Origin of the sequence: Lentzea sp. NBC_00516, from assembly GCF_036346835.1 — a bacterium.
Lineage (GTDB): Bacteria > Actinomycetota > Actinomycetes > Mycobacteriales > Pseudonocardiaceae > Lentzea > Lentzea sokolovensis.
Genome location: NZ_CP107840.1, coordinates 4,181,389 through 4,412,074, shown reverse-complemented (window position 1 = coordinate 4,412,074; position 230,686 = coordinate 4,181,389). Strand labels below are relative to the sequence as shown.

Here is a 230,686-nt window from a genome sequence, read left to right as displayed (position 1 = left end):
GCTCGCCAGGCTGGGCCCGGACGCCTCGCGCACCCGAGGGGTGGCGTTGCGGTTGCTGGCCGCCACCAACCAGCCGCACAACCGGCCGCAGTTGCTGCAGGACGCCGTGGTGATCCTGGAGGAGTACGGGGACCAGTACGAGCTGGCCCGCGCGTTGGCGGATCTGTCCAAGGCACATCAGGCTTTGCGGGAACACCGGCGCGCGTGGACCGTGGCGCGGCGGGCGTGGCACGTGGCGAACGTCTGCGACGCCGCCGAGTTGTGCGAGGAGTTGTTGCCCTCGCGCGGGAAGGCCGATGGCGAGGACGCGCCGGCGGAGGAGAGGCCGGCCGATCCGATCGCCACGCTGACCGACGCGGAACGGCGGGTGGCCGCGCTGGCCGCCGTGGGGTACACGAACCGGGAGATCGCGTCGAAGCTCTACATCACGCCGTCGACGATCGAGCAGCACCTGACGCGGGTGTACCGGAAGCTGAACGTCAAGTACCGCAAGGATCTCCCGGCAGATCTGCACTCGTACCTGCCCAGCACGGCTTGATCCTCCACTGAGGACGCCGCGCTTTCACTCGATCGTGTCCGCTCTGGCCCGTTATCGAAACGTGATCTTGCGGTAGTGTCGAACACATGAGCGAACCGGACCCGTGCCTCCTCTCGACTGACGAGCTGCTCAGCGGCGTCGTCAGCGAGGTCGTGGAGATCAGGGTTCGTGAGCACGCGGTGCTGCGGAAGCTCGCCGAGCTGGACCGTCGCGGTGCGGCTGAGGAACTCGGTTACAAGGACCTGCCGCAGGTGTTGCGGCACGCGGTCCGCTGGGACCTGAAGACCGCCCGGCAATGGCTCGCGAACGCGCACGCCCTGAGCCACGACATCACCCCGACGGGCAGCAGGCTGGAGCCGGACCTCCCGGTGACCGCCGTCGCGGTCGCCGAGGGCACGCTGTCGGCCGACCACATCTCCGCTGTCGCCGAGGTGATGAAGAAGCTTCCCGCCGCGGCCGAAGCCCCGGTGGTGGAGTTCGCGCAGGCCCACGAGCCGAGCGCGGTCCGCTCCTTCGGCAAGGAACTGGCCTACCGCCTGTACCAGGACGACCCGGAGCCCCGCGACACCGAGCCCGCGCCGCCGACGAACCAGCACGTGATGCGCTGGAAGGGCGAGTGCCTGGAGATCTGGGCGAAGCTCGACAAGATCACCGGCGCGAAGTACGAGGCCCTGCTCGACCCGCTGGCCAAGCCGCGCGCGGAGACGCCAGAAGAAGGCCCGGACCTCCGCACGCGTTCCGAACGCGAGGGCGACGCCCTGGCCGAGCTCGTCGACCTGATGCTGCGCGCCGATCAGCTGCCCGAACACGGCGGCGAACCGGTCAGCCTCACCCTGACGATGCGCTACGAGGACCTGGTGAACCAGGAAGGCCAGGCGATGCTCGACAACCGCGAGCGCATCCCGGCCGCCGAAGCCCGTCAGCTCGCCTGCAACGCCGGCATCATTCCGCTGGTCCTGGGCGAACGCTCCCAGCCGATGGACATCGGCCGCAAGGCCCGCACGTTCCCCGCCGCGATCCGCCGAGTGCTGGCGGCCCGCGACCAGGGCTGCGCCTTCCCCGGCTGCGAGCGCCCGCCGAAACACTGCGACGCCCACCACGTCCGGTTCTGGTCCAACGGAGGCGGCACCTCCGTCGACAACGCCGTGCTGCTGTGCCGCAACCACCACCGGCTGATCCACCACAGCGAGTGGGAGATCAGGATGGTGCAGGGCCTGCCGCGCTTCTACCCGCCGGGCTGGCTGGATCCGGATCGCGCCGCCCGCCGCAACGTGCTCCACGCCTTCGAGGGTGCTGAGCCCGAGACGAGACGCACCGACAGCCTGGGCACGCTGACGCCCAGTTGGGTTTTGCCGCAACCGCGTCCTCAACCGGCTCCGGCCTTGGTCTAGCGCACCAGTGGCAGCTGCGCCTTCAGGTCGTTCACCAGCGCGGGCAGGTCGGCCCGGTCCGCCGCGAACCCGAACACGTAGTAGTCCGGCCGCACCAGCGCCGCCACCTTCTTGTACCCGGCCAGCCAGGGCAGGTAGAGGCGCTCGACGTCCACGACCTCGTGCGCCCGAGCGATCTTCGGGGGAATCCCGGCCGGCATCACCCGCACCAGGTGCGTTCCCAGTGACTTCAGGAACTCCAGCTCGTCCTCACCCAGCGCCTCGTACGGGTCGAGCGTCGTGATCAACTGCCACCCGCGGCCGACGACGTCGTCGAACCGGTCCCGCTGGGTTCCCCGCGCCACCACGCCCTGGGGCGACAGTTCGCCGTGCGGCAGGGTGACGTCCGGAGTCCGCCGGACGACGCCGTCCTCCAGCGCGTAGGCGGATGGCGCGAGGTCCACACCCTCGGGCTTGGCCTGCATGGCGATCAGGAACGCGTCCCGCCGGGCCGCGGCCACCGGGTCGAGCTCCGACACGATCTTGCCCACCTCGATGGACATCTCGATCGTGTGCCGCACCTGCAGGGCGCGCTCGGCCTGGTACGCGTCGAGCAACGAGTCAGAGGCCAGGTCCCGCAGCACCAGGTCGAGCTTCCACGCCAGGTTCACCGAGTCGCGGATGCCGGAGCACATGCCCTGGCCGGCGAACGGCGGCATCAGGTGCGCCGAGTCCCCGGCCAGCAACATCCTGCCGTTGCGCCACTTGTCCGCCATCGCCGCCTGGAACGTGTAGACGATGTTGCGCGTCAGGTCGGCGTTCGCGGGGGTCACGTCATAGGGCGCCAGAAGCTCCCACATGCGCTCCACAGTGGACATCTCTTCGATCGACTCGCCAGGTAGTCGCATGAACTCCCAGCGCCGGTGCCCGCGGCCGGACGCGACGATCGTCGTCGGCCGGGCCGGGTCGCACACCTGCACGTCGTTCGGCCGGAACGCGCGCTTCTCGTGGAAGACGACGTCGACCAGCAGCCAGTCGTGCTTGAAGTTCAGGTCGATCATCCGCGAGCCCATGACGTCGCGGACGAAGCTGTTGGCGCCATCGCACCCGATGACGTAGGACGCCGTGACATCACCCTCGTGGTCAGGACCGGGCGCGGTGATCGACACGTGCGAGCCGTGGTCCTCGACCGCCTCCACCTTGTGCCCGAACAACGTCGTGATGTTCGGTAAGGTCAGCACGTGTTCGCGCAGTGCCCGTTCGAACGTCGGCTGGTGCATCACGGTCGCGATCGGCCAGCCGTCGCGGCCGGGCTCGTACGGCGCCTCGAAGCTGAACAGCTCGCGGCCCTCGGCGTTCTGGAACATGTACTGCCCCAGCGGTTCGCCGAGCTCCATCAGGTCGGCGCCGATGCCGGCCGAGGCGAACGAGCGCGCGGTCTCACCGTCGAACGCGACGACGCGCGGGAACGGGTACTGGCCGCGGTACTTCTCCAGCAGAACGACCCGCCATCCCTTGTGCGCGAGGAGGATGGACAGAACGAGGCCGACCGGGCCGCAGCCGACTACCGCGACGTCGGCGGTGTGTGACTTCATCAGTTTCCCTGTCTGCCTGGGGGAATCAGAACACCGAGTCGATCACTCCGAGCGCCTGTCCGGGGTTCAGCCGCGGGTCGCAGAGGGTCTCGTAGCGCGCGGAGAGAGCGTTCTCGTCGGGGACGGACCCGCCGACGCACTCCGTCACGTCCGTCGCGGCCACTTCCAGGTGCAAGCCGGCCGCGTGCGCTCCCTCGGTCTCGAGGATGTGCCGGAACGCCGTGGCCTCCTCGATGATATGGGTGACATGTCGAGTCTTTCGCCCAGATTCGGCGGTGACCGTGTTGCCGTGCATGGGGTCCGAGATCCAGACGACGGGGTGGCCCGCTCGTCGCACGGCGCGCACGATCGGCGGCAGGGCGACGTGGATGTCCTCGCGACCCATGCGGACGATGAGCGTGAGGCGGCCGGGCGTGTGGTGCGGGTCGAGCAGCTGGCACAGGCGCACGACGGTCTCGGGGTCGGCGGTCGGGCCGACCTTCACGCCGATCGGGTTCGCGATCGCCGAGAACATGCTGACGTGCGCGTTCTCGAGCTGGCGGGTGCGCTCGCCGATCCACGGGAAGTGCGTCGAGGTGAGGAACTGCTCGCCGGTGCGCTCGTCCGTGCGAATGAGCGCGTTCTCGTAATCCAGCACCAATGCCTCGTGAGCCACCCACGGGCCACCGGACAGTTCCTCGGCACTTCCCGACCAGTGGGTGCGCACTTCTCGGATGACGGCGGCCGACGCGTCGTACGCCTGCAACATTCGCTCCGGATCGTGCCTGCGGGCGAAAACGCCGGGCTCGAACGAATTGACCAGCTCACCGCGGAACGACGGCAGATCGACTCCGTCGATCGTTTCGAAGTTGCTCGAACGGGGCTTCGCGTACTGCCCGGCCATGCGTCCGAAACGAGCCACCTGCTGCCCGGTTCGTTCCGCCAGCCGGGACGCGATGCGCCCGATGTTGCGCACCTTTCCGGAAGTTGTCCCCGGGTCGACGTCTGAAAACGATTCCGCGCAGTCGCCGAGCTGCAGGACACGCGCCTCACCGAGGGCAGCGAGACCCAGAGCACGTTTCGCCTCGCGAATTTCGGAATGCGCGACCAGGGGGAGTGCGCCGGACAGTTCGGCCTCGATCAGGTCGTAGTCGGGGTGGTGGTGCCAGTGCGGCTGCTGCGTCGCCGGCAACGTCATCCACGGGGCCGCCGTCTGCGTCTGCGTGAACTCGGTCAGCTTCACCGTCTGAGGCATTGTTCTCGCTCCTGTATCTGGTTCGGCCGGACGAGTCAGGCGATGATGCCCTCGATCTCCACGAGGAGATCGGCGCGGCAGACGTCGACGTTCAGGTACTGGACGCGGGCGTTCGGGGAGAAACGCTCCTCGCACATCCTGCGGACCGCCGGGATGTCGGAACGGTGACGGACGTACACCTTGATGTTGTCGAGGTTCAGCAAGGAATTGCCCTGCGTGATCTCGTAGGCCGCCAGGTTCTCGTCGGAGATGAGGTGCTCGATGTTGTCCAGTGACAACTTCACCTGCGCCTCGATGTCGCCGTCGTGCAGGGTCTCGTGGCCGCGGATGCTGGCGGTGCCGGCCACGTAGATCTGTCCTGACCTGCGGTCGGTGTGCGTGCCGGCGAGGTAGGTGGCCCGCGCGAACTTGGGCGGGCGCGGGCCGTACTGCCGCGGGTAGTGGTAGGCGGCCATCTGCTTGGAGTTCTCCACCGACGTCAGCGCGGCGGAGCGGGAGGCGAGGAAGTAGAACGCGATCCCGCCGCCCTGCGACCCGATTCCGGTCGCGCTCGGGACCTCCTTGTCGCCGAAGTGGAAGAGTTCGAACGCCTCGGCGCGGCCCTTGCAGAAGTCCCGGTAGATCTCCAGGCCCTCGGCGTTGTCGCCGTTGATGTCGTTGAGGAAGTTCCACATGCGGAAGCAGTTCTTGTAGCCGAGGCCGTCCATCAGGTCGAGCGCGGCGACGTAGGCGGCGCGGGTGTCCTCGGTGTAGCGGCCCGTCGGGGCGATCCGCCCGGCGACGAGGAGGTACTCGCCGTCGTGGGCGTAAACGACGCCGTGGTGCTCGCCGGTCTCGACGGCGCCGGTGGTCGTCCACACCTCCGCGAATGCCTCACCGAGGTCGCTCGCCATGTGCAGGTCGAGCGTGAGGAGGCCATTCTCGATGCGCGGGTCGGTGCACTCGGTCGTGTAGTTGACGACTCCGAGAACGTTTCCGGTGGCCGCTGCGTGGCTGACTTCGGTGAGGGCGGTGAACACCGAGCTGGGAAGGTTCACCGTCTGCTGCGCCTGAGTCATTGGAATGCCCCTCCGAGGAGTAGGTAAAGAATTTTGCGGAGTGGAGTCGAATTATTGTTTCCGGCTGCTCTTCCGGTCCGGTGATCAAAGATTAGCCACCGGGCGGGCTCCGCAGAACTCCTGCGCCAGGAGAAAGCACTTTCGGCCTGATGATAGGGGGATCGTAGGGGGGTGCTAGGGGATTTCCTACTTACCGGCTCGATGAGGCCGAGGCTAGCATCGCTCGAGGTGCAGGCCACGTCTCCAGTAAGCCGGTAAATAGGGAGCGACGTCGGGATGTTTCGAACCGAACTGATCCGGCCGTTGTCCGAACTGCTGCGCTACCACGCCGCGAACGTGCCGGAGAAGGTCGCGTTCGCGGACTCGCGGCGCACGGTCACGTACGCGGACCTGGAACTGCGCACCCGGCGGCTCGGTGGGCATCTCGCCGGCCTGCGGTTGCAGCCGGGAGACCGGGCGCTGATCTTCCTGGGCAACAGCGTCGACATCATCGAGAGCTACCTGGGCGTCACCCGCGCGAACGCGGTCGCGGTGCCGTTCAACCCGCACTCCGCCGACGCCGAGCTCGCCTACGTGCTGGACGACAGCGGCGCCCGCGTCGTGATCACCGACTTCGCGCATCTCGACCAGGTCCGCAAGCTCCTGCCGGGCCGCCCCTACCTCCAGGTGGTGGTGAGCGGCGACGAACCGCTCCCGCGTGGCGGTTCCGTTGTGTCGTACCAGGAACTGACCTCGACGGACCCGGCCGTTCCCGCGCGGGACGATCAGGGCCTCGACGACGTGGCGTTCATGCTCTACACCTCCGGCACCACCGGCAAACCGAAGGGCGTGCTGTCGACCCAGCGCGCCTGCCTGTGGTCGGTCGCCGCCTGCTACGCACCGGTCATCGGCCTGAGCCACGAGGACAAGGTGCTGTGGCCGTTGCCGTTGCACCATTCTCTCGCCCACGTGCTGTGCGTCGTCGGCGTCACGGCGGTCGGTGCTTCGGCCCGCGTCCTCGACGGGTTCGCCGCGGACGAGGTGCTGACCGCGCTGGAAGGCGACGATTACACGTTCCTGTGCGGTGTTCCCGCCATGTACCACCATCTTCTGGAAGTCGCGCGCACGCGCGAGGTCTCCGCGGGCACGTTGAAGCGCTGCCTGACCGCGGGTGCCGCGTGCCCGCCGGCGTTGCGCGTCGAGTTCGAGGCCCTGTTCGGTGTCGCGCTGCTCGACGGCTACGGCAGCACCGAGACGTGCGGCCTGATCGCGGTGAACTGGCCGCAGGGCACCAGGGTTCCGGGTTCGGTCGGTCTGCCGGTGCCGGGTCTCGCGGTGCGGCTGGTCGACCCGGACACCCATGTCGATGTCGACGTGGAGGCCGAGGGCGAGGTGTGGGTCCGAGGCCCGAGTCTGATGGCGGGCTACCACAACCAGCCGGAGTCGACGGCGCAGGCGATGCCGAACGGCTGGTACCGCACCGGCGATCTGGCCAAGCGTGATCTGTACGGCTACGTCACGATCACCGGCCGCGTCAAGGAGCTCATCATCCGCGGCGGCGAGAACATCCACCCCGGCGAGGTGGAGGAGGTGCTGCTCAAGGTTCCCGGTGTCGCCGACGCCGCGGTGGTCGGCAAACCGCACGACATCCTCGGCGAGGTGCCGATCGCGTTCGTCGTGCCCGGCAGTCAGGGCGTCGACCCGGTGCGCCTGTACGACGCCTGCCGCGAGCAGCTGTCGAACTTCAAGGTGCCGGAAGAGCTGTACGAGATCGACCACATCCCGCGCACGACCTCGGGCAAGATCACCCGGCACGTGCTGCTCGACCGCCCGGCCCGGCTGCGGGCCGCGAGTGGCGGGCAGCACGAGTCGTTGCTGCGCATGGACTGGGCGCCGATGACGTCGGTCCGCACAGCGGGCCTGGAACTGGCGAAGCGCTGGGCGGTCGTCGGTCCGGACATGTTCGGGCTGACGGCGTCCCTGGCCTCAGCTGGTGTGCACGTGGCCACCTATCCGGACGCGGCCTCGCTGCACGTGTCCGTTGTGGACGGAGAGACCGCGCCGGACGTCGCGGTGCTGTGCTGCCCCGACGACATGGACACCGGCGGCAAGCTCACGACGGCGGCGCAGGAGGCGTTGCGCAAGGTCGGCGGTGTGCTGCGGACGTGGGTGAACGACGACTGGTTCGCGCACTCCCGCCTGGTCGTGCTGACGCGCGGCGCGGTCGCGGCCGGTGTCGAGGACGTGCGCGACCTGGTGCACGCGCCGGTGTGGGGACTGCTGCGGTCGTTGCAGGTCGAGTTCCCGAACCGGTTCACGCTGATCGACATCGACGACCAGGCGCCGTCCGTCGGCGTGCTGCCGCGCGCGGTCGCCGCCGGCGAACCGCAGCTCGCGATCCGTTCGGGCATCGCGTTGATGCCGCGGTTGAAGCGAGTGTCGGCGTCGGTGGACAGCGACGAGGTGCTGCGCATCGACCCCAAGCGCACCGTGGTCGTGACCGGCGCGGACGGCACCATGGGTGCCGCGCTGACCCGGCATCTCGTCGCCGCGTACGGCGCGCGCCACCTGCTGCTGATCAGCCCACGTGGCCGCGCCGACGAGGCGACGGCCCAGCTGGAGTCGGAGCTGTCCGCGCTGGGTGCGAAGGTCGCGGTCGCGGCCTGCGACGTGGCGGATCGTGCGGCGCTGGCCGAGGTGCTCGGCAAGCTCAAGCGGCCGATCACCGCGGTCATCCACGGCGAGGGCGAGCACCCCGCGAAGCCGTCGGCGAACCTCCAGCGCCCGGACGTGTTCCGGTCCGTTGTGGACGGTGCGGTGAACCTGCACCAGCTCACGAAGAGCGGCGACGTCACCGCGTTCGTCATGCTCTGCACGGTCGCCGGCGCGCTGGGCCTGGTCGGCTCCGGCGAGCAGGCTGCCGCGAACTCGTTCCTCGACGCGCTGGCCCGCTATCGCCGCAAGCGCGAGCTGGCCGCGACGTTCCTCGCGGTCGGGTCGACGGACGCGCCGACCACGGCGTCGCGGGTGGGCGAGCTGTCGGCGCACGAGTTCAGCGCGATGTTCGACGTCGCGACCTCGGCGGGGCTCGCACAGGCTGTGATCATGAGGATCAACAGCGCGGCACTGCGGGAGCAGACGTCGTCGACCGAGGTCCCGGCGTTGCTGCGCGGCCTGATCGACGTCTCCGCGCGGCTCGCCACCCCGGACGAGCGTGACCTCTCCGCCTTACGCCAGCGCCTGGTCGCGATGTCGCCGGAGGAGCAGGACATCTTCCTGCTCAACCTGGTGCGCACCGAGGTCGCGGGCGTGCTCGGACTGACCGGCGCCGAGCGTGCCGAGGCGAAGAAGACGTTCCGCGAACTCGGCTTGACCTCGGTGACCGCGGTCGATCTGCGCAACAGACTGACCGCCGCGACCGGTTTACACCTGTCCGCGCCGGTCGCGTTCGACTACCCGACCCCGGCCGTGCTGGCCCGGCACCTGCGGGCGGAACTGCTGGGCGAACGGGCTTCCGCCGCGCCGCTGGAGATGGTGCGGTCGGCGCCGGACGAGCCGATCGCGATCGTCGGCATGGCTTGCCGCTATCCCGGCGGGGTGTCCTCGCCGGAGGACCTGTGGCGGCTGGTGATGGCGGGCGGCGACGTCGTGTCGCCGTTCCCCGCCGACCGCAACTGGGACCTGGAGAAGCTGTTCGACGGCGCCTCGCACACGCGCGGCGGCGGGTTCCTGCACGACGCCGCAGACTTCGACGCCGAGTTCTTCGGGATCTCGCCGCGTGAGGCGCTGGCGATGGACCCGCAGCAGCGGTTGCTGCTCGAAGTCTCGTGGGAGGCGCTGGAACGCGCGGGCATCGACCCAGCGACGTTGCGCGGCACCAACGGCGGTGTGTTCGCGGGCGTGATGTACCACGACTACGGCGCCGGGCTGCTGGACGCGCCCGCCGGGACCGAGGGGTACTGGACGACCGGCACCGCGGGCAGCGTCGTGTCCGGTCGCGTCGCCTACACGCTGGGGCTGCAGGGGCCGGCCGTCACCGTCGACACCGCGTGTTCGTCGTCCCTGGTCGCCTTGCACTGGGCCGCGCAGTCGCTGCGGTCGGGCGAGTCATCGATCGCGCTGGCCGGTGGTGTGACGATCATGTCGACGCCACAGACGTTCGTGGAGTTCTCCCGGCAGGGCGGACTGTCGGCGGACGGCCGCTGCAAGGCGTTCTCCGACTCCGCCGACGGCACGGGCTGGTCCGAGGGCGCCGGTCTCGTCGTGCTGGAGAGGCTGTCTGACGCTCGCCGCAACGGTCATACGGTTCTCGCCGTGCTGCGCGGCTCGGCGATCAACCAGGACGGTGCGTCGAACGGCCTGACCGCGCCGAACGGCCCGTCGCAGCAGCGCGTGATCCGGCAAGCGCTTGCGTCCGCTGGATTGTCCACTTCGGACGTCGACGCGGTGGAGGCGCACGGCACCGGCACGACCCTGGGTGACCCGATCGAGGCGCAGGCATTGCTCGCGACCTACGGCCAGAACCGCACCGGGCCTCATTCTTCCGGGCCGCTGTGGCTGGGCTCGGTGAAGTCGAACATCGGCCACACGCAGGCCGCGGCGGGCGTCGCGGGCGTGATCAAGATGGTGATGGCGTTGCGGCACGGCACGTTGCCGCGCACCCTGCACGTGACGTCGCCGTCGGCGCACGTGGAGTGGGGGAGTGGCCGGGTCGAGCTGCTGACCTCGGAGCAGCCGTGGCCGTCGGTGTCCCGGGAACGCCGGGCCGCCGTGTCGGGCTTCGGTGTCTCCGGCACGAACGCGCACGTGATCCTGGAGGAGGCGCCCGAGGTCGAGGTGACGCCGAAGGAGCCGTCGTCGACGCTCTCGGTGGTGCCGTGGGTGGTGTCGGCCAAGAACGCCGTCGCGTTGGACGCACAGCTGGAGCGGTTCCGGGCGGTGCAGGCCCCCGTTCTGGACGTCGCCGCGTCGCTGGTGTCGACCCGGACGCAGCTGGAGCACCGCGCTGTGGTCGTGGACGGCACGGAGATCGCACGGGGGGTGGCCTCCGAACGTCCGCTGGCGGTGTTGTTCTCCGGGCAGGGTTCGCAGCGGCTCGGCATGGGACGTGAGCTGTACGAGCGGTTCCCCGTGTTCGCCTCCGCGTTCGACGCGGTGCTGGAGCACCTGGACGGCTCGCTGCGCGATGTCATGTGGGGCCACGACTTCGATGCCCTGAACGAGACCCGGTACACGCAACCGGCGTTGTTCGCGATCGAGGTGGCGTTGTTCCGGTTCGCTCAGTCGTTCGGCTTGCGGCCGGACTTCGTGGGCGGGCACTCGATCGGCGAGATCGTCGCCGCGCACGTCGCGGGTGTGCTTTCGCTGGAGGACGCCTGCCGGCTGGTCGACGCGCGGTCGCGGCTGATGCAGGCGCTGCCGCCGGGCGGGGCGATGGTCGCGGTGCAGGCCACGGAGGAGGAACTGCTGCCGCTGCTGGGGTCCGAGGTGTCGATCGCGGCGGTGAACGGGCCGCGTTCCGTCGTCATCGCGGGCACCGAGGACGGCGTCGAGGCGGTCGTGGCCCGGTTCGCCGATCGCAAGACTAAGCGTCTCCCGGTCAGCCATGCGTTTCACTCGGCCTTGATGAACCCGATGCTGGACGACTTCCGCGCGGTCGTCGAGGGACTGTCGTTCTCCGAGCCGCAGATCCCGGTCGTGTCGAACGTGACCGGGCAGCTCGCCGTGCGCGAACAGCTGACCTCACCGGAGTACTGGGTGCGTCACGTGCGTGAGGCCGTGCGGTTCTCCGACGGCGTGCGGGCGCTGGGGCGTCAGGGAGTCTCGGCGTTCCTGGAGATCGGGCCTGATGGCGTGCTGTCGGCGCTGGTGGCGGAGATGACCGAGACGGGTGCGGTGCCGCTGGACACCGCCGTGGTGCCGATGCTGCGCCGCGAACGGCCGGAGGAGGCGTCCGCGGTGTCGGCGTTGGCACGCCTGCACGTCGTGGGTGTGCCGGTGGACTGGTCCGTGCTGTTCGAGGGCACCGGCGCGGTGCGCGTCGACCTGCCGACCTACGCGTTCCAGCGGTCTCGTTTCTGGCCGGAGCCCGAGGTCGCGGTCGGCGGCGCCGATCCGCTGGACGCGGCGTTCTGGCAGCTGGTCGAGAACGACGAGCTGGCGTCCGTGCTGGAGCTGGATCCCGAGGTCGCGGCGGCGGTCGTGCCGGCTTTGTCGTCGTGGCGAACACGGCAGCGCTCGCAGTCCATTGTGGATTCCTGGCGGTTCCGGGAGTCGTGGACCCGGCTGTCGCTGTCCGGTGCCTTCTCGGGGTCGTGGCTGGTCGTCGTGCCGCCGGGGGAGCAGGACACCTGGACGCGGGACGTCGTCGAGATCCTCGGCGGTGTCGCCGTGCCGCTGGACAAGGTCTCGGGGCTGGCCGGCCGGGAGTTCACGGGTGTCGTGTCACTGCTCGGTGTCGCGGACGACTCCGGTGACGTGCCTTATCCGCTGTCCGGAACATTGGAGCTGTTGAAGGCTCTCGAAGGCATCGAGTCTCCGTTGTGGACGGTGACGCGCGGTGCCGTGTCGACCGGTCACGGGGACATCGTGACATCGCCGGTGCAGGCCGCGTTGTGGGGCATGGGCCGGGTCGCCGCTCTGGAGATGCCGCGCCGGTGGGGTGGCTTGATCGACCTGCCGGGCGGCGTGGACAACCAGATCGCGCAGGGGCTGCAGGCCGCGTTGCGGAACTCGCTGGGCGAGGACCAGATCGCGGTGCGCGGCAACGGCGTGTTCGCCCGTCGCCTGGTGCCCGCGCCGCGCGGGGAGCACGGCGAGGACTGGGAACCGTCCGGCACGGTCCTGATCACCGGCGGCACCGGTGCGCTGGGCGGGTTCGTGGCTCGCGCTGTTGCCGCGCGGGGTGCTTCGCACATCGTGCTGACCTCGCGCCGTGGTTCGCTCACTCCGGGGATCGAGCACCTGGTGGCGCAGCTCGAAGGTTTGGGCGCCGAGGTCTCCGTCGAGGCCTGCGACGCCGCTGATCGCGCTGCCCTCGCGGAGTTGCTGGACGGTCTGCCCGATCTGACGGCGGTCGTGCACTGCGCCGGAATCGACAGCGGCGACGCTCCTCTGCTGGAGTTGTCCGCCGACCAGCTCGGAGACCTGTTGCGCGCCAAAATGGTGGCGGCGCGGAACCTGCACGAGCTGACCGGTCGCCTCGACGCGTTCGTGCTGTTCTCGTCGGGCGCGGCGGCGTGGGGCAGCGGCGGCCAGCCCGCCTACTCGGCCGCGAACGCCTACCTGGACGGGCTCGCGCAGTTCCGGCGTGGTCAGGGCCTGGTGGCGACGTCCGTGCAGTGGGGTGCGTGGGCCGAGGCCGGCATGGCGGCCGACCCGCACGCCTACGACCAGCTGCGCCGCCACGGCGTGCTGCCGATGGATCCCGAGCTGGCGCTGACCGCGCTGGTGCAGGCGGTGTCCGACGGTGAGACCGTGCTGACCGTCACGAACACCGACTGGGCCCGGTTCGCACCCGGCTTCACCGCGTCCCGCCCGTCGCCGCTGTTCTCGTCGATTCCCGAGGTCGTCGCGGCACTGGTGCCCGATGCCGACGTGGCCGGCGCCGAGGTGGCGTTGCAGGAGAAGCTCGCCGGCCTGTCGGAGGCCGACCGCTCGCGGGTGCTGCTGGACCTGGTGCGCTCCGAGGCCGCCGCTGTGCTCGGTTACTCCGGCGTCGAGTCGATCCACGCCGAGAAAGCGTTCCGCGACCAGGGCTTCGACTCGCTGACCGCGGTGGAGATGCGCGACCGCCTGAAGTCCGCGACGGGCCTGCCCGTGCCGTCGGCCCTGGTGTTCGACTACCCGACGCCACGCCTGGTCGCCGAGCACCTGCTGACCGGCCTGTCCGCCGCGACGGACGGCTCGGCACTGGCCGAGCTGACCCGGCTCGAAACCGCGGTGGCTTCGTCGTCCGCTGATCACGACGCGATCCGCGAGCGTCTGGAGAAACTGCTCGGGCGACTGAAGAAGCCGGTGTCCACTTCGGACGACGACATCCGCAACGTCTCCGTGGAGGACCTCCTGAACATCATCGACGACGAGTTGCTCGACCTCTCGTAGAAGCAGTGTTTGCCCGCACGAAATGAGGACGGACCAGTGCAGGAAGAGCAGCAGGACAAGGTTGCCGACTACCTGAGGCGAGTCACGGTCGAGTTGCGCCGGTCTCGCGAACGCGTCCTCGAACTGGAGCAGAAGCACAGCGAACCCATCGCGATCGTGGGCATGTCGTGCCGCTTCCCCGGCGGGGTGACCACACCCGAGCAGCTGTGGGAGGCCGTTGTCTCCGAACGGGACCTGGTCTCCCCGTTTCCGGCTGACCGCGGCTGGGACCTGTCCTCGTTGCGTGACCAGTCACTGGCGCAGGAAGGCGGGTTCCTGACCGACCTGGCCTCGTTCGACGCCGGCTTCTTCGGCATCTCGCCGCGCGAGGCCCTGGGCATGGACCCGCAGCAGCGCATGATGCTGGAGCTGACGTGGGAGGCCCTGGAACGCGCGGGCCTGGACCCTGCGGCGCTGCGCGGCTCGCAGACCGGCGTGTTCGTGGGCACGAACGGCCAGGACTACGCGGACCTGGTGTCGGTGGACGGCGACGGGCACGCCTCCACCGGCCTCATCGCGTCCGTGCTGTCGGGCCGTCTCTCCTACACGTTCGGCTTCGAGGGCCCCGCGGTCTCCGTCGACACCGCCTGCTCCTCTTCTTCTGTCGCCATGCACCTCGCCATGCAGGCTTTGCGCGGCGGCGAGTGCTCGCTGGCGCTGGCCGGCGGCGTGACGATCATGGCCACGCCGAGCTCGTTCATCGAGTTCACCCTGCAACGCGGCCTCGCCTCCGACGGCCGCTGCAAGGCCTTCTCCGACTCGGCCGACGGCGTCGGCTGGGCCGAGGGCGCCGGCCTGCTCGTCCTGGAGCGGCTGTCGGACGCCGTCGCCGCCGGCCACCACGTGCTGGGGCTGCTGCGCGGTTCCGCCGTCAACCAGGACGGTGCCTCCAACGGACTGACCGCGCCGAACGGCCCGTCGCAGCAACGCGTGATCCGCGCCGCGCTGGCCTCCGCCGGCCTGACGCCCGCCGACGTCGACGCCGTGGAAGCGCACGGCACCGGCACCACCCTGGGCGACCCGATCGAGGCCGCCGCCCTGATCGCCACCTACGGCCAGGACCGCGCCGTCCCGCTCTACATCGGCTCCATCAAGTCCAACATCGGTCACACGCAGGCGGCGGCGGGCGTCGCCTCGGTGATCAAGGTCGTGCAGGCGATGCGGCACGGCGTCCTGCCACGCACCCTGCACGTCACCGAGCCTTCGTCCCACGTCGACTGGACGGCGGACTCGGTCTCGCTGCTGACCTCCGCGACCCCGTGGCCGTCCGTCGACCGGCCGCGCCGCATCGGCATCTCGTCGTTCGGCGTCTCGGGCACGAACTCGCACCTGATCCTGGAAGCACCGCCCGCCCCGGAATTGTCAGACCTGCCTGAGACGATAGAGATGGGGGCCGAAAGCCCCCTGGGGGCCAGCCAGTCGGAATCGATTCCGAGCGCTCCGTGGCTCGTCTCGGCCAAGTCCGAGGCGGCGCTCACCGCTCAGATCGCCCGGCTGCGCGACGTCACCGCGGACGCGAAGGACGTCGGCCACGCCCTCTCGTCGCGCACGTTGTTCGAGCACCGCGCGGTCCTCCTCGACGGTGCTGAGATCGCGCGCGGTGTCGCCGGTGAGAAGCAGCTCGCGATGCTGTTCAGCGGCCAGGGCTCCCAGCGTCTCGGCATGGGCCGCGAGCTGTACGAGGCGTTCCCGGCGTTCCGCAGCGCGTTCGACGAGATCGCGCAGCACCTCGACGTGAGCGCGATGTGGGGTGACGACGCCGACGCCCTGGACCAGACCGGCACCGCGCAGCCAGCGATCTTCGCGCTGCAGGTCGCGCTCTACCGCCTGCTGCAGGAGTTCGGGATCAAGGCCGACCACGTCGCCGGTCACTCGATCGGCGAGATCGCCGCCGCGCACGTCGCGGGCGTGCTCAGCCTCGAAGACGCCTGCACCCTCGTCCAGACGCGGGCCCAGCTCATGCAGGCCTTGCCCGCCGGCGGCGTGATGATCGCGCTCCAGGCCACCGAAGCCGAGGTGACCCCGCACCTCACCGCGGGCGTGTCCATCGCCGCGATCAACGGCCCGGACTCGCTCGTCGTCGCCGGTGTGGAAGACGAAGCCCGCGCGGTAGTCGCCCGGTTCGAGGACCGCAAGTCCAAGCAGCTTCAGGTCAGCCACGCGTTCCACTCGCCGCTGATGAACCCGATGCTGGACGACTTCCGCGCCGCCATCGCACACCTGACCTTCAACGCCCCCACCATTCCGGGCCTGGGCGACGTCGCGAACCCCGACTACTGGGTCCGCCACGTCCGCGCCACGGTCCGCTTCCACGACACCGTGCAAGCTATGGGCGACAAGAGGTTCCTGGAGATCGGCCCCGACGGCGTGCTGTCCGCGCTGGTCGACGGCATCCCCTCGCTGCGCAAGGACCGCCCCGAAACCCAGACTCTGATCACCGCGCTCGCCCGCCTCCACGTCACAGGTATCGACGTCGACTGGACGCCGTTCTACGAAGGCGCCACCAGGATCGACCTGCCGACGTACGCGTTCCAGCGCCAGCGTTTCTGGCCGTCGACCCCGAAGAACACCGACGCGTCCGGGCTCGGCCTCACCGCCGTCTCCCACCCGCTGCTCGGCGCGGCGATGGAACTGGCCGACGGCCAGGGAGTCGTGTTCACCAGCAGGCTCTCGGCCGCCACCCACCCGTGGCTCGCGGACCACGTCGTCGGTGGCCGAATCCTGTTTCCCGGCACCGCTTTCGTCGAACTGGCGTTGCGCGCCGCCGATGAACTCGGCCTCGACCGCCTGGACGAACTGACCCTCTCCGCGCCGCTGGTGCTCAACGACCCGGTGCAGCTCCAGGTCGCGGTCGGCGCCCAGGACACGACAGGACGCCGTTCCGTCGCCGTGTACTCACGGCTCGACCCGGACGCGCCGTGGCTCGAACACTGCACCGGCTACCTCACGTCCGGCACCGCGACCGCCCTCGACACCTCGGTGTGGCCACCACGGGGAGCGGAACCCGTCTCCCTGGAAGGGTTCTACGAGCGTCTCGCGGACAACGGCTTCGCGTACGGGCCAGCCTTCCAAGGCCTGCAAGCGGCCTGGCGAGTCGGCGACGACGTCTACGCCGAGGTCTCCATCGCGGACGAGACCGACCGCTACGGCCTGCACCCCGCCCTGCTGGACGCCGCCCTGCACGCCGCCGACCTCAGCGCGTCCGAGGGAGGCATGCCCTTCGCGTGGCAAGGAGTCTCGCTGCACGCGACCGGTGCGTCCGCGCTGCGCGTGCAGATCCGGCCTCAGGGCGAGTCGTTCGCGATCACGGCGACGGATCCCCACGGCACCCCGGTCATCTCGATCGACTCGCTCGTCACCCGCCCGATCCCCGCCGATGACTCGGGAATCGCGCGCGAGGCTCTGTTCCACGTCGACTGGACCCCCGTCGCTCTCCCCGACGAGACCGCTGCGGCCGAGGTCGAGCACGTCGTCTCCGAGGGCTCCCCGATCGAGTCCGCGCACGCCCTGACGTCGCGGGTGCTCGCGCGCATGCAGCAGTGGATCGCCGATGAACGGCAGGACTGCCTGGCGTTCATCACGCGTCCCGGCGACCTGGGTGCGGCGGCCGTGTGGGGCCTGGTGCGGTCGGCGCAGACCGAACACCCAGGCCGTTTCGTGCTGGTGGAGGCGGACGGCGACGTTCCGGCGGAGGTCTTCGCGCTGGACGAGCCGCAGATCCGGTTGCGCGGTAACGAGGTGTTCGTGCCGCGTCTCGCTCGCCTGGCTCCGTCCGGCGAGTTCTCTTTGCAGGGCAAGGTTCTCATCACCGGCGGAACCGGCGGACTCGGCCTGGTGATCGCCCGTCACCTCGTCGCCACGCACGGCATCCGCGATCTGCTGCTCGTCTCCCGTCGCGGCGAGGCCGACGTCACGGAACTGGAAGCGCTGGGAGCCCAGGTCACCGTCGAGGCGTGCGACGTCTCCGACCGCGCCGCCGTCGCCGACCTGTTGGCACGCCACGAGGTTCGCGCGATCGTGCACACCGCGGGTGTTCTCGACGACGGCATCGTGGAGTCTCTGACGCCCGACCGCGTCGGCACCGTGTTGCGGCCCAAGGTGGACGCCGCCTGGCACCTGCACGAGCTGGTCACGAACCTCGACGCGTTCGTCGTGTTCTCGTCGGTCGCGGGCACGATCGGCACGGCGGGCCAGGGCAACTACGCCGCCGCCAACGCGTTCCTCGACGGACTCATGGAACACCGCCGCGCGAACGGCCTGCCGGGAACGTCGCTCGCATGGGGCCCGTGGATCGCGGGCATGCTGTCCGGCGCAGACGCGGAACGCATGGCGCGCACCGGAATCCCGGGCATCACCGTCGAACAGGGCGTCGAGCTCTTCGACGCGGCCATCACCGCCGGCAACACCGTCCCCGTGCGCCTCGACCTGCCCGTGCTGCGCGGACGCGGCGACATCCCGCCGATGCTGCGCGGCCTGATCAAGACCCGCCCGCGCCGGGTAGTCGCGGGCTCGGACACCGCCGCCTCGCTCACCGGCCGCCTGGCTTCGCTCGACGGTACCGCGCGCCTGGAAGCGTTGCTGGACCTCGTGCGCGGCCAGGTCGCCACCGTCCTCGGACACGCGGGCACCGACGAGATCGATCCCGGCCGCGCGTTCCAGTCACTGGGTTTCGACTCGCTCACGGCTGTCGAACTCCGCAACCAGCTCACCGCGGTCACGGGTCTGCGCCTGCCCGCGACCCTGATCTTCGACTACCCGAACTCCGGCGTGCTCGCCTCCTACCTGCGTGACGAACTCTTCGGCGCCGACACGGTCGTTCCGTTGGCGCAGGCCCGGTCCGCGGCCTCCGACGACCCGATCGTCATCGTCGGCATGGCCTGCCGCTACCCCGGAGGCGTGTCGTCGCCGGAAGACCTGTGGCGCCTGGTGGTCGACGGCGTCGACGCCGTCACCGACATGCCGTCCAACCGCGGCTGGGACGTCGACTCGCTCTACCACCCGGACCCCGACCACATCGGCACCTCCTACACCCGCTCCGGTGGCTTCCTGCACGACGCACCGCTGTTCGACCCGGCGTTCTTCGGCATGTCCCCGCGCGAAGCCCTCGCGACCGACTCGCAGCAGCGCCTGCTGCTCGAAACCGCCTGGGAATCCCTGGAACGCGCCGGCATCGACCCGGTCTCGTTGCGCGGCAGTGCGACCGGCGTCTTCGCGGGCGTCATGTACACGGACTACTCGGTCGTGATCAGCGGCAGCGAGTTCGAGGGCTACCAGAGCATGGGCAGCGCCGGAACGTTCGCGTCCGGCCGCGTCTCCTACACCTTCGGCTTCGAGGGGCCGGCCGTCACGGTCGACACCGCCTGCTCTTCCTCCTTGGTAGCACTGCACCTGGCCTCGCAGGCCCTGCGCAACGGCGAGTGCGCCCTCGCCCTCGCCGGCGGCGTCACGGTGATGTCGACCCCGTCCACGTTCATCGAGTTCTCCCGCCAGCGCGGCCTGTCCGCCGACGGCCGCTGCAAGTCCTTCTCCGACACCGCGGACGGCGTGGGCTGGTCCGAGGGCGTGGGCCTCCTCGTCCTGGAACGCCAGTCCGACGCGATCCGCAACGGCCACACCATCCTCGCCGTCGTGCGCGGCTCTGCCATCAACCAGGACGGCGCCTCGAACGGCCTGACCGCCCCCAACGGCCCCTCCCAGCAACGCGTCATCCGCTCGGCCCTCGCCTCCGCGGGCCTGTCGGTCGCCGACGTCGACGTGGTCGAAGCCCACGGCACCGGCACGACCCTGGGCGACCCGATCGAGGCCCAGGCACTCCTCGCCACCTACGGCCAGGACCGCGCCGAACCGCTCCTGCTCGGCTCCATCAAGTCGAACATCGGCCACTCTCAGGCAGCCGCAGGCGTCGCGGGCGTGATCAAGATGGTGCACGCGATGCACCACGGCCTCGTCCCGGCGACCCTGCACGCGGACGAGCCCTCCACCCACGTGGACTGGGAGGCCGGCGACATCACCCTGGTCACGACGTCCACCGAGTGGCCGTCCGCCTCACGTCCGCGTCGCGCCGGCGTCTCGTCGTTCGGCGTCTCCGGCACGAACGCTCACGTGATCTTGGAAGCCCCGAGCGCTCCAGAACTGTCAGACCTGCCTGAGATGATTGAGATGGGGGTCGAAAGCCCCCTGGGGGCCAGCCAGTCGGAATCGATTCCGCAGAGTGGCGCCGTGCCGTGGTTGGTCTCGGCGAAGTCCGCGGCATCGCTGGACGGGCAGGTCGAGCGGGTGCTCGCGCTGGAGGGCGATGCGCGGGACATCGGGTATTCGCTCTTGCTGAAGACGACCTTCGACCACCGAGCCGTGGTGCTCGGCGGGCAGGTCGTCGCCCAGGGCGTGGTGGGCGGAAAGCCGCTCGCGTTCGTCTTCTCCGGGCAGGGTTCGCAGCGTCTGGATATGGGCCGCGAGCTGTACGAGGCGTTCCCCGCGTTCGCGCGTGCGCTGGACGACGTGTTGGAGCACCTCCAAGGCGTTCGCGAGGTCATGTGGGGTGACGACGCCGAGACTCTGAACCAGACCGGCTACGCGCAGCCCGCGATCTTCGCGGTCGAGGTGGCGCTGTACCGGCTGCTCGAGTCGTTCGGCGTGCGGCCCGGTCTGGTCGCCGGGCACTCCATCGGTGAGATCGCCGCCGCGCACGTCGCCGGAGTGCTCAGCCTTGAGGACGCGGCGAAGCTGGTCCAGACACGGGCCGCTCTCATGCAGGCGTTGCCGACCGGCGGCGCGATGGTGTCGGTGATCGCGTCCGAAGAGGAAGTGCGCGCTCGGCTGACCGACGGTGTGTCCATTGCCGCCGTCAACGGGCCTCGGTCTGTGGTGATCGCCGGGGTTGAGGCAGAGGTTCTGGCCGTCGCGGAAAACTGGAAGAACAAGCGACTGAAGGTCAGTCACGCGTTCCACTCGCCGTTGATGGAGCCGATGCTGGACGACTTCCGCGAGGCGATCAGCGAGCTGATATTCCACGAGCCTGTTGTTGGCATGTCGACATTCGGCGATGTCACGACGGTCGACTACTGGGTGGACCACGTCCGCGACACCGTCCGCTTCCACGACAACGTCACACGGTTGGGTGACGTGACGGTGGTCGAGGTGGGGCCGGACGCGCAGTTGACGGTGATGGTTGACGGGTTGATTCCGACGTTGACGCGGGTCAAGTCTGATGTTGAGTCAATGTTGACTGCACTCGGTCATGTACACGTCAACGGAATCAATGTTGATTGGGCGCAGCTGTACACCGGCGGTCGACGGGTCGACGTGCCGACGTACGCGTTCGAGCACCAGTCGTACTGGCCCGAGAACACCGCGAAGTCCGACGTCAGGTCGGCCGGGCTCGGGGTGGTGGAGCACCCGCTGCTCGGCGCGGCCGTCGAGCTCGCGGGTGGCGCGGGCTACCTGTTCACGGCGCGGCTGTCGCGCCGCTCCTGGCTCGCCGACCACACCGTGCACGGCGCGGTGCTCGTGCCGGGCGCGGCGCTGGTCGAGCTGGCGGTCCGGGCGGCCGACGAGGTCGGGCTGGATCGTGTTGAGGAGCTCACGCTCGCCGCGCCGCTGGTGCTGCCGGAGAGCGGCGGCGTCCAGGTTCAGCTGATCGTGGGCGTCGAAGAGAACGGCCGCCGGTCGATCACCGTCTACTCACGGGCCGAGGCCGCGGTCGACGAGCCGTGGACGGAGCACGCCACCGGTGTGCTCGGGTCCGGTGGGACCGTCGCCGAGGTCGGCGAATGGCCGCCGCGCGCGGAAGTGATCGACGTCGCGGACGCCTACGAGCGGTTCGCGGAGAACGGGTTCGAGTACGGACCCGCGTTCCAGGGACTGCGGGCGGCGTGGCGGAGCGGCGACACCGTGTTCGCCGAGGTCGCGTTGCCCGAGGGTGTGTCGGTGAGCGGCTTCGGGCTGCACCCCGCGCTGCTCGACTCCGCGCTGCACGCCGCGCTGCTCGTCAACGACGGCGCCGGGCTCCCGTTCTCGTGGGAGGGCGTTCAGCTCCACGCAACGGGCGCGACGGGGTTGCGCGTGAAGCTGACCCGCGACGGCAACAGCCTCGCCATCGCGCTCGCCGACACCACCGGCGCACCGGTCGCGTCGGTGGACGCGCTCGTGGTGCGCGCTGTCTCGGCCGAGCAGCTCAGCACGACCGACCGCGACTCGCTGTTCCAGCTGGACTGGATCGAGGTCGACCTGCCCGCCGAACCCGCCACGGACGTCGTGGTGGAGCACGTCGTCGCCGAGGGCGAGGTCGTCCAGGCCACGCACATCCTCGTGGCCCAGGCACTGGCGCGGCTGCAGGAGTGGATCGTCGATGAACGGCCCGAGAAGCTCGTGTTCGTCACCGGCAAGGGATGCCTGGCAGGCGCTGCAGTGCGAGGCCTCGTGCGGTCGGCGCAGACCGAACACCCCGGCCGGTTCGGCATCATCGACACCGACTCCGGCGAACTCGTCGCACGGGCGTCGGGCATCGACGAGCCCGAGCTGATCATCCGCGACGGCGTCGTCAAGGCCGCCAGGCTCGCGCGAGCGGCCGGCGTGCGGAGCGAGGTCACCTGGCAGGGGCCGGTGCTGATCACCGGCGGCACCGGTGGGCTGGGCGGCGTCATCGCGAAACACCTTGTCGCACAGGGCGTCGAGGACCTGGTACTGGTCAGCCGACGCGGTGAGAAGCCCGCGTGGGTCGCGGAACTGGACGCGCGCGTCACCGTCGCGAAATGCGATGTGTCGGACCGCAAGGCCGTGCAGAAGCTGCTGAAGAAGCACCCCGTCCGCTCGATCGTGCACGCCGCCGGGGTACTGGACGACGGCGTGATCGAGTCGCTCACACCCGAGCGCCTCGCGACCGTGCTCAAGCCCAAGGTCGACGCCGCGTGGCACCTGCACGAGCTGGTGGGCGACCTGGACAGGTTCGTGCTGTTCTCGTCCGTCGCCGGCACGCTCGGCAGCGCGGGCCAGGGCAACTACGCGGCGGCCAACGCGTTCCTCGACGCGCTCGCCGAACACCGGCCGAACACCGTCTCCCTCGCCTGGGGTGCCTGGGAAGGCGGCATGGCGGCGCAGCTGTCCGAAGTGGACGTCGAACGCATGCGCCGCGCCGGCATGCCACCGATCTCGGTGGAGCAGGGCGTAGAGCTGTTCGACACGGCCATCGCGCACGGCGGCGGCGCGCTGGCACCGTTCCGGCTCGACCTCGCCGTGCTGCGGGCCAAGGGCGAGGTGGCGCCGGTGCTGCGCGGCCTGGTCCGGACGCGCTCGAAGCGTTCGGTCGCCGGTTCGGACACCGCGGACACGCTCGTCTCACGACTGTCCGCACTGTCCGAGGCCGATCGGCTCGAAGCGCTGCTCGATGTCGTCCGCGTGGAGGTCGCCGGGGTTCTCGGCCACGTCAACGCCCAGGTGATCGACCCGGCGCAGCAGTTCCGCGACCTCGGCTTCGACTCGCTGACCGCCGTCGAACTGCGCAACCGCCTCACCGCGTCGACCGGCATCCGCCTGCCCGCGACGCTGATCTTCGACTACCCGACGTCCGGCTCGCTGGCGTCCTACCTGCGTGACGAACTGCTCGGAGCCGTCGCCGTCACGCCGAACCTGCCCGCGCTGGTGTCCACTTCGGACGATCCGATCGTGATCGTCGGCATGGCCTGTCGTTATCCCGGCGGCGTCACGACGCCGGAAGAGCTGTGGCGGCTCGTGATGGACGAGGTCGACGCCGTCACCGGGTTCCCGTCCGATCGTGGCTGGGACCTCGAAGGCCTCTACCACCCGGATCCCGACCACATCGGCACCTCCTACACGCGGTCCGGCGGGTTCCTGCACGACGCGGCCGAGTTCGATCCGTCGTTCTTCGGCATGTCGCCGCGGGAAGCGCTCGCGACCGACACCCAGCAGCGCCTGCTGCTGGAGACCGCCTGGGAAGCCCTGGAGCGCGCGGGAATCGACCCGGCGTCGTTGCGGGGCAGCGCGACCGGTGTGTTCACCGGCCTGATGTACAACGACTACCAGTCCGTCGTCGGTGGCGGCGACATGGAAGGACACCAGGGCCAGGGCAGCGCGGGCAGCGTCGCATCGGGCCGCGTGTCCTACGTGTTCGGGCTTGAGGGCCCTGCCGTCACGGTCGACACGGCGTGCTCGTCGTCGCTGGTCGCGATGCACTGGGCGATCCAGTCGCTGCGGTCGGGGGAGTGCTCGCTCGCGCTGGCCGGCGGCGTGACGGTGATGTCCACGCCGTCGACGTTCATCGAGTTCTCCCGGCAGCGCGGCGTCTCCGAGGACGGTCGCTCGAAGGCGTTCTCCGACTCGGCGGACGGTGTCGGCTGGGCCGAGGGCATCGGCCAGGTCGTGCTGGAACGCCAGTCCGACGCGCTGCGCAACGGTCACCGCATCCTCGCGGTCGTGCGTGGATCCGCGGTCAACCAGGATGGCGCCTCCAACGGTCTCACCGCCCCGAACGGCCCGTCACAGCAACGAGTCATCCGCGCGGCCTTGGCCTCCGCAGGTCTCGCGGTCACCGATGTCGACGCCGTCGAGGCGCACGGCACCGGAACGCCGCTGGGCGACCCGATCGAGGCCCAGGCCCTCCTCGCCGTCTACGGACAGGATCGCGAGGAACCGCTGCTGCTCGGCTCCATCAAGTCGAACATCGGCCACTCGCAGGCCGCCGCCGGTGTCGCGTCAGTGATCAAGATGGTGCAGGCGCTGCACCACGGCGTGCTGCCGCGCACCCTGCACATCACCGAGCCGTCGTCGCACGTCGACTGGGAGGCCGGCGCCGTCGAACTACTGACCTCGATGCGCGAGTGGCCTTCGGTTTCCCGCCCGCGCCGCGCCGGCGTCTCGTCGTTCGGCGTCTCGGGCACGAACGCGCACGTGATCTTGGAAGCGCCGAGCCTTCCTGAAGCCGAGTCCGTACCGTCACAGGCCGCTCCGGTGCCGTGGCTGGTGTCGGCGAAGTCCGCGGAAGCGCTGGAAGCCCAGATCGAGCGGATCCGGGCGGTCGAGGCCGACCCGGTCGACGTCGGGTTCACGCTGGCCGCGCGGACCGCGTTCGACCACCGCGCGGTCGTCATCGGCGAGGACGTCGTCACCGGCCAGGTCACGACCGCGGGCAAGACCGTGTTCGTGTTCCCCGGCCAGGGCTCGCAGTGGGTCGGCATGGGCAGCGAACTGCTGGCCACCAACGAGGTGTTCGCGCAGAAGATCGCCGAGTGCGACGCGGCGCTGCGGCCGTTCGTGAACTGGTCGTTGATCGAGGTCCTCCGCGACGAACTGCCGCTGGACCAGGTCGACGTCGTGCAGCCCGTGTTGTGGGCTGTCATGGTGTCGCTGGCCGAGGTCTGGCGTTCGCACGGCGTCGAGCCGCAGGCGGTCGTCGGGCACTCGCAGGGCGAGATCGCTGCGGCGGCCGTCGCCGGGGCACTCACTCTCGACGACGCGGCAAGGGTGGTCGCGCTGCGCTCGCAGGCCGTCGACGAGGCGTTGTCGCGCAAGGGCGGCATGCTGTCGGTGCCGTTGCCGGTGGACGAGGTGCGGCCGCGGATCGCGCGCTTTGACGAGCGGGTCGCGGTCGCGGCCGTCAACGGGCCTCGCGCCACGGTCGTAGCGGGCGAGGTCGAGGCACTCGCGGAGATCGTGCTGGAGTGCGAGACGCAGGGCATCCGGGCGCGCATGATCGCGGTCGACTACGCCTCGCACACCCCGCAGGTCGAGGCGATCTGTGACCGGGTGCTGGCTGATCTGGCGGAGTTGCAGCCTCGCACCGGCACGATCCCGTTGTACTCCACGGTGACCGGCGAACCGATCGACACCGCGATCATGGACGCCGGCTACTGGTTCACGAACCTGCGGCAGACCGTCGAGTTCCAGAACGCCACCAGCGCCCTGCTGCGCGACGGCTTCCGGTTCTTCGTCGAGCCGAGCGCGCACCCGGTGCTGACGTTCGGCGTCGAGCAGACCGTCGAACACCACGACACCGAGGCCGTTGTTCTCGGAACGTTGCGGCGCAACGAAGGCGGGCACCTGCCCATTGCTCTCGCGCAGGCTCACGTGCGAGGGCTCGACGTCCAGTGGGACTTCCCCGGCGGCAAACTGATCGACCTGCCCACGTACGCGTTCCAGCGGCGGCGGTTCTGGCCGTCCCGGCAGGTACGGCCAGGCGAGCACCCGTTGCTCGGTGCGGCCGTCAGCGTCGCGGGCAGCGAGGACGTGCTGTTCACGTCGAGGCTGTCGGCGCACTCACACCCATGGCTCGCGGATCACGCCGTCAGCGGCACGGTTCTGTTGCCTGGCACGGCTTTCGTCGAACTCGCGGTCCGGGCCGGCGACGAGGTCGGCTGCGAGCAGCTCGACGAGCTCACGATTTCCGCACCGCTCGTCCTGGACGGATCGGTGCAACTGCAGGTCGCGGTGAAGGCCGAGGACCCCAGCGGACGCCGCCAGATCGCGATCTACTCGCGCACCGAGAACGATGCGCCGTGGACGCAGCACGCGTCCGGCACGGTGTCGACTGGCAGCGCCACCAGCGACTTCGACGCGACCACGTGGCCGCCTCAGGCCGAAAGTGTTGACGTCGACGGAGCTTACGAACGCTTCGCGGACATGGGCTTCGAGTACGGTCCCGCGTTCCAGGGCCTGCGTGCGGTGTGGCGCTCCGGCGACGATGTGTACGCCGAGGTCACCACGTCCGAGGAGACCGCGGGCTTCGGCCTGCACCCGGCCTTGCTGGACTCCGCGCTGCACGCCGCGTTGCTCGCGAAGGACAGCGCCGGACTGCCGTTCTCGTGGGAAGGCGTGTCTCTGCACGCCACCGGCGCGACGGAGCTGAGGGTCCGGTTGCGTTCCCACGGTGACGCGATGGAGATCGCGCTCGCCGACACCACCGGTCAGCCCGTCGCCACGGTGGAATCGCTCGTCGTGCGGCCCGTCGCGTTGCCGCGCAACGAGGTCGACCGCGACTCGCTGTTCCGCATCGAGTGGACGCCTGCCGCGTTGCCGTCCGATGCGGCGGAGAACGTCGTCATCGAGCACGTCGCAGGCGACGGCAACGTCATCGAGTCGACGCGCACGCTGACGACCCGAGTGCTCGCCAAGCTTCAGGAGTGGATCTCCGGCGAACGCACTGAGCGCCTGGCTTTCGTGACCCGCGAAGGGGATCTGGCCGGGCAGGCCGTGTGGGGCCTGGTGCGGTCCGCGCAGACCGAGCACCCCGGCCGGTTCGTGCTGGCCGACATCGACGACGAAGCCGTTCTGCCGCAAGCGCTTGCCTCAAACGAACCGCAGGTGCGCGTCAGACAGGGGCAGGTCTTCGTACCACGGCTCCAGCGCGTCGCAGCGGCCCAGGAGACCGTCTGGGAGAGCCCGGTGCTGATCACCGGCGCCGGCGGGCTCGGCGGTGTGATCGCCCAACACCTCGTCGCCGAGCACGGTGTCACGGAGCTGATCCTGGCCAGCAGGAGCGGCCGCAAGCCTGACTGGGAAGTGGACGCGGCCGTCAAGGTCGTCAAGTGCGATGTCAGTGACCGCAAGGCGTTGCAGCGACTGCTGAAGAAGCACACGGTCAAGTCGGTCGTGCACACCGCCGGAGTGCTGGACGACGGCGTGATCGAATCGCTCACGCCCGAGCAGTTCGACACGGTGTTGCGGCCCAAGGTCGACGCCGCGTGGCACCTGCACGAACTGTTGCCCGACGCCAGGATCGTGTTCTTCTCTTCCGCCGCAGGCATTCTCGGCGGCGCGGGCCAGGGCAACTACGCGGCGGGCAACGCGTTCCTCGACGCGCTCGCCGAGCACCGCGGCAACGCCGTCTCGCTGGCCTGGGGCACGTGGGAGGCGACGGTCGGCCTCACCGGTTCGCTGACCGACGCCGACCGGGTACGCCTGGTGCGCGCCGGAATGCCGCCGATCACGCCGGAGCAGGGCACCGCGTTGTTCGACGCGGCGCTCGCGACCGGGGAGTCGGTCCTGCTACCCGCACGCCTCGACCTCGCGACATTGCGGGCGCAGGGCGAGGTTCCCTCGTTGCTGCGCGGCTTGATCCGGACGCGTGCCCGCCGCACGGTCGCTGGTTCGAATGCGGCGACCGGTCTGGCCGCGAAGCTGCGCCCGCTGGGCGACGCCGAGCGCCTCGACGCGTTGCTCGACCTGATCCGCGCGCAGGTCAGTGCCGTGCTGGCATTGGAGGGCTTCGACGCCTCGCGAGCGTTCCGCGATCTCGGGTTCGACTCGCTGACCGCCGTCGACCTGCGCAACCGCCTCACCGCGGTCACCGGGCTGCGGCTCCCCGCGACCCTGGTGTTCGACTACCCGACCGCTCACGTGCTCGCGACCTTCCTGCGTGACGAACTGTTCGGCGCGGACGGCGGCGACGTCGTCACGACGCGGACGGTGTCGGACGACGACCCGATCGTCGTCGTCGGCATGGCCTGCCGGTTCCCCGGCGGCGTCAGCACGCCCGAGGACCTGTGGCGGCTCGTGCTGGACGGCACGGACGCGATCTCCGAGTTCCCGTCCGATCGCGGCTGGGACCTCGACACCCTGTTCTCCGGCAACGACATCGGCACCTCCTCGACGCGCCTCGGCGGCTTTCTGCACGACGCGGGAGAGTTCGACCCGGCGTTCTTCGGCATGTCGCCGCGCGAAGCCCTCGCGACGGACTCGCAGCAGCGCTTGTTGCTGGAGACCGCCTGGGAGGCGTTCGAACGCGCCGGGATCGATCCGGTCTCGTTGCGAGGCAGCGACACCGGAGTGTTCGCGGGCGTCATGTACAACGACTACGCGCAGCTGCTCGGCGGTGAGTTCGAGGGCCACCACGGCACTGGCTCTTCGCCGTCGGTCGCGTCCGGCCGAGTGTCCTACGTGCTCGGTCTGGAAGGTCCGGCCGTCACGATCGACACCGCCTGTTCTTCCTCTTTGGTGGCAATGCATCTCGCGGCGCAGTCGCTGCGGACGGGGGAGTCGTCGCTGGCTCTCGCCGGTGGTGTCGCGGTGATGTCGACACCGGCGACGTTCATCGAGATCTCCCGGCAGCGCGGCGTCTCGTCGGACGGGCGGTGCAAGGCGTTCTCCGAGGGCGCGGACGGCACCGGGTTCTCCGAGGGCGTAGGCCTGCTCGTGCTGGAACGCCAGTCGGACGCTCTGCGGAACGGCCACAACGTCCTCGCGGTCCTGAAAGGCACCGCCGTCAACCAGGACGGCGCGTCCAACGGCCTGACCGCGCCGAACGGCCCGTCACAGCAGCGGGTGATCCGCGCGGCGCTCACGTCCGCAGGCTTGACCCCGCTGGACGTCGACGCCGTCGAAGCGCACGGCACGGGCACCTCGCTGGGCGACCCGATCGAGGCGCAGGCGTTGCTCGCCGTCTACGGGCAGGACCGTGCCCAGCCGCTCTACCTGGGCTCGATCAAGTCGAACATCGGCCACACCCAGTCGGCGGCCGGTGTCGCCGGCGTGATCAAGATGATCATGGCGTTGCACCACGGTGTGCTGCCGCAGACGCTGCACGTGTCCGCGCCGTCCTCGCACATCGAGTGGGACGCGGGCGCCGTCGAACTGCTCACCTCGTCCCGCGACTGGCCCGCAGTCGACCGGCCCCGTCGCGGCGGCGTGTCGTCGTTCGGCATCAGTGGCACGAACGCCCACGTGATCCTCGAGGCTCCGGAATTGTCAGACCTCCCTGAGATGATTGGGATGGGGGCTCGCGGCCCCCTGGGGGCCAGCCAGGCGGGATCGATTCAGCAGGTCAGCGTGGTGCCGCTCGCGGTGTCGGCGAAGTCGGCGGGTTCGCTGCGGGCGCAGGTCGAGCGGATCAAGGCGCTCGTGGACGGTGGGCGTGACCCGATCGACGTCGGGTTCTCGCTGGCCGCGCGCAGCAGGTTCGACCAGCGCGCGGTGATCGTCGGCGACGAGGTCGTCGAAGGCGCGGTCGCGGACGCGGGTCCGGGTCCGGTGTTCGTGTTCCCCGGCCAGGGCAGCCAGTGGCACGGCATGGCGGTCACGCTGCTCGACGAGGACGAGACGTTCGCTCGGTGGATGGCCGAGGCAGACCGGGCGATCGCCGAGCACGTCGGCTGGTCGGTCATCGACGTGCTGCGCGGTGAAGCCGAGCTGCTCCAGAGCATCGAGGTCCTGCAACCCGCCCTGTTCGCGATCATGATCTCGCTCGCTCAGACGTGGCGCGCGAACGGCGTCGAGCCCGCCGCGGTCGTCGGCCACTCGCAGGGTGAGATCGCCGCCGCCTACATCGCGGGCGCGCTCACCCTCGACCAGGCCGCGCAGATCGTGGTCAAGCGGTCGCAGCTGTTCGCGGACGAACTCGTCGGCAACGGCGCCGTCGCGAGCATCGCCTTACCCGCACCAGAAGTCGAGAAGCTGCTGCCGTCGGAGCTGGCGATCGCGGGCGTCAACAGCCCGCACGCCTGCACGGTTGCCGGCGCTGTCCCCGAGCTCGAGAAGTTCGTGGAAAGCTGTGTCGCCCAGGACATCCGGGCTCGCGTGATCGGCTCGACGGTGGCCTCGCACTGCGCTCAGGTCGACCGACTCCGCGACCAGATCCTGGATCTGTTCGCGGACATCACGCCGCAGCCGGGCACCGTGCCGTTCTACTCGACCGTCACGGCCGGGCGCATCGACACCACGACCCTCGACGCCGAGTACTGGTTCCAGAACGCCCGGCAGCCCGTCAGCTTCGCCAAGGTGGTCGAGACGCTCTTCGCGGACGGCCACCGCGTGCTGATCGAGTCGAGCGCGCACCCCGTGCTGATGCTGCCCGCGCAACAGACCGCGGAAGCTATCGGCACCGAGATCGTCGCGATCGGGTCGCTGCGCCGCGACCAGGGAGGCAGCCGCCGGTTCACCACCTCGCTCGCCGAGGCGTGGGTCGCGGGTCTCGACGTCCGGTGGCGGTACCCCGGTGGCCGGACCGTCGCGCTGCCGACGTATCCGTTCGACCACCAGAGGTTCTGGCCCGAACCTCTCGTCAAGGACACCTCCGACCCGGTCGACGCCGAGTTCTGGGAGCTCGTCGACAACGGCGGCCTGGAGGACATGGGCGTCGGGCAGGGTGTCGCGCACACGCTTGCGCAGTGGCGCAATCGCCGCAAATCCGAATCCACAGTGGACACCTGGCGGTACCGCGACCAGTGGACCCCGGTCACCGTCAGCGGAACCCCGTCCGGCTCCTGGCTGGTCGTCACTTCCGGCACGGCCGCTCAGGACGTGATCGACGCGCTCGACGCCGTTCACCTCGACGTCGACGAGCAGATCACCCGCGCCGACCTCACCGCGCGCCTGCCCGAGACGATCGACGGCGTCATCGCGATGACCGGCCTGCAGGCGACGATCACGCTGGTCCAGGCACTGGCGGAAGCCGGTGTCAGCGCGCCGATCTGGGCCGTCACCCGCAACGCCGTCGCGGTCGGCGGCGAGCAGGTCGACCCGGCGCAGACCGCGATCTGGGGCCTCGGCCGCGTCGCCGCACTCGACCTGCCCCGCCGCTGGGGTGGCCTGATCGACCTGCCCGCGACGCTGGATGACAAGGCCGCACAACGGTTCGCGGCCGCGTTGACCGGCACGGAGGACCAGGTCGCGATCCGTGACAACGGCGTGTTCGCCCGCCGTCTCATCCGCACGAACGCCCACCACAGCCCGGATTTCCAGGCGTCAGGCACGGTGCTGATCACCGGCGGCACGGGCGCGCTCGGCGGCCACGTCGCCCGCTGGATGGCCGAGGCCGGCGCCGAGCACCTGGTGCTCACCAGCCGCCGCGGCCTCGACGCACCCGGCGCGGCAGAACTCAAGGCAGAGCTCGAAACGACCACCCGCGTCACGATCGCGGCCTGCGACGCGGCGGACCGGGACGCCCTGGCGGCCCTGCTCGCGAGCATTGACGACCTCACGACGGTCGTGCACGCGGCGGGCATCGGCACCGGCGACGCCCCGATCGACGAGATCCAGTACGAGAACGTCACCGCGTTGCTGGACACGAAGATCACCGCAGCTCAACATCTGCACGAACTCGCGCCCCAGGCTCGTTTCATCCTGTTCTCGTCGGGTGCGGCGAGCTGGGGCAGCGGCGGCCAGCCCGCGTACGGCGCGGCCAACGCCTACCTCGACGGCCTCGCTCACCTGCGCCGGTCGCAGGGCCTGCAGGCGACGTCGATCGCGTGGGGTGCGTGGGCGGAAGCCGGCATGGCCGCCGATCACGGCATGTACGAGGCGCTGCAACGGATCGGCATCGGCGCGATGCTTCCAGAACTCGCGATGAAGGTGCTGCGCCAGGCCGTCGCCGACGACCAGACCCAGCTCACCGTCACCAACATCGACTGGGCCAGGTTCGCGCCGAGCTTCACCGCGGAACGCCCGAGTCCGCTGCTCAGCGGCATCGCCGAAGTGCGTGCGGCGCTGGCCGACGAGGTCGTCGAGGAGTCGGAGCTCAAGCAGCGCCTCTCCCGGTTGACCGAGGCCGAACGTGACCGCGCGCTGCTCGACCTCGTCCGCGCCGAAGCCGCGAAGACGTTGGGATACCAGGAAAGCGACCAGGTTCCGGTGACGCGCGCGTTCCGCGAGCTCGGCTTCGACTCGGTCACCGCGGTCGAGATGCGCAACCGGTTGAAGACCGCGACCGGGCTCGCACTGCCCGCGACGCTCGTCTTCGACTACCCGACCGCGACGACGCTGTCGCAGCACCTGCGCGACGAACTGTTCGGCGGCGCGCAGCAGATCGAGGTCCGTGCGGCCACGATCGCCACCGACGACCCGATCGCGATCGTCGGTATCGGCTGCCGCTACCCCGGCGGCGTGACGACGCCGGAAGCGTTGTGGGAACTGGTCTTCGAGGGACGGGACGTGATCTCGCGGTTCCCGGCCGACCGCGGCTGGGACCTGGAACGGCTCGCCAGCACGACGTTCGAGGGCGGGTTCCTCGACGCCGTTGCCGACTTCGACGCGGGCTTCTTCGGCATCTCGCCGCGCGAGGCCGTCGTGATGGATCCGCAGCAGCGCCTGCTCCTGGAGACTTCCTGGGAAGCGCTGGAACGCGCGGGCATCGACCCGACGTCGTTGAAGGGCAGTCTGACCGGCGTCTTCGTCGGCACCACCGGCCAGGACTACGAGTCGCTGCTCAACCGCTCGCTGGAGGAGACCGGCCCGTACGCGACGACGGCGTTCTCCGCGTCGGTGCTGTCCGGTCGCATCTCCTACCTGCTCGGCCTCGAGGGCCCGGCCGTCACGATCGACACGGCCTGCTCGTCGTCGCTGGTCGCGATGCACTGGGCCGCACAGGCTCTGCGCAACGGTGAGTGCGACCTCGCGCTGGCCGGTGGTGTCGCGGTGATGACCACGCCGAACGCGTACTCGGCGTTCACCGCGGCCGGCGGACTCGCGCCGGACGGCCGCTGCAAGGCGTTCGCGGAGTCCGCCGACGGCACCGGCTGGTCCGAGGGTGCCGGTGTGGTGCTGCTGGAACGCTTGTCGGACGCTCGCCGCCACGGCCACGAGGTGCTCGCCGTGCTGCGCGGTTCGGCGGTCAACCAGGACGGCGCGTCGAACGGCCTGACCGCGCCGAACGGCCCATCGCAGCAGCGCGTGATCCGTCAGGCTCTGGCGAACGCCGGACTGAAACCGTCCGAAGTGGACGCTGTCGAAGCGCACGGCACGGGCACGACCCTCGGTGACCCGATCGAGGCTCAGGCCGTGCTCGCGACGTACGGGCAGAACCGGGAGACTCCGCTGCTGCTCGGTTCCATCAAGTCGAACCTCGGCCACCCGCAGTCCGCCGGGGGTGTCGCGGGCGTCATCAAGATGATCATGGCGCTGCGCAACGGCGTGCTGCCGCGGACGTTGCACGTCGACGCGCCGTCGTCCAACGTGGAATGGCAGACCGGCAACGTCGAGCTGCTCACGCAGCGCCGCGACTGGCCCGCGAACGGCCACGCACGCCGTGCCGGTGTCTCGTCGTTCGGTGTCTCCGGCACGAACGCGCACGTGATCATCGAGGAGGCGCCGGAGTTCACGGCTTCGGTTCCCGAAGTCACGGCGACGGCTTCGGTGGTGCCGCTCGTGGTGTCGGGCCGGTCGGAGGAGGCGCTGGCCGATCAGCTCGCGGGCCTCGGTTCGGTCGATGCCTCGCAGCTCGACCTGGCCTATTCGCTGGCGGTGTCGCGCAGTGCGTTCGAGCACCGGGTGGTGCTGGTGGACGGCGTGGAGATCGCCAGGGGAGAGGCGGGCGAACGAGATCTGGCGCTGCTGTTCACGGGGCAGGGATCGCAGCGGCTCGGCATGGGCCGGGACCTGTACGAGCGGTTCCCCGTGTTCGCGGACGCCTTCGACGCAGTGCTCGCGCACCTCGACCCCGCGCTGCGGTCGATCATGTGGGGCGAGGACGCGGACGCGCTGAACCAGACCGGCAACGCCCAGCCCGCGATCTTCGCGCTGGAAGTGGCTCTCTACCGGCTCGCGGAGTCGTTCGGCATCAAGGCCGACCGGCTCGCGGGGCACTCGATCGGCGAGATCGCGGCCGCGCATGTCGCCGGGGTGTTCAGCCTCGAAGACGCGTGCACGCTGATCTCCGCGCGCGCCTCGCTGATGCAGGCGCTGCCGACCGGCGGCGCGATGTTCGCGATCGAGGCCGGCGAGAAGGAGATCACCCCGCTGCTCGCCGAGGGCGTGTCCATCGCCGCGGTCAACGGCCCGAACGCCGTGGTCATCGCGGGTGTTGAACAAGACGCACGTAGGATTGTTGAACAACTCAACGAGACTGCGTCCGGCGTCGCGCCGCGCAAGTTCAAGCAACTGCAGGTCAGCCACGCGTTCCACTCGCCGCTGATGGAGCCCATGCTGGACGAGTTCCGCGCGGCCATCTCCGGGATTTCGTTCAACAATCCGACGATCCCGTTGTTGACTGGTGGGATTGTTCAACAATCCGAATACTGGGTGCGGCACGTGCGGGAGACCGTGCGCTTCCACGACACGGTGCGCGCGCTCGACGGCAGCACGTTCCTGGAGATCGGACCGGACGGCGTGCTGTCGGCGATGGTCAGCGGCATTCCGCTGCTGCGCAAGGACCGCGGCGAGGAGCAGGCATTCGTCGCCGGGCTCGCCCGCCTGCACGTCAGCGGCGCGACCGTGAACTGGAGCGCGCTGTTCGAGGGCACAGGCGCGCGGCGGATCGACCTGCCGACGTACGCGTTCCAGCACGAGCGCTACTGGCCGACCGTGCTCGATACCGCACCGATCGACCGCGCCAAGTCCACTGTGGACTCGTGGCGGCACCGCGAGTCGTGGGAGCAGATCACCCCGCGCGGCACGACCTCTGGAACCTGGCTCGTGCTCGGTGCCGAGGACGACTTCGCCCGCGAAGTCGCGACGGCCGTCAACGGCACAGTGGTGCAGGAGGTGCCGGAGACGCCGTTCGACGGGATCGTGTCGCTGCTCGCGTTGGACGGCGAGGCCGATGAGAACGGCGTACCGCGAGGCGTGATCGCGACGATGGAACTGATCCAGTCGTTGGCGCGCAAAGGTGTGAGCGCGCCGGTCTGGGCAGTCACGCGAGGTGCGGCGACCAGCACGACGCAGAGCGCGGTCTGGGGCCTCGGGCGAGTCGCTGCGCTGGAGTTGCCCGCGCAGTGGGGCGGTCTGGTCGACGTGACCGGTGACGTCGCGGAGCTGGCGGCGGTGCTCGCCGGCGACGAGACCGAGGTCGAGATCCGGCCCGAAGGCGTGTTCGCGAGGCGGTACGACGCTGCTCGGCCGACAGAGGCGATGTGGGAGCCGCACGGCACCGTCATCGTCACCGGTGGCACGGGCGCGCTCGGCACGCACGTCGCCCGCGACCTCAAGCAGCGCGGCGTCGAGAAGATCGTGCTGGTCAGCAGGCGCGGTATCGACGCACCGGGAGCCGCCCAGCTGCAAGAAGAACTGGGTGCGGAGATCGTGGCGTGCGACGTCGCGGACCGCGCGGCCGTTGCCGACCTGCTGAACACGTACTCGCCGAACGCCATCGTGCACACGGCCGGGGTGCTGAGCGACGGTGTGCTGGAAGGCCTTGCGCCGGAACGGTTCGCGGACGTGTTCCGGTCGAAGGTCGCCTCGGCCCTGGTGCTCGACGAGCTGACGCGCGATCGGGAGCTGGACGCGTTCGTGCTGTTCTCGTCGGTCGCGGGCGCTCTCGGCAACCCCGGTCAGGCCAACTACGCGGCCGCCAACGCCGTGCTCGACGCTATTGCGCGGGATCGGCGCAGGCAGGGGCTTGCCGCAACGTCGATCGCGTGGGGCGCGTGGGCCGGTTCTGGGATGGCGGACGGTGTCGGCGCCGACCTGAGCGCGATCACGATGCGGCCCGATCTGGCGGTGGAGTCGATGTGGCGGGCGGTCGCGGAGGACGCGCCGACCGTCGCCATCGCGATCCTGCCGGAGAAGAAGCCCAAGGCAAGCAAGAAGATGGCGATCAGTGGTGACGTGCTGGAGGTCGTCCGTACGGCCGTCGCCTCGGTGCTCGGCTATGCCGGACCGCACGCGGTGGGCGTGGACAAGGAGTTCCGCGACCTCGGGTTCGACTCGCTGACCGCGATCGAGCTGCGCAACCAGTTGTCCGCGGCGACCGGCCGGACCTTGCCCGCGTCGCTCGTCTACGACTACCCGACGCCGCGCCGGCTCGCCGACCACCTGCGCGGGGGAGTGGCCGAGTCGCAGGAGGACGTCGTCCTACGGGGCGACGAACCGATCGCGATCGTCGGCATGGCCTGCCGCTTCCCCGGCGACGTCACCACGCCGGAACAGTTGTGGCAGCTGCTGGTCGACGGACGGGACGGCATGGGCGCGTTCCCGGTCGACCGCGACTGGGACGTGGAGTCGGTGCTGTCGACCTCGGTTACGCGCGAGGCCGGATTCCTCGCCGGGACCGCGGACTTCGACCCGGCGTTCTTCGGGATCTCGCCGCGTGAGGCGATGGCGATGGATCCGCAGCAGCGGCTCCTGCTGGAGACCACGTGGGAGGCGCTGGAACGGGTCGGCGTCGATCCGCTGTCGTTGCGCGGGTCGCAGACCGGCGTCTTCGTCGGCACGAACGGCCAGGACTACGCGACGCTGCTGACGTCGTCGGCCGAGGACACCGAGGGCCACGCGGCCACGGGTCTCGCGGCCTCGGTGATCTCGGGCCGCCTGTCCTACACGTTCGGCTTCGAGGGACCGGCTGTCACCGTCGACACGGCATGTTCCGCCTCTCTTGTCGCGATGCATCTCGCTGTACAGGCGTTGCGCGGCGGTGAGTGCTCATTGGCCGTGTCCGGTGGTGCGACGATCATGACCACGCCGTTCGCCTTCGCCGAGCTGACCCGACAGGGTGCTCTCGCGGCGAACGGCAGGTCGAAGGCGTTCTCCGACGACGCCGACGGTGCCGGTTGGTCCGAGGGCGTCGGCATGGTCGTGATGGAGCGGTTGTCCGACGCGGTGCGCAACGGGCATCAGGTGCTCGCGGTGATCCGCGGTTCGGCGGTCAACCAGGACGGCGCATCCAACGGCCTGACCGCCCCCAACGGTCCTTCGCAGCAGCGCGTGATCCGTGCTGCTCTCGCGAACGCTGGTCTGTCCGTGGGCGATGTCGACGTCGTGGAGGCACACGGCACCGGTACGGCCCTGGGCGACCCGATCGAGGCGCAGGCTCTGATCAACACCTACGGCGCGGACCGGTCGTCGCCGCTGTGGCTGGGTTCGGTGAAGTCGAACATCGGCCACACGCAGGCGGCCGCCGGTGTCGCGGGCGTGATCAAGATGGTGCTGGCACTGCGCCACAACCTGTTGCCACAGACGCTGCACGTCGCCGCGCCCTCCTCGCACGTCGACTGGTCCGACGGCACGGTCGAGCTGCTCACCGAGGCCCGCGGCTGGGAGACCAACGGCCACCCGCGCCGCGCGGGCGTCTCCGCGTTCGGCATCTCGGGCACGAACGCGCACATGATCCTCGAAGAAGCCCCAGGTCAGGCCAGTCGGCCGGAGTCCGTTCAGCAGGTCGGCGTGGTGCCGTTGGTCGTGTCGGCGAAGTCGCCGGCCTCGTTGAAGGCGCGCATCGAGCAGGTGCGCGCGCTGGAGAGCGATGCGAACGATCTGGCGTTCTCGTTGCTGACGACCAGGTCGGTGTTCGACCACCGTGCGGTGCTCATCGGGGACGAAGTGGTCCAGGGCGTCGCGCAAGAAAGTGCGCCGGTGTTCATCTTCCCCGGTCAGGGCAGTCAGTGGCACGGCATGGCGGTCGAGCTGCTGGACGAGGACGAGACGTTCGCGCGCTGGATCACCGAGTGCGACGCGGCGATCGGCAGGCTCGTCGGCTGGTCGGTCATCGACGTGCTGCGCGGCGAAGCCGCACTACTCGAACGCATCGAGGTGCTGCAGCCGACGTTGTTCGCAGTCATGGTGTCGCTGGCCCAGACGTGGCGCGCCAACGGCGTCGAGCCCGCCGCGGTCGTCGGGCACTCGCAGGGTGAGATCGCCGCCGCCTACGTCGCCGGAGCCCTCAGCCTCGACGAAGCGGCCAAGATCGTCGTGCTGCGGTCGCAGCTGTTCGCCGACGAACTCGTCGGAAATGGCGCCGTGGCGAGTGTCGCGTTGCCGGTCGAGGAGGCGCGAAAGCTCATCGAGCAGTGGCCGGTGCTGTCCATCGCGGGCATCAACAGCCCCAACGCCTGCACGGTCGCCGGCGCCCTGCAGGAGCTCAACGAGTTCGTGGAACTGTGCCAGGCAAGGGAGATCCGGGCACGGGTCGTCGCCTCGACGGTGGCCTCGCACGGTCCGCAGGTCGAACCGTTGCGCGAGAAGCTGATGAGCCTTCTCGGCACGATCACGCCGCGCTCGACCGACATCGCGTTCTACTCGACGGTCAAGGCCGAACGCCTGGACACCGCGACCCTCGACGCCGACTACTGGTACGAGAACGCGCGCCGGCCCATCGAGTTCGTCGCGGTCACGAGGAAGCTGATCGAGGACGGCTACCGCGTGTTCGTCGAGGCGAGCCCGCATCCGGTGCTGACGATGTCGGCGCAGGCCACGGCCGAAGCGGACGGCACGGAACTCGTCACGGTCGGCTCGCTGCGCCGTGACCAGGGTGGCAGCCGCCGGTTCACCACCTCGCTCGCCGAGGCCTGGGTCGCGGGCCTCGACGTGCGGTGGAAGTGCGAGGGCCGCAGGATCGACCTGCCGACGTATCCCTTCAGCCGCAGCAGGTTCTGGCCCAAGGCCGGCGCCAAAATCGTCAACGCCGAGGACAGCGCGTTCTGGCAGCTGGTCGAGAACGGCGAGCTCACCGGCGCTCTCGGTGTCGACGCGGAGAACGTCCTGCCCGCGCTCAGGGAATGGCGCGCGAAGCAGCAGACACAGTCCACTGTGGATGGCTGGCGCTACCGCGACTCGTGGCAACTCCTGCGCGGCGTCCAGGCCACCGGCATCAACGGCACCTGGCTCGCGGCCGTTCCCGAGCACGTCGACGAGTGGACCGAGGCGGTGCTGCGGACGTTCGGCAACGACCTCGTGCGCGTCACGGTCCGCGCCAACGCCGAACGTGCTCTGCTCGCCACCGAGCTGATCGGCATCGAACCGGTCGGCGTGATCTCGTTGCTGGGCAAGGAGAACGCGCCACACGAGGAGTTCACCGCGACGCCGCTCGGTCTCGCACTGAACGTCCTGCTCCTGCAAGCACTCGGCGACGCCGGCAGCACCGCGCCGTTCTGGGCGGTCACGAAGCAGGCGATCTCGACCGGCGCGACTGATCCCGTGCACCACCCCGAGCAGGTGGCGTTGTGGGGGCTCGGCAGGGTCGCGGCGCTCGACCTGCCGCGCCACTGGGGCGGCCTGGTCGACCTGCCGGGGATCATCGACGGCCAGATCGAACAGGGTTTGGTCGCCGCCATCACGAACGGCGGCGGCGAGGACCAGCTCGCAGTCCGCGACACCGGCGTCTACGGCCGCAGGCTCGTCCCGGCCCAGCGTGCGCCCCAGCCCACGGAGTGGATCCCGCGCGGCACAGTGCTGATCACCGGCGGCACCGGTGCGCTGGGCGGTCACGTCGCCCGCTGGGTCGCCGGACGCGGCGCCGAGCACGTGCTGCTCACCAGCCGTCGCGGTGACCAGGCGCCCGGAGCGGCGGAGTTGCGTGAAGAGCTGGAAGCGTTGGGAGCGCGCGTCACCATCGCTGCCTGCGACGCGTCGGATCGGCAGAGCCTGAAGTCGGTGATCGACACAGTGCCCGACCTGCGGGCCGTGGTGCACGCGGCAGGCATCGTCGAAGGCAACGCGACCACCGACGCGGTGGGCATCGATCAGCTGGATCGCTTGCTGAAGGCCAAAATGACGTCGGCCTGGCTGCTGCACGAACTCACCAGCGACCTGGACGCGTTCATCCTGTTCTCGTCCGGCGCGGCGAGTTGGGGCAGTGGCGCGCAACCCGCGTACGCCGCCTCGAACGCCTACCTCGACGGTCTCGCGCACTTCCGGGCCTCGCAGGGCCTCAAGGCGACGTCGATCGCGTGGGGTGCCTGGGCGGACTCCGGAATGGCGTCGGAGAACGAGGAAGGCGCCGAACAACTGCGCCGCCGCGGTGTGCACACGATGAAGCCCGAACTCGCGATCACCGCGCTGCAACAGGCGGTCGAGGACGGCCACACGTCGCTGACGATCACCAACATGGACTGGGAGAAGTTCGCGCCGAGCTTCACCGCGTCGAGGCCGAGCCCGTTGCTGATGGGCATCCCGTCCGTCCGGGAAGCCCTGGAAGAGCCTGAAACGACGGACTCAGGGCTCAAGGAACGGCTCCTGGCGTTGCCCGAGGTGGAACGCGCACGCACGTTGCTCGACCTCGTCCGCACGGAGGCCGCGGCGACACTGGGCTTCGAGGGCGCGGAGGCGTTCGGGCCGACCAGGGCGTTCCGCGACGTCGGCTTCGACTCGGTGACAGCGGTGGACCTGCGCAACCGGCTCAAGGTCGTCACCGGCGTGGCGCTGCCCGCGACGCTGGTGTTCGACTACCCGACGCCCGCCGCGCTGGCCCAGTTCATCCGCACGGAACTGCTCGGCGAGGCCGCGACCACCGCCAACGACCCCGACGCGCCGATCCGGGACGCGCTGGCGGCGATCCCGATCAGCCGTCTGCGACAGGCAGGGCTCCTGGACCTGGTGCTCCAACTTGCTCAGGACAGTGGGGAAAACAACAGCGCCGGAGATGTTGTGCTTGCAGCCGAGGCGGAATCGATCGACGACATGGACGGCGAAGCCCTCCTGCGTCTGGCGATCGGGGACGCCATGGACTAGCGGGCGATCCGAGAAGGAAGCGCGATGACCACCTCTGCTAACCAGTACGTCGAGGCTCTGCGGTCGTCACTGAAGGAGATCGACCGGCTGCGCAAGCAGAACCAGCAGCTGATCGCGGCAGCGGCGGAACCGATCGCGATCGTGGGCATCGGCTGCCGGTACCCCGGAGGGGTGGCCTCGCCCGAGGATCTGTGGCAGGTCGTCGCACAGGGCAGGGACGTGATCGGCGGATTCCCCGCCGATCGCGGCTGGGACGTCACCGACCTCGACTCCGCCACCATCGAAGGTGGTTTCCTCGAAGACCCGGCGTCGTTCGACGCCGGGTTCTTCGGCATCTCGCCCCGCGAAGCCGTCGTCATGGACCCGCAGCAGCGCCTCCTGCTCGAAACCGCCTGGGAGGCCCTGGAACGCGCGGGCGTGAACGCGCAGTCGTTGCGCGGCACCAAGACCGGTGTGTTCATGGGCACGACCTCGCAGGACTACGCCGATCTGCTCTCGCGCTCGGGCGAGGACGTCGGCCTGTACGCCACGACCGCGTTCGCCGCTTCCGTTCTCTCCGGCCGCATCTCCTACCTGCTAGGACTGGAAGGCCCTGCTGTCACCGTCGACACGGCTTGCTCTTCTTCCCTGGTGGCACTGCACCTCGCTTCCTCCGCTCTGCGCGCCGGCGAGTGCGACCTGGCGCTCGCCGGTGGTGTCGCGGTCATGACGACGCCCGCCGGTTTCGCCGCCTTCACCTCGCAGGGCGGGCTCGCCGGAAACGGGCGCTGCAAGGCGTTCTCGGACGACGCGGACGGCACCGGCTGGTCCGAAGGCATCGGCGTGCTGGTGCTGAAGCGACTGTCCGACGCGCAGCGCGCCGGCGACAAGATCCTCGCCGTGGTCCGCGGTTCCGCCGTCAACCAGGACGGCGCGTCGAACGGCCTGACCGCGCCGAACGGGCCGTCGCAGCAGCGCGTCATCCGCCAGGCACTGCAGAACGGTGGCCTCTCACCGTCCGATGTGGACGCCGTCGAGGCACACGGCACCGGCACCACGCTGGGCGACCCGATCGAGGCGCAGGCCATCCTCTCGGTGTACGGGCAGGACCGCGCCGAGCCGCTCTACCTCGGGTCGATCAAGTCCAACATCGGTCACCCCCAGGGTGCCGCCGGTGTCGCCGGTGTGATCAAGGTCGTCATGGCTCTGCAGAACGGACTGCTGCCCCAGTCCCTGCACCTCGGCACGCCCTCCACCCAGGTCGACTGGACCAAGGGCAACGTGTCGCTGCTGCACGACGCGCGGCCGTGGCCCTCGGTCGACCGCCCGCTGCGTGCCGGTGTGTCCGCGTTCGGTGTCTCGGGCACGAACGCGCACGTGATCCTCGAACAGGCTCCTGCGCTGGTCGTCGAAGGCGCTCCCGTCGTGTCCGCTCCCGCTGTGCTGCCGTGGGTTCTGTCCGGTCGCACCGCGGCTGCCCTGGATGCGCAACGGGATCGGCTGCAGGCGGTCGTGGACTCCCTGTCGCCGCTGGACATCGCGTTCACCCTGGCGACGGCGCGGGCGTCGTTCGAGCAGCGTGCCGTGGTGCTGCCGGACGGCGCCGAGCTCGCCCGCGGAGTGGCCGCCGACGAGACCACGCTCGCGTTCCTGTTCTCCGGCCAGGGATCCCAGCGTCTCGGCATGGGCCGTGAGCTGCACGCCCGGTTCCCCGTGTTCGCCGCCGCGTTCGACGCCGCTCTGGATCACCTCGACCCCGCTCTGCATTCGGTGATGTGGGGCGACGACCCCGCCGCGCTGGGCCAGACCCGCTACACGCAGCCCGCGTTGTTCGCCTTCGAAGTCGCCATGTTCCGCTTGCTGGAGTCGTTCGGACTCGTGCCGGAGCAGGTGGCGGGCCACTCGATCGGTGAGATCGCGGCCGCGCACGTCGCCGGGGTGTTCTCGCTGGAGGACGCCTGCACGCTGGTGACCGCGCGCGCCTCGCTGATGCAGGCGCTTCCGGCCGGTGGCGTGATGATCGCCGTGCAGGCCACGGAGGACGAGGTCCTCCCGCTCCTCACCGACGGCGTCTCGATCGCCGCGATCAACGGCCCAGCGTCGCTGGTCATCGCCGGTGTGGAAGACGAAGCCAATAGGATTGTTGAACAACTCAACGATCCTACGTCTGACGCGCCGCGCAAGGTCAAACAGCTGCAGGTCAGCCACGCGTTCCACTCGCCGCTGATGGAGCCGATGCTGAACGACTTCCGCGCGGCGATCTCCGGAATTTCGTTCAACAACCCCTCCATTCCCCTGGCGGCTCGTGGGATTGTTGAACAATCCGAGTACTGGGTTCGGCACGTTCGCGACGCCGTGCGGTTCCACGACACCGTGACCGCACTGGGTGACAAGACGTTCGTCGAGGTCGGCCCGGACGGCGTGCTCGCCGCGATGGTCGACGACGCGATCCCGACCGCGCGCAAGGACCGCGGCGAGGAGCTGGCGCTCGTGACGGCGCTGGCGCGGCTGCACGTCGCGGGCGCTCCCGTGGACTGGACCCGGTTGTTCGAGGGATCCGGGGCGCAGAAGGCGGACCTGCCGACGTACGCGTTCCAGCGGCAGCGGTTCTGGCCGCGCCCGAAGACGCAGTCCGGCGACGTGCGCGGCGCCGGGCTCGGCTCGGTCGGTCACCCGCTGCTCGGCGCGGCCGTGGAACTGGCGGGCTCGTCGGGCCACCTGTTCACGTCCCGGTTGTCGCTGGCGACGCACCCGTGGCTCGCCGATCACGTCGTGATGGGACGGGTTCTGTTCGCCGGCACCGCTTTCCTGGAGCTCGCCGTTCGCGCCGCGGACGAGGTCGGCTGCGACCGCGTCGAGGAACTCACGCTCGCCGCGCCGCTCGTGCTGACGCCGGACACCGCCGCCCAGGTGCAGGTCTCCGTCGGCGCGGCCGACTCCGAGGGCAGGCGCAGCGTCGCGATCTTCTCGCGGGCCGAGGGTTCCGTTGACCTGCCTTGGCTCCAACACGCTTCCGGTGTGCTCGGCTCGGGCACCAACGCGGTCTCGTTCGACGCCTCGGTGTGGCCGCCCGCCGGTGCCGAGTCCGTCGACATCGCCGGGTCGTACGAGCGCTTCACCGACATGGGCTTCGACTACGGCCCGGTTTTCCAGGGCCTGCAGGCGGTCTGGCGTGGCGGCGACGGTGTCGTCTATGCCGAGGTGGCGCTGCCCGAGGGCGTCGACGGCGGCGCGTTCGGGCTGCACCCGGCGTTGCTGGACGCCGGTATGCACGCCGCCGGGTTCGGTGACCTCGGCTCGATCAGCCGAGGCGGGCTGCCGTTCTCCTGGCAGGGCGTGTCGCTGCACGCGTCGGGCGCTTCCGCGGTGCGGGTGCGGTTGTCGCGCGGCGAGGACGGCTCGCTGGAGATCGCCGTCGCCGACGCGACCGGCGCACCCGTTGCGTCCGTCGAGGCTCTGCAGACGCGACCGGTTCCCGTGGACGAACTGGGGTCCGGGATCGAGCGCGACTCGTTGTTCCGCATCGAGTGGGCACCCGTCGAGCTGCCGTCCGGGTTCGCTGAGCAGACCGTCGCGGTGCTCGGACCGGACGTGCTGTCGCTGGCCGCCGGTCCCGTCGTGTCCGAGTTGACGGACGCCGACCTGACGCTGGTTCCTCTGGTCGGCACGGATGTTCGCGAGACGTGTGCTCGAGTGCTGTCGCTGATCCAGGAGTTCGTGACGCGGCCTGAAGGTCGGCTGGCGTTCGTGACGCGCGGCGCGGTGGATGGCGACGATCTCGCCGCGGCCGCCGCTCGTGGCCTGGTGCGGTCGGCACAGTCCGAGCACCCAGGCCGTTTTGTGCTGGTGGACCTGGACTTCTCCGATGCCTCCGTGGGCGCGGTGCTGCACGCGTTGACGACCGACGAGCCGGTGCTCGCGATCCGCGACGGTGTTGTTCTCGCCGCCCGCCTTGCCCGTGCCGCGCTGCCCACCTCGCAGTTGTCCTGGTCCGGTCGCGTGCTCATCACCGGTGGCACCGGCGGACTCGGCCAGCTGGTGGCCCGGCATCTCGTTGTGGAGCACGGCGTTCGCGAACTGCTCCTGGTCTCGCGCAGTGGCTCTGCCGACGTCTCGGCGTTGCAGGAGCTCGGCGTGGACGTGATCGTCGAGGCATGCGATGTCTCCGACCGTTCGGCGCTGGAATCGTTGCTGTCGTGGCACTCCGTTGGAGGCGTCGTGCACACGGCCGCGGTGCTGGACGACGGTGTCGTCGAATCGCTGACGCCGGAGCGCATCGCCGTGGTGCTGGGCCCGAAGGCAGACGCGGCGCTGCACCTGCACGAGCTGCTGCCTGACGTGCCTTTCGTGCTGTTCTCGTCGGCCGCGGGCACGTTCGGCGGAGCCGGGCAGGCGAACTACGCCGCTGCCAACGCTTTCGTCGACGCTCTCGCCCGCGTGCGCCGCGCATCCGGGCAGCACGCTGTCGCGCTGGCGTGGGGCGCCTGGGAGCAGACCTCGGGCATGACCGCCGCGATGTCGGACGCAGACATGCAACGCATCGCCCGGTCCGGCATGCCTCCGCTGAAAGTCGCCGAGGGCTTGGCCCTGTTCGATGCCGGTGCCGCCGGTTCAGACGCTTTCCTGCTGCCACTTCGCCTGGATCTTCCCGCGCTGCGCGCCCAGGGCACGCCGCCGCCGTTGCTGCGTGGCCTGATCAAGACCCCGAAGCGCCGCGCCGCCGCGCAGTCCGTTGCGGCGGAAGGACTTGTCGCCGAACTGTCGCGGCTCGGCTCCGACGCCCGGCTGGAAGCGTTGCTGGGACTGGTCGCCACCGAGGTCGCCGCGGTGCTCGGCCACGGCAGTGCGTCCGAAGTGGACCGGACCCGCACGTTCCAGGGGCTCGGATTTGACTCGCTGACCGCCGTCGAACTGCGCAACCGCCTGACCGCGTCGACCGGCATCCGCCTGCCCGCGACCCTGATCTTCGACTACCCGACCGCCGGCGCCCTCGCCTCCTACCTGATGGATGAACTCTTCGGTGCGGACGTCTTCGTGCCGGAAGCGGTCGCCGCAGCGGTGTCCGACGACCCGATCGTGATCGTCGGCATGGCCTGCCACTACCCGGGCGGCGTGGCGTCGCCGGAAGACCTGTGGCGCCTGGTGTTCGAGGAGCGCGACGGCGTCACCGGCTTCCCGTCGAACCGCGGCTGGGACTTGGACGGACTCTTCGACCCGGACCCGGATGCCGCCGGCAAGACCCACGTGATGCAGGGCGGTTTCCTGCACGACGCCCCGTCGTTCGACCCGGACTTCTTCGGCATGTCGCCGCGAGAGGCGCTCGCCACGGACGTGCAGCACCGGCTGCTGCTGCGGACCGCGTGGGAGGCCTTCGAGCGTGCGGGCATCGACCCAGCTTCCGTTCGTGGCTCCAAAACGGGCGTTTTCGCGGGCGTGATGTCCAACGACTACTCGACTTTGGTGTCAGACGACATCTTCGAGGGCTACCAGGGCACCGGCACCGCGCAAAGCGTTCTGTCCGGCCGTGTCGCCTACACCTTCGGCCTCGAAGGCCCCGCCGTCACCGTCGACACGGCTTGCTCTTCTTCTTTGGTGGCACTGCACCTCGCGTCCTCAGCTCTGCGCAACGGCGAATGCTCACTGGCACTGGCCGGCGGCGTGACCGTCATGTCGACGCCGGGTTCGTTCGTCGCCTTCTCGAAGCAGCGCGGCCTCGCGATGGACGGCCGCTGCAAGTCCTTCGCCGATGCCGCCGACGGCACCGGCTGGGGCGAGGGCGTCGGCCTCCTCGTGCTGGAACGGCAGTCCGACGCGCTGCGCAACGGCCACACCGTGTTGGCGGTCGTGCGAGGTTCGGCGGTCAACCAGGACGGTGCCTCGAACGGCCTGACCGCGCCGAACGGCCCGTCGCAACAGCGCGTGATCCGCTCCGCTCTGGCGTCGGCCGGACTCTCCGTGACCGACGTCGACGTCGTCGAAGCGCACGGCACCGGCACCACCCTGGGCGACCCGATCGAGGCGCAAGCGCTGCTCGCGGTGTACGGCCAGGACCGCGCCGAACCGCTGCTGCTCGGCTCCATCAAGTCGAACATCGGCCACACCCAGGCCGCCGCGGGCGTCGCCGGGATCATCAAGATGGTCCACGCGATGCGCCACGGCGTCGTGCCCGCGACGCTGCACGTCGACCAGCCGTCGACCCACATCGACTGGACCGCCGGCGAGGTCTCCCTGGTCACGGCCGCGACGACATGGCCTTCCGTCGCCCGCCCGCGCCGTGCCGGTGTCTCGTCGTTCGGCGTCTCCGGCACGAACGCGCACGTGATCTTGGAAGCGCCGAGCGCTCCAGAATTGTCAGACCCGGTTGAGATGATTGAGATGGGGGCTCGCAGCCCCCTGGGGGCCAGCCAAGCGGGATCGATTCAGCAGATCGAGGCGGCTCTGGTGTCCGCGCCCCCTGCGGTGCCCGTGCCCTACGTGGTGTCGGCGCGGTCGGCGGACGCGCTGGCCGGGCAGGTCGAGCGGATCAAAGCGTGGCCGGGGGACGCGGCGGACATCGCGTTCTCGATGCTGACCACGCGCGCGTTGTTCGATCACCGGGCCGTGGTGCTCGACGGCGAGGTGCTGGCTCGCGGTGTCGCCGAGGTGGGTGAACTGGCGTTCCTGTTCAGCGGGCAGGGATCGCAGCGGATCGGGATGGGCCGCGGGTTGTACGAGGCGTTCCCCGTGTTCGCCGAGGCGCTCGACGCGGTGCTGGCCAACCTCGATCCGGCCGTCCGCGAGTTCATGTGGGGCGACGACCAGGAAGCGCTCAACCAGACCGGGGTCGCGCAGCCCGCGCTGTTCGCGTTCCAGGTCGCGCTGTACCGGCTGTTCGAGTTCTACGGCGTGAAGCCCAGTCGCATCGCGGGTCACTCCATCGGCGAGATCGCCGCCGCACACGTTGCCGGTGTGTTCAGCCTCGAAGACGCCTGTCAGCTCGTGACGGCGCGTGCGTCGCTCATGCAGGCGTTGCCGGTCGGTGGCGCCATGGTGTCCGTGGTCGCTTCCGAGAAAAAGGTGCGCGAGCACCTGACCGATGGCGTGTCCATCGCGGTGGTCAACGGGCCTCGGTCTGTGGTGATCGCCGGCGTCGAAGAAGAAGTGCTCGCCATCGCGCAGAAGTGGAAGAACAAGCGACTCAAGGTGTCGCATGCGTTCCACTCGCCGTTGATGGAGCCGATGCTGGAGGACTTCCGCGACGCGATCAGCGGGCTGACGTTCCACGAGCCTGTCGTCGGAATGTCGACATCCGGCGATGTCGCCACTGTCGACTACTGGGTGAACCACGTCCGCGACACCGTTCGCTTCTACGACAACGTCACCGCGCTGGGTGACGTCAAGTTCGTGGAGATCGGGCCGGACGGCGTGCTGTCCGCGATGGTGGACGGCTGTGTGCCCGCGGTGCGGCGCAACGTTGACGAGGTCAAGTCAATGTTGACGGCATTGAGTCGAATCAATGTTGACGGCGTCAATGTTGATTGGAACAGGTTCTGTCAACATGGTCGGAAGATCGACCTGCCGACTTACGCGTTCGAGCAGCGAACGTTCTGGCCGGAGGTGTCCACGCGCTCGGATGTTCGGTCTGCCGGTCTCGGGGCGGTCGGGCATCCGCTGCTCGGCGCCGCCGTCGAGCTCGCCGGAGGAGAGGGCCTGCTGTTCACGAGCAGGTTGTCGCTGCGCACACACCCGTGGCTGCGGGACCACTCGCTGCACGGCAAGGTCCTCGTGCCGGGCGCGGCACTCGTCGAGCTTGCGTTGCGTACCGCGGACGAGGCGGGCCTCGACCGTGTGGACGAGCTGACGATCGCGGCGCCGCTCGTGTTGCCCGAGTCAGGTGCCGTTCAGGTGCAGATCCGGGTCGGTGGGGACGGTGACCGGCGGGCGGTGGCGATCCACAGCCGTCCCGAGGACAGCGACCTGCCGTGGACCGAGCACGCGTCCGGCTTCCTGACGTCCGGCACCACGACCGCGGACTTCGACACCTCGACGTGGCCGCCCGCGGGCGCGGAGGCCGTGCAGATCGACGGCGCGTACGAGCGGTTCGCGGAGCTCGGGTTCGACTACGGGCCCGCGTTCCAGGGTCTGCGGGCCGCGTGGAAGCTGGGCGACGAGGTGTTCGCCGAGGTCGCGCTCCCCGAGGACGTGACGGCCACCGGCTTCGGCATCCACCCGGCGCTGCTCGACGCGGCGCTGCACGCGGTCGCGTTCGCCGACCAGCGGACCGAGGGCGCGGTGCCGTTCTCGTGGGAAGGCGTCGCGCTGCACGCGGTCGGCGCTACGTCGTTGCGGGTGCGGGTGCGGACCACGAGCGACAGCTCCATGGAGATCGCCCTCGCCGACGACGCCGGTACGCCGGTCGCGACGGTCGGCTCGCTCGTCACGCGGGCCGTGTCGGCGCAGCAGCTCAGTGCCGCGCAGGACGCGCTGTTCGGGCTGGACTGGGTGCCGATCACGCTCACCGAGGCGGTCCCGGCCGCTCACGTCGTCGAGCGCGTCGAGACGGACGGCTCTCCGGTCGAGGCCGCGCACGCCGTGACTGCTCAGGCGCTCGCGAAGATCCAGGAGTGGATCGCGGCCGAACGCGCCGAGAAGCTCGTTTTCGTGACGCGGCAAGGCGATCTGGGCGCGTCGGCGGTCTGGGGACTGGTGCGGGCCGCGCAGTCGGAGCACCCCGGCCGGTTCGCGTTGATCGAGACCGACGGCGAACTGCCGGACGCGGCGCTCGCGAGCGCCGAACCCCAACTGCGGGTGCGGGGCGGCGAGGTCTTCGTGCCGCGTGTCGCCCGTGTCGCCGCCGGTGACAGCGTTGTGCTGGAAGGACCTGTGTTGGTCACCGGCGGTACCGGTGGTCTCGGCCAGGTCATCGCGCGGCACCTTGTGGCCGCACATGGTGTCCGCGACCTGGTGCTGGTCAGTCGGCGCGGTGAGACGCCGGACTGGGTGGCGGAGCTGGACGCGTCGGTCACGGTCGCGGCTTGTGATGTCGCCGATCGGCACGCCGTCGCCAACCTCCTTGCAGGGCATCAGATCCGTTCCATCGTGCACACCGCGGGCGTTCTGGACGACGGCGTCATCGAGTCACTCACGCCAGAGCGTCTGTCGAACGTGTTGCGCCCCAAGATCGACGCCGCGTGGAACCTGCACGAGCTCGCCGGCGACGTCACGGAGTTCGTCGTCTACTCGTCCGGTGCGGGCATCTTCGGGTCCTCGGGCCAGGGCAACTACGCGGCGGGCAACACGTTCCTCGACGCGTTGGTCGAGCACCGGCGTTCGCAGGGCTTGCCGGGCGTGTCGCTGGCGTGGGGCGCGTGGGCGGAGACGGGCATGCTGTCCGGCGCCGACGCCGAGCGGCTCGCCAAGTCGGGCATGCCGCCGATCACGCCCGCGGAAGGCGTCGAACTCTTCGACGCCGCACTGTCTTCCGGTGCCGCGCTGGTGTTGCCGCTGCGGCTGGATCTGCCGGTGTTCCGTTCCCGTGGCGAGGTTCCGGCCGTGCTGCAGGGGCTCGTGAAGGTCCGGGCTCGCCGGACGTCGGCGTCCGGCACCTCGTCGTCGCTGGTGCGGAAACTGGCCGGTCTCGATGACGCCGGCCGCCTGGAGGCGTTGCTGGACCTGGTCCGGGCCGAGGTCGGTGCGGTGCTCGGACACAGCGGCGCCGAGACGATCGACCCGTCGCGCGCCTTCCAGTCACTGGGCTTCGACTCGCTGACGGCGGTCGAGCTGCGCAACCGTCTCGGCGAGGTGACCGGGCTGCGCCTGCCCGCGACGCTGACATTCGACTACCCGACCGCCGCCGTGCTTGCCGGTTTCCTGAAGGACGAGCTGTTCGGCGCTGTGGACGCGGTGTCACAGCTTCCTGCGCTGATGTCCACTTCGGACGATCCGATCGTGATCGTAGGCATGGCCTGCCGCTATCCCGGAGGCGTGTCGTCGCCCGAGGACCTGTGGCGACTCGTGGACGAGGGCGTCGACGCGATCACGGAGTTCCCGGTCAACCGCGGCTGGGACGTCGACGGCATCTACCACCCGGACCCCGACCACGCGGGCACGACCTACTCGATCGCCGGTGGCTTCCTGCACGAGGCGGGCGCGTTCGACCCGGCGTTCTTCGGTATGTCCCCACGCGAAGCCCTGGCCACGGACTCGCAGCAGCGCCTGCTGCTCGAGACCACCTGGGAGGCGCTGGAACGCTCCGGGATCGACCCGGCCTCGTTGCGGGGCAGTGCGACCGGCGTGTTCACCGGCGTCATGTACAACGACTACGCGTCCATTCTGGATGGTGGCGAGTTCGAGGGACACCAGGGCCAGGGCAGCGCGGGCTCGATCGCTTCGGGCCGCGTCTCCTACACGTTCGGCTTCGAGGGCCCAGCCGTCACGGTCGACACCGCGTGCTCTTCTTCCTTGGTGGCGCTGCATCTGGCTTCGCAGGCGCTGCGGTCGGGGGAGTGCTCGCTGGCCGTCGCGGGCGGCGTGACCGTGATGTCGACGCCCACCACCTACGTCGAGTTCTCCCGTCAGCGCGGACTTTCCGTTGACGGACGGTGCAAGGCGTTCTCCAACGACGCGGACGGCACCGGTTGGGGTGAGGGTGTCGGTCTGCTGGTGCTGGAACGTCAGTCTGATGCTGTTCGCAACGGTCACACCATCTTGGCGGTCGTGCGCGGCTCGGCTGTCAACCAGGACGGTGCTTCCAACGGCCTGACCGCGCCGAACGGCCCGTCGCAGCAACGCGTGATCCGCGCGGCGCTGGGTTCGGCCGGTTTGTCGCCGACGGACGTTGACGTGGTCGAGGCGCACGGCACCGCGACCAGGCTGGGCGACCCGATCGAGGCGCAGGCGCTGCTGGCGGTGTACGGGCAGGACCGCTCCGAGCCGCTCTACCTGGGTTCGATCAAGTCGAACATCGGCCACACGCAGGCCGCCGCGGGCGTCGCGGGCGTGATCAAGATGGTGCAGGCGCTGCGCCACGGCGTGCTGCCCGAGACGCTGCACGTCGGCACGCCGACCACGCAGGTCGACTGGGAGTCCGGCGCCGTCGAGGTGCTGACCTCGTCCCGCACGTGGCCTTCGGTGTCACGCGCCCGTCGCGCGGGCGTCTCGTCGTTCGGTGTCTCGGGCACGAACGCGCACGTGATCTTGGAAGCTCCTGAGGCTCAGGAATTGTCAGACCTGCCTGAGATGATTGGGATGGGGGGTAGTTCCCCCCAGGGGGTCAGCCAATCCGAATCGATCCCGAAGGTCGGCGTGGTGCCGTTGGTGGTGTCGGCCAAGTCGGCGGCGGCGTTGCGGGCGCAGGTCGAGCGGATCACGGCGTTGGTGGGCAGTGGTGTGTCCGCTGTGGACGTTGGCTTCTCGTTGGCCACCACGCGGGCGTTGTTCGACCACCGGGCCGTGGTGCTCGGCGGTGAGGTTGTCGCGGAAGGGGTGGCGGCAGGGAGGCCGTTGGCGTTCCTGTTCTCCGGGCAAGGGGCGCAGCGGATCGGGGCCGGGCGTGAGCTGTACGAGGCGTTCCCGGTGTTCGTCGAGGCGCTCGATGCCGCGCTGGTCAACCTCGACCCGGCGTTGCGTGAGGTCATGTGGGGCGACGATCAGGATGCGTTGAACCAGACCGGCGTGGCACAGCCGGCGTTGTTCGCCGTTGAGGTGGCGCTGTACCGGTTGATCGAATCGTTCGGGGTGCGGCCGGACCACCTGGTCGGGCACTCGGTCGGGGAGATCGCGGCGGCGCACGTCGCGGGTGTCTTGAGCCTTGAGGACGCGTGCTTGCTGGTTACGGCGCGGGCGGCTCTCATGCAAGCGTTGCCGGCCGGTGGCGCGATGGTGTCCGTCATCGCTTCCGAAGAAGAGGTGTTGCCGCACCTCACCGCGGGCGTATCGATCGCGGCGGTCAACGGACCGCGCACGGTCGTGATCGCTGGTGTCGAAGACGAGGTGCTGGCTGTTGCTGAGCGGTGGAAGAGCAAGCGGCTGAAGGTGTCGCATGCGTTCCACTCGCCGTTGATGGAGCCGATGCTGGGCGACTTCCGTGAAGCGATCAGCGGGATCGAGTTCCGTGAGCCGGTTGTCGGAATCTCGACATCCGGCGATGTCACCACTGTCGACTACTGGGTGAACCACGTCCGGGACGCGGTGCGGTTCCACGAGAACGTCACTCGGCTGGGCGACGTCACGCTGCTGGAGGTCGGGCCGGACGCGCAGTTGAGCGCGATGGTGGACGGCTCGACGGCGGTGCTGAGGCGTGATCGCGGTGAAGTCGCGTCAATGTTGACTGCACTCGGTCAAGTACATGTTGACGGAATCAACGTTGACTGGATGCAGCTGTACACCGGTGGACGGAAGGTCGATCTGCCCACGTACGCGTTCGAGCACCAGATGTTCTGGCCGATGGCGGTGCGCAAGGCCGGTGACGTCGGTGCGCTCGGGCTCACGCGGGTGGAGCACCCGTTGCTCGGGGCGGCGGTCGACGTCGCCGGTGCGGACGGGGTGCTGTTCACGAGCAGGTTGTCGCTGAGCTCGCACCCGTGGCTCGCGGATCACCGGGTGTTCGGGCAGGTGCTGCTTCCCGGCACGGCGTTCCTGGAGCTCGCGGTCCGCGCGGGTGACGAGGTCGGGCTCGACCGCGTCGACGAGTTGACGCTGGCCGCGCCGCTCGTGCTGCCCGAGCAGGGTGCTGTGCGGCTCCAGGTCGCGGTGGGCGCGGACGAGAACGGGCGTCGTACGGTTGGAGTCTTCTCACGGCCGGATGGCGAGAACGCGCCGTGGACGCAGCACGCCACCGGTTTCTTGGCGAGTGGCGCGACTGCCAGTGACTTCGACGCGACCGTCTGGCCGCCGAACGCGGAAAGCGTTGACGTCGAAGGGGCCTACGAGCGGTTCGCGGAGAACGGCTTCGAGTACGGGCCGGTGTTCCAGGGGCTGCGGGCGGTCTGGCGCGGGGACGGCGAGGTGTTCGCCGAGGTCGCGCTGCCCGAGGACGTGGACGGGGCGGCGTTCGGGCTGCACCCGGCGCTGCTCGACGCCACCCTGCACGCCGGCGGGTTCTTCGACGGGGCCGAGGCGGGGCTGCCGTTCTCGTGGGAAGGCGTGTCGCTGCACGCCACCGGTGCTGCTGCGGTCCGGGTGAGGCTGCGGCGCGACGGGGACGCGTGGGTGATCACGGTCGCCGACACGACAGGCGCTCCGGTTGCGACGATCGGGTCGCTGGTGACGCGGGCGGTGTCCGGGCAGCAGGTGAGCGCGGTGGACCGCGACTCGTTGTTCCGGCTCGACTGGGCGCCGGTGTCGCTGCCCAACGCCGGTGCGGCCGCCGTGTGTGTGGAGGAGTTCGTCGGCGACGGGGATGTCGTCGCGCAGACGCACGCTCTCGCCGCCCGTGCGCTGGAGTTGGTGCAGCGCTGGATCGCTGAGGAGCGTGCCGAACGGCTTGTGTTCGTGACGCGGCAGGACGACTTGGCCGCGAGCGCGGTTCACGGTCTGGTCCGGGCCGCACAGAACGAGCACCCCGGCCGGTTCACGCTCGTCGACACCGATGCCGAGGTGTCCGAGCAGGTTCTCGCGATCGACGAGCCGCAGCTGCGGGTGCGCGACGGCCAGGTCTCCGTGGCACGGCTCGCGCGGGCCGAGGCTGCGGAGCCGGGCGAGTTCACTGGCCCTGTGTTGATCACTGGCGGTACCGGCGGGCTGGGACGGGTGATCGCGAAGCATCTCGCCGAACGTTACGGAGTCAAGGATCTGGTGCTGGTCAGCCGCACCGGCAAGGCTGAAGTGTCCGATTTGGACTTCAAGGTTGTCGTGGTCGCGTGCGATGTCAGTGACCGCAAGGCGTTGCAGAAGGTGTTGAAGAAGCACAAGGTCCGCAGCGTTGTGCACACCGCCGGCGTGCTGGACGACGGCGTGATTGAATCGCTCACGCCGGAACGGCTCTCGGCCGTGCTCAAGCCCAAGGTCGACGCCGCCTGGAACCTGCACGAACTCACCAAGAACCTCGACAACTTCATCATCTTCTCCAGCGCCGCCGGCACATTCGGTGCTGCGGGGCAGGCGAACTACGCGGCGGGTAACGCGTTCCTCGACGCGCTGGCGCAGCACCGGCGTTCGGCCGGACTTCCGGCGGTGTCGCTGGCGTGGGGCGCGTGGAACCAGACCGGCATGCTGTCCGAGGCGGACGCCGAACGCATGGCACGCGGCGGAACTCCGCCGCTGTCGGTGGAGCAGGGGCTCGCGCTGTTCGACGCGGCGATCGCCGGCGAGGACGCGGTGCTGCTGCCGTTGCGCCTGGACCTCGCGACGTTGCGCGGCCACAACGAGATCCGCCCGCTGCTGCGCGGACTGATCCGCACGAAGGCTCGTCGTGCGGCGGCCCAGGCCGACTCCGGGCTGGTGCAGCGACTCACCTCGATGGCCGCGGAAGCCCGGCTCACCGCGCTGCTCGACCTGGTGCGCACCGAGGTCGCCGCAGTGCTCGGCCACGACGGCGTCGCCGCGGTGGACCCGGCGAAGGCGTTCCAGGACCTCGGTTTCGACTCGCTCACCGCGGTCGACCTGCGCAACCGGCTGACTGGAGTCACCGGGTTGCGCCTGCCGAGCACGCTGATCTTCGACTACCCGACGTCGGCGGTGCTCGCGGGTTTCCTGCGTGACGAACTGTTCGGTGCCTCGGACGTACTGAAGTCGCTGCCCGCGCTGACGTCCACTTCGGACGATCCGATCGTGATCGTCGGCATGGCCTGCCGCTATCCCGGTGGTGTCGCCACACCGGAACAGTTGTGGGATCTCGTGGTCGATGGCCGCGACGCCATCACGGAGTTCCCGTCCAACCGCGGCTGGGACCTCGACTCGCTCTACCACCCGGATCCGGACCACGTCGGCACCTCGTACACGAAGTCCGGTGGCTTCCTGCACGACGCCGACCAGTTCGATCCGGAGTTCTTCGGCATGTCGCCGCGTGAGGCGGTGTCGACCGACGCGCAGCAGCGTCTGCTGCTCGAGGCGTCGTGGGAGGCGCTGGAGCGGTCGGGGATCGACCCCGTCGCGTTGAAGGGCAGCCCGACCGGTGTGTTCGCCGGTGTCATGTACAACGATTATTCGCTGCTGCTCGAAGGTGACTCCGAGGGCTACCAGACGACCGGTGGTTCGCCTTCGGTGGTGTCGGGCCGTGTGTCCTACACGTTCGGCTTCGAGGGGCCCGCGGTCACGCTCGACACGGCGTGCTCGTCGTCGTTGGTTGCGATGCACTGGGCGATGCAGGCTCTCCGCGCCGGTGAGTGCTCGCTGGCGCTGGCCGGCGGCGTGACCGTGCTGGCTTCTCCTGGCGCGTTCATCGGGTTCTCGCGGCAGCGCGGGCTTTCGCCGGACGGCCGCTGCAAGGCGTTCTCCGACTCCGCCGATGGTGTCGGCTGGTCCGAGGGTGTCGGTGTGGTCGTGCTGGAACGGCTGTCCGACGCTGTTCGCAACGGCCACGACGTGTTGGCTGTCGTGCGTGGCTCGGCGGTCAACCAGGACGGCGCTTCCAACGGCTTGACCGCGCCCAACGGTCCCTCGCAGCAGCGGGTGATCCGGCAGGCGCTGGCGTCCGCCGGTCTGTCCACTGCGGACGTCGACGTCGTCGAAGCACACGGCACGGGTACGTCTTTGGGTGACCCGATCGAGGCGCAGGCGTTGCTCGCGACCTACGGCCAGGACCGGCCGTCGCCGCTGCTGCTCGGGTCGATCAAGTCCAACATCGGTCACACCCAGGCCGCGGCCGGTGTGGCGGGCGTGATCAAGATGGTGCAGGCGCTGCGGCACGGCGTCGTGCCGCAGACGCTGCACATCGACTCCCCGTCGTCCCACGTGGACTGGGAGGCGGGTTCGGTCCAGCTGCTGACCGGCAACGCTTCGTGGCCTGAGGTCTCTCGTGTCCGCCGCGCGGGCGTCTCCTCGTTCGGTGTCTCGGGCACGAACGCACACGTGATCTTGGAAGCGCCTGACGCTCAGGAATTGTCAGACCTGCCTGAGATGATTGAGATGGGGGCTCGCAGCCCCCTGGGGGCCAGCCAACCGGGATCGATTCAGGTCGTAGGTGCGCCGCTGGTGGTGTCGGCGAAGTCGGCGGCGTCGTTGCGGGCCCAGGTCGAGCAGGTCGGTGCGCTTGTGGCGAGTGGTGTGTCCGCTGTGGACGTCGGGTTCTCGCTGGCGACCACGCGGGCGTTGTTCGATCACCGGGCGGTGGTGTGGAACGGTGTTGAGCTCGCTGGCGGTGTGGTGAAGAACCGGCCGCTTGCTTTCGTGTTCTCCGGGCAGGGGTCGCAGCGCGTTGGCATGGGGCGTGAGTTGTACGAGGCGTTCCCGGTGTTCGCGGAGGCCTTGGACGCCGCGCTGGTCAACCTCGACCCCGCGTTGCGCGAGGTCATGTGGGGCGACGACGCCGAGGCGCTGAACCAGACCGGCTACGCGCAGCCTGCGATCTTCGCGGTCGAGGTGGCGTTGTTCCGGTTGCTGGAGTCGTTCGGGGTGCGGCCCTCGCAGCTGGCCGGGCATTCGATCGGTGAGATCGCGGCCGCGCACGTCGCGGGCGTGCTGAGCCTGGATGACGCGTGCATGTTGGTGACGGCGCGTTCGGCGCTCATGCAGGCGTTGCCGGCCGGCGGCGCGATGGTGTCCGTCATCGCGTCCGAGGACGAGGTGTGTGAGCACCTGACGGATGGTGTGTCTGTTGCCGCCGTCAACGGGCCGCGGTCTGTGGTGATCGCTGGTGTTGAGGCAGAGGTTCTGGCCCTTGCGGAGCGGTGGAAGAACAAGCGGCTGAAGGTGTCGCACGCGTTCCACTCGGCGTTGATGGAGCCGATGCTGGGCGACTTCCGTGAGGCGATCAGCGGGCTCGAGTTCCGTGAGCCAGTTGTCGAGATGTTGACATCCGGCGATGTCACGACCGTCGACTACTGGGTCGACCACGTCCGGGACACCGTTCGTTTCCACGACAACGTCGCTCGGCTGGGTGACGTGGTGTTGGTCGAGGTGGGGCCGGATGCGCAGTTGACGGCGATGGTTGACGGGTTGATTCCGACGTTGACGCGGGTCAAGTCTGATGTTGAGTCAATGTTGACTGCACTGAGTCATGTACATGTCGACGGAATCAATGTTGATTGGGTGCGGTTCTACGGCGGCGGCAAGAGGGTCGAGCTGCCCACCTACCCGTTCAACCGGCAGCGGTACTGGCCGGCGAGTGCCGGCAAGGCATCGGACGCGTCCGGGCTCGGGCTGGTCAGCGTCGGGCATCCGTTGCTCGGCGCGTCGGTGGAGCTCGCCGAGGGCGAAGGCGTCGTGTTCACCAGCCGGGTGTCGCTGAGCACGCACCCGTGGCTCGCCGACCACGTGATCATGGGGCGCAACCTGGTGCCGGCCGCCGTGCTGATCGAGCTGGCCATGAGGGCCGCGGACGAGGTCGGGCTCGACCGGGTCGACGACCTCACGCTGGCCGCGCCGCTCGTCCTGCCGGAGCGCGGGGCTGTGCAGGTGCAGTTGAAGGTCGGTGCGGAGAGCAACGGTCGTCGGCAGTACGCGATCCACTCACGGCCTGAGGGCGCGCCGGACATGCCGTGGACGCAGCACGCGACCGGTTTCCTGGCGAGTGGCACGACCACGGGCAGCTTCGACGCTTCCGTCTGGCCGCCTGCCGGGGCCGTGGAGATGGACTACGAGGAGTGCTACGAGCGGTTCGCGAGCGTCGGGTTCGCCTACGGGCACGCGTTCCAGAACCTCAAGGCGGCCTGGCGGGTCGGCGGGGAGATCTACGCCGAACTCGCGTTGCCGGAAGATGTCGACGGGGCTGCCTACGGTCTGCATCCGGCGTTGCTCGACTCGGCGCTGCACGCGGCGTTGCTGGACGAGACGCTCGACGCGGGTCTGCCGTTCTCGTGGGAGGGCGTGTCGCTGCACGCCACCGGGGCGAGCGAGTTGCGCGTCAAGCTGACCCGCGACGAGGGCGGCATGCGCAGGACGATCGCGCTGGCCGACGTCACGGGCGCGCCGGTCGCCACGGTCGAGGCCGTGATCGTGCGGGCGGTCAACGTCGAGCAGCTCGGCGAAGCCAGGCAGAACGAGCTGTTCGGGCTCGAGTGGGTGCCGGTCACGCAGGAGGACGTCGCCGCGCCCGCGTCCGTCGCGGTGCTCGGTCCGGACGTGCTTGCTCTCGGCTTCCCGGTCGTCGACACGATCACCGACGCCGATGCGGGGCTTGTGCTGGTGCCGATCGTGGGATCGGAAGACGTGCTCGGCAGCACGCACCGCAACACGGCGCAAGTGCTGGGGCTGGTGCAGGAGTGGATCAGCAGCGGCAAGGACGGCAGGCTCACGTTCGTCACGCGAGGGGCGACCACCGGTGAGGACATGGGTGCCGCCGCGGTCTGGGGTCTGGTGCGGTCGGCGCAGTCGGAGCACCCGGAACGCTTCGGGCTGATCGACCTGTGTGGCAACAACCTTTCCACCGCAATGGTTTCAGTGGCGTTCGGGGTCGACGAACCGCAGCTGGTGGTGCGTGACGGCGAGGTGCTGGCCGCACGGCTTGCGCGGGTCACCGGTGAGTCCGAAGCCCGGTGGGAAGGCAAGGTCCTGGTCACCGGCGGTACCGGCGGGCTGGGTGCGGTCGTCGCGAAGCATCTCGTTGAGGCGCATGGTGTTCGGGAGCTCCTGCTCGTGAGCCGTCGCGGTCAGGCCGACACGGCGGAGCTGGAAGCGTTGGGAGCACAGGTCACCGTCGCCGCGTGTGACGTGACCGACCGGGATGCTGTCGCGGAACTTCTTGCGCAGCACGAGATCCGGGGCGTCGTGCATGCGGCCGGTGTGCTGGACGACGGCGTGATCGAGTCGATGACGCCGGAGCGCGTCGCGAACGTGCTCAAGCCCAAGGCTGATGCCGCCTGGCACCTGCACGAGCTGACGTCCGACCTCACGGCGTTCGTGGTGTTCTCGTCGGCAGCCGGTGTGTTCGGCAACGCCGGGCAGGCCAACTACGCGGCGGGCAACGCGTTCCTCGACGCGCTTTCCGCGCACCGCAAGGCATCCGGTTTGCCCGCGACGTCGATGGCGTGGGGCGTGTGGGCCGGTGTCAGCGGGATGACCGGCGAGCTGACCGAGGCCGAGGCCGCGCGGATGACCGCGGCCGGCATGCCGCCGATCACGGTCGAGCAGGGGCTGGAGCTGTTCGACGCGGCCGTGGCCAGCGGGGCGGCGCTGACCGTTCCGGTGCGGCTCGACCTCGCGACGTTGCGGGCACGTGGTGCGGTGGCGCCGTTGCTGCAGGGGCTGATCCGGGTCAGGGCGCGGCGGGCGGCAGCTGGTTCCGCCACCGCTTCCGGGCTGGTGCAGAAGCTCGGCGCGATGGACGTCGCCGACCGGCGCTCGGCTCTCGTCGACCTGGTGCGCACGCAGGTGTCCTCGGTGCTGGGCCACGCCTCGATCGACGCCGTTGACGCGACGCGGGCGTTCCAGGACCTCGGTTTCGACTCGCTGACCGCCGTCGAGCTGCGCAACCAGCTGACCGAGGCGACCGGGCTGCGGCTGCCGGCGACGCTGGTGTTCGACTACCCGACGGCGATCGCGCTGGCCGATCACCTGCACGCCGAGCTGTTCGGTTCGGCTGACGTGGTGGCCGATCTGCCCGCGCTGGTGTCCACTTCGGACGATCCGATCGTGATCGTCGGCATGGCCTGCCGGTTCCCCGGTGGCGTGACGTCGCCGGAGACGCTGTGGGACCTGGTGGCGTCGGGCACGGACGCGATCACGCCGTTCCCGGCGAACCGCGGCTGGGATCTCGACTCGTTGTTCCACCCGGACCCCGACCATCTCGGCACGTCCTACGCGCGCGCTGGTGGCTTCCTGCACGACGCGGACCAGTTCGATCCGGCGTTCTTCGGGATGTCGCCGCGAGAGGCGCTCGGCACCGACGGACAGCAGCGCATCCTGCTGGAGACGACCTGGGAAGCGCTGGAACGGGCCGGAATCGACCCGCAGGCGTTGCGCGGCAGTCGAACCGGTGTGTTCGCCGGCGTCATGTACTCGGACTACGCGCAGATCCTGGAGTCCGACTCCGAAGGGCACCAGGGGGCCGGGACCTCGCCCTCGGTGGTGTCGGGCCGGGTGTCCTACACGTTCGGGTTCGAGGGGCCGTCGGTGTCGATCGACACCGCTTGCTCGTCGTCGCTGGTCGCGATGCACCTTGCGGCGCAGGCACTTCGGGCCGGTGAGTGCTCGCTGGCTTTGGCCGGTGGTGTGACCGTGATGTCGACGCCGGGTGCGTTCGTCGGGTTCTCTCGTCAGCGCGGGTTGTCGGAGGACGGTCGATGCAAGGCGTTCTCGGATTCCGCCGATGGCGTTGGTTGGTCTGAGGGTGTTGGTCTGCTCGTGTTGGAGCGTCAGTCGGATGCGGTGCGTCTTGGGCACACGGTTCTGGCGGTCGTGCGTGGTTCCGCGATCAATCAGGACGGTGCTTCTAACGGGCTGACGGCGCCTAACGGGCCGTCGCAGCAGAGGGTGATTCGGCAGGCGTTGGCGTCTGCGGGACTGACCACTGCTGATGTCGACACGGTTGAGGCGCACGGCACGGGTACGACTTTGGGTGACCCGATCGAGGCTCAGGCGCTGTTGGCGACGTACGGGCAGGATCGGGAGGTGCCGCTGCTGCTCGGTGGTATCAAGTCGAACATCGGGCACACGCAGGCCGCCGCGGGTGTGGCGGGCGTGATCAAGATGGTGCAGGCCATGCGGAACGGTGTTGTGCCGCCGACGCTGCACGTGACTTCGCCTTCGTCGCACGTCGACTGGAGCGAGGGGGCGGTCGAACTCGTCACCGAGGCGACGCCGTGGCCTGCGGTTTCGCGGCCGCGACGGGCCGGTGTCTCGTCGTTCGGGCTCTCCGGCACCAACGCGCACGTGATCTTGGAAGCGCCCGCATTGGGGATCCCCCCAATTTCCAGCGTACGCGATGAAAGTGCTGGTCAAGGGGCCGCTGGGCGATCTGTGGACAACTCGGCGCCTGTGGACAACCTGGTGCCGTTCGTGGTGTCGGCCAGGACCGCGGAGGCGTTGCCTGGGCAGATCGAGCGGGCCAAGGCCGCTGAAGGCGCGCCTGAGGACGTGGCGTTCTCGTTGGTGAACACTCGTGCGCGGTTCGATCATCGGGCCGTGGTGCTCGGGGACGAGGTGCTGGCGTCCGGGGTCGCGTTGTCGCAGCGGTCGGTCGCGGTGCTGTTCAGCGGGCAAGGGGCGCAGCGGGTTGGCATGGGGCGTGAGTTGTACGACGCGTTCCCCGTGTTCGCTGAGGCGCTGGACGCTGTGTTGATGTATCTCGACCCGGCTGTTCGGGACGTCATGTGGGGTGACGACCAGGAGGCGTTGAACCAGACCGGGGTGGCGCAGCCGGCGTTGTTCGCCGTGGAGGTGGCGCTGTACCGGTTGCTGGAGTCTTGGGGTGTCCAGGCCGATCAGGTTGCCGGGCATTCCATCGGGGAGATCGCGGCGGCGCACGTTGCGGGTGTGTTGAGCGTTGAGGACGCGTGTCTGCTGGTCACCGCGAGGTCTGCGCTCATGCAGGCGCTGCCTGAGGGTGGCGCGATGGTCTCGGTTCAGGCTTCTGAGGACGAGGTTCTGCCGCATCTCACGGATCGCGTGTCGATCGCGGCGGTCAACGGGCCCAAGTCCGTGGTGATCGCGGGTGCGGAAGACGACGTGCTGACGATCGCTGAGCGGTGGAAGAGCAAGCGGCTCAAGGTGTCGCACGCGTTCCACTCGCCGTTGATGGAGCCGATGCTGGACGACTTCCGCGAGTCGCTCGCGGAGATCACCCTGCGAGAGCCGAGCATTCCTGTTGTGGCGGGTGGGGACGTCACGACCGTTGACTACTGGGTGAGTCACGTTCGGGACGCGGTGCGGTTCACGGACAACGTGCAGCGGCTCAGGGATGGTGGCGCGACCACGTTCGTCGAGGTCGGGCCGGACGGGGTGCTCAGTGCTCTGGTCGAGGACGCGATTCCCCTGCTGCGCAAGGACAAGGGTGAGCGCGTTGCGGCGCTGACGGCGTTGGCTCGTCTGCACGTTGAAGGTGTGAGGGTCGACTGGAGCGGGTTCTGCGCCGGTGGCAAGAGGATCGACCTGCCCACCTACGCGTTCGACCACCAGCGGTACTGGCCCGCGGTACGGATCGGCGGGGACGACGCGTCGGGCATCGGCATGGTCGCGGTCGGGCACCCGTTGCTGATCGCGTCGGCGGAACTCGCTGACGGGGAAGGGTTCCTGTTCACGAGCAGGCTGGCGGCGCGCACGCATCCGTGGATTCGCCAGCACACGATCATGGGACGCGTGATGGTGCCGGGTGCGGCGCTCGTCGAGCTCGCGATGCGGGCCGGGGACGAGGTCGGGCTGGACCGGTTGGAGGAGCTGACGCTGTCGGCGCCGGTGATCCTGCCGGAGCACGGTGGGCTCGCGTTGCAGATGAAGGTGTCCGCCGGTGATGACCGCCGGACGTTCACCATCCACGCGCGGCCTGACGAGGTGACCGACGCGCCGTGGACCCAGGTGGTCAGCGGTGTGCTGGCCAAGGGGGAGCAGCGCGTCGAGTTCGACGTCTCGGTGTGGCCGCCCAAGGCTGAAGTTGTTGACGTGGAAGGGTGTTACGAGAAGTTCGCGGAGGCAGGGTTCGCTTACGGCGGGCTGTTCCAGGGGTTGCGGGCGGCCTGGCGCGACGGCGACACGACCTATGCCGAGGTAGCGCTGCCGGACGACGTCAACGTCAAGCCGTTCGGGCTGCACCCGGCGTTGCTCGACGCCGCGCTGCACGCCTCGCTGCTCGACGAGAGCGGGGCGGCCGGGTTGCCGTTCGCGTGGGAGAACGTGTCGCTGCACGCGACCGCGGCTACGGCGTTGCGGGTCAAGATGACGCGCGACGGCAACGGGCTGCGGATCGCGCTCGCCGACCCCGCCGGTAACCCGGTGGCGTCGGTCGAGTCGCTGGTGATGCGGGCCGTGGCGACCGAGCAGCCGGCTGAGTTGGACGCGTTGTTCGCGGTGCGGTGGACGCCGGTCGCGGTGCCGCCGGCCGGGGCGGGCAAGACGGTCAGCGTGCTGGGACCGGACGTGCTCGGGCTGTCCGTCGGACGGGTCGAGGGCCTGCTTTCCCTGGTGGACACGGACGTTGTGCTCGTGCCGGTCGCGGGGGAGCAGAGCGCCGAGTCGGTACGGGCCGTGACGCACCGGGCGTTGGAGCTGATCCAAGAATGGATTCGTGAGGACCGCGACGGGCGGCTGGTGTTCGTCACGCGCGGTGCGGTCGAGGGCGATGACCTGGCCGGAGCAGCGGTGTGGGGGCTGGTGCGGACCGCGCAGACCGAGCACCCGGACCGGTTCGGGTTGATCGACGTGGACGCCGAGGAGTCGTCGCTCGCGACGCTGCTCGGGGTGCTGGACCTGGACGAGCCGCAGGTGGTCGTGCGCGACGGTGAGGCTCGGGCGGCGCGTCTCGGGCGGGTCGCGGGCGTGACCGGCGAGGGTGGCTGGGAGAGCCCGGTGCTGATCACGGGCGGTACTGGCGGGCTCGGGCGGATCGTTGCCCGGCACCTGGTGGAGACGCACGGGGTCACCGAGCTGGTGCTGGTGAGCCGCAGCGGTTCCGGTGACGTGAGTGAGCTGGAGGCACTGGGCGCGAAGGTTTCTGTCGTTGCCTGTGATGCCGCTGACCGCACCGCGTTGTGGGAGGTGTTGAAGCAGCACAAGGTTCGCGGTGTCGTGCATGCGGCCGGTGTGCTGGACGACGGTGTGATCGAGTCGCTCACGCCGGAGCGGGTTGACGGTGTGTTGCGCGCCAAGGTCGACGCGGCACTGAACCTGCACGATCTCGTGACCGAAGCTTCCAGGTTCGTGGTGTTCTCGTCGGCGGCCGGGGTGTTCGGCAACGCCGGGCAGGGCAACTACGCCGCCGGCAACGCTTTCCTCGACGCACTGGCCGCGCACCGGCAGCTCAACGGGCTGCCTGGGGTGTCGCTCGCTTGGGGTGCCTGGGACACCGGCATGTTGTCGGCCGAGGACGCCGAACGGATGCAGCGCTCCGGTATGCCGGCCATTTCGACTGAGCTGGGGCTGCGGTTGTTCGACGCGGCGGTCGCCGGAGCGGAACCCGCGGTGGTCCCGGTGCGGCTCGACCTGGCCGCGCTGAAGCAGAGCGGCGACGTGAAACCGTTGCTGCGCGGACTGATCCGGGTCAAGACGCGGCGCAAGGTCGCCGGATCGGAGACGGCTTCCGGGCTGGTGCAGCGACTGTCCGTTCTGGACGAGGCCGGACGGAATGAAGCGTTGGTGGACCTGGTTCGCGGCGAGGTCGCGGCCGTGCTCGGATACGACACGATCGCTGCGGTCGACCCGGCGCGGGCGTTCCAGGAGCTCGGGTTCGACTCGCTGACCGCGGTCGAGCTGCGCAACCGGCTCACGGCGGTCACCGGGCTCAAGCTGCCCGCGACCGTGGTGTTCGACTACCCGTCGTCTGCGCAACTTGCCGGGTATCTGAAGGACGAACTGCTCGGAGCGGTCACGGACGTCTCGGACCTGCCCGCACTGGTGTCCACTTCGGACGATCCGATCGTGATCGTCGGCATGGCCTGCCGGTACCCCGGAGGTGTTTCCTCTCCGGAGGACCTGTGGGATCTGGTGGCTTCCGGCGTCGACGCGATCACGCCGTTCCCGGCGAACCGCGGCTGGGATCTGGACACGCTGTTCCACCCGGACCCCGACCACCCCGGCACGTCGTACGTGCGGGCGGGCGGCTTCCTGCACGACGCGGACCAGTTCGATCCGGAGTTCTTCGGGATGTCGCCGCGGGAGGCCGTCGCGACGGACTCGCAGCAGCGGCTCATGCTGGAGACCGCGTGGGAGGCGTTGGAGCGTTCCGGGATCGCGCCGGCATCGTTGCGTGGCAGCTCTACAGGTGTGTTCGCCGGTGTGATGTACAACGACTACACGCAGCTCATCGGCGGTGCGGACACCGAGGGCTTCGGTTCGACCGGTGCTTCGCCTTCGGTGATCTCCGGCCGGGTGTCCTACGCGCTTGGGCTTGAGGGGCCGTCGGTGTCTATCGACACCGCGTGCTCGTCGTCGTTGGTGGCGCTGCATTGGGCTATGCAGGCTCTTCGGGCCGGTGAGTGTTCATTGGCGTTGGCCGGTGGTGTGACCGTGATGTCGACTCCGGGGTCGTTCGTCGGGTTCTCCCGTCAGCGCGGATTGTCGGAGGACGGGCGGTGCAAGGCGTTCTCGGACACGGCCGATGGTGTCGGTTGGTCTGAGGGTGTTGGTCTGCTCGTGTTGGAGCGTCAGTCGGATGCGGTGCGTCTTGGGCACACGGTTCTTGCGGTCGTGCGTGGTTCCGCGATCAATCAGGATGGCGCGTCCAACGGGCTGACGGCGCCTAACGGGCCGTCGCAGCAGAGGGTGATTCGGCAGGCGTTGGCGTCTGCTGGGTTGTCTGCTGCTGATGTCGATGCCGTTGAGGCTCATGGCACCGGTACTTCTTTGGGTGACCCCATCGAGGCGCAGGCGCTGATGGCGACGTACGGGCAGGATCGGGAGGTGCCGCTGCTGCTCGGTGGCATCAAGTCGAACATCGGGCACACGCAGGCGGCGGCCGGTGTCGCGGGCATCATCAAGATGGTGCAGGCGATGCGGCACGGGGTGTTGCCGCGGACGTTGCACGCTTCGACGCCTTCGTCGCACGTCGACTGGAGCGAGGGCGCGGTCGAGCTGCTGCAGGAGAACACCACGTGGCCCTCGGTGGAGCGGGCGCGGCGGGCGGCGGTGTCGTCGTTCGGCATCAGCGGCACGAACGCGCACGTGATCTTGGAAGCGCCTGGAGCGCTGGGGATCCCCCCAATTTCCAGCGTACGCGATGAAAGTGCTGGTCAAGGGGCCGCGCGCGAATCTGTGGACAACTCGCGGCCTGTGGACAACCTCGTGCCGTTCGTGGTGTCGGCTCGGACTGAGGCGGCGCTGGACGGGCAGGTCGAGCGGATCCGGCAGGCCCGTGGGGCGGCCAAGGATGTCGCGTACTCGTTGCTGGCGAGCAGGACGTTGTTCGATCACCGGGCCGTGGTGCTCGGTGGTGAGGTGGTGGCTCGTGGGGCGGTGAGCAGGAAGCCGGTGGCGTTCCTGTTCAGCGGGCAGGGGTCGCAGCGGGTTGGCATGGGGCGTGAGCTGTACGAGGCGTATCCCGTGTTCGCCGGGGCGCTCGACGACGCGTTGCAGCACCTCGACCCCGCGCTGAAAGAAGTCATGTGGGGCGACGACCAGGAGGCGTTGAACCAGACCGGGTTCGCGCAGCCGGCGCTGTTCGCCGTTGAGGTTGCGCTGTACCGGTTGGTGGAGTCGTTCGGTGTCAAGCCGGATCACGTTGCCGGACACTCGATCGGCGAGGTCGCGGCGGCGCATGTCGCCGGGGTGCTGAGTCTGGAAGACGCTTGTCAGCTGATCACGGCGCGGGCTGCGCTCATGCAGGCGTTGCCGCAGGGTGGCGCGATGGTGTCCGTCATCGCCTCGGAGGAGGAGGTGACGCCGTACCTGACGGGCAACGTGTCGATCGCGGCGATCAACGGGCCGCGGACCGTGGTGCTGGCGGGCGAGGAGGACGAGGTCCTCAAGATCGCCAAGCAGTGGAAGTACAAGCAGCTCAAGGTGAGTCACGCGTTCCACTCGCCGTTGATGGAGCCGATGATGCCCGACTTCCGGGAGGCGATCAGCGAGATCAGCTTCCACGAACCGGCGATCGCGTTCCAGACCGCCGGAGACCCCACCACGGTCGACTACTGGGTCGGCCACGTCCGGGATGCCGTGCGGTTCCACGACAACGTGACCGCGCTGGGGGACAAGACGTTCCTGGAGATCGGGCCCGACGCGGCGCTCACCCCGCTGGTCGACGGCGCGATTCCGACGATCAAGCGGAACGAGAACGAGGTCGCGCGGTTCCTCACGGCGCTCGGCCAGGCTCACGTCGAGGGCGTCAAGGTCGACTGGACGCCGCTGCTCAGCCACGCCAAGAAGATCGACCTGCCCACCTACGCGTTCCGCCGGCAGTCGTACTGGCCGAAGGTCGTGGAGGGCGCGAGTGACGTCAAGGCGGCTGGTCTGGGCAGTGTCGGGCACCCGTTGCTCGGTGCGGCGGTCCAGCTCGCCGGGCAGGACGGGCACCTGTTCACCAGCCGGATCTCGCTCAGGACGCACGCCTGGCTCGCCGACCACGTGATCATGGGACGGGCGCTCGTGCCCGGCGCGGCGCTGGTGGAGGTCGCGCTCAAGGCCGGTGAGGAACTCGGGCTCGACACGCTGGAAGAGCTCACGATCGCGGCACCGCTGATGCTGCCCGAGCAGGGCGGCGTGCAGATCCAGGTCGCGATCGGCGCCGAGGAGAACGACAGGCGCTCCGTCACGATCTACAGCAGGCCCGAGGACACCGACCTGCCGTGGACCGAGAACGCCGGCGGCACGCTCAGCACCAGCGAGAGCCGCGGAACCGCGCTGACCGAGTGGCCACAAGGGGAGCCGATCGAACTGGACGGCGTCTACGACAAGTTCGCCGAGATCGGGTTCGCGTACGGGGACACGTTCCAGGGCCTCAAGAACGCGTGGCGCCACGATGGTGCCGTTCTCGCGGAGGTCGCGCTGCCCGACGGCGTCGAGCCCGGCGCGTTCGGACTGCATCCGGCACTGCTCGACGCCACGCTGCACACCGCGTTGCTGCAGGAAGGCGACGGGGGAGCGGGGCTCCCGTTCAGCTGGGAGGGCGTGAAGATCCACGCCACCGGTGCGGCAGCGGTCCGGGTCAGGATGACCAGGGACGACAGCGGCGCGATGCACATCGTCGTCGCCGACCCGCAGGGCAACCCGGTCGCCGAGGTCCGGTCGCTCGTGGTCCGGGCGGTCAACACGGGGCAGCTCAACGAGAACACCACCCGCGACGCCCTGTTCACGCTCGACTGGAAGCCGATCACCGCCACGGAAACCATCAACGCCACCGTGGCCATCGCGGGCGAGGACCACTTCGGACTGGTCGACCACTTCATCGCCGGACGCGTCTACGACACCATCGAGACCGCCGACGCCGAGGTCGTCCTCACCGAGATCAAGGCCTGCTCCGACGACGTCGTGGACTCCACGCACGCCGCCGTGAGCAACGCACTGATCAACGTCCAGCAGTGGATCACGGCGAACAGGCCGGGAAGGCTCTGGTTCGTCACGAAGAACGCCATCGCGGCTAACGACACAGAAGCGCCGGATCCCGTCGCGGCGGCGGTCTGGGGCCTCGTCAGGGTCGCGCAGTCCGAGCACCCCGGCACGTTCGGGCTGCTCGACATCGACGACGAGCGCTCCAGCCTCGCCGTGCTGCGGCAGGCGATCCAGGCCGAGGAACCGCAGATCGTCCTCCGCGGCGGCGAGATCCTCGGCGGCCGCCTCACCAGGGCGCAACGCGGCGAAGAAACGGCCGAGTACGGCAAGGTGCTCATCACCGGTGGCACGGGCGGTCTCGGCCGGATCATCGCGAAGCACCTCGTCGAGAACCACGGCGTGCGGGAACTCGTCCTCGCGAGTCGCACCGGCCAGGCGGACGTGCAAGACCTCGAGGCCGACGTCACCGTGGCGGCCTGCGATGTCAGTGACCGCGACGAACTCGCCGCACTGCTCGCCGACCACAACCCGGCGACGATCATCCACGCGGCAGGTGTCCTGGACGACGCCACCATCGAAACCCTGACGCTGGACCGCATCGACCCGGTGCTCCAGCCGAAGGTCGACGCGGCCTGGTACCTGCACGAACTGGCGCCGGAAGCCACCCTGATCCTGTTCAGCAGCGTCGCCGGCACGTTCGGCAACGCGGGTCAGGCCAACTACGCGGCGGCCAACGCCTTCCTCGACGCCCTTGCCGCACAACGCAAGGCGCGCGGCCAGAAGGCGATCAGCATGGCGTGGGGCGCCTGGGACACCGGCATGCTCAGTGCCCAGGACGCCGAACGCATGGCCCGCTCCGGAATGCCGGCGATCACCGAGGAACTCGGCGTCACCCTCTTCGACGAGGCACTCCAGACTGGCGCCGCAGCAACCCTTCCGGTGAAGCTGGACTTCGCGGTCCTGCGCAACCACGAGGTCGCACCGCTGTTGCGCGGCCTCGTGCGCACCAGGTCGAAGAAGGCCGTGGCAGGTCAGGAAACGGCCGACTCGCTGATCACCCGCCTGACCGCGCTCACCGACCAGGGACGCACCGACGCGTTGCTGGACCTGGTGCGAGGCCAGGTCACCGAGGTGCTCGGCCACGGCGAGAACGAGCAGATCGAGGGCGACCGGCAGTTCCAGGAGCTCGGCTTCGACTCGCTCACCGCGGTCGAACTGCGCAACCGCCTCGGCGGCGCGACGGGGTTGCGGCTGCCCGCCACGCTGGTGTTCGACTACCCGACGCCGAACGACCTGGTGGCACACCTCAAAACCGAGTTGCTGGCCGACGCGCCAGAGGCCGGGTTGCCGAGCGTGCTCGCCGACCTCGACGCGTTCGAGAAGGCACTCGCCGCGGCCAGCGTGGATCCCGCGCTGCACCAGCAGATCGCCGGGCGGCTCGACGTCCTGCGCACGAAGTGGGCCAAGAACACCAGCACCGAGAAGGACTTCGAGTCGGCTTCGGACGACGAGATGTTCGCGATGCTCGACGAAGAACTCGGTCTCTAGGCTAGGAGACGGACATGCTCGTGATCGGTGTGGTGGGGCTCGGCAGCCTCGGGGAGGGCCTCGCGAAGGTCCTGCTCGCGAACGGGGCCGAGGTGATCGGCGTGGACAGCGATCTCGGCGTGCTGGCGCGCGTCCACGACAGGCTCGGCGGTCCCCGGCTGGGCCTCGCGACCGAACTGGTCGACCTCAAGCGGGCCGACCTCGTCATCGAGGCGCTGCCGGAGGACTTCGGCGTCAAGGAGACCGTGCTGCGGCAGCTCGTCGACCAGTGCGCGCCGGGCACGGTCTTCCTCACCGCCACCTCGACGCTGTCCGTGGCGAAGCTCGCCATCGCGTCCGGCGCGCCGGACCGCGTCGTCGGACTGCGCTACTCCATCCCGCCGCCGTACGGGCGGCACGCGAGCCTGATCGGCACGTCCATGGCCTCCCTGGAGGCGTTTCACCTGGCACGCAAGGCAGTCCAGCTGGCAGGCACCGAGCTCGTGAGTCTCGGCTGCCGGCCCGTCGAGGCGGCCACCGCGCTGCTGTACGCGTGCATCAACCGCACGATGAACCTCGCCGACGAGGGCTACGCGACCGTCGAGGACCTCGACGCCGCCCTGAAACTGGGCTGTGGCCTCAAGTTCGGCCCGCTGCACCTGGTCGACCTGATCGGACTCGACACGGTCCGCAAAGCTCTCCACCACCTCCACGCCAGCACCGGCTCCGACGCCTACGTTCCGTCCCCGCTGCTGGTCCGCAAGGTCGAGGAAGGCCACCTCGGGCGGAAAACGGGCAGCGGCTTCCACCGGTACGACGACCGCGGCGAGATCCAGCCGCCGCCCCGCCACCGCGTGAGCGCCGGCGAACCGCGCGAGATCCGCCGTGCCGGTGTCGTCGGCGCCGGGCTGATGGGCCGGGGAATCGCGGAAGTCCTGATCGTGGCGGGCATTCCCACCACGCTCGTCGCCCGCACACCGGACAAGGCCGAGATCGCACGGCAGCAGATCTGTTCGTCGCTGACCAGACTCGTGCGGAAAGGCAGGATGTCCGAACAGGACCGCCAGGACGTCCTCGCGAGGCTCACCGCCGGCACGAGCTACGAAGAGCTCGCCGACGCCGACATCGTCATCGAGGCCGTCGCCGAGGACATGGCCGTGAAAAGCGCTGTGCTGCAAGGCATCGACGCCGCCGTCAAACCCGGCGCCATCATCGCCACCACCACGTCGAGCCTTTCCGTCACCGACTGCGCGAACGCCACGAGCCGCCCGCAGGACGTCATCGGGCTGCATTTCTTCAACCCCGCCCCGGCCATGAAGCTCGTCGAGATCGTCCGCACCGGCCACACCGCCGACGACGTGCACGCCACCGCCCACGCGCTGGTGAAGTGGCTGCGCAAGACCGGGGTGGACTGCGCCGACCGGGTCGGGTTCATCGTGAACCACGTGCTGTTCCCGTACCTCAACGACGCCATTCGGATGCTCGGCCGCACCGACGTCACGGTCGACGAGATCGACACGGCGATCGTCACGGCGTTCCACCATCCGATGGGGCCCTTCACCCTCCTCGACACCATTGGCCTCGACATCTCGCTCGCCATTCTGGAGACGCTCAGCGCCGCCTCTCCCACCGGGGAACCCGCGCCCGCCGAGGAACTGCGCCGGCTCGTCGCCTCCGGTCACCTCGGGCAGAAAACGGGCAGCGGATTCCGGCTCGGGAACAAAGGAAAGTGAGACATTCCCCTGGCATTGAACGCGGTACAACGGCATCAGGCAGCACGTCGTTCGCAGAGAGGTGGTCATCAACGATGGCCGAGGAGGTCGGCACCCGACGGCGGCACGTGGCGATCTTCGCCAATCCCGCGCAGGGCCAGGCACTACCGGCGCTCGCGGTGATCGAGGAACTGGTGCGCCGCGGCTACCGCGTCACCTACGCCACCTCGTCCGAGGTCGCCGCCCGTCTCGCACTGAGCGAGGCGACCGAGGGCAGGTGGGACGTGGTGGGGTTCCTCGACGACAGCACGTCGCCGATCTCGCTGGCACGCGGCTACTTCGCGGGCGACCTGCCCGACCTCGTCGTCTACGACAGCACCGCCGTCGACGTCGCGAGGGCCGCCGCCGAGACGTGGGACGGCCTGCCCGACGACGACTTCGTGGACGCGGCCTTCCGCGAGTTCCTCACCCGCTTCGGACTCGCGTTCCTCCCGGAGAATCCGCGCCTCTACCGGGTTGTGCCGGGCCGCGTGGTGGCGTATTAGTTCACTGACTGGAACCAGCGGTGGATTCGCCACCCGCACAATGCGGAATCACCGTGCCAGACTTTGACACTTGCCTCACGGAGTTTGCGGTCCGGTCACCTGGGGCATTTATCCTCAGCGCAGGGTCACTCTTCGAGCCTGAGGCGGTAGGCGGTGGACGACCAGTCGGAGCTCTTCGGTCGTGAGAGCGTGCTCACCGCGGTGGCGCACCACACGACCGCGGCTCGCCGTGGCAGGGGCGCGCAGGCCGTGCTCGTGCGCGGGGGCCGTGGCTCCGGCAAGTCCGCCGTCCTGCGCCTGGCGGCCGCGACCGAGACCCGTGCCGGGACAACGGTGCTGAGCGCGGGCGGCCGCGGCGAACGCCTGCCGCTCACCGTCGCCCGCCGGCTGCTCGCCCAGGCCGGCACGGGAGTTCCGGAACTGACGGACACCTCCGCCGCCTCCTTCTACCGCGTGTACCGGGGCATGTGGCGTGATGTCGTGACGCTGGCGCGAAAGTCGCCCGTCTGTCTCGTCCTCGACGACCTCGACGCGTGCGATGACGCGACCGTCCGCTGGGTGGACTTCGTGCTGCGCAGGCTCGGCGACGAACCGGTCAGCCTGGTGCTGTCGCAGAACTCGCCGCTGCACGTGGATCTGGCCAGCGCGCACGTGGTCGACCTGCAGCCGCTCACCACGCCGCAGGTCGCCGACATGATCTCCACGACCCTGCACTTCCCGCCGGACGCGGTGTTCACGAACCTGTGCCTGCGCCTGTCCGGCGGCATCCCGAGCCACCTCACGACCGTGCTCGCGGACATCCGCGCCGCGCGGGCGTTGCGGCAGGAGTCCGTGGAACTCGTCGCCGCCCGGAGGCTGCGCGACCTGCCGGAACACCTGCGCGCCATCGCCACGGCGCTCGTGGTCGTCGACCGCGAGGAACTCGTCGGGCCACTCGCCGGGGTCTCCACGCGGGTGGCCGAGAACGGGATCTCCACCCTGCGCCGCCGTCACCTGCTCGGCGACGGCCTGCCCGACCACGTCCGCGCCTGGTACCGGGCGGGAGTGCTCGACGTGCTCGACCCGGCCGAGGCCGCCGAGCTGCGGCACCGCGCGGCCGTCGTGCTGGACGAGTTCGGGCACGACGCGGGCGCGGTCGCCGACCAGCTCGTCCACCTGCCCGCCGTCGACGCGCCCTGGATGTCGCAGGTGCTGCACGAGGCGGCCGCGGGCGGGCAGCCCCGCGACGCGTCCCGCTACCTGCGCCGGCTCGTCGAGCTCAGCCCGGACGACGTCGAGCTGCGGGTCACCCTGGCGACCGAGCTGTCCCGGCACGATCCCGCACAGGCGTGCGAGCATCTCGCCGCCGCGTTCCACCGCACCACCGACCCGGATCTGCGGGCCGCGCTCGCCGTCAAGCACGCGCTGACCGGGCGCACCCGCTCGTTCTTGCGGCTGGCCAGGGATCCCGCGCTGTCCGCGGACCTGGTGACGCTGCTCGACGCCGTGCAACTGTCGATCGACCTCGACGACGCCCGCGTGGCCGCGGCGGCCGTCGCCAAGGCCACGCCACCTCCGGCAGGAGACACGACGGCACAACGGTGTCTGCTCGGCGTCGTCGCGGAGGCCGTCATGCGCGGCGGGGAAACGATGGACGCCGCCGTCGGGTACGCGCGGGCCGCCCTCGCCGACTCGGAGGCGCTCACCGACTGGTCGATGCTGTCCGCCGCAACGGTTCTGCGCGTGGCTGGTCATGCCGGGGAAGCGCTCTCCGTGCTCGACCGGGCCGTGGACGCCTTCTCCGGCAACGGGGATTCGCTCGCCCGCTGCCGATCACTCGTGCAGCGCGCCCTCGTCCACATGTCGCTGGGCGATCTCCCGCGCGCCACCCAGGACGCGGCGACGGCGGTCCAGTCGATGCGCGACGGCGGCTGGCGGCTGCCGCGCGCGATCGTCCTGCTGGCCTGGCTGTCGTTGCAGACCGGCAACACCCCGCTCGCGGAGAAGCTGCTCGACGAGGTGGACGAGGACGACGTCCGGCACCTCACCCCGGTCCACCGCGAGTACCTGCGCGCGTCCGGCTGGCTCGCGGTCGTGCGGGACGACCTCCCGCTGGCGGCCGAACGGATGACGGCCTGCCAAAAAGTGATGTCCGCGGTCGGGCTCAGCGACCCCGGCGCGCTGCCGACGTGGATCGACGTCGTGCAGGTGATGACGCTGGCCGGACGGGACGCCACCGCCGCCACGCGCGAGGCGGACCGGCTGGCCAAGGCGTGGCCGACCAGGGAGTCGGCCGCGTTCTCCCTGCTGGCACAGGCCTACGCCACGACCGGGCTCGGCGCGATGGACATGGCCAGGGCCGCCGCGGACGGGTTCGCGGCCGTGCCGTCGCTGATCCAGCAGGCACGGACCGAACTGCTGCTGGGCCAGCGGTGGGCGGGCGTGGACGATCCCCGGCAGGCGCGGGCGCACCTGCGGGCCGCGGTCGGGCTGGCGTTGCGAGCGGGCAGCAGGGCGCTCGCGGACTCGGCCAGGACGATGCTGCTCGGCGTCGGCGGGCGGATGCGCGTGCCGTCCACTGTGGACGGGTTGGCGGTGCTGACGGCCAGTGAGCGCAAGGTCGTGGACCTGGCGGCGGCCGGTGTGACGAACCGGGCGATCGCAGACCACCTGTTCGTCACGCTGCGGACCGTCGAGGCGCACCTGACCCGCGCCTACCGCAAACTCGGGATCTCCAGCCGCGCGGAGCTGGCGGACTACCTGGCCTCGTGATGATCCTGCTCGAACGCACCGGCGAACTGCGCCGGCTCACTCAGGCGCTGCACCGCGCACGCCAGGGAAACGGTGGCCAGGTCGTCATCACCGGACCGCTCGGCTGCGGCAAGTCCGCGCTGCTCGACGCGATCCGGACGCAGGCCACCGGTTTCCGCGTGCTCACGGCCACCTGTTCCGCACTGGAGCGGGACTTCGCGTTCGGCGTCGCCCGCCAGCTGCTGGATCCCGTGCTGGCTCAGGACAGCGCGCGCCTGCTGAGCGGACCGGCCGGCCTGGCCAGGCCCGTGTTCGAGGAGGACACGCCGGTCGACTCGGTGTTCGCCGTGCAAGAGGCCGCGATCAGCGGACTCACCGCGCTGGTGCGGGCGATCGGCGCGGAACAACCGGTGCTGCTGCTGATCGACGACCTCCACTGGGCCGATGACCCGTCGCTGCACTGGCTGATGGCGCTCTCCGCGGCACTGGAGAGCGAGCCCGTGCTGCTCGTCGCGGCCACCAGGGACTGCGCGCGCGGACTGATCGGGAGCACTGAGATCCGGCCGGAACCGTTGTCGCCGCAGGCGATCGCCGACCTCGTCGAACGCCGCATCGGCCAACGCCCCGACGAGGAGTTCGTCTCCGCGTGCCACGCCGTGACCGGCGGCAACCCGATGTTCCTGTGCGCGGTGCTGCGCCACGTCACCAGCCCCACCGCCGACCAGGTCCCGCACGTCCGGGAGTTGCGGCCCGCGCGGCTCAAGGAACGGCTCGTGCGCGACCTCACCACCCAGCCGCGGTTCGCCCAGGACTTCGCCAAGGCCGCGGCCGTGCTCGGGGAGGACGAGCTCGTCGGCCGGCTCGCCGGGCTCACCGACCGGCAGGCGCACGAGGCCCAGCGCGTCCTCGACCAGGCCGGTCTCGTGCTCTGCAGGCCGGTTATCCGGGACGCGATCGAGGAGTCGATGCCCGTCGGCGAACGCGACGACTGGCAGGCGAAGGCCGTGAAGCTGTTGCACGACAACGGCAGGCCCGCCGAACAGGTCGCGGCCCGGCTGCTCACCGTCACCTCCGCGCAGGGCCCGTGGGCGATCGAGGCGCTCGGCGAGGCGGCCGCAACGGCGTTGCGCAGAGGCGCACCGGAGGTTGCCGCCCGCTACTTGCGCCGCGCATTGCGGGACGTGGCAAGGGATTCCGTGCAACGTGCCCGGCTGCTAGTCGATCTCGCCACCGCCGAACGGCTCTTCGACCCCGCCGCGTCCGTCCGTCACATCTCCTACGCCGTGCCGTTGTTCCGCGAGGTCGAGGAACGGGCGGCCGCGCTCGTGCGGATCGCGCCGACCGCCCTCGGTTCCGCGCCCCGGCCCGTGCGCGACCTCATCGACCAGGTCGCCGCCGGCCTCGTCCACAACCAGGAACTCGCGTACCGGCTCGAGGCACGGCAACGGTATGCGTGGCACTCGGATCCCGCGTCGCTCGCCGACTCCGCGCAACGCCTCCGGCAGATCAGCGGCGCCACCCCCGGCGAACGCGAACTGCAGATCGTGCTGCTCGACGCCGCCATGCTCACCGCCCGCCTGCCCGCGCACGAGGTCGCGGCCATCGCACGGACCGTGCTGCGACAGGAACCGCCGCATCCCCAGCACGTGCACACCGCGCTGCCATTGCTCATCAAGGTCCTCGCCGCCGCCGACGCCGCGCACGAGGCCGTGCCGTGGCTCGACCAGGCGCTCGGGCAGGCGACGACCACCGTCGAGCAGGCCCTGATCCGCGCCCAGCAGTCGTTCGTCCTCATGCACCTGGGCAAACCGGGGGAGGCGCGCGCGGCCGCCGAACGCGCCGTCGACCTCGCCGTGCTGGACTGGCGCGGTGACACCACGACCGCCGCCATCGGGCTCATCGCCGTCGCGATGGACCTGCGCGATCCCGGGCTGATCGCGAAACTCCTCGCCTCCCGGCCCGATCGCGACGAACCCGCGGGCGTGGAGGCGGTGTACCGGATGCTGCACGCGATGGGGGAGGCGTTGGCGGGGGAGCACGCGCAAGCGCTCGAACGTCTCCAGGACTGCGGTCGCGTGTTCGACGCCGTGGGGTGGCGTAATCCTGTGCTGCTGCCGTGGTGCGTGTACGTCGCACGGCTGCATGCACAGCTCGGAGACTTCGCGGCCGCGAGAGAAGCGGCGGCGGCCGGCTGGGATCGCGCCGTCGAGTGGGGCGCGCCGCTCGGCATCGGGCGGGCGCTCACCGTGCTCGGCCGCTACACGCCCGGCGGCCAGGGCCTCGAGATGCTGCGCGAGGCCGTCGAGGTCCTGCACGCCAACCCGTTCGAACGGGCCAAGACGCTGCTGCACCTCGGCGCGCGCGAACGTGCCGACGGCGACCCCCAGGCGCAACGCCACCTCGGCGACGCGTATCAGCTCGCGGTGGAAAGCGGCGCCGAAAGACTGGCTCAGAGAATCGCGAAGGAACTCGACGGTAATTCCCCCGGCATCGTCGTGGCGCTGACCCGCGCCGAGTTCAAAGTCGCCGGTCTCGTGGTCCGCGGTCTCACCAACGCCGAAATCGCGGACGAACTCGACGTGACCTCGCGTGCGATCGAAAAGCACCTCACGAACTCGTTCCGCAAGCTCGGCATCCGCCGGCGCACGGAACTGGCCGGCGCACTCGCCAGGGCCTACCCGCCCGACGCGTAACACCGGCGACACATCTACGAATTTCTTGTGCGCATGTGCCGCACAGTTGAGCTGTCCCTCAGTTACCGCGCGGTGGCGTCTCACTCGGTCGCGCGGGCATCTTCGCAGTTCAGGGCCGTATCGCGTCATCAGGTGAGACGCAGCCGAAACGCCCTACCGAAATACGCGGACGCCTCCCCGAACCCCCGGCCCACCCCTACCACAACATTAGGGGCCACCCCTCACACCTCGTTGACCGGGTTCGGCAGATCTTCCTACGATTCAACGTGTCAAGGTGAGATTCGGGAAATAGTTCTAGATCGCCTCGATGCCGCCTCAAGTTTCATTTCTGCACGAGAGGGATTCTCTCTGATGCACACTGTTGCCGCTGGTTCTCTCGCCACCGACCCGATCGTTGTCCCGGACGCGGACGTGTTCCGCTCCCTGCTCGAACGCTCTGGTCTCTGCCTCGCTCGTCTCGACCTGCAGCTGCGCGTGGTCGAGGCCAACGACGACTTCGTGACCCAGTTCGGCCACTCCCGCGAGTCACTGCTCGGCCGCAGCTTCTACGAGCTGCTGCACCCCGGCGTGCACGGTCCGATGCGCAAGCAGTTCGACCGCCTCGTCGAGGGCCGCCGCCAGCGCTTCGTCGAGCACCTCGCCGGCATCGGCCCGCGCCACGCCGTCTTCACCGGCGACATCACCGGCATCGCCGTCCACGACGTGCACGGCGGCCTGGTGCAGTTCGTCGTCGTCGTGAACCCGGAGAAGGGCGAGCAGCCCAACGCCGTCGTGGTCGACCGCAACCGCATCCTCACCGACCTCGACGCCCGCATCCTGGAGGGCATCGCCACCGGCGAATCGACCGTGCGCCTCGCGTCGCGGCTGTTCCTGTCGCGCCAGGGCGTCGAGTACCACGTCGGCACGATGCTCAAGAAGCTCAAGGCCCCCAACCGCGCCGCGCTCGTCTCGCGCGCCTACAGCCTCGGCGTGCTCAGCGTCGCCAGCTGGCCGCCCCGGGTCTCCGCCGACTACATCAAGTAGGCCGTCGTGGAGGAGATCCTCGACCGGGCGGCGGAGGCCGCCCGTGAGTGGGGCACGACCCGGCCGGACGAGCGGGCGGCGGCACTCGACGCCGTCGCCGAGGCGCTCGACCGCGAGACCGGCGACCTGGTCGCGCTGGCCGAGTGGGAGTGCAGGCTCCCCGGCGAGGGCCTGCGCGCGGAGGTGGCCCGCACCACCTTCCAGCTGCGCTCGTTCGCCGCCCACCTGCGCTCGGGCGCGGTCAACGGGGTCGTCGTCGACCGCGAGGACCCGTCGTGGCCGGCCGGACCGAGGCCGGACCTGCGCCGCATGCTGGTGCCGCTCGGACCGGTCGCCGTCTTCGGATCCACCTCGTACCCGTTCGCGTTCTCCGTGGCCGGCAGCGACACCGCGTCGGCACTGGCCGCCGGGTGCCCGGTCGTGGTGAAGGCGAGCCACAGCTATCCCGATCTCGCCGACCGCACGGCCGAGATCGTCGAGGCAGTGCTGCCCAAGGGCGTGTTCGCGCTCGTGCACGGGCAGCGCCGCGCTCGTCAGCTCGTGCTCGACCCGCGGATCAAGGCCGTCGCGTTCATCGGCAGCAGCCGCGTGGGCCGCGAACTGCACCACCTCGCCGCGACCCGGCCCGAGCCGATCCCGTTCTACGGCGGGTTCGGCAGCGTGAACCCGGTGTTCGTGACCGCTCAGGCCGCTCGCAGGCGCGGCCGGGAGATCGCGCGCGGGTTCGCCCAGGCGCTGGCGCAGCAGAGCGGGCAGCTCTGCACGAAACCCGGACTTCTCGTCGTACCAGAGGCTTTCGCTGACGACGTCGCCGCCGAGGTGCGCGCGTTGCGGGCGGAGCCGTTGTTCAACAAGCTCGTGGCGAAGCGGTTCGAGACCGGTGTGGAGGCGTTGACGGAGTTCCTCGACGTGCTCGTCGCGGGTGGCTCCGTGGCGGGTGGGCACGCGCCGACCCTGTTGCGCACCACCGCCACCGACGTCCTGAACGGCCACGACGAGGTGCTCAGCGAGTGCTTCGGGCCCGTGTCCGTCGTGGTGACCTACCGCGACAGCCACGAACTGCTGGAGCTCGCCGCCACGTTGCCGGGACAGCTGACCGCGACCGTGCACGGCGAGGACGACGACGTTCTGCCCGAACTGGTCAGCGAACTGACCGGGCGTGCCGGGCGGATCGTGTGGAACCAGTGGCCCAACGACATCGCGACGACCCCGGCCATGCACCACGGCGGTCCCTGGCCCGCGACCACGTCGCCGTTCCACACCTCCGTAGGCGTGCGGGCCGTCGAACGGTTCCAGCGTCCCGTGGTGTTCCAAGGGTTTCCCAGCCGCTTCCTCCCGGAAGTCCTGGCTGACGAACGGTGAGGAAGGTCGGAGAATGCGCGCAGCGGTGGTCGCGGGACTCGGGTCATGGCTCCCGCCGCGGGTGGTCACCAACGACGAACTGACAGCCAGGCTGGACACGACCGACGAGTGGATCAGATCGCGGATCGGGGTCGCCACGAGACACGTGGTCGAACCCGGCATGGCGACCTCGGACCTGTCGGTCGAGGCGGCGCGGCGGGCACTGCGGTCGGCGGGCGTGCCGGGCGCGGGAGCGGTGATCCTCGCGACGACGACACCGGATCGGCCCTGTCCCGCGACGGCTCCGGAGATCGCGTCGAGGCTGGGACTGATCGACGTCCCGGCGTTCGACATCGCGGCCGTGTGCACGGGGTTCGTGTACGGGCTGGGCGTCGGCGCCGGGCTGATCACGGCCGGCATCGTGGACAGCCTCATCATGATCGGCGGCGACGCCTACTCCACGATCCTCAACCCGCAGGACCGCACCACGTCCGTCATCTTCGGCGACGGCGCGGGCGCGGTGGTGCTGCGGGCGGGATCCCCGGACGAACCGGGCGCGCTCGGGCCGTTCGACCTCGGCTCCGACGGCGACCTGTCCGACCTGATCACCGTGCCTGCAGGTGGCTCGAGGCAGCGGTCGTCGCGCGACATCGTGCCGCACGGCGACAAGTTCTTCCAGATGGAGGGCCGGGAGGTCTTCGCGAACGCGGTCGCGCGCATGTCCGCCGCGTCGCGCAACGCGATCAAGCGGCAGGGCTGGGTCGCGTCCGATGTGGACAGAGTGATCGCGCACCAGGCCAACACGCGGATCCTGGACGCGGTGTCGGCGGAACTCGAGGTCCCGCGCGACAAGTTCATCTCCAACATCACCGACGTCGGCAACACCTCCGCCGCCTCGATCCCGCTGGCCCTCGCGCACGGTGTGCGGTCGGGGGAGCTGGAGGCGGGGCAGAAGGTGCTGCTCACGGCGTTCGGCGGTGGCCTCACGTGGGGCGCCACGTCGCTGGTGTGGCCGGAGCTCAGTCTTTCGGAATGAACGCGAAAACGGCCGGGAGGACATGCCCTCCCGGCCGTTCTCGGTGCTGCTAGACCGGAAGGACCCGGCGGAAGATCGGCACGGACACCGCTGCCACGACGACGTGCATGACCATCAGCGCGAGCACGCCGACGATGCTCGCACCCGGCAGGAAGAAGACCGGGACGTCGGCGAGGAACGACACCACGACCACGATCGGGACCAGCTTGCCGAGCGTCCGCGCGGGATCCTTGGCGCGCTTGCGGATCGTCGCCCACGCGATCGCGGCGATGATCACCCCCAGCGCGGTCAGCACGACGTAGCCCTGGGGTTTCAGGCCTTCGACGGCGTTCGGGTCGGCGCCCAGCGCCTGCGCCAGGTACGACACGACGGCGTTGCCGATCGAGGCCAGCACGATCGCGGCCACGACTCCGAGCACGACCTTGCCCGTGCTGGTCCGAGTTTCTGTTGTCACGTGAGGATCTCCCTGCGTTGTCGGATCAGCGCTGCGAAGGCACAGCGGGCATGCCCACGCGGACCCGGCGGGACAGCTGGGCCGGGTCGGTGAGGAAGATGCTCTTGCGCTCGATCGAGATCCAGCCGCGCTGGGCGAAGTCCGAGAGCGTCTTGTTGACGGTGTCGCGGCGCGATCCGACGTACTGGCCGAGTTCCTCCTGGGTGAGGTCCTCGATCATCAGCACCGCGCCGCGGCGGTCGGTGCCGAACCGTCCGGCCAGGCGCAGCAACGCTTTCGCGAGACGCGCGGGGGCGTCCATCTGCACGAGGTCCATGCGCATCTGGTGCGACTCGCGCTGCCGGCGGGCGATCTGGCCCAGCAGTCGTTCGGTGATCTCCGGGCACAGCGCGAGCCACTGCGTCAGGTCCGCCCGCGAGATCCGGCCCGCCCGCACGTCGGTGATCGCGACCGTCGTCGACACCGACGGTGCCGCGTCGAACAGCGTCGGTTCCACCAGGAGATCGCCCGCGCAGTGGAAGTCCAGCACCAGCTCGCGGCCGTCGGGGGAGGCACAGCACGTCTTCGCCTTGCCCGACCGCAGGACGATCAGGTCGTCGGCGGGGACCCCGAGCCGCAACAGGACGTCGCCGCGGCCGAACTCGACGGGGGCGAGGGCCTGCGCGAACTGGCGCCAGGCCTCGTTCGACGGCGAGAGGATCGGCGGCCGCGCCGGGGCGAGCAGCTGAGGTGCCATGCACCCGACGTTAGGGTCGCGGGAACTGGCGTGCCGCTGGAGAACGCTGGGGGTTTCCCCACTGCCCGCGCTGAAATCCTTCATCGGTGCGAAAGAGGGGAGGGACGCGTGCTCTTCGACGTCGGTCGTCTGCTGCACGAGGAGTTCCTCGCCGTCTACCGAGCCGCCGCCGCTGACGCCGACGGCTGGGAGGACGCCGCCGTGGCGGTGGCGCACCGCGTCGGCTCCCGGCTGCGTTCGGCGAAGGTCCCGGTCGCGCACGTGGTCGTGGCCTTGCGGTCCACCGACAGGTTGCTGACCGAGGCCATGCTGGACGACGGCGGTGACGCCCGTGCGCTGGCCGCCGCCGGAACCGCGCTGGCCGCCGAGCTGATGTCGTCGTTCTGCGCCGCCGACGACGGGCCGGCGGACGCGGTGCTCGCCGGTGACGCACCTGATGGCGCGGCCGCGTTCTACACCGTCGTCTCGGTGCGCGGAACCTTGGTGGACAGAGTGGTAAACGCTTTCCGTCGGCACGGCACGGTGCTGCGGGCGTCGTCCGGTCACCTGCTGCTGCCGGTCTCCGAAATGGCCGCCCTGGCGTTGTGCCGGGAGGTGTGCGCCGAGATCGGTGGCGAGGTGTGGCTGTGCGTCGCGGAACGGCCTGCCGCCCGCGTTCCCCTGGCGCGCAGGGAGGTGGACGAGATCGACGCGCTCGTGTCGTCGCTCGCCCGGCCGCCGGGTGTCTACCGGATCGACGACGTGCTGTTCGAGAGCGCGATGACCCAGACGCCGGAGGTCCGCGACGAGCTGGACAAGGTCGTCGCGCCGCTGCTCGCGAACCCCGTTCTCGTGGAGACCGTGCTGGCGTTGCTGGAGGCCGACGGCAACCGGGCGGTAGCTGTCAGGAAGCTGTTCATCCACCGCAGCACCATCGACTACCGGTTGTGGCAGATCGAGGAGCTCACCGGACTGAGCCCCGTCAACCCGCGTGACCTCGCGGTTCTGGGCACGGCGATCGGGACGAGCCGCGCGAACGCCTGGGGCTGAACGGATTCAGCTCGCCACGGTGAACGTCAAGACTCCCTCAAGCCACCTGTGCCGACTGTCGACAGTTCCCTACCGTTCGGTGCGACATCGCAGGCCCCTCAAGGAGGCGACGCGTGACCACCGTGCTGGACAGCAGGCTGCTGGGAGACGTGCTGCGTGACATCCTCCGTCCGTTCGACCTTCCCCCGGTCGAGGACGTGGCGACTCGCCGCCGGCTCGCCAGAACCCTGCTCTCCGGCCGTGACAACGGTTCTTTCGACGGACTGGCGCTGGCGTACGCGGTGATCGCGTTCTGCGCGTCCACCGAGGACGACGCGGCCCGCGTGCTGGAAGCGTTGCGGGACAACGCCGACGCGCTGGTGCTAGACGGCGTTCGTGGCGGCTACGTGCTGGTGCCCTGTGCCCAGGACGGTCAGCTCGCGTTGGCCCGTGACCTGTACGAGCAGCTGGGCCTGGACGTGTGGATGGGCGTCACCTGGGCTTCCCGGCGTGATCTCGCGGCGGCCCGTGCGACGGCGGAGGACGTCCTGCGGATCGCTTCCTGCCGTGCGCCGGGCGTCTACGAGCTGCGCAACGTCCTGGCGGACTTCGCGGTGCTGCGCCAGCCGCACGTCGCCGAACGACTGGCCCGCGTGATCGAACCCGTGGTGGCGCAACAGCCGCTGCTGGACGCGTTGCGGGCGTTCATCGGCGAGGACGGCAACCGCACGGCGGCGGCGCGGCGGCTCGACATCCACCGCAGCACGCTCGACCACCGCCTGCGGCTGATCGAACGGCTGACGGGCTGCCGCCCGACCTCGCCGCGTGCGTTGCTGACCCTGAGCGTCGCGCTGACCGCGCACTCAGCGCCCGACGTGCCGCTGCCGCGCACTCACTGACTCTGCCCACTCATTGACTCTGGGAGGCGATCTGCTCGCGCAGCCGGTCCTCCTGCGCCTTGATCTCGGGCGTCAGCGCGTCACCGAACGCCTCGTCGCCGTGGACCTGGCGGATCTCGACCTCGCCCTCCTGGAACGGCGCCTTCTTCAGCCACTCCACGGCGTCCTGCAGGCTCGGCAGCTCCCAGATCCAGAAGCCCGCGATCAGTTCCTTGGACTCGGTGAACGGACCGTCGATGACCGTCGTCGCGCCCTTGCCGTCGAACCGGACGCGCGCGCCCTTGTCGCTCGAGTAGAGGCCGTCGCCCGCGAGCATCACGCCGGCCTTGACGAGCTCCTCGTTGTAGTTGCCCATGGCGGCGAGCTCGTCGGACGTCGGCATCACGCCCTGCTCGGTCTCCGGGGTGGACTTGACGATGACCATGAAGCGCATCTCGGGTCTCCTCTGCCTGGTGTCTGGTGCGTTTCTACCCAGGCGTCGATCGGGCACCCCGGCGTTTCGACCGGCTTCCGTCAATTGTGACCGGGGTCACAAGGTTAGTGTGGAGGGCATGCGCGAAGACGTCGACTGGATCCTCGAGAACTGCCAGGTCTGGGCCATCGTCGGGCTCTCGGGCAACCCGTCCCGCGCGGCCCACGGCGTCGCCCGGTTCCTGCAGCAGCGCGGCAAGAAGATCGTGCCGGTGCACCCGTCCGCCGAGACCGTGCACGGTGAGCAGGGCTACGCGACCCTGGCGGACATCCCGTTCGCGGTCGACGTCGTGGACGTGTTCCGCCGCTCGGAGGACGCCGGTCAGTTCGCCGACGAGGCTGCGGAGATCGGCGCCAAGGCCGTGTGGTTCCAGCTCGGCGTGGTGGACGACGCGGCGTACGCCCGCGCCCGCGAGGCCGGCCTGCGCATGGTGATGGACGTGTGTCCCGCGATCGAGTGGCGCTCCCGTTGAACGACTAGCTAACCTGGCGTCGTCGTCACCGGGTACCTGGGGGTCCCGGGGGACAATCAGCCTGGGGGGCTTGATTTCGCATGTTCATCGACATCACCGCTTTGCGGTCCGCCGAATCGCCGCGGCTTCGCGGCTGCAGCGACGACTTCGTTCGTTCACTGGCGTCGTCCGGCGCCCAGCTGCCACCGATCGTGGTGCACCGCCCGACGATGAGGGTCGTCGACGGCATCCACCGCCTGAAGGCCGCGGTGCTGCGCGGCTGCCGTTCCGTCGAGGTCGAGTACGTCGACGGACCCGTCGAGGACCTGTTCGGGCTGGCGGTGTCGCTGAACCTGGCGACGCTGTCGACCGCCGATCGCGAGGCCGCGGCCCGCCGGCTGCTGCGGTCGCATGCGCAGTGGTCGGACCGCGCGATCGCGGCCTCCACCGGCCTCGCCGCCAAGTCCGTCGGCGTGCTGCGGCGGGCCGTGGGCGGACAGGCCCCGGTGCGCGTGGGCCGCGACGGCAAGGTCAGGCCGGTCAACTCCGCCGCCGGGCGCAGGCTCGCCGGCCGGATGGTGGCCGAACGGCCCGACGCCTCGTTGCGCGACATCGCCCGTGCCTCCGGAGTGTCCCCTGGGACCGTCCGGGACGTCCGCCGCCGCCTCAGCGCCGGGCTGGATCCCGTGCCCGAGCGGATGCGGGCCTCCGAGCGGGCCGACACGGTGCTGCCCGCCGGGCGGAGCGACGTCCGCGATCCCGACGCCACCCTGCCGATTCTGCGCCGCGACCCGTCGCTGCGGTTCAACGAGCACGGGCGGCTGGTGCTGCGGTGGCTGGAGACGCACGCGGTGTCGTCCGGGGAGTGGGCCACCGTGGTGTCCGGGGTGCCTTCGCACTGCCGGGAACTGGTGGCGGACATGGCTCGCGGGGTCGCGGAGGCCTGGGTGGAGATGGCCGAGGCACTGGAACGCGAGGACCGGGCCGCGGTCTAGGTCGCGAACAGGATGTCGCCGATCTCTCCCGCCACCTCACGCCCCGCCGCGGGACGCAGGCGGGACAACAGCTTGCTGAACGCCGTCAGGTCGATGTGGACGGTCGCCGACCGCACCTGGCGGATGTCGTCCAGCAGGCCGACCACCAGGTCGCAGGCGTGGTCGACGTCGCCCGCCTCGGCGTGGGCCAGGGCTCTGCGCAGGCCGAAGCGGGTGCGGGCGCGCAGGGCGGTGGGGGCGATCAGCGGCATCTGGTCGTCGAGGATCGCGGCGGCCTCGGCGTGGCGACCCAGGTCGTGGAACGACCAGGCGCGGGCGATGGCCACCTGGTCGACGAGACTCGTTGTGCCGTAACGGGAGTCGCTCACGGCTCGCTGTAGTTCGGCGGCGCGGTCGAGGGCGGCCTGGCAGCGGTCGGCGGCGCCGGCCAGGGCGTAGCCCTGGGCTTCCCGTTGGGCTGCCACGGCTTTGACGGCGATCGAGCGGGACTTGCCTGCCCTGCGGGCGAAGTTGACGGTGGCGTGGGCGTCGCCGCGGTACAGGGCGAATTCTGAGGCTCTCACGTAGGCGTAGGCCTCCAGGTCCGGGTCGCCGCCTCGTGCGGCGTACTGGACGGCGCGCCGGGTCAGTTCGGCCGCCGAGGCGTCGTCGCCGCGTTCCTGTTCCATCCAGCCCGCGTACTCGGCGTAGCGGGCGGCCAGCAGCCAGAGGCCCCTGCCGAGGCCGGGGTCGTCGGCGGAGCGGGCCATCGAACTCAGCGCGTCCACCTGGGGGCGGAGACTGGACAACACCACCTCGGGGCTCAGGCGGTGGCCCAGAGCGCGGTGGTGGTCGAACATCGAGTCGAAGGTGAGGAGTGTCGTGTGGTCGCTCGGGATCGGACGGGCCGGCGCGTCCGCTAGTTCGATCAGGTGACCGTCAGCCTGAAGGACGTTGTCGAAGAGCCTGGCCATTTCGGGGTTCGGGTGAACCTGACCGTTCTCGATCTTGCTGAGGTGTCCCTTGCTGTACGGTACGAGGCCGGTCATCTGACTGAGTGAGAGCCCGCGCTCGTTGCGCAGGCGGCGAACCTCCTGGGCGAACGTGGGCGACAACGGCTTCACCCCCCTCCCCCCGGAAGTGTGTACGCCGTCAAACACCCGAATGCCGAATGTCCACTTATTGGCCGTTGATTGACGATCAACTGGGGCTATCTGGAACGGTCGGCGATGGTTCCATGTGAGTCATGGTGATGACGCGGCTCGACGAGGCGGCTGGTGTGGTGATGGTCTGGCAGCGCTTGGCGACCAACGTGGTCCACCGGTCGGAGTGGTTCGAGGTGCGCTCCGACAGCGTCGTCAGACCCGATGGCGGGCATGGCACCTACACGCACGTCGTGGCGCCGGGATCGGTCACGATCCTCGCGATCCAGGACGACGACGAGGTCGTGCTGACCCGGCAGTGGATCTACACGCACGGCGGCACCGAATGGCGGCTGCCCGGCGGCGCCGTCGACCACTCGGACGCTGATCCGCTGGCCGCGGCACGTCGTGAGCTCGCGGAGGAGACCGGGCTGCGGGCGGCGAAGTGGGAGCGGCTCGGCCAGATCCACGGCGCCGACAGCCTGAGCAACCACGTCGACCACATCTTCCTCGCCACCGACCTCACCCAGGGCGAGGCGGCGCTCGAACCCGGTGAGGCGGACCTGCGCGTGCGGACGATGCCGTTCTGCCACGCGCTCGACCTCGTCCGGCAGGGCATGCTCCCGCACGCCGGCAGTTCGCACGCGCTGCTCGTGATGGCGTTGCGCCGCACGGCCCAGAAATAGCATTCCCAGGGTTTCCTCGTATAGCTGGAAACAGGAAACCCGTTCTCATTCGACTGGCGAAAAGCCACTCTTGGTGCATCGGCGAGAACAACAGCCCGAAAGCCAGTCAGAATGAGAAGGTGAATTCTTCGATGAGAATGATCTGCTCACTCGCCACCGTCATGAAGGTTGCCGCTATCTGCCTTTTTCTTGGATTCATGGCAGGCAGCGTCTTCATCGCAACGGTGATCTGACTTCGCTTCGGACTGCGGTTCTCCCTGGCCATCAAAGGGAGGTGTCAGCCGTGGAACCGCACTTCTGCATCGACACGATCTGAACTCGCACGGCTTCTAGCGTGGCGTCCACTGCACGCCGTAGCCGCGGCCCTGGCGGGGATGGGGGAACTGCACGTCGATCTCCCCGATCTCGTCCAGCGGCAGCGTCTGCGGCCAAGGCGTCAGATCGTCGGTGTCGCGTGCCAGAGCCTCTTCGACGCGCCACACCGACTCCGGCAGGTCGTCCTGGTCGAATCGCACCCGCAACCGGAACGACTCGCACATCCGCTCCGGCCAGAACACGTAGGTCGGACGCATCGATTGTCCCCGCGGCACGCGCACTTCGAGCGCGAACTGGTGCGTTTGTCCCGCGTTGAGGGGTCGGGGCAACCGCAGCTTCATCAGGAAGCGTCGCGGGGACGGACGTTCGTGGCCGATGAGCTCGACCCCGTGCAACACCTCCACGTCCAGGTCACCTGGAGCACCTTCGGGCGTGGGTGAGGGGATCGTGATCGACCACGCGATCTCGTTGACACCATCGGTGTCGGCCACAACGGTCCGGCGTTCCGTGCACGCGGGCGTCGGACCGTCCAGCTTCAGCAGCGCGTCGAACTCCTTGACGTGCCACAGTTCCGACGGCGCCACGTGCGTCGTCGAAGGAGCCGGCTGCAGCGCCACCTCCACCAGGCGCTGCAGTCCGGCGTCCATCCTCCTGCGCACCGTGCGCGCCCCGCGGTCCTGTTGCTTCGCGAGCCACTCGATGCGTTCGTTGAGGAACCGGAACTGCGCGTCGTCGTGCAGTCCGAGGGGCGCCAGAACGGCGTTGCGGACCTCGACCGGGAAACCGCGCGTCGCGTTCAGGACCCAGTCGCGCAGTTTCGTCCGCACGGCCTCGGCGCCGTCCGTCTCGACGATGCCGCACACCTGGCGCAGCGCCGGTCCGACGTGCAAGTCGATACCGGGAGTCTGCACACCGCGCCCACGGCACAAGGTGCGCAGTTCTTCCATCAGCTGCTCAGGTGAGACTGGCATCCGTCCTCCGCGCGGAAATGCTTTGCCGGGCATGTCGGGCTTACCCGATCGGACGTTACTCCGGATGCACCATCCGGGTGAACGAATATGGGCGGCCGAACGGATTCTTCTACATCGTCCCGCTAGATGATCACCGCCGAACGACTGATGTCCTGACCTGGTCTTTGCCGGTAACGTGCTGGTCACGGGCGGTGACTTCCTCCGGTCGCCGCCACCCCTGCCGATGGAGGTTGTCTTCGTGCTGCGCACAATATTGTCCGTCGCCGCCGTGTTCTCGCTGGTCAGCGGCGTTCCTGCCGTCGCTGCCCCGGCGGAGGGCGCTTACCTGCTGCAGTTCCGCACCACCCTGAACGACGGCCAGCGCCACCAGCTCCAGGGCCTCGGCGTGCGGCTCGGCGCGTTCGTCCAGGACGGCACCTACCTCGCCCGCATGACGAGCACCGCGCGCGTGTCGCGGCTGAGCTACGTGGCCGAGGTGCGTCCGTTCCAGGCCCAGCCGCAGATCATGGCGCTGGGCGGCGCTTCCGACTACCTGATCACGCTCGTCGAGCAGGACGAGCGTGACCAGAAAGCCGTCGCCGCCAAGGTGAAGTCCTTGGGCGGCAAGGTGAACGTCATCTCCGCGAGCCGTGAGCACATCATGGCCACCTTGGACGCAGGGCAAGCCGCGCAGCTCGCGAAGCTGCCGGCCGTGATCGCGATCGACCCGGTGTCCGCGCCGGAGACCGACATGGCGATCTCGCGCGAGTCGTCCGGTGCCAACCACATCGAGAGCGTCGGCGGCTACAAGGGCCAGGGCGTGCGCGGCGAGGTGATGGACGGCGGATTCCGCCTGACGCACCAGGAGTTCCGCACCCGGCCACCGTTGCAGCACACCGCCAACACCACCAACACCTCGCACGGCACCTCGACGTACGGGCAGATCTTCGCGTCCGGCGTCTCGTCCGCGCACCGCGGCCTGCTGCCGGAGGGCCAGGGCATCACGGCCGTCTACAACACCGGCGACCGCTACGCGCACACCAAGCAGCTCGTCGACCCGGCCGGTCAGTACAAGGCCGTGTTCCAGTCCAACAGCTGGGGTGACTCGCTCACCACGGCGTACAACTCGATCTCGCAGCAGATGGACCGGATCGTGTTCGACCACGACCTGCTGATCTGCCAGTCGCAGAGCAACGCGGGCACCAGAAGCTCGCGTCCCCAGGCGTGGGCGAAGAACGTGCTGTCGGTCGGCGGCCAGTACCACTACAACACCCTCGACCGCGCGGACGACAAGTGGAACGGTGGCGCGTCGATCGGCCCCGCCGCCGACGGCCGCATCAAGCCGGAGATCTCGAACTACTACGACCGCATCGACACCACGACGTCCACCAGCGACACCGCCTACACGACGTCGTTCGGCGGCACGTCCGGCGCGACGCCGATCACCTGCGGCAACGCCGGTCTGCTGTTCCAGATGTGGGCCGACGGCGTGTTCGACGGCGCGCCGGGCAAGGGCCGTGACGTGTTCGCGTCCCGCCCGCACGCGGCGACCGCCAAGGCGCTGCTGATCAACACCGCCAACCAGTTCACGTTCTCCGGCACCACCCACGACCAGACGCGCACGCACCAGGGCTGGGGCACGGCGTCGGTCCGCAACCTCTACGACCGCGCGAAGGCGGGCGGCTGGAAGCTGCCGGTGCTGGTGAACGAGACGGACCTGCTGGCCACCGGTCAGTCGCGCAAGTACACCGTCGCGTCCAACGGCCAGACGCCGCTGCGCGCGACGCTGGCCTACACCGACCCGGCCGGTTCGCCGACCGCGGCCAAGGCGACCGTCAACGACCTGACGCTGAAGGTCACCGCCCCGAACGGCACCGTCTACTGGGGCAACAACGGCCTGCTGGCCGGCAACTGGTCCACGTCCGGCGGCGTCGCGAACACCGTCGACACCGTGGAGAACGTCCTCGTCCAGACGCCCGCCGCGGGCAACTGGACGGTCGAGGTGATCGCGACCTCGGTCAACGTCGACGGTCACGTCGAGACGGCCGCGACCGACGCCGACTACGCGCTGGTCGTGTCCTGACCTACTCGAACCGGGACGGGTCGCCCGCGCCGTAGCGGATGATCTCGGCCTCGCCGCTCGAGAAGTCCACCACCGTGGTGGGCGTGGTGCCGCACTCCCCGGAGTCGATCACCGCGTCCACCACGTGGTCGAGGCGTTCCTTGATCTCCCAGCCCTGCACGAGCGGCTCGGCCTCGTCGGGCAGCAGCAGGGTGCTGGTGAGCAGCGGCTCGCCCATCGCCTCCAGCAGCGCCTGCGTCACGACGTGGTCGGGGATGCGCGCGCCGACCGTCTTCTTCTTCGCGTGCATCATGCGGCGCGGCACCTCCTTCGTCGCGGGCAGGATGAACGTGTAGTTGCCCGGCGTGGAGGACTTGATCGCCCGGAACACCGCGTTGTCCACGACGACGAACTGACCGAGCTGGGCGAAGTTCTCGCACATCAGCGTGAAGTGGTGCTTGTCGTCGAGCTTGCGGATCTCCCGGATGCGGTCGATGCCGTCCTTGTTGCCCAGCCGGCAGCCCAGCGCGTAGCAGGAGTCGGTCGGGTAGGCGATCAGGCCGTCCTCCCGCAGGATCTTCACGGCCTGGTCGATGGCGCGCTTCTGCGGGTTGACCGGGTGGACGTCGAGGTACTTGGCCATGGCCGGTGAGCTTAGGCCGATCACCGAGGGGCCAGCATTTCGGCTCGCGCACGTTGATAACCTGGGGCTACTTCTTTCCCTGGTTTGGAGACCCCTAGCGATGCTCGACCGTGCCGTCGTCGACGCCCTGTTCCCCTCGGACCTGCCTGAACCGGCCTTCTGGGAGGAGCAGTACCCGCCTCGCGGGCTGGCAGAAGGCGCGAAGGTCACGCGCCTGGGCCCGTCGCCGACCGGGTTCCTGCACATCGGCGGCCTGTACGTCGGCATGATCGACCGCGACCTCGCGTCCCACTCCGGTGGCTCGTACATCGTGCGCGTCGAGGACACCGACCAGGCGCGTGAGGTTCCCGGCGCCGTCGAGCAGTTCAACAAGGCGTTCAAGTACTTCGGCATCGAGCCCGACGAGGCCGACGCGGTGGGCTCGTACGGCCCGTACCACCAGTCGCAGCGCGAGCAGGTCTACCTGACGTACGTGCGTGAGCTGGTGCGTTCCGGTCACGCGTACCTGTGCTTCGCGACGAAGGAAGAGCTCGCGGACATCACCGCCCGCCAGCAGGCCACCAAGCTGCCTACCGGCTACTACGGCCGGTGGGCGATCTGGCGCGACAAGACCGCCGAGGACGTTCAGGCCGCTTTGGACGAGGGCCGTCCGTACGTCGTGCGTTTCCGTTCGCCGGGCAAGGCGGGGGAGCGGACGTCGTTCGTCGACGCGATCCGCGGCCCGCTCGAGCACGACGCGAACCGCAACGACGTGGTGATCCTCAAGGCGTCCGACCAGTCGCCGCGCCTGCCCACGTACCACTTCGCGCACGCCGTCGACGACCACCTGATGCGCGTGAACCTGGTGATCCGCGGCGAGGAGTGGATCTCCTCGGTCCCCACCCACCTGCAGCTGTTCGACGCCCTCGGCTTCGAGCGCGTCGAGTACGCCCACATCGCGCCGCTGATGAAGCAGCAGGGCGGCTCCCGGCGCAAGCTCTCGAAGCGCAAGGACCCCGAGGCGTCCGTCGAGTTCTTCATCGAGGCGGGCTTCCCGGCCCCGGCCGTCCAGTACTACATGCGCGGCCTGGTCAACGCCCGCCTGGCCGAGCTGCCACTGGCCGAGGCCCTGGAGGCCCCGATCTCGCTCGCCGAGTGCGGCGTCGCGGGCCCACTGGTCGACCTGGTGAAGCTCGACGACATCTGCGCCGACTACGTGGCGACGCTGTCCGGCGAGGAGATCATCTCGCTGGTGTCGGAGTGGGCCAAGACCCACGACCCCGAGCTGGTCACCGTGCTGGCCTCGGAGCGCGACGCGGCCCTGGCGGCGTTGCGCGTCGAGCGCGGCCCGGAGGTCGCGAACCCGCGCAAGGACCTCCGCAAGTGGGCGGACTTCCGCACCGCCTACGGCTTCTTCTTCCCGTCGCTGTTCCCGCTCGTGTCCGACCGGACCGACGAGCGCCTCGGCGGGCTGTCGCCGGAGCTGATCTCCGCGTTCGCCGCGGACTTCGCCGACGGCTACGCGGATCTGGAGGACGGCCAGGAGTGGTTCGGCCAGATCCGGGAGCTCGCCGCGAAGCACGGGTTCGCGCCGAACCCCAAGGAGCTCAAGAAGAACCCGGACGCCTACCCCGGCTCCATCCGTGAGGCCGCGCAGCTCATCCGCGTGGCGCTGACGGGGTCGAAGGCGAGCCCGGACCTGCACGCCGTTGCCCGCACGCTGGGCACGGACGAGGTGCTGCGCCGGGTGCGCGCGCTCGCCGGCTGACGGTTCGTTCCGACGGCCCCTGGTTCCTACGGGAATCGGGGGCCGTCTTTGTTCGGAGGAGATCCGTCGGCGTCTGCCCACATACTGCTGGCATGACGGGGGAGAGTGCTTGCGCTCGTGAGTTCACGGCGTTGCGTGGCCGGCGTGTCGAGTCGTGGGTCGGTGTGGAGTGGGCGCTGCGTGCGGACGTGCCGGGCAGCGGGCCCCAGTTCCACGACCCGGAGGTGCCCTGTCTGCAGTTGTGGGGACTGCAGGCGGTGCTCGGTGACGGGCTGTTCAGCATCTGCACGTTCGACGAGGAAGCCGTGAGCGGGTTGTGGCGCAACCGGCACGAGGAGTTCGAGGCCAAGCTGCAGGACTCGGTGCTGTGGGACGAGCCCGGCGACTGCACCCGCTGGCGTGCGTTGAGCGAGTTGCCGGTCGGGCCGATCGACGAGGTCACGGTCTACGGCGACGAGGGTGTGGTGGCCGAGGTGCTGCTCGTGATCGGTGGACGGCCGTTGTTGCTCATCGCCGGCGAGCTGTACGAGACGTGGACGGACGACCTGGAGTTCCATCGGCTTGACGAATCGGTGCTGGCCTTCACCGATCTCGCGGCGGCCGATCGGGTCGCCTGGAGCACGCCCCGGCAGGACCTCCGCGTCCTCTGAACGAACTCTCGGCCCGGTATGGAACTTTCGTCCTGAAAGTTTCCGGAACAAAGTCGTGAGAGCGTTCCCATTGACGTGGACGTAACACGCCGTTGAGGATCGCGGCATGCATTGGAGAAGCACTCTCGCCGCAGTGCTGGGGCTGACACTGGTCGCCGGCACAACATCGGCGGCCGTCGCGCAGGAAGCGCAGCACTGGCCGCCGAAGCAGCCGGTCATCGGCCAGCCGAAGACGGAGCACGGTTGTGCCCGCATCGAGAAGTCCCTGTCGACGCTCAAGGACTGGCCGAAGGTCGAGAGCCAGCTCACGGGTGACCGCAAGGACGAGGCTCGGATCAAGGCGATCCTCAAGGACATGACGCTGGCCGAGAAGGTCGGCCAGATGACGCAGCCCGAGATCGGTGCGATCACGGCCGCGGACGTCACGACCTACGGGTTCGGGTCCGTCCTCAACGGCGGTGGCAGCTGGCCCGGCGCCAAGAAGAACGCGACGCCGCAGGAGTGGCTCGCGCTGGCCGACGCCTACTTCGAGGCGTCGAAGCAGTCGCGCACCAAGATCCCCGTCATCTGGGGCATCGACGCGGTGCACGGCAACAACAACGTCTACGGCGCGACGGTCTTCCCGCACAACATCGGTCTCGGCGCGGCGCAGGACCCGTGCCTCATCCGCGACATCAACGAGGCCACGGCCGAGCAGATTCGCGCGACGGGGCAGGACTGGGCCTTCTCGCCGACGCTCGCCGTCGTGCAGGACGACCGGTGGGGCCGCACGTACGAGGGCTTCTCCGAGGACCCGCGGATCACCCGCGCCTACGGCTACGAGGCCATCAAGGGCCTGCAGGACAACGCGAAGAAGCGCATCGGCGAGGACGGCGTGATCGCCACCGCCAAGCACTTCATCGGTGACGGCGGCACGACCGGCGGCAAGGACCAGGGCATCAACGCCTCGTCCGAGAAGGACATGATCAACGTCCACGGTCAGGGCTACTACGGTGCTCTCGCCGCGGGCGCCCAGTCCGTGATGATCTCGTTCAACAGCTGGACGAACGACGTCATCGCCGAGGGCAAGGTGCACGGCTCCAAGTACGTGCAGACCGGCATCCTCAAGGGCAAGATGGGCTTCGACGGCCTGCTCGTCGGCGACTGGAACGGCCACGGCCAGGTTCCGGGCTGCACGAACGCCAGCTGTGCGGCGGCGATCAACGCCGGACTGGACATCCTCATGGTGCCGAACGACTGGAAGGCGCTCATCACCAACACGATCGCCCAGGTCGAGGCCGGTGAGATCCCGATGGCCCGCATCGACGACGCGGTGACCCGCATCCTGCGCGTCAAGCTGCGCGCCGGTGTCTTCGAGGCCAAGAAGCCCTCGCTACGTGAGCACGCGGGTGAAGCGAAGGCGTTGCAGCACAAGGAACTCGCCCGCGAGGCCGTGCGCGAGTCCGCCGTGCTGATGAAGAACGACAAGCGCGTGCTGCCGTTGTCCAAGCGCAGCAAGGTTCTCGTCGTCGGCAAGAGCGCCGACAACATCGGCAACCAGACCGGTGGCTGGACGCTGTCGTGGCAGGGCACCGGCAACACCAACGCCGACTTCCCCAACGCCACCAGCATCCTCAAGGGCATCCAGGACACCCTGGGCACGACGAACGTCACGTTCGCCGAGACCGCCGACGGTGTCGACCCGGCGCAGTTCGACGCCGTCATCGCCGTGATCGGTGAGACGCCGTACGCGGAGGGTGTGGGCGACCTCGGCAAGCGGTCGTTCGAGTCCGCTCGCCTGCAGCCGCAGGACCTCGCCGTGCTGGACAAGGTGTCCGGCAAGGGCAAGCCGGTCATCACCGTCTACGTCGGTGGCCGCGCGCTGTACATGAACAAGGAGATCAACCGCTCCGACGCGTTCGTGGCCGCCTGGCTGCCGGGCTCCGAGGGCGGCGGCATCGCCGACCTGCTGATCAAGGGCCGCCACAACGGGTTCAGCGGCAAGCTGTCCTACTCGTGGCCTGGCGAGGCCTGCCCCGCGCTGCCGGGTGAGCCCGCCAAGAAGCCGCTGTTCAAGCTCGGCTACGGCCTGCGCGACTGGGAGACCGGCCGCGTCGGCAAGCTCGACGAGACCAGCCCCGGCGTCCTGTGCTCCGGCGGTGGCGGCGGCACGGCCACCGAGGACCTGGAGATCTACAACCGCACGGACATCGCGCCGTACCAGTCGATGATCGGTTCGGCGGAGAACTGGGGCGGCACCGTGGTCGGGCCCGACGGCCAGGCCTCGCACGCCGAGCTCAACGTCGTGCAGTCCGACGTCAACGTCCAGCAGGACGCGCTCAAGACGACGTGGACCGGCACCGGCCCTGGCCAGGTGTACCTGCAGAGCCAGGCGGTCAGCGACCTCCGCGGCTACGGCAACGCCAACGCGGCCATCCAGTTCGACGTGATCGTGCACCAGGCCCCGGCCAACCGCACCGTCATCAGCTCGCACTGCCAGTACCCGTGCATGGCGGAGATCGATGCCACGCAGGCGTTCCGCAACCTCCCCATTGGACAGAAGTCGACCGTCAAGATCCCGGTCTCCTGCTTCTCCAACAAGGGACTGGACCTGGAGAGCGTCAACACGCCGTTCCTCGTCTACACCGACGGCGCGTTCCAGGCCTCGTTCGCGAACATCCGGTGGGTGCCCAAGGCGGGCGCCGATCCGGACGCACTGCCCTGTACGTAAGCACTAACGGGTAAGACGCGGCGCGCTTCAGGCTGTTTTCTCCAGCAGGAAGCGCGCCGCGGTCTGTGCCTGCCGGGCGGGTTCGGACGACACCGTGATCGCCGTGTTCGTCATCGCCCCCTCGAACAGCAGGAAGATCGAGTCCGCCACCCACTCCGGCCGCCCGCTCGCCGCGACCAACGCCGCGATCGCGCCCCGCACGCCGGACTTCTGGTGGCGCACCACCGCGGTCACACGCTCCGAGGACGGTCCCAGCTCCGCGTAGGAGTTGATGAACGCGCAGCCGCGGAAGTCGGTCGTGCCCGACGAGTCCGCCATCCAGTCGAAGACCGCCAGGATCTGCTCCTCCGGCGTCGACGCGCGCAGCACGTACTTCATGGTCGCGGCGGTGATGGCCTCCTCCCGCCGGCGCAGCACCTCCTCGACCAGCGCCTCCTTGCCGTCGAAGAGGCTGTAGAGCTTCTTCAACGAGACGCCCGCCTCCGCGCGCAGCTCGTCCATGCCGACCGCGTGCGCGCTCTTCGCGTAGAACAGCCGGTCAGCCGCCTCCAGAACCCTCTCGCGGGCCTCTGTGTCCGTGGTCACCGTCAGTACCCCTTGCCGTGGAGAACGCTCGTTCTCTACTGTAGCAAACACACCGGAGAACGAGCGTTCTCCGCCACCGAGGGAGACGGAAATGTCGAAGATCGTGCTGGTCCACGGACTGTGGCTCACCTCCGCCAGCTGGAAGAACGTCGCCGAGAGGTTCGAGGCGGCCGGCCACGAGGTGCTCACCCCGACCTGGCCCGGCTACGGCGAGGTCGCCGAGATGAGGGCCCACCCCGAGATCGCGAACGGCCTGGGCGTCGTGGAGATCACCGACCACGTCGAGAAGTTCATCCGCGACCACCACGCCGAGGACGCGATCATCATGGGCCACTCGTTCGGTGGCCTGATCACGCAGAAGCTCCTCGACCGGGGCCTGGGCAAGGCCGGTGTCGCCATCCACTCGGCGCCCGCCAAGGGCACGCTGGGCCTGCCGTTCTCCTCGATCAAGGCCGCGTTCCCTGTGCTCAAGAACCCGGCGAACGCCAAGCGCAACGTCGAGCTGTCGCCGGAGGAGTGGCACTTCGCGTTCACGAACACCCTGCCGGAGGACGAGGCCGAGGCGCTGCGGCAGCAGTTCGCGATCACCGCGCCCGGACGCCCGCTGTGGCAGGCCGCGACCGCGAACTTCACCACCCACAACGCGACCAAGGTCGACCTGAAGAACCCGAACCGCGCGCCGCTGCTGTTCATCGCGAGCGAGGGCGACAACGTCGTGCCGGCGTCGATGAACCGCGAGAACGCCCGCCGTTACAAGGGCCCCGCGATCACCGAGATCAGGGAGTTCCCGAACCGCCCGCACTTCGTCATGGGAACGCCGGGCTGGGAAGAGGTCGCCGACTACGCCCTGACCTGGGCCGACAAGTTCTAGCCGTCGAGGTCCACCGGCTCGCCCCTGATCGCGGTCACGGAACCGCCGGTCTGGGCGGCGAGCCAGACCTCGAAGTCGTCCGGGTCCTTCGTGAGAACGGTGAAGGTGACGTCATGACCGTATTCGGTGTCCGCGACGTGGTACCCGGCCGCGCGCAACGCGTTCTCCAGCTTCCCCGCCTGATCGTGGTCCACGGCCAGAAGCACGCTCTCGTGCCGTTCACGGGTGAGAGTGCCCAACGAGTCGATGGCCTCCGACACTGCCCGTCCATACGCACGGACCAGGCCGCCGGCACCCAGTTTGATGCCGCCGTAGTAGCGGGTGACGACGACAGCGGTGTCCACGAGGTCCCGGCGTGTCAACACCTCCAGCATCGGAACGCCTGCGGTGCCGGCAGGTTCGCCGTCGTCGGACGACCGTTGGGTGTCGAGAGTCCGGAACGCCGTGCAGTTGTGCGAGGCCTGCCAGTGCTCCTTGCGGACACGAGCGAAGAACTCGGAAGCCTCCGCATCGGAGGTGACGCGGGCGACGTGGCACAGGAACCGCGACCGTTGGATCTCGATCTCGTGCGTGCCGTCCCGCTTGATCACCTTCACGGCTCGATTGTCCGCCTGCGTTGTTCGGCCTCACCGAACAGGGCGTCCAGCTCGGCCGGAGGAACCTCCTCGAGCTGCTCGTACGTGCACTCCAACGCCGTCTTGTCCTCACGGAAGCGCACAAGCCGTGAGGTGTGCCGGAACCGTCCACCCTGCACGTGCTCGTACCGCACCTCGGCGACCCGCGTCGGTTCGAGCAGCACGACCTGAAGCTGCTTCTCGGGGTTCCACCGGCTGTTCATGCCAGGACCCTCGTACGTCGCCCACGCGCTCCACGGATGCTCGGCGGGGTCGAGCAACGGCTTGAGCTCCTCGACCAGCTCCCGCCGCCGCGCCGCGGTGAAGCTGCTGGCCACACCGACGTTGTGCAGTTCGCCGTCCTGGTAGAGCCCGAGCACCAGCGACCCGACCGTCTCGCCGTCCTTGTGCCACCGATAACCGGCGACCACGCAGTCGGCCGTCCGCTCGTGCTTCACCTTGAACATCACGCGCTTGTCGGGCTCGTAGACGCCGTCCAGGGCCTTCACCATCACGCCGTCGAACCCCGCGCCCTCGAACCGGGTGAACCAGTCCTGCGCCACGTCCGGGTCCGCTGTGGACGGTGTCAGGTAGATGCCGGGGACCTCGGTGACGATCTCCTCCAGCAGCTTGCGCCGCTCGCGCAACGAGAGCCCGGTGACGTCCTCGGAGCCGCACGCCAGCAGGTCGAACGCCACGAAGCTCGCCGGCGTCTCCACCGAGAGCTTGCGCACGCGCGAGGCTGCCGGGTGCAGGCGCAACTGGAGGGTGTCGAAGCTCAGCCCGTCCGGCGTGACCAGCACGATCTCGCCGTCCACCACGCACCGCGGCGGCAGCGCCTCCCGGAGCAGCTCGACGACCTCGGGGAAGTACCGGGTGAGCGGCTTGTCGTTGCGCGAGCCCAGCTCGACCTCGTCGCCGTCGCGGAACACGATGCAGCGGAAGCCGTCCCACTTGGGCTCGTACGCGAGTCCGTCCCCGCGCGGCAGCACGGGCACGGACTTCGCGAGCATCGGCTTCACCGGCGGCATCACGGGCAGGTCCACACCGGGACCATAAGCTCAGCGGAGAGCCACCGCGAGCTTTTCGAGTTCCCGCACGTCCGCGTCCATGCCGTCGTCCTCGGGAACGGCCAGGGCGATCGGCCGCCGCATCGTGACCGCCCCCGACCTGCGCGTCTCCAGCCCGGCCCGCAGCCGTTCGGACAGCGGCAGCTCGTCCGGCGTCTCGGCGACGTACGGGCTGATCCGCACCAGCCCGTCCCTGCACTCGATCACCCGCCGGTAGTAGCGCCGGTGCACGCCCCGCAACGACAACGTGTCGCGCTTGGACGGCACGCGGTGCAGGGCGTCCTCGGGGAACGACTGGTTCAGCAACGTCCACAGTGGAGAGAGCCGGTGGTACGCGCGCAAATGCCGCAGCCACAAACGAGTCGCCGCGAACCGCATCGCGAAGATCGGGTAGATGACGCCGACGACGCAGAACAGCACGCCCGGCAACAGGAACCACACGGCGGTGGTCAGCAGCCAGCGGGGTAGCGGTTCGCCGAAGTAGCGCGAGACGTTCGAGGCCACGAAGATCGCGTCGGCGGGCACCAGCAGCGCGAGGCCCGTCGAGGTGATCAGCAGACCGCGGCGCAACCGGGGCTCGGCCTCACGGGCGTAACGGCGGGCCCAGACGAACATCGTCGCGAAGCCGTAGAGCAGGTAACCGTTGCCCAGCGCGTAGAACACCGTGATGGCGAGGACGCCGGTCGGGCCGCCGCCGAGCGAGTTCGGCACGCGGGCCGCCGCCACCCTCAGGTCGTCCGGGATCGCGAGCACGGCCCACGTCATGAAGCTGATGCACAGGGCGAGCGGGATCAGCTGCAGGAGTGCGTGCTTCCTGGCCTTCTCGTCGTCCAGCGCCGAGAAGATGAAGAAGCAGATCAGGCCGTACACGCCGACCTGCAGCATCGAGTGCTGGATCAGCTGGCAGACCATGGGGTCGAGCCCGAGGAACCACCGCCCGTTCGCCGCCGCCCGTCCGAACGGGTAGCCGACCGCCCAGCCGGCCACCAGACCCGTCACCGAACGCAGCCGCGGGTCGTGCGGGCGCCGCACCAGCAGGTACAGCACCACGGCCAGCGCCGAGAACGCGACGATGCCCTGGGTCTCCTTGAGGTACTCCACCTACAACCACCCCAGGCGGTCCGCGAGCGACTTCGACATGCGGCGGGCGGGACCCTCCGACGCCCGCGGCGCCACCTTGTCCAGCACCGACGCCCATTCCAGGATGATCGTCGCGACCGTCTCGGCCTCGCGCTCGTGCTCCGAGTCGTAGGACGTGCGCCGCAGCGCGCGCCGCACCGCGTCCGGTTCGAGGTCGGGGTACAGGCCCGCGAGCAGGTCGTCGTCCTGCTCGTCGCTGGTGTGACCGGCGAGCAGGTGGCCGAGTTCGTGCAGGATGATGTGGTTCTGGTGCGCCTTCGACGTCTCCTGCTGGTACAGGATGTAGTCGGCCTTGGCGGTGGCGATCCACACGCCGTACGGGCCGGGCACCGGGATCGGGTGCGCGATCAGCCGGATGGGCTTGCCGCGCTGGTCACCGACCCGGCGGCAGAGCTCGCCGACGTCGAGCGGCGGCTGGATGTCCAGCTCGTTCAGCAGGCGGCGGCACCGCTTGCGCAAATCTCGTTCGGCCACGAGTCATCCTTCGCCGCGCTCGGCCTGTTCCTGTCGGTAGACGACGTCGAGCAGTTCCATGACCAGACGGCGGCGGTCCGGCGACAGTTCCCCCGCCCGCATCGCCATGAGCTGCGCGTCGCTGCCCGAGGCGATCTCGTTGAGACGCGACTGCTCGTCCTGCAACGATTTCAGCTGCTCGTCGACGCGGTCGGTGACCTCGTCGTCGAAGAAGTAGCTCACGGGCACACCGAAGAAGCCTGCCAGTGCCTGCAGGTGCTTGAACGTCGGGTTGTCCTTCTTGGACTTGCGCAGCTGCCAGATGTAGCTCTGGGAGATGGTCACACCGGTGTCCGCGATGGCCGCCGCGACCTGCTCGTTGCTGTACTCCTGGCCTGACCTGGCGGTGTGCCGCGCGAAGAGGTGGTTGAGCTTGTCAGCCAGGGACCGTTGCCCCGCCATGCCGCCTCCCCGGTCGCGCGCAGTGAGCGTCTCCACCCATGGAAAGGGCTATCTGGGTGACGAGATTTTCACCAGTTGAAAGCCCTCCAATGGCCAACATAGACTCCCCCCGTGTCTGTCTCAACTGCGGAGGGTGTCCGCGCGGTCCGCGACAGTCATGACAGCCCACCTGATCGCCACTTCGCGGAGGTTCCGGGACATGGCGCTTGCTGAACGACAGGGGTCGTTTCACCGCTCAGTGATCGACGTCGTCTACAAGACCATGAACCAGCTCGCGCAGACGGACTCGCCCAACGAGGTGTTCGAACTGCGTGAGCAGCTTCGTGCCGCCCTGCCGTGGTGGCGCGGGCTGCTGCGGATGCACGAGCCCGACGAGCGCCATCGGTGCAAGTCGTGTCACGCCTGGTACGGGAGGCATCGCGCGTGGCCCTGCCCGGTGTGGCGGGACGCGGTGCAGGCGCTGCACCAGCTCAACGACATGTACGGGTTCCTCGGGGCACCGCACCCGACGGACCCGCTTCCCGGGGAACGGGTGGTCGTGAGTGGTTCCGGCCGCCTCGACGACCAGAACCACTCACGATCCTCTTAACCGATCTTGAAGCTCTGCGCGGCCGACCCGTTGCAGGTCGCCTGGACCAGTTGCACGCCGTCACCGGACCCGGCCGGTGCGCTGAGGCACTTGCCGGAGTGGCGGGCGGTCAGCGTCGAGTAGCCGTCGGAACCGGTGGTGACCCGCCACTGCTGGTTGGTGCCACCGCCGAAGTCCCACAGGTGGATGCCGGCGTTGTCGGCGGTGGACACGTTGCTCACGTCCAGCACCTTGGCCGGGTCGTTGCGGTACTCGACGCGGGAGTAGCCGTCGGTCGTCGCCACCGCGCGGAAGTTCTGCGCCGTGGTGCCGTTGCACGAGTACTGCTGGATGACGGTGCCGTTGCTCAGGCCCGCGGCGGCGGCGTCGACGCACTTGCCGTTGCCGCGGTTGACGACCGTCTTCCACTCACCCTGCGGCGGCGGGGTGCCGCCACCGCCCAGCCACAGCAGGCTGTCGATGAGGAAGTTGTTCTGGGTGGCGCTCGCGAACGTGGACGACAGCGGCCGGTTCGCCGCGTAGTCCATGGCGTTGTGGCCGAAGTTCGCGTAGATCATCTTGTAGTTCTTGTTCGACCACATGATCGGGTAGTAGCCGCTGCGCCACTGCTGGTTCGGGTCGGTGCCGAGCGGGAAGCTCGACGGGTCGACGCTCGCCAGGATCTGGATGTTCGGGTTCTGCCGCAGGTCGCGATCCCAGCTGTACCACTCGCTGACCGCGGAGGTGAACTTCTCCGGCAGCCGCAGCGTCGACGGGTGCGTGCGGGTCTCGACCTTCAGCACCGCGGTCGTCGGGCCCCACGTGTTGCTGACGAAGTTCCCCTTGGCCAGGAACGTGTTGTGGTACCAGGGCCACTCGTTCGCGTTCTGGGTGAACGCGCTGACGTGGAAGCCGAAGAACCCGCCGCCGGCCTCGATGTAGCGCTGGAAACCGGTGCGCGCGGCCGCCCCGGTGGGCGCGTCGTCGAGGAAGATCACGACCTGCGCCTGGGCGGGGGTCAGGTTGTTGAGCCGGTTCCAGTCACGGGTCGACTCGTAGGTGAAGCCGTTCTCCTGGCCCGCGCGGGTGAGCCACGGGTTCGCCTCGTTCACGAACGCGATGTGCGCCGCGTCCCAGGTGCCGTTGTAGAAAGCGAGAACTTTGAACGGTGCCGCCTGTGCCGTGCTCGTTGCCGAGAGCGAAACCGGGACGAGGGTGGCGGCGAGCATTGCCAGCAACGCCAACAGTTTTCGAGCCATTCGGGTACACACCTTCGTGTAGCAGGGGTTGCGCGCCCGAAGATCATCGTAGAGAAGGTCTAGACCTGTTGGGGACCGGGACGTTCACAGAATTCTTTTGCGCCACAACATGATCCCGCCGAGAACGGCGAGCCCGCCCAGTGCGGCCACCACGGCCGATATGCCGAATCTCGTTGCGTTGGAAGGGGGTTGTTCGGCACTCGACGCAACGGGAACGGGCCGGGGAACGCTCGACTTCGGCGCGGACGGCTTGGTGGACGGTGCCGCGGAGCTCTGGGGTGCGGCCTCGGCCTGCACCGGGGGTGCCGCGGCCGGTGCGGGCTGGGCGGCCGGGGGCGCGGGCTTCACGGCCGCGGCGATCTCGACGTCCGTGCACGAGTAGTAGGTGTCGGGCGTGTCCGTGTTCTGCCAGACCGTGTAGATCAGGTGGCGTCCGGTCCGGTCCTTCGGCAGCTGCACCTTGAACTCGTAGGAGCCGTTGACCAACGGGGGAGAGGGCACGTTGAGGAACTGGTCGAGGTCCGCCCACCGCAGCGGCGCGGCGGGCGAGTAGCCGTCGCGCGTCATGTAGAACCGGAACGAGCCCTGGTGCGGGATCGTGGCCTTGTACGTGAAGTCGGTGCTCTTCAGCTTCGTGGCCGGCCACTGCGCGCTCGGCAGGTCGAGACCGGCGTACTTCGGCAGCCCGGCGCTGCACAACCGGCCGTCCGGAACCTTGGCCTCGTCCTGGCCGCGGACGTTCGGCAGCCGGATGTTGTCCCACTCCTTGGACGGCAACCCCGCCGCGATGGCGCTGCGGCAGAGCGGGGATGATGCTGTGGGCTGACCTGGCGAACACAGGAAAGCCCTGCTCGCGGGGTCAGTGGGCGCGCCATGGGCGTGCGCGGGAACCACGGAGAGCATCATGAGCAGCGATAGCACGCCCAAAAGGCGAAACACAGGCACCGCCCCCTTCCTTCTAGGGGTACGCGTGCCAGACCCAAGTCGTTCACGGAAGATGTATTGACATGTCCTTCGCTGATGAGGTGTCCGCGGCCGCAGCCCGGCTCGGCGGTGTCGCACGCACGACCCCGCTGGAGGTCAACCAGCGGTTGTCCGAGAGGACCGGGGCACGCGTGTGGTTCAAGCGCGAGGACCTTCAGGTCGGCCGTTCCTACAAGCTGCGTGGCGCCTTCAACCTGCTCTGCCAGACCGAGTTCGCGTTCGGTGGAGCGGTCTGCGCGTCAGCCGGCAACCACGGCCAGGGCATGGCGTACGCCTGCCGCCGTCTCGGCATCGAGGGCCGCGTGCACGTCCCGCGCACCACGCCGCGCCAGAAACGCGACCGCATCCACGCCCTCGGTCAGGGCATGGTGCAGCTGGTCGTGGACGGCGACACCTACGACGACGCGGCCGCGCTGGCGAAGGAGTACGCGCAGCAGACGGGCGCGACCCTCGTCCCGGCCTTCGACGACCGCCGCACGGTCGCCGGTCAGGGCACCGTCGGCCTGGAGATCGTCCAGCAGCTCGGCGGCGCGCCCGACGTGATCGTGGTGCCCGTCGGCGGCGGCGGCCTGCTCTCCGGCGTCGGCACGTGGTTCAGGGAACGCTTCCCGCGCACCAGGATCATCGGCGTGGAACCGGCCGGCGCCGCGAGCATGATCGCCGCCATCCAGGCCGGTGGCCCCGTGACGCTGCCCGAGGTGGACTCGTTCGTCGACGGTGCCGCGGTCCGCCGCGCCGGCGAGGTGACGTTCCCGATGGTGCGCGACAGCGGCGCCGAGCTCCTCACCGTGTCCGAGGGCGCGGTCTGCACGGAGATGCTGGAGCTGTACCAGACCGACGGCATCGTCGCGGAACCCGCCGGAGCGCTGGCCTCGGCCGCGTTGCTGGAGGAGATCTCCGTCGCGCCGGACTCGACGGTCGTGTGCCTGCTCTCGGGCGGCAACAACGACGTCTCGCGCTACGCCGAGATCGTCGAGCGGTCGATGATCCACCGCGGCCTGAAGCACTGGTTCCTGGTGGAGTTCCCGCAGGAGCCGGGCGCGCTGCGGCGGTTCCTCGACGACGTGCTGGGCAAGGACGACGACATCGTGCAGTTCGAGTACATGAAGCGGGACAACCGGGAGACCGGGGCCGCGCTGGTGTGCATCGAGCTGGGGCGCCGCGAGGACTACGACCTGCTGTGGGGGCGGATGAAGGAGTCTCCGCTCAAGATCCAGCACGTGGAGCCGGGGTCGACGGCGTACCGCTTCCTCATCTAGGGGCGTGCCGGGCACCCCGTTCGCGGAATGCCCGGCACCTAGCGGGAACTACGGCTTGGCGGGGAACTACGGCCTGGGCGGGCAGACCTTCCAGGCGAAGTGGTAGGTCGTCTCGATGGACCCGTCGGTCGAGTCCATCGCGATGAAGCTGGTGAGCTTCTTGTCGGACGTGCCCGCCATGACGCGCAGCTCCGTGTTGATGTTGAAGTTCCTCTTCTCGCCACAGGGGTGGTAGACGATGGCGGCCACGTCGGTCGTGTCCGTCGCCTGCCAGTCGTCGCTGAGCGGGCCCTTGTAGTTGTGCTGCCTGTACTCGGTCTGCGACATGCCCTGGAAGTAGTAGTTGGCCTTCTCCAGGGCCGTGGCGCCGCGTTCGAGGTGCGCGAAGCCGCGGTAGTCGGTGGACGCGATGCCGTAGGTGAAGCCGGACGGCACGTTGACGCGCAGGTTCAGCTGGCAGTTCTTGCGGAAGTCGGTGGGCAGGGCCTGAGGGCCGACCTGTGCCATGAACTCGCTGTAGGTGACGGTGAAAGCCTTGTTGTCCGGGCTCACGGCGACGGCGGCCGTTCCCGCCCGGCAGCCAGAACCGTTGATGGTCACGACGTCGATGGTGATGTTGTCCGGCGGGGGTGTGTCGCCGGGGGCGCCACCGGGGGGAATGATGATCGTCGACATCGCGAGCGCGGCCGCGGCGAGTGTGGTGAGCATGGGGCACCTTTCCGTCTGGGGTTCAACGAAATGAACGGGCGGCGGCAATCGGTGCCTGGATCAGCAACGCTTCCAGGAGAACTGGTACTTCGTGCTCACACTGCTGTCCGTGGAATCCATCGTCATGAAGCTGTTGGCCTTCGACGCGGTTCCCGCGTTCACGCGCAGTTCGGTGTTGATGTTCAGGTGGCGGACTTCCCCGCACGGCGCGTAGATGATTTCCGACACCGTCGCGCGGTCGGTGGCCTGCCAGTTGTCGCTCTTCGGGCCGGTGAACGTGTGGGTGCGGCTCGCGGTCTGCGACATGCCCTGGAAGTAGTAGTTCCCCTTCTCCATACCCGTGGCGCCCTGCTGCAGGTTGGCGAATCCGCGGTAGTCGGCCTGGGCGATGCCGAACGTGAAGCCCTGCGGGTAGCTCACTCTGATGTTGAGCTGGCAGTTCTTGCGGAAGTCGGTGGGGCCCGAGCCCTGTCCGGCCTGGGCTAGGTACTGGCTGTATGTGACCGTGAACGCCGTGCGGTCGTCCGCGGCCGCGACGGCCGCGGTGCCGGCAGGGCAGCCGGAACCGTTCACCGTGACGACGTCGATCATCACGAAATCAGGAACATCGGGTGCTGCGTTCGCGGCAGGCGCGGTCAGGACCGCGGACAGCGCGAGGGCAGCAGCCGCCACCGATTTCAGCATGGTCAGCCTTTCCAAACATGACTGCGGTAGCGGCGGCGGAATTCAGACGATATCGGAAACTCTGCGTGGTGACGGGCCGCCGAATGGGTGACTGAATTGATCGGCAATGTCCGAGCGAATTCACGACGAATTGCACGCCCGAAATATTCGGCCGTGCGCGAACTATGTTCACTCACCGTGCAGGGAATTGACCTGACGATTGTCTGACGATCGCCGGCGGCTGCGCCGTCCGAGTGGCGCGGGGCACAGCGGTACCCCGGGAAGAAGTGGTCCTCGCCGGACGTTGACACTGATGACGATGTCCAACCTCGACGAGGAGTGCGCCTGATGGCTCCCGACCAGCTGACCGTCTACTCGACCTCGTGGTGCGGCTACTGCCGGATCCTGAAGAGCTCGCTCGACCGCGAAGGCATCGAGTACGTCGAGATCAACATCGAGGAGACGCCGGGCGCGGCCGACTTCGTGATGGAGGTGAACGGCGGCAACCGCACGGTGCCGACCGTCCACTTCCCGAACGGCGCGGCGCTCACGAACCCGTCGCTGGCGCAGGTGAAGGAGCAGTTGGCGGCCTGACGGCTACTCGTACAGGAACGCCGTGGTCGACTGACCGTCCAGCGTCTCGCGGATGATGTCCGCGTGGCCCGCGTGCTGCGCGGTCTCCCGGATCAGGTGCAGCACGATCCGCCGGATCGACATGGGCTGAGGGTTCTGGTCCCAGGGCGCGGACGGCAGCGGCACCAGCTTGTCGAGCGAAGCGGTGCGCACGGCCTCATCGGTCGTGCGCACCGCTTCGTCGTAGGACTTCAGCAACGCGTCGAAGTCGTCGCCGGTCCAGGTGTACTGGTCCCAGTCGAGCATGCCGGGCGGGGTGCCGGGCTGTTCGGTCAGGATGTGGGTCCAGCTGCGCTCACACAAGGTGAGGTGCTTGAGCAACCCACCCAGTGTGAGCTCGCTGACGGTCGTGCGCTTCACCGCTTCTTCGGCGGTGAGACCCCGCACGGTGACGCGGAAGGTCCTGCGCTGATCGTTCAGCTCGTGCAACAGGTCGTTGAGCTCCATGGTCATGAATTGAAGCTACGACCGAACTAGGACCACTCAAGTCCTAGTCAGGGCGACCACTAGCAGTAGAGGTTGCCGCCCTGCGCCACACCGATGATGCCGGTGAACTGCTGGTACTTCGAGACGCGGCTCTGGACCTGCGCCGGGTTGCGGCCGTCGCACTCCAGGGAACCGTTGATGCTGCGGATGGTCTGGCCGAAACCGGCGCTGTTGACCATCGCGTTGTGCGCGGTCATGCTGCCGGGTCCGTTCTGGGTCATCCAGTACCAGATCGCCGTCCTCCACGCGGTCGTGGAGTTCGTCGCCACCTGCTGCGGCTTGTCGAGCAGGTCGGAGATGCCGAGGTAGTCACCGGCGGCCTTGTAGTTGAAGTTCCACGACAGCTGGATCGGACCGCGGCCGTAGTAGGCGTAGGTACCGGCCGGGCAGCCGTAGGGCCGGCTCTCATCGCAGAGGTCGTTGTTCTTGTTGATCTCTTCGATGTAGACGAGGCCACCGGTCTCGTGCGACGCGTTCGCGAGGAACGCCGCGATCTCCTGCTTCTTCACCGTGTCGCTGCCGGTTCCGGCGAACGCGGGGTGCATGCGCGCGGCGTCGACGAAGCCCTGGAAGGTGTAGAAGCTGTTGCGGGACGACCGCGGGAACATCTGGTCGAACTGGGACTCGGAGATGATGAAGCCGCCGGGGTCGCCCCCGCCGCCGTCACAGCTGTGCGGTTCCCAGTACCAAGTGGAGATGATCGGGTCGTAGCCCGGGTTCTCGTTCTTGGCGCGGTAGTACTGACCGTTGGTGTACTTCACGATCGAGCCGGCGGGGTACCACGTGCCCGCCGCCCAGTTCGGGGCGCCGGCGCAGGTGCCGCCGCCGGGGGTGCCGCCGCCGTCGCAACTCGTCGGCTCCCAGAACCAGGTCGAGATGATCGGGTCGTAGCCCGGGTTCTCGTTCTTGGCGCGGTAGTACTGACCGTTGGTGTACTTCACGATCGAACCGACGGGGTACCACGTGCCCGCTGTCCAGTTGGTGAACGAGCAGGCCTGTGCGGACACTTCGGCCTGTGATGACGCGGTCGGTGCGATGACGGCCACGGTCGCCGCCATCACCACCGCCGCGAGAGACGCCAGAATTCGTTTTCTCAGCAAGGTCACTCACTCCTGGAGTCTTGCGCCCGGAGGATCAGGTATGTGAACAGCGCTGAGATTGGCATCAATGGTCCAGACCAGTCAAGGGTCTAGACCTGTTTTGTCACTAGCAGTAGAGGTTCGATCCCTGTGCGACACCGATGATGCCGGTGAAGGAGCGGTACTTCGAGACGCGGCTCTCCACCGTGCCGGGGTTGCGGCCGTCGCACTCCAGGGATCCGTTGATGCTGCGGATCGTCTGGCCGAAGCCGCGCGAGTTGACCATCGCGTTGTGCGGGATCATGGTGCCGGGCCCGTTCTGCGTCATCCAGTACCAGATCGCGGTCCGCCACGAGATGGTCGCGTTCGTGGCCACCAGTTCGGGGTTGTTCAGCAGGTTGACGCCGAGGTAGTCGCCGGCCGCCTTGTAGTTGAAGTTCCACGACAGCTGGATCGGGCCGCGGCCGTAGTACTTCTGGGGCGAAGGGCAGCCGTAGGGCCGCGTCTCGTCGCAGTAGTCTCCGCTCTGGTCGATCTCGCGGATGTAGCGGAGACCGCCGGTCTCGTGCGAGACGTTGGCCAGGAATGCCGCAAGCTCCTGCTTCTTCACCGTGTCACTGCCCTGGTTCGCGAACGAACCGAACGTGGCCATCGCGCTCTTCAGGCCGCTGTAGGTGTAGAAGGCGTTGCGGGGCGGGGACGGGAACATGCGGTTGAACTGCGCTTCGGTGACGATGAACGGCGCTGCCGTCGCCGGCTGAACGAGCGTGAAGACGCCGATCAGCGCGACGATCAGGGCGGCGGCGCGTGTCCGGAACATGGGGACCAACTCCTCGGAGCATCTGCGCGCCCACGGTGTGTTACCGCTCTCACGGTGGCAGGCAAGAACTCCGAGCACAAGAGGTGGTCTATACCTTTTAGATACGTGAACCGGTTCGTCAGCTGCCGGAGCCGTAGGGCCGGGTGATGATCTCCAGCGCGTGACCGTCCGGGTCGTTCCAGTAGACGCCGCGGCCGCCGTCGTTGCGGTTGATCTGCTGGGCCTGGGAGTGGAACGGGTCGGCCCAGTAGTCGAGGCCGCGTTCCTGGATGCGGCCGAAGATCTGGTCGAACTCCTCTTCGGTCACGAGGAACGCGTAGTGCTGCTCGGTGATCGGACCGCGGGCCGTCATGTAGTCGAGCGAGACGCCGTTCGCGACCTCGACGACGAGGAACGGGCCGTAGCGCACCGGGTCGGGCAGGCCGAGCAGTTCGGTGAGGAAGCGGGCGGAGTGGTTCTGGTCGCTGACGTGGACGATGGTGTGGTTGAGCTGTACGGGCATGCCTCCTGCTTACTCGGGTGTCAGTGAGTTGTCAGCGCGAACGGCGATGATCACCCGCATGAAGAGGGCAATCATCGCCGCCGCGTTCGTGCTGCTCGGTTTCGTGTCTCCCGCTGTCGCCAACGCGGAGACGCCGCCCGGCTGCGCCAGCGCCGCGCAGATCGGGTCGACCGGGTACGTCAAGTGGCGTGGCAACAACATCGCGTCCGTGAAGCAGTTCGCCGGGTGCGGGTCGAACTACTCCTACGTCTACGTCTGGGAAAGCTTCCGCGCCACCGGTCGTTACTGGGGCACGCAGACCGCGATCGCCGTCTACAGCAGCTCCGGCGACAGCACGCCGAACTCCTACAAGGGCGGCAACAGCAGCCAGTTCGCCCCCGTCGAGCTGTGGGGCAAGCCGGCCTCCACCCTGTCCCAGTGCACTGCCGCCTACGGCATGATCAGCGTCCAGCAGGACGACAACTTCACCGCGTTCTCCAGCAAGCGCTGCTAACTAGCCCCTGATCGAGAACACCGGCCACGTACCCGTGTGGTTGGTCTTGCGGGTCTCGTGGTCGATGGTGCTGGCCACCAGGTCGCTCGGCCGGTTCTCCACGAAGTTCGCGTAGAACGTCGTGTCGGCACCGGCCGAGTACGGCACCGCCAGGTCGTGCTTCGCCGTCACGGACCCGCCCGGCGTCCACGACTTCACCAGCAACCGCTTGCGATCCGCGCTGGCGTAGGAGAAGTCGACGCCGTTGCCGGTCGCGGCGAGGTCCTTGAACAACGACGTCGAGGTGTCGGCCGTCGTGGAGGTCCAGGTGCCACCGGCGAAACGCGATAGCACGATCTTGGCGCTGGTGCCGGTGTGCACGCCGTAACCCAGCACGAGCGAGCCGTCGTTCAACGGCACCGTCACCGGGTTCTCCTCCGGAAGGTCCTTGCCCGCCGGGAGATCGGTGGGGTTCGTCGTGACGACCCTGGCCTTGTCGGTGTCCGAGGAGTCGATCACCGTGCCGAGCGACGCGCCGCCGACGGTGAACAGGTTCCCGGACGCCGTGTCGAGGTAGGCGACGTAGATGTTCTTGCCGCCGCCGTTGTGGCCCTTGGGTCCGCCGTGCAGCGACCAGGTCAGGTAGACGCGGCCGTTGCGGTGCGTCACGCCGAACGCGTACACCTCGGCGTACCTGTCGGCCGTGCGTCCCGAGTCGATGATCGTGCGAGGTGCGGACCACGTCCTGCCGTTGTCCGTCGACTTGATCACCTTGTACGTGCGGTACGGGTACGACAGGTCCGTGTTGTGGCTGTAGAACAGGTGGATCGTGTTCCCGGTGACGATCGGCTCGGGATAGGTGTTCTTGTCCGTGCTGATCGTCCGCGCGGTCCACGTGCCGGTGATCGACCGCGGCGCGGGCGCGATGTAGAGCTGCATCGACGTCGTGTGCGTGGCCCGGAAGATCGCGAGCCTGCCGTCGCCGAGCTGCGTGAGCACCGGGTAGTCGTGATAGGCGTTGTCGTGCGTCAGGTTCAGCGTGGCGACCTTGACGGCGGACGACCACGTGTTCGCGGCGTGGTCGAACGCCTTGACGTAGACGTCGTGCCTGGTCCCCGAGTACGTCACGAACGTCTTGTTCACCGTCGCGTCGTACACGCCGGCGCCGTTGGTGCGCAGGCACCCGTAAACGCTCGCTGTGGTGACCGTGTCGAGAGTGGGCGCGGCCTGCGCCGGTTGACAAAACGCGACAAGAAGCAGCAACACTGCGGCCAAAGCGCGCATCGCCGACCTCCGATGGGTGTCGGGGCGGCGACGATCGGACAATACTGCCTCCCATGCGGACACTGGTTGTAGTCGGGCTGTTACTGGGGTTAACAGTCCCTGCTCAAGCGGCACAGGCGGACGAGGAACCTTCGTCGTTGGTCAACCCCTTCGTGGGCACGCAGAACTTCGGCAACACCTTCCCCGGCGCCTCGGTGCCGTTCGGGATGGTGCAGGTCAGCCCTGACACGGGAGGTCAGGGCGGGTACGACTACAAGGCCACCTCCATCTACGGCTTCTCGCAGACGCACCTGTCGGGTGTGGGCTGCGGCGTCATGGGCGAGCTGCCGGTCATGCCGACAGTCGGGTCCGTTGACAACGTTGACAGCAACGCTTACAAGTCCGAGTTCAGCCATTCGGACGAAGCCGCGCAGCCTGGTCACTACCGCGTCGGGCTGTCCCGGTACGGCGTGAACGCCGAGCTCACGGCCACGCAGCGGACCGGCTGGCAGCGCTACACGTTCCCGTCCTCCGGCGCGGCGAACGTCCTGTTCAACACCGGACGCTCCAACCAGACGGTGCTGGACTCCGAAATCCACGTCGTTGGTGACAGAACCATCGAGGGCCGGGTGCGCAACGGCCGGTTCTGCGCGGGCAAGGACGAGCACACCGTGTACTTCACGGCCACGTTCGACCGCCCGTTCGCGTCCTTCGGGGCGTGGCGGGGGAGCGTTCCCACGGCGGGCGTCCGGGACGCGGCCGGCACCGGCGGGAACGGCGCCTGGGCCACGTTCGACGCCACCGCCGACCGGGACGTCGTGCTGAAGCTCGGCCTGTCGTACACCGGCATCGAGGGCGCGCGGAAGAACCTCGCGGCGGAGGCTCCTTCCTACGACTTCGACGGCGCTGTCACGGCGGCCAAGGACGTCTGGAAGAAGCAGCTGGACGCCGTGCGGATCTCCGGCGGCACGCGGGATCGACAGGTCGCGTTCTACACCGCGCTCTACCACTCGGTGCTGCACCCGAACCTCGCCGGTGACGTCGACGGCAAGTACATGGGCTTCGACGGCAAGGTGCGCACCGCGTCGGGCTACACGCCGTACCAGAACTTCTCGTTGTGGGACACGTACAGACCACAGAATCAGCTGTTGCAGATCCTGGAACCGAAGGTCGCCCGTGACGTCGCACTGTCCGTCGTGGCCAGTGGACGGGACGGCGGATGGTTGCCGCGCTGGGCTTTGGCGTCGTCCGAGACCAACATCATGACCGGTGACCCGGTGACGCCGTTCCTCGTCGAGGCCTGGTCGAAGGGACTGCTCAAGGGCTACGAGGAGGAGACGTACAAGCTGTTGCGCGCCAACGCGACGTCGTTGCCTCCCGCTGACTCGCCGTACAACGGCCGGTCCGGCGTCACCTTCTACAACGACCGCGGATACATCCCGTCCGGCCTGGAACTGGGCAAGGACTGCGCGCACAAGGGCGGCGACAACGACTGCGTGCACCCGGCCTCCGCGACCCTGGAGTACTCGGCGGCCGACGCGTCGCTGGCGTTGATGGCCAAGGGGCTGGGCAAGAAGGCGGACGCGCGCCTGTTCGCCGATCGCGGCCAGTGGTACCGCAACCTGTGGGACTCGTCGATCGGCCAGTTCCGGCCGCGCACCGCCGCGGGCACCTGGCTGACGCCGTACAACCCGGTCGACGCCTCGCACCAGTTCCACGAGGGCGGCGCCTACCAGTACCAGTGGCTCGTGCCGCAGGATCCGGCCGGACTGGTGTCGTTGATGGGCGGCCGCAAGGAGACCGAGAAGCGGCTCGACTCGTTCTTCGCCTACGAGAAGCTGCTCGCCGACCCGGCCGGCACCGCACGGCACGACTGGATCACCGAGCCGTACGACTACTACGGCAAGCCCACCTACAACCCGAACAACGAACCTGACCTGCTCGCGCCGTACATGTACCTGTGGTCGGGCACGCCGTCGAAGACCGCGACGGTCGTGCGGGCGGCGATGACGTTGTTCACCACCGGCCCGGACGGCATGACGGGCAACGACGACCTGGGCACGATGTCGGCCTGGTACGTCTTCTCGTCGCTGGGCATCTACCCGACCTTCAACGGCGCGGACTTCCTCGCGTTGTCCTCGCCGCAGTTCGAGTCCGCGACCGTCCGAATCGGACAGCACGGCTCGCAGGGCGGGACGCTGACCGTGACGGCGCCAGGGGTCTCGGACACCAACCGGTACGTCAAGAGCGTGTCGTTCGGTGGGCGTGACGTCCGCAAGACCTGGCTCTCCTGGTCCTCGTTGCAGCGTGGTGGAAAGCTCGCTCACCAGGTGTCGTCCAAGCCCTCCTCGTGGGGAACCGCGCGGGGTGACGAGCCGCCTTCGCTCAACGACGGCAACGAGGACTCGCGTCGTGCGCTGTCCGCGTCGTTGCGGAACTCCGAGATCGTGTTGCCGACCTCGGACTCCGCGCAGTCGCTGACGGTGCAGCTCGACGTGCTGGCCCAGTCGCCGGGCGCCACGAGCGTGCGGCCGGTCGCGACCGCGCCCGCCGGCTGGAAGGTGAGCGGCGCCAAGCCGTTCGTGATCGTGTCGCGGCACCTGCCGACGCAGAAGACGGTGCCGTTGACGCTCACGGTGCCCGCCGGGGTGGCGCCGGGCTCGTACGAGGTCTCGGTGCAGGTGGAGTCCGTGGCGCTGAAGGCCGTCGTCGAGGTCAAACCGGCCGCGCTGTGCGCGTTCTCGACGTGTTCGGTCGACGTGACGCCGGAGCTCAACCACGACGGCACGGCGACGGTCGCCGACTCGGCGTCCGGCGACTTCGACGGTGGCGGCTGGAGCTACGACGCGGCTCTGCTGCCCCCGGCCGGGCCCGTCACGTGGGGCGGCATCACCTACCAGGCGCCTGACCCCACCGGCACGAAGCCGAACTTCGTGGAGGCACACGGGCAGGGGCTCCTGCTGCCCGCCGGCCAGTTCTCGTGGCTGCACGTCGTGGGCTCGTCGCACAACGGACCGGTGTCGACCGCCTTCACCGTCTGGTACACCGACGGCACCTCGGCCGAGGTCGTGGCCTCGGTGGCGGACTGGGCGGGCGGCGGCCCGACCGTGCTGGAGATGCCGCACCGCATCAAGGCGGGCCAGGGCGTCGACGGGCCGCCCGTCCGGTTGTTCGGTCAGTCGCTGAGGCTGGACGCCGCGAAGACGGTCCGTTCGGTCACGCTGCCCGACGATCCGCGGGTGGAGCTGTACGCGCTGACGCTGGCGTGACCAGTGCTGGTCGAGGTGCCCCCTTGAGGAACCGTTCCGCGGGCACCTCGACCAGCCGGTACAGCAACCACGCCCCGAGCATCGACACCACGAACATCCCCAGTGCCGCGAGCAGCGGGAACGCGTGCACGTCGAAGAGCTTCTCGCTCACCCGGATGACGATCTGGTGGACCATGTAGAACGCGAACGACACGGTCCCCAGCCACACCATCGGTTTCGAGCGCCACGGCGAGGACCTGCCGGTGAGGTCGGCGACCGCCGCGGCCGGGATCAGCAGCGCCAGCGGGACGACCGTGCCCGCGACGTACGGGAACGAGGCCGGCAGATAGCCCGACCCGACGTACGCGGCGACGAACAACGCGCTCGCGGGCCACAGCCCGAGGCCGATCCACTTCCCCTGCTGCACGACCCGCGCCATCGCCATGCCGAGCACGAACTCCAAAGCGCGCACCGGCGGGAAGACGAAAACGAACCAGTACTCGATCGGACCAGGCATGGTTAGGGCAATTGCAGGAACGGTCATAATCGCGATCGCTGTTGCCGATGCGATCAACCACGGTCTGCGCATCTGCCACTTGATGAGCAACGGGAAAGCGAGGTAGAACGCCATTTCGCACGACAATGACCACGCGGGCGTGTTCAGGCTGAAGTAGACGCTCTCACTGGGGAACCACGCCTGGATCAGCGACAGGTTCACGAGCGCTGTCGCCGGGGTCACCGCGGCGGCCGCGACCAGCACGACGAGCCACGTCGCGACGTGGTTGGGGAAGATCTTCGCCGCCCGGCGCCGCCAGACAGTGGGAGCTGAGGCGCCCGGCCTGGCAGACCACGTGAGCACGAATCCGGACAGGATGAAGAAGAAACTGACCCCGGTCGCACCCTGCCGGAATCCGATGTCCAGATACGGCCACAACCCTGCCGAGTTGATGTGGAATCCGAACACGACGAACGCGGCGATGAATCTCATGCCGGTCAGCGAAGGCAACCGCCCCGGCTTCGCTCCCGCCCCATGGTTCTGCACGACGGTGAATTCGGCCGGATATCTTCCCTTGTTACAGCATTGCGCCGAATGGAAGATTGTTGCGTGACATATTCTTTATGGGTGTGGAATAGTGGTTTCCGTGCAGCGACTCGCGAGCGGTGTCCGGTCCCGCGTCTGGGCGGACGGTGACCGGATCATCAAGCAGGTGGTCGGCGACCAGGTGGCGTTCGACCGCGAGGTCACCGCCCTGAAGCTCGCCGAGCACACCGGCGTGGTGCCGCGTGTCCTCGACGTCGACCACGAGAAGCGGACAGTGGTGCTCGAACGGCTGCGCTCCGACCCGTTCGGGGAGGACTGGGTGATCGCCTACGCCCGCGGCCTCGCCCGCCTCCACATGGCCACCGGGCCGGAGCACGCCGGGCTGCTGCCGCGCCAGGCGGTCCCGGACCCCGCCCCGTTCCTGCGGTTCGTGCGGGCGATGGAGGTCGAGATCGGGGGCGCCGAGAACGAGCTGGTGTTCGAGGACTCCGGGAAGTTCGACCTGGTGCACGGCGACCCGTGCCCCGGCAACGACATGTACACGCCGCAGGGGGCGAGGTTCGTCGACCTCGAAGGGGCGGCACTGGGCGACGGGCTGACCGAGGTCGTCTACCTGCGCATCGGCTTCCCGACCTGTGCGACCGTCACCGAGATGCCCCGGGAGCTGCGGGAGGCCGCCGAGCAGGCCTACTTCGAGGAACGCGGGTTCACCGCGGGGCTCGAGGACGCGTGCGTGCGGTGGCTCGTGAACGGCGACGCGCTGGTGCAACGCGCCGAGCGGGACGGCACCGACCACCTCGCCAAGGTCGTCGACGAGGACTGGTTCTGGTACAGCACGACGGCGCGCGGCCGGCTGATGTTCCGGGCACGGGTCGTGGCGACGTTCACCGAGACCCACCCGGAGATGAGCGCGCTCGCTCAGCGGTTGCTCGACCGGATGGGCCAGGTCTGGGAGCCGCAGCCGATCGGAACCCTCCGCACCCACGTCTCATGACCAGGCGGACAGCTTCAGCCCCGAGGTGAACGAGCGGTCGACGCCCGACACGGGGTCCACAAAGGACAACGTGCGGGCGAGGAGTTGGAGCGGCGCCGAGAAGTCGTCCAGCGGACGCTCCTGCAGCACCGGGTAGAAGTCGTCGTTCACGATCGGCAGTCCGAGCCCGGACATGTGCAGCCGCAGCTGGTGGGTGCGGCCGGTCACCGGCTTGAGGTGGTAGCGGCCGAGTGGACCGCGATGCTCCACAAGGGACACGTGCGTTTCGGCGTTCGGTACGCCGTCCTCCTCGAACGCGGTGATGATGCCGCGTTCCTTGATGATCCGTGAGCGCACCACGCGGGGCAGCTCCAACGCCGGGTCGTACGGGGCGATCGCCTCGTATTCCTTGCGCACCACCCGATCGCGGAACATCGTCTGGTACTTGCCGCGCAGTTCGCGGCGCACCACGAACAGCACGAGCCCGGCCGTGACGCGGTCCAGCCGGTGCGCGGGCGAGAGTTCCGGCAGCCCCAGCGAGTCGCGGAGCTTCACCAGCGCGGTCTGCATGATGTGCTGGCCGCGCGGGATCGTCGCGAGGAAGTGCGGCTTGTCCGCCACCACTATGTCGTCGTCCTGGTGGACGACGCCGACCTCGAACGGCACCGGCACCTCGACGGGCAGGTCGCGGTGGAACCAGATGTAGGAGTCGGGCACGAACGGCGCGTCGACGCCCAGCGGCCCGGAGACGCTCCAGATCCGTTCCTCGGCCAGCATCTCGTCGATGCGCTCGACCGCCACCCGCGGCAGGCGTTCCACGAGGTGCTCGCGCAGGGACAGCCACGGACCTTCCGGCGGCAGCTTCAACCGCGCCGCGTCCAGGCCGTTGCGCTGGGGGAGAGGGGAGGAGGGTTTGCGTCTCATCGCACCGGCCAGTCTAAATGTTCGGGAAAACCGAACGATATCGCTCGCAAACATTCGCTGTACCGAAGGGACGGCGGAAACAACACTGGGCCCATGTCGGTCTTCCTCGTCCTCGGCTCGGTCGTCTCACTGCAGTTCGGCGCGGCGTTCGCGAACCAGCTCTTCGGCCAGATCGGCGCGCCCGGCGCCACGGCCCTGCGGCTCGGCATCGCGGCGCTGATGCTGGCCGTGGTCGTGCGGCCGAAGTTCCGCCAGGAGACGCTCGTGCTCGGGATGACCATGGCCGGCATGAACGGCACGTTCTACCTCGCGATCGACCGGATCCCGCTCGGCGTCGCGGTGACGATCGAGTTCCTCGGGCCGCTCGGGCTCGCGGCGGCGCTGAGCCGGCGGCCCAGGGACTTCGTGTGGGTCGGGCTGGCGCTCGCCGGTGTCGTCGTGCTGGGCGTGCACGAGTACAACGGCGCGAAGCTCGACCTGATCGGTGTGGTGCTCGCGTTGATCGCAGCCGCGTTCTGGGCCTGTTACGTCCTCGCCGGGCGCAAGCTCGCGACGGCGGGACTCGGCACCGGCGGTCTCGCGGGGGCGAGCCTGATCGCGGCGGCGCTCACCCTGCCGTACGGGCTGTCGACGGCAGGCGTCACGTTGTTCGAGCCCAGGATCCTGCTGCTCGGCACGCTGGTGGCGCTGCTGGCGTCCGCGATCCCGTACACCCTGGAGATCAGGGCGCTCAAGACGTTGCAACCCAGCACGTTCGGCGTCGTGCTCTCCCTCGAACCCGCCGCGGCCGCGCTGGCCGGCGCGTTGCTGCTCGGCCAGCACCTGAGCGTGATCTCGTTGTGCGGCATCGCCCTGGTGATCACGGCAGGGGTTGGAGCGGCGCTACGGAGAGCGCCAGCGCCTCCCGGAACGCCTGCACAGCGGGATGCTGACCTCGTCCTGCCCGTGCCGCAGTGAACAGCAGCCGCGACATCGGCACCGGCAGCTCGTGCAGGTCGACGGCGACCTCGCGGTCGTACCAGATGAGGTCCGGCAGCAACGCGACCGCGAGACCCCGTTCCACGAACCGCAGCTTCACCAGCACGTCGGTGGAGGAGAATCGGACGTCCGGCTCGAAGCCGTTGTGACGGCACCAGTTCACGTTGAAGATCCGCTGCGGGAAGCCCTCGGTCTCCATGATCCACGGGTAGGAGCCGATCTCGGCGACCGGAAGTCCACGTGGGACGGCCAGCCGGATCGGGTCCCGGCACAGTTCCCGGTACTCCAGGCCGGTGAACCTGGCCTCCGGCTGGTCCGGCCACTCCTCCACGAAGACGAGGTCGAAGTCCCTGGCGTTCAACGCGGAGAGCGCTTCCGCGGGGTCGAGGACCTGGAACTCGATTCGAAGTGACGGATGCTCGTCCCTCATGCGTGCCAGCGTCGCCGGGATCAACGCGAGCGCCGCGGTCTGGAACGTCGCGACCCGCAGCGTGCCGGTGATCTCGTGCAGCGACGCGGCCACCTCCGACTCGGCCTGGTCCAGCCGCGCGAGCACCTCTTCGGTGTGCCGCACCAGGATCTCGGCCTGGGGCGTGAGCTTCACCCGCCTGCCGACCGGTTCCAGCAGGGGCACGCCGACCTCGGACTCCAGCAGGGAGAGCTGCTGCGACACCGACGACGGGCTGTAGTTCAGCGCCTGCGCGACGGCGGCGAGCGTCCCCCTTTGGGAAAGTTCACGCAGCAGTCGCAGACGATGGAGGTCGAACATTCGATCAGTATCGGCTACTCTCCCGATACCGCCCCCTGAGAAAACGTGCTGTCCTCAGCACGCTTTGAGGAGGTATCGGTATGTCCAAACGACTCCGCAGTGTCGCGGGGATCGCGCTGGCAGCCGGTCTGCTCGTGTCGGTCTCACCGGCGCGGGCACAGGTCGAGACGGGTCCGTGGACCAGCTACTCGCCGTCGTTCACCGTTCAGGAACGCGGCTGTGGCAACGTCAACAACCTCACGTTCCAGCTCACCTGCTCGACCGCGAGCGGTGACCAGCGTGCCGAGCGGCGTTACGCCACTTACACCGGCGGCACGCGTCAGTTCGAGGGGAGCTTCCGGATCACGAGTCTCGGCGGCACCCGCATCAGTCTCAAGCAGACGTTCCGGGAAGCGCCCAGCGCGGGACCGTTCTGGATGCTCGCCGTGGAACGCGGCGGCCGGCTTTACGCCGTGCACGGGGGCGACACCATCGCCACCGGCGCGACCGTGGGGGCGACCGTGCGCGTGAACACCGTGCACAACACGGCCACGGAACACCGCACGTACATCAACGGCTCGCGTGCGCACACCTACGCGAGCTCGGGTTCGAGTTTCTACGACAAGTTCGGCGCGTACAGGACTTCCAGTGGCCAAGGACCTGCCACGGTCGTCTGGAGCAACATCAAGTTCTGGCGCAAGTGATCCGACGCACGACTGCTCTGGTGCTCCTGCTGTTCTTGGCTGCCTGTGGCCAGGAACAGCAGGACCCCGTGCTGACGTCCGAGCTGACCTCGCCGATCGACGTGACGCTGCACTGGCGTCCGGAGGCGGGGTCGGCCGGGCAGGTCGTCGAGTACGCGAACGCGGCCGACGGCGAGTACACGATCCTGGAGTTCGCCGCACCGGCGAAGGACACCTACCGGCACCCTGACCTGATCCCGGAAACCCAGTTCTACTACCGGGTCCGGCCATTCGTCGGACCCGCTTCGGCCACTGTGGACGTCGCGCTGCCCCCGGGGGAGGACGTGCCGGAGATCGAGGGGCCGGACTGGACCGCGCCGGTCAAGCGCGGGGGAGGCGCGAAGCCGGTGGCCTCACCCGAGGCGGCGGCGACGAGCCTGAAGGCGGAGGTGAAGCACGCCAACGGGATCCTGTTCACCTGGGAGGACCACGCGTCCGACGAGGACGGGTACCTGATCGAGGTCAAACCGGCGGGCGCGGCGGACTACCGCGTCGCCGTGCAGCTCGACCCGGACACCACCTCGTACGGGGTGATCACACTTCCAGACGAGAAAACCGCGACCTATCGGGTGCGCGCGTTCCGGTTCGGATCACCGTCGAACCTGACACATCAGACGACGGGGAAGGCCTGAGGGCCTGTCTGGCACTCCACGCGCTCGCGGCGAGAAGTAACGCCGCGAGCGCGTAGGGCCAGGTCGTTCTCTCCGTGACGGCCAGTGCGACGTTGATCGCCGCGAGCAGGCCGAACACGCTGGTCAGCAGCCACCAGGTCAGTTGATCTTCGCGTGCGAGAGCGGTCATGCGGGTGGGCTACCCGTTTTCCGGCTCCCTCACACCCTCTTCCTCTTCTTTTTTCTCGCCGCGGCGGCGCATGAACCCGAAGCCGGGGATGCCGAGGATCGCCTGGCGCATGTCGCTGGTGACCTCGAGCAGCTGGTGCACCTCGGGACCGACCTTGTCCAGGGTCGCGAGGATCGGCAGGATGTCGCTGGTCAGGTGCTCTGTCAGCACCGGCAGCTCGTCGACCAGCCTGATCGCGGCCTCGACCTCGTGCGGCGAGAGCTCGTCCACGAACCGCTTCGCGAGCGGCTGGGCCTGCTTGGCGAGCGGTTCGTACATGTCGATCAGTTCGTTGGCCGTGTTCGCGGTGCGGCCCGCCGTCGTGACGACCAGCCCGGCCCGTTCGGCCACGTCGCTCGCGCTCGTCGTGATCGCGCGGACCTCGTCGACGGCCTTTTCGGCGTCGGCCACGACATTGGCCGTGCGGTCGACCAGGTCGCCGGCTTTCGCGACGATGCCGTCGACGGCGTCGATCGTGCCGTTGACCTTGCGGACGAGTTGTTCGACCTCGCCGATCAGGCTCAGCACGCGGGCCGGAACGGCCGCGACGGCCACTGTCGTGTCGAGGGCGGTGTTGAGCGCCTGCTTGGCAAGTCCCATGCCGGGGATTTCCATGCGTCCACTCTGCCTTACGCGTTAGTCGATTTGGGGGAACGCCATTCGGTTTTCAAAACTGTCAGACCCCGTCATTACGCTTCCTGATGTCTGCCAGTCGGCTGACCGGGCGAACCGGGAACCATGCGCCGCCCGAAGTTGTCAGAGCCGGGGGTTAGCATCCCCGGCGGGCGAGGGAGGGCGCGTTATGTCTTGGTGGCACCGGATCAGACGCATTATCTCCGGTGGAGGGCGGGAATCGGCGAGTTTCGTCGCGGCACTGCTGGGTGTTCTGGTGCTCGCGGGCGCCGCGCTCGGACAGGGCATCTCGCGCACGTCGGTCGCGGTGTCGGACGGGCTCACCTGGCTGGGCGATGACCAGCGCGGCGAGGTCGTGCAGGTCAACCCCGTGTCGGGCAAGCCGCAGACGCGGTTGCAGATCAGCGGGCCCGACTCGCAGCTCGAGATCGCGCAGGAGGACGGCAGGCTGATCGTCCTGAACCGGCGCACTGGCGAGATCACCGTCATCGACCTCGCGACGCTGCTCGCCTCCGGCCGCAGGCAGGCGCCGCCCGGTGCGACGAGCAAGGTGCTGGTGGCGAACGGTCTGGTGTTCGTCGTCGACCGCGCGGCCGGCACCGTGCACACCGCCGATCCGTTGTCGCTGGCCGACATCGGGCAGACGTGGCAGGCAGGGCAGCCCCTGGCCGACGCCGTCGTGGACGAGCGCGGTGTGCTGTGGCTGGTCGACCACGGTGGCACGTTGCGCTCCCTGGACTGGTCGGACGACGAGGAGCGGTTCCAGGAACGCTCGCAGCGTCAGGTCACCGGTGCCGGCCCTCGTACCGTCCTGGTGCCGCACGACCAGGGCGTCACGCTCATTGGTCTCGACGGCGGTGTCGTGGTGCGCGACGGCACGGGTGAGGACGTCGACTCGTCCACCGCCCGCTCGGACGCCGAGGTGATCGCCGCGCAGACCTCGCCGCTGGGCCTGGTGCCCGCGTCGGTGCCGTCGTCCTCGGTCGTGGTGCTGGTCGTCGGTCGTGAGGTCCTCCGCGTCGACGTCGGCGCGATGGGGTGCCCGAATCCCGGGCGGCCCGCGGTGTTCCGCGACAAGGTCTACGTGCCCTGCAAGGGATCCGGCAAGGTCATCATTCTCGACCGGAGCGGTCAGCGCGGTGGCGACGACGTGCGCACCGCCGGCGGGTCCGACCCCGAGCTCGTGTTCGACGACGGCCGGTTGTTCGTCAACGTGCCCGGTTCCGCCACGGGTGTGCTGGTCGACGCGGACGGCGGGACGCGGTCGCTGACGATCCGCAGCCCCGAGGTTCCGGTGAAGGACCCGGACCGCTCGCCGCCGCCGTCCGTGCCGCCGCCCCCGCCGCCGAACCCGAACGAGCCGACGAAGCCGCCGCGCAACCCCGGACTCAACAACGGTCCGACCACCGAGGTGCAGCCTCCGCCCTCGACTACCGCTGCTCCGCCTTCCGCCGGTGGCACGGCTCCGGCCGCGCCTGCCGGGGTGACGGTGCGGGAGAAGTCTCGCAGCGCTTCGGCGCTCGTCGTGACGGTGAGCTGGAGCGCGGCCGCGTCGACCGATCCGGTCGTGGGGTACACGGTCGCGGGTTCCGGGTCGTTCAGCGGTGGTTCGGTGTCGGCCCAGGCGGCCGGTACATCCACTGATCTGTCGGTGCCGTGCACGGGTTCCACGTTCTGCACCAGCGGCAGGCTCGACGTGACGGTGCGCGCCTCGACGGCGTCGACGGCCGGTGCCGCGGGCATGGGTTCGTTCACGGTGACGCCGCCCGCGAACACCCCGCCGCCCAACACACCTCCGCCGAACACCCCGCCCCCGAACACGCCCCCGCCCAACACCCCGCCTCCGACCACGACCACGACGACGCCTCCTCCGCCACCGCCTCCGCCGTCGTTGCCGACCGCGGGTGCCGCGGTGATCACCTCGATCACCGGCGTCCGGACGGTGCAGACCCGCACCGTGAAGATGGCGCCGCCGGCGGACTGGGCGAGCCACAACGGGCGTTGCGAGGTCGTGAACCGGACGCAGGGCTACTCGGTCGGCATCGCCTGCAGCGCCACCAGCGCGCAGATCGACCTGGAGGAAGGCAGCAACTCGATCGTCGTGCGCGCCTACGCCGCGTCCGGTGCCGGGCAGGTCGACTCGGCGGCCCGCTCCGTGATCTTCACCTACGACGACTGCCTGCCGAACAAGCCGACCTGCATCCCGCGGATGGCACCGGCCGGTGCCGGCACCGCGCCGATGGGCGCGGGTGGGCTGGGTCTGCTGGCGTGTGCGTTCCTGCTGCGCATCGGTGTTCGTCGTGGAGAAGAGGACAAGTGATCGACACCGGTGAGGTTTCCGCCTTCCGCGACCTGCACACCCGTCTCGGTGACGCGGTCGAGAGCGCGGTGCGCGGCAAGCGCGACGTGATCGACCTGGTGCTGGTGGCGATGTTCGCGGGCGGCCACGTGCTGCTGGAAGACGTGCCCGGCACGGGAAAGACGACACTGGCGCGTGCCGTCGCCGGCGCGTTGGGCGGCCTGTCGCGGCGCGTGCAGTTCACGCCCGACCTGCTGCCGTCCGACGTCACGGGCACCTCGGTCTACGACCCGCAGACGGGCCAGATCCGGTTCCGGCCGGGTCCGGTGTTCGCGAACATCGTGCTGGCCGACGAGATCAACCGCGCGGCCGCCAAGACGCAGTCCGCGCTGCTGGAGGTCATGGAGGAGCGGACCGTCACGGTCGACGGCATCGGGCACGCCGTGCCGGACCCGTTCCTCGTGGTGGCGACGCAGAACCCGATCGACCTCGACGGCACCTACCGGCTGCCAGAGGCACAGCTCGACAGGTTCATGCTGCGCACCTCCATCGGCTACCCGTCGGTGGAGGACGAGCTGGACGTGCTGCGTCCCGGCAGCGGCGCGGGCCGGATCGCCGACGTGCGCACGGTGTCGTCGCCGCGCGAGATCAGTTCGTTCAGCGGACGGTTGCAGTTGCTGCACGTCGCCGACCCGATCCTGCAGTACATCTCGTCGGTGGGCACGGGTACCCGCACCGATGAACGGTTGCGGCTCGGCACCTCGACGCGTGGTCTGCGGACCCTCGTGCGGTGCGCGCAGGTGTACGCGGCGTCGAAGGGGCGGCATTTCGTTGTGCCGCAGGACGTTCAGGACATCGCGGAGCCGGTGCTGGCTCACCGCCTGGTGCTGACGCGGGAGAGCGTCCTGTCGGGCGTGACGACGGCCGAGGTGCTGTCCGACGTGCTGTCGCGCGTGGCGGTGCCCAAGCCCGCGGCGCAATGAGACTCACCCTGCGCGGCACCGGAACCGCGGTGCTGGGCCTGCTGATGCTCGGTGTCGGGCTGTGGTGGCGGTACGCGGGGATGGCGGCGTTCGGCCTGGCGCTGACCGCGCTGGTCATCGCCTCGATCGTCTCCGTGCTGGTCGCTTCACCGCTGTCGGTCTCGCGCACGGTCCGCCCGCGCACCGTGCCCCGGCTGGCCCGCTGCAACGGCCGCCTGGAGCTGTCCGCGACCGGGCGCTGGCCGGTGGCGCTGGACGCCGTCGACGTGGTGGCGGGCTCGCCGATGGACGTCGACGTGCCGTTGCTGACACCCGGCGCGGTCGAGGCCGTCGACTACGCGATCCCCACCGAACGTCGCGGCGTGTTCGACGTGGGCCCGTTGACGTTGCGGCGCAAGGGGATGGCCGGTCTGGCGCAGGCGCGCACCGTGCTGGGCGAGGTCGTCCAGGTGCGGGTCGTGCCGCGCGTGCTGCCGGTCCGCGGCCTCCCGTCCGGTGCCCGCCGGGGCCAGGTCGGCGCCGACGAACGCGTCGAGCGCGGCGGCACGGACCTGGTGGGACTGCGCGAGTACGTGCCGGGTGACGACCTGCGGCGGCTGCACTGGGCGACGTCCGCGCGCACCGGCACGCTGATGATCCGCGAGGACGCCGACCCGGCCCGTCCGCACCTGGCGGTGCTGCTGGACGACAGTGCTTCCTCGTACGCCGAGGAACAGCGCTTCGAGGAGGCCGTCGAGGTGGCGGCGTCACTCGTCACCTCGGCCCTGGAGCAGGGCCACCCGGTGCGGCTGCTGACGTCGTCCGGCGGCACCGACATGGAGGAACAGCAGGACTCGGCGCCGATCCTGTCCGCGCTGGCCGACCTGGAACTGCGGGACGTCGACGGCCGCCCGACCGTGCCGGTGCGCGATCTCGACGTGGTCGCCGTGATCAGCGGCAGGTCCGTTCCCGCGCTGGTGCTGGAGGCCGGGCGGGCCGCGTTCGGCGCGGTGCTCGTGGTGGACGAGAAGCGGCCGGTCAGCGCGGCGGGGTCGGTGCTGGTGATCAGCGGGGCGCGCGCGGAGGACCTGGTCGACTCGTGGAACGCGGTGGTGGCCCGATGAAGTTCGCGTGGGTTGCCGCCATTCTGCTGGTCGGTTCGCTCCAGCTCGCCCAGGCCTGGGACGGCGCGTTCGTCTACTTCGGACTCGCCGCCTTCGCCGGTTTCCTGGCCCTGTTGCTGAAACGCCTCGTCCCGGCAGGCCTCGCCGCTCTGGCAGTCATGGTGCTCGCGATGACGGGCGGGTTCTTCCTGGCCCGCGGCGCGTCCCCGGACCGCGACCCGACGTGGGTGCTGCTCGACACCGTGCCGAGGCTGCTCACCGCGGCCCGGCCCGCACCGGCGACGCCCGAACTGCTCGTGCCCGGACTGCTGCTGATCATCGGAATCTCCACGGGCATGGTGCTGTCGGTGACCAAGCGCGGCACGGCGTTGTTCGTGCCGGCCCTCGGCGCGGCCACCCTGTACGTGTCGGCGGCGCTGCTCACCACCGGCCGGGCAGATCGCTACGGGCTGGTGGCGCTGACGCTGGTCGTGGTGCTCGCGCTGGGATGGCTGATCATCGACCGGCGCGGGCCCGTGGTGCCACCGGCGGTGCTCGCCACCACGCTGGCCGCGCTGACGTTGCTGGCCTTCGTGTTGCCCACCAACGGGTTCGAGCCGCGCAAGCTCGTCACGCCACCCGTCACCGACCTCGCCCTCTCGAACCCGCTGCCGCAGCTCGCCTCGTGGGCTGCGCAGGGGGACACAGAACTGTTCCGGATGCGCGGACCCGAGGTGCCGGTGCGGCTGGTGACGCTGAGCCGCTATTCGGGGGCGTCGTGGGAGGCCGCGTCGACGTACGGGCCGCTCGGGGTGGTGGACGCGCCGGACCTGCCGACCGGCGGGAAGTTCCAGGACGCGAGCGTCGATCTGCAGATCACCGGGCTGAAAGGGGAGTGGCTGCCGGGGGTCGGGAAGCCGCAGGCGGTGTCCCTGAGCGACGCGATGGTGGATCCGGACACCGGGTCACTTGTCGTGGCCGAGGGTCTCAAGACCGGGCTGAGCTACACCGTGCGCGGCGTCGTCGAGACGCCGGCCGACACCGATCTCGCCGAGGCCCAGGTTCCTTCCAGCGCAACGAAGTACACGGCGTTGCCGCGGCTGCCGTTCACGCTGGCGGACTACGCGCGGCAGGCGACGCAGAACGCGCGCACGCCGTACGAGAAGGCTGTTGCGCTGGAACAGGTCGTGCGGCTCAACCGCCGGCCGGACGCCGAGGCGCCGGTCGGTTCGTCCTACGCGAGGCTGGAGACGTTCCTGTTCGGCGCGGCGGGCGAGTCCGGCGCGGGCGCGGGGACGGCGGAGCAGTTCGCGTCGGCCTACGCGGTGCTCGCACGGGCCGTCGGGCTGCCGACGCGGGTGGTGGTCGGGTTCCAGCCGGTGCCCGAGCAGAACGGTGAACGGATCGTGCGCGCCGCCGACGCCACCGCGTGGCCGGAGGTGTACTTCAGCGGGTGGGGCTGGGTCGCGTTCGATCCCGTGTCCGGCAACGGAAGCGGGCCCAGTGCCGCCTCCAAGCGCGAGGTGCTGAACCGGCTCGCGTCGACCACCGCGAAGCCGACGCCGACCTCGTTGCCGTCGGTGCCGCCACTGGTGCAGCCGACCGCGGTGCGGGGCGACCAGGTGGCCGCGCCCGAGGCGCCGAAGGGTTTCCCGTTCTGGGTGTTCACGCCGGTGCTGCTGCTCGTCGGGCTGTACGTGGCACGGACTTCGCGGCGCGTCCGGCTGCGTGCGGCCGGACCGGTGGGAGCGTGGCACGAGGTGCTCGACGCGCTGCAGCTCGCGGGACTGCGGCCGAAGCCGAGCCGCACCGTGCCGGACGTCGCGCGCGAGTGGGGAGAGGCGGGCGCACAACTGGCCGTTCTGGTCGACCAGGCCGCGTTCGCGCCGCAGCCGGTCGTGGGCGAGAACAGCTGGCGGCTGGCCCGCCAGGTGAAGAAATCGGTGCGGCGCAAGGCTTCCTGGTGGCGCCGGGTGGTGTGGGCGATCGACCCGCGGCCGTTGTTCCGGCGCTGACGGATCAGCGCACCACCTGTGCCGGAATGCAGTTCTTCCCGATGACCTTGAACAGCGCCTCGCAAAGCCCGGGCGCTGTGTCGGACGGGAACGGGCCGAGCCAGATGAACTGCGTGAACCGCGTGTCCTCGGGGACGATGACCGGGCAGACGTCGTCCCGTCTGGTCAGCAGCGCGGTTTGGCCGCGCAGTGCGGGGTTCGCGCTCTCACGATGCTTCACCCACATCGTTTCGTAGTCCAGCAGCACCTGGACTTCCGACTGGGGCATCGCGCCTTCCAGCGAGTGCAGCACGAGGACGGACGAGCCAGGGTCGCAGGGCATGTCCGTGTATTCGAGCTGATCGGGCACAGCGGGGGAAGTGGGCGAGGCGCCCGTGTTCTGCTGGGACTCCGACTGCAGGTTGCCGCCGATCAGCATGCCGATCCCGATGCCGACCACGAGTGGAATGACCGCCCACACAATGAGAATGCGGCGTTTTCGTTGTCGAGCGAACATCGGTGGGCCGGCATAACGAGCGCTTTGCACCGGGGCAACCTACGCCAGTTCGTGCGCGCGCAACAACAACGGTCGTGAATAAGGTCAGTTCTTGTTGGCACAGACCTTTGCGGAGCTGCCACGTTCGCCGTTGTAGCCGAACGCCGCGATCTGGAAGCACCGCCGGTCGCCGCCACCGTCCTCGATGACGTACTTCGTGCCGCCGCCCGTCACCCGCGTCACGGCGTTCGGCTTGGCGCCCGTCACGTCGACCACCACGAACTCGGCCTTGCCGTCGCTGGGATCGCTCCATTCCAGCTCGATCGCCCTGCCCTGGTACTCGGCGCGCTTGAGGACCGGGACGAACCTCGGGTCGGTGTTCGGTGACGGTCCCGCGTCGGCGGAGTCCGAGGTCGACACGGGCGGTGTCGTTGTCGTCACTGGTGGTTGGGCCTGCTGACGGTCGTCGTCCCGGTTCAGGAAGATGCCCGCGGCGAGCCCGCCGGTCACCGCGATCACGGCCAGCAACGCCAGCACCGCGCCGCGTTTGCTCTTGCGGACCGGTGCGGTCATCGGTTCGACGGGAGGCAGATCTACTGTCGGTAGCACCGCGACCGGTTGCGGCCGGGGAGGCGGTGGCGGGATGAGGTCGTGCTGCCGGTAGGTCAGGTCTTCGAGCCTGCCCTGCCACGAGTCGTCGCGCTCTTGTTCCGGTTCGGGTTCCGGTTCCGGCTCGGGCCTGAACCCGCGCGGCCCGAAACCGGGCGCCTCTGTCGGGCCTTCCGGGTAGTAGTCGGGGCGTTCGCCCAGCATCGCCGTCGCGTCGGGGTCCACAGTGGACAGCGAGGTGCCGGAGTTCACCGCCATCAACGCGTCGCGCAGTTCCAGCGCGGAGCCGAAGCGCTCGGCCCGGTCCTTGCGCAGGCAGCGCCCGATCACGGCGACGAGCGCCGCCGGCACGTCGAACCGGGTGAGCGACCGGGGTTCGCCGCTGCCGACCCGGCCGACGTAGGAGAGCAGCGTGTCCTCGTCCGGGTTGTCCGAGGCGAACGGCGGTTTGCCCTCCAGCAACGTGAACAGCGTCGAGCCGAGCGACCAGATGTCGTCGGCGAACGACGGTGCGGCACCCTCCAGCATCTGCGGAGCGGCGTGCCGGTAGCTGACCATCTGCAGTGACGCGGAATGTCCCGCGTCGGCACCGCGCGCGATGCCGAAATCGGCCAGCACGTACGAAGTCGGGAGCACCAGGACGTTCTGCGGCTTCACGTCGCGATGCAGGATGCTCTGGCCGTGCGCGAACGCCAGCGCGTCCGCCACCGCGATGCCCGCCGCCACCACGTCCTGGACGGGCAACGGGCCCATGGCGCGCAACCGGTCGTGCAGCGAGCCGCGTTCGTAGAACTCCATGACGATGCACGGACGGCCGTCCGGGAGCGTGCCCGTGTCCAGCACCGTGACGATGTGCGGGTGCTGGCGGCCGAGTTCGACGGTGATGGCCAGCTCACGGCGGAAGCGCGTCACCGTGGCCAGGTCCGTCACCTGCAACACCTTGACCGCGACGTCGCGGCCCAGGCCGTCCTGACGGGCGCGGTAGATCGTGCCCTCGCCACCCTGCGCGATCACGCGGAAGCCGCTGTAGCCGGGCAACGCGATCTCCGGCGCCTGCGCAGCACCCTGCGCGGGCGCCCAGGCCATCAGATCGTCTTCCACCGGCGGATCCTATCCCGGAGCGAGTGGGTCACCGCTGAACGTTCGTCCGGAAAGGCTCGCAAGGTTCGAATCAGTCGCCGACGACCTTCACCTGGAATCCCAGTGCCTGCAACATTCCCGTCAGCATCACGCGGGTGTTGTCCTCCGCCCGCTTGAGGATCTCCGACTTCTGCGCGGCCTCGGTGAGCTTGGCCTCCGCTGCGATGTAGAACCGTTGCTGGTCAGGAGGTCCCGCCAGCGCCTGCAGGTCGTTGATCAGGCCGCGTTCCTGGCTGAACACGTACGACCTGTCGTGGTGCAGGTTCGGTTTGTCCAGCTGGGGCTTTGGCACGCGCAGTTCGACGGTCTTGCCGTCCGGGGACAGGATCAGCCCGTCGTCCTTGAGCGTTCCCAGGTCCACGAAGGCGTTGACGGACCCGGCCGCGACGAACAGCGTGCGTTCGCCGGCCAGCGCGGCAGGCACCCACTTCACGTCGTTCTCGATGTCCAGCACGACCTGGAACTCGCCCGCGGCGGCGTGGTACTGGCTCAGGTCCCGCACCGACTTCAGCATCGCGGGCTGGCTGCGATCGATCGATTCGTCACCGAAGGGTTTTATTTGTGCAAAACCGAACGCCGCCGCTCCGAGGAGAATGAGGACGGCCGCGACCAATGCTCCACGCGTCACCCAGCGCCTATACACCGTGTTGGAGTACCCGTGAGGTGATGCGCGCACACGGTCCGTATGGGCTAATCGACCCGAGCGGAATCAGTTCCGTGTCCACGTGGTTGGCTTGGACGAGACGAGAGCGACAGTTCAGGAGGCGTGCGGTGGACCCGGAGAACCTGTACGAGGTGGACTCGGAGGTCCCGGACCTCACGGGTGCGGTGCTGCTGCACCACTTCGAGGGCTTCATGGACGCCGGTGCCGCGGGCCGTCTGCTCACCGAGCACCTGCTGGAGACCCTCGAAAGCCGCGTCGTCGCGCGTTTCGACATCGACGGCCTGATCGACTACCGGTCCCGCCGCCCGCTGATGACCTACGCGACCGACCACTGGGAGGACTACGCCGCCCCGGAACTGGTCGTGCACCTGCTGTGGGACAGCGCGGGCCACCCGTTCCTGCTGCTCACCGGCCCTGAGCCGGACCGCGGCTGGGAGGCGTTCATCAAGGTGGTGCAGTCGCTGATCGACCGCTGGGGCGTGCGTCTGACCGTGGGCTTCCACGGCATCCCGATGGGCGTGCCGCACACACGGCCGTTGAACGTCATCGGCCACGCCACGCGCCCCGAGCTCGTGTCGGAGTACCAGCCGTTCTTCAACCGCGTGCAGGTGCCCGGCAACGTCTCCGGGCTGCTGGAGTTCCGCCTCGGCCAGGCCGGCCACGACGCGATGGGCTTCGCCGCCCAGGTGCCGCACTACCTGGCGCAGTCGCAGTACCCGACCGCCGCCGTGACCCTGCTCGACGCCCTCGCCCGCGCCACGGGCCTCGCACTGCCCATCGGCTCGCTGGTCGACGCCGCGCAGGCCGCCGACGCCGAGATCCACCGGCAGGTAGCGGACTCCGAGGAGGTCGCCCAGGTGGTGGAAGCGCTCGAGCGGCAGTACGACGCCTTCATCCAGACTGTGGGAAACACCGACCTCCCCAGCGCGGACGAACTGGGGGCCGAGTTCGAACGGTTCCTGGCCGAGCAGCAGCGTCCGCCGGACCACCTGTAGGAGCTTGCGATGGCCACCTGGGACGACGTGCACCGGATCGCGACCTCCATGCCTGATGTCACGGAGCGGGTGCGAGAGGGTGTCGTCGACTGGAGGGTCAAGGACAAGCTGTTCGTCTGGGAACGGCCGCTGCGCAAGACCGACCTGTCGGCGCTGGGCGCGGCGGCCCCGTCCGGCCCGATCCTGGCCGCCCGCGTCCCGGACCTCGGGGCCAAGGAGGCGTTGCTGGCGTCGGACCACTCGGTCTACTTCACGACGCCGCACTTCAACGGGTATCCGGCGATCCTGGTGCGGCTGGAACACATCGAGGTGGGGGAGTTGGAGGAGTTGATCGTGGAAGCGTGGCACGCGAGGGCACGGCGCCGGTGACGCTGACGAAGTGGATCCGCGAGGTCGCGGACGAGCCGTTGCTGCTGAAAGGTGATCTCCAGGCTCAGGCGGAGGAGAACACCTGGTCGCTGGGCATGGCCAGGGGGGAGACACCCGTGGCGGCGGAGGTGGTCGCCGCGTTCGAGGAGACCGCGCGACGGCTCGGTGAGCGCGTGACCGCGATGGAGCGGACCGCGACCTTCTACGTCTGGGTCGACGTGCAGGCAGGGCACTTGAAGTGTTCGACGACCTCGGCGAAGAAGGACGCGCTGCCGTTCGGCGCGAAGGTCGATCCGGACGCGACGCTCGCGGCCGTCGTCGGTGACTACCTCGCCGGTGACTGGCCGGAAACGGACGAGGACTTCGTCCTTCCCGTGTGGACCGTCGAGGTCGGGCTCTAGTGGAGTTCCTCTGCTACCACCGGGATCGGCCCGGTTCGATGCCGCTGCGCTCGGCCCTGATCCAGGAGCACTGGTCCTACATGGACGGGTTCGAGCTCATCGCTCGAGGCCCGACGTTCGCAGGCGATGTGGTCACGGGCAGCGTGCACGTCGTCGACGTGCCGGACGCGGCGGCGGCTCGTGCGTTCGCGTTCGACGAGCCCGTCTACCAGGCGGGTGGCTACCGGGACGTGCTGGTGCGCAGGTGGCGCAACGTGCTCGGGCGCACGATGTGGGACTTCCCCGGCGGCCGCGAGGGTGGCGGCCACCTGGTGCTCGGGTTCGGCTCCGGAGAGCCCGCCGACCTCGTTCCCGCGCGGCCGGAAGAGCTGATCGCCTACGGGCCGTTGCTCTCGGACGACAGCAACGCCTGGCTGGGCACGGCGGCGCTGGTCAGGTCGGCGGACCCGGCCTCGGTCCTGACCGCGGACCGGTACGACGCCGTCGAGGTGCACGAGTGGGAGTTCGGCGGCCGTCGCTAGTAGCTGACGAACCGGTAGTGCAGGCCGGTGCTCGACTCCAGCCACTCACCGACGCTGACCGGCTCACGGTCCACGACGGGTGCGTACGTGTCGCCCTCGAAGATCTCGCGGATCTCGGTCACCTCGACGCGGTCGGCGAACGGCAGCGTGGCCGCGTATACCGCCGACCCGCCCATCACCCACAGGTCGCCGGTGACGTCGGCCAGGGCCTTCTCCAGGCTGTCGAACGTCTCCGCGCCTTCCTGCTCGGTGCGCGACAGCACCAGGTTGCGGCGGCCCGGCAGCGGCCGGAAGCGCGGCGGCAGCGACTCCCAGGTGCGGCGTCCCATGAGGACGGCCGAGCCCGCGGTGATCTCCCGGAAGTGCTTCATGTCCTCGGGCACGCGCCAGGGGATGGCGTTGTCGCGGCCGATCACGCGGTCGGCGGTCTGGGCCCAGATCAGCCCGATCACACCGCCACCGGAGCCTTGATGCCGGGATGCGGGTCGTAGCCCTCGATCGTGAAGTCCTCGTAGGCGTAGTCGAACAAAGATGCCGCAGGCGCCATCTTCAGCGCGGGGAACTCGCGCGCGTCACGGCTGAGCTGGAGTTCGACCTGCTCGACGTGGTTGTCGTAGATGTGGCAGTCGCCGCCGGTCCAGATGAAGTCGCCGACGCCGAGGCCGGTCTGCGCGGCGATCATGTGCGTCAGCAGCGCGTAGGAGGCGATGTTGAACGGCACGCCGAGGAACAGGTCGGCGCTGCGCTGGTAGAGCTGGCAGGAGAGCTTGCCGTCCGCGACGTAGAACTGGAAGAACGCGTGGCACGGCGGCAGCGCCATGTTCGAGATCTCGCCGACGTTCCAGGCGGAGACGATGATCCGGCGCGAGTCCGGGTTCGTCTGCAACGTCCTGAGCACTTCGGCGATCTGGTCGACGTGCCCGCCGTCCGGGGTCGGCCACGACCGCCACTGCACGCCGTAGACCGGGCCCAGCTCACCCTCGGGAGAGGCCCACTCGTCCCAGATGGACACGCCGTGCTCCTGCAGCCAGCCGACGTTGCTGTCGCCGCGCAGGAACCACAGCAGCTCGTACGCGATCGACTTGAAGTGCACGCGCTTCGTCGTGATCAGCGGAAAGCCGGCGGCGAGCGGGTAGCGCAGCTGGTGGCCGAAGATCGACCGCGTGCCGGTGCCGGTGCGGTCCTCCTTGCGCACGCCCTCCTTCAGGACGTGGCGGAGCAGGTCTTCGTACTGCGTGTCGGGCATGAACGCACCCTAACTAATTCCAGCGGTCGAACGACGTCACCTCCGCCACGTCGCGTCGTACGGCCACGGAGAACTTCTCGGCGGGGTGGCCGAGCGGGACCATCGCGGCGATCTCCCAGCGCTCCGGCACGCCGAGCAGTTCCAGCGTCTCGGCCTGATGCACTCTGATCACCGTGGTCAGCGTGGTGCCGAGCCCCAACGCGCGCGCCGCCAGGCAGAAGTTCTGCACGGCCGGGTAGACCGACGCGTGCACCGGCCCGATGTCGATGCCCTCCACCAGCGACGGCAGCCGCGGCATGAGGAAGAACACGATCACCGGCACGGACGCGAGGGTGTCGGCGAGGTGGTTCGCGGAGCGGCCGATCCGCAGGCCGACGGCGTCAGTGCGTTCGGGCGCCATCCCGGCGTAGCGGGTGAACGCGCTGCGGTACAGCTTGCCCACCTCGGCGCGCACGTCAGGATCGGTGACGACCAGGTACCGCGTGGGCTGGACGTTGCCGCCGGACGGCCCCTGCTGCGCTGCCCGCAGACACGTCCACACGTCGTCGACGGCCACGGGCTCGTCGGTGAACCGGCGGATCGCCCGCGTCGTCATGATCGCTTCGAGCGCGTCCATCAGAACCTCGTCATGTCCGGGGCGAGCCCCAGCTTGAGCATCGAGTAGGTCTCCAGCATCCGCCGCGACACCACCGTGTGCTGCGCGGCCACGTGCACGTCGCGCAGGCAGCGCTGCAGAGCGGACGACTCGAACACCGAACTGCCGCCGCCCGCCGCGAACGCCTTCTGCGTCACGTCCGTGGCCTCGCCCGAGGCGAACGAGCAGGCCAGTCGCAGCCGTGCCTTCACGGGGTCCGCGGCGGCGGCACCGGTCAGCGCCGCGTCCCAGGCCGAGCTCAGCGCCTCGTGCAGGAACGCCGTCGCCGACGACAGCCGTGCCTCCATCAGCGCGAGTTCGATCTGCACGCCGGTCTGCTCCGCGAGGCGGGACGTCGCGTACTGCGGCACCTTCTCGACGGCCAGCGCCTCGATCTCGTCGATCGCGCGGCGGGCCACGCCCAGGCACACGGACGCGACGCCCACGGCCAGGAAGCTGAAGTAGGGGAACACCGTGATGGGGCCCTCGATGCCGGGCGTGATGCCGATCGGCCACACCGCACGACGTGACGGCAAGAAGGCGTCCGTGAGAGAGAACTCGTGCGAACTGGTCGCGCGCAGGCCGGCGGCGTGCCACGTGTCGTGGATCGTCACGTCCTCACGTGGGTACACGGCCAGACGCGGGCCCACGGGTGTGAGCGTGCCACCGATGACCCACGACGAGTGAGTGACGGCGCTGCCCCAGCCCCAACGACCGGTCACGCGATAACCGCCGTCGGCTTCCACGGCCTTCCCCAACGGCGCGGCGGTGCCCGCGATCAACGCGCGCGGGTCGCCGAACACCTCGTCGGCGGCGTCGGAGGGCAGGTACCAGGCCAGCGACGACGAGATGGTGGTCGTCATCGCGGTCCAGCCGGTCGAGGCGTCGGACCGCGACAGCTCCTGGACCTCCCGGCTCCAGTCGGGCAGACCGAGTTCGGCGCCGCCGTAGCGCTTCGGGGCGATCAGGCGGTGCACGCCGTGGTCGACGAGCGCGGCCAGCACCGGTTCGGTGAGGGCGCGCTGCTGTTCGGCCAACGGCGCCTCGGCGCGGATCAGGGCGTGGAGATCCATGCGCGCGATCTTGCTCCAGCGGCTACAGCTTGGCGAGCGCCTCAACGAGTGGCTTGAGCTCCGGAACGTCCCCGGCCTCCGACAGCGACGCGGAGAGCACCTCGTCGTGCGTGGGTCGGGCGAGCGCGAGCAGCTCGTGGCCCTTCTCGGTGACCTCGGTGTAGATGCCGCGCCGGTCGGTGGGGCAGAGGTAGCGCGACAGCAGGCCACGGTCCTCGAGTCGCGTGACCAGGCGCGTTGTGGCTGACTGGCTGAGCACCACGGCGTTGGAGAGCTGGTTCATCCGAAGGTGGAACCCGTCCTGGCGGTTGAGGACGTCCAGAACGGTGTACTCGCTGACGGAGAGTTCGTGGCCTTTCTGCAGCGCCCGTTCGAGGCGGTCCTCGATGCGCGCGTGCAACGCCGCGAGCGTGCGCCATCCCTGTGCGCGCGCCTGGACGGCGTCGTCGTCCAGTGACATAGGTCAACCCTTCTCGAATAGACAGCGTGTGCAACTATTGCGTACGCTTGTAATCGTCTTCAACAAGTCTACCGGGGAGAGACATGGATCTGTCGGGACGCACGGCACTTGTGACGGGCTCCACCGCCGGCATCGGCTTCGCCACCGCCGAAGGGCTGCTCAAAGCGGGTGCCACCGTCGTCATCACCGGCCGCGCCGAGGACCGCGTGGCCGAGGCGGTCGGCAAGCTCAGCGCCCACGGTGACGTGCGCGGCGTCGCGGCGGACCTCGCGACTGCCGAGGGCGCGGCCGAACTCACCGGCCAGGTGCCCGACGTGGACGTGCTCGTCAACAACCTGGGCATCTACGGCGCGAAGCCGGTCTTCGAGATCGACGACGCCGAGTGGCAGCGGTTCTTCGACACCAACGTCATGTCCGGCGTCCGGCTTGCCCGGCACTACACGCCCCGCATGGTCGAACGCGGCTGGGGCCGGGTCATCTTCGTGAGCAGCGAGTCCGGCGTCTTCACGCCGACCGAGATGGTCCATTACGGCATGACGAAGACCGCGCAGATCGCCATCTCGCGCGGCATGGCCCAGGAGGTCAGGGGCACCGGCGTCACCGTGAACTCGGTGCTGCCCGGCCCGACCCTCACGCCCGGCGTCGAGGAGTTCATCCGCGAGCGCGTCGGCGACGGCGGTGAGGCGGAGTTCGTCCGCACCGAACGGCCGACCTTGTTGCTGGGCCGCCTGATCCGCCCCCACGAGGTCGCGAACCTCATCACCTACGTCGCGTCGGACCTGTCGTCCGCGACGACCGGAGCCGCGTTGCGCGTCGACGGCGGCACCGCTCCGACGCTCATCCCCTGATCACAGTAAGGATCTCGCTTTGAACACCGTGAAGCTCAACAACGGCGTCACCATGCCCCAGCTCGGTTTCGGCGTCTGGCAGGTGCCGGACGTGGAGGCCACCCCCGCCGTCGCGGAGGCGCTGAAGGCCGGATACCGCAGCATCGACACCGCCGCGGCCTACGGCAACGAGGCAGGCACGGGTGCCGCCATCGCCCAGTCCGGTGTGGACCGTGACGACGTCTTCGTCACCACCAAGCTCTGGAACGACGACCACGGCTACGACTCGACGAAGCGCGCGTTCGACGTGTCGCTGAAGAAGCTCGGCCTGGACGTGCTCGACCTGTACCTGATCCACTGGCCGACCCCGGCCCGCGACAACTACGTCGACACCTGGAAGGCGTTCGTGGAGCTGCAGAAGGAGGGCCGCGTCCGTGCGATCGGCGTGTCCAACTTCCAGCCAGAGCACCTGAAGCGGCTGATCGACGAGACCGGCGTCGTGCCGGCGGTCAACCAGATCGAGGTGCACCCGTACTTCCAGCAGAACGAGGTGCGCGCGTTCAACGCCCAGCACGGCATCCAGACCGAGGCCTGGTCGCCGCTCGGCCAGGGCGGCGAGCTGCTGAGCGACCCGGTCGTCCAGAAGATCGCTCTCGCGCACGGCAAGTCGGCCGCGCAGATCGTGCTGCGCTGGCACCTGCAGATCGGCAACGTCGTGATCCCGAAGTCCGTGACGCCGTCCCGGATCCAGGAGAACATCGACGTGTTCGACTTCGAGCTGCCGGACGCCGAGATCGAGGCGCTGTCCACTCTGGACCGCGGCGGCCGCATCGGCCCGAACCCGGACGAGCTCAACTAGTTCCCGGCAAATACGAAGCCCCGGCCCGCATGATCGCGGTCCGGGGCTTCGTCGGCAACGAGCCGCCTCAGGCTCGCATGACTGTGGCGATCGGGATCCGCGCCGCCCGGATGGCCGGGATGAGCCCGCCCAGCACACCGGCGATGAGGCCCGCGATCACACCGGCGACACCCGCCTCCCACGGGAAGGTGGTGCCCGCCAGCGACGGGAAGCGGCTGCCGAACATCATCAGCGCCACCTGCAACCCGGCGGCGCCAGCGCCGATCGCGAGCGCGGCGGTCAGCAGACCCGTCAGCAACGTCTCGGCGAGCACGATGCCCGCCAGCAGCAGCCGGGACATGCCGACCGCGCGGCGCAGCGCGAACTCCTCGACGCGCTCACCGACCGTGGCGAGGCCGACGTTCAGGATGCCCGCGACACCGATCAGCAGCACCATGAACGCCATGCCGAGGAAGATCAGTCGCATGATCCGCAGCTCGGACTCCATGCGCTCCTTGGACTTCACCGCCTGGAACTGCATCTGCTCCTGCGGCAGGCCCGCGCCGACGAGCTTGGCCTTGAGCAGCTGCTGCAGGTCGTCCGTGCCCGGCTGCATGAACAGCTCGAGGCTCGTGCCGCCGCCGCGGTACTGGTTGGCGTTGCTGGTCGCGGTGGCCGACGGCATCCACGTGCGCAACTCGTCGAGCCGCATGTAGACGCGCGGCTGCATGTCGCCGTCCTGCACCACGCCGATGATCTGCGGCGTCACGTGGTGGGTGGCGCCCTCGATCGTCATCTCGCCGGGGACGCGGTACTGCCGCAGACCCTTGGCGGCTTCCTCGTTCAGCACGATCCGGGGAGCGAGCGACGGCTCGGTCCCGAAGTCGAGCCAGCTGCCGGAGACCGGTCGGAACGGCTTGAACGGGCGGATGTCGCCGGTCAGCGCGACCATGTTGACCTCGATGGCCTGGCCGTCCGGCTTCTTCTCCGGCTCCTTCTGCTCCTGGCACGTGCCGTTGGAGTCGCAGATCATCCGCGGGCCGTAGTAGTTCCCGCCCTGGCCGGCGTACTCGAACGGCATGCCGCCCTCGTTGATCGGCCGCACGCCGGGCTCGCCGATGATCGCGTTCGAGCTGATCATCGCGACGGCGTCGGTGCGGCCCTTGAACGTCGACTCGACGATCGCCGGCGCGCCCTTCTCGCCGGGGACGTAACCCCGGATCGTGCCGTCCTTGCCCGACTGCAGTTCGACGTCCGTGAGCATCGCGCGTTCGGCGATCTCGGACCCCGCCTGCACGGCCACGACGGCGAGAACACCCAGGAACAGCGAGACCATCGAGAGGAACGTGCGCAGTTTTCGGGCGCGGATGCCCTGTCCGCCGATGACCAGGGCGGACCGGAACTTGCCGGAAAGCATCAGTTGAACCGCCCGTCGCGGAGCTCCATCACGCGGCCCATCTTGCGCGCGTGGTCGTGGTCGTGCGTCACCAGCACGAGGCCACAGCCCTGCCTGGTCGTGTTGAGCAGCACCTCGACGACGAGGTTGCCGGTCTCGGTGTCGAGCGCACCAGTCGGCTCGTCGGCGAGGATGATCCGCGGCTGCCGCACGAGTGCGCGGGCGATCGCCACGCGCTGCTGCTCACCACCGGAAAGCCTGGTGGGCTTGGACTTCGCGAGGTGCGCGATGCCGACCTGCTCCAAAGCCTCCATCACCAGCTGCTTGCGCTTGCGCCGCGCCGACCAGCCCTGGCCGTTCACCAGTGCCATCGCCACGTTCTGCGCCGCGGTGAGGTGCTTGAGCAGGAAGAAGCGCTGGAAGACGAACCCGAACTCCGCGCTGCGCAACGCCGCGGCCCTGCGTTCGGGCAGCTTCGTGATGTCGTTGCCGTGCAGGAAGTACTGGCCCTCGTCGGCGCGGTCGAAGAGCCCGATCAACGACAGCAGCGTCGACTTGCCGGAGCCGGAACGGCCGAGGATCGCCACGCTCTGTCCAGGATGGACGGTGAAGTCCACACCGGACAGGATCGTGCGCGGTTCCCCTTGGCCCTTGAGAACTTTGGTGATGCCGTTGAGCTGCAGCAGCGGTGCCTGCACCTGAACCGTGGGTTGATCGAAGGACTGCGTCATCACGGACCCGTCGGCTTGGTCTGGTCGCCGCCCTGCTGCTGACCCTCTGGCAGGTTCGGGCCCGGCACGGCCAGTTCCTCGTCGCCGGTGAGACCCGACTTGATCTCGATGACCTTACCGTCGGTGAGCCCCAGCGTCACGTCCGTGGTGCGGCGCGCGCCGTCTCCCGCGATGACGTCGACCTTGCCCTTGCCCTGCGCGCCCGCGACGGCCTCGACCGGGACGACCAGCGCCTGCGCCGACTTGCCGGTGGTGACCTCGATCGACGCGGTGGCACCGTTGATCATCTGCACGTCCGCCGGCGCGGTGCACACGATGCGCAGGCCCGTGGAGCCGCTCGGCTGCTGCGCCTGGTCCTTGGGCTGCTGCTGCGGCTGGTCCTTCTTCTCGTCCTTCTTCTCGTCCTTGGTGTCCGGCGTGACCGGCGGCTTCTCCGGGATCGTGCCCTGTGGCAGCGCGGCGATCGTGCCGAGCACCGCGCACGGGAACGGGCCGGGGCCGTTCTTGATCTGCACCACCACGTCGGTGAGCGCGCCGTTGATCTTGTACGCCTGCTGGCCGTCGATGTCGCCGACGATCGCGTAGCCGACGTGCTTGGCCGACGCGATCGGCATGCCCGCCGTCACCGTCGCCTTGTCGTCGACGAGCCTGCCGCTGAACGTGGATCCGGGCGGCGCCTCGACGTAGTTCGGCGTCTGGTCCTTCCACACCGTGGCGACCCGGATGGGCCTCGTCGGCGTGCCGTTGGGCGCCGGGATGTCGAAGTACCGCACCTCGCCCGCGACCGGCGCGACGAGCCCGAACGTCGGGTTCATCTCGACCTTGCCGGTGATGCTGATCTTGGTGGTCAGGTCCTGCCTGGTGGGCTTGACCTTGGTCATCGGCGTGCCGCGCGGCGCCAGCTCCGGATTGGTCTGGTCCGGACCTGACGGACTGCACGCCGCCACGGCCACCGTGACCAGCGCGCACAGCGGCGCGAGAACAATTTTGCGCACGAACGTCCCCCATGTCGTTTCGACCAACCTACCGATAAGGACACCTGATAGGTCCATGAGGTTGCATCAGTCTTTCGGCCGATGTCCCTCGACGTTTCGGCCCTGATCGAAACTAGCGGCTCAGCGCGGCCGCATAGGTGGAAAGCGCTTCACGGTCTGGCTGGCCGGTCTTCGCGATGAGCGAGGCGACGTGCTTTTCCACCGTACGCGGCGAGATGTGCAGCCGGGTGCCGATCGCCTTGTTGCCCATTCGGTCGGCCAGCAGCACGAACACCTCGAACTCGCGCACCGTCACGCCGTGCCCGCGCAACTGACGCGGTACCTGTTCGGTGCCGTTGCGGCGTTGCTGGACCGGCGCTCCGGCCTGGCGCAGCAGGCCGCGGCACGCCGACGCCACCGCCGGGATCGTGGCCTGGTGGAAGTACTCCTCCGCCGAACGCAGCCAGGACACCGGATCGCCCCAGCCCGTCGCCTCCGCCGCGATCAGCCGCTGGCCCAGATGCCTCGCCAACGGATACAGCTCCGCGGCTTCCTGGGCCTGCTGGAAGGCTTCCAACGCCTCGGCGAAACGGTTGTCGCGACCGAGGAGTACGGCGTGCGCCAGTTCGGTGAACTGCCGGTTCCACCGCATTCCCGAGGCGGACGCCGCGGTCAGCTCCCAGTAGTCCGGCCAGCCGAACCGGCCGTCGAGCACGCCGAGCAGCACCCGCATTCCGTGCGTGCCGGAAAGGTGGAACGTGGTGGGGTTCTGCGATTCCAGCGCGAGCGCGCGGTCGAGCTCCGTCATCGCCAGCGCGTGGTTCTCCTCCAGCAGGGCGCAGAACGCGCGGGCGAGCCCGAAGCACAGCGGGTACTCCTGCGCCCCGTTCTTCGCGACCGCCTCGAACTCGCTGATGGCGTCATCTGTTTCGGCGCGGTTGCCCCGGTGCGCGGCCAGGGTCGCCTTCGCCATCAGCAGATAGCGGGTCAGCGCGTGGAACCGCAGGCGGGTCGTCGTGCGCAGGCACCGGTCGATCTCCTCGGCCGCCACGACGTAGTCCCCGGTCAGCACGGACTGCAGCGCCAGGATCGCGTCCACGTTGTGCGCCACCGTGATCGCGCCCGCCCGGCACGCCTCGGCGTGCGTGCGGCCGAGCGACGCGGTGCTGCCGTGCCGCAGCCAGTCGTTGCCCGCCAGGCGAACCAGCGCGTAGACGTGCTGGATCGGCATCTGGTGCGCGTCCGCGAGCGCGAGAGCCTTGCTGAAGCAGGTGTTCGCCTCGTCGATGTCCTGCTCTCGCGCGATGATCCCGAGCAGTTGCCACGCCTCGCACGCGACCGTCGGCAGTTGCGCCCGGTCCGCAGCGAGCGCCGCCTGCTTGGCGAGACCCGCGGCAGAGGAGATCCGGTCGGGGCTCGGGATGTTGAGCGTGAGGTAGGCGGAGTTGACGTCCAGCTGCGCGACCAGTTCGTCGGGCGCGTCCGGTCCGAGCAACGTCCTCGCGACGCGCACCTGTTCCACGCCTTCGGTGAACCAGCCGGCGAGGTAGGCGACGCGTGACAGTCGCGTGTGGAGCTTCGCGCGCAGCGGACCGTCCAGGCCCTGGAGATCCTTCATCTCCAGGGCGAAGGCGCGTTCGAAGTCGCCCGTCTCGGCCAACGCCGGCAGCAGCGTGTCCAGGACCTCGGCGCGGGCCTCGTCGGTGAGCAGGCTCTGCGCGCGGTCGAGCAACGTGACGGCCGACTCCGCCGCACCGCCCGCCAGCGCCCGTTTGCCCGCCTCGGCGAACAGAAGTCCTGCTCGCGTCGGCGATCCGGCGTCGAACCGCAGCTTCGCGACGAGCGGGCACCAGTCGCCGGGCAGACCGGCGTGCAGGTCCTCGATCGCGTCGGCCGTGCGCCACGACAGGTTCACGCGTTCGGCCGGCGTCAGCTGGGCCAGCAACGCGTCCGCCGTGAGAGGGTGCCGGAACGCGTACCAGTCCGGTGCGGGCTCGTCCGGCGTCACGAGCTGCGCGGCCACCCCGGCGTGCAGGTGGCTCAGCAGCGCGCGGTCGTCCGTACCGGTCACCTTCTGCACCACGGAGAGCGGGAACCGGTGGCCCAGCACCGCCGCGATGGACAGCACCTCGCGCCCCTGCGGTCCCAGCCTGTCCGTGCGGTGTGCGACGCTGCGCACGAACGCCGCCGGCACCGGCAGTTTCAGCTCGCCCAGCACCTGCCAGCCGTGCGCTCCCGCCACGAGAAGGCCACCACTCACCATGCCGTGCAGCAGTTCCTCGATGACGAACGGGTTCCCGGCGCTGTCCGTCCACAAGCGATCGACGAGCTCCGCCGGGATCAGCTCGCTCTCCAGACACGCGGCCGTCATCTGCCCGACCTCGTCCTGTGACAACCGGTGCAGCTCCACCAACCGGCCGGAGCCGCGTTGTCCCATCCGGTGCACGAGTTCCAGCGCGTGGCCGGGTTCGGTGCGGATCGTGGCGAGCAGCAGTACCGGCTGGTCCTCCAGGTTGTCCGCCAGGTACTCCACGACCGCGAGCGTCTCCGCGTCCGCCTCGTGCAGGTCCTCGAGCACGAGCAGGCACGGCGTCTTGCGCGCGACCGACGCGAGCAGCCGGAGTACCGCTTCTGCCAGAACCACGACAGATTCCGTCGTGGACCGGTGGTCGTGCCACTCCGGGATCAGCGTGCCCAGCACGGGTTTGTACGGGCCGAGTGCGGAGTCGTCCGGCGGTTCGCCGCGAAAGAGACCCAGAAGTGCTTCCGCGATTGGACGAAACGGCACCATCGGCCCGATCGTCGTGCCGCGTCCTTTGAGCACCCGCATGCCCTCGTCGTACGCGTGACCGGCCGCGTACCGGGCGAGCCTGGACTTGCCGATCCCCGCCTCCCCGGTGAGGAAGACGGCGCCGCCACGGGACTCGCGCGTGTGTCCGAGTGCCCCCGTGATGGCCGTGACCTCGCGATCACGGCCGACCACGTGGGGCGCTCTGGTCTGCATGTCTGGACCCTAACGGTCCTGCGCGGTTCTCCGTATCGGCTGCCCAGGCGTATTAGGGGTGAAAGTTTCCTACTTGTCGCTCACCGTGGTGTCCGAGATCGCGGGTGTGATGGCCACGAACGCGCTCATCGCCATGGTCACACCCATCAACGCACGCGCCCGCGCACCCGCGAAGGTCCTCGGCGCGAGCTCCATCTCCCCGATCGCGTGCTCGGCCGGTTCGGGCTGGTCGGCGGTGCGGTGCAGGGACTCGTTCATCAGGTGCACTCCTCTTTGTCGGGTGACGATTGCAGTAGCAGGACCGACGGGACCGGGAACCCTTGGCGCAGCAGGCCGTGACCGATGCCGGCCAGGCCTGTGAACAGGCCGGGTGACGGCACACCGCCCGGGGTGGCGCAGTGCGCGCCGTGTTCCTCCAGTGCTCCCAGCAACAACGCCGTGCGACGGGTCGCCGCGCTGGGGTGATGTGCGGCCAGTGCTTCGACGACGCCCAGTTCGCCGTGGCAGAGACTCATGTCCCGCAACGGTTTCCTGGACGCCAGCAGACCGGCCAGGCGCTCGTCGTCCCTGGCGAGCGCGGCACCGGCCAGACCGGTGCACCAGCCGGTGTCGGTCGGGTCGATGGCGTCGCTCTCCAGGAACGATCGTGCGGTCACGTCGGACAACTTGTCATGAAACGTTGCCGCATAACGCTTCAGAGCCCATCCGATTCCCGCATGGCCACGCGCGAAACCATTTGCGGGACAAATAGCGCCACGCAGAGTAGACGCGTAGTGATCGGCCAACGCGAGTGATTCCGGCGTGCCCACGGCGAGCATGGCGGCCAACGAGCCCGCTACGCCGTCAACGACGGTGAGCGACGAATCTTCTTGAGGCATCAGTCGCACGGCTTGCGTCAACAGCTCGCTGTCCAGGCCGAGCAACGAAGTGAGACGCGCGAGCCCGTAGCAAATGCCGCCCAGACCGTGGATCCCGCCGCCGACCGCCGTGACGAGCTCCGGCTCCCCGGCGAACATCTCCAGCAGCGCGGGCAACGGCCGCAGGGCGTCGCGCGCGAACTCCTCGTAGCGCGCGGCGCCGGTGAGCGCGCCCAGTTCGGCCAGGAACAGCGCGACACCCGTGTAGCCGTTGGACAGACCGGCGCCGAGCGGCTGCACCGTCCAGTGCCGGTCGTCGACCAGTTCGAGCCCGAGCCAGTTGACGCGGTCCTTGCCGGTGACGGCGTGCGCGAGGATCTGGTCGGCGATCCCGCACGCGGCGACCAGCAGCCGGGCCGGATCCGGATCGACCGGCGCGACGTGCCCGGACACCGCGACACCGCTGTGGTGCGACACCGGTCGCGGCCGCGACGCCAGCAGGGCCGTGATCACCCACTGCTGGTCGTGCCGGTCGACCTCGCTCATCGCCAGGATCTTGCGCGTCACGGCGTGCAGTCCGGGCTCCGGCAGCATCCCCGGAAGCCGGAGCCCGGACGCGGTCCACAGGTCGGTCGACCCGGGCCGGCACGTGAACAGCGGCACGTCTCCGCGCCACAGGTCGGAGACCTCGAACGGCACCAGCCGGTCGAGCAGCGGATCGTCGACCACCAGGACGCCGAACGCCAGGTCGCGGTCGAGCGCGTCGGCCAGCACGGACGGATGCGTCGACTCGTCCAGCAACCGCGCATACTGCCGTGTCGCGCGTGCCACGAACCGCACTTCTTCGTTCACACACGCCTGCACGAGCCGCAGCAGCTCGTCGCGGTGCGCCACGATCGCGTCGTAGCCCGCGCGGAACCCGGCCAGCAGCGAGTCCTGGTAGTCGGCGGGTTCGGCGGGCTGACCCTGCAGCAGCGGCCGGTTGAGCGCCCCCGACGACGTCTTGGGGCGCCTGACCAGCCGCATCCGGTCGGTTCCCGCGTCGGCCCAGTCGACCGCGTCCAACGGCGACAGCACGCCGTGGTCACCGCCGACCCCGGACACGTCCGCGACCCCGTTGTCGCCCAGCAGCACGTGGGGGAGCAGGGCCGTGCGGTGCACCGAACGCACCAGGGCGAGCGTCGCGGGATCCGTGTCCGGCGTGAGCGTGGGGTGGAACAGCGTCTCGACGTCCACGAGCACCGGCTGGTCGCCGCACGCGATGAGGTTCTCGTAGTGCATGTCGGTGCCGTCGACCGCGTAGAGCAACGCGAGCAGCGCGCCGAGCCTCTTGTAGAACTCGGCGACCCCGGCCACGTCCGCGCACGGCACGTACGGGATGTGTTCCAGCCAGCCGTAACCGTCGCGGGGGAGCAGTCGCGGCGTGCGGAACTCGATTCCGGTGCGCTGGGAAAGCCAGTCGAGTTGGTCCTGGAACCGCGCGTGCAGCCCGACCGGTCGTGGCCGGTAGATCAGCCTCCGGCCGGATTCGAAGGTCAGGATCGCGACGGTCCGGCCCTGCCGGTGCGCGTCGCCCTGGCCCATGTCGATGGAGATCAGCGCGCCGGGATCGGTGTTCCCGAAGATCGTCCGGATGATCTCCCCGCGATCGCGGGTGAAGCGCGACGACAGCTCGTGGTGCGTGGAAACCGCCTGCTCACAGGCCTGCGCTAGCAACCGCGCCAGCACCGGGTAGCGGTTGAAGACCGACGACAGGCTCAGCGTCCTGGTGAACTCGGTGAACCGCTCGGAGCTGCTGGGCGCGGTCAGCGTGTCCCGCGCGTCGTGCAGCTCCAGCACGAGCGTCCGCGCCGCGATGGCCACCAGCCGGCGGCCGAGCTGCTCGGCGAACGCCGCGTCGAACGGCGGCGCGACCTCCGTGCGGGACGCGTCGATCAGCGGGCGCAGAGCGTGCGCGAAAGCCGCTGTCCAGCTCTCGCCGGTGCTGGTCTCGGCCGCGGAGGTCACGCGGCCAACCTCGCACGCGCGGGCGGGCGGCACATGGGGACCAACCCCCCAGATTTGCGGGCGGACGTGAATATGGGGGATCGCCACCCATGTTTCGGCGGCCGATTCACCCGAGACTCGATGTCCGAGGGAGGGGAACGGGATGAGGGAGTTCGGAGAACTGCTGCGCACGCACCGCATCGGCGCGGGCCTCACCCAGCAACAGCTGGCTGACTTCGCGATGGTGAGCGTGCGGGCCATCCGCGACCTGGAATGCGGTCGCACCCGCTCACCGCGAGCCGAGACGGTGCGCCTGCTCGCCGACGGGCTGCGGCTCGACGACGCCAGCCGCGCGGACCTGCAACAGGCAGGAGGCCGGGCCGCCGGCCGCACCGCCGTGGCGCCGCCCGCGCCGGCCGGGCAGGCGGGCCTGATCGCAGGACGGGAGGCGGAGGCCGCGGCGCTGTCTGCGTTGCTGACGGAGGGACGGCCGGAGGCGGGAGGCTACGAGTCCCGGCGGCTGGTCACCATCACCGGCGTGAGCGGTGTCGGCAAGACCCGGCTCGCCCTGGAGGTCGCGGGCGAGCTGCACTTCCGGCACGGCTGGTCGGTCCTGTGGCACCCGGCGCAGCCGAGCCCGTCCGTCGACGACGACCAGGACACGGTCCTCGTCACCGATCGCCTGCCGGACCCGCGTCTGCTGGAGGCACATCCGCGGCTGCGGATCGTCGTCACGGCACTCGCACCGACCGGGCTGCCCGACGAGCACGTGTTCCCGCTGGGAGCGCTGGCCGACGACGCCGCGATGCGGGTGCTGCTCACGCACGTGCACCGGGTGCGGCCCGCGTTCAAGCCCGAGCCGGCCAACCAGGCCGCGCTCATGGGTCTCGTGCACGAGCTGGACGGGCTGCCGTCCGCACTGGAGTTCGCGGCCGGGTGGTTCATGGTCTACTCGCCGCAGCACCTGCTGGACCGGCTGCGGACCAACCCGCTCGACCCCACCTCGGCACACCTGCGCGACTCGCTGCGCCGCTCCCTGTCCACAGTGGACGACGAGGGGCGGGAGCTGCTGGTGCGGATGGCCGGGGGAGACGACGCCGGACCTGGCCGGTCCCTGCGGGACCTGTGCGTGCGCGGACTCGTCCGCCGCGTCGGATCCCGGCACGAGGTGCTGAACCTCGTCCGCGCGGCGGTGCTGGAACCGATGTCGGGGCCACACCTCGCGGGAGGGGTGGCCCTGACCGGACCCTGCTAGCGCTAAAAAGCTGCGGTCAAGCACGCGAGGCGGTCACCGGCGGTGCCCGCCTTGCCGTGCTCGGTGCTGGTGTGCGCGGCGTGCACGACGACGGCGTTCGCCTCGCCCTTGCGGAACTCCCACTTCACCGTCGCCGTGCCGGTCGCGGCGCCCTGCGCGTCGGTGGTGAAGTCCAGCCAGATCTCGTTCTGGGCGTTGGCGTACTTCGGGTCGACGCTCGGCGACACCGGGTCCTTCTCGTTCTGGTAGTGCGGGCCCGAGTCGGCAGGCTTGGCGCCGCACGGCTTGGTGTGCACGTGCGAGCCGTACTTCGTGCTCGGCAGCAGGCCGGACACCTTCAGCTCGACCGTCGTCTGTCCATTCACTACGGACGAGCCGGTGGAGAGCTTGGCGCCCAACGGGATCCGCGCCACGTCGTAGGTGATGCCCTTCGGCTGGTCACCGGACGCCGCGGGCGCCGCCACGTCGGTCTCGGCCACCGGCTTGACGGCCTGGGTCTGCGGTGCGGACGGGGGTGCGGGCTCGCTCGAACAGGCGGCCAGTCCTCCGGTGAGCAGTACGGCTCCCGCGAGGGTCGCCACAGTCGTGCGCATGTTTCTCCTTGAGTCAACTGCGTTCCAGGTTCCCATCCCCTCCACGTTCACGATCGGGTGACCGGTTCAGATCGGCCGAGACGAGGTCCGTGAGCGCGTCTCGATAGGCCGTGCACAGGTGATAATCGCTGTGAGTCTCCACTTTGTCCGGTGACCCGTTCGTCTCGCCGGCGCGCCGGTCGAGGTCGTTGGGTTCCCAGCCGTGCACGGGAAAACCCAGGTAGTCGGTGCGGCGCCACAGGTTGATCCAGTTCCTGCCCATCAGCCTGGTCAGCCCGCGTTCCGGTGTGCCGCCAGGATTGCGGCGCCACGGATCGCACGAGAACAGTGCGCCCGCACGGACTTCCGGTGTGCCCAGGACCGAAGGACCCAGCAGTTCGGGGAAGATCCGCCCGAAGTACGGCCGCAGCTGCACGCCGTAGGTGAGCAGCCGCACGCGCTGGAGATAGCCCTCCGGCAACGCGAACAGCGCCGCCACGGCCAGCACGGCACCCAGGCTGTGCGCGGACAGCACCACCCGATGATCAGGCGACTCGTCCAGGAACTCGCGGGACCTGTCCGCGATCTCCGGCACCGCGCGCTCCGCGTAGCAGGGCGGCGCGAACGGGTGGGCGGTGCGCGGCAGGAAGCACATCAGGTCCCACACCAGCCCGAGCGGCCGGCGGTTGGTCAGCATCCCCGCCCCGACGAACGACCCGATCACCGCGACCCCGGCGAGCCCGGTGACCCAGTCGCCCTTGCCCACCACCCACGTCACGCCCGGCCACTGCGACCACGAAGGCGAGGCGAACGCCAGGTAGCAGGTCAGCAGCAGGGCGAGCACGCCCAGCGTCGACAGCACGCCCGCCACGTTCTCGGCCCGGTGCGTCATCGCGACCACGTGCCGCACCCGCACGACGAGCACCTCGGCCTCGTCGTCGAGCACGGCGGGCTTGGTCAGCCGCGGCAGCAGCACGACGGCCTGCGCGATCACCAGCAGCACCAGCGGAACCAGCGCGACGGCGAACGCGGCGCTGAACCACGAGTAGAACGACGGCGCCTGAAGTCCCGTGCCGACCCAGCCCCGGAACGTCAGCACCAGCACCGTCGCCATCGTCACCGACGACGTCAGCGACAACCCCAGCAGCACACCGGGACCGGCGCCACGCCAGGCCTGCCACTGATCACCGTCCTGAGGCCGGGCACGCCACGCCAGCGCCCCGCCGGCCACGACCGCGCCGATCCAGGCGAGCGGAACCCAGTACGTGGCAACCATGAAAGCCACGAACAGCACGAGCAGGACCAGCGGCCCCTTGGCGTCGTTGCGCCGCCAGGACCACGCCGCCAGCACGGACCCGAGCAGCGCGACCGTGACGACTGGCGGCCCCCACGACGTCAGCCACAACGGCCCGCTGAACGCCGGCTCGATCGCGTACAGGCCGAACCCGTGCGCCACCAGCACGAGCACCGCCGAGATCATCAGCAGCCACGACCACAGGCCGCCCTTCTCGGTCGACGGCACGTCCGGGCAGTCGGTCGCCGTCACGACCACCCGCGCCATCACGACCGCCAGCACCCCGGCCGCGAGCACGGTCAGCACCAGGAAGAACGCGTGCCGCCACAACTGGGTGCTCGTCACCAGGACCACCACGCAACACCCCGCCGAGATGTGCAGCCGGGTGAGCCGGCGGATCCGCGGGCTGCCCTCCCACATCGATGCCCTGCTGAGCATCACGCCCGGCCGCCGCACGGGCTTGCGCCGCATCGTCGCCTGCTCGTACCTGTTGCGCGACAACGAGGTCAGCGCCACCAGCCCGAGCAACAGCAGCACCGGCACGACGGACGCGGCGAGCACCCTGACGTGCCGCGCGGGATCGCCCAGCACGTCCAGGAAGTCCGGCAGCCGCTTGCACGTGGTGCCGGGCAGCGAACACTGGATCGCGTAGACGTCGATCGCCACCTCGCACACCGCGAGCACCAGCAACACCGTCAGCCCCAGCCCGAAGAGCCGCGTGGAGGCCGCGCCGCGCCCGGCGTTCCACCAGACCATGTGCTTGGTCGTCGGCGTCGAGTCGTCAGGGAGTTTGCGGGACCAGTAGGCGACGTTCGCCAGCCCGAACGGCAGCAGCAACGCCCATCCGACGCGCCCCAGCACGTTCGCGAGCACCGACGGCACCCCGCTGCCCGGCACACCCGGACTGCTGCGCGCCATGCCGCCCCACGAGTACGCCTCGCGCCGGACGGCCGCGGGCACCTGCCCGGCGTGATCCGGCGGCAGCTCGGCGAGCTTGTCCGGCTTCGGCCGCCAGAAGCTGCCGAACCGGTCGCCGCGGAACTGTTCGACCGCGTGCTCGGGAAGGGCCAGCATCGCGTCCGGGGGTGTGTTGTTGACCCCGTGGATGCGCAGTTCCAAGAACCGTGGGTTCATGACCGGCCTCCCCTTTACTCCAGTTGTCGTCCTGAAAACTGCTCCAGTTAGCGGCCGAACGGGTGAAACAGGTGTATCCAGACGCCCTGGAAAGCCTCTACTGGACAAGGAGGCCCCACCATGACCACAACCGCTCACCCGAACGTCGCAAACTCCGTCGGACTCGCCGAGTTCCTCGCGACGGCCGGCACCCTCACCCTGGCGCAGCGCAAGCTCATCGTCGACCAGGCGCTGATCCTGCTGGAGCAGAATTACGCGCACCTGCCCCTCAAGGTCGCCATGCACGCGGTGAACCCCGTACAAAGACTCAGGGTTCTCCGAGCCAGACTCGAACGGCAGACCGACGCCACGGCCGAGGCCGAGTGGCAGTTCCACCGCGAGCTGTCGAGCACCTTCCACTCGGTGCGCGACCTGCACACGAACTACCTGCTGCCCGCGCCGTTCGCGGGCAGGATCGCCTTCCTGCCGTTCCAGCTGGAACGCTGTTTCGCCGCCGACGGCACCGAGCAGTACCTCGTCGCCCGCACGGTCGCCGGCTTCGACGACATCCCGGCCGGTGCCGAGGTGACGCACTGGAACGGCACGCGGATCGGCCGCGCGGTGGCGTTGAACGGCGCGATCTTCGCCGGCAGCAACACCGCCGCGAACCTGGCCCGCGGCCTCGAGTCGCTCACGTTGCGCCCCTTGGTGATCCAGCTACCGCCCGACGAGGACTGGGTGGTCGTCACCTTCCGCACCGAGGCGGGCGCCGCCGAGGACGTCCGGGTCGACTGGCAGGTCACGGAGAACCTCCCTCCGATGACCGACGTCGACGCGCTGAGCCCCGCCGCGGCCGCCCAGGGCGTCGACCTGGACTCCGACGAGAAGGCGCGCGCCAAGAAGTTGTTGCACGCGCCCAAGGTCGTGCAGGCCGAGGCCGCCGGTGGCGCGGTCGCGATGGCGTCCCAGGACGTCGCGACGACGATGCCCGGCGTGTTCCGGGCGCGTCCGGTCGCCACGCCGTCCGGCACGTTCGGGCACCTGAGGATCTTCACGTTCAGCGTCGACGACCCGCAGGCGTTCCTCGCCGAGTTCGTCCGGCTCGCGAACCTGCTGCCGCAGAACGGACTCATCGTCGACGTCCGCGACAACGGTGGCGGCCACATCTTCGCCTCGGAGTTCCTGCTGCAGACGATGACGCCGAGGCCCGTGCAGCCGGAGCCCGTGCAGTTCCTGAGCACGCCGCTGAACCTGCGGATCTGCCGACGGCACGCGGAGGACCCGACCGGCCAGATCGACCTCGGCCCGTGGTTCCCGTCGCTCGACAGCTCGACCGAGACGGGCCAGGCGTTCTCCTGCTCGCACACGATCACGCCGGTCGACGGGGCGAACGCGGTGGGCCAGACCTACCACGGCCCGGTCCTGCTGATCACCGACGCGCGGTGCTACTCGGCCACGGACATCTTCGCCGCGGGCTGGGCCGACCACGAACTGGGCCCGATCCTCGGCGTGGACGACAACACCGGCGCGGGCGGCGCGAACGTGTGGACGCACGGCCTTCTGAAGACGTTGTTGACGATCCCGGCGCCGGGCGACGCCGAGTCGCCGTACAAGTCGTTGCCCAACAAGGCGAACATGCGCGTGTCGATCCGCCGCACGCTGCGCGTCGGCAAGCTCGCCGGCACGCCGGTGGAGGACCTGGGTGTGCGCCCGACGCACCAGCACAAGGTCACGCGCGCGGACCTGTTGCAGGGCAACGTGGATCTGCTCGCACGGGCGGGAGAGCTGTTGAAGGCGCTGCCGGTGCGGCGGCTCGGAGTGGCGGTCGAGGGAACGACCGTCTCACTGGACACCGTGAACCTCGACCGGGTGGACGTCTACGTCGATGGCCGCCCCGCCACCTCGCTGGACGTGACCGACGGCGCGCACACCGCGACGTTGACCGCGACCGGGCGCGAGGTGCGCGTGGAGGGGTTCGCGGACGGGCAGCTGGTGGCCGCGCGCAAGGTCGCCAGCTGATCGAGCGGGCGCTTCCGGTGACTCCATGACCGGAAGCGCCCGCTCTCTCAGGAACTACCTCGTGAACGTGTACGCGCGGTCGGAGGCCAGAGCCGCCAGCTGCGCGTCGATGCCCTGGGTCCAGGCCTGGACCCAGACGACCTCACCGTTGCGGCGGAAGTTCCGCGCCGACGTGATGCCGAACTGCTCGTTCTTGGCGAACACGGTCAGACCGCCCCGGTGGTCGCTGACCTGGCCGGTGCACGTGGCGAGCTGCTCGCAGTACTCCTTCGGCGACAACGTGTGCTGGCCCGGAGCGTTGACCTGCGTGTACGTCGTGACGTTCTGGCCCTTGTAGGTGAAGCTCACCGTGTTGCCCATGTACTGCATGTCGTCGAACACGCCCTCGGCCTCGCCACCCCAGTTGCCGGACGAGACGTTCTGCGCGCCGCGGAAGGCCCGCGGGTAGGTCCGCTGCTGCTGGGCGGTGAACGCGTCCGCCTGCTTCTGCAGTTCTGCCTTGGTCTTGTGGACCGGCGTGACGTCCTTCGGCGGCCACACGAGGTCCCCAGAACCCGATGCCGACGCCGTCGCCGTGCCCGCGAGACCGATCAGTGCGAGGCCCGTCAGGGCAGCCGCCATCACCTTGCGCATGCGCATTGTTGAATCCCCCTGGTGAGAACCTGCTTGCTGTGGGTGAAGACGCCGCAAGATCACCGGAGGTTGCGTCGGTTACAGCCAGCCTCGCCGCATGGCCTGAACGCCTGCCTGGAACCGCGTCTGCGCCCCGCACCGGTCCATCAGCTGCCGCACCCGCCGTTGCACGGTCCGCGGCGCGAGCCCGAGCTGCCGCGCGATCGACTCGTCGGTCAGCCCGGCGGCGAGCAGGCCGAGCAGGTTCGGGTCCACGTCGGCCGCCGCCGCGTAGATGCCGCCGGGGCTGAACGGGATTCCCTTGTCCCAGTACAGCTCGAACGTCGACCGCAGCACGTCCAGCAGCGCGGACGGCCGGATCAGCAGGACCTTGTCGATCACGTCGCCGGACGCCACCGGCAGCACGGCCGCGTGCGCGTCGATCACGGCGAGCTTGAACGGCAGCGTCGGCGTGACGCGGGCCCGTTCGCCGGCCGCGACCAGTTCGATGATCTCGGTGACGCGGCCGGGCAGGTCGACGGCGGACCTGTCGTAGACCACGCGCCACTGCACGTCCCGCTGCCGCGTCGAGTCCTCGAGCTCGGCGTGTTCCTCCTGCGGCGACAGGTACGGCGGCTGGTCCAGGACGCAGACCTCCTCGCGCGCGCCGCCCAGCAGGGTGCGCCACAGATCGCGCACAGCGTCCTTTCCGGACACCACCTCGACGAACGCGTTGTCCGCCAGCTCCTCGTCGCGGTTGCGCAGGTACAGCTCCATCAACGGGCCGACGTCCGCGCGGGCCCGGCGGTTGGCCTCCTCGCGGGCGGCGATCAGCGCCTCCACGGCGAGGTCGGGCGGGACGGCCTGCCACACGTCGCCGGGCAGGTGCCGGACCATGCCGAGCTCCCGCATCGACTCCAGCAGGGCGGCCGAGACGCCGATCTCGTCGGTCGTGCGGCTGCCGCCCGTTACCAGAAGCTCGTAAACAGCGGTCTGTTCCGCGTTGACGCCCAGGTGTCCCAACACGGCCACATTGTGCGCCATTCAGAGCAGTACCCCTGTCGTGAACACGCCAGTGTCGTTAAACGGCCTCCGCTAGACCTGTTTTCGCAGGTGTGACCCGGCTTACGGTCCCCCCACCTCCGCAGCCGGTTCAGAACACTGACGCCCTCAACGGCACGCGAAGGCCCTGCGTGGAAGGACCTCACGTGAACGGATTGCGACGCACGACCCTGTGCGCCGCGGCAGTTTCCGCCGCCGTGTTCAGCGTTGCCTCACCCGTCAGCGCAGCTCCAAGCCAGATCCAGTCCCAGCCGGACTCGACCCAGGTGAACCGTCCCTTCGAGCGGCTGATCGTCGGCTACAAGCCCGGCACCGCCGAAGCCTCGTCCGACACCGCTGCCTCGGACGACGCCCGCAAGAAGGGCAAGTCCCTGCACCGCCGCACGGCGAGTGGCGCGGTCGTCGTCGACCTCGGCGCGAAGACCACGAACGCCGACAACACCATCCAGGCGTTCAAGAACGACCCGAAGGTCGCCTACGTCGAGCCGGACCTGCTGATGCAGCCGTTCGCCGACCCGAACGACACCGAGTACTCCCGGCAGTGGGACCTGTTCGAGGCCACCGCGGGCATGAACGTGCCCGGCGCGTGGTCCAGCACGACCGGCTCCGGTGTGACCGTCGCGGTCATCGACACCGGCTACGTCGCGCACAGCGATCTGGCGTCCAAGGTCGTCGCGGGGTACGACTTCGTCTCCGACTCGGCGCGTGCCCGTGACAACAACGGCCGCGACTCTAACCCGGCCGACGAGGGCGACTGGACCGCACGCGGTGAGTGCGGCACCGACGCGAACGGCCAGCCCGTTCCGCCCGCCGACCAGGGTTCGTCCTGGCACGGCACGCACGTCGCCGGCACGATCGCCGCGGCCACGAACAACGGCAAGGGCATCGCGGGCATCGCCTACGACGCCAAGATCCAGCCGTTGCGCGTGCTCGCCAAGTGCGGTGGCGCCACCTCGGACATCGCCGACGCGATCACCTGGGCGTCCGGCGGCACGGTGAGCGGCATCCCCGCGAACGCCAACGTCGCCAAGGTCATCAACATGTCGCTGGGCGGTCAGTCGTCCTGCTCGACTACCTACCAGAACGCGATCAACGGCGCCATCAACCGCGGCACCACGGTCGTCGTCGCGGCCGGCAACTCGAACGCCAACGCCGCCAACTTCACCCCGGCGAACTGCTCCGGTGTCATCACCGTCGCGGCGACCGGCCGTGAGGGCAACAAGGCGTTCTACTCGAACTTCGGCACCCGCATCGACATCGCGGCTCCCGGTGGCGAGACCCGTCGCGGCACCGACACCCCCGGCACCATCACCACGCCGGAGAACGGCATCTGGTCGACGCTGAACGCCGGCGCCACCACCCCCGGTGCCGAGAACTACAAGCCCTACCAGGGCACGTCGATGGCCGCCCCGCACATCGCGGGCCTCGCGGCACTGCTCGTGGCCAAGAAGCCGTCGCTCACGCCGGCCCAGGTCAAGGACCTGATCAAGACGAACTCCCGTCCGCTCCCCGGAACCTGCTCCGGTGGCTGTGGCGCGGGCCTCGCGGATGCCGCCAAGACCGTGGCCGCCGTCGACACGACTCCGCCGCCGTCCGGTGGCCTGGAGAACACGACCGACGTCGCCATCGCGGACCGCGGTGCCGCTGTGACGTCGTCCATCACCTCCACGGTGACGGGCAACGCCTCCTCGGCCACCAAGGTCGGCGTGGACATCGTCCACACCTACCGCGGTGACCTGGTGATCGACCTGATCGCGCCGGACGGCACCGCCTACCGGCTGAAGAACTCGTCCACTTCGGACAGTGCCGACAACGTGGTGGCGACCTACACGGTCAACGCCTCGTCCGAGGTCGCGGCGGGCACGTGGAAGCTGCGGGTCCAGGACGTGTACACCGGTGACACCGGGTACATCAACTCCTGGAACCTGACCCTGCGATAGCTCCACGAGTTCGCCGAGGGGCGGCGCCTTCCATCCCGGAGAGCTGGGGGAGGCGCCGCCCTTTCACATCCGCACGAGCTTCCGGTTGCGGTGCACGATCCGTTCCAGGTAGTCGGCGACGTCCCGGATCGACGGCAGCCCGAGCACGTGCCGTTGCGCCCGCCGCACGCCCGCCCGGATCCCGTCGTCCGTCAGCGCCCGCTGACAGGCCTGAGCGACCGCGTCGGAGCTGAAGTCGTGCACCCGCACACCCAGCTGGAGATCGCTGACCCGATGAGCGTTGTGCATCTGGTCGTGCAGGACCGGCAGCACGGCCGACGGCACCCCGGCCCGCATCGCCTCGCGAACGGAGTTGTACCCGCCGTGCGACACCAGCAGGTCCGCGCTCTGCAACAGCAACGCCTGAGGCAGCGACTCGACCAGGTGCACGTGCGCCGCCGTGGCCTCCACCGGCAGCCCGCCGGTCAGCACCACCGCCTCGCACTCCACAGAGGACAGTCCGGCCACCATCGCCTCCAGGTGGGCCAGCGGCGAGCGGTCCAGGGCCTGCGGGGGCAGCGCGTCGAAGTCGAACAGCTCCGCCGACGACTCGGACTCGAACACCCCGCCCGAGGTGGAGGTCGAGGCCACCACCAGCGGCCGCGACGGGTCCAGGTCCGCCAGCCACTGCGGCAGGCGTTCCCCGGCACTGTGGTGCGACGGCTGCTGGAAGGCGAACGCGGGCGGCATCGGCTGGCGGGCGAACGAGTAGCCCGGCGGGACCGCGTCCAACCGGCCGTACCGGTGCGCCGAGTCGAGGGACTCGTGCAGCGGGCGGCGCAGTTCCGCACGGCGTTCGTTCAGAGCGTTCAGCAGCGTCAGGCGGTCCATGTACTGGCCGACACCGGTCGGCGTGGTCACGTGCGGCACGCCCAGGTGCTCGGCGACGAGCAGGCCCGCGAACTCGATTCCGCCGCGCAGCACCAGTTCGGGCCGGAACTCGGTGGCGACCGGCAACAGCGCCTGGACGGCCGCGGTGATGTGCGGGCCCGCCGCGAACTCGACGATCATCTCGTCGGAGAACGGGTCGTAGTCCGGTGGGAGCGTGAGCACCTCGCCCTGCAACAGGTCCGCGAGCTGGTCGGCGATCTCGGGGAATACGGCGGCGACCCGCACCGGCTCGTCCGCGAAGCCGCGCAGCACCGACGGAGGGCCCGCCACCAGCACCTCGTGGCCGAGTGACGTGAGCATCGCGACCAGCGGCAGGGTGGCCCTGGCGTGGGCGGCCGAGAACGCGACTGTGCACAGCACGCGCACGGCGTCCTCCCCGCGGCCGAGGGTTTGTTCCCCACCTTAGGGAGCAGTGGGGGCGCGGGGGAATGGCGAAGTTCCATTCACAGGTAACGTCGCGGACATGGCGACATTGGTGACGTTCCACGCCCACCCCGACGACGAGTGCATCGTCACGGGTGGCGTGATGCGCAAGGCGTTCGAGGAGGGACACCGGGTCGTGCTCGTCGTCGCGACGCGCGGGGAGGCCGGGGAGGTGCCGGACGACCTGGCCGAGGGCGAGGAACTCTGGCAGCGCCGCGTCGTGGAGACGCACGCGTCGGCGGACCTGCTGGGCGTCGCGCGCGTGGAGTTCCTGGGATACCGCGACTCCGGGATGATGGGCGACGAGCTCAACGGGCAGCCCGGGTCGTTCTGGACCGCGGACGTCGAGGAGGCCGCCCAGAAGCTCGCGGCGATCCTCGTCGAAGAGGACGCGAAGGTGTTCACCACGTACGACAGCTTCGGCGGCTACGGCCACCCGGACCACATCCAGACGCACCGGGTGGGCATGCGCGCCGCGGAACTCGCGGGCACGCCGGCCGTCTACCAGGCGATGGTGCGGGAATCGGAGTTCCGCGAGGCGTTCCGGCTCGCCGGGATCGAGGAACCGCCGCCACTCGGCGAGGACGCGGTATCGGAGTCGGAGATCAACGTCGGCGTCGATGTCGCGAAGTACCTGGAGGTGAAGCGCGCGGCGATGCGCGCGCACGCCTCGCAGATCCCCGAGCAGTCGTTCTTCCTGTCGCTGGACGAGCCCACGTTCGCGCACGCGTTCGGCACCGAGTGGTTCATCCGCGAGGGCCACGGGCCGGCCACCGAGTTGGACCTCTAGCAACGAAAAGCGGGGCGGTCCTCTTCGGACCGCCCCGCTTTCAGTTCAGCTGGTTCAGGCGCTGCGACGGCGCAGGAACAGCAGGGTGCCGGCACCGGCGCCCACGAGCCCCAGACCCGAGAGCAGCAGCCACATCGGGGACGCGCCGGTCGCCGCGAGGGGCGGTTCCGGAGCGCTGCCGCCGGGAGCGGCCGGGGTGGTGGACGGCGGGACCTCGGAGGACGAGGGCACCTCCGGAGACGTGGTCGCCGGCTTCGTGGCGGTCGTCGTCGTGGTCGTCGTGGTCGGCGGCGCCTTCTTCACGCACGGCTCGACGGTCTTCGTGTCCGTGTAGTTGTAGCCGTCCGACGCCGTCACGACGAGCTTGAACACGTGCTTGACCGAAGCGTCGAGGTTGTTCCACTCCTTCGAGAAGGACTCCTGGAACTCGGGCTTCTCGATCGGCAGCTTCGTCTCACCGTCCAGGACGGTGACGGTGTTCTTGGCCTTCTTGTTGTACTGGGTCAGGTTGACCGACACCTTGGTGACCTTGGCGCCCTCGTCGCAGGACGCCGTCCACTTCGGGGTGTGGGCGCTGGCAGGCGTCGACAGCGCCAACGTGGCGAGTGCAGCGGTGGCGGTCACCGCGAACGCGCCGAGAACTCTACGTGCCAACGAATCTCTCCTGCTCTTGCTTTGATGCGTGGCGGGGCCGAGCACACATTCATGATCTGAATCACCCGACCGGGTGAACCGGGCCACGCTAGCAACCGAGCGGGGTCGAAAGGTCACCGTATGACAACGCTACGGTGTCACCACGGATAGATCCTCATGTTTTCTGTTAGGCCGATCGTGCCCGCGACGAGTCTCATCTGCTCCACGCCCCGCACGTCGGCGTCCAGCAGCCGTGGCGAGCAGATCATCACGGCGAGCGTCTGGGCACGGGACAGGGCCACGTTCAATCTGTTGCGTGACAAAAGAAAGTCCAGGCCACGCGGCAGGTCCACGGTGGACGACGACGTCATGGACATGATGACGGCGGGTGCTTCCTGGCCCTGGAAGCGGTCCACGGTGCCTACCCGAGTTTCGCCGAATCCCGCATCGGCCAGCCGTCGCCGGATCACCCGCACCTGCAGGTTGTAGGGCGCCACCACGAGAATGTCCGCATCGGTCAGTTCGCGCGTTTTGCCGTTGTCCGTCCACGTACGACCGACGATCGCGCGCACGGTGTCCACCACGGCTTCGGCTTCCTCGACCGACGACGTGATGTTGTGACGGTGATCGACCTCGCGCAGGTAGATCCCGGGCTCGATGCCGGAGATCGACCGATGCGCGGCGGATTCGTGCGAATGGAGCAGACCGGCATAAGAAAGTTCGGACACCGGACGGCAGACCGCCGGGTGCATGCGCCGCGTCTCGGCCAGGAAGTAGCCCAGATGCGCGGGGATCACGTCCGCGTCGCCGAGCAGATGGCCCAGCGCGGAGGCGTCCGAACCGGGTGGGTGCACACCCTGCACGACCTGTGGCAGTTGCTGCGGATCGCCCAGCAGCACGAGGTTGCGCGCCGCCGTCGCCACGGCCACCGCGTCGGCCAGTGCGAACTGCCCGGCCTCGTCGATGATCATCACGTCGAACGGCTGCGCCTTGATCACGGCGTTGGAGAACGTCCAGGCCGTGCCGCCGACCAGGTGGCCCTGCGGGTGTTCTTCACGCCACCGGGCCAGCGCGCCGTTGTCCTTCGGCTGGTCCCACGGCAGGCCCTCTACGGGCTTCTTCTCCTTGGAACGCTTGGCCATCGGGATGTCGGGATCCACTGAGGACAGCACGTTCTCGACGGCCTTGTGCGACGTCGACGTCACCGCGACGGTCTTGCCCTTGTCGATCAGGTGCCGCACGAGCTTGGTCGCGAGATACGTCTTGCCGGCACCGGGCGGTCCCTGCACGGCCAGGGTTCCGCCATCGAGCTGGTCAACGGCCTTGATCACGGCCTGCACCACGTCGTCGTGCTGCGGCAACGGTTGCGCGGGCGGCGTGCGCAGCAACAGGTCGATGCCGGGGTTGCGGGGGAGCAGCGGCAACAGGCCGACGGCCTGCTCGGCCAGGTCCGCGACGGCCTCGTCCTTCGGCGACGCGGGCACCGGACTGCCCGGCAGCACGGCGATCGGCAACTCCGAATGCTCCTGCGAGTTGCTCTCGGTCAGCACCAGCTCGTACGGGTTGTCGTCCGCCACCACGGCGTTGCGTGTGACGTTGCCGGGATACAGCAGCCGAACCTGTTCCCCGGAGCCGAACGGATGCGGCCGCTCCGGATCGATCCGCGCGTGCACCTGCCGTTTGTGCGTCCGGACCCGCCCGGCCGGCGGCACCCAGTCCTCGGCCTTGAGCGTGATCGGCACCGCGCAGTTGGAGTCGGTCTCCAGGTCGGAGATGGGCGCGAGCGCCTGCCGGAAGTAGTCACCCCACGCCGGACTCGCCTCCCGCCGGTGATACCCGACCGTCGCCGCGAACAGGTCGTGCCCCTCGGCGATCAACGGCTCCGTCAGCGCCGCCATCCTGCGCGCCCGCTCGGCCGCTTTCTCGCGAGCCGCCTCGTCCTGCTCCTGCGGCGGCGCGGTCTCGATCTCGCGCTCGAGCTTGATGGCGTGCAACAGATCCCGCAGACCACGAGTGGGAACCTCGTCGTCCAGCAACGGTTTCAGCGCCGGCAGCGTGTACTCCCGAGTGGACACCCGCAACACCCGTCGTGTCAGCGCGCCGAGATCGACGCACCGTCGCACGAGCTCGTCCACTTCGGACTCCTTCGTCGCCGTCCGCGCGGCCCGCCCGGCGAGATCGTGCGGCGTGAAGTGGTAGACCGTCCCGGCGGGCGTCCGGTCGACGAACTCCTCGAACGTCCCCTCCCACCCCGGCGTGCGGAACGTGTCGCCGTCGACCTCCAGGAACACGTCGTCCTCGGCCGGCTCCGGCAGATTCGCCAACGCCTCGGGCGCCACGACCTCGTAGGTCGTCACGCCGGTCCGTTCCTGCTGCACCTGAAGCCGGGCCTGCGCGGTCAACGCCGTGAACGAGGCAGGCGACAGCGTGGCGGGCCGTTCCTCGGTCGCCGCAAGCGCGTCGATCGTGTCAATGCCGACCGAAACTAGCTTCCGCCGCTGGTCAGCCCTCAAACCCGCCACCAGCGAAAGGTCCCGCGCCTCCTCACGACCAGAAGCGCAGTGACGAGCGAACCGGCACCCGTTGCACGCGGCCCGCACGTCCCCCCACGACCGCTGAGGCGCAGGTGAGGGCTTCGCGAGCCGCGTACGGAGACGTCCCAGCAGAGGCAGGAAGTCGGCGACGCGGAACGCCGTCCGCCGCCCGTCGACGATCAGGTGCGCCCGCGCGGCCCCCAGCGCCTCAGCGGCCGCGACGAGCGACAACACAGCCAGGGGAGTGGCGTCTGAGGCCTCGTCGCACGGCTCGTAGCCCTCGGAGGTGCGCACGAGGGTCTGAGCCGTGCAGTGGAAGACCCCGTCGAAGAACACGGCGTTCTCGACCAGGTCCGCGCCGGACCGCATCTCGGCTGCCGTCTGAGCGGCCTGCTGGTGCAGTTCGGCGGGGTCGCCACGCCGTTCGTCACGAGCGAGGAAGCTGCGGTGCTCGCACTCGAGCAGGTCGACGAGGTCGGACGGGCTGGCGAGCATGGGCACCGATGGTAATGCGCCGTCCGGAACGACAAGGGGCCGTCACCCACCCGAGGTGGAGGACGGCCCCTCATCGGCGGCGGTTACAGCTCGAGCGGCGGGAAGCCGGTCACCGCGATGGCGACGTCCCTGGCGACCTTCTCGTGGAACCGGGCGTTGGGCGCCCCGCCGGTGAGCAGGTCGGGCGCGATGACGTTGTCCTCACCGGGTTCGGCCACCATGCCCGCCATGTCGAGCACACCGTCCGCCCCGAGGTTGACGTACTCGTTGCGCAGCGCGGAGTTCACGTCCTGCCGCACCTGCTCCCGCGTGTCGTCCGCGCCCAGTCCCAGTGGCGGCAACGTGGCCAGGATGACGTGCACGAGCGAACCGTCGGCCCGCCGGACGTTGCGCAGCGAACCAGGGCTGGCCGGATGCACCATCGCCCGCACGTCGCGCACGATGTCGTCCCTGCTGCGACCGGCGAGGACGTCGTTGGTGCCCAGCGCCATCACCACCGTGCGCACGTTCGGCTGGCTGACCGCGGCCCGGTCCAGCGTCCACCCGGCGGTGCCGATCGTCGGCGCTCCGGAGCCCGCCGGGGGAGCCGAGATGCCCAGCACCTGGCCGCTGCCCGCGACTCCGGCCCGGCTGGCGTTCACCAGCCCGCCCGGCACCGCGTCGCCCTCCTGCCGCAACGCCTCCGGCAGCCGGTCCACCCAGCTGTCGGCGTGCGCGCTGAACTGGTCGCCGAGCACCACCACGGTGCCCGCTCCGGTGGTCGTCGTGGGCACCTGCACCCCGGCGAGGTAGTAGACCCCGTCGATCTGGGTGCCGCCGTGCGCCTGGACCGCGGTCTTGTCGCCGGTGTTCAGGAACGACGGTGTGAAGCCGTGTACCGGTGCCTTCGTCACCGCGGTGGTGAAGAAGGTGCTGACCACGAGCTTGCCCGTCCCTCCCGCGGGGAACGCCACGGCGTCGCTCAGCACCTCACCGCCGGCGGGGACGACCACGGAGGCGGCACCGGCGAACTTCAGCGCCACCGGGGCGGCCACGGTCGCGGTGTCCGTCCCGGACTGCGCACCGACGCTCGCCGCGCCCACGGTCATCGGCTCCGAGGTGCCGGGGTTCTGCAACTTGATCCGCACCGAGGCCCCGGTGACCGACGGGTCGATGACGGTGCGCACGGTCCGGTCCTTCAACCCGGTGCCGCCGGGCGGCGTCACCAGCTTGTCCGACGGGGCCGCCCAGGTGCCGACCCAGCCCGCGTCCACCGGCCGCGGCGCCATCGCGAGCACGTGCAGGGCCGCCTGCGGACATCCCGGCATCAGGGACGTGCCGTAGTTGGGCAGCGTGACCGACTGCGCCGTCTTGGACGGGTTCGCGTGCACGAACACCACCTGCAGCCGCGGCTTGATCTGGGTGCCGCCGCCGACCCGGCTCGGCAGCACGAACTCGGCGGCCTCCTCCTGGCCGCCGGCCCAGTCCTCGATCTCGGGCACCACCTGGTTCTGCGTGGTGCCGTCGGTGTAGGTGATCGTGGCCGACGCGGTCTTCGTGACACCGCACGTGCTGGTCACCAGCAGTCCGATCGCGGACGCCTTCCCCGTCTGCGGCAGCGGGATCCGCTGACCCAGCGCCACGACGTTGTCCGAGCCGTCCGCCTTGTGCGGCGGCATGGTGAAGGTCGCGCCGTTGATCGTCTTCTGCTGACCGGGAGCGAGACCGGCAGCCGCCAGGCTCGCGGCGGACAGGCCTGCCTGGCCGAAGTCGAGATTCGCGGCACTGGCGCCGATTCCGTCGTTGTTCATGGCCGCCTCGAAGCTCGCGGCGGTCACGTTGTTGACCGGTACGGCGGTGAGATAGTCGACGACGACGTTCGTGGACTTCGCGTCGGGATGCCTTCCGGTGATCTTGAACGTGATCTTGTGCTCTCCCGCGGCGAGGTGCTGCCCGCCGAGCGTGAAGTAGTCGCGGTTCTTCCCCTCCTCCACGTAGCCGTCGTGCGGTTCGTCTCCGGTGCGCGCGACCGTCTTCCCGTCGACCTGGATCTCGACCCTGGCCTGGCCGGGTTCCTTGATCATGACCGCGGCGAGCGCGTAGTCGGCCTCGATCGGCACGCGGAACGCCAGGTCGAACGACTGACCGATCGAGCCGCCGGTGAGCTGCTGGGCCAGGCCACCCGAGATCTGGTCGTTGAAGCAGCAGGCGTAGTCCGTGCGCAGACCCACGGCGGCGTTCTGCCCCGGCGGCTGCGAGACGGGCAGTTTCTCGGCCTCGTACCGGGACGTCGTCGACAGGGTGAGGTAGTCGAGCCCGAACCCGAAGCGTCCCCAGGGGCTCCACGTGGCCTTCACCTCGACGGTGAGCCGGTGGGTGCCCGGTGTCAGCCTGCGGTGAGCCAGCACGTCGTGCCGGCGCATGGTGGTCTGCCCGTAGTAGTTGATCGGACTGGGCGTGCCGTTGAAGTCGTACCCCACGGCCTCGCCGTCGAGGTAGTACTGGACCTGCCCGTAGTCCCACGACTTGGTGGCGCCCGCGCCGAGCTGGTACTCCGCGCCGGTGGGGTCACCGGTGTTCGGGACGGTGAAGACGAAGTCGGCCTTCTGCCCGGCCGCGGTGAACCACACCGCCATCTGCTTGTTGCCGGACCACTTGAAGTCGCAACAGGAACTGTCCTGCTGCTCGGTGCTCACGTTCTGGCCGGCGGGCTGGGTGACCTGCAGGGACTCGCCCTCGACGCGGGTGACGCCGCCACCGGTGCTCGGAGCCACGTAGATCTCGGTCGGCCCCTCCTCCGGCCCCATCTTGTGCGCGTCGTCGAACGACCTCGCGTAGATCGTGTGGTGACCGGGAGAGAGCCCGGGCGGCACCTGGATCGTCGCGTTGCCGTCCCTGGTGGACACCCAGCCGCCCGCGGTGCCGAACGTGCGGTCGTAGTCGCAGTCCGTCGTGGCCGGCACCGTCTCGGTACCAGGGCCGTTGAAGGTGTAGCTGAACCCCACGACGTTCTTGTCCGACGGGCTGTCCCAGGAGTGGCTGAGCGTGACGGTGCCGGGAGACCCGCTCTGCTGGCCCCAGTTGTCGCGGGGGTAGTCCATGCGGAAGTCGTCGACGACCCACGGATAGCCGGTGACCGGTGCGGCGCGCACGCTGAACGACCGCCAGCCCGACCAGCCGGACTCGATGCCGGGTGCCGCGTCGCCGGTGAGGTTCCTGGCCCTGGTCCGGAACCTGAGGTCACCCTCCGGCAGCGCCTCGCCCGGTGCCCACGACGCCCGCCCGTTGGACGGGATCGTCGCACTTCCGGTGCGCACCAGCGTCTTCTCGTCGGGCGTCCAGACCTCGAAGGCGATGCTGAGGTCGAGCGGGGGGTTGTTGTTGTCCGTGGCGGTCGCGACGAGCGTGGGCCTGGCCGTGGGCGAGGTCAGCTTGCTGTAACAGCTGACCGCTTCCACGACTCCGAGGCCGCCGGGGGTGTTGGGCGGGAAGTTGAACGTCGCCTCGAGCGTCGGGTTCGGGTCGAACTTCTTCCACTGGTTCCTGTTGCCCTCGTCCGGCGCGCGCAGGTAGACGTTCAGCAGGTTCCAGTTGTCGTTGATCGCCTTCTGCACCGCGTTGCCCGCGTCGAACCGGACCGTGCCCGCGCCGTCACGGCAGTTGTCGCCACGGCCGGACCACCCGGTGCCGGACCAGCCGCCCTCGGGACCGGGCCAGCTCGTGTTGCCGTCGAACCAGCCGCCCCAGTAGAGGTCGGTCGGTTCGGCGGTGCAGTCGTTCCAGATGCTGTGCGTCTGCAGCGCGTACACCGACGCGCCGGTCAGCACCGCCCGGTGCCCGTTGCGGGACTGGATGGCGGAGGTGTCGAACCGGAAGAACGACCGCGACCTGAACGTCTCCCCGCACCGCGCGCCCCAGTCGCAGAAGCCGACCTGGGCGGGGTAGGAGGTGTTCCACTGCCGCCAGTTCTTGTCGGTGAGGCCGAGCCACGCCTCCTTGAACCGGGAGAGACCGGGGTCGAGGTACACCGGGTAGACGACGTCCTTGCCCTTCAACGCCTCCGGCGCGGGCACGATCGTCACGTCGGTGGTGGCAGCGGTTTTGGCCGCGGCCTGCGTCACGGACAGCTTCGTCACCTTGCCGGCGGGAGCGGCGGCTGTCGGCGTGCCGCCACCCGGTTCCGTGCGGGAGTCCCACATGACCGGTGTCGAACCGTGGAAGACGGGCTTGCCCGAACTGTCGAGAGTGGACAGCGTGCCGTCCGCGGCCGTGCGCAGCGTCATGCCCGTGGTCCGGGCGATGAGCTTCAGCGAGGCCAGTGCCGGGTTGCGGGCGGCCTCCGCGGTCTTCACCACCAGCACCTCGGTGAACCCGCTCAGCCCCGCGGTGACCCGCAGGTCGACTCCGGGAAGCACCTCGGGGTAGACGGCGGAGTCCTTGTCCGCCTTCGGTTTCGGCAGTTCGCCCGGCCAGCTCAGGGAGATCGCGCGGTCGCCGTCGGCGAACGTGATCGCGGGCACCGTGCCGCCACCGCCGAACACGACGTCGGCGGGGGACGCGACGGGGGCGAGCGAACCGTCCGGACGGGCCTTGAGCGTGAGGTCGGTGTCACGCCACCTGCCGTCGCGCTTCACCCTGACGGGACGGGCGGACGAGGTGAGCTTCATCGAGCCGTCCGCCTGCACCTCGACCTTCGAGGTCTCGGTGGTGTGCTCGGCGAGTTCCACCGGTTTTCCGGTGCGCTTCGCCTGGGCGAGCGCGGTCTCCTGCGCCGCGGGCGGCGGTGTGGGCTTCGGCTGTGCCTGTACCGGCACGGCGAGGCCCACGAGCAGCAACGCCGCCAGTGGGCCGCACACGCGCATGCGGGCGGCCAATGTCGATCTGTGCACTTCGGTGATCCCCCAGAATGAGTCAGCAGGCCTCAGCCCTGCTGTGGAACCTCGGCTCTGCGACGCAGGAACGAGACGAGGAAGACGATGGCGAACGCGGCGGTCATCACCGCGTGGTAGACGACGTTGAACGTCGGCTCCGGTACCACGTTCACCCAGAACAGGAACTCCCGGCTGGCGAGGCCGGTCACCGGGAGCAGTGCGAAACCGTGCCACAGCAACGAAGGGAGGACGACCAGTGCGGTGATGCCGTTCGGGCCGTGCTTCTTGCTGATCTGCCACGCCAGCAGGCTGATCGTGACCGCGTTGACCGCCAGCGTCGCCATCGCCGTCAAAGCGATGATCATGTAGTGCCCCTGGTTCATCTCGCGGGCGGGCTGGCTCACCCACGCGACGACCGTCTGCACGCACATGGCGGCCAGAGCGACCCAGAAGAAGACACGGGTGCGCTGGTTGTTCATGGTTCTCCACTTCGGACGGACCGCGGTGGCGGGCACCTGCCCGCCACCGCGATCGTGGTGCTGTGTCAGCAGAATCTCCGGTGCACCGTGTGCACGGGCCTACCGTCGACAATGTTGGTGCTGCCGTGTGTGCACGAGATCTTCAGCGTTACTTCGATGAACTGGTACTGGCTCTGCTGTTCCCCGGCCGTGGTCGGACCCAGGAGGGACGGTGGCCAGACGAACCACGCCGTCTGCTGCGCTGCCCGCATCGCCGGCAGCATCGAGCCTCCGGTGCCGGTGATCGGGTTGCGCGTGCCCGACTCGACGGTCGTGGCGTTGCCCACCAGCACCTTCACCGTCGCGTCGTACTTGTTGACGTTCATCACCTGGAAGTCACCGACGAAGCCGCCGAGGTAGCTTCGCACGTTCTTGGGGTCGTCGAGGAGGCCGACCGACTGGTGCATCATCCTGAGCATGTCGTCCATTGCCTGGAACGCCCCGGAGATCCCGCTGGGCGACGGCCACGCGATCGCCGAGTAGTCGGGGTGGTCCGGCCCCCTGATGCCCTTCTCCATCTGGTCCTCGATCTTCGTGCGGAGGTCGGCCTCTGAGGACGTCAGGAGGTCGCGCGACAGCTTGTCGCCGTCCTTCGCGTAGTAGACCATCGGCTGGTCCTCCTTCTTGTCCGACCACAGGAACTCCCTGAACAGGTCGCCGACGCCGGTCTCCTTGGCCCACTTGTAGATGTAGTTGCTGGGCACGCCGAGGCGCTTCTTGCCCTTGTCGTACATCCTGGTCGTGACGATGTTGCTCGCCTTGACGGACGCCGACTTCATGCGGCTGACGATCAGCCCGATCATCCAGCCGAAGAACTCGCCGGACGGGTCGCTGTAGGTCACCGGGTTGTCGTTGGCGTAGGTGTAGGCGTTGAGCTGCTGCGGGTTCTCCGTGTCCATCTTCGGGTCGACGCTGATGAACCGGCCCAGCTGCGGGTCGTACTTGCGCGCGCCCACGTCCACGAGCCCGATGCCGGGGTTGACCGGTGCGTTGAGGAATCCCCTGTTGTCCGGCCAGGTGCCCTGGCCCGCGCCGACCTGCTTGCCGTACGGGTCGAACTCGCGCCGGGTCACCGCGAACTGGCCGGAGGTCACCGCCACCGTCGCGGTGGAGTGCGGGTCCGACACCGAGTAGATCGGGTCCGCGTCGCCGATCCGGACGGCCACCTGCACGTCGCTGAACTTGTAGTAGCGCGTGCCGGTCACCCTCTGCGTCGCGTTGTCGTAACGCAGCTCCTGCATCGGCAGGTACAACGTCGACGAGCCAGGATCCTTGCGCAGCACCTGGTCTCCGTCGGCGTCGTAGACGAACCGGGTGGTGGCCCCGCCCGCCTGCACCGACGCCAGCCTGTTCTGCTCGTCCCAGTTCAGCGTCTGCCTCCCGGTGGGACCGGGCCGGCCGGTGGTGTTGCCGAACTCGTCGTAGTCGTAGGTGTTGTCCGCGGCCTTGGCCGCGAGACCGGGGGTGCCCGCGAGCGAAGGACTCTTCGTGGACGAGGACTTCACCGAGTGCGCCTTGGCGTCACTGGTCTTGGCCTGGTTGTACTCGTAGGTGGTGACGCTGTCGCCGGCCTTCGCGTGCTGCACCTCGGCGGCGCGCTGGCCACCGGGGGTGAACGACCACGAGGTCCAGTACGGGTTCGGGCCACCGACTACCGCCTGCGACGGGACCGCCGCGCAGTTGTCCGTCGCCGTCCACGCGTCCGTGAGCCGGTTGAGCGTGTCGTAGTCGTAGCACTCGGTGCGCACCGGCGCCCTGTCGCCGTGCCCCTGCGTGTTGACGGTGCGGACGCGGTTGCCCGCCGGGTCGTAGCTGTACCGGAGGTCGTCGAGCTGCGGTGAGCTCGCCCTGACCGCGGACATGTTGACCCCGGTGACCAGACGCGTCTGGTCGTCGTAGTCGTAGCTCAGCGCCGCGGTGTTGGTCTCCGGCCCGAGCGAGAGCTTCTTGACCTCCTGGAACCCGGTGTACTCCGCCCGGTGGACGTAGGTGTTGTACCCGGCCATGGTCTGGGCCTTGCCGAACCTGTCGTAGGTCAGGCTGACCGCCTCACCCGGCAGGCTGCCCGCCGTGTGCGGGGTGGCCGCCGTCAACAGCCCGGTGGTCGTGTAGCTGTACATCGTCTTGTACAGGCCACCCAGTCCGGGAACGGAAGCGGGAACCTCCAGCCACTCCTCGTTCTTGTTGCCCATCGGGTCGTACGTCCGGACCGCCGTCCGGTACGTCCCCTCCGGCGTGAACCGCGAGGTGGTGTGCGGCTTGCCGACACCGTTGGTCGCGCCGTCGTAGGTCCACGCCGCGAGCTTCGTGCGGCCCTCGCCCTCGCCCTGGTACTCGGCCGTCTTGCGGCCCAGCTCGTCGTACTCGAACGTGACGACGTTGCCGCGCGCGTCCCTGGTCCAGGTCAGCTGGCCCGCGAGGTCGTACCTCGACGTGGTCTCGCCCGCGTCGGGATCGGACTCCTTGACCGGGTTGCCGGCGAAGTCGTACTCATAGCCCCACTCCTTGCCGGTGGGAGCCACGATCGTCTTCTCACGGCCGTCGGTCGTGAAGGTGTACTTCGTGGCTTCGAAGGACGTGCCGGCGAGGGACTTCGCCGTGGCGTTCGGGCCCGGCGTGGTGGTGTGCTGGCGCAGTTCCACGACGCGCTTGCGTGCGTCGAAGATCTTCGTGGTGGTCACACCACCCTCCGGCTGCACCTCGGTCGTGCTGTTGCCCGCGTAGATGGTCGTCTTGCGCGCGGTCTCCGTGGTGTGCGAGATCGCCACCTCGGCCGTCTGCCGGCCGGAACCGTCGTAGTCGATCCGCGTCCGGTTGGCGACGGCGCTGTCCGCGACCCGGATCAGCGTGGTGCTCGGTGGCCCGTCGACCAGGTAGCGGTTGTTGGTCTTGCGCTTGTGACCGAGCGAGTCGTAGCCGACGTCGGTCACGATGCGCTGGTCGCCCCGCGTCTCCTCCTGGGCCTGGATCAGCTGGCCGAGCCCGTCGAGCAGCGAGATCTTCGTGTTGCGGCTGGTGGACGTGCCGGTGTCGACGAGCGTCTTCGTGGTGACGGCCATGGGTCCGTCGGTGCGCACCAGGTAGGTGTGCTCCTCCGTCGGGTCGGTCCTGCCCTTCGCCTGACCGGGTTTCCACACCTTCGTCAGCCGGCCGGCGGGGTCGTACTCGGCGTCGGTGCGCCTGCCGCCCTCGTCGACGAGGACGAGGTCCTTGCCCTGGGCGGGGTCCTTCTCGACGGTCTTCTTCTGTCCCTTGGGGTTCGTCGTGACGATCTTGGACAGGACGCCGCCGTCCGCGGGCGTGTAGGCGTACCGGGTGGTGCGCTTGAGCACGTCCGAGACCGAGAGGTTGCGACCGGATCCGTCGTAGGTCGTGGTCGCCGAGGTCACCCAGGTCAGCACGTCGGCGCTGTTCGCGGTCGCGGAGTCGGTGCGGGTCAGGTTGCCCGCGCCGGGAACCGCGCCGAGGGTGGGGGAGTCGTCGAAGTAGTTGCGCGTCGCCTTGCTGATCGACGTCGGCTCGACGTCCTGGGGCGGGCACGCCTGCTTCGACGTGATCTCCTCCTTCACCTTGTCCCTGATCCAGGACGTGGTGTTGTCGGCGTACCGCTTGGTGACGCACTTCGGTTCGACGTCGTCACCCGTCTCGCTGGACGCCGTGATGCGGCCCGCGTCGTCGTAGCGGCTCGCCGTGGTCAGCGTTCGCTTGCCGCCCGCCTCCAGCCGGGTGATCTCCCTGGCCTGGCTGGTGTTGACGATGGTCGCCTCCAGCGGCGGCAGGTCCTTCCGCTCGCGCTTGGCGAGCGTGGCGAAGTGCGCGTAGTCCGTGATCATGGTCGAGATCCAGGTGCCGTTCTCTCCCTCGAACGTCTGCGCCTCGCGCTCGCGATCGGTGAACAGAGGGTTGTCCGGCACGGAACCGCCCTGCGAGTCCGGCACCGATGCCGCCCGCTTCGACCCGTCTGGCAGGACGTCGCCGTCCATGCCGCGGAAGTACGTGGTGCGCACCAAGGTCCGCTTGTCCGCCACGTCCTCGCTGCGCGGGGTGGTGTTGCCCTGCCGGACCTCGACCTGCTGGTAGCCGCGGAACTGGCCGTAGGTGCGGTGTTCCGGCTTCACCAGCTCCAGGTCGTCGCGGTGCCACGCGGGATCGCCGAGATAGGCCTAGCTCATGATCCTGGGCTGCGCGTTCGGGATGCTGCGGTCGTGCACCTCGACCTGCTTCACGACGTACTTGTGGAAGTAGTCGATCTCCGGCTTCTCCTTGGCCGGCGGCACCTGGTAGACGGGGTAGCAGAGCGTCTTGTTGTGCGCGAGATCCCTCGGCAGTGTGTCCTTGGTGCACGACGGGTCGCTGTAGATGATCCGCACCTGCATGCCCGCATCGGTGTTGATGTTGGTGATGCGCCAGTGCTTCATCGCGGGCCTGTTGTCGTGGTCCAGCACGCGGTTGTCCTTGAGCTGCCGGTCGAACGACACCGGAGGAGCGGTGAGCTCCGTGCCGTTCTTTCCGTAGGACGTGTGCGCGATCGAGTCGAGCTGCAACGACCGGTCACCCTCGACGGGGTAGGTGTGGTTGAGCCCGTACCTGTCCACTTTCACCGGACCCGAGCCGATGTCGTAGTAGGTGACGATGGCGGACAGCTTCTTCGTCGTCCAGAACGACGGGGCGTTGTTGTTGCACACCGCACCCGACTTGCACTCCTGGTCGGTGGGCACGTCCGGCCACTGCGCGGCGCTGGCGCTGTTGCGGCGGCCCTCCTCGCACGGAACGGCACCGGGCACGCAACGCTCGGTCGTCTCGAACACGACCTGGCTCGGCACCGTCCGGCCGTAGATCGAGCCGCTGATCTTGCGCAGGCCGTAGTCGATGCGCCGCAACTGTCCACCACGGACGTACTCGACGCCGGTGGTCTGCTTGTTGGCGCCGTAGAAGTTCTTCTCCTGCGCGTAGTAGTACGCGGCGGCGTTCCCGTTGGTGTCCTCGACGTAGTCCAGGTTCCAGCGCCAGCCGAGGTTGTCGCACTTGGCGTTCGCGAAACCTCCGGTCTGGTAGCACTCGTCGGTCGTCTTCGGGCCGTAGACCCTGGTCGTGAACGCCGACTTCGTCTCCTCCTGCCCGGTGTTGCCGGGCAGCTTGTTGAGTCCGAAGTAGAAGGAGGTGCCGTCGGCCTTGGTGACCACCCAGTGCTCGCCCTTGTGGGCGCCGTTGGCCGCGCCCTCCCTGCGTTCGATGCGGGCGCCGGTGTCGTTGGCCGCCTTCCAGATCTTCTTGTCGGCGTCCCAGACGAGCTCGGCCGAGGCGTCACCGAGGTTCAGCGACACGATCTGACCGGCCCAGCAGTAGTCACCGGTCTGCTGCTCCTTCGGCAGCGTCGTGTCGTCGGAGCAGGCGCGGTAGGTGCGCTCGATCGAGCCCGGCGTGTAGCCGAAGCCCGCACCCGTCCACGGCGCCTGGTTGTTCGTCGAGGACGTCTGACCGTCCACAGCGGCCGAGTTGTAGCCGAGGCTGATGCCCGGCGCGACCCTGCCCGACGCGGTGGGCGGCACGGAGATCGGGTAGGACCAGGTGAACGCGCCGGTCGCACCGGTGACCGACCATTCGCCGGACGGCTTGAGGTCGCTCGCCTCGAACGTGCCGTTCTGACCGCCGCCCTCGGCGGCGACGGCCAGCACGTGGCGTCCGGCGGGCAGGGCCGCGGTCAGCGTGTGCGAGCGGGCGTTGTTGGTCGCCTGGACGCGTTGCCGCGTCTGGCAGTCCGGCTTCTCCGGCGTCGTCAGCGCGCAGTCCGGAAGCGTCGAGAGGCTCAGCCGGTTGCCGTAGTCACCGCCGACGGCGTTGCGGAAGCTCGAGTAGTCGAGCTCGACCTTCTTGTCCTGCTCGTTGTCCTGTTCGCGCTCCGGTTGCACCGACAGCACGACACCGATGACACCGGCTTTGCCGGTCGTGTCCTGGTTCTGGACCTCGACCCGGTAGGAGGAGGCGCCGCCGGACACCGTGACCGGCAGCCCTCCGACCTGCGTGTTCTTTCCGGCTTTGATCGTGGCCGCGCCACCGCCGGGCCAGTCCGAGTCCTGTGCCACCGCGCCGGGAGAGGCGGGTTTCGTCGTCTCGCGTTCCACCGCGGGTACGTCGGTGTAGTCGATCGGCTTGTCCTGGGCCGCTGGCGGCTGCCAGCCGCCGTCCGCCACCACAGCCGCCGCCACGCCGGTGACCAGCGCGAACGTGAGTCCGACGGCCTTCCAGCGTGAGCGTTGGACAGGTCTGCTTCCCGAATCCATGTGCTTGCCCCCAGGCAACCAGATGTGCTGAGGGCAGGCTCGCGCCGCCGTTGGCCCGCGTCGGTCAACGGCTCAAGCACGCCGAAGCGTGATGGTGCCCCCAGGCGACCGTCCCCAATAGCCGGTCCTGACCGGACAGTAGCCAGTGATCGAACCGTTGGGAATGCGGTTAGCTCGGTTGGCCGTTCACGAGCCCGTTCCGCCCTGGGGTAGTTCCTGCCGAGGTGTCATCGACGCCTAGACGTTCGCTTCCACCAGATGCAGCAACGCTTCCTGGTGCGTGTTCGGATAGTCGTGCGGCCGGAACGGACGTGTTTGGGCCCGCACCAGCGCCGCCGCGGCGGCCAGTTCGCCGGTCCGCACCTCGGTGTCCCGGTGCAGGAACGCGAAGTGCGGCTCCCGCACCTCGTCCGGCCACAGCAGCGTGTGCAGCACCAGGACGCCCTGCTGTGGTCGCAGCGCCGCCAGCGTTTCCTTGCCCCGCAACGCGAACTTCACGATCGCCGCGGCCTTGGTGCGCTCCAGCGTCTCCCGCAGCAGCACGTAGGACCGCACGGCCAGGTCGTCCGGCTCCACGTAGTAGCTGCGGTGCAATGCGACCGGGTCCAGATCGACCTGCGGCGCGAACTGCTGCACGTCGATCACGCCGTCCTCCGGCGCCGGCAGATCGCCGGGATCGATCTGCACGATCCGGCCGTCGTCCAGCTCGTAGCCGCGCCCGATGTCCTCCGGCGTCAGCCGCAGCGAGCACTCGCCGCACACCTGTTGGTGCCGCACGCGGCCGCTGTCCTCGCGGTGCACCAGGTGCACCTTGCTGCGATGTTCGGTGGCGGCCGACACCAGCCGCACCGTCATCGTCGACATCCCGAACCGAAGTGCTCCCCGCCACACAGTCCTCATGACAAATGAGTACTCGAACAGGTGTTCAAATAACCCTCTGACCTGACGAAAGGGCTCGTTCGGGTGCGTCCGACGGGTACCTCGGACGCGTGTATCTGGCAAATCGTCACCAGGGGGAAGGGCCGTAGTCCTTAAGGAAGCAGCCGTACAGGTCCTCGCCGGCCTCGCCGCGCACGATCGGGTCGTACACCCGCGCCGCGCCGTCGACCAGGTCCAGCGGGGCGTGGAAGCCCTCCTCGGCGAGCCGCATCTTCATCGGGTGCGGCCGCTCGTCGGTGATCCAGCCCGTGTCGACGGCGGTCATCAGGATGCCGTCGGCCTGCAGCATCTCCTCGGCGCTGGTGCGCGTCAACATGTTCAGCGCGGCCTTCGCCATGTTCGTGTGCGGGTGCCCGGAACCCTTGTAGGCGCGGGAGAACTGGCCTTCCATCGCCGACACGTTCACCACGTACTTGCGGCGGTACGAGGACTTCGCCATCGACGACCGCAGCCGCGAGATCAGCAGGAACGGCGCCGTCGAGTTGCACAGCTGCACTTCCAGCAGCTCCACCGGGTCGACCTCGTCGACGTTCTGGATCCACGAGTTGACCGGCGCGGTGTCCGGCACGAGGCCGCCCGCGTCGATGTCCTTGGAGCCCGCCATCAGCGCCAGCGTCGTCACCGAGTGCGCCTCGGGCACCGCCGTGCCGGGCAACGCCAGCTGCCCGTGCCCGCCGAACGAGATCAGCTCGGGACGGCGGGCGTCACCGGTCAGCTCGTCGTGCTCGGCCTGGGCCAGCGGCGTGTAGGCGTTGGCGGAGCGCCGCACGGTCTGCGCGGCGTTGTTGATCAGCACGTCCAGTGGTCCGCGCGACGCCACCTCGTCGGCCAGCGCCAGCACCTGGGACGGGTCGCGCAGGTCGATGCCGACGATCTTGAGCCGGTCGATCCAGTCGGCGGCGTCCGGCATCGTGGCGAACCGGCGCGCGGCGTCCTTGGGGAACCGGGTGGTGATCGTGGTGTGCGCGCCGTCACGCAGCAGGCGCAGCGCGATGTACATGCCGATCTTCGCGCGCCCGCCGGTCAGCAGGGCGTTGCGGCCGGTGAGGTCCGTGCGGGCGTCGCGCTTGCCGTGGTTGAACGCGGCGCACTCGGGGCAGAGGTTGTGGTAGAAGGCGTCTACCTCGACAAACCTCTTGCGGCACGTGTAGCAGGACCGCGCGCGCAGCAGCGTGCCCGCCGTGGCGCCGGCGGCGTTCGACACGAGGGGGAGGCCCTGCGTCTCGTCGTCGATGCGGTCCGGCGACCCGGTGGCCGTCAGCGCGGTCACGGCGCGGTCGTTGGCCGTGACGGCGGCCTTGCGTTCGGTCTTCCGGAACTTCTTCGCGGCCTTGAAGATCTTCGCGGTGGCCCGGCGGACGCGCACGGCGTCGTCGTGTTCCGCCGGCAGGTCCTCGACCTGGGCAAGCACGCGCAGGCAGACTTCCAGCTCTGCGGGGTCGATCGAGGTCATGATCAGGCATTTTACGGGGTGAGGGGGTGCTCGGAGTGACCGGGCCCGAACTGCTGGTGCTGTGGGACATCGACAACACGCTGATCGCCGCGCGCGGTTTCGGCGGGCTGATGTACCGCGAGGCGTTCCGGACGGCGTTCGGCCGGGAGCTCGCGGGCCCCGTCGACCTCGGCGGACGCACCGAGCTGGACATCATCTCCGAGACCCTGCGGCAGCACGGCATCGAGCACACCGAGGAGGCGTCGCAACTGCTGGCCGACGCCCTGGCGGACTCCTTCGAGACGCGCCGCGCCGAGCTGCCCGGCCACGGCGAGGTCCTGCCCGGCGCCCTCCAGGCGCTGGAACACTTCGCGAACGACCCGCGCGTGCACCAGGGCGTGCTGACCGCGAACCTCCGCAGTGTGGCGAGGATCAAACTGGAGGAGTTCGGGCTGGCGCACCTCGTCGACTGGGACGCGAGCGCGTTCGGCGACGACCACGCCGATCGCGCCGAGCTCGTGACGTTCGCCCGTGAACGCGCACAACGGATCCGGCCGTTCGCACAGGACGAGGTCGTGCTCATCGGCGACACCCCGCACGACGTCTACGCGGCGACGAAAGCGGGAGTGCGGCTCGTCGCCGTGGCCACCGGCCGCAGTTCGAGACAGGATCTCCACCAAGCTGGAGCCCAGATCGTGATCGACGACCTGAGCGACCTGTCGCGGCTGGCCAGGAGCGTGTGGGCCACCTGAGACGGGTCTGAACGGCCCTGGCCGACGGTCGATCACGGCGTTATGGTGCGCGGCATGCCCACAGCAGGCGGCCCGACAGTCAAACGGCTGTCCCAGCCGGACGCCGACATCAAACCGAAGGCCCTCGGAATGCCCCGAGGCCGCACGGTGATCTCGGTCTTCGGCTCTACAGAAGACATCGAGACGGATCTCGCCGCGAAGTTGTTGCCGGTGCTCAGATCCGTGGTCGTGACGGCGGCGCGCAACGGCGCCGTGTTCGTCACCGAAGGCACCGACCGAGGCGTTGTCCACTTGCTGGGCATGGCTTTGCAGGCGTGCGAGCAGCGCTGGCCCGTCGTCATCGGTGTCGCGCCCAGCAGCAAGGTGCACGACCTCACCGAGAGCTCCACCAACGGTCAGGTAGCGCTGGAACCCAACCACAGCATCGCCGTCATCGTGCCCGGTTCGGAGTGGACGGACTCGACGCCGGTGCTGTTCCGCACGATCGACGCGGTGCGCAACAAGAAGCCCGTCGTCGCTCTCGTCGTCGGAGGCGAGAACGAGCGGGAGGTCATCGACCACCTCAGCGGTGACAACCCGCTGCTGGTGCTCGCCGGCACCGGTGGTCTCGCGGACCGCATCGCGACGGGTGACCTCACCGGCGACCTCGCGGTGCTCGTGCGCAGCGGCAAGATCTTCATCATCCACGTCGACGAGGGCGCCGGTAAGGCAGTCACCGCGCTGGAACGGCTGCTGGGCAAGGAGAAGCCCGTCAAGCCGCCGCGGATCCTGCCCAAGGTCCGGTACAAGGCGCCGGAACCGCGCCCGCTCGTCGATCCCGGCTTCGTCGTGGCCTATCCGACGCTCGCCGACGCCATCCACGACGCGAACCAGGTCGTCGCGCCGGCGTTCCAGGAGCTCGACTCCGAGGCCGAGGTCGAGCAGAACCGCTACCGGCTCACGGCCGTGCTCGCGATCGCGGGCGGCCTCACCACGACGGTGTTCGCCGGGCTGCAGACCTGGCTCCAGGACACGCCGTGGCCGGGCGTGCTCGTCGTGGCGGGTGGCGCGTTCGCCGCGGCCATCACGATCGTGGCGCGCAAGCGGGAGTCGCTCGACAAGTACCTCACCGCCCGGTCGCGCGCGGAACGCCTGCGGGCGCTCTACTTCGCGCACCTCGCCTCCGTCGCCCCGGCCACGGAGGAAGAGCGTCTGGACAAGGTGGCGGATCTGGAAGCCGCGGTCAGCAACCGCAAGCACGAGGTGGTACGGACATGAGCGACAAGCAGCGCCAGGCCCAGTTCGTGGAAGCCTATCTGCGCCACCGCTTCCAGGACCGGCTCGACCACTTCGAACGCGCCCGCAAGCGCTACTCCCGTGCTCGCACGTGGACGGTCGCGCTCGCGGCCGCGTTCTTCATCGCCGCCGCTGCCGCCGCGGCCGTGGGGATGGCGGACGGGCCGCGCAGGGCCATGTGGGGTTTCGTGGCAACGGTTCTGGCCGCTTTGGGCACCGCGATGTCGCTGTACGAGGCGACGTTCGGGTTCCGCCGCCTGGCGCGGGAGAGCGCCACCACTTCCGTTGCGCTGCAACGACTCGCGGTGGACGGTCCCACGCCGGACGACGTGGACGACGAACGACTGGTCGCATTTGTGACCGAAGTGGAATCGGTGCTCAGGTACGGCAGGTGAAGTCGAATCGTGGCAGAATGATCAGGGGATTGGTCGAAGAAAGCGCTCCCACGGTTACCACGCAGCGTGGGTGATCGATTACGGTAAGCGTCGGTTCTGGTGTTTTCGTCACCCAGTTGCCATGATGACCACATCCCCCGATGCGGAAGCAGGCACGAGATGACTTGGGCGCGTCCCGCGATCGCCGAGCCCGAAACCGGCACCTTCGCCGAGGCCAAGGCTCTGGAGAAGGAGCACAGCACGATTCAGAACAGCAAGGCGGCACGCACCGTGGCCTGTCACGCCACGGACGCGCTCGACTGCGCTGACCTGCTGGAAATGCTCGGCTTGAACGCCACGGAGGGCAAGGTCCGGGTGTAGCCCCGCGACTGGACCCACCACTCGGCCACCAGCAGGTTCACCACGAACGACAGCCAGTTCGCGGTGGCGAAGATGAGCAGCCCGTCCCCGTCGGGCATCACCGAGCCGAGTGCGAGGCCCCAAAGGCGACCCGTCACGGCGGCGCCAGTGAGTGCGAAACCGCGGATCATCCAGATGCGGTGCTCGCCGAACTGGCGCCGCCGTGCCGTCTTCAGGCCGTAGAGCGCCGTCACGAACCACAGCACCGACAGAACCGTCAGCGGCGCGGACGAGGCCAGCCCGGCCAGCGACAGCTGGGCGCACACGACGCCGAGCAACGACGACGGCAGGACCGCCGCGAAGTACACGCGACCCATGACGCGGTGCACCCGCGGATGCCGGCCGCGCAGGCGTGGCCAGAACTGCGAGACACCCGCGAGGACCGCGACCGTTCCGGTGAAGATGTGGGCGACCAGAAGGCCGTAATGGGCCGGCCCGTGCAACGGCGGTCTCGCCTGATCCATGTCCAGGGTGACGTACGCGCTCGCGGCGAAGATCGTTATCGCGACGCAGACGAATCCCGATACCGCCAACCAGGCGGCGTACCCCCACGAAGTTTTCATACTTCAAGCGTGTCAACGCCTTCACTCGAACGCGCTGGTGTGGCCCCCCGAGCGAGCAGTGGGGAGCGCCCTACTGGGATGATGGGACTCATGCGGACGGTCGAGATCTCCGAAGAGCCGATCAGGCTAGGACAGTTCCTCAAGCTGGCGCAGCTGGCCGAGGACGGTGCACACGCCAAAGGGCTCATCGAGGACGGGGAAGTCCACGTCAACGGCGCTGTGGAGCTCCGGCGTGGAGCACAGCTGCGGCACGGTGACGTAGTGGTCGTCGAGAGTGACGAAGTACGCATTTCCGTTCGGCCGTAGCGCATTACTCCGTTCAGCGGTAAGTGCATGCACAATGGCAGTCGATCAGACTAGGGCCTGAAGACCTGTTCTGAGCCATTACCTCGCGGCATACGTATCCAATTATGTCCCTTGTGGACATCTGGAAACGTGTTACGTCGCCACGGTTTCCAGGTGGTGAGACGCGCGTCACGTCCGGTATTCGGACTTCGGGAAAGTTTTTTCCAGGGTCTGTAACGCCGATGCCGGTACGTGCGAATCACCGGTTGCGAGCTTCGGGCGCCAATCCAGTTTGACGTCGTGCCGAAGATCGCGAAGCTGGAAGTTTCCAAGGTCCTCGGGGTGACCTGTGCCTGTGCGTGTCCAAAATCGCCGCTGAGCCGGGGAGATCAGAACGATGAGTGAGCAGGTCCGCGCTGCCCGTGACGTCGCTGCCCGTGACGTCGAAGGGTTGCGCTCCACGCTCAATCCTCTGTCGGAACACAGACAGACGCACCCACCCGTTGCCCGCTGGGAAAGCCGCTACCGCTATGCCGTGATCACCGCCGACGTGCTGACCGTTGCCCTGGTCGTCATCGCCGTCGGTGCCGTCATGAGCATCAGACACGCCGCTTTCGGCCCGCTTTCCCTTGCACTGCTGGACATACTCACAGTAGTCCTCGTCGTCGGTTCGCTCGCGATCAACCGCGTGTGGACGCCGACCGTTCTCGGCCAAGGTGCTGAGGAATTCCGAAGACTCGGCCGGGGTTTGTTCGGTGCCGTCGTGGCGCTCGGCCTCGGAGCGCTCGCCGTCGACATCCCCGGCGCCCGCCTGTGGATCTTCGTCGTGGTTCCCGCGATCGCCCTGGTCGCGTTCCCCATGCGTTACCTCCTGCGCCGCCCGCTGCATCGCGGCCGCAGTGAAGGACGCTTCCTGCTCTCGGTCCTCGCCGCCGGCAACCTGGACACGGTCGAGGACCTCATCCACCGCACCAAGCGCGTCGCCCACCTGGGCTGGCGCGTGGACGCGATCTGCACGATCGACGGCCGCGGCCGCTCCGGCACCGACGTCGAGGGCGTTCCCGTCGTCGGCCAGCTGCGCGAGCTCGCCGAGCACGTCCGCCGCGGTGGGTACCGCATCGTCGCCGTCACGCCCGACGCCTACTGGACACCTCGCCGTCTCCAGCAGCTCGCGTGGGCACTCGAGGGCTCCGGTGCCGAAATGGTCGTGTCGCCCGGTCTCATGGAGGTCGCCGGCCCGCGACTGCACATGAGCGCCGTGCTCGGCATGCCGCTGCTGCGCGTGAGCGAACCGGCACTGAGCGGATTCCGCCGTCTGGTCAAGGAAGTCGTCGATCGCGTCGGAGCGTTCGTCCTCCTGGTCCTGCTGGCACCGCTCATGTTCGCCGTCGCCGCGTTCGTGATGATCGACAGCCGTGGTCCCGTCTTCTACCGCCAGAAACGGGTCGGCAAGACCGGCGTGCCGTTCACGATCATCAAGTTCCGCACGATGGTGACCAACGCCGACGCGTTGCGCGCCAGGCTCGCCGCTGTCGACGAAGGCAACGGCGTGCTGTTCAAGATGAAGAAGGACCCGCGCATCACCAAGGTCGGCACGTTCCTGCGCCGCTACTCGATCGACGAGCTTCCACAGCTGTTCAACGTCCTCGCGGGCAGCATGTCGCTCGTCGGCCCGCGCCCGCCGCTGCCGGAGGAGACCGCGAAGTACTCCTCGGACGTACGGCGCCGCCTGCTGGTGAAGCCCGGACTGACCGGCCTGTGGCAGGTGAGCGGACGGAGCGATCTCTCGTGGGAGGAGTCGATCCGGCTCGACCTGCGCTATGTCGAGGACTGGTCGCTCGCCCTCGACCTCGTGATCATGTGGAAGACCTTCCGCGCCGTCTTCGGCGGCCAGGGGGCCTACTGATGGGGAACCAAGACGTGATTGGCCTTGCTGTCATCGGAGCCGGGTACTGGGGGCCGAACCTCGTTCGCAACGCCCAGGCCACCCCGGAGCTCCACCTGCGCTACCTGTGCGATCTCGACGTCGAGAAGGCCCAGCGCGTGCTGGGCCAGTACTCGACCGTGCGCGCCACGGCGTCGCTGGACGAGGTCCTCGCCGACCCGGACGTCCACGCGGTCGCCATCGCCACCCCCGCGGCCACGCATCTGCCCGTCGCCCTCGCGGCGCTGGAGGCCGGCAAGCACGTCCTCGTGGAGAAGCCGCTCGCGGCGAACTTCGAGGACGGCCTCAAGCTCGTGGAGACCGCCGAACAGCGCGGCCTCACGCTGATGCTGGACCACACCTTCGCGTACACGTCGTCGGTGCAGCACCTGCGCAAGATCATCCGCGGCGGTGAGCTCGGTGACATCCAGTACATCGACTCGGTGCGCATCAACCTCGGTCTGGTGCAGCCGGACGTCGACGTGCTGTGGGACCTCGCCCCGCACGACCTGTCGATCTTCGAGGCGATCCTGCCCGACGACGTGTACCCGGTGGAGGTCGCGGCGCACGGCTCCGACCCGATCGGCGCGGGCGTCGCGTGCGTCGGCCACCTCACGGTGCGGCTGTCCAACGGGGCAATCACGCACGTGCACGTGAACTGGCTGTCGCCGACGAAGATTCGCACGATGGTCATCGGCGGTTCGCAGCGCACGGTCGTGTGGGACGACAACAATCCCGCACAGCGACTGTCCATTTACGACCGGGGCGTCGACAAGTCCCCGGAGCAGCAGAAGATCTCCTACCGCACCGGCGACATGGTCGCGCCGGCGTTGGTGGAACGCGAGGCGTTGCGCACGATGATGGCGGAGTTCGCCGCGTCCATCACCGAGAAGCGGGCGCCGCTGACCGACGGCCGCGCGGGTCTGCGCGTGCTGGCGGTGCTGGAGGCGGCGTCGGAGTCGCTGCGCGCCGGCGGAGTTTTCGTTCCTGTTCAACAAGTCGAAGGCAAGGTGTCCTGATGTCGGCCAAGGAGTTGGGTCAGCCCATCGCCGGTCAGCGTGCGCTCGTCACCGGTGGTGCGGGCACGATCGGTTCCTCGGTGGTGGACCAGCTCGTCGAGGCCGGCGCGGCCGAGGTCGTCGTGCTGGACAACTTCGTGCGCGGCCGCCGCGAGAACCTGGCCGCCGCGCTGGAGTCCGGTGTCGTCCGCATCGTCGAGGGCGACATCAACGACAAGGCCCTGGTGCGCGAGCTGACCGAGGGCATGGACCTCGTCTTCCACCTCGCCGCCATCCGCATCACCCAGTGCGCCGAGGAACCGCGGCTCGCGCTGGAGTGCCTGGTCGACGGCACGTTCACGATCCTGGAGGCCGCCGCGGCCGCCGGGGTGAAGAAGGTCATCGCGTCGTCGTCGGCGTCGGTGTACGGGCTCGCGGAGTCGTTCCCCACCAACGAGCGGCACCACCCGTACAACAACGACACCTTCTACGGCGCCGCGAAGGCGTTCAACGAAGGCATGCTGCGCAGCTTCAAGGCCATGTACGACCTCGACTACGTGGCGCTGCGCTACTTCAACGTGTACGGCCCGCGGATGGACGTCCACGGTCTGTACACCGAGGTGCTCATCCGCTGGATGGAGCGCATCGTCGACGGCAAGTCGCCGCTCATCTTCGGTGACGGCGCCCAGACGATGGACTTCGTGCACGTGCACGACATCGCACGCGCCAACATCCTCGCGGCCAAGGCGCCGGTCACGGACACGGTGTACAACATCGCGTCCTCCCAGGAGACATCGCTCAAGGAGCTCGCCCTCGCGTTGCTTGCCGCGATGGACTCCGACCTGCCGCTGGAGCACGGCCCCGAGCGCAAGGTGAACGGCGTCACGCGCCGGCTCGCCGACATCAGCCTCGCGGCCACCGAGCTCGGCTGGAAGCCCGAGATCGGGATGGACGGCGGTCTGCGCGACCTCGTCGCGTGGTGGCGTGCCGAGAAGGCCGCCGCCGACGCGGCGGGCGCGTAACCCCCAAGACCGCGGACGCGGCCGACACCCCCAGGTCCGCCGCGTCCGCGCCCCTTTCCGCGACCGTCACTGGAGTTCCACCCGCCGTCGAACTCCAGTGGCGGTCGCGGACACCAACTCCGCCAATGAAGAGGTAGAGCTTTGATTCCGGTAATGCGGCCGTTGCTCGGCGAAGAAGAGGCGCTCGCCGCCGCCGAGGCCGTCCGGTCCGGCTGGGTGGCCCAGGGTCCCCGAGTCCGGGAGTTCGAAGAAGCGTTCGCCGCCTCGGTCGGCGCGCAGCACGGTGTCGCGGTGTCCTCCTGCACAACGGGTCTGCACCTGGCCGTGCACGTGCTCGGCATCGGCCCCGGCGACGAGGTCGTCGTGCCGTCGCTGTCGTTCATCGCCACCGCCAACGCCGTGCGCTACACCGGCGCCACCCCCGTCTTCGCCGACGTCGAGGTGGAGACCGGCAACCTGAGCGCGTCCACAGTGGAAACCGTGCTGACCGAACGAACACGCGCGGTCATGGTCGTGCACCAGGCCGGCGTGCCCGCGGACGTCGACGCGCTCAAGGCGTTGTGCGAACCGCGTGGCATCGCGGTCATCGAGGACGCGGCCTGCGCGGCGGGCTCCACCTACAAGGGCAAGCCGGTCGGCACGAACGCGCTGCTGGCCGCCTGGTCGTTCCACCCCCGCAAGCTCCTCACCACCGGTGAGGGCGGCATGGTCACCACCGACGACCCCGAGTGGGCCGTCCGGCTCAAGCGCCTGCGCGAGCACGGGATGAGCGTCTCCGCGGCGGACCGCCACAACGGCGGAAGCGCCGTCATCGAGCAGTACCTGGAGACCGCGTTCAACTACCGGATGACCGACATCCAGGCCGCCGTCGGCCTGGTGCAGCTGTCCAAACTGGACGCGATCATCGCCCGTCGCCGTGAGTTGGCCGCGCGCTACCACGAGTTGCTGGACGGCGTCGTCGAGACCGTTCGTGACCCTGAGTACGGGACGACGAACTACCAGTCGTTCTGGGTCTGGCTGCCCGAGGGCGCCGACCGTCAGGAAGTCCTTGCGGGCCTTGCCGAACGCGGCGTGAGCGCACGGCGTGGAATCATGGCGTCACACCTCGAACCCGCCTACGAGGGTCACCCCAGCGTCGCGCTGCCGGTGACGGAGGCCTTCACGGCCCGGACGCTGATCCTTCCGCTCTTCCACGACATGACCGAGTCCGAACAGGACACCGTCGTGTCAGCGTTGTCGGAAACTCTCCACACATCCCAACTGACCGTGCGTGGTTGAAAAATAAAGATTCAACCCTCACCGGAACATTTTTGTGTTGACACGTAACAGTTCTAAACAGATCGCCGACGTTCGGAGTAGCAGCCCTGTGCTGTCCAGCGTAGTGCGCGGATCACACACGGTAACTCCGTCCGAGAGGTAGAACCCAATGGTGGCTCAGCAGTCGCGTCTCGTGCGGGTGCTTGTGATCACGGCATTAATCGCATCGACGATGTTCGTGATGGGGGTCTTCAACGCCCCCAACGCCAATGCTGCTCCGTGTGACTTCCCCGTCACCAACAAGGTCGCGTGTGAGAACACGCAGACCGGTGCGGACAACTGGCAGGCGCAGTACCGGGACGACACGATCCTCGGGTACACGACCGACATCAGCTACAACATCGGCCAGACCGTCAGCTTCAAGATGCTGACGTCGGCCTCCTCGTACAAGCTCGACATCTACCGGATGGGCTGGTACGGCGGCAAGGGCGCCCGGCACATGGGCACGGTCAACCGCAACACCCCGCAGAACCAGCCACCATGTCTGCGGGACGCGCCGACCGCGCTCGTCGACTGCGGCAACTGGGCCGTGTCGGTCACCTGGAACATCCCCTCCACCGCGGTCTCCGGCATCTACTACGTCCGCATGACGCGCAACGACACCGGCGCCGAGAACGAGATGGCGTTCGTCGTCCGCGACGACGCCTCCACCTCGAAGGTGTTCTTCCAGACCTCCGACGCCACCTGGGTCGCGTACAACCGCTACGGCGGCAACAGCCTCTACTTCGGTGACGGCCCCGGCCAGGGCGGCAGCTCGTACAAGGTCAGCTACAACCGCCCCTACACCGGCGGCGACGGCGACGAGAACTTCATCTTCAACGCCGAGTACCCGATGCTCAGGTTCATGGAGCGCAACGGGTACGACATGAGTTACACGACCGACGTGGACTCCGCCCGGCGCGGCAACCTGATCAAGAACCACAAGGTCTTCATGGCGGTCGGCCACGACGAGTACTGGTCGAACGAGCAGTGGAACAACGTGATGGCCGCCCGTGACGCCGGCGTGCACATGGCGTTCCTGACCGGCAACGAGATCTTCTGGAAGACCAAGTGGGAGAAGAGCATGGACTCCTCCCAGACCGACTGGCGCACCATCGTCTGCTTCAAGGAGACGAAGGGCACCCAGAACGACGGCACGAACACCTGGACCGGCACCTGGCGAGATCCTCGCTACAGTCCGCCCCAGGACGGCGGCAAACCCGAGAACGCGTTGCTCGGCAACATGTTCACCGTCAACGGCCGGCGTGACGACGCGCTGCAGGTGCCGGCCGCGTACGGCAAGATGCGGCTCTGGCGCAACACCGACCTGGCGAACCTGGCCGCGGGCACCACGTACACGTTCCAGCCCGGCACGCTCGGCTACGAGTGGAACACCGTCTACGACAACGGCTTCCAGCCCGCCGGCGTCGCGCAGATGTCCCGCACGACGGTCAACCTCGACGGCTACTACGGCCTGAAGAACTACGGCGACGAGTACGGCTCGGGTCCCGAGACGCACGCGATCACCTACTACCGCGCGCCTTCCGGTGCGCTGGTGTTCGGCGCCGGCACGGTGCAGTGGGCGTGGGGCGTCGACGACGAACACGCGTTCCCGACCAACACGCCGACGTCGGACAAGCGGATCAAGCAGGCGACGGTCAACTTCCTCGCGGACATGGGCGTGCAGCCCTACCAGCTGTGGGGCGCGGACCAGCTCACGGTCTCCGGCGCCATCAACGACAACGCGGCACCCGGCGTGCAGATCACGACCCTGCCGGCGCAGTCGACGGTCGGGCAGGCCTACACCTTCGGCGGCACCGTGATCGACGCGTCCGGCAAGGTCGCGGGCGTCGAGGTCTCGACCGACGGCGGCACCCGCTGGCACTACGCCACCTGGCTGGCGGGCCAGACGTCGTGGAGTTACACGTACACGCCGAACCAGTCCGGCACGGCACAGATCAGGGTCCGCGCGGTCGACGACTCGCTGAACCTCTCCACACCGGTGAGCGCGACGCCGAACGTCACCGCCAAGACCTGCCCGTGCGGCATGTTCGCCGGCACGGAGGTCCCGAAGGTCGCCTCGGCCGACGACAGCTCGCAGCTGGAGCTCGGCGTGAAGTGGAAGGCCGCCAGCAACGGCTACGTCCGCGGCGTGAAGTTCTACAAGGGCACCGGCAACACCGGCACGCACACCGGCAGCCTGTGGTCCTCCACCGGTGATCTGCTCGCCACCGGCACGTTCACCAACGAGAGTCCGACGGGCTGGCAGACGCTGCTCTTCCCGTCGCCGATCGCGGTGAACGCGAACACGACCTACATCGTGTCGTACTACACGCCGACCGGGCACTTCGCCTACGACACCGGCGGGTTCTACCAGCAGCAGGCGTACATGCAGCCGATCACCGGCCTGCAGTCCGGTGTGGACGGACCGAACGGCATCTTCCGCTTCGGCGCCGGCTTCCCGAACCAGACGTTCGACAACACGAACTACTGGGTCGACGTGGTGTGGGCGACGGACCCCGGTCCCGACACCCGCGCGCCGATCCAGAACGCGAACTCGCCGGTGACCAACGCCGGTTCGGTCGCGCTGAACACCACGGTGTCCGGCACGTTCGACGAGAACGTGACGCTCAGCTCGGCGCAGGTCACGGTGACCGGCCCGTCCGGCGCGGTCACGGGCACCAAGTCGATCTCGAACGACGCCCGCACGATCACGTTCACGCCGTCCGCTCCACTGGCGGCAGCCACCGCCTACACCGTCACGATGAGGGCGGCGGACGCGGCAGGAAACCTTTCCTCGCAGTCGAACTGGACGTTCACGACAGGATCGCCGCGCCCGGCGGCCTGCCCGTGCACGATCTGGGACGACTTCGCGGCACCGGCCGTGATCGACGCCGGTGACACCAGTCAGGTCGAGGTCGGCACCAAGGTCCGCTTCGACGGCAAGGGCGAGGTGCTCGGCGTCCGCTTCTACAAGGGCTCCGGCAACACCGGCACGCACACCGGCTCGCTGTGGACCTCCACGGGTCTGCTGCTCGCGACCGGCACGTTCACCGCGGAGACCACGTCCGGCTGGCAGAAGCTGATGTTCAACTCGCCGGTCCAGGTGCAGGCGAACACGACCTACGTCGTGTCGTACAACGCCCCGAGCGGCCGTTACTCGGTCTCCTCCGGCTACTTCAACGGCCAGGAGGCGAGCTACCAGTCGCTGCACGCGTTGCAGAACGGCACGGACGGCGGCAACGGCGTCTACAAGTACGGCACCGGTTTCCCGAACTCGTCGTACAACGCGACGAACTACTGGGTCGACGTCATCTACCGCAACGGCCTCAACGGTGACACCACGCCGCCGACGATCACGAACCGCGCGCCGGCCGTGAACGCGACGAACGTGGGCCTGCAGAACGCCCTCACCGCGACGTTCAGCGAGCCGGTCGACCCCGCGTCGGCGCAGATCTGGCTGAAGGACCCGAAGGGCGCCAAGCTGTCCGGCTCGGTGTCGCTGTCCGGCGACCAGAAGACGGTCACCTGGACGCCGTCCGCCAAGCTCGTGTCGGGTACGCAGTACCAGGCACACGTGGGCATCGCGGACGTCAACGGCATCGCGATGACGGCTGCCGCGGAGTGGAACTTCACGACCACGACGACGCCGACCTGCCCGTGCTCGCTCTTCAGCACGGCAACGGTGCCGGACGAGACGTCCGCGGACGACTCGGGCGCGTACGAGCTGGGTGTCAGGATCACCCCGACCCAGTCGGGCCAGATCACCGGCGTCCGCTTCTACAAGGGAACCGGCAACACCGGCACGCACACCGGCAGCCTCTGGAACACCAACGGTCAGCGCCTCGCGACGGGCACCTTCACGGGTGAGACCGCGACGGGCTGGCAGACGCTGACGTTCTCGCAGCCGGTGGTCGTGAGCTCCGGCCAGACCTACACCGCCTCGTACACGACGACCACCGGGCACTACGCGGTGAACGCCGGGTACTTCGGGACGGGTCCGGTCAACTCCGGTCCGCTGTCGGCACCGCAGGAGCTCAACGGCGTCTTCGTGCCGGGTGCGGGCTTCCCGACGATGACGTACGGCTCCGGCAACTACTGGGTCGACGTGATGTACCAGCCCAACGCCGACAACGTCGCTCCGGTGGCGCAGTCGCACACGCCGCTGACCGGCGCGAGCGACGTGGCGTTGAACTCGACGGTCACCGTGTCGTTCGACGAGCCCGTGGATCTCAACTCGGCGCAGTTCGACGTCACCGACCCCGGTGGCGCGAAGATCGCCGGCACGCGGGCGCTCTCGCCGGACAGCAGGATGATCACGTTCACGCCTGCCGCCAGGTTCGCGGCGTCCACCGTGTACTCGGTGACCGCGAAGGCCGCGGACACGTTCGGCAACATGATGGCCAACCCGGTCACGTGGTCGTTCACCACGACGACGACGCAGACCTGCCCGTGTTCGCTGTTCAGCGCGGCGACCGTTCCGACGGTAACTTCGGCTGATGACAACGGCGCGTACGAGCTGGGCGTCAAGTTCACGTCGAGCACGAACGGGCAGATCACCGGCGTGAAGTTCTACAAGGGCGCGGGCAACACCGGCACCCACACCGGGTCGCTCTGGTCCGCGGACGGCCAGCGCCTGGCCACCGGCACGTTCTCGAACGAGACCGAGTCGGGCTGGCAGACACTGACCTTCAGCTCGCCGGTGTCGATCACGGCGAACACCACGTACACGGCCTCGTACACGACCACCGTCGGCCGCTACGCGGTGAACGAGGGCTACTTCGGCACGGTGACCTCACCGCCGCTGGGTGCCACTCCGTCCGCGGGTGTGTTCACCGCCGGGTCCGGGTTCCCGACGTCGACCTACAACGGTGGCAACTACTGGGTGGACGTGATGTTCCAGTGATGCGCCTGTGACTGCTCGGCCATTGCTGTTCCTCGGGGCGGGTGGGCTGACTCGCGAGACTCTCGCGGCGGTCCGCCTCCTCCCGGAGACGTGGGACCCGATCGGGGCTCTCGACGACTCCACCGCCCTGCACGGCACCCTGATGGACGGGGTGCCCGTGCTGGGCGGGCTCGACACCCTGGCCGATCATCCGGACGCGGCCGTCGTGCTCTGCATCGCGAGTGCGCGGCGGTCGCTGGTCCGGCTGGACGTGGCCAGGAGGCTCGATCTGCCGGACGAGCGGTGGGCGACCATCGTGCATCCGGCGGCTGTCACCTCCGGTGCCTCTGTAGGCGCCGGAACGATTCTGCTCGCGGGTGTCGTCATCACGACCCCGCTGTCGATCGGCCGGCACGTGGTGGCCATGCCCCAGGTGCTGATCACCCACGACGACGAGGTCTCGGACGGCGTCACGTTCGCCGGCCGCGCGTCGCTCGCGGGTTCCGTGCACGTCGGGGAGGCCGCGTACCTGGGGCAGGGAGCCCTGGTGCGCGAGGGCGTGAAGATCGGCGCCGGTGCCGTCATCGGCATGGGAGCCGTTGTCCTGCGGGACGTTCCCGCGGGAGAGACGTGGGCCGGCGTGCCGGCCCGCCCGTTGCGTGGGGAGAGCGCGTGATCGAGATTCCACTGGTGGACCTGCGTGCCCAGCACGAGCAGGTGGCCGACGAGGTGGCCGACGGCTGGGCCGAGGTGCTCAAGACGACTGCCTTCATCAACGGCCCCCAGGTCGCCCGGTTCGAGTCGGAGTTCGCCGCCTACCAGGAAGTCGCGCACGCGATCGGTGTCGGCAACGGCACCGACGCCATCGAACTGGCGTTGCGCGCGCTGGGCGTCGGCCACGGCGACGAGGTCGTGCTGCCCGCCAACACCTTCATCGCCACCGCCGAGGCCGTCGCCCGTGCCGGCGCGACGCCGGTGCTCGTCGACTGCGTGGACGACACGCTGCTGATCGACGTCGACCAGGTGTCCTCTGTGGTCACTTCGCGCACCAAAGCCGTTGTGCCGGTTCACCTGTACGGCCAGGCCGCGCCGGTCGAGCTCTTGCCGTTGGGGTTGCCGGTCGTGGAGGACGCCGCCCAGGCCCAGGGTGCGCGCCGCAACGGTGTCGCCGTCGGTGGCCTCGGTGTCGCGGCCGCGACCTCGTTCTACCCCGGCAAGAACCTCGGCGCGTACGGCGACGGCGGCGCGGTGCTGACGACGTCCGACGCGATCGCCGAGTCGGTGAAGTTGCTGCGCGAGCACGGTTCGCCGCGCAAGTACGAGCACCCGGTGCTCGGCTTCAACAGCCGCCTCGACACGCTGCAGGCCGTGGTGCTGTCCGCGAAGCTGCGCCGACTGGAGGGCTGGAACCAGGCCCGTCGCGCCGCCGCCCAGCGCTACACCGAACTGCTCGCCGACGTCGAACGGGTGCGCGTGCCGGTCGTGCTGGACGGCAACCTGCCCGTCTGGCACCTCTACGTCGTCCGCGTGCCGGACCGCGACCGCGTGCTCTCCGCCCTGCACGCCGCGGGAATCGGCGCCGGCATCCACTACCCGACGCCGCTGCACAAGACGGGCGCGTTCGCGCACCTCGACGGTTCGTTCCCGGTGGCGGAGACCTCGGCCGCGGAACTGCTGTCGCTGCCGCTGTTCCCGGAGATCACCGAGGCCCAGCAGACCCGCGTGGCCGAGGCACTGAAGGAGGCGCTGCGATGACCGGCGTTCGTGTGCACCCCAAGGGTTTGTGCGAGTCCGAGGACGTGGGCGACGGCACGCGCGTGTGGGCGTTCGCGCACGTGCTGCCGGGCGCGCGCATCGGCCGTGACTGCAACATCTGCGACGGCGCGTTCGTCGAGTCGCGCGCGGTGCTGGGCAACAACGTGACGGTCAAGAACGGCACGTTGGTCTTCGACGGCGTCACGTGCGAGGACGACGTGTTCCTCGGCCCGAACGTGCTCTTCACCAACGACCTGCGCCCGCGCGCCCACGTCAAGAAGACGGGCGACGCGCTGGAGACCACTCTGGTGCGGCGCGGTGCGACTCTCGGCGCCGGCGCGATCGTGGTGTGCGGCACGGAGATCGGCGAGCACGCGTTCGCCGCGGCCGGTGCGGTCATCACGAAGTCGGTGCCCGCGCACGCGTTCGTGGCGGGCAACCCGGCGGTCGTGAAGGGCTGGGTCTGCGCGTGCGGCGTTCGGCTCTCAGATGATCTTTCGTGCCCCGAGTGCGGTATCCGGCACGAGGAGACCCCGGACGGCCTGAAAGCCGTCTGACACGGCCGAGGCCCCCGGAAACGGGGGCCTCCGTCGTGGTAGTAGAGCCCTCCTGAGGTAGTCGCCGCCCGCTTCCGTCACCGATTCGCCGGATACAGCCCCAGCAGAACCTCGGACACGTGTCGCCGGCCGGGACCGGGCAGCGCCTCCGCCGACCACTCGGCGTTAGGACGGATCCCAGGCCACGAGCCGTTCGAAGGTGCGCTGGTCGCCCTCGACCTTCAGGTCGTCCCCGGTCAAGCGGCCGTAGAAGGACAGCACCAGGTCGCTCGCCGTGCCGCTGAACGTGGTGTCGGCCGTGCCGGGGACGTCACCGAGCCGGGCGCCCTCGGCGTCGAGCGTCACGCGCCAGGAGCGGCCCTCGGAGGCGTGGTAGTCGACGAGCACGGGCTCGTGCGGCCACGGGGACCTCGTCGCGACACAGGTCGTCTGGAACTCGTACACGCCGTCGAGCGCGACCTCGGCCGGCAGCGGTTGCGGGGCGCCGATGGTCTGCTGGGCGTCGTAGGTGTGGACCGCGATCTCCTGGAGTTGGTGGCGGGCCGCGGTACCGGTGTTGCGCGGCGACTGGAAGTCGCTCCACCACGCCCAGCACTCGCGGTCCGGGCCGGACTCCTTCAGCGCCTCGACCAGCAGCCGCGTCGACTCGGTCATCCACGCCACCAGGTCGTCGCGCGGTGCCACGGCCGGCGTGCGGACCGGGGGAGCGTCGGCCGGGCCCGCGGCGACGATCTCCGCCCACTTGCGGCGGCCGTCGCCCAGGTGCTGGACCAGGTCGTACAGCGTCCAGCCCGGGCAGCCCGGCACCGGTGCGTCGAGATCGGGGGCGGCGGCGACGGCGGCGCAGAAAGCGGCGGTGCGCTCCTCGATCAGACGAAGCAGTTCGGGGAACGCGAAAGTGTTGTGCACGTCCGCTGTCTATCACCGGGCCGGGGTGGCCGCACACTCATTTAGTGAGGACCGCCGACGCGAGCAGGCGAAGGCGTTCGTCGTCCTGGCTGCCCGGCTCGGCGGTGTACACGATGAGCACGGGCCCTGGCGCGCCCGGCATCGGGTAGGCGTCCCAGTCGAGGTTCAGGTCGCCGACCAGCGGGTGGTCGACGCGAATCCGGCCGCGGGTCGTGCCCTCGACGTCGTGGCGGGCCCACAGCGTCGCGAACTCGCCGCTGCGCGCCGTCAGTTCGTCCACCAGCTCCGTCGCGCGCGGGTGCCCCGGCTCGGCGGAGACCTGGGCGCGCAGCATGCCGGTGAGTTCGGCGACCGTGGCCGCGCGGTCCGGGCACGCCTGGTCGGCCTCCGGGTGCAGCAGCAGGGCCAGCAGGTTCCGCTCTGCCTGAGGCACCTCGGTGAACGCGCCCAGCAGGGCTTCTGCCAGCGAGTTCCAGGCCAGCACGTCCAGGAAGCGGCCCACGACCAGCGCGGGGGAAGGTGTCGCGTGCAGCAGGCGGACCGTGGTCGGCGGCACCTCCTCCGGCGGGTACCGGCGTCCGGCCCGGGCGGGGGTGCGCGCGGCGGCCGCGAGGCTGTGCAGGTGCCGGGACTCCTCGGCGGAGAAGTTCAGGGCGCCGGCGATGGCGTCGAGCACCTGGTCGGAGGGGCGCACGTCGCGGCCCTGCTCCATGCGCTGGTAGTAGTCCGGGCTCATCCCGGCCAGCAGGGCCAGTTCCTCCCGGCGCAGCCCCGCGACGCGCCGCCGCGGACCCGGCTCCAGACCGACGTCCTGCGGCCGCACCCGGGTTCGCCGGGTCCGCAGGAACTCGGCCAGCTCACGGCGGGGGTCGTCCGTCATGGGCCCAGTATGCGCGCGGGGTGATCGACGAGGGTGGGTCTGGCAGACCCAGGACAAGGCGAACGACCGTGATCACGCGAGGGGAGCCCAGGATCGGTGGCACACCAGCCGATCACAGGAGGAACACGACATGAAGGCCGCACAGTTCATGAGCTTCGGAGCACCGGACGTCCTGCGGGTCGTCGAGATCGACCGGCCCGCTCCCGGTGCCGGCGAGGTCCTGGTGCGCGTCGAGGCCGCCAGTGTGAACGGACACGACACGATCGTGCGCGCCGGTGGGCTGAAGATGGTGTCAGGCCGCACTTTCCCGATCGGCGTCGGCCTGGACTTCACCGGCGTCGTCGTCACGACCGGCTCCGGCGTCGAGGACTACCGCGCAGGGGACCGGGTGTGGGGCATGGTGCACCCCCGCGAACGCCACACCGTCGCGGGAGCGGCCGAGTACGTCGTGGTCACTGCCGACCGCATCAGTCCCGCTCCGGCGGGTGTGTCGGCGGTCGAGGCGGCGTCCCTGGTGGTCGCGGGCAGCACGGCGCTGATCGCGTTGCGCGACAGCGTGGAACTGGCCGAAGGCGAGCGGGTCCTGGTCCGGGGCGCGGCCGGTGGTGTGGGCACCGCGGCCGTCCAACTGGCCCACGCGATGGGTGGACACGTCACCGCACTGGCCCGCGACCGCCACGCCGCGGCACTCGGTGCTCTGGGCGCCGACGTGGTCCTGGACCACAGCACCACCACCCCGGACCAGATCGGACCGTTCGACGTCATCGTCGACACGGTCGGCTCCGAGTTGGCGCGGTATCGCCGCAGGCTCGCCAAGGGCGGCCGGATGGTCACCATCGCGCTCTCCGGTCCCGCCCTGGCCGCGATCGCGGTGTCGAGCGTCCACGGCTCCCGGCGCATCCGCACGTTCAGCGCCAACCCCGGCTACGCCGTGCTGGACGACCTGGCCGACCACGTCACCTCCGGCGCGCTCCGCCCGGTGGTGCACAGCGTTTATCCGCTGACCGACATCGCGGTCGCGCACGAGGCCTTCGAACGCGGCGGCGTGCTGGGAAAGCACGTCATTGCCGTTTAGAGCGGTCCGTTTTCACCCGAACGAGCCGTTCTTTGGAGTTACTTCAACAGTTACGGTCCAAGGGCATGACTGCATTCCTTTCCACCGCGTACAGCCGGGATCTGGGCGACGAACTCCGCAGGTTGCGCGAGGACAACACCAGTTTCGGAGGCCGATCCATGGCCGTCCAGCTCGGCTGGGATCCGAGCAAGGTGTCGAACATCGAGACCGGCAAGGCCCGCGCCACCGATGTCGACCTCGCCCAGTACTTCGCGACGTGCGGCAAGGACCTCGACTTCCTCCAGGAGTTCAGCAACCGGTACCGGCACGCCTTCGACCTGTACTTCGCTCAGGCACCGAACAACCTGCGCACGCTGGCCATGGTCGAGGCGATGGCGAAGAAGATCTTCGCCTACGAGATCTTGGTGGTCCCTGGTCTGCTGCAGACGGAGGCGTACGCACGCGCACTGTTCGCGGAGGTCGGCGGTCAGTCGCCGGAAGAGATCGAGGAGAGTGTCGTACGCCGCATGGGACGGCAGAGCATCTGGCAACGGCCGTATCGCCCTGAATGCGTGTTCTACGTGCACGAACTGGCGTTGCGTATGCGCCTCGGCGGCATCAAGGTCATGGAAGACCAGTACCTGCGTCTTCTCTTCAACGCGCACATCGTGCGAATCATCCCGGCGACGAACAAGGGTCTGGCGTTCCGTTCGAAGTGCACGTTGTTCGAGTTCGCCAAGGCATCGCCGGTGGCGTACACGGAGACCGATCTCGCCAAGGTGTTCGCCCAGGACGAGGTGGCCGTCGCGTGGAGCACGGACCTGTTCGAGCGGCTGGATGCGGTCGCGTTGGATGAGGAACAATCGAAAGCCAAGCTGACGGAGTACATCAGCGGGCTTCGAGAGGATCTTCATGACTGGCGAACGGACTTGGCGTAAGAGCAGCTACAGCGGCGAGACGATCGACAGCGATTGCGTCGAGGTCTCGCTGGCCCAGGACGCGTTGGTGCGGGACTCGAAGAACGCGAGCGGTGACGTCCTCGCGTTCTCCACCCCTGCCTGGCAGAGCCTGCTCAGCTGGCTGGGCTGACCTCGGCCGCCTTGCGTTCGGCGGCCTCCTGTCTGGCTATTCGCAGCAACGCCCCGGACACGCCGATCAGCATGAACGTCATGCCGGTGGCGACGCTGAACGCGAGTTCGTCGAACGTGGCGGCGCCCAGCGCGGACGTGAGCATCGCGGCCACCAGGCACATCGCGATTCCGCGCACGCCCTCGTCGCGGGACAGCGCGCGGGCCCGCAGCGCCGCGAAGATGCCGGCGAGGAACAACAGGACGAACGCGATCAGGCCCAGGTAGCCGTTCTCGATCATCGTCAGCAGGTACTGGTTGTCGAGGATCGTGTACTTCGACGGCAGGAACGTGCCGAAACCTCGGCCCAGCCACGGGTGTTTGGCGATCTCCAGCCACGCGCCGTCGTAGTCCTTGGTGCGGCCCTGGAACGACGGGTCGTCCTCGATGTTGGAGAACATCGAGGTGACGGTGCCGAACAGGCCCGGCACGACGACCGAGGCACCGCCCAGGAAGACCGCGCCGACGCCGAGCAGCGGCAGGCCGCGTTCGCGGGGGAGCAGGATCGCCATCACGATGCCCGTCACGACGAGGCCGATGATGGCCGTGCGGGACAGCGACAGGATCGCCATCAGCGCGAGCAGTGACAGCGCCATCCACCAGCGGCCGGCGGGTTCGCCCTTGTCCTTCGCCTGGAACACGAAGTGCGCGGCGAACGGCACGCCCAGCACGCAGACCAGCCCGAACTCGATCGGGTGGTTCACGGTGCCGGCCGGGCGGAAGAAGATCGACCTGGATTCCAGCGCGGAGTAGCCGTTGTCCTGCACGCGCAGGCCCGGCAGCGTGATGTACGAGGCGAGGTCGAGGCCCAGGCCGAACTGGAACAGGCCGACGAACGCGCTGACCGTCAGGCAGGCCACCATCACCCGCAGGGCGCGGCTCAGGCGTTCACCGCTGCGGACCGCGTCGACGATGAACACCGCGAGCGCCGCCATCGACACGACCCTGATCAGCGCCGAGTCCGACACCGACAGCTCGTCGATCGGCAGGTAGCGCCGCGTCGCCAGGGCGTACGTCATCAGGTGCAGCATCACGTAGATCGCGAGGACCGTGCGGACGGCGTTGCGGCCCTTGGCCATGCCCAGGTGGTCGACGAGGTGCGCGGCGAACCAGACGACCGCCAGGCACATCGCCACGAACAACGCGGGCGGCAGCGTGATCGGAACGAACGCGATGGTGAACCGGGCGGGGACGACGAGCAGCGCCACCATGTAGAAGATGAGCAGAGTGGCGCCGTCGGCTCGCTGGGCGGTCAGTCGTCTTTCGTCGGCCATGCTGGGTCTGGCTTGGGTGCGGCGATGATGACGGTCTTCTGGTGCGCGTTCGGCACGCCCTGGGGCATGGGCCGCTGAGGTGCGCCGCCGTTGCCGTTGTTCTGCGGATGCGGATTGGGCCGGACCGGCGGGACGGGCTGCGGCGTCGTCTCCTTTTCGGACGGTGCCGCGTCCTTGGGGTCCTTGCCGTCCTTGGCTTCTTTGTCCTTGCGGCGCTTGGCCTTGAGCATGATCGAGTCGGCGGCGAACGTCGAGGCGAGCGTCAGCAGCAGCAACACGACGGTGGCCGCGCCGACGTACCGGACCTTGCCGCCGATCTTGGCCGAGGCCGTCGTCGGCTTCACCAGGATCTGCGCGGTGATGAACGTCTGTTCGGGCGCGTTCAACGCCTTCTGCTGCGACGCGAGCTCGGCGACGGTCTTCTCGAGCACCTTGCCGACGAGGCCTTCCGCCGACTCGGCCGAGTCCGACTCGGTCGTGATGAACAGCAGCGGGCCGCCGACCGGGCCGGTGTTCGCGGTGTAGACGGACGTCGAGCCCTTGCCCGCCAGTTCCTCCGCCGTCATCGGGTCGCCGAGGACCTGCGTGAGGATCTGGGCGGTGGTCGTGAGGCTGCCGTCGAACTGCAGCAGCGGGTTGACCCTGACGACGTCCTCGGGCTTCGTGTTCGCCGTGTACCGGCCGCCTGCCGCGGGGGAGGTGAGGACCAGCACGCCGCTCGACTCGTACCGGGTCGGCACCGAGATGTAGACGAACAGCGCGAGGATGCCCGTGAGCAGCACTGCGGGGAGGGCGATGTACCACCGCCGCCGCAGCACTCGTACGGTTCCCCAGAAGTCCATCAAAATCCCCGATCCGCGGCTCGGTATTGCGAACGCAATGTTCGTAGGGTATCGCCTGCTTTGAAAATCGGGGTGAGCTGCCAACTGTTACAGGCCGTAGCTGTACGGCGATGAACAGGTGGAAACCAGGAGGCAGCATGCGTGCAGGACGTCTGACCGTGACCGTCGCGGCCATTCTCGTGGTCATCGGCGGGACAACGGCTTACGTCGTCACGGCGGCCACCGACGCGAAGCAGTCGGGCGGCACCGAACAGGTGACGCAGGCCAAGGTCGGCGATCTTCTCTTCGTCGATCTCGCCGGAGGCCAGAACCGTGTCGAGAAGCTCGCCGACGGCGGCGCCCGTACCCAGACAGAACTCGCCTGCCAGCGGTTTTACGCCGCCGGCGGCACCAGCGTGTGCCTGAAGCTCTCCGGTCCCGGCCCGACCTACGCGGCCGAGGTGAGCCGCGGCGGAAAGCCGATCAAGACGGTTCCGCTGCCGGGCATCCCGAGCCGCGCGAAGGTGTCGCAGTCCGGGAACGTGGTGTCCTGGACGAGTTTCGTCACCGGCGACTCGTACTCGGTTCCCGGTGGCTTCTCGACCCGCACCGGCTACTTCGACGTGCGCACCGGCGAGACCGTCGAGTCGCTCGAACACTTCGCCGCCACTGTGGAGGGTGCTCTGCTCACCGCGAGTGACGCCAACTACTGGGGCCTGACGGTCGGTTCCGATGACAGGACCTTCTACGCGACTCTCGCCAGCGGTGGTTTCACCTGGCTGGTGAAGGGCGATCTGGCGAGCAAGTCCGTGACGTCGTTGCGCCGCGACGCGGAATGCCCGTCGCTGTCGCCGGACGGCACGAAGGTCGCGTACAAGAAGCGCATCGGCCGACTCGGGCCGTGGGACCTCGCGGTGCTCGACCTCGCCACGAACACGGAGAAGCGGCTGCCCGGCACGGCCGGCGTCGACGACCAGGCGACGTGGCTCACCGAGACGGAGCTCGCGTTCGCCGCGGTGCCCAAGGACGCCAAGCTGCCCGCCGTTCACGTGGTGCCCGCCGACGGTTCGCAGGACGCGCGGGTGCTGATTCCTGAAGCCACCTCGCCGTCTCCTGTCATGTAGCGAGTTCGCGGCGGAGCACCTTTTCCAGCTCATGTCCTGCCGCATCCCAAGAACGTCCCTCCACACTGGACGCGGCCGCACGGGCGACCGCGTCGAAGTCCGGCGATGTGACCACTTCGGACAAAGCACGCGCCAGTGAGTGCGGGGTGGGTGTCGCGTACCGGACGTGGTCGTTGTCCAGGACTACGCGGTTGAAGTGCGCGTCGTTCACCACGGGGACGCATCCGGCCGCGAGCATCTCGTGCGGCACGAGGGACACGTTGGTCATCGACAGCGACAACCCGGCGAAGCACCGGTTGTAGATGGCGTTGAGGTCGTCGGGCGTGACCAGGCCGTGGTCGTGGAACTGCGGCCCGAGCTGCCCGATCTTCTCGCCGTAGACGTGGATCTTGAGGTCCGGGTGCTTCTCGGCGAACACCTCCAGAGCGAGCACGCCGAGTTCGAACGCCCTGCGCGGTGCCTTGCGCCGGGCGTAGAAGACGATGCCGTCGCGCTTGTCGTCGCCGAGCCTGTACCTGTCGGCGTCGCAGCCGAAGTCGAAGTGGTCGGCCGGCATGCCGTGCTCGTCGAGGAGCTTGTCGGCGAGGAACCTTCCGGCCGTGAAGCCGTGCATGCCCATCCGGTACGTGTTCTCCGCCAGCGCGTAGAGGCCGCCGGACGGGTAGAACCACGGTTCGTAGTCCTGCACGAGGTAGAACCTCTTGCCCGCGCAGGGATCGTTGAACGCCGGGTACGCGGTGATCCACGCCGTCGAGAAGACCGCGTGCGCGTCCGCCATGCCGTCCGTCACGTCGTGGATCGAGCCCCGGAAGAACGGGAACGCTTGCCTGACACCGGGTTCGAGGTCGGCGACCGTGTTGCCGAACGTGTCGTACAGGTAGAGCCTGCACTCGTGCCCGAGCGACTCCAGGTGCCGGATGAGCCGGAACATCGTGGTGTGGCCGCCGGATCCCTTGGACGGGGGAGTGGTGACCCAGTTGATCGTGAGCTTGCCGTCCGGCGGGATCGGCGGGATCACCACGGGCTTGCGCTGCTCGACGTCGGCCTTGCGGACGTCTTCGAGGCGCACCGGCAGGTCTTCGCCCTCGGCGCCGAGTCTGCGGGTCGCGGCGGTGAGCAGGCGGACGCCGAGCTGTTTCGCGCCCTGCTCGCGGACGATCTTCGTGACCTGCCTCAGTCGCCTCACGCGTCGGCCCTCTTCTTCAGCACCGCAAGGATCTCGTGTCTCATCGGGAACACCACGAGCACGTAGGCGAGGCAGGACAGCGCGCCGCCGACGAGGATCTGCAGCACCTCGTTGTCGATCATGTTCCGGACCACGAGCACGACCGCGACCATCAGCACACCGCCGAGGAACGGCCGCAGCAGTCTGGTGCCGAGCGCGCCGGCGCGGATGCCGTAGGGCTTGAACGTGACCAGGTACGCGGGCGTGATGATCAGGACGGCGACGATCACGTGGGCCGCCGCGACGCCCCGGATGCCGTCGAGGTGCGCGCCCAGCGCCAGCAACGGCACCAGCGCGACGAGCCAGACCACGTGGATCACGAGGATCGCTCGCGACCGGCCGGCCGAGGCGAGGAAGTCGTAGCCGAGTTCGAGGGCGACCCTGACCGCGCCGAGCAGCACCAGCAACGCCAGTGCCGTCGCCGCGGGGGACCAGCGCTCGCCGTAGACGACGCGGATGAGCGGCTCGGCCAGGGCGGCCAGGAGCACGCACGCGGGCACCGTGACGAGCGCCAGCAGACCTAGAGCACGTCCGAACGCCTTCTGGAACAGTTCGGGATCCTCGCGGACCTTCGAGAACGCGGCCAGCGACACGCTTCTGACCGGGGCGCTGAACGCCGCCACCGGCCAGCTCGCGAGGTTGAACGCCAGCAGGTAGAAGCCGAGCTGGACGGTGCCGAGCATCGCGCCGGCGACGATGTAGTCGACGTTCATCACGCCGAAGATCAGCAGGCTCGATCCGGCCAGCGGCAGGCCGAACGCGAGCAGTTCCTTGGCCTGCACCCGATTCCAGCCGGGCCGGAACCTCTCCTTGGTGAGCCAGAACATGATGATCGCGGCGGAGACGTTCTGCGCGATCCGCTGCCACGCGAGGCTCCACGCGCCGAAGCCCATGAGCGCCAGCACGACCGCGACGGCCGTGCCCGCCACGAACGCGGCGGTGTCGGCGTAGAACTTGTGGTCCTGCCGGAAGTTCCGCTGCATCATCGCGCCGGGTACGGCGGTCGCGCCCGCGACGATCAGGGCGATCGACATGAGCTGGATGACCCCGGCGGCCTCCGGCGCGTCCATGGCGTTGGAGAACCAGGGCGCGCCGACCGCGCAGATCAACGCCAGCAGCGTGCCGGACGCGAGCGAAAGCGTCGTGACCGTCGGCGCCATCTCGTCGATCGGGCCGTTGTGGCGGACCAGGGCCGCGCTGACGCCGAGTTCGGACACGCTCAGCACGATGTTGAGCACGACCAGGGCGACCGCGAAGACACCGAACTGCTCGGGCGCGATCAGGCGCGCGAGCAGGATGCTGATGCCGACCGCGGCGAGTCGTTGCAGGAGTGAGTTGATGGCGCTCCAGCGGATCGCCGAGGAGACCTTGCCTTCGAGCCGGCCGGTGTCCGTGCTCACCACTCGCCCCGCCACTTCCAGCGCTGCGTGCCGATCCACAGCTTCGCGCGCTTGACGGCGTGGGGTGCGAGGAACAACTGGGTACGGCTCAGGAAACGCGGGCTGAACTTCTTGCGCCGCAGGAGTGCCTTGTACTCCGGCAACTCCTCCAGCCGCGAGTAGGTCTCGCGGGCGAAGTCGAGGAGTTCCTGCTCGGTGCCGTCGAGCTGGTCGCGGTCGTGGAGCCGGACCGCGCGCCACAGCGCGTCGCTCGCGATCGCCTTGTGCGCCAGTGTCTTCAGTCGCGCGGGCAGACTCGGGTTCTGCTCCAGCACCAGGTCGAACACGTCCCGGCGCTGCTCCAGGTCGGCGAACACCGACTTGAACGTCGTGCGCATCATCGAGTTCTCGTGTACCCGGTAGTACGCGCCCGGCCTGCCGCTGACGTACCCGATGTCGGACACCGCGGCGATGCGCAGCCACATCTCCAGATCACCCGCGTGGGGGAGGTCCGAGCGGTAGCCGCCGACCTTCTGCTGGATCTTGGTGCGCACCACGACCTCCGGCGAGGAGATCACGTTGCGGCTGCTGCGGAAGCGGTTCTCGATCCAGTCGTCGCCGCGCCAGACCTTGGAACTCGTCGGAAGCTGAGTGACCCTCGGCAACGCGTCGTGGTCGCTGTAGTAGACGACGCGGCCGTAGACCATGCCCACTTCGGGGTTCTGCTCGAAGACCTCGGCGGCACGCTGGAGTGCTCCCGGCGCCAGCAGGTCGTCCGCGGACAGCAGCACCGTGTAGTCGGCGCTCGCCCAGTCCAGCAGGCCCTCGTTGTAGGTGGCGATGTGCCCCTTGTTCACCTCGTGCCGGTAGCCCTCGACGCGCTTGTCCGCGGCCATCAGTTCGGCCATCACCTCAGGCGTGTTGTCCGACGACGTGTCGTCGATCACAAGCACTCGGACGTCCACGCCAGGCTGGTCGAGGACGCTTCGGACGCAGGCCGGTAGGAAGTGGGCGTAGTTGTAACAGGGGATCACGACGTCCACTGTGGGAAGCGTTGGCACAACCTCACTATCGGTGTGGGTTCGCATTCGTTAGCCCCGCAACGTTTTGGGCCCATCAGGCGATGTAGGGATGACCGGAGTAAGGGGAGTCATGGCCGACCACGTCATCCTGACGCGCTTCAACCTGCCTTCGAAGGGGGCCGAAAGTTACGTCCGGGCAAAAGAAGGATGGCTGACCGAACGCGTTGCGCTGTTCGAGCGCTACTGCCTGCCATCGGTGCTCGCTCAGACGGACGAACGGACGCGTTGGCTCATCTATTTCGACCCCGAATCACCGCAATGGCTCAAGGACAAAATCGCCTCACACGGTGACGCGTACACGCCCGTTTACCGTCCGGAAGTGTCGCGGGAAGAGCTCCGATCGGACATCCGGTCGCTTTACGGTCAGGTCGGCGACGAGCTCATCACCACGAACCTCGACAACGACGACGGCCTCGCCGTCGACTTCGTGGAACGCCTCTGCGCCGCACCCCGCCCCACCACGACGGCCGCGTACTACCTGGTCAACGGCCTGATCAAGTCTCCTGGCGGCCTGTACCACCGGGTCGACCGGCACAACGCGTTCGTCTCGGTGCGGGAGTCCTGGGACGAGCCGGTCACGTGCTGGGCACACTGGCACAACCACATGCACCTGCACTTCCCCGTCGTGGAATTGGACGGGGCGCCGGGCTGGCTGCAGGTCGTGCACGGCGGCAACGTGTCGAACCGCACACGCGGCCGGCTGGTCTCGCCCGAGCCGTACAAGGCGTCGTTCGGGGACTCGCTGGACGACGTGGCGGCGCCGGGCTCGCTCGCCGTGGCACAGGACCGGCTGGTGGATCAACCAGTCCGGTTCATGCGCGACTCCGGGCGCGTGGCCGCGAAGAACGCGGCCATGAAGGTCCTGGGCAAGGGTGGCTTCGAGAAGATCAAACAGAAGCTGGCGTCTCGCGGTTAATGCCGTAAGCCGCGATGAGCGTCACGGTCAGTGCTGCCAGCGCTACCGTGATGCTCGTCCCGAAGCTGGAGAACTGCAGCAGCAGTCCGAACGCGACAGACGAAACGAGACGCCCGAGCGCCTGGCCGGTCTGCACGACTGAGAGGCCTGAAGCGCGCAGCGACTCCGGCGCCGACTCGCTCACCTTGGCCGACAGCACGCCGTCCGTGGCCGCGTAGAACAGGCCGTGCAGCAGGAGCGCCGCGATCGCGACTCCCATGCCGCCCTCGGGGATGAACAGCAGCGCGTACACGCCGAGCAGCAGCCCGTGGCCGGTGAGGAACATCCGCCAGCGCCCCACCTTGTCCGACAGCTTGCCGAGCGGCGCGGCGGCGGCGAGGAAGACGACGGCCGTGCCGAGCGGCAGCAGCGGCAGGTAGCCGAGCGAGATGTTCGTGGCCTTCTGCACCAGGACGTAGACGAACGCGTCCGACACCGTCGCGAGCCCGAGCATCCCGGCGGAGATGGTCGTGCGGCGGAACTGCTTGTCGGTGAGCAGGTTGAGCCCAGCCCGGAACGAGGGGCGCGGACCCTTCGGCTTCTCCTTGGCCGGCTTCTCCCGCACGAACGAGACGAGCACGATCAGGCCGATGACCGCGAACGCCGCGGACACCGCGAAGATCGGCCCCGGCACCATCCCGATCTGCGTGAGCAGCAGGAACGTGATGAGCGGGCCCAGGAGCGCGCCGAACGTGTCCATGCTGCGGTGCACGCCGAACGCGGCTCCGAGCCGGTCCTCCGGCGTGGCCAGGGAGATCATCGCGTCACGTGGGGCGGTCCGGATGCCCTTGCCCGCCCGGTCCGCCGCCATCAGGGCGCCGATGCCGAACGGGGAGGCGCCGACCAGGGGGAAGAAGACCTTGGTGAGCGCCGAGAGCCCGTAACCGGCCGCGGCGACGGCCTTGGGCCTGCGGAACTTGTCCGAGACGCTGCCACCGACGAGCCGCAGCAGGGCCGTGGCGCCGGTGTAGATGCCGTCGAGCAGGCCGAACTGCGCGTAGCCCAGGTGCAGCGTGAAGAGCAGGTACACCGGCAGGAACGCGGTGATCATCTCGGCGGAGACGTCGGTCAGCAGGCTGACCGTGCCGAGCGCGAACACCGTGCCCGGCAACCGCTTGCGGAAGTCCGTCTTGGACGGACGGGAGGAGGCGACGTACACGGGTCACCCACCTGCCCCGGAAACGAAATCCCTGTTCATTGACCGTCCTACCAGCTGAGCGTTTGGTGCCACACCTCGAGAGACAGCAGCGTCCAGATGCGCGGCTGCTCGTTGCGGTCACCGGAATCGTGGTCGTCGAGCAGTGAGCGCACCGCGGCTCGGTCGAAGGTCTTGCCCACGAACGACGTGGGCCCGGTCAGCAGGTCATAGGCCATGTCGCGCAGGCCGTCGCGGAACCAGGCGTCGAGAGGCACCTTGAAGCCCGACTTCGGCCGGTCGACGATGTCGGCCGGCAGGTGCTGGCGCGCCACCTCCTTCACGACCCACTTGGTCGTGCCGCCGCGCACCTTCACGTTGCTGGGCAGCGAGAACGCCAGCTCGGCGACGCGGTGGTCCAGGAAGGGAGGTCTGAGCTCCAGCGAGGCGGCCATCGACATGCGGTCGCCGCGTTCGAGGAGGTTGTCCGCGAGCCAGGTGTGCGAGTCGGCGTAGAGCATGCGCCGCAACGCGTCCCCGCGCCCGTTCTCGTACGGCGCCAGCACGGAGCGGGTGGCGGGACCGCCCAGCAACGCTGCCCGTTCGGACACCGTGAAGGGCGCGAACCAGCCGCGCATGCGTTCGGCGTAGGAGGGCTCCGCGATGGCGCGCAGAGCGATGCCCAGCCGTGCCTTGGAGGCGGGCAGGGCCTTCTCCAGGCGTCGTAGAGCGAACGAGGGCGCGGCACCGGCGAGGCGGGTGGCCTGGGCGAAGCGGTACTTGGGGTAGCCGCCGAACAGCTCGTCGCTGCCCTCGCCGGACAGCACGACCTTCACGTCCCTGCGGGCCAGCTCGGCCAGGCGGAACACGGCCACGTCGGCGGGTTCGGACAGCGGCGCGTCGCGGTGCCAGGAGAGCTTCGCCCAGCTGTCGCGGAAGTCGTCGGCCGTGACGATGACGTTGTGGTGGCGGCTGCCGACGAGGCGGGCGACCTTCTCGGCGTGGTGGATCTCGTCCACGCGCGGGTCGCCGAAGCCCGCGGAGAACGTGTGCAGCTCCGCGTCGCCCCGTTCCCGCGCCACCAGAGCCGTGATGAGCGAGGAATCCACGCCGCCGGACAGGTAGGCGCCGACCGGCACGTCCGCGACCAGAGCGTCGCGCACAGACGCGGTCAGCGCCTCGTCGACGAGGCGCACCGCCTCTTCTGGCGTGACCTGCCTGATCTCCGACTCGCGCGGCAGCTCCCAGTACGCCTCGGTCCGTACCTCGCCCTTCGCGGTGACGACCAGGTGGTGGCCCTGCGGCACCTTGTGGACGCCTCTGACGAGCGTGTGGGGCGCTGGGACGGACCGGTGCGCCAGGTAGTCGTGCAGCGACTCGTGGTCGACCTCGGCCGCGCCGATCGCCGGCAGCAGCGCCTTGATCTCGGACGCGAACGCGAACATCTTCGAGTCCGCGTAGTAGTACAGCGGCAGGATGCCGAGCCGGTCGCGGAACAGGTGCGTCTCGCCGGTGTGGGCGTCGTGGATCGCGTAGGCGAACTGGCCGCGCAGCTTGGCGACCGCGGTCGGCCCGTGCTGTTCGTACAGCGCCAGCAGTACCTCGGTGTCGCCGTTCGTGCGGAACGGGTAGCTCAGGGTTTCGCGCAGCTGCCGGTAGTTGAGGATCTCGCCGTTGAACGCGATCTGCGTGGTGCCGGACGCGCCCGCCATCGGCTGCGGCGACCCGGCCAGGTCGATGATCGACAACCGGGTGTGCGCGAAGCCGATCGAGCCGTCGGACCAGAAACCGCTGTCGTCGGGACCGCGGTGGTGCAGCCGCTTCGCCATCTCGGCGAGCAGCTCACGGGAGACGGGAGCGCCGTCGAACCGTCTGATGCCTGCGATACCGCACATGTCAGCGGTCCTCCGCGATCTGCATGAGCTCGCGGGCACGGGAGTCCCAGGAGGAGGTCAGCACGGCCGCACGTCGTTCGGCCGGGGTCTTCAGGCCGCCGTCCTTGAGCGTGAGCCGGATCTGGTCGATGAAGTCGGCCTCGCCCTGGGCGATCCGGATGACGTCGCCGTACCGCTCGACCTCGGGGAAGTCCGTCGAGACGACGGCCAGGCCCAGGGCCAGGTACTCCTTCATCTTGATCGGGTTCGCGTGCTTGATCCAGTCGTTGTCCAGCCACGGCATCAGCGCCACGTCGAAGCCCGAGCCGTAGCCGGGAATCTGGTCGTAGGACCGGAAGTCCAGCCAGTGCACGTTGGGGTACCTGTCGTAGCGCTCCATCGAGCAGGTCGCGTCGCCGATCAGCACGACCGACGCGTCGGGGAACTCCTGCGCGACCTTCTCGATCAGGTCGAAGTCGACGAGGTAGTCGTCGAGGCTGCCGAAGAAGCCGATGCGCGGGCCGGAGATGCTCGCGATGTCCGCGGGCAGTTCGGTGCGGCGGGTGAAGTGGTCGACATCCACGCCGTGGTCGAGGAAGTGCGCCCGGTTGCCGGTCAGCGCGGATTCCTCTTCTTGGAGGGCGCGCGACACGTAGAGCACGGAGTCCGAATTGGACAGCAGCTGGTTCTCCAGCCCGGCGATGGTGCCCTGGTCGGCCTCGGGGAACGCCGAGTGGCGGTCCGAGCGGTTGAACACCAGGCCCTTGGTCTTCATGGGCTTCACGACGTCCCACGCGGTCGGGATCGTGGCGACCACGACGGGCGTGCCCATCCTGAGGAAGAAGCAGACCGCTTTCACCTGCGTGCGGACGAGTACCGAGTTCAGCTTGCGCAACCACGGCTTGCCGTAGAACGGCAGGGGAGCGGGCGTCATCACGTAGAAGTTCGGCGTCTCCGGGATCGGCTGACGCACCAGCATCGCGACGCTCTTGGCCTTGCGGAAGATCCGGCGCAGGAACTGCGTGCTCTTGCCGGGCGACGGCATCCGCAGGCCGATGCTGTTGACCAGCAACACCTTGCGGTGCTTCGCGACGCGGCGCAGCAACTGGAAGTCCGAGTGGGCGCGGTTGTGGTACCACCAGTCCTGCGCCGAGAAGCACAGGTAGCTCGGGCCCTCGGAGGCCACTTCCTCCGGCCAGCGGCGCATGCTGAAAAGCCCCTTCAACGCGGTGCGGTGCTTCGGTGAACGTGCGCGAAGCCCTTCGTTCACGACCATGGCGAGCCACATGAAGAGTGCTGCGAACTTGCCGTGCAGCTCACGGTGCAGCCGGACCTTGTTCTGGGTGAGCATCGACCACAGGCGGGCGTTCGTGGAGACCTCGCCGCCGATGTGCGTGGCCGTGGCGCGCGGCTCGAACCAGACGCCACCGGCGCGCAGCATGTAGTCGGTCTCCTCCGAATAGAGGAAGTAGCGTTCGTCCAAAAGGCCGCGTCGCTCGATGACTTCCCGTTTGATCAGCCACGCGCAGCCCGTCGCCCAGTCGGCGGCGTGCGCGCCCTGGTAGGCCTTGTCGTCGGTGACCGTCTCGCCCAGGCCGATCCGCCCGGCGCGGCCGCCACCGATGAGGGCCTCCGCGAACGCTCCGGCGGCGCGCGGCTTGCGGCGCAGCGAGTGGGACAGCTCACCGGAATCGTCCACCAGCCGCGGCACGACGATCGGCCTGTCGGCGGCGCGGAGTGTCTCCACGGCTCCGGGGTGCAACCGGATGTCGGCGTTCAGGACGAGAACGTCGTAACCCTCGGCGGCTTTGATGCCCGAATTCACACCGGCCGCGAATCCCGCATTCACAGGGTTTCGCACGATTTGCACGCCTGGCCGAGTGGCGGAGGACACAGTGCCGTCGGTGGAAGCGTTGTCGACGACGATCACCTTCACACCGTCGGGCAACGAGTTCAGGCATCCCTCGATGACCTGTTCGCTCTGGTACGTGACGATGACCACCGCGACAGGTGACCGTTCCACAACCGCTCCTCGCTTTGGGGCCTCTTCGCGCTACATCGAGTGCTTTGCAACCTCCGTTACGAGATTCGCGCCATGTGTAACCGTTTTGCCCTCTGAAACGAGAACCAGAGCGTGACGTCATCGCCTCACGTGTTGATCATCGTGCAGAACCTCCCCGTGCCGCTGGACCGGCGGGTGTGGCTGGAATGCCGTGCCCTGACCGCCGCCGGGTACGAGGTTTCGGTGATCTGCCCCAAGGGTCCGGGTGACCCCGCCTACCAACTTCTCGACGGAGTGCACCTGTACAAGTACGCTCCGCCGCCCCAGGCGGAAGGCGCGCTGGGCTATGCGTGGGAGTTCCTGTACTGCTGGGTGCGCACGGCGTTGCTGAGCGTGAAGGTGCGTGCCCGCAGGCGGTTCCACGTCATGCAGGCGTGCAACCCGCCGGACACGTACTGGGCGTTGGCGCTGCTGTGGCGGCTCGGTGGCGTGAAGTTCGTCTTCGACCACCACGACCTCAACCCCGAGGTGTTCCTGTCTCGTTTCGGTGAGCCCAAGGGGTTCGCGGGCAAGCTGCAGTACCGGATCCTGAAGTGGCTGGAGCGCCGGACGTTCCGCACGGCCGACCGGGTGACGTCGACCAACACCTCGTACCAGAAGATCGCGTGGACGCGGGGCAACGTTGCGCCCGAGCACACCACCGTCGTGCGCTCCGGCCCGGACACCACCGTGATGCGGCCTGTCGAGGGCGTGGACGAACTCCGACGCGGCGGCAAACACCTGGTGGCGTATCTCGGAATCATGGGACCGCAGGACGGCGTCGACGGCGTCCTGGAAGTCGCACGGAGAGTTGTTTTCGACCGCGGGCGCACCGATGTCAGGTTCGCGCTGCTGGGCTTCGGAGACTGCCTCGAAGACCTGAAGAAGCAGGCCACGGCCTGGGGACTCGATCCGTACGTGGAGTTCACCGGACGGGTCGGGCCCGAACAGATCACCCGTTACCTGTCGACTTCCTCCGTCGGACTGGGCCCGGATCCGTTGTCGCCTTTGAACGACGTGTCCACTATGAACAAGACCATGGAGTACATGGCCTACGCGCTGCCGGTCGTCACGTACCGGTTGCAGGAGACCGTGGTGTCCGCCGGCGAATGCGCCGTGCTGGTCGAACCGGGTGACGTCGAGGCGTTCACGACGTCGCTGCTCGACCTGCTCGACGACGCGGAACGCCGTGCGCGCCTCGGCTTCGAGGGCCGTCGCCGCTGTGAGGCCGTGCTCGACTGGCGCCCGCAGGCGGAGAACTACGTGGCCGTGTTCGACGGGCTCACCGGCTTCGCCTCGCGCGGCCCGTTCCCCGACGGCAGGCCCGAACTCGGCGCCGGCACCGACCAGTGGGGCAACAAGATGATCGACGTGAGCGACGACGCCGTGCTCCGCGCGTTCGCCGTGACCCGAACGGGAGAATGATGTTCGTCAGAAGGATCGCTGTCGTCGGCACCGGCTACGTCGGTCTGACCACCGGTGCCTGTCTCGCCTCGCTGGGCCACCGCGTGGTGTGCGCGGACGTCGACGCGGGCAAGGTCGAGCGCCTCTCGCGGGGTGAGGTCGACATCCTCGAACCGCGTCTCGCCGAGCTGGTCGCCGAAGGTCTGGCCTCCGGTCGCCTGTCGTTCGTTCTTGGTGCGTCGGCCGCGGTGGCCGACGCCGAGGTCGTGTTCCTGTGCGTGCCCACGCCCATGGGTGTCGGCGGCATCGCGGACCTGGCCGCGGTCGAGTCCGTTGTGGACGAGACGCGCGACCTGCTGCCGTCCGGAACTGTGATCGTCAACAAGTCCACGGTGCCGGTCGGGACCTCGATCCGCACCGCCGAACTGCTGCGCCGCGACGACGTCGCCGTCGTCTCGAACCCCGAGTTCCTGCGCGAGGGCTCGGCCGTGCACGACTTCCTGAACCCCGACCGCATCGTCGTCGGCTGCGACCAGCAGGACGCGGCCGAGCGCGTGGCGGCGCTTTACGCACGCCTTGGCGCGCCCACGGTGCTGACCGACGCGGCCTCGGCCGAGATGGTCAAGTACGCGGCGAACTGCTTCCTGGCGATGAAGCTCTCGTACGTCAACGCGGTCGCGGAACTGTGCGAGCGGCTCGGCGCGAACATCACCGACGTCACCGAGGGCATGGGTTACGACAAGCGCATCGGCCAGGCGTTCCTCAACCCCGGCCCCGGCTGGGGTGGCTCGTGCCTGCCCAAGGACACGCACGCGATGCTCCAGGTCGCGGACGCCGCCGACTTCGAGTTCCGGCTGCTGCGCGCCACGATCGACACCAACGAGCGCCAGCGTCAGCGGATGGTCGAGAAGGTCCGCCTGGCCGTCACGGGCAAGCGCGGCGGCTCGCTGTCGCACGTGCGCCTGGGCCTGCTGGGCCTGACGTTCAAGGCCGGCACGGACGACCTGCGCGACTCCCCGGCGCTGGCCGTGGCGGCGTTGCTGAAGCAGGCGGGCGCCGATCTCGTCGGCTACGACCCGGCTCTGACCGGCGGCACGGACCTCGGTCCGGTGTCCGTCGTGGACGATCCGTACCAGGCGGCGAAGGACGTCGACGCTCTTGTCGTGCTGACCGAGTGGCCGGAGTTCAGGTCGTTGGACTGGGCTCGCCTGGCCGAGACCGTGCGGCAGCCCGTCGTCGTCGACACGCGGAACCTCCTGGACCCGGACGTTCTTCGTCGTGCGGGCCTGAGCTGCACGTCACTGGGTCGTCGCTAGTCCACTTGAGACTGTCCATTTAGCTCAATGGTGTGACTGGGCGCGCGGCCTTGTCGTGCTAGCGCTTTGATTCCCGGCAACACCCGGTGGGATTCGCCCGCCGGGACTTGCCGGGAGGTTCTCGCCGTGGCTGGACTCATGGACATGGTCAACGGAATCGTGCACCAGGCTTCTGGCCTGCTGGCTCAGGTGAGCGAGCTCGCGAGCGGCCTGCTGTCCGCGCTCCCGCTGTAGCGGCTTCAAGGGGCGTTCGCCTCGGCGAACGCCCCTTAGCTCACCAGCGAGGCAGATCCGGCCCGTGGTGCGTGATGCCGGCGAAGAGATCGGTCTCCGGCAGCGGCGCGCCGGTCGTGTCGATCGCGCGGATGTACGACTCGGCCGCGAACCGTTGTTGCGCCGTCAACTTCCCGATGAGCGACTGGCTCTCGTAGCAGTACAACGCCTTGCGCTTCACGTCGGCGACCGCGGACGTGTCGACCGTGGTCGTGGCAAGGCTGTCGTGCGCTTCCAGGTACAGCTTCGCCGGAATGCCGGTCTCCTTGACCGCGTGCTGCGCGACGCGCGCGGCGTGGACGTGGTCACGGTGCTGGTGTGGATTGTGGTGGTCGTGCGTGACGACCACCTGCGGCCGGAAGTGCTCGATCAGCGCGGCCACCCGCCCCGCCGCCGTCTCGACGGGGATCGAGCAGAACGCGCCGGGCGGCACCTCACCGGTCTCGCCGGAGTCGTGATATCCCAACAGTTCCAGGTCTGTGATGCCGAGCACATCGCACGCCGCGTTGAGCTGCGCCCGTCTGCGCGCCGCCACGGCCTGAGGGTGGTGGTTCAGCTCGCCGGGCTTGACGCCACCGGGCATGTCACCCAGCTCGCCGCTGGTACAGGTGACGAGGACGATCCGGACACCCTGACGGGCGTAGTGGGCCAGGATTCCTCCGGTCGACCGCGACTCGTCGTCGGGGTGAGCGTGGACGGCCAGCAAGGTTCTCGGTCCATCGAACTGCACGCGGGGAAGTTACCTCGAAACTATTGTCTTGCCGGTGACCGACTTGCCGTCCGGCCTGAAGCCGCACGAACTCGCACAGCACCTGCTCGGGCAGATCGAACGCGGGCACGCGTACGCGCGTTCCCGCAAGCAGCGGTTCAGGTGGAAGTCCGTAACCGTCCGACTGACCACTTTGGTGCTTTCGGCGGTGTCGACGATCATCCTCGGCCTGCAGAACCTCGACCCCTGGACGGGAACGGCGTTCTCACTGGTGGCGGTCGTGACCGTGGTGTCCGCTTTGGAGCCGTTCTTCGCGTGGCGTTCGCTGTGGGTGCTGATGGAGGAGGCCAGCTACAAGTTCCACCGGCTGGAGGACGATCTCGCCTACTACGTGGCGTCCACTCCGGCCGCGGACGTGGATCCCGAGCGGGTGCGGGAGATGTTCGAGCGGTACCAGGAGATCTGGGACTCGCTCAGCGGGCGCTGGCTGAAGTTCCGCGACAACGGCTGAGCGGGTGCCGCGGCCGGTAGAGTCGATCTCCGCTGTTCCAGGATCAGGGGGTTCTCATGTCGGACGCTTGGGGTTTGCTGATACCCCTCACCGCTCTCGTGGTGATCGTGCTCGGCGGGATGGCCGTGATGAAGCTGCAGAAGTCCTTGTTCGGCGCGCTGGGCACACGCACGTCGGACACGGCACCCGGTGCTTCGCCTTTTTCCGGGTTCCAGCAGTCGCCGCAGGAGAGCCGGGAGGACTTCGTGCGCAGGCACTGGCAGCGCCCCGGCGTGGTGGCCGACGGCGTGACCCTGGTCGATCTCTACGACCGCATCCGGGCCCTCGAGGAACGCCTCGCCGAGGCCGAGCGCCGTTCCGGCACCGCCTGACCGAGCCCACGCGCCGCCTGCGCCGCCGGCGGGGGCTCGGCGGCGAAGGCGGTCACGGGACTACGGCGTGCCCGCGGGCTTGCCCTTGGCGTCCGGAGCGTTGGCGTCGTGCAGGAAGTTGTCCTGCCACACCGCCCACTTGTACGAGGCGCCCTTCTGGCTCACGTAGGCCGCGCCCCATCCGGTGCCGCTGAAGCGGTTGTTGATGGACTTCATGTTGCGGCCGTAGAGGTTGTCGAAGCCCGACTCCAGGCCGAGCTGGTAGCCGCCGCCTTCCAGGAGGTTGCCCTCGACGGTGACGTTGTCGATGTCGCCGCCGTAGGTCTGGATGAACAGCGCGCCGGTGTCGTTGCCGGTCGAGCAGTCGATGCGGTTGTTGCGGAACGTCAGGGTGCGGCCCGCGTTCTTGTCGAGCGGGAAGTCGCGGACGGTGGCGCCGTCGTTGTGGGACTCGCCGTCCGAGCGCAGGCCGCGGACGTAGTTGCCCTCGGCGAGGCCGCTCAGGGAGCTGCCGGTGTTGTAGAAGCAGATGCCGGAGCCCATGCCGCTGATGTAGTTGCGCTGCAGGGTGCCGACGCCGAGGAACGCGCAGGAGCCCGCGATGGTCTTGGCCGACAGGGCGGAGCCGTCGATGTTCGAGTCGCGGATGGTCACGGGGGCGCCGGTGACCTGGCAGGAGTTGCTGCCGCACGGGCCGTTCGTGGTGATCAGCGGAGCGGTCTCGCCGAGGTTCTTCGGGCGGATGCAGGACTTCTCGACGGTGATGTTGCCCGCGAACAGCGTGAGGGCCTGTTCGACGCGCTTGCCGGAGATCACGGTGCCCGCGGCGGGGGCGCCGGGACCGGTGTAGAGCGGCAGCGAGTCGCAGTTCAGACCGTGGGCGGCGAGGCCGGTGTTGGCCTGGGTGAGCTTCCAGCCAGGGGAGCCGGCGGGGGCGGGGGAGTTCGCCGGGGGCTTCACGGGTCCGTTGGTCGCGGACTTCGTCGTCGAGCTGGGGGCCGCCGAACTGCTGCTCGGGGCCGCGGAGGAACTGCTGGGCGTGCTGGTCGAGGTGGCGCTGCTGCTTTCCGCCACGGGTGTCGGCTGGGCCGCCTTGGTCGGGGAACAGGCGGCCAGCACGATGACACCACCGGTCAGCAGTACGGCCAATCTCAGTCTCACGGCTGGTTCTACCTCCACGCGCGCTCACGACGGGGGACCGTGAACTCGCTGATTGTGTCGTCGGCCGTTGCGGAATTTGTACAAAACTCGTGCGACGAAGTTTCGTACGGGGCCGTTGAACGGTCAGCACACTGCACGGCAGAACCGGAGGAGTCAAGCGGATCTCGTTGCGGCGCAACATCATCTTCCGCCTGGTGGGGAATGCTCCATCCGTGTGAGCAGGTAGATCACGGTTTTATCACCGAGCCATATGATTCTTTGATGTGTGAGATCAGCGACCCGTAAATGTCGCGCGACCGGGACCGTCCGTGAGGAAGCTGTGCACAGCGCGTGGCAGGTCCTCGGTTTCGAACAGCGCCGAAGCGATCGTCGTGACGTGGGCGTCGGCCTCCGGGACGCCACCGTTCTCGAAATGCGCGAGCACCTGTTTGGTCGCAAAATGTGCCTGCGTCGGACCGGCCGCGAGACTCAGTGCGAACTGCTCCGCGGCCAATGCGAAACCTTCGTCGGGGAACACCCGGTTGACGACATTCCACCGTTCCAGCGTGGCCGCGTCGTAAAGGTCGCCGGTCATCACGAACTCCTTCGCACGACCCACGCCCGCCCGTGCGGCCAAACGCTGCGTGCCGCCCATCGTCGGAGTCAGGCCCACGACCTTCTCGACCAGCCCGAACCGGGCCTTCTCGGAGGCCAGGATCAGGTCGCACGCCACCGCCAGCTCGAAAGCCCAGGTCAGGCACAGGGCGTGCGCGGCGAAGACGGTCGGGATCGGCAGTGCGGCGAGGCGTTGCGGCAGGAGCAGCATGCGGTCGAACAGCTGCTGCGCCTCGTCGCGGTACTCCTGCGCGGCGAACAGCGACACGTCGACACCGCCCGACACGACCCGGCCCGTGGCGTTGACCAGCAACGCCCGCGCGTCACCCAGCTCGTCCAGGGCCTCGTGGAACTCGGCGTCGAGGTCGAGCGAGTACAGGTTGAGCGGCGGCGCGTCGATCGTGATGATCGCGAGCTCGTCACGGCGGGTCAGGTGGATCTTCACAGGCTCACAACCAATCGCGGCGCTTGAACATCAGGTACAGGAGGTAGGAGAGGCCGAAGATACCCAGCGTGGACACCCAAAAGCCCCATTTCTGCTCAAAACCGGGGTAAGGGACGTTCATGCCGTAATAGCCCGAGATCGCCGTGGGCACGGCGATGATCGCGGCCCAGCTGGTGACCTTCTTCATGATCGAGTTGAGGCGGTTGCCCTGCACCGCCACCTCGGCCTCGCGCAGGTTCGTGACGAGCTCCCGCATCGACTCGGTCAGCTCCGCGGTGAACAGCGTGTGGTCCTTCACGTCCAGGTAGTACGGCATCATCGCGTCGTCCACGAGTTCGTGCTCGCGGTGCAGCAGCGACCCCAGCACCTCCCGCATCGGCAACGCGACCCGCCGCAGCTGCACCAGGGCGCGCCGCAGCTGCAGCGCCCTGCGCCCGACGTGCGGCTTCTCCTCGTAGATGCGGTCTTCCAGCGCCTCGATGTCGTCGTCGAGCTTCTGGGCCGCCGCGTAGTGGCCGTCCACGACGTCGTCGAGCAGGCCGTGCAGCAGGAACCCGACGCCCGACGAGGCCAGCGTCGGCGCGCTGTCCCATCTGCGCTCCACCCCGGCGAGGTCGTAGTCCTCGCTCTCGCGCACCGTCACGAGCACGTTCTTGCCCACGAACAAGTCGACTTCGCACGCCTTGATCTCGTGGTCGACGTACTGGACCGCGTAGACGCTCATGAACAGGTGGGCGGGGTAGCGGTCGACCTTCGGGCGTTGCCGCTCGGTGAACGCGTCCTCGATCGCGAGCTCGTGCAGTCCCAGTTCGTCGCGCAGCAGACCTATCTCGTCCTGAGACGGCGCGCAGAGGTCGAACCACACGACCGCGGAGTGATCTTTGACGTGCTCCGCGATCTCGGAGACCGGGAAGTCCCTGTCCACGAGTTCGCCGTTGCGGTACAAGCGGGTCTTGCCCATGGGCGACAACGATACGTAGATCTACTCAGATGTGAGGTTTCGGCCCGAGTTCCCGCTACCCTCGATCCGGTGAAGGTGGACCAACCACAGCGCATTGGGGACTACCTGCTCTTGGGCAGGCTTGGTCGTGGTGCCATGGGAACGGTCTACCTGGGACAAGGCAGCGACGGACGCCAGGTGGCGGTCAAGGTCGCCCGCGCCGAGCTGGCCGACGACCCGCGCTTCCGCGAGCGGTTCCGCCGCGAGGTCCAGATGGCCCGAGCGGTCGGCAGCGCCGGCACGGCGGCGGTCGTGGACGCCGACACGCGCGCGCCCCGGCCGTGGATGGCCACGGAGTACGTGCCCGGCCCGACGCTCCAGGAAGCCATCGAACGGCACGGTCCGTTGCCGGAGCACCATTTGAGACGCCTCGCGGAAGGTCTGGCCGAGGCGCTCACCGCGATCCACCGGGCCGGCCTGGTCCACCGCGACCTCAAGCCGTCCAACGTGCTGCTGGGCGCCGACGGGCCCCGCGTCATCGACTTCGGCATCTCCCGCGCGATGGAGCACACCGCGCTGACCGAGACCGGCATGGTCTTCGGCACGCCCGGCTTCCTGTCGCCCGAGCAGATCACCGGCCAGGACGTCGCTTCACCGAGCGACGTGTTCGCCCTCGGCGCCGTGCTGGTCTACGCGGCGACGGGCAAGGGTCCGTTCGGTGAGGGCCCGACGGCCACGTTGCTCTACAAGGCCGCGCACGGTGAACCTGACATCGATGGCGTGCCCAAGCCGTTGCGGCCGCTGGTGCAGAAGTGCATGCACCGCGACCCGGCCAAGCGTCCCGACCCGGCCGAGGTGACGCGCCTGCTCAGTCAGGTCGTCACGCCCAAGGCACCGACCAGCAAGCTCCCCGCGCCGATGACGCCCGCCGCGGCGACGTTCTCGACGTCGCGGTTCGTACCGATGTTGTGGGGCGGCCTGAACCTCGCGGTGGCGCTGCTCGCGGCCGCGATCGCCGATCCGGCCGCGCAGGCCAACGGCGCCACGCAGCTGCTGGCGCTGGCCGCGTTCTGCGTGCTCGTCGTGCGCGCGGTGCGGTACTTCAGCGCCGCCGCCCGTCGCAAGGTCGTCATCGAGATCAGCCGCGAGGGCATCGCCACCACGCGCAACGGCAAGTTCCACCAGTACTGGTGGTACGAGCTCGCACGGGTGCGCGTGGTGCCGCACAAGAAACGGCCGTGGGTCGTCGTCTGGCTGAAGGACCCGGCACCGCGCCGCTTCTTCGGCGCGCACCACGGCGGCGTGCGGGTGTTCCCGATCGCCCACGAGCGCACCAGGCGGCGGCGCGAGCGCGACGTCGCCGAGCTGCGCGCCGCGCTGGCCTGGTACCTGCCGCGCAGCTACGACGGACGCTGATCGGTCCACTCGTAGGTGACCTTGACGGACGCGTTGCCATTGCCTCGGTTGGAGATGTTCACGGGGTTCTCCGCGCCGACGACCCGGCCGGTCGTGGGGTCGATGGTGAACTCGGTCGCGCTGCCTTCCACCGACACCTTCCCGTTGTCGAAGCGGATCTCGGGAGTCTCGGCGAGCCGCCGGTAGAGCGCCGCTCGCTCCGCGTCGGTGGTGTACGGGGACATCAGCGCGAACGACGCGTCGCGCAGCTTCTGGGCAGGGGTCGTGCCCGCGGGCAGCGCGAGGCTCTCCTCCTGGCACGGGGTCGCCATGCAGAAGGTGGACCACAGCACGGGACCCCGGTCCCCGTCCGGGACGAGGCGGTCGAGAGGTGGTTGCCGGCCGTCGATCGCGCGGACTTCACCGGTGTACCTGCGGAAGATCGTGACCGACTCGTCCTTGGCGGTGGGCAGCCACACGTCGTACTGGAACTGGACGTCCGTGCTCCCGTACTCCTGCCCGCCGTAGGTCACCTTCCAGAGCGTGTACCTGATGTGCCGGTACTTGGTCGTCGGCTGCTCCGCCACCTCCAGCAGCGCCGCGGCCTCCGGCAACGAGGTCGCGGGTTTCACCGGCATGGTCGCGGGCGCGTCCCGCGAGGCCGGCCTGAGCATCACCACGAGCCCGGTGATCAGCACCACCGCGACGGACGCGGCCGCGATGCCGACCCAGCGCCGTGAACGGGGCCGCGGCTTCTCGGCGAACAACTGCTCGCGCAACCGGGCCAGCCGCACGTCGTCGCCGCCCCGCACCGCGTACAGCTCGGCGAGGTCGTCGTCCAGCACGTCACGCATGTTCCACTTCCTTCAGCTTGGCGCGCAGGCGGTGCAGACGGGACCGGGCGGTGCCGGGGTTGAGGTCGAGGGCTTCCGCCGCCTCCTGCACGGACAGGCCGGCCAGCGACACGAGCAGCACCAGGTCGCGATCGGGCTGGGACATCCGGCCCAGCTCGCGGGCGATGCGGCGCAGGTGCGCACGAGAGTCGATGCGGGTGACCACCGTGTGCTCCAGCGACTCGGCCACACTCAGGTCGACGCCGTACCGTTCGGCGGTGCGCAACAGGCGGGTCTCGCGTTTGGCGTGGCCGCGCAACAGGTTCGTGGCGATGCCGTACAGCCAGCCGACGACGCTGCCCCTCTCCGGGTCGTAGCCCTCCGCACCGCGCATGGCGGCGAGGAACGTCTCGCTGACCAGGTCGTCAGCCACGTCGACGCCCACCCGCCGCGCCAGATATCGGTGCAGCGGATGGGCGTGCTCGTCGAACAGCTCCGCGAACATCACGCCCCCAGTTGGCTTCTCGCGGTACCAGTGTTGCAGTGACCTGAATCACAGTGGACGGGCTTTCGATGATGGTGGCATGACCAACTGGACCGTGACGGCCGCAGACGCCGCGCGTTCGCCGCTCAACCGCGAGTACAACGCGGAGATGATCAGCCGCTACTGGGGGCGTCCGACGAACGACGCCGAGATCGACGCCTACGAACGCGACGAGCAGGACCACGACGTGCCCGTGTTCCTCGTGGTGTCGTGCGATGGCAACGATGTCGGCTGTCTGGGGATGCGCTTCCTCGACAACGGTGTCGGCGAGCTGACGCGGATGTTCGTGCGGACGCCGTTCCGCGGCCAGGGCGCCGCGTCGGCGTTGCTCGTCGCGATGGAGGCCGAGGCGCTGAAGCGCGGCGTCACCGTGCTGCGGCTGGACACGCGCGATGATCTCGTGGAGGCGAGGAGTTTGTACGCCAAGCACGGGTACGTGGAGATTGCTCCGTACAACGCAGCCGAATACTCCGATCACTGGTTCGAGAAACGGCTAACGTCCGCTCATCCGGTCGCGATGTCCTGAAGGGTCGGGATGACTCGCGCCAGGAGGCATTGAACATGCGGTTGCGTCCACTGGTGATGGCGGCTGCCGTCACCACGGCACTGGTGGTGACCCCGGCCTCGGCGGCTCCCGCCGGCCGGGTGCTCGGATACGTCGCCAACAACGGCGGCGGGGTGTCGGTGATCGACACGGCCACGAACGCGGTGTCCACGACGATCGCCGACAACGGCGGAAACTCGCCCTACATGGCAGCGGTCGCGTTCGACGGAACCCGTGGCTACGTCACGAACTCCGTGCAGAACACGCTCACGGTCATCGACACGCCGACCAACACGGTCGACAAGTCCGTTCCCGTCGGGTCCCACCCGGCGGGCGTCGCGGTCGCCCCCGGTGGCGGCTTCGTCTACGTCACCAACTATCTGGACGGCACGGTGTCCGTGGTCGACACGGCCACGCTGACGGTCACCGCGACCGTCACGGTCGGCTCGAACGCCGACGGTGTCGTCGTCACGAAGGACGGCAAGTCCGTCTACGTCACGCACGACCTGCCCGGACCGGGCAAGGTCTCGGTCATCGACACGACGTCCAACACCGTCGTCACCACGATCGGCGTCGGCAACGCGGCGACCGCCATCGCGGCGTCGGCGGACGGCACGCGGATGTACGTGGTCAACAAGGGTTCGGACAGCGTCTCCGCCATCGACGTGGCCTCGCGCACCGTCGTCGGCACCGCGTCCGTCGGCTTCACGCCGCACGGCATCGCGTTGACGCCCAACGGAACCCGCGCGTACGTGACGAACAGCGAGTTCGACTCGGTGTCCGTCGTGGACCTCACGACGATGACCGAACTGCAGAAGATCTTCGTCGGCGACCGCCCGATCAGCGTGGCCCTCACGCCGGACGGCGCTTCCGCCTACGTGACGAACTTCAACAGCAACACGGTGTCGGTCATCGACACGGCGTCCAACACGGTCACCGGCACCATCGCCGTGGGCCAGCGCCCGGTGGGCATCGCGATCAACTTCGTGCCGCCCGCCGCGTCGAAGCTCGTGTCCGGTTCCGCGCAGTTGCAACTGCGGCTCCTCGGGTTCACGGTCCGCTCGCTCGACGCGACGCTGACCGACAAGCACACCGGGGCGCCGATCGCCGGCCAGCCGGTCGTCTTCCGCACGGTGAAGGGCAACCCGCTCTGCACCGCGACGACCAACTCGTCCGGCAAGGCCACGTGCGACGCCCAGGTGGCGTTGCTGGTCGGCCTGTCCACCCTGCTGCAGGGCTTCACGGCCTCGTACGCGGGCAACAACGAGCACGGCGGGGCCTCTTCGCACGGGTACATCACCCTGCTCTAGGCCCGGCAGAAGTAGTCATGGCTTGTCGCATCCCTCGGCTCGGGCGAAACGCCCGGGTCGAGGGATGTTCTTTTCCGGTGAGCACCGAGTCCGATGTGGACGGACGTTCGGGGTGGAGGTCGTCGGGTGAGAGCGTGGGGACGCGCGGCTGACCTGCTAGGCAGCCAGGGGAAGGTCGTTGCGGAGAGCCTGGACGTAGTCCTCGCAGGACTGGCGGCAGGCGACTCCGTGGACGACCTGCCACCCTGCGGGCACCTGCAGCACCGCGGGCCAGATCGAGTACTGGCCCGCCGGGCTGACCAGCACCAGGAACATGGTGTGAGCCTGAGCGAACGGGGAAGTCATGCCCCCAGGGTGACGTGCGACACCTATGGTCCGGCTATCTCTACGCTCAAGCTCACTCGTCCGCGTGGTTCCCGATCTTGGCCCGCGTGTGATTACGTGGTGCCCGTGACTGTGGAACAGGTGGTCCTCCTGGCCGAGGACGGTTCGGCCATCGGCGTCGAGGACAAGGCAGCGGTGCACCACGCGGATACCCCGCTGCACCTGGCGTTCTCCAGCTACGTCTTCGACTCGGCTGGCAACACGATCCTCACCCGCCGCGCGCTGCACAAGAAGACCTTCCCCGGCCTGTGGACCAACACCTGCTGCGGCCACCCCCTGCCGGAAGAGGACATGGCCCAGGCCGTTCTCCGCCGTCTGCGGGACGAACTCGGCATGAAGACCCCTGGCCCCGAGCTGCTGCTGCCAGCCTTCCGCTACCGCGCGGAGATGGACGGCGTCGTCGAGAACGAGATGTGCCCGGTGTTCCGCGTGCTCTCCGACGACGAGCCCGTGCCGAACCCGGACGAGGTCGACTCGACCGAACGGGTGGCGTGGAGCGAGTACGCGTCCGGCGTGCTGGACGGGACGCGCGCGGTCTCGCCGTGGTCCCGGCTGCAGGTCGCGGAAATGGTGAAGCTGGGGCCGGATCCGCTGGCGTGGCCGGTGGCGGACCCGGCCGGGCTCCCGAAGGCCGTGAAGCTCGGGTCCTGATCACCACCCGGCGATCAGGGTCACCCCGAGAGTGACCATCACGGCGGCGATCAGGCCGTCCAGCACCCGCCACGCGCGGGGCTTCGCGAACAGCGGGCCCAGCAGCCGTGCGCCGTACCCGAGTGCGACGAACCACGTGATGCTCGCGGTCACCGCGCCGACGCCGAACAGCCAGCGGCCGGCCGCGATCGAGCCGAGCAGCAGCAACGTGTCCAGGTAGACGTGCGGGTTGAGCCACGTCAGTGCCAGCGCGGTCAGGACGGGACGGGTGTTCACGTCGTCGCCCGCCCGAAGCGCTGACGGGCGGAAGGCCCGGCGCGCAGCCAGGAAGCCGTAGCCCAGCAGGAAGACACCGCCCGCGATCGCCGCGACGGTGATCGCCGCCGGGAACATCTTCACGATCGCCCCGAACCCGGCGACGCCCGCGGCGACCAGGATCGCGTCCGAGAGGGCGCAGACCGCGACGACCTTGGCGACCGCGTGCCTGCGAAGTCCCTGGCGCAGCACGAAAGCGTTCTGCGCGCCGATCGCGACGATCAGGGTCATCATGGTGCCGAAGCCGAGCAGCAGGTCTGTCACGCGGTCCACGCTATTGACGCCGTCTTGATGAGGCCAGCTACAGATTCTTACGTATCATTAGCAGCCGTGATGGATCTGGATCTGGTGCGCACGCTGCTCGCGGTGGTGGACGCGGGCACGTTCGACGCTGCCGCCGCCGCGTTGCACGTCACGCCTTCCGCTGTCTCGCAACGCATCAAAGCGCTGGAGCAGCGGACAGGGCGCGTGTTGCTGGTGCGGGCCCGGCCGGTGCGGCTGACGCCGTCCGGTGAGGTGATCGTGCGCTACGGTCGGCAACTGCTCGCGCTGGACCAGGACCTGGACGCGGCACTGGGCGAGGACGCCGTCGTGCGGGTGCCGATCGCGGTGAACGCCGACTCGCTCGCCACCTGGTTCCTGCCCGCGCTGCAACGGGTCTCGCCGTCGCTGCGGATCTCGTTCGACCTGCACCGCGAGGACCAGGACCACACGACGGCGTTGCTGCGGCAAGGGGTGGTGATGGCGGCGGTGACGTCCTCGCGCGAGCCGGTCGCGGGCTGCTCGGTCACCAAACTGGGGGAGATCCGTTACGCCGCGATGGCGTCGCAGCCGTACGTGGACCGGCACGAGGACGGACCGCTGAAGTCGTGGCTGCCGGACGCGCCGGTGGTCGTGTTCGACCGCAACGACGACCTGCAGGACCGGTTCGTGCGCACGCTGACCCGTGGCCGCGGCGCCTCGGAGCACCGCCACTTCGTGCCGTCGTCCGAGGTGTACGTGCGGACGATCGTCGCGGGTCTTGGCTGGGGAATGGTACCGCCGCAACAGCTCCAGGACGGCCTGGTCGACCTCGCGCCGGGCCGCACCATCTCCGTGCCGCTGTACTGGCAGCAGTGGAAGCTCGACTCGCCGGCGCTGAACGCCGTGGCCGACGCGGTGGCGCGGGAGGCGGCGGTCGCGTTGCGTTAGAGCTGCCGGAAGACCGACTCCTCGCGCGGGTCCTCGTCAGGCTCCCACTTCAGGTCGAACAACGGGCCGCCGCGGACCCGGTTCAGCAGCGCGGTGGTGAGGGCGGCGAGTCCGGCGGTCTGATCGATCGGCACGCCCGAATGACGGCATTTACGCTCGACGCCATGACCGGCGAACCGATGAACCTCGACGGGAAGACCGCAGTCATCTACGGCGGCGCGGGCAACGTCGGCGGCGCGATCGCGGCGGCGTTCACCAGGGCCGGTGCCGACGTGCACCTGGCAGGGCGCACCGAGGCGACGCTCAAGGCGAAGGCCGACGAGCTCAACGCCCGTTACGCCGTGGTCGACGCGCTGGACGAGGAGGCGGTGGACCGGCACGCCGCCACGTTCGACCAGATCGACATCTCCGTCAACGTCACCACCGACAACGACGTCCAGGGCACGCCCATGGTCGAGATGAGCGTCGAGGACTACCTCAGTCCTGTGGTGTCGGCGGTCCGGTCGAAGTTCCTCACGGCGCGCGCGGCGGCGCGGCACATGACCAGGCAGGGCGAGGGCGTCATCCTGTTCTTCGGCGGCACCGGTGAGCCGTCGGCGCACCGGAAGTGGCAGCTCGGCGGCCTGCTCGCGGCGTTCGACGCGGTGGAGTCCATGCGCCGCCAGCTCGCGGCCGAGCTCGGGCCGCACGGTGTCCGGGTGGTGACGCTGCAGACCGGGGGCATCCCCGAGTCGGTTCCGCCGGAGCATCGCGCGCCGATCGAGGAGGACATCGTCGGCGACACGCTGCTCGGCAGGGCCGCGACGCTGGAAGACGTCGGCAGGGCGGCCGTGTTCGCGGCCTCGGACTGGGGGCGCACCATCACGGGATCGCAGGTCAACATCACCTGCGGCAGCGTCTTCGGCTGAAAGCTGTTGAAACCCTGGGTGCGAGCTGTCGGGTTCCTGAACCCAGGAACCCCGCGGTCCAGGCCGGGCGTTGTCCGATATGTGCTGATACCTCGACTAGCCGCCACCGGCGGTTCACTCGCCGTCGTCGCGACGGTGGCCATGGTCGGCCTGCTCGACCTGACCGTCGGCCCGCTGCGCCGCACGATCAGCGAGTACGCGCTGGGCGACTACCGCACGGTCTTCGACATCGCGGTGGTGTCGCTGGCCGTGGGCTCGCTCGCGATCCTCGCCGTGCTGGTCCACAAAGGACTGACCAGGTGGCGGTCGGGAGGCTCGATCGCGCTCACCCTGTGGTCGGCCGGCCTGTTCCTCGTCGTGGCGTTCCCCAAGACGAACTGGGCCATGGGCACCAACGAGCTGAGCGGCAGCATTCACCGGTTCGGCAGCATGATCGCGTTCGTCAGTCTGCCGATCGCCATCATCCTGCTGGCGCGGCCGTGGCTGCGGGATCACGTGTGGGGCAAGCATGCGAGATGGACGATGGCGTCCGGTTTGTTGAGCGTTGTCGCATTCATGCCCCTCCTCTACGCCATTGTGATGGGCATGGTCTCCGACGTTCGGTGGTGGCGCGTGTTCCCGTTGGGCTACATAGAGAGGATCTTGCTCGCCGCGGAGGTGGCGGCTGTTCTGGTCGTCGGGCTGTGGGCCATCGCGGCCAGTAGGGTTGCGCCATGGCGAGTTGGGGAGACCTCGCGGATTACGTCCGCGCCGAGTACGACGTCATCCACGACGAGGACGAGGAGCTGAGGATCCTCTTCACCTTCGGGGACGAGGACGAAGGCGACGATGAACGCACGCAGGTCGTGATCATCGTCAGGGAAGTGCTCGACAAGATGCACGAGTGGGTGCAGATCGCGTCTCCGTGCGGGCTGGCCAAGGACGTGGACCTCCGCGCGGTGCTGGCGGAGGTGGGCAACTCGACCGTCGCGTGCGGCCTCGCGATCATGGGGGAGCACGTCGTGGTCCGGCACTCGTTGCCGCTCAAGGATCTCGACATCCACGAGTTCACCGATCCGCTCCAGTTGCTCGCCGGTACCGCTGACACGCTCGAGGAACAGTTCTGGGGAGGCGACGGCTACTGATGTTCGACCTGACTCCCGCGGCCGATCAGCTCGCGGGCTTGGTGCGCAACGTTTCGGACGGCGACCTGAAGGCGCCGACCCCGTGTCCCGACTACACGGTCGGCGACCTGCTCGACCACGTGAACGGCCTGTCGGTCGCGTTCACGATGGCGGCGACGAAGACCCCGCTGGAAGGCGTGGGCACCGGCGACGCGGCCCGGCTGCCGCTCGACTTCCGCGGGTCGATGCCGGCGAGGCTCGAGGAACTGGCGAAGGCCTGGCGTTCACCAGAGGCGTGGGAGGGCATGACCCGCGCCGGCGGCGTCGACCTGCCCGGCGAGGTCGCCGGTGCCGTGGCGCTGGACGAGATCGTGCTGCACGGCTGGGATCTCGCCAAGGCGACCGGGCAGCCGTTCGAGGTCGAGGAAGGCCTGCTTCAGGTCGTGCACGGCTTCGTGTCGTCGATCGGACCGGACGGCCGCGACGGCTCGCTCTTCGGGGCCGCGGTGGAGGTCGGCTCGAACGCGCCTCTGCTCGACCGTGTCCTGGGACTCAGTGGACGAAACCCGGAGTGGGCCTAGGTTAGGCTCTCCTAACGTGAGAGCCATTACGGTGCAGGTTCGGGCAGGGCTGGGCGTGGGACGTCTCGCCGCCGCCATGGATTCCCTGGTGGAACTGCATCCCGAGCTGTGTCGCTCCGGCTTCGCGCATCACGAGGTCGCGGACCCCGTCGCCGCCACCCCCGCCGCCCTCGTGGAGGCGGAGGCGGGGCTCGACCTGCGGACCGGCGTCCTGATGCACGTGGTGTGGCTCGACGCCGGCCCCGCGGACTCCGGCCGGATGGTGCTGGTGCTGCACGACATCGTGGCCGACCGGCTGCCACGCGTCCTGCCGTGGCTGGTGCGGGCCTGGAAGCAGCCCGCGCTGGTCAGTTGACCCTGCGCGCCACGAACACGTGCTCCCGGCCAGGCCGGTCGGGTGCGTCGCGCACGTCGACGACCTCGAAGCCGCAGCGCGTCAGGCTCTGCTCGACCTCGGGCCGCGACCGGAACCGCAGCGTCGAGTCCGAGGAGATCACCGAGCCGTCCGGGAACTGGTAGGTGTGCCGGAACGACACGAACGGCAGGCTCACGTTGAGCAGTTCGAGTTGCTCGCGCACCCCGACCAGCACCCGCGGCTTCGCGCGTGACCAGTCCTCCCAGGCGCGGTGCTCCGGGCGGCGCGTCTCGAACACGAAGTGCCCGCCGGGCTTGAGCGCCCGCCGCACCCCGCGCAGCGTGGCCTCCCAGTCGTCCCCGAGGAAGACCTGGGCCACGTTCCCGGTCATCGTCGCGAGGTCGACCGACAACGCGGGCAGCGTGGTCGCGTCGCCGTGGATCCAGGTGACCCTGGACTCCTTGGCGCGCGCGATCTCCAGCGACGCCAGCGCCGGATCCACTCCGACGACGGTCCGGCCGGACGACGCCAGCATCACCGCCAGGCTGCCTGTTCCGCAGCCGACGTCGAGCACGCTCGCCGCCTCCAGTTCGGCCGCGATGCCGAGATACAGGTTCAGGTCCACGCGCGGCCCGTCGAAGGC

153 protein-coding genes (2 of these 153 running past the window's edge) are annotated in these 230,686 nt (G+C 69.1%); 76 read left to right on the top strand and 77 right to left on the bottom strand.

Going from position 1 to position 230,686, the window contains the following annotated elements; genetic code table 11:
* Both OG205_RS19305 and OG205_RS19300 read left to right on the top strand, forming a co-directional pair.
* Nucleotides 1-538: the 3' portion of a helix-turn-helix transcriptional regulator gene (locus OG205_RS19305; protein WP_330277622.1), read on the top strand. Its footprint begins 2,204 nt before the window's first position; only the last 538 of its 2,742 coding nucleotides appear in the window; the start codon falls outside the window, past its left edge; it ends in the stop codon at nucleotides 536-538.
* 86 nt (nucleotides 539-624) lie between these two features.
* Nucleotides 625-1,929, top strand: a complete 1,305-nt coding sequence (locus OG205_RS19300) for an HNH endonuclease signature motif containing protein (protein WP_330277621.1) — start codon at nucleotides 625-627, stop codon at nucleotides 1,927-1,929.
* On the opposite strand, the gene mhpA is transcribed toward OG205_RS19300, so the two are convergent.
* The 3 genes from mhpA to OG205_RS19285 are packed head-to-tail and all read right to left on the bottom strand — an operon-like array spanning nucleotide 1,926 to nucleotide 5,795.
* Nucleotides 1,926-3,503 (bottom strand): bifunctional 3-(3-hydroxy-phenyl)propionate/3-hydroxycinnamic acid hydroxylase MhpA, encoded by a 1,578-nt coding sequence (gene mhpA, locus OG205_RS19295; protein ID WP_330277620.1) that lies wholly within the window; start codon nucleotides 3,501-3,503, stop codon nucleotides 1,926-1,928. The two genes, OG205_RS19300 and mhpA, sit on opposite strands and share 4 nt — an antisense overlap.
* 25 nt (nucleotides 3,504-3,528) lie before the next feature.
* Nucleotides 3,529-4,737, bottom strand: coding sequence for a 3-deoxy-7-phosphoheptulonate synthase (locus tag OG205_RS19290; protein ID WP_330277619.1), 1,209 nt, complete (start codon nucleotides 4,735-4,737; stop codon nucleotides 3,529-3,531).
* Nucleotides 4,738-4,772: 35 nt separating this feature from the next.
* Nucleotides 4,773-5,795, bottom strand: coding sequence for an FkbO/Hyg5 family chorismatase (locus tag OG205_RS19285; protein ID WP_330277618.1), 1,023 nt, complete (start codon nucleotides 5,793-5,795; stop codon nucleotides 4,773-4,775).
* Nucleotides 5,796-6,071: 276 nt separating this feature from the next.
* Here OG205_RS19285 and OG205_RS19280 point away from each other — a divergent pair, with 276 nt between their 5' ends.
* From OG205_RS19280 to OG205_RS19235, 10 genes are all read left to right on the top strand, one after another.
* Complete coding sequence (locus OG205_RS19280; protein ID WP_330277617.1) at nucleotides 6,072-13,877, top strand: type I polyketide synthase; 7,806 nt, start codon at nucleotides 6,072-6,074, stop codon at nucleotides 13,875-13,877.
* Nucleotides 13,878-13,886: 9 nt separating this feature from the next.
* Entirely contained in the window at nucleotides 13,887-41,234 is a 27,348-nt protein-coding gene (locus OG205_RS19275) for a type I polyketide synthase (protein ID WP_442916793.1), read from the top strand.
* A 24-nt stretch (nucleotides 41,235-41,258) separates the two neighbouring features.
* Nucleotides 41,259-70,970 (top strand): SDR family NAD(P)-dependent oxidoreductase, encoded by a 29,712-nt coding sequence (locus OG205_RS19270; protein WP_330277615.1) that lies wholly within the window; start codon nucleotides 41,259-41,261, stop codon nucleotides 70,968-70,970.
* A 14-nt stretch (nucleotides 70,971-70,984) separates the two neighbouring features.
* Nucleotides 70,985-72,682: a 3-hydroxyacyl-CoA dehydrogenase family protein gene (locus tag OG205_RS19265; protein WP_330277614.1), complete on the top strand. Its 1,698-nt coding sequence runs from the start codon at nucleotides 70,985-70,987 to the stop codon at nucleotides 72,680-72,682.
* 74 nt (nucleotides 72,683-72,756) lie between these two features.
* Nucleotides 72,757-73,206, top strand: a complete 450-nt coding sequence (locus OG205_RS19260; protein WP_330277613.1) for a hypothetical protein — start codon at nucleotides 72,757-72,759, stop codon at nucleotides 73,204-73,206.
* A 153-nt stretch (nucleotides 73,207-73,359) separates the two neighbouring features.
* On the top strand, nucleotides 73,360-75,957 hold the full coding sequence (locus tag OG205_RS19255) for a helix-turn-helix transcriptional regulator (protein WP_330277612.1): 2,598 nt from the start codon (nucleotides 73,360-73,362) through the stop codon (nucleotides 75,955-75,957).
* On the top strand, nucleotides 75,957-78,629 hold the full coding sequence (locus tag OG205_RS19250) for an ATP-binding protein (RefSeq protein ID WP_330278191.1): 2,673 nt from the start codon (nucleotides 75,957-75,959) through the stop codon (nucleotides 78,627-78,629). The genes OG205_RS19255 and OG205_RS19250 overlap by 1 nt, the downstream gene beginning before the upstream one ends.
* Nucleotides 78,630-78,980: 351 nt before the next feature.
* A complete protein-coding gene (locus OG205_RS19245) occupies nucleotides 78,981-79,652 on the top strand; it encodes a PAS domain-containing protein (protein WP_330277611.1) in 672 nt (223 codons plus the stop codon).
* A gap of 6 nt (nucleotides 79,653-79,658) precedes the next feature.
* On the top strand, nucleotides 79,659-81,014 hold the full coding sequence (locus tag OG205_RS19240; protein ID WP_330277610.1) for an aldehyde dehydrogenase family protein: 1,356 nt from the start codon (nucleotides 79,659-79,661) through the stop codon (nucleotides 81,012-81,014).
* A gap of 13 nt (nucleotides 81,015-81,027) precedes the next feature.
* A complete protein-coding gene (locus tag OG205_RS19235) occupies nucleotides 81,028-82,029 on the top strand; it encodes a beta-ketoacyl-ACP synthase III (RefSeq protein ID WP_330277609.1) in 1,002 nt (333 codons plus the stop codon).
* A gap of 49 nt (nucleotides 82,030-82,078) precedes the next feature.
* On the opposite strand, the gene OG205_RS19230 is transcribed toward OG205_RS19235, so the two are convergent.
* Together OG205_RS19230 and OG205_RS19225 are read right to left on the bottom strand one after the other, a co-directional pair.
* On the bottom strand, nucleotides 82,079-82,483 hold the full coding sequence (locus OG205_RS19230) for a DUF6069 family protein (RefSeq protein ID WP_330277608.1): 405 nt from the start codon (nucleotides 82,481-82,483) through the stop codon (nucleotides 82,079-82,081).
* Between the two features lie 25 nt (nucleotides 82,484-82,508).
* Nucleotides 82,509-83,219: a Crp/Fnr family transcriptional regulator gene (locus OG205_RS19225; protein WP_330277607.1), complete on the bottom strand. Its 711-nt coding sequence runs from the start codon at nucleotides 83,217-83,219 to the stop codon at nucleotides 82,509-82,511.
* A 108-nt stretch (nucleotides 83,220-83,327) separates the two neighbouring features.
* On the opposite strand from OG205_RS19225, the gene OG205_RS19220 reads away from it, so the two are divergent.
* Both OG205_RS19220 and OG205_RS19215 read left to right on the top strand, forming a co-directional pair.
* Nucleotides 83,328-84,248 carry a PucR family transcriptional regulator gene (locus OG205_RS19220; protein WP_330277606.1) on the top strand — a complete coding sequence of 307 codons (921 nt, stop codon included), beginning with the start codon at nucleotides 83,328-83,330 and terminating at the stop codon, nucleotides 84,246-84,248.
* Nucleotides 84,249-84,361: 113 nt separating this feature from the next.
* Nucleotides 84,362-85,126: a PucR family transcriptional regulator gene (locus tag OG205_RS19215; RefSeq protein WP_330277605.1), complete on the top strand. Its 765-nt coding sequence runs from the start codon at nucleotides 84,362-84,364 to the stop codon at nucleotides 85,124-85,126.
* Between the two features lie 10 nt (nucleotides 85,127-85,136).
* On the opposite strand, the gene OG205_RS19210 is transcribed toward OG205_RS19215, so the two are convergent.
* The gene (locus OG205_RS19210) at nucleotides 85,137-85,559 is read right to left on the bottom strand and encodes a YciI family protein (RefSeq protein WP_330277604.1); all 423 of its coding nucleotides are present in this window, start codon (nucleotides 85,557-85,559) and stop codon (nucleotides 85,137-85,139) included.
* A 118-nt stretch (nucleotides 85,560-85,677) separates the two neighbouring features.
* Between OG205_RS19210 and OG205_RS19205 the strand changes: the two genes are divergently transcribed.
* Together OG205_RS19205 and OG205_RS19200 are read left to right on the top strand one after the other, a co-directional pair.
* Entirely contained in the window at nucleotides 85,678-86,070 is a 393-nt protein-coding gene (locus OG205_RS19205) for a CoA-binding protein (protein ID WP_330277603.1), read from the top strand.
* 80 nt (nucleotides 86,071-86,150) lie between these two features.
* Nucleotides 86,151-87,044, top strand: coding sequence for a ParB/RepB/Spo0J family partition protein (locus OG205_RS19200; protein ID WP_330277602.1), 894 nt, complete (start codon nucleotides 86,151-86,153; stop codon nucleotides 87,042-87,044).
* Here the strand turns inward: OG205_RS19200 and OG205_RS19195 are convergent.
* Nucleotides 87,041-88,147, bottom strand: coding sequence for a helix-turn-helix domain-containing protein (locus OG205_RS19195; RefSeq protein ID WP_330277601.1), 1,107 nt, complete (start codon nucleotides 88,145-88,147; stop codon nucleotides 87,041-87,043). The two genes, OG205_RS19200 and OG205_RS19195, sit on opposite strands and share 4 nt — an antisense overlap.
* A 122-nt stretch (nucleotides 88,148-88,269) precedes the next feature.
* On the opposite strand from OG205_RS19195, the gene OG205_RS19190 reads away from it, so the two are divergent.
* Nucleotides 88,270-88,851, top strand: a complete 582-nt coding sequence (locus tag OG205_RS19190) for an NUDIX hydrolase (protein WP_330277600.1) — start codon at nucleotides 88,270-88,272, stop codon at nucleotides 88,849-88,851.
* Nucleotides 88,852-88,957: 106 nt separating this feature from the next.
* Here OG205_RS19190 and OG205_RS19185 read toward each other — a convergent pair whose 3' ends face one another.
* Both OG205_RS19185 and OG205_RS19180 read right to left on the bottom strand, forming a co-directional pair.
* Entirely contained in the window at nucleotides 88,958-89,116 is a 159-nt protein-coding gene (locus OG205_RS19185; RefSeq protein ID WP_330277599.1) for a hypothetical protein, read from the bottom strand.
* A gap of 64 nt (nucleotides 89,117-89,180) precedes the next feature.
* Nucleotides 89,181-90,137 carry a hypothetical protein gene (locus tag OG205_RS19180; protein ID WP_330277598.1) on the bottom strand — a complete coding sequence of 319 codons (957 nt, stop codon included), beginning with the start codon at nucleotides 90,135-90,137 and terminating at the stop codon, nucleotides 89,181-89,183.
* 238 nt (nucleotides 90,138-90,375) lie between these two features.
* On the opposite strand from OG205_RS19180, the gene OG205_RS19175 reads away from it, so the two are divergent.
* Entirely contained in the window at nucleotides 90,376-92,199 is a 1,824-nt protein-coding gene (locus tag OG205_RS19175; protein WP_330277597.1) for a S8 family serine peptidase, read from the top strand.
* Between the two features lies 1 nt (nucleotide 92,200).
* Here the strand turns inward: OG205_RS19175 and OG205_RS19170 are convergent, their stop codons facing one another.
* Nucleotides 92,201-92,821, bottom strand: a complete 621-nt coding sequence (locus OG205_RS19170) for an L-threonylcarbamoyladenylate synthase (protein ID WP_330277596.1) — start codon at nucleotides 92,819-92,821, stop codon at nucleotides 92,201-92,203.
* A gap of 100 nt (nucleotides 92,822-92,921) precedes the next feature.
* Here OG205_RS19170 and OG205_RS19165 point away from each other — a divergent pair, with 100 nt between their 5' ends.
* From OG205_RS19165 to OG205_RS19155, 3 genes are all read left to right on the top strand, one after another.
* Nucleotides 92,922-94,568 (top strand): glutamate--tRNA ligase, encoded by a 1,647-nt coding sequence (locus OG205_RS19165; RefSeq protein WP_330277595.1) that lies wholly within the window; start codon nucleotides 92,922-92,924, stop codon nucleotides 94,566-94,568.
* Nucleotides 94,569-94,660: 92 nt separating this feature from the next.
* Nucleotides 94,661-95,218, top strand: a complete 558-nt coding sequence (locus OG205_RS19160) for a hypothetical protein (protein WP_330277594.1) — start codon at nucleotides 94,661-94,663, stop codon at nucleotides 95,216-95,218.
* Between the two features lie 136 nt (nucleotides 95,219-95,354).
* Nucleotides 95,355-97,928 (top strand): glycoside hydrolase family 3 protein, encoded by a 2,574-nt coding sequence (locus OG205_RS19155; RefSeq protein ID WP_442916827.1) that lies wholly within the window; start codon nucleotides 95,355-95,357, stop codon nucleotides 97,926-97,928.
* Between the two features lie 27 nt (nucleotides 97,929-97,955).
* Here the strand turns inward: OG205_RS19155 and OG205_RS19150 are convergent, their stop codons facing one another.
* Nucleotides 97,956-98,513 carry a TetR/AcrR family transcriptional regulator gene (locus tag OG205_RS19150; RefSeq protein WP_330277592.1) on the bottom strand — a complete coding sequence of 186 codons (558 nt, stop codon included), beginning with the start codon at nucleotides 98,511-98,513 and terminating at the stop codon, nucleotides 97,956-97,958.
* 91 nt (nucleotides 98,514-98,604) lie between these two features.
* Between OG205_RS19150 and OG205_RS19145 the strand changes: the two genes are divergently transcribed.
* Nucleotides 98,605-99,384, top strand: coding sequence for an alpha/beta hydrolase (locus tag OG205_RS19145; RefSeq protein ID WP_330277591.1), 780 nt, complete (start codon nucleotides 98,605-98,607; stop codon nucleotides 99,382-99,384).
* Here the strand turns inward: OG205_RS19145 and OG205_RS19140 are convergent.
* From OG205_RS19140 to OG205_RS19120, 5 genes are read right to left on the bottom strand one after another with little or no spacing between them, the layout of a single operon-like run.
* Nucleotides 99,381-99,980 carry a YigZ family protein gene (locus tag OG205_RS19140; protein ID WP_330277590.1) on the bottom strand — a complete coding sequence of 200 codons (600 nt, stop codon included), beginning with the start codon at nucleotides 99,978-99,980 and terminating at the stop codon, nucleotides 99,381-99,383. The genes OG205_RS19145 and OG205_RS19140 overlap by 4 nt on opposite strands.
* Nucleotides 99,977-101,044 (bottom strand): ATP-dependent DNA ligase, encoded by a 1,068-nt coding sequence (locus OG205_RS19135; protein ID WP_330277589.1) that lies wholly within the window; start codon nucleotides 101,042-101,044, stop codon nucleotides 99,977-99,979. The genes OG205_RS19140 and OG205_RS19135 overlap by 4 nt, the downstream gene beginning before the upstream one ends.
* Nucleotides 101,045-101,059: 15 nt before the next feature.
* The gene (locus OG205_RS19130) at nucleotides 101,060-102,169 is read right to left on the bottom strand and encodes an MAB_1171c family putative transporter (RefSeq protein WP_330277588.1); all 1,110 of its coding nucleotides are present in this window, start codon (nucleotides 102,167-102,169) and stop codon (nucleotides 101,060-101,062) included.
* The gene (locus OG205_RS19125) at nucleotides 102,170-102,682 is read right to left on the bottom strand and encodes an ImmA/IrrE family metallo-endopeptidase (protein WP_319973403.1); all 513 of its coding nucleotides are present in this window, start codon (nucleotides 102,680-102,682) and stop codon (nucleotides 102,170-102,172) included. It lies immediately after the preceding gene.
* 3 nt (nucleotides 102,683-102,685) lie between these two features.
* Nucleotides 102,686-103,123, bottom strand: a complete 438-nt coding sequence (locus OG205_RS19120; protein WP_319973402.1) for a helix-turn-helix domain-containing protein — start codon at nucleotides 103,121-103,123, stop codon at nucleotides 102,686-102,688.
* A 199-nt stretch (nucleotides 103,124-103,322) separates the two neighbouring features.
* Between OG205_RS19120 and OG205_RS19115 the strand changes: the two genes are divergently transcribed.
* On the top strand, nucleotides 103,323-103,712 hold the full coding sequence (locus OG205_RS19115) for a hypothetical protein (protein ID WP_330277587.1): 390 nt from the start codon (nucleotides 103,323-103,325) through the stop codon (nucleotides 103,710-103,712).
* Here OG205_RS19115 and OG205_RS19110 read toward each other — a convergent pair.
* On the bottom strand, nucleotides 103,709-104,950 hold the full coding sequence (locus OG205_RS19110) for an RICIN domain-containing protein (RefSeq protein WP_330277586.1): 1,242 nt from the start codon (nucleotides 104,948-104,950) through the stop codon (nucleotides 103,709-103,711). The two genes, OG205_RS19115 and OG205_RS19110, sit on opposite strands and share 4 nt — an antisense overlap.
* A gap of 84 nt (nucleotides 104,951-105,034) precedes the next feature.
* The gene (locus OG205_RS19105; protein WP_330277585.1) at nucleotides 105,035-105,871 is read right to left on the bottom strand and encodes a lytic polysaccharide monooxygenase auxiliary activity family 9 protein; all 837 of its coding nucleotides are present in this window, start codon (nucleotides 105,869-105,871) and stop codon (nucleotides 105,035-105,037) included.
* A gap of 86 nt (nucleotides 105,872-105,957) precedes the next feature.
* On the opposite strand from OG205_RS19105, the gene ilvA reads away from it, so the two are divergent.
* Nucleotides 105,958-107,193 (top strand): threonine ammonia-lyase IlvA, encoded by a 1,236-nt coding sequence (ilvA, locus tag OG205_RS19100; RefSeq protein ID WP_330277584.1) that lies wholly within the window; start codon nucleotides 105,958-105,960, stop codon nucleotides 107,191-107,193.
* 66 nt (nucleotides 107,194-107,259) lie between these two features.
* Here the strand turns inward: ilvA and OG205_RS19095 are convergent, their stop codons facing one another.
* Both OG205_RS19095 and OG205_RS19090 read right to left on the bottom strand, forming a co-directional pair.
* Entirely contained in the window at nucleotides 107,260-107,901 is a 642-nt protein-coding gene (locus OG205_RS19095; protein WP_330277583.1) for a DUF4360 domain-containing protein, read from the bottom strand.
* A 60-nt stretch (nucleotides 107,902-107,961) separates the two neighbouring features.
* The gene (locus tag OG205_RS19090) at nucleotides 107,962-108,585 is read right to left on the bottom strand and encodes a DUF4360 domain-containing protein (protein WP_330277582.1); all 624 of its coding nucleotides are present in this window, start codon (nucleotides 108,583-108,585) and stop codon (nucleotides 107,962-107,964) included.
* A gap of 327 nt (nucleotides 108,586-108,912) precedes the next feature.
* Between OG205_RS19090 and OG205_RS19085 the strand changes: the two genes are divergently transcribed.
* Nucleotides 108,913-109,158 (top strand): mycoredoxin, encoded by a 246-nt coding sequence (locus tag OG205_RS19085; protein ID WP_090069138.1) that lies wholly within the window; start codon nucleotides 108,913-108,915, stop codon nucleotides 109,156-109,158.
* 3 nt (nucleotides 109,159-109,161) lie between these two features.
* On the opposite strand, the gene OG205_RS19080 is transcribed toward OG205_RS19085, so the two are convergent.
* The 4 genes from OG205_RS19080 to OG205_RS19065 form a co-directional block, all read right to left on the bottom strand.
* Nucleotides 109,162-109,650: a DinB family protein gene (locus tag OG205_RS19080; protein WP_330277581.1), complete on the bottom strand. Its 489-nt coding sequence runs from the start codon at nucleotides 109,648-109,650 to the stop codon at nucleotides 109,162-109,164.
* Between the two features lie 53 nt (nucleotides 109,651-109,703).
* Nucleotides 109,704-110,783, bottom strand: coding sequence for a chitinase (locus OG205_RS19075; RefSeq protein ID WP_330278190.1), 1,080 nt, complete (start codon nucleotides 110,781-110,783; stop codon nucleotides 109,704-109,706).
* 106 nt (nucleotides 110,784-110,889) lie between these two features.
* Complete coding sequence (locus OG205_RS19070; protein WP_330277580.1) at nucleotides 110,890-111,582, bottom strand: chitinase; 693 nt, start codon at nucleotides 111,580-111,582, stop codon at nucleotides 110,890-110,892.
* A gap of 118 nt (nucleotides 111,583-111,700) precedes the next feature.
* The gene (locus OG205_RS19065; RefSeq protein WP_330277579.1) at nucleotides 111,701-112,084 is read right to left on the bottom strand and encodes a VOC family protein; all 384 of its coding nucleotides are present in this window, start codon (nucleotides 112,082-112,084) and stop codon (nucleotides 111,701-111,703) included.
* 58 nt (nucleotides 112,085-112,142) lie between these two features.
* Between OG205_RS19065 and OG205_RS19060 the strand changes: the two genes are divergently transcribed.
* Nucleotides 112,143-112,577 carry a hypothetical protein gene (locus OG205_RS19060; RefSeq protein ID WP_330277578.1) on the top strand — a complete coding sequence of 145 codons (435 nt, stop codon included), beginning with the start codon at nucleotides 112,143-112,145 and terminating at the stop codon, nucleotides 112,575-112,577.
* Here the strand turns inward: OG205_RS19060 and OG205_RS19055 are convergent, their stop codons facing one another.
* Nucleotides 112,578-113,840, bottom strand: coding sequence for a BNR-4 repeat-containing protein (locus OG205_RS19055; protein ID WP_330277577.1), 1,263 nt, complete (start codon nucleotides 113,838-113,840; stop codon nucleotides 112,578-112,580). It lies immediately after the preceding gene.
* A gap of 53 nt (nucleotides 113,841-113,893) precedes the next feature.
* On the opposite strand from OG205_RS19055, the gene OG205_RS19050 reads away from it, so the two are divergent.
* The gene (locus OG205_RS19050; RefSeq protein WP_330277576.1) at nucleotides 113,894-117,088 is read left to right on the top strand and encodes a GH92 family glycosyl hydrolase; all 3,195 of its coding nucleotides are present in this window, start codon (nucleotides 113,894-113,896) and stop codon (nucleotides 117,086-117,088) included.
* Here OG205_RS19050 and OG205_RS19045 read toward each other — a convergent pair.
* Nucleotides 117,036-118,055: an acyltransferase family protein gene (locus tag OG205_RS19045; protein WP_330277575.1), complete on the bottom strand. Its 1,020-nt coding sequence runs from the start codon at nucleotides 118,053-118,055 to the stop codon at nucleotides 117,036-117,038. The genes OG205_RS19050 and OG205_RS19045 overlap by 53 nt on opposite strands.
* Nucleotides 118,056-118,209: 154 nt before the next feature.
* Here OG205_RS19045 and OG205_RS19040 point away from each other — a divergent pair, with 154 nt between their 5' ends.
* Nucleotides 118,210-119,103 carry a phosphotransferase gene (locus OG205_RS19040; protein WP_330277574.1) on the top strand — a complete coding sequence of 298 codons (894 nt, stop codon included), beginning with the start codon at nucleotides 118,210-118,212 and terminating at the stop codon, nucleotides 119,101-119,103.
* On the opposite strand, the gene OG205_RS19035 is transcribed toward OG205_RS19040, so the two are convergent.
* Nucleotides 119,098-120,006: an RluA family pseudouridine synthase gene (locus OG205_RS19035; protein WP_330277573.1), complete on the bottom strand. Its 909-nt coding sequence runs from the start codon at nucleotides 120,004-120,006 to the stop codon at nucleotides 119,098-119,100. The two genes, OG205_RS19040 and OG205_RS19035, sit on opposite strands and share 6 nt — an antisense overlap.
* 93 nt (nucleotides 120,007-120,099) lie before the next feature.
* Between OG205_RS19035 and OG205_RS19030 the strand changes: the two genes are divergently transcribed.
* Entirely contained in the window at nucleotides 120,100-120,963 is an 864-nt protein-coding gene (locus OG205_RS19030) for an EamA family transporter (RefSeq protein ID WP_330277572.1), read from the top strand.
* Here OG205_RS19030 and OG205_RS19025 read toward each other — a convergent pair.
* Complete coding sequence (locus OG205_RS19025; RefSeq protein ID WP_330277571.1) at nucleotides 120,866-121,753, bottom strand: LysR family transcriptional regulator; 888 nt, start codon at nucleotides 121,751-121,753, stop codon at nucleotides 120,866-120,868. The genes OG205_RS19030 and OG205_RS19025 overlap by 98 nt on opposite strands.
* Nucleotides 121,754-121,833: 80 nt before the next feature.
* On the opposite strand from OG205_RS19025, the gene OG205_RS19020 reads away from it, so the two are divergent.
* Both OG205_RS19020 and OG205_RS19015 read left to right on the top strand, forming a co-directional pair.
* A complete protein-coding gene (locus tag OG205_RS19020) occupies nucleotides 121,834-122,436 on the top strand; it encodes a hypothetical protein (RefSeq protein WP_330277570.1) in 603 nt (200 codons plus the stop codon).
* Between the two features lie 20 nt (nucleotides 122,437-122,456).
* Nucleotides 122,457-123,107 carry a fibronectin type III domain-containing protein gene (locus tag OG205_RS19015; RefSeq protein ID WP_330277569.1) on the top strand — a complete coding sequence of 217 codons (651 nt, stop codon included), beginning with the start codon at nucleotides 122,457-122,459 and terminating at the stop codon, nucleotides 123,105-123,107.
* 178 nt (nucleotides 123,108-123,285) lie between these two features.
* Here the strand turns inward: OG205_RS19015 and OG205_RS19010 are convergent, their stop codons facing one another.
* On the bottom strand, nucleotides 123,286-123,930 hold the full coding sequence (locus OG205_RS19010; RefSeq protein WP_330277568.1) for a hypothetical protein: 645 nt from the start codon (nucleotides 123,928-123,930) through the stop codon (nucleotides 123,286-123,288).
* A gap of 187 nt (nucleotides 123,931-124,117) precedes the next feature.
* Between OG205_RS19010 and OG205_RS19005 the strand changes: the two genes are divergently transcribed.
* Genes OG205_RS19005 through OG205_RS18990 form a run of 4 tightly spaced genes read left to right on the top strand, consistent with a single transcriptional unit; the run spans nucleotide 124,118 to nucleotide 130,327 of the window.
* Entirely contained in the window at nucleotides 124,118-126,268 is a 2,151-nt protein-coding gene (locus tag OG205_RS19005; RefSeq protein WP_330277567.1) for a hypothetical protein, read from the top strand.
* Nucleotides 126,265-127,230, top strand: a complete 966-nt coding sequence (locus OG205_RS19000; RefSeq protein ID WP_330277566.1) for an AAA family ATPase — start codon at nucleotides 126,265-126,267, stop codon at nucleotides 127,228-127,230. Before OG205_RS19005 ends, OG205_RS19000 begins: the two co-directional genes overlap by 4 nt.
* Nucleotides 127,227-128,333: a DUF58 domain-containing protein gene (locus tag OG205_RS18995; RefSeq protein ID WP_330277565.1), complete on the top strand. Its 1,107-nt coding sequence runs from the start codon at nucleotides 127,227-127,229 to the stop codon at nucleotides 128,331-128,333. The genes OG205_RS19000 and OG205_RS18995 overlap by 4 nt, the downstream gene beginning before the upstream one ends.
* A complete protein-coding gene (locus OG205_RS18990) occupies nucleotides 128,330-130,327 on the top strand; it encodes a DUF3488 and transglutaminase-like domain-containing protein (RefSeq protein ID WP_330277564.1) in 1,998 nt (665 codons plus the stop codon). The genes OG205_RS18995 and OG205_RS18990 overlap by 4 nt, the downstream gene beginning before the upstream one ends.
* A 4-nt stretch (nucleotides 130,328-130,331) precedes the next feature.
* Here OG205_RS18990 and OG205_RS18985 read toward each other — a convergent pair whose 3' ends face one another.
* The 3 genes from OG205_RS18985 to OG205_RS18975 form a co-directional block, all read right to left on the bottom strand.
* The gene (locus OG205_RS18985) at nucleotides 130,332-130,766 is read right to left on the bottom strand and encodes a hypothetical protein (protein ID WP_330277563.1); all 435 of its coding nucleotides are present in this window, start codon (nucleotides 130,764-130,766) and stop codon (nucleotides 130,332-130,334) included.
* A 141-nt stretch (nucleotides 130,767-130,907) separates the two neighbouring features.
* Nucleotides 130,908-132,512: a serine/threonine-protein kinase gene (locus tag OG205_RS18980; protein ID WP_330277562.1), complete on the bottom strand. Its 1,605-nt coding sequence runs from the start codon at nucleotides 132,510-132,512 to the stop codon at nucleotides 130,908-130,910.
* Nucleotides 132,513-132,582: 70 nt separating this feature from the next.
* Nucleotides 132,583-133,065 carry a DUF4230 domain-containing protein gene (locus tag OG205_RS18975; RefSeq protein WP_330277561.1) on the bottom strand — a complete coding sequence of 161 codons (483 nt, stop codon included), beginning with the start codon at nucleotides 133,063-133,065 and terminating at the stop codon, nucleotides 132,583-132,585.
* 257 nt (nucleotides 133,066-133,322) lie between these two features.
* Here OG205_RS18975 and OG205_RS18970 point away from each other — a divergent pair, with 257 nt between their 5' ends.
* Genes OG205_RS18970 through OG205_RS18955 form a run of 4 tightly spaced genes read left to right on the top strand, consistent with a single transcriptional unit; the run spans nucleotide 133,323 to nucleotide 135,501 of the window.
* A complete protein-coding gene (locus OG205_RS18970) occupies nucleotides 133,323-134,210 on the top strand; it encodes a proteasome assembly chaperone family protein (RefSeq protein WP_330277560.1) in 888 nt (295 codons plus the stop codon).
* A 9-nt stretch (nucleotides 134,211-134,219) separates the two neighbouring features.
* Entirely contained in the window at nucleotides 134,220-134,579 is a 360-nt protein-coding gene (locus OG205_RS18965; RefSeq protein WP_093588201.1) for an MmcQ/YjbR family DNA-binding protein, read from the top strand.
* Nucleotides 134,552-134,980 carry a hypothetical protein gene (locus OG205_RS18960; RefSeq protein ID WP_330277559.1) on the top strand — a complete coding sequence of 143 codons (429 nt, stop codon included), beginning with the start codon at nucleotides 134,552-134,554 and terminating at the stop codon, nucleotides 134,978-134,980. Before OG205_RS18965 ends, OG205_RS18960 begins: the two co-directional genes overlap by 28 nt.
* Nucleotides 134,980-135,501 carry a YciI family protein gene (locus OG205_RS18955; protein WP_330277558.1) on the top strand — a complete coding sequence of 174 codons (522 nt, stop codon included), beginning with the start codon at nucleotides 134,980-134,982 and terminating at the stop codon, nucleotides 135,499-135,501. Before OG205_RS18960 ends, OG205_RS18955 begins: the two co-directional genes overlap by 1 nt.
* Here the strand turns inward: OG205_RS18955 and OG205_RS18950 are convergent.
* Genes OG205_RS18950 through OG205_RS18930 form a run of 5 tightly spaced genes read right to left on the bottom strand, consistent with a single transcriptional unit; the run spans nucleotide 135,498 to nucleotide 138,914 of the window.
* Nucleotides 135,498-135,953 carry a dihydrofolate reductase gene (locus OG205_RS18950; RefSeq protein ID WP_330277557.1) on the bottom strand — a complete coding sequence of 152 codons (456 nt, stop codon included), beginning with the start codon at nucleotides 135,951-135,953 and terminating at the stop codon, nucleotides 135,498-135,500. The two genes, OG205_RS18955 and OG205_RS18950, sit on opposite strands and share 4 nt — an antisense overlap.
* The gene (locus tag OG205_RS18945) at nucleotides 135,950-136,747 is read right to left on the bottom strand and encodes a thymidylate synthase (RefSeq protein WP_330277556.1); all 798 of its coding nucleotides are present in this window, start codon (nucleotides 136,745-136,747) and stop codon (nucleotides 135,950-135,952) included. The genes OG205_RS18950 and OG205_RS18945 overlap by 4 nt, the downstream gene beginning before the upstream one ends.
* A 13-nt stretch (nucleotides 136,748-136,760) precedes the next feature.
* Complete coding sequence (locus tag OG205_RS18940; protein WP_330277555.1) at nucleotides 136,761-137,363, bottom strand: nitroreductase family protein; 603 nt, start codon at nucleotides 137,361-137,363, stop codon at nucleotides 136,761-136,763.
* The gene (locus OG205_RS18935) at nucleotides 137,363-138,454 is read right to left on the bottom strand and encodes an acyl-CoA dehydrogenase family protein (RefSeq protein ID WP_330277554.1); all 1,092 of its coding nucleotides are present in this window, start codon (nucleotides 138,452-138,454) and stop codon (nucleotides 137,363-137,365) included. The genes OG205_RS18940 and OG205_RS18935 overlap by 1 nt, the downstream gene beginning before the upstream one ends.
* 22 nt (nucleotides 138,455-138,476) lie before the next feature.
* Nucleotides 138,477-138,914, bottom strand: a complete 438-nt coding sequence (locus OG205_RS18930; protein ID WP_330277553.1) for a MarR family winged helix-turn-helix transcriptional regulator — start codon at nucleotides 138,912-138,914, stop codon at nucleotides 138,477-138,479.
* 83 nt (nucleotides 138,915-138,997) lie between these two features.
* Here OG205_RS18930 and OG205_RS18925 point away from each other — a divergent pair, with 83 nt between their 5' ends.
* Together OG205_RS18925 and OG205_RS18920 are read left to right on the top strand one after the other, a co-directional pair.
* On the top strand, nucleotides 138,998-139,762 hold the full coding sequence (locus OG205_RS18925; protein ID WP_330277552.1) for an SDR family NAD(P)-dependent oxidoreductase: 765 nt from the start codon (nucleotides 138,998-139,000) through the stop codon (nucleotides 139,760-139,762).
* Nucleotides 139,763-139,814: 52 nt separating this feature from the next.
* Nucleotides 139,815-140,600, top strand: a complete 786-nt coding sequence (locus tag OG205_RS18920; protein ID WP_330278189.1) for an aldo/keto reductase — start codon at nucleotides 139,815-139,817, stop codon at nucleotides 140,598-140,600.
* 67 nt (nucleotides 140,601-140,667) lie between these two features.
* Here the strand turns inward: OG205_RS18920 and OG205_RS18915 are convergent, their stop codons facing one another.
* From OG205_RS18915 to OG205_RS18890, 6 genes are all read right to left on the bottom strand, one after another.
* Nucleotides 140,668-141,996 carry an ABC transporter permease gene (locus OG205_RS18915; RefSeq protein ID WP_330277551.1) on the bottom strand — a complete coding sequence of 443 codons (1,329 nt, stop codon included), beginning with the start codon at nucleotides 141,994-141,996 and terminating at the stop codon, nucleotides 140,668-140,670.
* Nucleotides 141,996-142,706, bottom strand: a complete 711-nt coding sequence (locus tag OG205_RS18910) for an ABC transporter ATP-binding protein (RefSeq protein ID WP_319973364.1) — start codon at nucleotides 142,704-142,706, stop codon at nucleotides 141,996-141,998. Before OG205_RS18910 ends, OG205_RS18915 begins: the two co-directional genes overlap by 1 nt.
* Complete coding sequence (locus tag OG205_RS18905) at nucleotides 142,706-143,701, bottom strand: efflux RND transporter periplasmic adaptor subunit (protein ID WP_330277550.1); 996 nt, start codon at nucleotides 143,699-143,701, stop codon at nucleotides 142,706-142,708. Before OG205_RS18905 ends, OG205_RS18910 begins: the two co-directional genes overlap by 1 nt.
* A gap of 112 nt (nucleotides 143,702-143,813) precedes the next feature.
* Nucleotides 143,814-146,684 carry an AAA family ATPase gene (locus OG205_RS18900; protein WP_330277549.1) on the bottom strand — a complete coding sequence of 957 codons (2,871 nt, stop codon included), beginning with the start codon at nucleotides 146,682-146,684 and terminating at the stop codon, nucleotides 143,814-143,816.
* A 69-nt stretch (nucleotides 146,685-146,753) separates the two neighbouring features.
* Nucleotides 146,754-146,942 (bottom strand): hypothetical protein, encoded by a 189-nt coding sequence (locus OG205_RS18895; protein WP_330277548.1) that lies wholly within the window; start codon nucleotides 146,940-146,942, stop codon nucleotides 146,754-146,756.
* A complete protein-coding gene (locus tag OG205_RS18890) occupies nucleotides 146,942-149,548 on the bottom strand; it encodes a type 2 lanthipeptide synthetase LanM family protein (protein WP_330277547.1) in 2,607 nt (868 codons plus the stop codon). Before OG205_RS18890 ends, OG205_RS18895 begins: the two co-directional genes overlap by 1 nt.
* Before the next feature lie 142 nt (nucleotides 149,549-149,690).
* Here OG205_RS18890 and OG205_RS18885 point away from each other — a divergent pair, with 142 nt between their 5' ends.
* Nucleotides 149,691-150,782 (top strand): helix-turn-helix domain-containing protein, encoded by a 1,092-nt coding sequence (locus OG205_RS18885; protein ID WP_330277546.1) that lies wholly within the window; start codon nucleotides 149,691-149,693, stop codon nucleotides 150,780-150,782.
* 2 nt (nucleotides 150,783-150,784) lie between these two features.
* Here OG205_RS18885 and OG205_RS18880 read toward each other — a convergent pair whose 3' ends face one another.
* On the bottom strand, nucleotides 150,785-151,375 hold the full coding sequence (locus OG205_RS18880; RefSeq protein WP_330277545.1) for a superoxide dismutase family protein: 591 nt from the start codon (nucleotides 151,373-151,375) through the stop codon (nucleotides 150,785-150,787).
* 13 nt (nucleotides 151,376-151,388) lie between these two features.
* Nucleotides 151,389-153,782: a hypothetical protein gene (locus tag OG205_RS18875; protein WP_330277544.1), complete on the bottom strand. Its 2,394-nt coding sequence runs from the start codon at nucleotides 153,780-153,782 to the stop codon at nucleotides 151,389-151,391.
* Nucleotides 153,783-153,902: 120 nt separating this feature from the next.
* On the opposite strand from OG205_RS18875, the gene OG205_RS18870 reads away from it, so the two are divergent.
* Complete coding sequence (locus tag OG205_RS18870) at nucleotides 153,903-155,780, top strand: S41 family peptidase (RefSeq protein WP_330277543.1); 1,878 nt, start codon at nucleotides 153,903-153,905, stop codon at nucleotides 155,778-155,780.
* 54 nt (nucleotides 155,781-155,834) lie between these two features.
* Here the strand turns inward: OG205_RS18870 and OG205_RS18865 are convergent, their stop codons facing one another.
* The gene (locus OG205_RS18865; protein WP_330277542.1) at nucleotides 155,835-156,419 is read right to left on the bottom strand and encodes a hypothetical protein; all 585 of its coding nucleotides are present in this window, start codon (nucleotides 156,417-156,419) and stop codon (nucleotides 155,835-155,837) included.
* A gap of 72 nt (nucleotides 156,420-156,491) precedes the next feature.
* Nucleotides 156,492-157,418 (bottom strand): LuxR C-terminal-related transcriptional regulator, encoded by a 927-nt coding sequence (locus OG205_RS18860; protein WP_330277541.1) that lies wholly within the window; start codon nucleotides 157,416-157,418, stop codon nucleotides 156,492-156,494.
* A gap of 182 nt (nucleotides 157,419-157,600) precedes the next feature.
* Here OG205_RS18860 and OG205_RS18855 point away from each other — a divergent pair, with 182 nt between their 5' ends.
* Nucleotides 157,601-159,394 (top strand): S8 family serine peptidase, encoded by a 1,794-nt coding sequence (locus OG205_RS18855; RefSeq protein WP_330277540.1) that lies wholly within the window; start codon nucleotides 157,601-157,603, stop codon nucleotides 159,392-159,394.
* Nucleotides 159,395-159,457: 63 nt separating this feature from the next.
* On the opposite strand, the gene OG205_RS18850 is transcribed toward OG205_RS18855, so the two are convergent.
* Entirely contained in the window at nucleotides 159,458-160,690 is a 1,233-nt protein-coding gene (locus tag OG205_RS18850) for a glycosyltransferase (RefSeq protein ID WP_330277539.1), read from the bottom strand.
* Nucleotides 160,691-160,787: 97 nt separating this feature from the next.
* On the opposite strand from OG205_RS18850, the gene OG205_RS18845 reads away from it, so the two are divergent.
* On the top strand, nucleotides 160,788-161,537 hold the full coding sequence (locus tag OG205_RS18845) for a PIG-L family deacetylase (RefSeq protein WP_330277538.1): 750 nt from the start codon (nucleotides 160,788-160,790) through the stop codon (nucleotides 161,535-161,537).
* 54 nt (nucleotides 161,538-161,591) lie between these two features.
* Here OG205_RS18845 and OG205_RS18840 read toward each other — a convergent pair whose 3' ends face one another.
* The 8 genes from OG205_RS18840 to OG205_RS18805 form a co-directional block, all read right to left on the bottom strand.
* A complete protein-coding gene (locus tag OG205_RS18840) occupies nucleotides 161,592-162,191 on the bottom strand; it encodes an LPXTG cell wall anchor domain-containing protein (protein ID WP_330277537.1) in 600 nt (199 codons plus the stop codon).
* A 137-nt stretch (nucleotides 162,192-162,328) separates the two neighbouring features.
* Complete coding sequence (locus OG205_RS18835) at nucleotides 162,329-165,199, bottom strand: bifunctional RecB family nuclease/DEAD/DEAH box helicase (RefSeq protein WP_330277536.1); 2,871 nt, start codon at nucleotides 165,197-165,199, stop codon at nucleotides 162,329-162,331.
* Between the two features lie 83 nt (nucleotides 165,200-165,282).
* On the bottom strand, nucleotides 165,283-170,067 hold the full coding sequence (locus tag OG205_RS18830; protein WP_330277535.1) for an SGNH/GDSL hydrolase family protein: 4,785 nt from the start codon (nucleotides 170,065-170,067) through the stop codon (nucleotides 165,283-165,285).
* Between the two features lie 32 nt (nucleotides 170,068-170,099).
* Entirely contained in the window at nucleotides 170,100-170,528 is a 429-nt protein-coding gene (locus OG205_RS18825) for a hypothetical protein (RefSeq protein ID WP_330277534.1), read from the bottom strand.
* Nucleotides 170,529-170,593: 65 nt separating this feature from the next.
* Nucleotides 170,594-174,685, bottom strand: coding sequence for an RHS repeat domain-containing protein (locus tag OG205_RS18820; protein ID WP_330277533.1), 4,092 nt, complete (start codon nucleotides 174,683-174,685; stop codon nucleotides 170,594-170,596).
* A 45-nt stretch (nucleotides 174,686-174,730) separates the two neighbouring features.
* Nucleotides 174,731-176,848, bottom strand: a complete 2,118-nt coding sequence (locus tag OG205_RS18815; RefSeq protein WP_330277532.1) for a hypothetical protein — start codon at nucleotides 176,846-176,848, stop codon at nucleotides 174,731-174,733.
* A 237-nt stretch (nucleotides 176,849-177,085) separates the two neighbouring features.
* Entirely contained in the window at nucleotides 177,086-177,748 is a 663-nt protein-coding gene (ku, locus tag OG205_RS18810) for a non-homologous end joining protein Ku (protein WP_330277531.1), read from the bottom strand.
* Nucleotides 177,749-177,854: 106 nt separating this feature from the next.
* Nucleotides 177,855-179,240, bottom strand: a complete 1,386-nt coding sequence (locus tag OG205_RS18805; protein ID WP_330277530.1) for an SDR family NAD(P)-dependent oxidoreductase — start codon at nucleotides 179,238-179,240, stop codon at nucleotides 177,855-177,857.
* A 26-nt stretch (nucleotides 179,241-179,266) separates the two neighbouring features.
* Between OG205_RS18805 and OG205_RS18800 the strand changes: the two genes are divergently transcribed.
* Genes OG205_RS18800 through OG205_RS18790 form a run of 3 tightly spaced genes read left to right on the top strand, consistent with a single transcriptional unit; the run spans nucleotide 179,267 to nucleotide 181,641 of the window.
* Nucleotides 179,267-179,971, top strand: coding sequence for an HAD family hydrolase (locus tag OG205_RS18800; protein ID WP_330277529.1), 705 nt, complete (start codon nucleotides 179,267-179,269; stop codon nucleotides 179,969-179,971).
* Between the two features lie 54 nt (nucleotides 179,972-180,025).
* Complete coding sequence (locus OG205_RS18795) at nucleotides 180,026-181,228, top strand: DUF4231 domain-containing protein (RefSeq protein ID WP_330277528.1); 1,203 nt, start codon at nucleotides 180,026-180,028, stop codon at nucleotides 181,226-181,228.
* Nucleotides 181,225-181,641 (top strand): SLATT domain-containing protein, encoded by a 417-nt coding sequence (locus OG205_RS18790; protein ID WP_093588176.1) that lies wholly within the window; start codon nucleotides 181,225-181,227, stop codon nucleotides 181,639-181,641. Before OG205_RS18795 ends, OG205_RS18790 begins: the two co-directional genes overlap by 4 nt.
* Before the next feature lie 278 nt (nucleotides 181,642-181,919).
* Here OG205_RS18790 and OG205_RS18785 read toward each other — a convergent pair whose 3' ends face one another.
* Nucleotides 181,920-182,603, bottom strand: coding sequence for a DUF2306 domain-containing protein (locus OG205_RS18785; RefSeq protein WP_330277527.1), 684 nt, complete (start codon nucleotides 182,601-182,603; stop codon nucleotides 181,920-181,922).
* Nucleotides 182,604-182,693: 90 nt separating this feature from the next.
* Between OG205_RS18785 and OG205_RS18780 the strand changes: the two genes are divergently transcribed.
* The 9 genes from OG205_RS18780 to OG205_RS18740 all read left to right on the top strand — a co-directional run bounded on the left by OG205_RS18780 (nucleotide 182,694) and on the right by OG205_RS18740 (nucleotide 195,325).
* Nucleotides 182,694-182,909: an RNA-binding S4 domain-containing protein gene (locus tag OG205_RS18780; protein ID WP_330277526.1), complete on the top strand. Its 216-nt coding sequence runs from the start codon at nucleotides 182,694-182,696 to the stop codon at nucleotides 182,907-182,909.
* A 376-nt stretch (nucleotides 182,910-183,285) separates the two neighbouring features.
* On the top strand, nucleotides 183,286-184,794 hold the full coding sequence (locus OG205_RS18775) for a sugar transferase (protein ID WP_330277525.1): 1,509 nt from the start codon (nucleotides 183,286-183,288) through the stop codon (nucleotides 184,792-184,794).
* Between the two features lie 14 nt (nucleotides 184,795-184,808).
* Nucleotides 184,809-185,831 (top strand): Gfo/Idh/MocA family protein, encoded by a 1,023-nt coding sequence (locus tag OG205_RS18770; RefSeq protein ID WP_330277524.1) that lies wholly within the window; start codon nucleotides 184,809-184,811, stop codon nucleotides 185,829-185,831.
* On the top strand, nucleotides 185,831-186,832 hold the full coding sequence (locus OG205_RS18765) for an NAD-dependent epimerase/dehydratase family protein (protein WP_330277523.1): 1,002 nt from the start codon (nucleotides 185,831-185,833) through the stop codon (nucleotides 186,830-186,832). The genes OG205_RS18770 and OG205_RS18765 overlap by 1 nt, the downstream gene beginning before the upstream one ends.
* Before the next feature lie 153 nt (nucleotides 186,833-186,985).
* Nucleotides 186,986-188,110, top strand: a complete 1,125-nt coding sequence (locus OG205_RS18760) for a DegT/DnrJ/EryC1/StrS family aminotransferase (protein WP_330277522.1) — start codon at nucleotides 186,986-186,988, stop codon at nucleotides 188,108-188,110.
* 220 nt (nucleotides 188,111-188,330) lie between these two features.
* Nucleotides 188,331-193,034: a DUF4082 domain-containing protein gene (locus tag OG205_RS18755; RefSeq protein WP_330277521.1), complete on the top strand. Its 4,704-nt coding sequence runs from the start codon at nucleotides 188,331-188,333 to the stop codon at nucleotides 193,032-193,034.
* A 7-nt stretch (nucleotides 193,035-193,041) separates the two neighbouring features.
* Complete coding sequence (locus OG205_RS18750; protein ID WP_330277520.1) at nucleotides 193,042-193,689, top strand: NeuD/PglB/VioB family sugar acetyltransferase; 648 nt, start codon at nucleotides 193,042-193,044, stop codon at nucleotides 193,687-193,689.
* Nucleotides 193,686-194,768 carry a DegT/DnrJ/EryC1/StrS family aminotransferase gene (locus OG205_RS18745; protein ID WP_330277519.1) on the top strand — a complete coding sequence of 361 codons (1,083 nt, stop codon included), beginning with the start codon at nucleotides 193,686-193,688 and terminating at the stop codon, nucleotides 194,766-194,768. The genes OG205_RS18750 and OG205_RS18745 overlap by 4 nt, the downstream gene beginning before the upstream one ends.
* A complete protein-coding gene (locus OG205_RS18740) occupies nucleotides 194,765-195,325 on the top strand; it encodes an acyltransferase (protein WP_319973335.1) in 561 nt (186 codons plus the stop codon). The genes OG205_RS18745 and OG205_RS18740 overlap by 4 nt, the downstream gene beginning before the upstream one ends.
* Before the next feature lie 165 nt (nucleotides 195,326-195,490).
* Here the strand turns inward: OG205_RS18740 and OG205_RS18735 are convergent, their stop codons facing one another.
* Together OG205_RS18735 and OG205_RS18730 are read right to left on the bottom strand one after the other, a co-directional pair.
* Entirely contained in the window at nucleotides 195,491-196,234 is a 744-nt protein-coding gene (locus OG205_RS18735; RefSeq protein ID WP_330277518.1) for a maleylpyruvate isomerase family mycothiol-dependent enzyme, read from the bottom strand.
* A 37-nt stretch (nucleotides 196,235-196,271) separates the two neighbouring features.
* Nucleotides 196,272-197,114, bottom strand: coding sequence for a helix-turn-helix transcriptional regulator (locus OG205_RS18730; protein ID WP_330277517.1), 843 nt, complete (start codon nucleotides 197,112-197,114; stop codon nucleotides 196,272-196,274).
* A 130-nt stretch (nucleotides 197,115-197,244) separates the two neighbouring features.
* On the opposite strand from OG205_RS18730, the gene OG205_RS18725 reads away from it, so the two are divergent.
* The 3 genes from OG205_RS18725 (at nucleotide 197,245) to OG205_RS18715 (ending at nucleotide 199,257) form a co-directional block, all read left to right on the top strand.
* The gene (locus OG205_RS18725; RefSeq protein WP_330277516.1) at nucleotides 197,245-198,189 is read left to right on the top strand and encodes an NADP-dependent oxidoreductase; all 945 of its coding nucleotides are present in this window, start codon (nucleotides 197,245-197,247) and stop codon (nucleotides 198,187-198,189) included.
* A 65-nt stretch (nucleotides 198,190-198,254) separates the two neighbouring features.
* Nucleotides 198,255-199,106, top strand: a complete 852-nt coding sequence (locus tag OG205_RS18720) for a helix-turn-helix domain-containing protein (protein ID WP_330277515.1) — start codon at nucleotides 198,255-198,257, stop codon at nucleotides 199,104-199,106.
* Nucleotides 199,081-199,257 carry a DUF397 domain-containing protein gene (locus OG205_RS18715; RefSeq protein WP_330277514.1) on the top strand — a complete coding sequence of 59 codons (177 nt, stop codon included), beginning with the start codon at nucleotides 199,081-199,083 and terminating at the stop codon, nucleotides 199,255-199,257. Before OG205_RS18720 ends, OG205_RS18715 begins: the two co-directional genes overlap by 26 nt.
* Here the strand turns inward: OG205_RS18715 and OG205_RS18710 are convergent.
* Nucleotides 199,241-200,569, bottom strand: a complete 1,329-nt coding sequence (locus OG205_RS18710; RefSeq protein ID WP_330277513.1) for an O-antigen ligase family protein — start codon at nucleotides 200,567-200,569, stop codon at nucleotides 199,241-199,243. The two genes, OG205_RS18715 and OG205_RS18710, sit on opposite strands and share 17 nt — an antisense overlap.
* Nucleotides 200,548-201,411 carry a hypothetical protein gene (locus OG205_RS18705; RefSeq protein ID WP_330277512.1) on the bottom strand — a complete coding sequence of 288 codons (864 nt, stop codon included), beginning with the start codon at nucleotides 201,409-201,411 and terminating at the stop codon, nucleotides 200,548-200,550. Before OG205_RS18705 ends, OG205_RS18710 begins: the two co-directional genes overlap by 22 nt.
* Nucleotides 201,412-201,548: 137 nt before the next feature.
* On the opposite strand from OG205_RS18705, the gene OG205_RS18700 reads away from it, so the two are divergent.
* Entirely contained in the window at nucleotides 201,549-202,514 is a 966-nt protein-coding gene (locus tag OG205_RS18700) for a hypothetical protein (RefSeq protein ID WP_330277511.1), read from the top strand.
* Here OG205_RS18700 and OG205_RS18695 read toward each other — a convergent pair.
* Genes OG205_RS18695 through OG205_RS18685 form a run of 3 tightly spaced genes read right to left on the bottom strand, consistent with a single transcriptional unit; the run spans nucleotide 202,507 to nucleotide 206,161 of the window.
* Complete coding sequence (locus OG205_RS18695) at nucleotides 202,507-203,700, bottom strand: rhamnosyltransferase WsaF family glycosyltransferase (protein WP_330277510.1); 1,194 nt, start codon at nucleotides 203,698-203,700, stop codon at nucleotides 202,507-202,509. The genes OG205_RS18700 and OG205_RS18695 overlap by 8 nt on opposite strands.
* Nucleotides 203,697-205,139 (bottom strand): lipopolysaccharide biosynthesis protein, encoded by a 1,443-nt coding sequence (locus tag OG205_RS18690; protein WP_330277509.1) that lies wholly within the window; start codon nucleotides 205,137-205,139, stop codon nucleotides 203,697-203,699. The genes OG205_RS18695 and OG205_RS18690 overlap by 4 nt, the downstream gene beginning before the upstream one ends.
* Nucleotides 205,136-206,161: a glycosyltransferase gene (locus OG205_RS18685; RefSeq protein ID WP_330277508.1), complete on the bottom strand. Its 1,026-nt coding sequence runs from the start codon at nucleotides 206,159-206,161 to the stop codon at nucleotides 205,136-205,138. Before OG205_RS18685 ends, OG205_RS18690 begins: the two co-directional genes overlap by 4 nt.
* Nucleotides 206,162-206,270: 109 nt before the next feature.
* Between OG205_RS18685 and OG205_RS18680 the strand changes: the two genes are divergently transcribed.
* Entirely contained in the window at nucleotides 206,271-207,116 is an 846-nt protein-coding gene (locus OG205_RS18680; protein ID WP_330277507.1) for a glycosyltransferase, read from the top strand.
* Here the strand turns inward: OG205_RS18680 and OG205_RS18675 are convergent.
* The 3 genes from OG205_RS18675 to OG205_RS18665 are packed head-to-tail and all read right to left on the bottom strand — an operon-like array spanning nucleotide 207,088 to nucleotide 212,187.
* Entirely contained in the window at nucleotides 207,088-208,314 is a 1,227-nt protein-coding gene (locus OG205_RS18675; protein WP_330277506.1) for an MFS transporter, read from the bottom strand. The two genes, OG205_RS18680 and OG205_RS18675, sit on opposite strands and share 29 nt — an antisense overlap.
* Nucleotides 208,315-208,361: 47 nt before the next feature.
* Nucleotides 208,362-210,185: an asparagine synthase (glutamine-hydrolyzing) gene (gene asnB / locus OG205_RS18670; protein ID WP_330277505.1), complete on the bottom strand. Its 1,824-nt coding sequence runs from the start codon at nucleotides 210,183-210,185 to the stop codon at nucleotides 208,362-208,364.
* Nucleotide 210,186: 1 nt separating this feature from the next.
* The gene (locus OG205_RS18665) at nucleotides 210,187-212,187 is read right to left on the bottom strand and encodes a glycosyltransferase (RefSeq protein WP_330277504.1); all 2,001 of its coding nucleotides are present in this window, start codon (nucleotides 212,185-212,187) and stop codon (nucleotides 210,187-210,189) included.
* Between the two features lie 111 nt (nucleotides 212,188-212,298).
* Between OG205_RS18665 and OG205_RS18660 the strand changes: the two genes are divergently transcribed.
* The gene (locus tag OG205_RS18660) at nucleotides 212,299-213,630 is read left to right on the top strand and encodes a glycosyltransferase family 4 protein (protein WP_330277503.1); all 1,332 of its coding nucleotides are present in this window, start codon (nucleotides 212,299-212,301) and stop codon (nucleotides 213,628-213,630) included.
* Nucleotides 213,630-214,925 (top strand): UDP-glucose dehydrogenase family protein, encoded by a 1,296-nt coding sequence (locus OG205_RS18655; protein WP_330277502.1) that lies wholly within the window; start codon nucleotides 213,630-213,632, stop codon nucleotides 214,923-214,925. Before OG205_RS18660 ends, OG205_RS18655 begins: the two co-directional genes overlap by 1 nt.
* A 274-nt stretch (nucleotides 214,926-215,199) precedes the next feature.
* On the opposite strand, the gene OG205_RS18650 is transcribed toward OG205_RS18655, so the two are convergent.
* On the bottom strand, nucleotides 215,200-215,928 hold the full coding sequence (locus OG205_RS18650; protein WP_319973317.1) for a PIG-L deacetylase family protein: 729 nt from the start codon (nucleotides 215,926-215,928) through the stop codon (nucleotides 215,200-215,202).
* Nucleotides 215,929-215,962: 34 nt separating this feature from the next.
* On the opposite strand from OG205_RS18650, the gene OG205_RS18645 reads away from it, so the two are divergent.
* Nucleotides 215,963-216,418 (top strand): SLATT domain-containing protein, encoded by a 456-nt coding sequence (locus OG205_RS18645; RefSeq protein ID WP_330277501.1) that lies wholly within the window; start codon nucleotides 215,963-215,965, stop codon nucleotides 216,416-216,418.
* Nucleotides 216,419-216,474: 56 nt separating this feature from the next.
* Nucleotides 216,475-216,789, top strand: coding sequence for a hypothetical protein (locus OG205_RS18640; RefSeq protein ID WP_330277500.1), 315 nt, complete (start codon nucleotides 216,475-216,477; stop codon nucleotides 216,787-216,789).
* A gap of 60 nt (nucleotides 216,790-216,849) precedes the next feature.
* Here OG205_RS18640 and OG205_RS18635 read toward each other — a convergent pair whose 3' ends face one another.
* The 3 genes from OG205_RS18635 to OG205_RS18625 form a co-directional block, all read right to left on the bottom strand.
* The gene (locus OG205_RS18635; RefSeq protein ID WP_330277499.1) at nucleotides 216,850-217,950 is read right to left on the bottom strand and encodes a hypothetical protein; all 1,101 of its coding nucleotides are present in this window, start codon (nucleotides 217,948-217,950) and stop codon (nucleotides 216,850-216,852) included.
* Between the two features lie 271 nt (nucleotides 217,951-218,221).
* Nucleotides 218,222-218,989 (bottom strand): enoyl-CoA hydratase/isomerase family protein, encoded by a 768-nt coding sequence (locus OG205_RS18630; protein WP_330277498.1) that lies wholly within the window; start codon nucleotides 218,987-218,989, stop codon nucleotides 218,222-218,224.
* Between the two features lie 4 nt (nucleotides 218,990-218,993).
* The gene (locus OG205_RS18625; RefSeq protein WP_330277497.1) at nucleotides 218,994-219,950 is read right to left on the bottom strand and encodes a magnesium transporter CorA family protein; all 957 of its coding nucleotides are present in this window, start codon (nucleotides 219,948-219,950) and stop codon (nucleotides 218,994-218,996) included.
* Nucleotides 219,951-220,019: 69 nt separating this feature from the next.
* On the opposite strand from OG205_RS18625, the gene OG205_RS18620 reads away from it, so the two are divergent.
* Nucleotides 220,020-221,345: a serine/threonine-protein kinase gene (locus tag OG205_RS18620; RefSeq protein ID WP_330277496.1), complete on the top strand. Its 1,326-nt coding sequence runs from the start codon at nucleotides 220,020-220,022 to the stop codon at nucleotides 221,343-221,345.
* On the opposite strand, the gene OG205_RS18615 is transcribed toward OG205_RS18620, so the two are convergent.
* Together OG205_RS18615 and OG205_RS18610 are read right to left on the bottom strand one after the other, a co-directional pair.
* The gene (locus OG205_RS18615; protein ID WP_330277495.1) at nucleotides 221,330-222,178 is read right to left on the bottom strand and encodes a hypothetical protein; all 849 of its coding nucleotides are present in this window, start codon (nucleotides 222,176-222,178) and stop codon (nucleotides 221,330-221,332) included. The two genes, OG205_RS18620 and OG205_RS18615, sit on opposite strands and share 16 nt — an antisense overlap.
* A complete protein-coding gene (locus OG205_RS18610; RefSeq protein WP_330277494.1) occupies nucleotides 222,171-222,662 on the bottom strand; it encodes an RNA polymerase sigma factor in 492 nt (163 codons plus the stop codon). Before OG205_RS18610 ends, OG205_RS18615 begins: the two co-directional genes overlap by 8 nt.
* Nucleotides 222,663-222,741: 79 nt before the next feature.
* Here OG205_RS18610 and OG205_RS18605 point away from each other — a divergent pair, with 79 nt between their 5' ends.
* Both OG205_RS18605 and OG205_RS18600 read left to right on the top strand, forming a co-directional pair.
* On the top strand, nucleotides 222,742-223,227 hold the full coding sequence (locus OG205_RS18605; RefSeq protein WP_330277493.1) for a GNAT family N-acetyltransferase: 486 nt from the start codon (nucleotides 222,742-222,744) through the stop codon (nucleotides 223,225-223,227).
* A gap of 35 nt (nucleotides 223,228-223,262) precedes the next feature.
* Complete coding sequence (locus OG205_RS18600) at nucleotides 223,263-224,555, top strand: YVTN family beta-propeller repeat protein (RefSeq protein WP_330277492.1); 1,293 nt, start codon at nucleotides 223,263-223,265, stop codon at nucleotides 224,553-224,555.
* A 156-nt stretch (nucleotides 224,556-224,711) separates the two neighbouring features.
* On the opposite strand, the gene OG205_RS18595 is transcribed toward OG205_RS18600, so the two are convergent.
* The gene (locus OG205_RS18595; RefSeq protein ID WP_330277491.1) at nucleotides 224,712-224,900 is read right to left on the bottom strand and encodes an MbtH family protein; all 189 of its coding nucleotides are present in this window, start codon (nucleotides 224,898-224,900) and stop codon (nucleotides 224,712-224,714) included.
* A gap of 111 nt (nucleotides 224,901-225,011) precedes the next feature.
* Here OG205_RS18595 and idi point away from each other — a divergent pair, with 111 nt between their 5' ends.
* Nucleotides 225,012-225,590 (top strand): isopentenyl-diphosphate Delta-isomerase, encoded by a 579-nt coding sequence (gene idi / locus OG205_RS18590; RefSeq protein ID WP_330278188.1) that lies wholly within the window; start codon nucleotides 225,012-225,014, stop codon nucleotides 225,588-225,590.
* Here the strand turns inward: idi and OG205_RS18585 are convergent, their stop codons facing one another.
* The gene (locus tag OG205_RS18585; RefSeq protein ID WP_330278187.1) at nucleotides 225,591-226,139 is read right to left on the bottom strand and encodes a LysE/ArgO family amino acid transporter; all 549 of its coding nucleotides are present in this window, start codon (nucleotides 226,137-226,139) and stop codon (nucleotides 225,591-225,593) included.
* Nucleotides 226,140-226,238: 99 nt separating this feature from the next.
* Here OG205_RS18585 and OG205_RS18580 point away from each other — a divergent pair, with 99 nt between their 5' ends.
* On the top strand, nucleotides 226,239-227,096 hold the full coding sequence (locus OG205_RS18580) for a LysR family transcriptional regulator ArgP (protein WP_330278186.1): 858 nt from the start codon (nucleotides 226,239-226,241) through the stop codon (nucleotides 227,094-227,096).
* Here the strand turns inward: OG205_RS18580 and OG205_RS18575 are convergent.
* Nucleotides 227,093-227,230, bottom strand: a complete 138-nt coding sequence (locus OG205_RS18575; protein WP_330277490.1) for a hypothetical protein — start codon at nucleotides 227,228-227,230, stop codon at nucleotides 227,093-227,095. The genes OG205_RS18580 and OG205_RS18575 overlap by 4 nt on opposite strands.
* 30 nt (nucleotides 227,231-227,260) lie before the next feature.
* On the opposite strand from OG205_RS18575, the gene OG205_RS18570 reads away from it, so the two are divergent.
* The 5 genes from OG205_RS18570 to OG205_RS18550 all read left to right on the top strand — a co-directional run bounded on the left by OG205_RS18570 (nucleotide 227,261) and on the right by OG205_RS18550 (nucleotide 230,043).
* Nucleotides 227,261-228,004: an SDR family NAD(P)-dependent oxidoreductase gene (locus OG205_RS18570; RefSeq protein ID WP_442916792.1), complete on the top strand. Its 744-nt coding sequence runs from the start codon at nucleotides 227,261-227,263 to the stop codon at nucleotides 228,002-228,004.
* 81 nt (nucleotides 228,005-228,085) lie between these two features.
* Nucleotides 228,086-228,793, top strand: coding sequence for a DUF998 domain-containing protein (locus OG205_RS18565; protein ID WP_330277489.1), 708 nt, complete (start codon nucleotides 228,086-228,088; stop codon nucleotides 228,791-228,793).
* Nucleotides 228,718-229,128: a hypothetical protein gene (locus OG205_RS18560; RefSeq protein WP_319973304.1), complete on the top strand. Its 411-nt coding sequence runs from the start codon at nucleotides 228,718-228,720 to the stop codon at nucleotides 229,126-229,128. Before OG205_RS18565 ends, OG205_RS18560 begins: the two co-directional genes overlap by 76 nt.
* On the top strand, nucleotides 229,128-229,688 hold the full coding sequence (locus OG205_RS18555; protein ID WP_330277488.1) for a TIGR03086 family metal-binding protein: 561 nt from the start codon (nucleotides 229,128-229,130) through the stop codon (nucleotides 229,686-229,688). The genes OG205_RS18560 and OG205_RS18555 overlap by 1 nt, the downstream gene beginning before the upstream one ends.
* A gap of 16 nt (nucleotides 229,689-229,704) precedes the next feature.
* Entirely contained in the window at nucleotides 229,705-230,043 is a 339-nt protein-coding gene (locus OG205_RS18550; RefSeq protein WP_330277487.1) for a hypothetical protein, read from the top strand.
* Here OG205_RS18550 and OG205_RS18545 read toward each other — a convergent pair.
* Nucleotides 230,036-230,686, bottom strand: the 3' portion of a protein-coding gene (locus OG205_RS18545; protein ID WP_330277486.1) for a class I SAM-dependent methyltransferase. It continues 48 nt past the right edge of the window; 651 of the gene's 699 nt are visible here — the last part of the coding sequence; the start codon falls outside the window, past its right edge — the gene reads right to left on this strand; its stop codon occupies nucleotides 230,036-230,038. The genes OG205_RS18550 and OG205_RS18545 overlap by 8 nt on opposite strands.

Coding starts and splice junctions, on each gene's coding strand:
- OG205_RS19120 (WP_319973402.1), bottom strand. CDS start 103,123: ATGGCGGGGCAACGGTCCCTGGCTGACAAGCTCAACCACCTCTTCGCG.
- OG205_RS18570 (WP_442916792.1), top strand. CDS start 227,261: ATGACCGGCGAACCGATGAACCTCGACGGGAAGACCGCAGTCATCTAC.
- OG205_RS19290 (WP_330277619.1), bottom strand. CDS start 4,737: ATGCCTCAGACGGTGAAGCTGACCGAGTTCACGCAGACGCAGACGGCG.
- OG205_RS18795 (WP_330277528.1), top strand. CDS start 180,026: ATGCCCACAGCAGGCGGCCCGACAGTCAAACGGCTGTCCCAGCCGGAC.
- OG205_RS19110 (WP_330277586.1), bottom strand. CDS start 104,950: ATGGCTCGAAAACTGTTGGCGTTGCTGGCAATGCTCGCCGCCACCCTC.
- OG205_RS18880 (WP_330277545.1), bottom strand. CDS start 151,375: ATGCGCACGACTGTGGCGACCCTCGCGGGAGCCGTACTGCTCACCGGA.
- OG205_RS19280 (WP_330277617.1), top strand. CDS start 6,072: ATGTTTCGAACCGAACTGATCCGGCCGTTGTCCGAACTGCTGCGCTAC.
- OG205_RS19145 (WP_330277591.1), top strand. CDS start 98,605: ATGTCGAAGATCGTGCTGGTCCACGGACTGTGGCTCACCTCCGCCAGC.
- OG205_RS18555 (WP_330277488.1), top strand. CDS start 229,128: ATGTTCGACCTGACTCCCGCGGCCGATCAGCTCGCGGGCTTGGTGCGC.
- OG205_RS19065 (WP_330277579.1), bottom strand. CDS start 112,084: ATGCCCGTACAGCTCAACCACACCATCGTCCACGTCAGCGACCAGAAC.
- OG205_RS18945 (WP_330277556.1), bottom strand. CDS start 136,747: ATGCCCGACACGCAGTACGAAGACCTGCTCCGCCACGTCCTGAAGGAG.
- OG205_RS18655 (WP_330277502.1), top strand. CDS start 213,630: ATGTTCGTCAGAAGGATCGCTGTCGTCGGCACCGGCTACGTCGGTCTG.
- OG205_RS19165 (WP_330277595.1), top strand. CDS start 92,922: ATGCTCGACCGTGCCGTCGTCGACGCCCTGTTCCCCTCGGACCTGCCT.
- OG205_RS18915 (WP_330277551.1), bottom strand. CDS start 141,996: ATGCTTTCCGGCAAGTTCCGGTCCGCCCTGGTCATCGGCGGACAGGGC.
- OG205_RS18865 (WP_330277542.1), bottom strand. CDS start 156,419: ATGCGCATGCGCAAGGTGATGGCGGCTGCCCTGACGGGCCTCGCACTG.
- OG205_RS19235 (WP_330277609.1), top strand. CDS start 81,028: ATGCGCGCAGCGGTGGTCGCGGGACTCGGGTCATGGCTCCCGCCGCGG.
- OG205_RS18990 (WP_330277564.1), top strand. CDS start 128,330: ATGAAGTTCGCGTGGGTTGCCGCCATTCTGCTGGTCGGTTCGCTCCAG.
- OG205_RS19090 (WP_330277582.1), bottom strand. CDS start 108,585: ATGCTGAAATCGGTGGCGGCTGCTGCCCTCGCGCTGTCCGCGGTCCTG.
- OG205_RS19035 (WP_330277573.1), bottom strand. CDS start 120,006: ATGAGACGCAAACCCTCCTCCCCTCTCCCCCAGCGCAACGGCCTGGAC.
- OG205_RS18790 (WP_093588176.1), top strand. CDS start 181,225: ATGAGCGACAAGCAGCGCCAGGCCCAGTTCGTGGAAGCCTATCTGCGC.
- ilvA (WP_330277584.1), top strand. CDS start 105,958: ATGTCCTTCGCTGATGAGGTGTCCGCGGCCGCAGCCCGGCTCGGCGGT.
- OG205_RS19190 (WP_330277600.1), top strand. CDS start 88,270: ATGGTGATGACGCGGCTCGACGAGGCGGCTGGTGTGGTGATGGTCTGG.
- OG205_RS18585 (WP_330278187.1), bottom strand. CDS start 226,139: ATGATGACCCTGATCGTCGCGATCGGCGCGCAGAACGCTTTCGTGCTG.
- OG205_RS18625 (WP_330277497.1), bottom strand. CDS start 219,950: ATGGGCAAGACCCGCTTGTACCGCAACGGCGAACTCGTGGACAGGGAC.
- OG205_RS18705 (WP_330277512.1), bottom strand. CDS start 201,411: ATGGACTTCTGGGGAACCGTACGAGTGCTGCGGCGGCGGTGGTACATC.
- OG205_RS19070 (WP_330277580.1), bottom strand. CDS start 111,582: ATGTTCCGGACACGCGCCGCCGCCCTGATCGTCGCGCTGATCGGCGTC.
- OG205_RS18885 (WP_330277546.1), top strand. CDS start 149,691: ATGAGGGAGTTCGGAGAACTGCTGCGCACGCACCGCATCGGCGCGGGC.
- OG205_RS18910 (WP_319973364.1), bottom strand. CDS start 142,706: ATGACGCAGTCCTTCGATCAACCCACGGTTCAGGTGCAGGCACCGCTG.
- OG205_RS18600 (WP_330277492.1), top strand. CDS start 223,263: ATGCGGTTGCGTCCACTGGTGATGGCGGCTGCCGTCACCACGGCACTG.
- OG205_RS19270 (WP_330277615.1), top strand. CDS start 41,259: ATGACCACCTCTGCTAACCAGTACGTCGAGGCTCTGCGGTCGTCACTG.
- OG205_RS18560 (WP_319973304.1), top strand. CDS start 228,718: ATGGCGAGTTGGGGAGACCTCGCGGATTACGTCCGCGCCGAGTACGAC.
- OG205_RS18680 (WP_330277507.1), top strand. CDS start 206,271: ATGGCCGACCACGTCATCCTGACGCGCTTCAACCTGCCTTCGAAGGGG.
- OG205_RS18740 (WP_319973335.1), top strand. CDS start 194,765: ATGACCGGCGTTCGTGTGCACCCCAAGGGTTTGTGCGAGTCCGAGGAC.
- OG205_RS19225 (WP_330277607.1), bottom strand. CDS start 83,219: ATGGCACCTCAGCTGCTCGCCCCGGCGCGGCCGCCGATCCTCTCGCCG.
- OG205_RS19185 (WP_330277599.1), bottom strand. CDS start 89,116: ATGGCCAGGGAGAACCGCAGTCCGAAGCGAAGTCAGATCACCGTTGCG.
- OG205_RS18605 (WP_330277493.1), top strand. CDS start 222,742: ATGACCAACTGGACCGTGACGGCCGCAGACGCCGCGCGTTCGCCGCTC.
- OG205_RS18785 (WP_330277527.1), bottom strand. CDS start 182,603: ATGAAAACTTCGTGGGGGTACGCCGCCTGGTTGGCGGTATCGGGATTC.
- OG205_RS18710 (WP_330277513.1), bottom strand. CDS start 200,569: ATGGCCGACGAAAGACGACTGACCGCCCAGCGAGCCGACGGCGCCACT.
- OG205_RS19285 (WP_330277618.1), bottom strand. CDS start 5,795: ATGACTCAGGCGCAGCAGACGGTGAACCTTCCCAGCTCGGTGTTCACC.
- OG205_RS18715 (WP_330277514.1), top strand. CDS start 199,081: ATGACTGGCGAACGGACTTGGCGTAAGAGCAGCTACAGCGGCGAGACG.
- OG205_RS19265 (WP_330277614.1), top strand. CDS start 70,985: ATGCTCGTGATCGGTGTGGTGGGGCTCGGCAGCCTCGGGGAGGGCCTC.
- OG205_RS19060 (WP_330277578.1), top strand. CDS start 112,143: ATGAAGAGGGCAATCATCGCCGCCGCGTTCGTGCTGCTCGGTTTCGTG.
- OG205_RS19020 (WP_330277570.1), top strand. CDS start 121,834: ATGTCCAAACGACTCCGCAGTGTCGCGGGGATCGCGCTGGCAGCCGGT.
- OG205_RS18755 (WP_330277521.1), top strand. CDS start 188,331: ATGGGGGTCTTCAACGCCCCCAACGCCAATGCTGCTCCGTGTGACTTC.
- OG205_RS19210 (WP_330277604.1), bottom strand. CDS start 85,559: ATGCGCTTCATGGTCATCGTCAAGTCCACCCCGGAGACCGAGCAGGGC.
- OG205_RS19080 (WP_330277581.1), bottom strand. CDS start 109,650: ATGACCATGGAGCTCAACGACCTGTTGCACGAGCTGAACGATCAGCGC.
- OG205_RS18780 (WP_330277526.1), top strand. CDS start 182,694: ATGCGGACGGTCGAGATCTCCGAAGAGCCGATCAGGCTAGGACAGTTC.
- OG205_RS19205 (WP_330277603.1), top strand. CDS start 85,678: ATGCGCGAAGACGTCGACTGGATCCTCGAGAACTGCCAGGTCTGGGCC.
- OG205_RS18845 (WP_330277538.1), top strand. CDS start 160,788: ATGGCGACATTGGTGACGTTCCACGCCCACCCCGACGACGAGTGCATC.
- OG205_RS18995 (WP_330277565.1), top strand. CDS start 127,227: ATGAGACTCACCCTGCGCGGCACCGGAACCGCGGTGCTGGGCCTGCTG.
- OG205_RS19245 (WP_330277611.1), top strand. CDS start 78,981: ATGCACACTGTTGCCGCTGGTTCTCTCGCCACCGACCCGATCGTTGTC.
- OG205_RS18760 (WP_330277522.1), top strand. CDS start 186,986: ATGCGGCCGTTGCTCGGCGAAGAAGAGGCGCTCGCCGCCGCCGAGGCC.
- OG205_RS18835 (WP_330277536.1), bottom strand. CDS start 165,199: ATGCTCGCCAGCCCGTCCGACCTCGTCGACCTGCTCGAGTGCGAGCAC.
- OG205_RS18640 (WP_330277500.1), top strand. CDS start 216,475: ATGTCGGACGCTTGGGGTTTGCTGATACCCCTCACCGCTCTCGTGGTG.
- OG205_RS19250 (WP_330278191.1), top strand. CDS start 75,957: ATGATCCTGCTCGAACGCACCGGCGAACTGCGCCGGCTCACTCAGGCG.
- OG205_RS19005 (WP_330277567.1), top strand. CDS start 124,118: ATGTCTTGGTGGCACCGGATCAGACGCATTATCTCCGGTGGAGGGCGG.
- OG205_RS18805 (WP_330277530.1), bottom strand. CDS start 179,240: ATGACCTCGATCGACCCCGCAGAGCTGGAAGTCTGCCTGCGCGTGCTT.
- OG205_RS18975 (WP_330277561.1), bottom strand. CDS start 133,065: ATGCTGAAGTCGGTGCGGGACCTGAGCCAGTACCACGCCGCCGCGGGC.
- OG205_RS19045 (WP_330277575.1), bottom strand. CDS start 118,055: ATGAGATTCATCGCCGCGTTCGTCGTGTTCGGATTCCACATCAACTCG.
- OG205_RS18925 (WP_330277552.1), top strand. CDS start 138,998: ATGGATCTGTCGGGACGCACGGCACTTGTGACGGGCTCCACCGCCGGC.
- OG205_RS19025 (WP_330277571.1), bottom strand. CDS start 121,753: ATGTTCGACCTCCATCGTCTGCGACTGCTGCGTGAACTTTCCCAAAGG.
- OG205_RS18940 (WP_330277555.1), bottom strand. CDS start 137,363: ATGGACGCGCTCGAAGCGATCATGACGACGCGGGCGATCCGCCGGTTC.
- OG205_RS19095 (WP_330277583.1), bottom strand. CDS start 107,901: ATGCTCACCACACTCGCCGCGGCCGCGCTCGCGATGTCGACGATCATC.
- OG205_RS18730 (WP_330277517.1), bottom strand. CDS start 197,114: ATGACGGACGACCCCCGCCGTGAGCTGGCCGAGTTCCTGCGGACCCGG.
- OG205_RS19050 (WP_330277576.1), top strand. CDS start 113,894: ATGCGGACACTGGTTGTAGTCGGGCTGTTACTGGGGTTAACAGTCCCT.
- OG205_RS19180 (WP_330277598.1), bottom strand. CDS start 90,137: ATGCCAGTCTCACCTGAGCAGCTGATGGAAGAACTGCGCACCTTGTGC.
- OG205_RS18595 (WP_330277491.1), bottom strand. CDS start 224,900: ATGACTTCCCCGTTCGCTCAGGCTCACACCATGTTCCTGGTGCTGGTC.
- OG205_RS19085 (WP_090069138.1), top strand. CDS start 108,913: ATGGCTCCCGACCAGCTGACCGTCTACTCGACCTCGTGGTGCGGCTAC.
- OG205_RS18815 (WP_330277532.1), bottom strand. CDS start 176,848: ATGGATTCGGGAAGCAGACCTGTCCAACGCTCACGCTGGAAGGCCGTC.
- OG205_RS18615 (WP_330277495.1), bottom strand. CDS start 222,178: ATGCGTGACGTGCTGGACGACGACCTCGCCGAGCTGTACGCGGTGCGG.
- OG205_RS18875 (WP_330277544.1), bottom strand. CDS start 153,782: ATGAACCCACGGTTCTTGGAACTGCGCATCCACGGGGTCAACAACACA.
- OG205_RS18870 (WP_330277543.1), top strand. CDS start 153,903: ATGACCACAACCGCTCACCCGAACGTCGCAAACTCCGTCGGACTCGCC.
- OG205_RS18965 (WP_093588201.1), top strand. CDS start 134,220: ATGGCCACCTGGGACGACGTGCACCGGATCGCGACCTCCATGCCTGAT.
- OG205_RS19170 (WP_330277596.1), bottom strand. CDS start 92,821: ATGGCCAAGTACCTCGACGTCCACCCGGTCAACCCGCAGAAGCGCGCC.
- OG205_RS19010 (WP_330277568.1), bottom strand. CDS start 123,930: ATGGAAATCCCCGGCATGGGACTTGCCAAGCAGGCGCTCAACACCGCC.
- OG205_RS18900 (WP_330277549.1), bottom strand. CDS start 146,684: ATGCAGACCAGAGCGCCCCACGTGGTCGGCCGTGATCGCGAGGTCACG.
- OG205_RS18775 (WP_330277525.1), top strand. CDS start 183,286: ATGAGTGAGCAGGTCCGCGCTGCCCGTGACGTCGCTGCCCGTGACGTC.
- OG205_RS18725 (WP_330277516.1), top strand. CDS start 197,245: ATGAAGGCCGCACAGTTCATGAGCTTCGGAGCACCGGACGTCCTGCGG.
- mhpA (WP_330277620.1), bottom strand. CDS start 3,503: ATGAAGTCACACACCGCCGACGTCGCGGTAGTCGGCTGCGGCCCGGTC.
- OG205_RS18720 (WP_330277515.1), top strand. CDS start 198,255: ATGACTGCATTCCTTTCCACCGCGTACAGCCGGGATCTGGGCGACGAA.
- OG205_RS19300 (WP_330277621.1), top strand. CDS start 625: ATGAGCGAACCGGACCCGTGCCTCCTCTCGACTGACGAGCTGCTCAGC.
- OG205_RS19030 (WP_330277572.1), top strand. CDS start 120,100: ATGTCGGTCTTCCTCGTCCTCGGCTCGGTCGTCTCACTGCAGTTCGGC.
- OG205_RS18920 (WP_330278189.1), top strand. CDS start 139,815: ATGCCCCAGCTCGGTTTCGGCGTCTGGCAGGTGCCGGACGTGGAGGCC.
- OG205_RS18935 (WP_330277554.1), bottom strand. CDS start 138,454: ATGGATCTCCACGCCCTGATCCGCGCCGAGGCGCCGTTGGCCGAACAG.
- OG205_RS18895 (WP_330277548.1), bottom strand. CDS start 146,942: ATGAACGAGTCCCTGCACCGCACCGCCGACCAGCCCGAACCGGCCGAG.
- asnB (WP_330277505.1), bottom strand. CDS start 210,185: ATGTGCGGTATCGCAGGCATCAGACGGTTCGACGGCGCTCCCGTCTCC.
- ku (WP_330277531.1), bottom strand. CDS start 177,748: ATGAGGACTGTGTGGCGGGGAGCACTTCGGTTCGGGATGTCGACGATG.
- OG205_RS19055 (WP_330277577.1), bottom strand. CDS start 113,840: ATGCGCGCTTTGGCCGCAGTGTTGCTGCTTCTTGTCGCGTTTTGTCAA.
- OG205_RS18700 (WP_330277511.1), top strand. CDS start 201,549: ATGCGTGCAGGACGTCTGACCGTGACCGTCGCGGCCATTCTCGTGGTC.
- OG205_RS18825 (WP_330277534.1), bottom strand. CDS start 170,528: ATGAACAACCAGCGCACCCGTGTCTTCTTCTGGGTCGCTCTGGCCGCC.
- OG205_RS19160 (WP_330277594.1), top strand. CDS start 94,661: ATGACGGGGGAGAGTGCTTGCGCTCGTGAGTTCACGGCGTTGCGTGGC.
- OG205_RS18610 (WP_330277494.1), bottom strand. CDS start 222,662: ATGTTCGCGGAGCTGTTCGACGAGCACGCCCATCCGCTGCACCGATAT.
- OG205_RS18765 (WP_330277523.1), top strand. CDS start 185,831: ATGTCGGCCAAGGAGTTGGGTCAGCCCATCGCCGGTCAGCGTGCGCTC.
- OG205_RS18930 (WP_330277553.1), bottom strand. CDS start 138,914: ATGTCACTGGACGACGACGCCGTCCAGGCGCGCGCACAGGGATGGCGC.
- OG205_RS19115 (WP_330277587.1), top strand. CDS start 103,323: ATGGCGCTTGCTGAACGACAGGGGTCGTTTCACCGCTCAGTGATCGAC.
- OG205_RS18580 (WP_330278186.1), top strand. CDS start 226,239: ATGGATCTGGATCTGGTGCGCACGCTGCTCGCGGTGGTGGACGCGGGC.
- OG205_RS19200 (WP_330277602.1), top strand. CDS start 86,151: ATGTTCATCGACATCACCGCTTTGCGGTCCGCCGAATCGCCGCGGCTT.
- OG205_RS19260 (WP_330277613.1), top strand. CDS start 72,757: ATGGCCGAGGAGGTCGGCACCCGACGGCGGCACGTGGCGATCTTCGCC.